The organism is Streptomyces sp. V4I2 (assembly GCF_030817655.1).
Lineage (GTDB): Bacteria > Actinomycetota > Actinomycetes > Streptomycetales > Streptomycetaceae > Streptomyces > Streptomyces plumbiresistens.
Genome location: NZ_JAUSZM010000003.1, coordinates 8,099,277 through 8,327,383, shown reverse-complemented (window position 1 = coordinate 8,327,383; position 228,107 = coordinate 8,099,277). Strand labels below are relative to the sequence as shown.

General features: G+C 71.4%; 194 protein-coding genes and 12 pseudogenes (2 of these 206 cut by a window edge). 106 read left to right on the top strand and 100 right to left on the bottom strand.

Annotated features, from left to right (window positions below; all coding sequences use genetic code 11):
* Positions 1-693, bottom strand: partial view of an aminoglycoside phosphotransferase gene (locus QFZ76_RS39075; RefSeq protein ID WP_307678094.1) — the 5' portion only. 462 nt of this gene lie to the left of the window's left edge; 693 of the gene's 1,155 nt are visible here — the first part of the coding sequence; its start codon is at positions 691-693; its stop codon lies beyond the left edge, outside the window.
* A 9-nt stretch (positions 694-702) separates the two neighbouring features.
* Positions 703-2,073, bottom strand: a complete 1,371-nt coding sequence (locus QFZ76_RS39070; protein WP_307678093.1) for an amino acid permease — start codon at positions 2,071-2,073, stop codon at positions 703-705.
* A 121-nt stretch (positions 2,074-2,194) separates the two neighbouring features.
* Between QFZ76_RS39070 and mmuM the strand changes: the two genes are divergently transcribed.
* Together mmuM and QFZ76_RS39060 are read left to right on the top strand one after the other, a co-directional pair.
* Complete coding sequence (gene mmuM / locus QFZ76_RS39065; RefSeq protein ID WP_307678092.1) at positions 2,195-3,118, top strand: homocysteine S-methyltransferase; 924 nt, start codon at positions 2,195-2,197, stop codon at positions 3,116-3,118.
* 140 nt (positions 3,119-3,258) lie between these two features.
* Positions 3,259-4,314 carry a LacI family DNA-binding transcriptional regulator gene (locus QFZ76_RS39060; RefSeq protein WP_307678091.1) on the top strand — a complete coding sequence of 352 codons (1,056 nt, stop codon included), beginning with the start codon at positions 3,259-3,261 and terminating at the stop codon, positions 4,312-4,314.
* A 64-nt stretch (positions 4,315-4,378) separates the two neighbouring features.
* Here QFZ76_RS39060 and QFZ76_RS39055 read toward each other — a convergent pair whose 3' ends face one another.
* The 7 genes and pseudogenes from QFZ76_RS39055 to QFZ76_RS39025 all read right to left on the bottom strand — a co-directional run bounded on the left by QFZ76_RS39055 (position 4,379) and on the right by QFZ76_RS39025 (position 15,548).
* Entirely contained in the window at positions 4,379-6,046 is a 1,668-nt protein-coding gene (locus QFZ76_RS39055; protein ID WP_307678090.1) for a carboxylesterase/lipase family protein, read from the bottom strand.
* Positions 6,047-6,154: 108 nt separating this feature from the next.
* Positions 6,155-7,411 carry an alginate lyase family protein gene (locus QFZ76_RS39050; protein ID WP_307678089.1) on the bottom strand — a complete coding sequence of 419 codons (1,257 nt, stop codon included), beginning with the start codon at positions 7,409-7,411 and terminating at the stop codon, positions 6,155-6,157.
* A gap of 29 nt (positions 7,412-7,440) precedes the next feature.
* Positions 7,441-10,776, bottom strand: coding sequence for an alginate lyase family protein (locus tag QFZ76_RS39045; RefSeq protein WP_307678088.1), 3,336 nt, complete (start codon positions 10,774-10,776; stop codon positions 7,441-7,443).
* Entirely contained in the window at positions 10,773-12,305 is a 1,533-nt protein-coding gene (locus QFZ76_RS39040; protein WP_307678087.1) for a glycosyl hydrolase family 28 protein, read from the bottom strand. Before QFZ76_RS39040 ends, QFZ76_RS39045 begins: the two co-directional genes overlap by 4 nt.
* Positions 12,306-12,339: 34 nt before the next feature.
* Positions 12,340-13,203, bottom strand: coding sequence for a carbohydrate ABC transporter permease (locus tag QFZ76_RS39035; RefSeq protein WP_307678086.1), 864 nt, complete (start codon positions 13,201-13,203; stop codon positions 12,340-12,342).
* Positions 13,200-14,202: pseudogene (locus QFZ76_RS39030) on the bottom strand (carbohydrate ABC transporter permease). Before QFZ76_RS39030 ends, QFZ76_RS39035 begins: the two are co-directional and overlap by 4 nt.
* The gene (locus QFZ76_RS39025) at positions 14,199-15,548 is read right to left on the bottom strand and encodes an extracellular solute-binding protein (protein WP_307678085.1); all 1,350 of its coding nucleotides are present in this window, start codon (positions 15,546-15,548) and stop codon (positions 14,199-14,201) included. Before QFZ76_RS39025 ends, QFZ76_RS39030 begins: the two are co-directional and overlap by 4 nt.
* 611 nt (positions 15,549-16,159) lie before the next feature.
* On the opposite strand from QFZ76_RS39025, the gene QFZ76_RS39020 reads away from it, so the two are divergent.
* The 8 genes from QFZ76_RS39020 to QFZ76_RS38985 all read left to right on the top strand — a co-directional run bounded on the left by QFZ76_RS39020 (position 16,160) and on the right by QFZ76_RS38985 (position 25,811).
* Positions 16,160-17,173: a hydroxyacid dehydrogenase gene (locus QFZ76_RS39020; RefSeq protein WP_307678084.1), complete on the top strand. Its 1,014-nt coding sequence runs from the start codon at positions 16,160-16,162 to the stop codon at positions 17,171-17,173.
* Positions 17,174-17,606: 433 nt separating this feature from the next.
* Positions 17,607-18,695, top strand: coding sequence for a LacI family DNA-binding transcriptional regulator (locus QFZ76_RS39015; protein ID WP_307678083.1), 1,089 nt, complete (start codon positions 17,607-17,609; stop codon positions 18,693-18,695).
* A gap of 388 nt (positions 18,696-19,083) precedes the next feature.
* Entirely contained in the window at positions 19,084-20,418 is a 1,335-nt protein-coding gene (locus tag QFZ76_RS39010; protein WP_307678082.1) for an ABC transporter substrate-binding protein, read from the top strand.
* A 10-nt stretch (positions 20,419-20,428) separates the two neighbouring features.
* Entirely contained in the window at positions 20,429-21,313 is an 885-nt protein-coding gene (locus tag QFZ76_RS39005; RefSeq protein WP_266449548.1) for a carbohydrate ABC transporter permease, read from the top strand.
* Positions 21,313-22,239: a carbohydrate ABC transporter permease gene (locus tag QFZ76_RS39000; RefSeq protein WP_266449545.1), complete on the top strand. Its 927-nt coding sequence runs from the start codon at positions 21,313-21,315 to the stop codon at positions 22,237-22,239. The genes QFZ76_RS39005 and QFZ76_RS39000 overlap by 1 nt, the downstream gene beginning before the upstream one ends.
* A gap of 76 nt (positions 22,240-22,315) precedes the next feature.
* Positions 22,316-23,902, top strand: a complete 1,587-nt coding sequence (locus tag QFZ76_RS38995; protein WP_307678081.1) for a family 43 glycosylhydrolase — start codon at positions 22,316-22,318, stop codon at positions 23,900-23,902.
* Between the two features lie 183 nt (positions 23,903-24,085).
* Positions 24,086-25,129 (top strand): LacI family DNA-binding transcriptional regulator, encoded by a 1,044-nt coding sequence (locus QFZ76_RS38990; RefSeq protein ID WP_307678080.1) that lies wholly within the window; start codon positions 24,086-24,088, stop codon positions 25,127-25,129.
* A 217-nt stretch (positions 25,130-25,346) separates the two neighbouring features.
* The gene (locus tag QFZ76_RS38985) at positions 25,347-25,811 is read left to right on the top strand and encodes a helix-turn-helix transcriptional regulator (RefSeq protein WP_307678079.1); all 465 of its coding nucleotides are present in this window, start codon (positions 25,347-25,349) and stop codon (positions 25,809-25,811) included.
* A gap of 54 nt (positions 25,812-25,865) precedes the next feature.
* On the opposite strand, the gene QFZ76_RS38980 is transcribed toward QFZ76_RS38985, so the two are convergent.
* The 4 genes from QFZ76_RS38980 to QFZ76_RS38965 form a co-directional block, all read right to left on the bottom strand.
* Positions 25,866-26,405 (bottom strand): peptidoglycan-binding protein, encoded by a 540-nt coding sequence (locus QFZ76_RS38980; RefSeq protein WP_307678078.1) that lies wholly within the window; start codon positions 26,403-26,405, stop codon positions 25,866-25,868.
* Positions 26,406-26,639: 234 nt separating this feature from the next.
* Complete coding sequence (locus tag QFZ76_RS38975; RefSeq protein WP_307678077.1) at positions 26,640-27,299, bottom strand: ThuA domain-containing protein; 660 nt, start codon at positions 27,297-27,299, stop codon at positions 26,640-26,642.
* Between the two features lie 234 nt (positions 27,300-27,533).
* Positions 27,534-28,610 carry a TIR domain-containing protein gene (locus QFZ76_RS38970; RefSeq protein ID WP_307678076.1) on the bottom strand — a complete coding sequence of 359 codons (1,077 nt, stop codon included), beginning with the start codon at positions 28,608-28,610 and terminating at the stop codon, positions 27,534-27,536.
* Positions 28,611-28,739: 129 nt separating this feature from the next.
* Positions 28,740-29,090: an ATP-binding protein gene (locus QFZ76_RS38965; protein WP_373464418.1), complete on the bottom strand. Its 351-nt coding sequence runs from the start codon at positions 29,088-29,090 to the stop codon at positions 28,740-28,742.
* Positions 29,091-29,497: 407 nt separating this feature from the next.
* Between QFZ76_RS38965 and QFZ76_RS38960 the strand changes: the two genes are divergently transcribed.
* Positions 29,498-29,800, top strand: coding sequence for a hypothetical protein (locus tag QFZ76_RS38960; protein WP_373464417.1), 303 nt, complete (start codon positions 29,498-29,500; stop codon positions 29,798-29,800).
* Positions 29,801-30,257: 457 nt separating this feature from the next.
* Here the strand turns inward: QFZ76_RS38960 and QFZ76_RS38955 are convergent, their stop codons facing one another.
* A complete protein-coding gene (locus QFZ76_RS38955; RefSeq protein WP_307678074.1) occupies positions 30,258-31,370 on the bottom strand; it encodes an alkene reductase in 1,113 nt (370 codons plus the stop codon).
* Positions 31,371-31,527: 157 nt separating this feature from the next.
* Complete coding sequence (locus QFZ76_RS38950) at positions 31,528-32,874, bottom strand: aldehyde dehydrogenase family protein (RefSeq protein WP_307678073.1); 1,347 nt, start codon at positions 32,872-32,874, stop codon at positions 31,528-31,530.
* 173 nt (positions 32,875-33,047) lie between these two features.
* Between QFZ76_RS38950 and QFZ76_RS38945 the strand changes: the two genes are divergently transcribed.
* Positions 33,048-33,971: a helix-turn-helix domain-containing protein gene (locus tag QFZ76_RS38945; RefSeq protein WP_307678072.1), complete on the top strand. Its 924-nt coding sequence runs from the start codon at positions 33,048-33,050 to the stop codon at positions 33,969-33,971.
* A 213-nt stretch (positions 33,972-34,184) separates the two neighbouring features.
* On the opposite strand, the gene QFZ76_RS38940 is transcribed toward QFZ76_RS38945, so the two are convergent.
* Positions 34,185-34,793 carry a TetR/AcrR family transcriptional regulator gene (locus QFZ76_RS38940; protein ID WP_307678071.1) on the bottom strand — a complete coding sequence of 203 codons (609 nt, stop codon included), beginning with the start codon at positions 34,791-34,793 and terminating at the stop codon, positions 34,185-34,187.
* Between the two features lie 88 nt (positions 34,794-34,881).
* Between QFZ76_RS38940 and QFZ76_RS38935 the strand changes: the two genes are divergently transcribed.
* The gene (locus QFZ76_RS38935) at positions 34,882-35,601 is read left to right on the top strand and encodes an SDR family NAD(P)-dependent oxidoreductase (protein ID WP_307678070.1); all 720 of its coding nucleotides are present in this window, start codon (positions 34,882-34,884) and stop codon (positions 35,599-35,601) included.
* Between the two features lie 19 nt (positions 35,602-35,620).
* Here QFZ76_RS38935 and QFZ76_RS38930 read toward each other — a convergent pair.
* Positions 35,621-35,957, bottom strand: a pseudogene (locus tag QFZ76_RS38930) (helix-turn-helix domain-containing protein); the annotation flags it as partial.
* Entirely contained in the window at positions 35,885-36,187 is a 303-nt protein-coding gene (locus QFZ76_RS51935; protein WP_373464558.1) for a hypothetical protein, read from the bottom strand. The gene QFZ76_RS51935 and the pseudogene QFZ76_RS38930, both read right to left, overlap by 73 nt.
* Positions 36,188-36,420: 233 nt before the next feature.
* Here QFZ76_RS51935 and QFZ76_RS38920 point away from each other — a divergent pair, with 233 nt between their 5' ends.
* Positions 36,421-36,699: a hypothetical protein gene (locus QFZ76_RS38920; protein ID WP_307678068.1), complete on the top strand. Its 279-nt coding sequence runs from the start codon at positions 36,421-36,423 to the stop codon at positions 36,697-36,699.
* A gap of 185 nt (positions 36,700-36,884) precedes the next feature.
* On the opposite strand, the gene QFZ76_RS38915 is transcribed toward QFZ76_RS38920, so the two are convergent.
* From QFZ76_RS38915 to QFZ76_RS38900, 4 genes are all read right to left on the bottom strand, one after another.
* Complete coding sequence (locus tag QFZ76_RS38915) at positions 36,885-37,847, bottom strand: sugar phosphate isomerase/epimerase (RefSeq protein ID WP_307678067.1); 963 nt, start codon at positions 37,845-37,847, stop codon at positions 36,885-36,887.
* A gap of 74 nt (positions 37,848-37,921) precedes the next feature.
* A complete protein-coding gene (locus QFZ76_RS38910; protein ID WP_307678066.1) occupies positions 37,922-38,941 on the bottom strand; it encodes a Gfo/Idh/MocA family protein in 1,020 nt (339 codons plus the stop codon).
* Between the two features lie 95 nt (positions 38,942-39,036).
* Positions 39,037-40,005 carry a sugar ABC transporter substrate-binding protein gene (locus tag QFZ76_RS38905; RefSeq protein ID WP_373464416.1) on the bottom strand — a complete coding sequence of 323 codons (969 nt, stop codon included), beginning with the start codon at positions 40,003-40,005 and terminating at the stop codon, positions 39,037-39,039.
* A gap of 171 nt (positions 40,006-40,176) precedes the next feature.
* Positions 40,177-40,959 carry a TIM barrel protein gene (locus QFZ76_RS38900; protein ID WP_307678064.1) on the bottom strand — a complete coding sequence of 261 codons (783 nt, stop codon included), beginning with the start codon at positions 40,957-40,959 and terminating at the stop codon, positions 40,177-40,179.
* Positions 40,960-41,140: 181 nt separating this feature from the next.
* Between QFZ76_RS38900 and QFZ76_RS38895 the strand changes: the two genes are divergently transcribed.
* From QFZ76_RS38895 to QFZ76_RS38885, 3 genes and pseudogenes are all read left to right on the top strand, one after another.
* A complete protein-coding gene (locus QFZ76_RS38895) occupies positions 41,141-42,175 on the top strand; it encodes a LacI family DNA-binding transcriptional regulator (RefSeq protein WP_307678063.1) in 1,035 nt (344 codons plus the stop codon).
* 598 nt (positions 42,176-42,773) lie between these two features.
* Positions 42,774-43,016, top strand: a pseudogene (locus tag QFZ76_RS38890) (Scr1 family TA system antitoxin-like transcriptional regulator); the annotation flags it as partial.
* Positions 43,013-43,198, top strand: coding sequence for a DUF397 domain-containing protein (locus QFZ76_RS38885; RefSeq protein ID WP_307678062.1), 186 nt, complete (start codon positions 43,013-43,015; stop codon positions 43,196-43,198). The pseudogene QFZ76_RS38890 and the gene QFZ76_RS38885, both read left to right, overlap by 4 nt.
* 90 nt (positions 43,199-43,288) lie before the next feature.
* Here QFZ76_RS38885 and QFZ76_RS38880 read toward each other — a convergent pair whose 3' ends face one another.
* Positions 43,289-44,113 carry a hypothetical protein gene (locus QFZ76_RS38880; protein ID WP_307678061.1) on the bottom strand — a complete coding sequence of 275 codons (825 nt, stop codon included), beginning with the start codon at positions 44,111-44,113 and terminating at the stop codon, positions 43,289-43,291.
* A gap of 252 nt (positions 44,114-44,365) precedes the next feature.
* Between QFZ76_RS38880 and QFZ76_RS38875 the strand changes: the two genes are divergently transcribed.
* Both QFZ76_RS38875 and QFZ76_RS38870 read left to right on the top strand, forming a co-directional pair.
* Positions 44,366-44,986 (top strand): bifunctional 2-polyprenyl-6-hydroxyphenol methylase/3-demethylubiquinol 3-O-methyltransferase UbiG, encoded by a 621-nt coding sequence (locus tag QFZ76_RS38875; RefSeq protein ID WP_307678060.1) that lies wholly within the window; start codon positions 44,366-44,368, stop codon positions 44,984-44,986.
* A 31-nt stretch (positions 44,987-45,017) separates the two neighbouring features.
* Positions 45,018-45,497, top strand: coding sequence for a hypothetical protein (locus QFZ76_RS38870; protein WP_307678059.1), 480 nt, complete (start codon positions 45,018-45,020; stop codon positions 45,495-45,497).
* 81 nt (positions 45,498-45,578) lie between these two features.
* Here QFZ76_RS38870 and QFZ76_RS38865 read toward each other — a convergent pair whose 3' ends face one another.
* Positions 45,579-45,929, bottom strand: a complete 351-nt coding sequence (locus QFZ76_RS38865) for an ATP-binding protein (RefSeq protein WP_373464415.1) — start codon at positions 45,927-45,929, stop codon at positions 45,579-45,581.
* A 112-nt stretch (positions 45,930-46,041) separates the two neighbouring features.
* Here QFZ76_RS38865 and QFZ76_RS51930 point away from each other — a divergent pair.
* The 4 genes and pseudogenes from QFZ76_RS51930 (at position 46,042) to QFZ76_RS38840 (ending at position 48,532) form a co-directional block, all read left to right on the top strand.
* Positions 46,042-46,869: pseudogene (locus tag QFZ76_RS51930) on the top strand (helix-turn-helix transcriptional regulator).
* Positions 46,866-47,057: a DUF397 domain-containing protein gene (locus QFZ76_RS38850; RefSeq protein WP_307678057.1), complete on the top strand. Its 192-nt coding sequence runs from the start codon at positions 46,866-46,868 to the stop codon at positions 47,055-47,057. The pseudogene QFZ76_RS51930 and the gene QFZ76_RS38850 overlap by 4 nt, the downstream one beginning before the upstream one ends.
* A 225-nt stretch (positions 47,058-47,282) precedes the next feature.
* Positions 47,283-47,915, top strand: a complete 633-nt coding sequence (locus tag QFZ76_RS38845; protein WP_307678056.1) for a VOC family protein — start codon at positions 47,283-47,285, stop codon at positions 47,913-47,915.
* A gap of 212 nt (positions 47,916-48,127) precedes the next feature.
* Positions 48,128-48,532: a VOC family protein gene (locus tag QFZ76_RS38840; RefSeq protein ID WP_307678055.1), complete on the top strand. Its 405-nt coding sequence runs from the start codon at positions 48,128-48,130 to the stop codon at positions 48,530-48,532.
* Here QFZ76_RS38840 and QFZ76_RS38835 read toward each other — a convergent pair.
* Together QFZ76_RS38835 and QFZ76_RS38830 are read right to left on the bottom strand one after the other, a co-directional pair.
* Positions 48,512-49,201 (bottom strand): helix-turn-helix domain-containing protein, encoded by a 690-nt coding sequence (locus QFZ76_RS38835; protein ID WP_307678054.1) that lies wholly within the window; start codon positions 49,199-49,201, stop codon positions 48,512-48,514. The genes QFZ76_RS38840 and QFZ76_RS38835 overlap by 21 nt on opposite strands.
* A gap of 10 nt (positions 49,202-49,211) precedes the next feature.
* The gene (locus QFZ76_RS38830) at positions 49,212-50,156 is read right to left on the bottom strand and encodes an AraC family transcriptional regulator (protein ID WP_307678053.1); all 945 of its coding nucleotides are present in this window, start codon (positions 50,154-50,156) and stop codon (positions 49,212-49,214) included.
* An 80-nt stretch (positions 50,157-50,236) separates the two neighbouring features.
* Here QFZ76_RS38830 and QFZ76_RS38825 point away from each other — a divergent pair, with 80 nt between their 5' ends.
* Positions 50,237-51,088 (top strand): NmrA family transcriptional regulator, encoded by an 852-nt coding sequence (locus tag QFZ76_RS38825; protein ID WP_307678052.1) that lies wholly within the window; start codon positions 50,237-50,239, stop codon positions 51,086-51,088.
* A 123-nt stretch (positions 51,089-51,211) separates the two neighbouring features.
* Here QFZ76_RS38825 and QFZ76_RS38820 read toward each other — a convergent pair whose 3' ends face one another.
* Entirely contained in the window at positions 51,212-52,357 is a 1,146-nt protein-coding gene (locus tag QFZ76_RS38820) for a YihY/virulence factor BrkB family protein (RefSeq protein ID WP_307678051.1), read from the bottom strand.
* A 283-nt stretch (positions 52,358-52,640) separates the two neighbouring features.
* Here QFZ76_RS38820 and QFZ76_RS38815 point away from each other — a divergent pair, with 283 nt between their 5' ends.
* The 15 genes from QFZ76_RS38815 (at position 52,641) to QFZ76_RS38750 (ending at position 67,506) form a co-directional block, all read left to right on the top strand.
* Positions 52,641-54,275: an acyl-CoA dehydrogenase family protein gene (locus tag QFZ76_RS38815; protein ID WP_307678050.1), complete on the top strand. Its 1,635-nt coding sequence runs from the start codon at positions 52,641-52,643 to the stop codon at positions 54,273-54,275.
* Positions 54,276-54,624: 349 nt separating this feature from the next.
* Positions 54,625-55,917 carry a GAF domain-containing protein gene (locus QFZ76_RS38810; RefSeq protein WP_307678049.1) on the top strand — a complete coding sequence of 431 codons (1,293 nt, stop codon included), beginning with the start codon at positions 54,625-54,627 and terminating at the stop codon, positions 55,915-55,917.
* A gap of 148 nt (positions 55,918-56,065) precedes the next feature.
* Entirely contained in the window at positions 56,066-57,346 is a 1,281-nt protein-coding gene (locus QFZ76_RS38805; RefSeq protein WP_307678048.1) for a hypothetical protein, read from the top strand.
* Between the two features lie 17 nt (positions 57,347-57,363).
* On the top strand, positions 57,364-57,936 hold the full coding sequence (locus QFZ76_RS38800; RefSeq protein ID WP_307678047.1) for a GNAT family N-acetyltransferase: 573 nt from the start codon (positions 57,364-57,366) through the stop codon (positions 57,934-57,936).
* A 127-nt stretch (positions 57,937-58,063) separates the two neighbouring features.
* Positions 58,064-58,147, top strand: coding sequence for a putative leader peptide (locus tag QFZ76_RS51925; protein WP_349817346.1), 84 nt, complete (start codon positions 58,064-58,066; stop codon positions 58,145-58,147).
* 128 nt (positions 58,148-58,275) lie between these two features.
* Positions 58,276-59,973 carry a nitrite/sulfite reductase gene (locus QFZ76_RS38795; RefSeq protein ID WP_307678046.1) on the top strand — a complete coding sequence of 566 codons (1,698 nt, stop codon included), beginning with the start codon at positions 58,276-58,278 and terminating at the stop codon, positions 59,971-59,973.
* Positions 59,970-60,158, top strand: a complete 189-nt coding sequence (locus tag QFZ76_RS38790; RefSeq protein ID WP_266449455.1) for a hypothetical protein — start codon at positions 59,970-59,972, stop codon at positions 60,156-60,158. Before QFZ76_RS38795 ends, QFZ76_RS38790 begins: the two co-directional genes overlap by 4 nt.
* Positions 60,155-60,862 carry a phosphoadenylyl-sulfate reductase gene (locus QFZ76_RS38785; protein ID WP_307678045.1) on the top strand — a complete coding sequence of 236 codons (708 nt, stop codon included), beginning with the start codon at positions 60,155-60,157 and terminating at the stop codon, positions 60,860-60,862. The genes QFZ76_RS38790 and QFZ76_RS38785 overlap by 4 nt, the downstream gene beginning before the upstream one ends.
* Positions 60,862-61,434 carry an adenylyl-sulfate kinase gene (gene cysC / locus QFZ76_RS38780; protein WP_307678044.1) on the top strand — a complete coding sequence of 191 codons (573 nt, stop codon included), beginning with the start codon at positions 60,862-60,864 and terminating at the stop codon, positions 61,432-61,434. Before QFZ76_RS38785 ends, cysC begins: the two co-directional genes overlap by 1 nt.
* Positions 61,431-62,375 (top strand): sulfate adenylyltransferase subunit CysD, encoded by a 945-nt coding sequence (gene cysD / locus QFZ76_RS38775; protein WP_307678043.1) that lies wholly within the window; start codon positions 61,431-61,433, stop codon positions 62,373-62,375. Before cysC ends, cysD begins: the two co-directional genes overlap by 4 nt.
* A 2-nt stretch (positions 62,376-62,377) precedes the next feature.
* On the top strand, positions 62,378-63,712 hold the full coding sequence (locus QFZ76_RS38770; protein ID WP_266449447.1) for a sulfate adenylyltransferase subunit 1: 1,335 nt from the start codon (positions 62,378-62,380) through the stop codon (positions 63,710-63,712).
* 222 nt (positions 63,713-63,934) lie between these two features.
* On the top strand, positions 63,935-65,044 hold the full coding sequence (locus tag QFZ76_RS38765; protein WP_307678041.1) for an aliphatic sulfonate ABC transporter substrate-binding protein: 1,110 nt from the start codon (positions 63,935-63,937) through the stop codon (positions 65,042-65,044).
* 11 nt (positions 65,045-65,055) lie between these two features.
* A complete protein-coding gene (locus QFZ76_RS38760; RefSeq protein WP_307678040.1) occupies positions 65,056-65,859 on the top strand; it encodes an ABC transporter ATP-binding protein in 804 nt (267 codons plus the stop codon).
* Positions 65,846-66,751 carry an ABC transporter permease gene (locus tag QFZ76_RS38755; RefSeq protein WP_307678039.1) on the top strand — a complete coding sequence of 302 codons (906 nt, stop codon included), beginning with the start codon at positions 65,846-65,848 and terminating at the stop codon, positions 66,749-66,751. Before QFZ76_RS38760 ends, QFZ76_RS38755 begins: the two co-directional genes overlap by 14 nt.
* Positions 66,752-66,765: 14 nt before the next feature.
* On the top strand, positions 66,766-67,506 hold the full coding sequence (locus QFZ76_RS38750) for a sirohydrochlorin chelatase (RefSeq protein WP_307680254.1): 741 nt from the start codon (positions 66,766-66,768) through the stop codon (positions 67,504-67,506).
* A gap of 75 nt (positions 67,507-67,581) precedes the next feature.
* Here the strand turns inward: QFZ76_RS38750 and QFZ76_RS38745 are convergent, their stop codons facing one another.
* Positions 67,582-68,214: a TIGR03086 family metal-binding protein gene (locus QFZ76_RS38745; RefSeq protein WP_307678038.1), complete on the bottom strand. Its 633-nt coding sequence runs from the start codon at positions 68,212-68,214 to the stop codon at positions 67,582-67,584.
* Between the two features lie 103 nt (positions 68,215-68,317).
* Between QFZ76_RS38745 and QFZ76_RS38740 the strand changes: the two genes are divergently transcribed.
* A complete protein-coding gene (locus tag QFZ76_RS38740; protein WP_307678037.1) occupies positions 68,318-69,199 on the top strand; it encodes a transglutaminase-like domain-containing protein in 882 nt (293 codons plus the stop codon).
* Here QFZ76_RS38740 and QFZ76_RS38735 read toward each other — a convergent pair.
* Positions 69,162-69,719: a DUF1697 domain-containing protein gene (locus QFZ76_RS38735; RefSeq protein ID WP_307678036.1), complete on the bottom strand. Its 558-nt coding sequence runs from the start codon at positions 69,717-69,719 to the stop codon at positions 69,162-69,164. The genes QFZ76_RS38740 and QFZ76_RS38735 overlap by 38 nt on opposite strands.
* Before the next feature lie 248 nt (positions 69,720-69,967).
* Here QFZ76_RS38735 and QFZ76_RS38730 point away from each other — a divergent pair, with 248 nt between their 5' ends.
* Positions 69,968-72,217, top strand: coding sequence for an MMPL family transporter (locus QFZ76_RS38730; RefSeq protein WP_307678035.1), 2,250 nt, complete (start codon positions 69,968-69,970; stop codon positions 72,215-72,217).
* A gap of 96 nt (positions 72,218-72,313) precedes the next feature.
* Here QFZ76_RS38730 and mgt read toward each other — a convergent pair.
* The 4 genes and pseudogenes from mgt to QFZ76_RS38710 all read right to left on the bottom strand — a co-directional run bounded on the left by mgt (position 72,314) and on the right by QFZ76_RS38710 (position 76,345).
* Positions 72,314-73,565: pseudogene (gene mgt / locus QFZ76_RS38725) on the bottom strand (macrolide-inactivating glycosyltransferase).
* 25 nt (positions 73,566-73,590) lie between these two features.
* On the bottom strand, positions 73,591-74,169 hold the full coding sequence (locus QFZ76_RS38720) for a hypothetical protein (RefSeq protein WP_307678034.1): 579 nt from the start codon (positions 74,167-74,169) through the stop codon (positions 73,591-73,593).
* On the bottom strand, positions 74,166-75,602 hold the full coding sequence (locus QFZ76_RS38715; RefSeq protein WP_307678033.1) for a cell wall metabolism sensor histidine kinase WalK: 1,437 nt from the start codon (positions 75,600-75,602) through the stop codon (positions 74,166-74,168). Before QFZ76_RS38715 ends, QFZ76_RS38720 begins: the two co-directional genes overlap by 4 nt.
* A 50-nt stretch (positions 75,603-75,652) precedes the next feature.
* On the bottom strand, positions 75,653-76,345 hold the full coding sequence (locus QFZ76_RS38710; protein ID WP_307678032.1) for a response regulator transcription factor: 693 nt from the start codon (positions 76,343-76,345) through the stop codon (positions 75,653-75,655).
* A 139-nt stretch (positions 76,346-76,484) separates the two neighbouring features.
* Here QFZ76_RS38710 and QFZ76_RS38705 point away from each other — a divergent pair, with 139 nt between their 5' ends.
* Positions 76,485-77,369, top strand: coding sequence for a DUF3152 domain-containing protein (locus tag QFZ76_RS38705; RefSeq protein ID WP_373464414.1), 885 nt, complete (start codon positions 76,485-76,487; stop codon positions 77,367-77,369).
* A 9-nt stretch (positions 77,370-77,378) separates the two neighbouring features.
* On the opposite strand, the gene QFZ76_RS38700 is transcribed toward QFZ76_RS38705, so the two are convergent.
* The 3 genes from QFZ76_RS38700 to QFZ76_RS38690 are packed head-to-tail and all read right to left on the bottom strand — an operon-like array spanning position 77,379 to position 80,421.
* Positions 77,379-78,653, bottom strand: a complete 1,275-nt coding sequence (locus QFZ76_RS38700) for an ABC transporter substrate-binding protein (RefSeq protein ID WP_307678031.1) — start codon at positions 78,651-78,653, stop codon at positions 77,379-77,381.
* Complete coding sequence (locus QFZ76_RS38695) at positions 78,653-79,486, bottom strand: carbohydrate ABC transporter permease (protein WP_307678030.1); 834 nt, start codon at positions 79,484-79,486, stop codon at positions 78,653-78,655. Before QFZ76_RS38695 ends, QFZ76_RS38700 begins: the two co-directional genes overlap by 1 nt.
* Positions 79,483-80,421 (bottom strand): carbohydrate ABC transporter permease, encoded by a 939-nt coding sequence (locus tag QFZ76_RS38690; protein WP_307678029.1) that lies wholly within the window; start codon positions 80,419-80,421, stop codon positions 79,483-79,485. Before QFZ76_RS38690 ends, QFZ76_RS38695 begins: the two co-directional genes overlap by 4 nt.
* 212 nt (positions 80,422-80,633) lie before the next feature.
* On the opposite strand from QFZ76_RS38690, the gene QFZ76_RS38685 reads away from it, so the two are divergent.
* Complete coding sequence (locus QFZ76_RS38685; protein ID WP_307678028.1) at positions 80,634-81,497, top strand: phosphotransferase enzyme family protein; 864 nt, start codon at positions 80,634-80,636, stop codon at positions 81,495-81,497.
* 83 nt (positions 81,498-81,580) lie between these two features.
* On the opposite strand, the gene QFZ76_RS38680 is transcribed toward QFZ76_RS38685, so the two are convergent.
* The gene (locus tag QFZ76_RS38680; RefSeq protein WP_307678027.1) at positions 81,581-82,525 is read right to left on the bottom strand and encodes a LysR family transcriptional regulator; all 945 of its coding nucleotides are present in this window, start codon (positions 82,523-82,525) and stop codon (positions 81,581-81,583) included.
* 94 nt (positions 82,526-82,619) lie between these two features.
* Here QFZ76_RS38680 and QFZ76_RS38675 point away from each other — a divergent pair, with 94 nt between their 5' ends.
* Both QFZ76_RS38675 and QFZ76_RS38670 read left to right on the top strand, forming a co-directional pair.
* Positions 82,620-83,621, top strand: coding sequence for a DMT family transporter (locus tag QFZ76_RS38675; RefSeq protein ID WP_307678026.1), 1,002 nt, complete (start codon positions 82,620-82,622; stop codon positions 83,619-83,621).
* On the top strand, positions 83,591-84,088 hold the full coding sequence (locus QFZ76_RS38670) for a YbaK/EbsC family protein (protein WP_307678025.1): 498 nt from the start codon (positions 83,591-83,593) through the stop codon (positions 84,086-84,088). The genes QFZ76_RS38675 and QFZ76_RS38670 overlap by 31 nt, the downstream gene beginning before the upstream one ends.
* 9 nt (positions 84,089-84,097) lie before the next feature.
* Here the strand turns inward: QFZ76_RS38670 and QFZ76_RS38665 are convergent, their stop codons facing one another.
* The 4 genes from QFZ76_RS38665 to QFZ76_RS38650 all read right to left on the bottom strand — a co-directional run bounded on the left by QFZ76_RS38665 (position 84,098) and on the right by QFZ76_RS38650 (position 88,516).
* A complete protein-coding gene (locus QFZ76_RS38665; protein ID WP_307678024.1) occupies positions 84,098-84,820 on the bottom strand; it encodes a 3'-5' exonuclease in 723 nt (240 codons plus the stop codon).
* A 110-nt stretch (positions 84,821-84,930) separates the two neighbouring features.
* Entirely contained in the window at positions 84,931-86,172 is a 1,242-nt protein-coding gene (locus QFZ76_RS38660) for an SAV2148 family HEPN domain-containing protein (protein WP_307678023.1), read from the bottom strand.
* A gap of 102 nt (positions 86,173-86,274) precedes the next feature.
* On the bottom strand, positions 86,275-87,588 hold the full coding sequence (locus QFZ76_RS38655; protein ID WP_307678022.1) for a copper amine oxidase: 1,314 nt from the start codon (positions 87,586-87,588) through the stop codon (positions 86,275-86,277).
* Between the two features lie 109 nt (positions 87,589-87,697).
* Positions 87,698-88,516 carry a Tat pathway signal sequence domain protein gene (locus QFZ76_RS38650; protein ID WP_307678021.1) on the bottom strand — a complete coding sequence of 273 codons (819 nt, stop codon included), beginning with the start codon at positions 88,514-88,516 and terminating at the stop codon, positions 87,698-87,700.
* Positions 88,517-88,710: 194 nt separating this feature from the next.
* On the opposite strand from QFZ76_RS38650, the gene glgX reads away from it, so the two are divergent.
* The 3 genes from glgX (at position 88,711) to QFZ76_RS38635 (ending at position 95,119) form a co-directional block, all read left to right on the top strand.
* Positions 88,711-90,828 carry a glycogen debranching protein GlgX gene (glgX, locus tag QFZ76_RS38645; RefSeq protein ID WP_307678020.1) on the top strand — a complete coding sequence of 706 codons (2,118 nt, stop codon included), beginning with the start codon at positions 88,711-88,713 and terminating at the stop codon, positions 90,826-90,828.
* 100 nt (positions 90,829-90,928) lie between these two features.
* On the top strand, positions 90,929-93,277 hold the full coding sequence (treY, locus tag QFZ76_RS38640) for a malto-oligosyltrehalose synthase (RefSeq protein ID WP_307678019.1): 2,349 nt from the start codon (positions 90,929-90,931) through the stop codon (positions 93,275-93,277).
* A 591-nt stretch (positions 93,278-93,868) separates the two neighbouring features.
* Positions 93,869-95,119, top strand: a complete 1,251-nt coding sequence (locus tag QFZ76_RS38635; RefSeq protein WP_307678018.1) for a M14 family zinc carboxypeptidase — start codon at positions 93,869-93,871, stop codon at positions 95,117-95,119.
* A 34-nt stretch (positions 95,120-95,153) separates the two neighbouring features.
* Here QFZ76_RS38635 and QFZ76_RS38630 read toward each other — a convergent pair whose 3' ends face one another.
* From QFZ76_RS38630 to QFZ76_RS38620, 3 genes are all read right to left on the bottom strand, one after another.
* Complete coding sequence (locus tag QFZ76_RS38630; protein ID WP_307678017.1) at positions 95,154-95,573, bottom strand: SSI family serine proteinase inhibitor; 420 nt, start codon at positions 95,571-95,573, stop codon at positions 95,154-95,156.
* The gene (locus tag QFZ76_RS38625) at positions 95,570-96,934 is read right to left on the bottom strand and encodes a M14 family zinc carboxypeptidase (RefSeq protein ID WP_307680252.1); all 1,365 of its coding nucleotides are present in this window, start codon (positions 96,932-96,934) and stop codon (positions 95,570-95,572) included. The genes QFZ76_RS38630 and QFZ76_RS38625 overlap by 4 nt, the downstream gene beginning before the upstream one ends.
* A 200-nt stretch (positions 96,935-97,134) precedes the next feature.
* Positions 97,135-97,686, bottom strand: a complete 552-nt coding sequence (locus QFZ76_RS38620; protein WP_266432261.1) for a DUF1707 and FHA domain-containing protein — start codon at positions 97,684-97,686, stop codon at positions 97,135-97,137.
* Between the two features lie 173 nt (positions 97,687-97,859).
* Between QFZ76_RS38620 and treZ the strand changes: the two genes are divergently transcribed.
* Positions 97,860-99,605: a malto-oligosyltrehalose trehalohydrolase gene (treZ, locus tag QFZ76_RS38615; protein WP_307678016.1), complete on the top strand. Its 1,746-nt coding sequence runs from the start codon at positions 97,860-97,862 to the stop codon at positions 99,603-99,605.
* 43 nt (positions 99,606-99,648) lie between these two features.
* Here treZ and QFZ76_RS38610 read toward each other — a convergent pair whose 3' ends face one another.
* Together QFZ76_RS38610 and QFZ76_RS38605 are read right to left on the bottom strand one after the other, a co-directional pair.
* A complete protein-coding gene (locus QFZ76_RS38610) occupies positions 99,649-100,587 on the bottom strand; it encodes an aminoglycoside phosphotransferase family protein (protein ID WP_307678015.1) in 939 nt (312 codons plus the stop codon).
* Positions 100,588-100,648: 61 nt separating this feature from the next.
* On the bottom strand, positions 100,649-101,776 hold the full coding sequence (locus tag QFZ76_RS38605) for an aminopeptidase P family protein (RefSeq protein ID WP_307678014.1): 1,128 nt from the start codon (positions 101,774-101,776) through the stop codon (positions 100,649-100,651).
* A gap of 193 nt (positions 101,777-101,969) precedes the next feature.
* Here QFZ76_RS38605 and QFZ76_RS38600 point away from each other — a divergent pair, with 193 nt between their 5' ends.
* The gene (locus QFZ76_RS38600; RefSeq protein ID WP_307678013.1) at positions 101,970-102,758 is read left to right on the top strand and encodes a phosphodiesterase; all 789 of its coding nucleotides are present in this window, start codon (positions 101,970-101,972) and stop codon (positions 102,756-102,758) included.
* Positions 102,759-102,793: 35 nt separating this feature from the next.
* On the opposite strand, the gene QFZ76_RS38595 is transcribed toward QFZ76_RS38600, so the two are convergent.
* Entirely contained in the window at positions 102,794-103,411 is a 618-nt protein-coding gene (locus QFZ76_RS38595) for a PDZ domain-containing protein (RefSeq protein ID WP_307678012.1), read from the bottom strand.
* A 133-nt stretch (positions 103,412-103,544) separates the two neighbouring features.
* A complete protein-coding gene (locus tag QFZ76_RS38590) occupies positions 103,545-104,411 on the bottom strand; it encodes a LysR family transcriptional regulator (RefSeq protein WP_307680251.1) in 867 nt (288 codons plus the stop codon).
* Positions 104,412-104,505: 94 nt separating this feature from the next.
* Here QFZ76_RS38590 and QFZ76_RS38585 point away from each other — a divergent pair, with 94 nt between their 5' ends.
* A complete protein-coding gene (locus tag QFZ76_RS38585) occupies positions 104,506-105,231 on the top strand; it encodes a hypothetical protein (protein ID WP_307678011.1) in 726 nt (241 codons plus the stop codon).
* Positions 105,232-105,241: 10 nt separating this feature from the next.
* Here QFZ76_RS38585 and cyc2 read toward each other — a convergent pair whose 3' ends face one another.
* On the bottom strand, positions 105,242-107,398 hold the full coding sequence (gene cyc2 / locus QFZ76_RS38580; RefSeq protein ID WP_307678010.1) for a germacradienol/geosmin synthase Cyc2: 2,157 nt from the start codon (positions 107,396-107,398) through the stop codon (positions 105,242-105,244).
* A gap of 168 nt (positions 107,399-107,566) precedes the next feature.
* Between cyc2 and QFZ76_RS38575 the strand changes: the two genes are divergently transcribed.
* Complete coding sequence (locus tag QFZ76_RS38575) at positions 107,567-108,811, top strand: endonuclease/exonuclease/phosphatase family protein (protein WP_307678009.1); 1,245 nt, start codon at positions 107,567-107,569, stop codon at positions 108,809-108,811.
* 5 nt (positions 108,812-108,816) lie between these two features.
* On the opposite strand, the gene QFZ76_RS38570 is transcribed toward QFZ76_RS38575, so the two are convergent.
* From QFZ76_RS38570 to QFZ76_RS38550, 5 genes are all read right to left on the bottom strand, one after another.
* Positions 108,817-109,572, bottom strand: coding sequence for an ABC transporter ATP-binding protein (locus tag QFZ76_RS38570; RefSeq protein WP_307680250.1), 756 nt, complete (start codon positions 109,570-109,572; stop codon positions 108,817-108,819).
* An 8-nt stretch (positions 109,573-109,580) separates the two neighbouring features.
* Complete coding sequence (locus QFZ76_RS38565) at positions 109,581-110,312, bottom strand: ABC transporter permease (RefSeq protein ID WP_307678008.1); 732 nt, start codon at positions 110,310-110,312, stop codon at positions 109,581-109,583.
* Positions 110,313-110,650: 338 nt separating this feature from the next.
* The gene (locus QFZ76_RS38560; protein WP_307678007.1) at positions 110,651-111,448 is read right to left on the bottom strand and encodes an ABC transporter permease; all 798 of its coding nucleotides are present in this window, start codon (positions 111,446-111,448) and stop codon (positions 110,651-110,653) included.
* 22 nt (positions 111,449-111,470) lie between these two features.
* Entirely contained in the window at positions 111,471-112,442 is a 972-nt protein-coding gene (locus QFZ76_RS38555; protein ID WP_307678006.1) for an ABC transporter substrate-binding protein, read from the bottom strand.
* Between the two features lie 92 nt (positions 112,443-112,534).
* The gene (locus QFZ76_RS38550) at positions 112,535-113,407 is read right to left on the bottom strand and encodes a TIGR03619 family F420-dependent LLM class oxidoreductase (RefSeq protein WP_307678005.1); all 873 of its coding nucleotides are present in this window, start codon (positions 113,405-113,407) and stop codon (positions 112,535-112,537) included.
* 179 nt (positions 113,408-113,586) lie between these two features.
* Here QFZ76_RS38550 and QFZ76_RS38545 point away from each other — a divergent pair, with 179 nt between their 5' ends.
* Positions 113,587-116,919 (top strand): tetratricopeptide repeat protein, encoded by a 3,333-nt coding sequence (locus QFZ76_RS38545; RefSeq protein ID WP_307678004.1) that lies wholly within the window; start codon positions 113,587-113,589, stop codon positions 116,917-116,919.
* Here QFZ76_RS38545 and QFZ76_RS38540 read toward each other — a convergent pair.
* The 4 genes from QFZ76_RS38540 to QFZ76_RS38525 all read right to left on the bottom strand — a co-directional run bounded on the left by QFZ76_RS38540 (position 116,877) and on the right by QFZ76_RS38525 (position 120,780).
* Complete coding sequence (locus tag QFZ76_RS38540; RefSeq protein ID WP_307678003.1) at positions 116,877-117,629, bottom strand: class I SAM-dependent methyltransferase; 753 nt, start codon at positions 117,627-117,629, stop codon at positions 116,877-116,879. The genes QFZ76_RS38545 and QFZ76_RS38540 overlap by 43 nt on opposite strands.
* A 73-nt stretch (positions 117,630-117,702) precedes the next feature.
* Positions 117,703-118,875, bottom strand: coding sequence for a damage-control phosphatase ARMT1 family protein (locus tag QFZ76_RS38535; protein ID WP_307678002.1), 1,173 nt, complete (start codon positions 118,873-118,875; stop codon positions 117,703-117,705).
* 319 nt (positions 118,876-119,194) lie between these two features.
* Entirely contained in the window at positions 119,195-119,842 is a 648-nt protein-coding gene (locus QFZ76_RS38530) for a ScbR family autoregulator-binding transcription factor (RefSeq protein ID WP_307678001.1), read from the bottom strand.
* Positions 119,843-119,913: 71 nt separating this feature from the next.
* Entirely contained in the window at positions 119,914-120,780 is an 867-nt protein-coding gene (locus tag QFZ76_RS38525) for a ScbA/BarX family gamma-butyrolactone biosynthesis protein (protein ID WP_307678000.1), read from the bottom strand.
* A 216-nt stretch (positions 120,781-120,996) separates the two neighbouring features.
* Here QFZ76_RS38525 and QFZ76_RS38520 point away from each other — a divergent pair, with 216 nt between their 5' ends.
* Together QFZ76_RS38520 and QFZ76_RS38515 are read left to right on the top strand one after the other, a co-directional pair.
* Positions 120,997-121,644: a ScbR family autoregulator-binding transcription factor gene (locus QFZ76_RS38520; RefSeq protein WP_307677999.1), complete on the top strand. Its 648-nt coding sequence runs from the start codon at positions 120,997-120,999 to the stop codon at positions 121,642-121,644.
* Complete coding sequence (locus tag QFZ76_RS38515) at positions 121,641-122,495, top strand: NAD(P)H-binding protein (RefSeq protein WP_307677998.1); 855 nt, start codon at positions 121,641-121,643, stop codon at positions 122,493-122,495. Before QFZ76_RS38520 ends, QFZ76_RS38515 begins: the two co-directional genes overlap by 4 nt.
* A 100-nt stretch (positions 122,496-122,595) precedes the next feature.
* Here the strand turns inward: QFZ76_RS38515 and QFZ76_RS38510 are convergent, their stop codons facing one another.
* Positions 122,596-124,395 carry a S8 family serine peptidase gene (locus QFZ76_RS38510; RefSeq protein ID WP_307677997.1) on the bottom strand — a complete coding sequence of 600 codons (1,800 nt, stop codon included), beginning with the start codon at positions 124,393-124,395 and terminating at the stop codon, positions 122,596-122,598.
* 403 nt (positions 124,396-124,798) lie between these two features.
* On the opposite strand from QFZ76_RS38510, the gene QFZ76_RS38505 reads away from it, so the two are divergent.
* Complete coding sequence (locus QFZ76_RS38505; RefSeq protein WP_307677996.1) at positions 124,799-125,755, top strand: lytic polysaccharide monooxygenase; 957 nt, start codon at positions 124,799-124,801, stop codon at positions 125,753-125,755.
* Between the two features lie 29 nt (positions 125,756-125,784).
* On the opposite strand, the gene QFZ76_RS38500 is transcribed toward QFZ76_RS38505, so the two are convergent.
* Positions 125,785-126,432: a Tat pathway signal sequence domain protein gene (locus QFZ76_RS38500; protein ID WP_307677995.1), complete on the bottom strand. Its 648-nt coding sequence runs from the start codon at positions 126,430-126,432 to the stop codon at positions 125,785-125,787.
* Positions 126,433-126,911: 479 nt separating this feature from the next.
* On the opposite strand from QFZ76_RS38500, the gene QFZ76_RS38495 reads away from it, so the two are divergent.
* The 8 genes from QFZ76_RS38495 (at position 126,912) to QFZ76_RS38460 (ending at position 133,983) form a co-directional block, all read left to right on the top strand.
* On the top strand, positions 126,912-127,550 hold the full coding sequence (locus tag QFZ76_RS38495) for a DUF6230 family protein (RefSeq protein ID WP_307677994.1): 639 nt from the start codon (positions 126,912-126,914) through the stop codon (positions 127,548-127,550).
* Positions 127,550-127,987, top strand: coding sequence for a DUF6114 domain-containing protein (locus QFZ76_RS38490; RefSeq protein WP_307677993.1), 438 nt, complete (start codon positions 127,550-127,552; stop codon positions 127,985-127,987). The genes QFZ76_RS38495 and QFZ76_RS38490 overlap by 1 nt, the downstream gene beginning before the upstream one ends.
* A gap of 34 nt (positions 127,988-128,021) precedes the next feature.
* Positions 128,022-128,819: an SAM-dependent methyltransferase gene (locus tag QFZ76_RS38485; protein WP_307677992.1), complete on the top strand. Its 798-nt coding sequence runs from the start codon at positions 128,022-128,024 to the stop codon at positions 128,817-128,819.
* 259 nt (positions 128,820-129,078) lie between these two features.
* Positions 129,079-130,092, top strand: coding sequence for a substrate-binding domain-containing protein (locus QFZ76_RS38480; protein ID WP_307677991.1), 1,014 nt, complete (start codon positions 129,079-129,081; stop codon positions 130,090-130,092).
* 59 nt (positions 130,093-130,151) lie between these two features.
* Positions 130,152-132,560 (top strand): nitrate- and nitrite sensing domain-containing protein, encoded by a 2,409-nt coding sequence (locus QFZ76_RS38475; RefSeq protein WP_307677990.1) that lies wholly within the window; start codon positions 130,152-130,154, stop codon positions 132,558-132,560.
* An 11-nt stretch (positions 132,561-132,571) separates the two neighbouring features.
* Complete coding sequence (locus tag QFZ76_RS38470; RefSeq protein ID WP_266432313.1) at positions 132,572-133,003, top strand: roadblock/LC7 domain-containing protein; 432 nt, start codon at positions 132,572-132,574, stop codon at positions 133,001-133,003.
* 1 nt (position 133,004) lies between these two features.
* Entirely contained in the window at positions 133,005-133,367 is a 363-nt protein-coding gene (locus QFZ76_RS38465) for a DUF742 domain-containing protein (protein ID WP_266432314.1), read from the top strand.
* Positions 133,354-133,983 (top strand): ATP/GTP-binding protein, encoded by a 630-nt coding sequence (locus QFZ76_RS38460; protein WP_307677989.1) that lies wholly within the window; start codon positions 133,354-133,356, stop codon positions 133,981-133,983. Before QFZ76_RS38465 ends, QFZ76_RS38460 begins: the two co-directional genes overlap by 14 nt.
* A 165-nt stretch (positions 133,984-134,148) precedes the next feature.
* On the opposite strand, the gene QFZ76_RS38450 is transcribed toward QFZ76_RS38460, so the two are convergent.
* Together QFZ76_RS38450 and QFZ76_RS38445 are read right to left on the bottom strand one after the other, a co-directional pair.
* Positions 134,149-135,657, bottom strand: coding sequence for a M81 family metallopeptidase (locus tag QFZ76_RS38450; protein WP_307677988.1), 1,509 nt, complete (start codon positions 135,655-135,657; stop codon positions 134,149-134,151).
* A 25-nt stretch (positions 135,658-135,682) separates the two neighbouring features.
* Entirely contained in the window at positions 135,683-136,963 is a 1,281-nt protein-coding gene (locus QFZ76_RS38445) for an ROK family transcriptional regulator (protein ID WP_307677987.1), read from the bottom strand.
* A 172-nt stretch (positions 136,964-137,135) separates the two neighbouring features.
* On the opposite strand from QFZ76_RS38445, the gene QFZ76_RS38440 reads away from it, so the two are divergent.
* The 5 genes from QFZ76_RS38440 to QFZ76_RS38420 are packed head-to-tail and all read left to right on the top strand — an operon-like array spanning position 137,136 to position 143,359.
* The gene (locus tag QFZ76_RS38440) at positions 137,136-138,893 is read left to right on the top strand and encodes a peptide ABC transporter substrate-binding protein (RefSeq protein WP_307677986.1); all 1,758 of its coding nucleotides are present in this window, start codon (positions 137,136-137,138) and stop codon (positions 138,891-138,893) included.
* 5 nt (positions 138,894-138,898) lie between these two features.
* Positions 138,899-139,867 carry an ABC transporter permease gene (locus tag QFZ76_RS38435; RefSeq protein WP_307677985.1) on the top strand — a complete coding sequence of 323 codons (969 nt, stop codon included), beginning with the start codon at positions 138,899-138,901 and terminating at the stop codon, positions 139,865-139,867.
* Positions 139,868-139,911: 44 nt separating this feature from the next.
* Positions 139,912-140,781, top strand: a complete 870-nt coding sequence (locus QFZ76_RS38430; RefSeq protein WP_373464557.1) for an ABC transporter permease — start codon at positions 139,912-139,914, stop codon at positions 140,779-140,781.
* Positions 140,778-142,439, top strand: coding sequence for an ABC transporter ATP-binding protein (locus QFZ76_RS38425; RefSeq protein ID WP_307677984.1), 1,662 nt, complete (start codon positions 140,778-140,780; stop codon positions 142,437-142,439). The genes QFZ76_RS38430 and QFZ76_RS38425 overlap by 4 nt, the downstream gene beginning before the upstream one ends.
* Positions 142,440-142,444: 5 nt before the next feature.
* Complete coding sequence (locus tag QFZ76_RS38420) at positions 142,445-143,359, top strand: ROK family protein (protein WP_307680249.1); 915 nt, start codon at positions 142,445-142,447, stop codon at positions 143,357-143,359.
* 405 nt (positions 143,360-143,764) lie between these two features.
* On the opposite strand, the gene QFZ76_RS38415 is transcribed toward QFZ76_RS38420, so the two are convergent.
* The 3 genes from QFZ76_RS38415 to QFZ76_RS38405 form a co-directional block, all read right to left on the bottom strand.
* On the bottom strand, positions 143,765-144,355 hold the full coding sequence (locus tag QFZ76_RS38415) for a TetR/AcrR family transcriptional regulator (RefSeq protein WP_307677983.1): 591 nt from the start codon (positions 144,353-144,355) through the stop codon (positions 143,765-143,767).
* A gap of 52 nt (positions 144,356-144,407) precedes the next feature.
* A complete protein-coding gene (locus tag QFZ76_RS38410; RefSeq protein ID WP_307677982.1) occupies positions 144,408-145,436 on the bottom strand; it encodes a hypothetical protein in 1,029 nt (342 codons plus the stop codon).
* Positions 145,437-145,840: 404 nt separating this feature from the next.
* A complete protein-coding gene (locus QFZ76_RS38405) occupies positions 145,841-146,656 on the bottom strand; it encodes an oxidoreductase (protein ID WP_307677981.1) in 816 nt (271 codons plus the stop codon).
* Between the two features lie 30 nt (positions 146,657-146,686).
* Between QFZ76_RS38405 and QFZ76_RS38400 the strand changes: the two genes are divergently transcribed.
* Together QFZ76_RS38400 and QFZ76_RS38395 are read left to right on the top strand one after the other, a co-directional pair.
* Positions 146,687-147,199 carry an aldehyde dehydrogenase gene (locus QFZ76_RS38400; RefSeq protein WP_307677980.1) on the top strand — a complete coding sequence of 171 codons (513 nt, stop codon included), beginning with the start codon at positions 146,687-146,689 and terminating at the stop codon, positions 147,197-147,199.
* On the top strand, positions 147,196-148,095 hold the full coding sequence (locus QFZ76_RS38395; RefSeq protein ID WP_307677979.1) for an aldehyde dehydrogenase: 900 nt from the start codon (positions 147,196-147,198) through the stop codon (positions 148,093-148,095). Before QFZ76_RS38400 ends, QFZ76_RS38395 begins: the two co-directional genes overlap by 4 nt.
* 52 nt (positions 148,096-148,147) lie before the next feature.
* On the opposite strand, the pseudogene QFZ76_RS38390 reads toward QFZ76_RS38395, so the two are convergent.
* A pseudogene (locus QFZ76_RS38390) lies at positions 148,148-148,420 on the bottom strand (histidine kinase dimerization/phosphoacceptor domain-containing protein); the annotation flags it as partial.
* Positions 148,421-148,628: 208 nt separating this feature from the next.
* Between QFZ76_RS38390 and QFZ76_RS38385 the strand changes: the two are divergent.
* Positions 148,629-148,844, top strand: a complete 216-nt coding sequence (locus QFZ76_RS38385; RefSeq protein WP_307677978.1) for a hypothetical protein — start codon at positions 148,629-148,631, stop codon at positions 148,842-148,844.
* Here QFZ76_RS38385 and QFZ76_RS38380 read toward each other — a convergent pair.
* The 3 genes from QFZ76_RS38380 to pdxA form a co-directional block, all read right to left on the bottom strand.
* Positions 148,836-149,516 (bottom strand): SDR family NAD(P)-dependent oxidoreductase, encoded by a 681-nt coding sequence (locus QFZ76_RS38380; protein WP_307677977.1) that lies wholly within the window; start codon positions 149,514-149,516, stop codon positions 148,836-148,838. The two genes, QFZ76_RS38385 and QFZ76_RS38380, sit on opposite strands and share 9 nt — an antisense overlap.
* Before the next feature lie 51 nt (positions 149,517-149,567).
* On the bottom strand, positions 149,568-150,380 hold the full coding sequence (locus tag QFZ76_RS38375; protein ID WP_307677976.1) for a DeoR/GlpR family DNA-binding transcription regulator: 813 nt from the start codon (positions 150,378-150,380) through the stop codon (positions 149,568-149,570).
* A 70-nt stretch (positions 150,381-150,450) separates the two neighbouring features.
* Positions 150,451-152,745: a 4-hydroxythreonine-4-phosphate dehydrogenase PdxA gene (gene pdxA, locus QFZ76_RS38370; RefSeq protein WP_307677975.1), complete on the bottom strand. Its 2,295-nt coding sequence runs from the start codon at positions 152,743-152,745 to the stop codon at positions 150,451-150,453.
* Positions 152,746-152,965: 220 nt separating this feature from the next.
* On the opposite strand from pdxA, the gene QFZ76_RS38365 reads away from it, so the two are divergent.
* From QFZ76_RS38365 to QFZ76_RS38330, 8 genes are all read left to right on the top strand, one after another.
* Entirely contained in the window at positions 152,966-154,540 is a 1,575-nt protein-coding gene (locus QFZ76_RS38365) for an ABC transporter substrate-binding protein (protein ID WP_307677974.1), read from the top strand.
* A 3-nt stretch (positions 154,541-154,543) separates the two neighbouring features.
* Positions 154,544-155,473, top strand: a complete 930-nt coding sequence (locus QFZ76_RS38360; protein WP_307677973.1) for an ABC transporter permease — start codon at positions 154,544-154,546, stop codon at positions 155,471-155,473.
* Between the two features lie 2 nt (positions 155,474-155,475).
* Entirely contained in the window at positions 155,476-156,399 is a 924-nt protein-coding gene (locus QFZ76_RS38355; protein ID WP_307677972.1) for an ABC transporter permease, read from the top strand.
* 3 nt (positions 156,400-156,402) lie between these two features.
* Positions 156,403-157,287 (top strand): ABC transporter ATP-binding protein, encoded by an 885-nt coding sequence (locus QFZ76_RS38350; protein WP_307677971.1) that lies wholly within the window; start codon positions 156,403-156,405, stop codon positions 157,285-157,287.
* Positions 157,284-158,195, top strand: a complete 912-nt coding sequence (locus tag QFZ76_RS38345) for an ABC transporter ATP-binding protein (RefSeq protein WP_307677970.1) — start codon at positions 157,284-157,286, stop codon at positions 158,193-158,195. The genes QFZ76_RS38350 and QFZ76_RS38345 overlap by 4 nt, the downstream gene beginning before the upstream one ends.
* Positions 158,192-159,181: an aldo/keto reductase gene (locus tag QFZ76_RS38340; RefSeq protein ID WP_307677969.1), complete on the top strand. Its 990-nt coding sequence runs from the start codon at positions 158,192-158,194 to the stop codon at positions 159,179-159,181. The genes QFZ76_RS38345 and QFZ76_RS38340 overlap by 4 nt, the downstream gene beginning before the upstream one ends.
* An 85-nt stretch (positions 159,182-159,266) precedes the next feature.
* Positions 159,267-160,049, top strand: a complete 783-nt coding sequence (locus QFZ76_RS38335) for an HpcH/HpaI aldolase/citrate lyase family protein (RefSeq protein WP_307677968.1) — start codon at positions 159,267-159,269, stop codon at positions 160,047-160,049.
* Complete coding sequence (locus QFZ76_RS38330) at positions 160,046-161,227, top strand: exo-alpha-sialidase (protein ID WP_307677967.1); 1,182 nt, start codon at positions 160,046-160,048, stop codon at positions 161,225-161,227. Before QFZ76_RS38335 ends, QFZ76_RS38330 begins: the two co-directional genes overlap by 4 nt.
* A 100-nt stretch (positions 161,228-161,327) precedes the next feature.
* Here the strand turns inward: QFZ76_RS38330 and QFZ76_RS38325 are convergent, their stop codons facing one another.
* The gene (locus tag QFZ76_RS38325; RefSeq protein WP_307677966.1) at positions 161,328-162,284 is read right to left on the bottom strand and encodes an ABC transporter substrate-binding protein; all 957 of its coding nucleotides are present in this window, start codon (positions 162,282-162,284) and stop codon (positions 161,328-161,330) included.
* Between the two features lie 389 nt (positions 162,285-162,673).
* On the opposite strand from QFZ76_RS38325, the gene QFZ76_RS38320 reads away from it, so the two are divergent.
* Genes QFZ76_RS38320 through QFZ76_RS38305 form a run of 4 tightly spaced genes read left to right on the top strand, consistent with a single transcriptional unit; the run spans position 162,674 to position 167,246 of the window.
* Complete coding sequence (locus QFZ76_RS38320; RefSeq protein ID WP_307677965.1) at positions 162,674-165,703, top strand: ATP-binding protein; 3,030 nt, start codon at positions 162,674-162,676, stop codon at positions 165,701-165,703.
* A complete protein-coding gene (locus QFZ76_RS38315; RefSeq protein ID WP_266432381.1) occupies positions 165,700-166,176 on the top strand; it encodes a roadblock/LC7 domain-containing protein in 477 nt (158 codons plus the stop codon). The genes QFZ76_RS38320 and QFZ76_RS38315 overlap by 4 nt, the downstream gene beginning before the upstream one ends.
* Positions 166,177-166,213: 37 nt before the next feature.
* Positions 166,214-166,660 carry a DUF742 domain-containing protein gene (locus QFZ76_RS38310; RefSeq protein WP_307677964.1) on the top strand — a complete coding sequence of 149 codons (447 nt, stop codon included), beginning with the start codon at positions 166,214-166,216 and terminating at the stop codon, positions 166,658-166,660.
* Complete coding sequence (locus tag QFZ76_RS38305) at positions 166,647-167,246, top strand: ATP/GTP-binding protein (RefSeq protein WP_307677963.1); 600 nt, start codon at positions 166,647-166,649, stop codon at positions 167,244-167,246. The genes QFZ76_RS38310 and QFZ76_RS38305 overlap by 14 nt, the downstream gene beginning before the upstream one ends.
* A 45-nt stretch (positions 167,247-167,291) precedes the next feature.
* Here the strand turns inward: QFZ76_RS38305 and QFZ76_RS38300 are convergent, their stop codons facing one another.
* From QFZ76_RS38300 to QFZ76_RS38280, 5 genes and pseudogenes are all read right to left on the bottom strand, one after another.
* Positions 167,292-168,521, bottom strand: a complete 1,230-nt coding sequence (locus QFZ76_RS38300; protein WP_307677962.1) for a transposase — start codon at positions 168,519-168,521, stop codon at positions 167,292-167,294.
* Positions 168,522-168,845: 324 nt separating this feature from the next.
* Entirely contained in the window at positions 168,846-169,514 is a 669-nt protein-coding gene (locus tag QFZ76_RS38295) for an ABC transporter permease (RefSeq protein ID WP_307677961.1), read from the bottom strand.
* Entirely contained in the window at positions 169,511-170,218 is a 708-nt protein-coding gene (locus tag QFZ76_RS38290; RefSeq protein WP_307677960.1) for an ABC transporter permease, read from the bottom strand. The genes QFZ76_RS38295 and QFZ76_RS38290 overlap by 4 nt, the downstream gene beginning before the upstream one ends.
* Positions 170,215-171,363, bottom strand: coding sequence for an ABC transporter ATP-binding protein (locus QFZ76_RS38285; RefSeq protein WP_307677959.1), 1,149 nt, complete (start codon positions 171,361-171,363; stop codon positions 170,215-170,217). The genes QFZ76_RS38290 and QFZ76_RS38285 overlap by 4 nt, the downstream gene beginning before the upstream one ends.
* 270 nt (positions 171,364-171,633) lie before the next feature.
* Positions 171,634-172,133, bottom strand: a pseudogene (locus tag QFZ76_RS38280) (zinc ribbon domain-containing protein); the annotation flags it as partial.
* 94 nt (positions 172,134-172,227) lie between these two features.
* Between QFZ76_RS38280 and QFZ76_RS38275 the strand changes: the two are divergent.
* Positions 172,228-172,536: pseudogene (locus tag QFZ76_RS38275) on the top strand (hypothetical protein); the annotation flags it as partial.
* Between the two features lie 317 nt (positions 172,537-172,853).
* Here the strand turns inward: QFZ76_RS38275 and QFZ76_RS38270 are convergent.
* The 3 genes and pseudogenes from QFZ76_RS38270 to QFZ76_RS38260 form a co-directional block, all read right to left on the bottom strand.
* Complete coding sequence (locus QFZ76_RS38270) at positions 172,854-173,594, bottom strand: FAD:protein FMN transferase (protein WP_307677958.1); 741 nt, start codon at positions 173,592-173,594, stop codon at positions 172,854-172,856.
* A 5-nt stretch (positions 173,595-173,599) separates the two neighbouring features.
* A complete protein-coding gene (locus QFZ76_RS38265) occupies positions 173,600-174,298 on the bottom strand; it encodes an FMN-binding protein (protein ID WP_307677957.1) in 699 nt (232 codons plus the stop codon).
* A 10-nt stretch (positions 174,299-174,308) separates the two neighbouring features.
* Positions 174,309-175,647 (bottom strand): annotated as a pseudogene (locus QFZ76_RS38260) (ferric reductase-like transmembrane domain-containing protein).
* Between the two features lie 175 nt (positions 175,648-175,822).
* Here QFZ76_RS38260 and QFZ76_RS38255 point away from each other — a divergent pair.
* From QFZ76_RS38255 to QFZ76_RS38240, 4 genes are all read left to right on the top strand, one after another.
* Positions 175,823-176,488, top strand: coding sequence for a response regulator transcription factor (locus QFZ76_RS38255; protein ID WP_307680248.1), 666 nt, complete (start codon positions 175,823-175,825; stop codon positions 176,486-176,488).
* A gap of 5 nt (positions 176,489-176,493) precedes the next feature.
* Positions 176,494-177,930, top strand: a complete 1,437-nt coding sequence (locus QFZ76_RS38250; RefSeq protein WP_307680247.1) for a HAMP domain-containing sensor histidine kinase — start codon at positions 176,494-176,496, stop codon at positions 177,928-177,930.
* Between the two features lie 83 nt (positions 177,931-178,013).
* The gene (locus QFZ76_RS38245) at positions 178,014-179,003 is read left to right on the top strand and encodes an NAD(P)-dependent oxidoreductase (RefSeq protein WP_307677956.1); all 990 of its coding nucleotides are present in this window, start codon (positions 178,014-178,016) and stop codon (positions 179,001-179,003) included.
* Positions 179,004-179,166: 163 nt separating this feature from the next.
* A complete protein-coding gene (locus tag QFZ76_RS38240) occupies positions 179,167-180,426 on the top strand; it encodes an ABC transporter substrate-binding protein (RefSeq protein ID WP_307677955.1) in 1,260 nt (419 codons plus the stop codon).
* Between the two features lie 43 nt (positions 180,427-180,469).
* On the opposite strand, the gene QFZ76_RS38235 is transcribed toward QFZ76_RS38240, so the two are convergent.
* The 6 genes from QFZ76_RS38235 to QFZ76_RS38210 all read right to left on the bottom strand — a co-directional run bounded on the left by QFZ76_RS38235 (position 180,470) and on the right by QFZ76_RS38210 (position 185,961).
* Positions 180,470-181,210 (bottom strand): ABC transporter ATP-binding protein, encoded by a 741-nt coding sequence (locus QFZ76_RS38235; RefSeq protein WP_307677954.1) that lies wholly within the window; start codon positions 181,208-181,210, stop codon positions 180,470-180,472.
* Positions 181,211-181,212: 2 nt separating this feature from the next.
* Complete coding sequence (locus QFZ76_RS38230; RefSeq protein ID WP_307677953.1) at positions 181,213-182,079, bottom strand: ABC transporter ATP-binding protein; 867 nt, start codon at positions 182,077-182,079, stop codon at positions 181,213-181,215.
* Complete coding sequence (locus QFZ76_RS38225) at positions 182,069-183,061, bottom strand: branched-chain amino acid ABC transporter permease (RefSeq protein WP_307677952.1); 993 nt, start codon at positions 183,059-183,061, stop codon at positions 182,069-182,071. Before QFZ76_RS38225 ends, QFZ76_RS38230 begins: the two co-directional genes overlap by 11 nt.
* An 11-nt stretch (positions 183,062-183,072) precedes the next feature.
* Positions 183,073-184,053, bottom strand: a complete 981-nt coding sequence (locus QFZ76_RS38220; RefSeq protein WP_307677951.1) for a branched-chain amino acid ABC transporter permease — start codon at positions 184,051-184,053, stop codon at positions 183,073-183,075.
* An 85-nt stretch (positions 184,054-184,138) separates the two neighbouring features.
* Complete coding sequence (locus QFZ76_RS38215; protein WP_307677950.1) at positions 184,139-185,251, bottom strand: sensor histidine kinase KdpD; 1,113 nt, start codon at positions 185,249-185,251, stop codon at positions 184,139-184,141.
* Positions 185,252-185,253: 2 nt separating this feature from the next.
* Positions 185,254-185,961: a response regulator transcription factor gene (locus QFZ76_RS38210; protein ID WP_307677949.1), complete on the bottom strand. Its 708-nt coding sequence runs from the start codon at positions 185,959-185,961 to the stop codon at positions 185,254-185,256.
* Between the two features lie 103 nt (positions 185,962-186,064).
* Between QFZ76_RS38210 and QFZ76_RS38205 the strand changes: the two genes are divergently transcribed.
* The 3 genes and pseudogenes from QFZ76_RS38205 to QFZ76_RS38195 form a co-directional block, all read left to right on the top strand.
* Entirely contained in the window at positions 186,065-186,790 is a 726-nt protein-coding gene (locus QFZ76_RS38205) for a glycosyltransferase family 2 protein (protein WP_373464412.1), read from the top strand.
* On the top strand, positions 186,787-187,407 hold the full coding sequence (locus QFZ76_RS38200) for a DUF2064 domain-containing protein (protein ID WP_307677947.1): 621 nt from the start codon (positions 186,787-186,789) through the stop codon (positions 187,405-187,407). The genes QFZ76_RS38205 and QFZ76_RS38200 overlap by 4 nt, the downstream gene beginning before the upstream one ends.
* Positions 187,404-187,853: pseudogene (locus QFZ76_RS38195) on the top strand (methyltransferase domain-containing protein); the annotation flags it as partial. The gene QFZ76_RS38200 and the pseudogene QFZ76_RS38195, both read left to right, overlap by 4 nt.
* A gap of 179 nt (positions 187,854-188,032) precedes the next feature.
* Here QFZ76_RS38195 and QFZ76_RS38190 read toward each other — a convergent pair.
* Complete coding sequence (locus QFZ76_RS38190) at positions 188,033-188,494, bottom strand: hypothetical protein (RefSeq protein ID WP_307677946.1); 462 nt, start codon at positions 188,492-188,494, stop codon at positions 188,033-188,035.
* Positions 188,491-189,750 (bottom strand): molybdopterin-dependent oxidoreductase, encoded by a 1,260-nt coding sequence (locus QFZ76_RS38185; protein ID WP_307677945.1) that lies wholly within the window; start codon positions 189,748-189,750, stop codon positions 188,491-188,493. The genes QFZ76_RS38190 and QFZ76_RS38185 overlap by 4 nt, the downstream gene beginning before the upstream one ends.
* A 113-nt stretch (positions 189,751-189,863) precedes the next feature.
* Here QFZ76_RS38185 and QFZ76_RS38180 point away from each other — a divergent pair, with 113 nt between their 5' ends.
* Positions 189,864-191,183: a hypothetical protein gene (locus QFZ76_RS38180; protein WP_307677944.1), complete on the top strand. Its 1,320-nt coding sequence runs from the start codon at positions 189,864-189,866 to the stop codon at positions 191,181-191,183.
* 3 nt (positions 191,184-191,186) lie between these two features.
* On the opposite strand, the gene QFZ76_RS38175 is transcribed toward QFZ76_RS38180, so the two are convergent.
* The 7 genes and pseudogenes from QFZ76_RS38175 to QFZ76_RS38145 all read right to left on the bottom strand — a co-directional run.
* A complete protein-coding gene (locus tag QFZ76_RS38175; RefSeq protein WP_307677943.1) occupies positions 191,187-191,381 on the bottom strand; it encodes a hypothetical protein in 195 nt (64 codons plus the stop codon).
* A gap of 402 nt (positions 191,382-191,783) precedes the next feature.
* Positions 191,784-193,343 (bottom strand): ABC transporter ATP-binding protein, encoded by a 1,560-nt coding sequence (locus QFZ76_RS38170; protein ID WP_307677942.1) that lies wholly within the window; start codon positions 193,341-193,343, stop codon positions 191,784-191,786.
* Positions 193,340-194,143 carry an ABC transporter permease gene (locus QFZ76_RS38165; protein ID WP_307677941.1) on the bottom strand — a complete coding sequence of 268 codons (804 nt, stop codon included), beginning with the start codon at positions 194,141-194,143 and terminating at the stop codon, positions 193,340-193,342. Before QFZ76_RS38165 ends, QFZ76_RS38170 begins: the two co-directional genes overlap by 4 nt.
* The gene (locus QFZ76_RS38160) at positions 194,140-195,111 is read right to left on the bottom strand and encodes an ABC transporter permease (RefSeq protein ID WP_307677940.1); all 972 of its coding nucleotides are present in this window, start codon (positions 195,109-195,111) and stop codon (positions 194,140-194,142) included. Before QFZ76_RS38160 ends, QFZ76_RS38165 begins: the two co-directional genes overlap by 4 nt.
* Positions 195,108-196,682: an ABC transporter substrate-binding protein gene (locus tag QFZ76_RS38155; protein WP_307677939.1), complete on the bottom strand. Its 1,575-nt coding sequence runs from the start codon at positions 196,680-196,682 to the stop codon at positions 195,108-195,110. The genes QFZ76_RS38160 and QFZ76_RS38155 overlap by 4 nt, the downstream gene beginning before the upstream one ends.
* Positions 196,683-196,743: 61 nt before the next feature.
* On the bottom strand, positions 196,744-198,036 hold the full coding sequence (locus QFZ76_RS38150) for an MFS transporter (RefSeq protein WP_307677938.1): 1,293 nt from the start codon (positions 198,034-198,036) through the stop codon (positions 196,744-196,746).
* Positions 198,020-198,151, bottom strand: a pseudogene (locus tag QFZ76_RS38145) (dipeptide epimerase); the annotation flags it as partial. The gene QFZ76_RS38150 and the pseudogene QFZ76_RS38145, both read right to left, overlap by 17 nt.
* 324 nt (positions 198,152-198,475) lie before the next feature.
* Here QFZ76_RS38145 and QFZ76_RS38140 point away from each other — a divergent pair.
* Complete coding sequence (locus tag QFZ76_RS38140; RefSeq protein ID WP_307680246.1) at positions 198,476-201,526, top strand: beta-N-acetylglucosaminidase domain-containing protein; 3,051 nt, start codon at positions 198,476-198,478, stop codon at positions 201,524-201,526.
* A 4-nt stretch (positions 201,527-201,530) separates the two neighbouring features.
* Here the strand turns inward: QFZ76_RS38140 and QFZ76_RS38135 are convergent, their stop codons facing one another.
* A complete protein-coding gene (locus tag QFZ76_RS38135; protein ID WP_307677937.1) occupies positions 201,531-202,295 on the bottom strand; it encodes an SIS domain-containing protein in 765 nt (254 codons plus the stop codon).
* Positions 202,296-202,431: 136 nt separating this feature from the next.
* On the opposite strand from QFZ76_RS38135, the pseudogene QFZ76_RS38130 reads away from it, so the two are divergent.
* The 6 genes and pseudogenes from QFZ76_RS38130 (at position 202,432) to QFZ76_RS38105 (ending at position 211,772) form a co-directional block, all read left to right on the top strand.
* A pseudogene (locus tag QFZ76_RS38130) lies at positions 202,432-203,323 on the top strand (MurR/RpiR family transcriptional regulator).
* A 117-nt stretch (positions 203,324-203,440) separates the two neighbouring features.
* Positions 203,441-207,691 (top strand): NEW3 domain-containing protein, encoded by a 4,251-nt coding sequence (locus tag QFZ76_RS38125; RefSeq protein WP_307677936.1) that lies wholly within the window; start codon positions 203,441-203,443, stop codon positions 207,689-207,691.
* Positions 207,688-208,314, top strand: a complete 627-nt coding sequence (locus tag QFZ76_RS38120) for a peptidyl-prolyl cis-trans isomerase (protein ID WP_307677935.1) — start codon at positions 207,688-207,690, stop codon at positions 208,312-208,314. Before QFZ76_RS38125 ends, QFZ76_RS38120 begins: the two co-directional genes overlap by 4 nt.
* Before the next feature lie 175 nt (positions 208,315-208,489).
* On the top strand, positions 208,490-209,860 hold the full coding sequence (locus QFZ76_RS38115) for an extracellular solute-binding protein (RefSeq protein ID WP_307677934.1): 1,371 nt from the start codon (positions 208,490-208,492) through the stop codon (positions 209,858-209,860).
* A 2-nt stretch (positions 209,861-209,862) separates the two neighbouring features.
* Complete coding sequence (locus QFZ76_RS38110; protein WP_307677933.1) at positions 209,863-210,897, top strand: carbohydrate ABC transporter permease; 1,035 nt, start codon at positions 209,863-209,865, stop codon at positions 210,895-210,897.
* Positions 210,894-211,772, top strand: coding sequence for a carbohydrate ABC transporter permease (locus QFZ76_RS38105; protein WP_307677932.1), 879 nt, complete (start codon positions 210,894-210,896; stop codon positions 211,770-211,772). Before QFZ76_RS38110 ends, QFZ76_RS38105 begins: the two co-directional genes overlap by 4 nt.
* A gap of 4 nt (positions 211,773-211,776) precedes the next feature.
* Here QFZ76_RS38105 and QFZ76_RS38100 read toward each other — a convergent pair whose 3' ends face one another.
* Both QFZ76_RS38100 and QFZ76_RS38095 read right to left on the bottom strand, forming a co-directional pair.
* Positions 211,777-214,035, bottom strand: a complete 2,259-nt coding sequence (locus tag QFZ76_RS38100; protein WP_373464411.1) for a glycoside hydrolase family 3 N-terminal domain-containing protein — start codon at positions 214,033-214,035, stop codon at positions 211,777-211,779.
* A complete protein-coding gene (locus QFZ76_RS38095) occupies positions 214,032-215,063 on the bottom strand; it encodes an N-acetylglucosamine kinase (protein WP_307677931.1) in 1,032 nt (343 codons plus the stop codon). Before QFZ76_RS38095 ends, QFZ76_RS38100 begins: the two co-directional genes overlap by 4 nt.
* Positions 215,064-215,145: 82 nt before the next feature.
* Between QFZ76_RS38095 and QFZ76_RS38090 the strand changes: the two genes are divergently transcribed.
* The gene (locus QFZ76_RS38090) at positions 215,146-216,363 is read left to right on the top strand and encodes a cellulase family glycosylhydrolase (protein WP_307680244.1); all 1,218 of its coding nucleotides are present in this window, start codon (positions 215,146-215,148) and stop codon (positions 216,361-216,363) included.
* An 18-nt stretch (positions 216,364-216,381) separates the two neighbouring features.
* Here QFZ76_RS38090 and QFZ76_RS38085 read toward each other — a convergent pair whose 3' ends face one another.
* Positions 216,382-217,887, bottom strand: coding sequence for a glycoside hydrolase family 3 N-terminal domain-containing protein (locus QFZ76_RS38085; protein WP_373464410.1), 1,506 nt, complete (start codon positions 217,885-217,887; stop codon positions 216,382-216,384).
* 275 nt (positions 217,888-218,162) lie between these two features.
* On the opposite strand from QFZ76_RS38085, the gene QFZ76_RS38080 reads away from it, so the two are divergent.
* Positions 218,163-219,212: a lysylphosphatidylglycerol synthase transmembrane domain-containing protein gene (locus QFZ76_RS38080; protein ID WP_307677929.1), complete on the top strand. Its 1,050-nt coding sequence runs from the start codon at positions 218,163-218,165 to the stop codon at positions 219,210-219,212.
* Positions 219,213-219,331: 119 nt separating this feature from the next.
* Here the strand turns inward: QFZ76_RS38080 and QFZ76_RS38075 are convergent, their stop codons facing one another.
* A complete protein-coding gene (locus QFZ76_RS38075) occupies positions 219,332-220,399 on the bottom strand; it encodes a glycoside hydrolase family 5 protein (RefSeq protein ID WP_307677928.1) in 1,068 nt (355 codons plus the stop codon).
* Between the two features lie 188 nt (positions 220,400-220,587).
* On the opposite strand from QFZ76_RS38075, the gene QFZ76_RS38070 reads away from it, so the two are divergent.
* Positions 220,588-221,631, top strand: a complete 1,044-nt coding sequence (locus tag QFZ76_RS38070; protein ID WP_307677927.1) for a LacI family DNA-binding transcriptional regulator — start codon at positions 220,588-220,590, stop codon at positions 221,629-221,631.
* A 34-nt stretch (positions 221,632-221,665) separates the two neighbouring features.
* Here QFZ76_RS38070 and QFZ76_RS38065 read toward each other — a convergent pair whose 3' ends face one another.
* Together QFZ76_RS38065 and QFZ76_RS38060 are read right to left on the bottom strand one after the other, a co-directional pair.
* Positions 221,666-222,784: a DUF1152 domain-containing protein gene (locus QFZ76_RS38065; protein WP_307677926.1), complete on the bottom strand. Its 1,119-nt coding sequence runs from the start codon at positions 222,782-222,784 to the stop codon at positions 221,666-221,668.
* Positions 222,781-224,220, bottom strand: coding sequence for a coproporphyrinogen-III oxidase family protein (locus QFZ76_RS38060; protein ID WP_307677925.1), 1,440 nt, complete (start codon positions 224,218-224,220; stop codon positions 222,781-222,783). The genes QFZ76_RS38065 and QFZ76_RS38060 overlap by 4 nt, the downstream gene beginning before the upstream one ends.
* A gap of 170 nt (positions 224,221-224,390) precedes the next feature.
* On the opposite strand from QFZ76_RS38060, the gene QFZ76_RS38055 reads away from it, so the two are divergent.
* From QFZ76_RS38055 to QFZ76_RS38045, 3 genes are all read left to right on the top strand, one after another.
* Entirely contained in the window at positions 224,391-225,638 is a 1,248-nt protein-coding gene (locus tag QFZ76_RS38055) for an ATP-grasp domain-containing protein (RefSeq protein WP_307677924.1), read from the top strand.
* A gap of 103 nt (positions 225,639-225,741) precedes the next feature.
* A complete protein-coding gene (locus tag QFZ76_RS38050) occupies positions 225,742-227,028 on the top strand; it encodes an acetyl-CoA carboxylase biotin carboxylase subunit family protein (protein WP_307677923.1) in 1,287 nt (428 codons plus the stop codon).
* On the top strand, positions 227,025-228,107 hold the 5' portion of the coding sequence (locus QFZ76_RS38045) for an MFS transporter (RefSeq protein ID WP_307677922.1). Its footprint extends 243 nt past the window's final position; the window shows 1,083 of its 1,326 coding nt (coding positions 1-1,083); the start codon lies at positions 227,025-227,027; its stop codon lies beyond the right edge, outside the window. The genes QFZ76_RS38050 and QFZ76_RS38045 overlap by 4 nt, the downstream gene beginning before the upstream one ends.

Genomic DNA, 228,107 nt, shown 5'->3' with positions numbered 1-228,107 from the left:
GAAGGCGCGCGGCAGGGACTCCATGATGTCGAGGAACCAGTCGCGGTCGTGGTGCAGCCGGACCATCTCGCGGCGCAGGCCCTCGGGGAAGTGGTCGCGGACCAGAGGCTGTCGCCAGGCCTCATCGTCGTCGAGGAGTTCCTGGCCGACGGTGTTGCTGCCGACGTACTGGCGCAGGAAGCGGTGCGAGAGCCACGGCTCGTCGGCCACCGCGCCGACGGCTCCCTGGGCGGCGCCCAGGCGGCGGGCGTGTTCGACGTGCCGGGCGGGCTTCCAGCGGGTGGCGGGTTCGCCGCGTACCCGCTCCAGCCACAGCGCGATGTCGCCGTCCGGCCGCTCGACGCGGGCCAGCAGCCGCGGCGCGCGGACGCCGTACGGCTGCCAGACCTGTGCGAGGCCTGAGGTGTAGACGTCGGCCTCGCGCCGCCAGTAGTTCCAGTGCCGGGGGTCCTCCGAGGCCGCCCAGCGTCCGGTGGCCTCCTTGGAGCGGGTGAGGACCTTCAGGATCGCGGCGCGGTCACCGGCGTTGACGACCCAGACGCCGCCGGTGACGCCGTTCTTGGGGTTGTGGGTGAGGGGCGCCAGGAAGACGGGCCCGGTGAAGGGGCCGAGGACCTGCCGGGCCTCCTCGTACGCACCCTCGGCGTCGGCGGCTTCGGCGCCCTGCGCGTCCACGGCATCGGTGTCGGACATCCCCCAAGGTTAGGCGGACTCCTCCGCCGGCTCCTGGCGTCCACGCAGCCACACGTACACCGGGATGCCCGCGAAGAGGAACAACACGCCCTGGTAGACGGCCGCGTAGCCGGCGCCCGCGATCAGCCAGAAGGAGAACGCGAAGGAGAGGGCCGCCACGATCAGGTCGCGGGCCAGGCCCGCCGGGCGGATCTGCTCGCGCGTGCCCTTGGCCAGCCAGTACAGCTGGGCGGCGGCGGAGAGCAGGTAGGGCACGCAGCCGGTGAACGTGGTGATCAGGACGAGGACGCGGAAGGTCGTGTCCGGGCCCGCCGTGTAGTTGAGGGCGATCAGGAGTGTGCCGAGGACGGCGACGGTCCAGACGCCGAAGGCCGGCACCCCGCCCTTGCCCACACGGGCGAACGGCGCCGGGAAGAGGCCGTCGCGGGCGGCGGCGTACGGCATCTGCGCGGCCATCAGGATCCAGCCGTTGAGGCAGCCGGTGATGGAGGCGACGGCGACCAGGGCGATGGCGGTGCCGCCCCAGGTGCCGCCCGCGATCGAGTTCACCGCGTCGGCGAAGGGGGCGCCGGAGTCGACGAGCTTGTCGTGCGGGACGAGTCCGAAGACGGCGACGATGCCGAGGATGTAGACGAGGGCGGAACCCAGCGTGCCGAGGACGCTCGCGCGGCCGACGTTGCGCTCGGGGTCGCGGACCTCGCCCGCGCTGACGGCCGCCGACTCGACGCCGAGGAAGCTGTAGAGGAGCAGCGCGGCGGAGGCGGCCAGCGCGCCGGAGACGCTCTCGCCGGAGGCGTTGAACGGGCCGTAGTTGTCGGTGTCGACGAAGAACAGGCCGACGGTGGCGACCAGCAGCAGCGGCACGAACTTGAGGATCGTGGAGACGACCTGGACGGTCCCGACCCAGCGCGTGCCGGCGAAGTTCGCGGCGGCCGGCAGCCACAGCGCCGCGAGCGCGACCAGCGCTTCGAGGGTGTGGTTGCCGTGCAGCGGGATCAGGACGTCGACGTAGCCGACGACCGCGACCGCGAGGGCGGCGATGCTGACCCAGCACATCGTCCAGTACGACCATGCCGACAGGAAGCCCGCGAAGGGGCCGAAGGCGTCGCGCGGGTACACGTACAGACCGCCGGTGACCGGGCTGCGCCGGGCCAGCTTGCCGAAGAGCAGCGCGAGCAGCACCGCGCCGACCGACAGAACCACGAAGGCGACCAGGCTGACGCCGCCGTACGGGGCGACGGTGGCGGGCAGCACGAAGATGCCGCCGCCGATGATGTTGCCCATCACCAGGGCGGTGGCCGCGGCCGGGCCGAAGGTGCGGCGGCGCGGGGCGGACCGCGCCTCGGGCTCGGCGGACTGGGTGGTACTGGGGGCAGTCATGTCACTTCCGGGGAGGCGGGGAAGCGTGATCGTATCCGCCGTTCCACATCGTGGGCAATCTGTTCACGTTCTGGACACACTCCGGGCGGTGCACCCGCTGCGACTCGACTACCGTCGTCGTATGACCAGCCATCTCACGCTCGCCGCCGCCCTCACCACCGGGAGGACCGTCGTCCTCGACGGCGGTATGTCCAACCAGCTCGAGTCCGCCGGGCACGACCTGAGCGACGAGCTGTGGTCGGCGCGGCTGCTCGCGGAGCAGCCCGAGGCGATCACCGAGGCGCACCTCGCCTACTTCCTGGCGGGCGCGGACGTGGCGATCACCGCCAGCTACCAGGCGACCTTCGAAGGCTTCGCCAAGCGCGGGATCGAGCGGGAGCGGGCGGCCGAACTGCTCGGCCTGAGCGTCGGGTTGGCCCGCGACGCGGCGACGCAGGCTCGCGCGAAGGGCGTCACCCGGCCGCTGTGGGTGGCGGCTTCCGTCGGCCCGTACGGCGCGATGCTCGCCGACGGCTCCGAGTACCGGGGCCGGTACGGCCTGACCGTGGCCGAGCTGGAGGCCTTCCATCGGCCCCGCCTGGAAGTGCTGGCCGCCGCCGGTCCGGACGTCCTCGCCCTGGAGACGGTCCCGGACGCCGACGAGGCGGAGGCCCTGCTGCGCGCGGTGCGCGGGCTCGGCGTACCGGCGTGGTTGTCGTACAGCGTCGCCGGCGACCGCACCCGCGCCGGCCAGCCCCTCGAGGAGGCCTTCGCCCTGGCCGCCGACGCGGACGAGGTCGTCGCCGTCGGAGTGAACTGCTGCGCCCCCGAGGACGTCGACGCCGCGGTGGAGACCGCCGCCCGGGTCACGGGCAAGCCGGTCGTCGTCTACCCCAACAGCGGCGAGGCCTGGGACGCCGAGGCCCGCGCCTGGAACGGCCGCTCCTCGTTCGCGCCCGAGGAGGTGCAGGGCTGGCGGGAGTCCGGGGCCCGGCTGATCGGCGGATGCTGCCGGGTGGGCCCGGAGGCGATCACGTCCCTTGCGGCGACGCTGGCGAAGTCCTGAGCCGCTCCACAAGGCCCGGCTCCACCTCTCGTCCCCGCCCCCCGCCACTGCTAGCCTCCGTTTCGGGAACCGGTTTCCATCCATGTTGCCGCAGTTCCCGAGGGGTGGGCGGGACAGCCCGGGAGAGGGACGAGGCAGGTATGACGAGGAAGAGCGAGGACGCGGGGCGGAGCACGATCCGGGACGTGGCCTCCCGGGCGGGGGTGTCCGCGTCGACCGTGTCGCGGGTGCTCGGCGGGGTCTATCCGGTGAGTTCGGCGACGCGGACGCGGGTGATGCGGGCGGTCCGTGAACTGGACTATGTCGCCGACGCGCGCGCCAAGGCGGTGGCGGGTGTCGGCACGCCCACGCTGGCGTTCGTCCTCGAGGACATCACCGGACCGTCGTTCGCGCTGATGGCGCACGGCGTGGAGCGCGAGGCGACCCGGCTCGGGCACCTGTGCCTGGTGTGCAGCACGGAGGGCGACGTCCGGCACGAGCTGGAGTTCGTCGAGATGATGCGCGCCCAGCGGGCCGCCGCCGTGATCCTGGTGGGCGGCGCCGCCGACACCGCCGAGTACCGCGAGCGCACCCGCCGGATGGCCGACTCGCTGGCGTCGGCGGGCTCCAGGCTGGTGCTGTGCGGCCGTCCGACGCTGGGTCCCGGGGCACCGGTGACCGTCATCGAGTACGACAACGAGGGCGGCGCCTACGCCCTCGTCGCCCACGTCCTGGCCCAGGGCCACCGGCGGGTGCTCTTCCTCGGCGGCAAGGCGGACCACACCACCGCGCAGGGCCGGGAGCGCGGCTATCTGGCCGCCCATCGCGCCCGCGGCCTGGAACCGGAGCCGGAGCTGCTGCTGCACGGCGACTTCACCCGCGACTCCGGCCACCGTCTGATGCGCGGGGCGCTGAAGGACGGGCTGGACTTCACGGCCGTGGTCGCCGCCACCGACATGGTCGCCGCCGGCGCGCTGACCGCGCTGCACGAGGCGGGCCTGGAGGTACCGCGCGATGTTTCGCTGGCCGGCTACGACGACATCCCCTTCGCCCGCGACCTGCACCCCGCGCTGACGACGGTCCACGTCCCCTACGAGGAACTGGGCCGTCTCGCCGTGCGCACGGCACTGGGCCGCACCGCCGAAGCCCCGGACGAGCATCTGCTCCTGGGCACCCATGTGGTGGTGCGGGACTCGGTGGCGGCAACCGGTTCCTGAGCCCGATGCCCGAAGCGACGGCCGCCGGTCCGGGGGCCGGCCGCCCGGGCCCGGAGCCCGCTCGTCAGGGGCGGCGCACCGACCCCGGCAGCCGCAACCGCCGTACCACCGACCGCAGTTCCGCACTCCGCGCGACCGTGTTGCGCGCCGCCGCCATCCGCACGGGGAAGCCGTCCTCGACTGAGTCGTCGAGTGCCTGCGCGGCCACCCCGGCCCGCTCGCTCGCCCCGGCCCGCGCGGTCGCGTCCGCCGTCCACACGGCGAACTCCCGGTCGCGCGGTCCGTACGCCGTGCGCGGCTCCCCGTCGCCGAAGATCCGCACCGGGTGCGAGGCGTCCCAGCCCTGCCAGCCCGGATCGCCCTCGGTCGCGAACCGCACCCACGCCCCGTGCATCGCGTCGGCCAGTTCCCGCGGAGTGCCCCAGCCGGCGAGCTTGGCGGAGTCGGGGACCTCGCCGGTGTCGAAGACGAAGCCGAGTTCGAGGGCGTGGCAGGCGCCGAGGCCGGGGAGGTTGGACGGCCAGGCGAACTCGTAGACGTACGCCGAGCCGGGGCGGGCCTCGGCGAGGCGGTGCAGGGGGAGGCGGAGCAGGTGGTCGGTGACCATCTGGCCGACGATCTCGGCGGTGCCGGCCTCGGGGTGCAGGGCGCGGTAGCCGCGGGGCACCTCGTGGCCGCAGTGGCAGCGGGCCATCGCGCCGGCCAGGGCGACCGCGCCGAGCCGGTCGACGCGCTCCACGAGTCCGCCGGGCACCAGCCACAGCCGGTACTCGTCGCTGGTCCAGCCCATCATCAGGTCGACGCCCGCCGCCACGTCGCCCTCGACGAGTGCCTCCAGCGGGTCCCGGGGCACGAGCTCGCCGTCGACGACGATCCCGAAGGCGGGGCCGCCGAGCACCGGGCTGCTGAGTCTGCCCACCTCGGCCTGGGTGCGCAGCAGCAGCTCACGGTCGACCTCGGCGAAGGCGGCCGCGGTGGCGGGGATCTTCAGCCGGGTCGCCATCCGGCGCACCATCCGCCGTACCTTGTCGCGGTCGCTCGCCTCGGGCGGCCCGCTCTGCAGGACCGCGCGCCGGAACAGGCCCTGGGCCTGCGGGGCGGCCAGCAGGGCGCCGGTGCTGATCGCCCCGGCGGACTGGCCGGCCAGGGTGACCCGGTCGGGGTCGCCGCCGAAGGCCGCGATCGACTCACGCACCCATTGGAGTGCGGCGAGCTGGTCGCGCAGGCCGGCGTTGGCGGGGACGTCCGGGAACAGGCCGTATCCCTCGACGCCGAGCCGGTAGTTGACCGAGACGAAGACGACGCCGTCGCGGGCGAAGGTGCGCCCGTCGTACACGGGCACGGCCGACGAGCCCCGGGTGAGGGCCCCGCCGTGCAGCCACACGATGACCGGGAGCCGGGCACCAGGGCCCGGCTCCGGCGTCCAGACGTTCAGATTGAGGCAGTCGTCGCCGGGCACGGCCGGGTCGGACAGGTACTGCGCGAAGGCTTCGGAGTACGGCGGTTTCGGCGCCGTCGGCCCGAAGGCGCCCGCGTCGCGCACGCCGTCCCACGGCTCGGGCGGCACGGGCGGCCCGAACCGGCGCGGTCCGAAGGGCGGGGCCGCGTAGGGGATGCCCCGGAACACCGCGACGCCGTGCTCGTACCGGCCCCGTACGGCCCCGTACGGGGTCCTGACCACGGGGTCCCGGCTTGTCCGGTCCGCCTCGTCCACCTGGTCCGCTGCCGTCATGCGCCCACCGGCCTCCCGCACCGCGTCCGTGCACCGCGCTCGTGCACCATGAACATCAGAGCACCACATGGTGGCCCGGTATTCCGGTGCACGAGCCCGGCTTTGCGGCTATTTGGCGTACATCAGCGTGCCGAAGCCGAGCTGGTCGTAGCCGCCGCTGGTGGAGCCGTAGTCACCTCCCCCGCCCTCGGGGGCGACCGAGAAGCACATCTGGGAGATGTACTTGTCGTCCAGGGAGACGCGCCGGTTGTAGTGGTAGTGGAGCATGGCCCACACCGGGCGCACCTGGCCGCGGGAGGCCGAGGAGATCACCGTCTGCGACTGCTGGGCGCAGCTCTGCCCGGTGCCCCAGGTGTAGGTGGTGAAGGGCACGTCCATGCCCAGGTTGTACTTGGCGACGTACTGGGCGCCCTTCATGAAGCGGCGGCCGTCGTACGAGTAGAGGTCCTCGCCCTGGTTCCAGGCCATCTCGCAGATGGCGCCCATCTGGCCCATGCCCATGACCGTGTGCCCCTGGTCGCGGCCGGACTCCTGCCACTGGCCCAGCGCGTAGCCGTCCGCGTCGGTATACAGGTACGGCACGGCGTGGGCGATGGAGCCGTTGCCCGCGCCGGACTTGAAGTACGTGACGGCCTGGTCGAACTTGGCGCCGTCGTTGTTGAGGATCCCGATGGCCAGGACGGAGGCCATGTTGCACAGGTCCCAGTTGGCCCAGTAGTTGGTGATGCAGGCGTCGTTGTGGCCGGTCAGGAACTGGTTGTTGAGCGGGTAGAAGACCTTGACCATCATCTGCTGGAAGCGGGCGAGGTCGAACGCGGGGTAGTCACGCATGAGTTCCGCCGCGTTGGCGAACTGCCAGCCGTAGAGACCGGCGGCGAGGAACCGGTCGGCGTTGCCGGTGACCGTCGTCAGTGTGGACGACCACGCGTTGAGGATCCTGGCGGCGCACTGCGCGTTCGCCTCCGTGCCGCCGACGCGCCAGCGCAGCGCGTTCTGGTAGGCGGCGGCGATGTCGTTGAAGAGGAGGCCGTAGTTCTCGCCGGTGCCTCCGCGGATGATCGTCGCCGTGGCCCTGGGGGTCCAGGTCGACTGCGAGTGGGAGTTGGCGGTCAGCCTGTTCCAGCCGGACAGCCAGGGGTCGTCGCCCGCGGCGACCCTGACCTTGGCCCGGTTGATGTCGCCGGCGTTGTGCAGCATGCCGGGGTGGGTGAACGCGGCGGGCGCCGCGTCCGCCGTGGTGGCGGCGAACGTGGAGCCCAGCGCGAGTGCGGCGGTGAGACCGCCGGCGGTCCGGAACAGACCGCGGCGGCTCAACTCGGTTTCCTGGAGGTGCCCGTGGGGGGATGTGCGGCTCGTGCGGCTCATTGCTGTGCATCTCCGATCTGTGGGGAGATCTAGAGGGGCGTGATGCTCACCCCTTCGAACTGCGCGGTGCCGAGGGCCAGGGGGTCGCGGGAGCAGACCACGAGGCCCACGTAGTAGGGGGCGTCGCCGAAGCCGGGGACCTCGCCGGAGGCGAGGGCGGTCCAGGTGGCGCCGTCGTCGGTGGAGACGTAGGCGGTGAAGGCGGTCCCGGTCCGCTTCAGCCGCAGGTGGGAGGGGAGGGCGACCGTGCCGTTGCCCGTGAAGGTCGAGCGTCCGGCCACGGTCGTGCGCAGCATGAGCTGTGCCGTGGTCCCGCCGGTGACGATCGCCCCGGCCGCCTGGTCGAACGGCGACAGCGACTTGGCCATCAGCAGGCCCACCCGGTCGGCGGTGGCCCCGGTACGGGAGACCAGCCGGGCGGTGACCTCACAGTCGCCGGTGACGGGCCGCCGTACGAACTGCCCTGTCATTCCCTGGTTGTTGACGGTGAGGTCGGTTCCGGCGCCCCGCACCACGAAGGTCCCGTCCGCGTGCGAGGTGCTGCCGGGCGTACGGATCGCGACCACGCCGAGCGTCCCGAAGGCGCGGTCGTCGAGGACCACGTCGCCGAGGTCGCCGTAGGTCCAGGGGGCGGGCGGGGGTGTGCCGACGGTGAGGGCGAGGATGCCGGTGCCGTCTCCGGCCGCGTTGCCGACGGTCGTCGTGATCGTGAACTCGCCGGTCTCGGTGGGGGTTCCGGAGATGAGGCCGGTGCGCTTGTCGATGCGGAGTCCGTCGGGCAGGCCGTCGGCGGTGAAGCGTACGGGCTCGTGCGAGCCACGCAGCAGGTGCCGGAAGGCGACGCCCTTGTTGGCGAACGCGGCGGTGGCGGAGGTGGGTCGGGGTACGGCGGGTGTCGGCATCTGCGCGGCGGCGGACTCCGACAGCGGGCCGCGTCCGGCGGTGTTGGTCTTCGCGACGGCGTAGTGGTACGTCGTCCCGGGCGTCCCGGTCGCGTCCGCGTACCGGATGCGGGTGCCGGATCCGACCGCGCCGATGCCGGTCGCGACGGTCACATACGGGCCGTCGGCGTCGGTGGCGCGGAGCACCTTGTAGCGGGCGGAGAGGTCGGGGTCGGTCCAGGCCAGCCGGACGGCATCGGCGCCCGCGGTGGCCCGCAGGTCGCCGGCCGCGCGGGCCGGTCGGGGCACCGACCACACCTCGCCCGACGCGGAGGTGACGCTCACGTTGTCGAAGGCTCCGGTGCCGGTCTCGGCGTACTCCTCGTCGACGCCGAGGCAGGAGCTGAGGACGAGTCCGGCGTATACGATATTCGGCATACCGTCGACCTCGGTACGACCGACTTCTGTCCACCGTATGCCGTCCGGCGAGATCGCCCCGGTGCACCACCGGCCCTTGCGGGTCACCCGCACCCAGTAGGGCGCGCGCAGCCGGTAGCCGTCGCCCGCGCCTTCCACGTACGGCGCCTCCAGCGGGGTCGCCGACTCGGGCAGGGCGCCCAGGCTGGAGATCGGGAAGGCCGCGGCCGTGGTGATCGCCTGTTGCTGAGAAGGCGGCACGGGCGTACTGCCGGTGCCGGAGACCTCGGCCCCGGTGGACGGCCGCACCGAGAACACCCCGCTCCAGGTGTGCAGCGGCAGCCCCTGGATGAGCATGGCCGCGTGCGCCGCGTCCGCGTCCAGGGAGGCCCGGACGGTGACGCCGATCTTGGAGTACTGCGAGCTGAGCGGCCACACGATCCGCGCGGTCACCGTGCCGTCGCCACGCAGCGGCAGATGGACGAAGCGGTAGGTGTCGGCGGTGCCGGACGCCTCCAGGACGAACCGCTCGCCGTCGAAGGCGGCGGCGCCGGGGATCTTCACGGCCCCGACGTCGCGGGTCGCCCAGGGTTCGGGGAGACCCGCGGACGCGGAGGCGGGACTCGAATCCCCGCTGCTGCCAAGGGAGTTGGTAGCCGTGACGGTGTAGTGGTACGTCCGTCCCGCGCGCACTGCGCCGTCCGTGCAGGTCGGCTTGTCGACGCCGGTGGCGATCTCCTCGTACGGGCCCTCGGGGCCGGTGGCCCGGCGGACGGTGTACGTGCTCGCCCACGCGGACGGCAGCCAGCTCACGGTGACGGACGTACCGTCGCCGGTGGCCGTGACGCCCGCCGGTGCCGTGGGCACGGCGGGTGCGGGGGCCTTGGTGCCGGCGTAGGCGAAGGTGCCCCAGCTGGGCAGGTCGTCGTTGCTGCCCTCGACGAAGCGGGCGCCGCCGGTGCCGCGGAAGACGGCCGCCTTGGTGTACGGGGTGTCGAGGCCGCGGACGCCGGCGTAGTGGGCGTAGGCCATCTCGTAGACCGGGGGCAGGTTGCCGCGGCCGACCGCCGAGACGGTCTTCTTGACGTACTTGCCGGTGCGGTCGAGGTCCGGGACGAAGGGGACGTCGCCGCCGAGGTTGTAGCGGGCGGCGTACTCGAAGTTGGCGAGGATGCGGTGGCCGTCGTGGCCCCACAGGTCGACGCCCTGGTTCCAGGCGACCTGGGCGAGGTCGCCGGTCAGGCCGACCGCGAGCTGTTCGTGGCCCTGGTCGCGGCCGCTCTCCTGGCCCTGGCCGGCGTCGGTGACGATGCGGTGCGGGATGCTGCCGTTGCCCGCGCCGGCGGCGGCGAAGCGCAGGGCGTCCTCGAAGAGGGTGGGCTCCTCGCAGAACACGCCGATGGCCAGGATGGACTGAAGGGCCGTCAGATCCCAGTTGCCGTTGGCGTAGAGCATGTAGCCGGACACGGCCGGATACCAGACGCCGAGGAAGGACTCCTCGCAGCGGGTGATGTCCTCGTCCGCCCATCCGTCGTAGCCGGTGTGGCGGAGGAGTTCGGCGGCGTTGACGAACTTGAACGCCTGGAGTCCGGCGCCGAGCGGCCCGTCGGCGCCGGTGACCATCGTGAGCGAGGCCGACCAGGCGTTGAGGAGGTCGCGGGCCTTGTCGGCGTGGGCGCGGTTGCCGGTGGCGCACCACATCAGGGCGTTCTGGTAGGCGGCGGCCGAGTCGGCGACGGCCTGGTTCTGGAAGTTGGTGGGGCCGCGGCCCCAGGAGGTGATCTGGCCGGTGTTCTGGATCGGGTACGTCGCCTGCGAGCGGGCGTGGGCGGCCAAGGCGAGGTAGCCGTCGTAGACCGGGGATTCCTTGGCGGCGACGGCGGCCTTCATACGCGATATGTCGTCGACTGTATGCAGTAGGCCGGGATGTGTGAACTGTGTGCGACGGGTCTGGTGGCCGGCCGCCCGGGCGGTGCCGGGTGCGAGCAGTCCGCTCGCGCCCGCCACCAGCAACAGGGCCGCCGTGCCGCCGAGGAAGTTCCGGCGACTCGGAGCAGATGTGATCATGACGCGGCGGCCGCCTCGGCCTCGGCGGTGGTGAGGAACTTCAGGTTCGTCACGTGCTCGTTGACGAACATGGGCACGCCGTCCGAGGCCAGATACCACTTCGGCTTGCCCGTGCTGTCGGCGATCACCTTGCCGTTGACGAGGAGGTTCTCGAAGGTGACGTCCTTGATCGCGTGTTCGGCGTCGAGGCCGGCGATGATCGAGAGGTCGGCGTTGTTGCCGTTGTAGCTGAGGTCCTTGATGTAGACGGACTCGATGCTCCGGCCTGCCGACGTGTTGTACTTCGGGTTGTACTCGACCCGCATGTGGATGAGCTGGCCCCAGCGGAAGTCCTCCACGCGGATGTTGTCGAACCTGACGTTCCGGACGACGTTGCTGTCGCCGACCATGAAGGCGATGGCGCCCTGGTAGGTCACCTGCGGCTCGCGGTGGTCGAGGATGTCGATGTTCTCGTAGCGCAGGTTCTCCAGCATCTCGGGGGTGTCGGAGTTGCCGTGCACGCCGATGTTGATCGGGTGGGCGACGTCGGCCCAGAGGGAGCAGTTCTTGACGGTGATGTTGCGGGTGTCGCCGTAGAAGTCCCAGCGGTGGGTGTAGAGGGCGACACAGTCGTCGGAGGTGCGCAGGAAGCAGCCGTCGATCGTGACGTTCTCGGAGCAGTAGAGCTGGATGCCGTCGCCCCAGCCCTGGTGGCTGAAGGCGCGCAGGTTCTTGATGGTGAGGTTCTTGGACTCGGCGACTCTGATGTTCTCGTACCGGGGGTTGAGGATCGTGACGCCGTCGATCGTGACGTTCTCGCACTTGCGGACGAAGACCGCGCCGCCGGTCGTGTCGTAGACCACGCCGCGGCCGATCAGCCGGGAGTTCTCCACGCCCTCGAAGATCACACTGGAGGTGAGGACGGCGCCCGGGGCCAGGTAGACGGTGGTGCCGCTGGGCACCTTCAGGGTCCGGTCGGGGTGGGTGTGCAGACCGGGCCCGAAGTACATGACCTTCTTGTCGCCCTCGGTGGGCACGTCCTGCTCGATCGGGTTCGCGAACAGGTGCAGGCAGTCGAAGATCTTGTCGTCGATCTGGACGACGAGGTTGCGGGGCCGGTCCAGGGTGAAGCGCGCGGTGCTGCCGAGCACCTCGGGCTTGATGCCGTACGAGTCCGGGCGGATGCGGACCTTCTCGCCGCCGCCCGGGTTGTACGTGACCTCGACCTCGACGGTGCCGGAGAAGTCGAAGGCGGCCCAGGAGGAGCTCTGGGCCCTGTTGCTGCCGGTGTTCGCGTCGATCAGTGCGAGCTTGGCCAGGTAGACGCCGAGCTTCTGCCAGGTACCGCCGAGCGGCCGGACCTTGACGGTGAAGGAGTTGTTGACAGGCACCTTCGGAAGCGTCGGGTGGATGACCACGCTGTCGCCGGCGGTGCCGTCCTCCTCCGCCGCGGCGGCCTGTGCGGTTCCCGCGATGCTGCCCGCCAGGCCGGCGGCAGCGATGACACCGGCGGCCTGGAGGGTGGTCCGGCGTGACAGGGGCGCGTTCATGCGTAACTCCTTGCACAAGGTTCGGTAAGAGGGATTACTTCAGTCCGGTCGTGGACATCCCGGCCACGAAACCGCGCTGGGCGATCAGGAAGATCAGCAGGATCGGGACGACGTACATCACGGAGGCCGCGGCCTGGAGGTTGGCGACCGGGGTGCCGGCCGAGGTGACGTACGTCGACATGACGGCGACGGCGAGCGTCGACTTGTCGGTCGACAGCAGGAGTTGGGGCGCGATGTAGTCCCCCCAGCTCCAGGTGAAGGCGATCACGAAGCTCGCGGACAGCACGGGCCAGGACTGCGGCAGGAAGATCCGCCAGAAGATCGTGGCGTAGCCGCAGCCGTCGACGATCGCGGCCTCCTCCAGCTCGCGCGGCAGGCCGGCGAAGAACTGGCGGAAGAGGAAGACGAGATACGGGGCGGCGGCCAGGCCCCACAGCACCCACGGCCAGTAGGTGTCGACCATGCCGAGCTTGGCGAAGATCAGGTAGGTCGGCAGCAGGGTGATGAGCTGGGGCAGCATCATCGAGCAGAGCAGGATGCCGAACAGCGGCTTCTTGCCGGGCGCGTCCAGGCGGGCGAATCCGAAGCCGACCCAGGCCGAGCTGAGGGTGACCAGGGTGGCGTAGATGGTCGCGATGATCAGGGAGTTGCGGGCGTAGCCGAGGAAGTCGATCAGGTTGAAGGCGTCGGCGAAGTTGTGCCACTGGAAGTCGGTGGGCAGCCAGTGCACGGGGGACGCGGCCAGTTCGGCCGGGGTCTTGAGCCCGGTGAGGATCAGCCAGCCGACCGGGCCGAGGAACAGGCCGGTGAGGGAGACGAGAACGGTGTAGAGGACAAGGCGGTTGACGCGTATCCGCACCCGGGGGGCCGAGTTGGGGCGCAGGCTGGTGGCTGTCACTTCTTCGCCTCCGGGTCGACGTTGTAGAACACCACGCCGGACGTGAACTTGAAGATGAGTCCGGTCACGATGAGGATCAGCACGAAGAGCACCCACAGCAGTGCGGAGGCGTAGCCGTAGCGGCCGAGCGCGAAGTACTGCCCGAACACGTGCATCATGTAGAGGTAGTTGGACTGCGGCAGCGCGGGTGACGCCCGCGGTCGTGCCGTCCGGGGTCAGCAGCAGCGGCATGATGGTCTGCACCGAGGCGATCACGCCGGTCACCGTCTGGAAGAGCAGCACCGGCGAGAGCAGCGGCACGGTGATGCTGCGGAAGGTCCGCCAGGCGCTCGCGCCGTCGATGCGGGCCGCCTCGTGGAGTTCGCGGGGCACGTCCTGGAGCCCGGCCAGCGAGATGATCATGATGTTTCCGGCGGCCCACAGCACGCTCATCAGGAGCACGTAGCGGGCGTAGGGGTCGGCGAGCCAGCCGAGGGCGTCGAAGCCGAACAGGGTCAGGGCGCCGTTGGCGGCACCGGAGTTCTGGTCGAAGAGCGCCTTGAAGGCGAGGCCCACGCCCACCGGCGGCACCACGGCCGGGAGATAGAGCAGGGTGCGGAACAGCCCGCGTGCCTTGATCGGCCGGTTGACCAGAACGGCGAGCCCGAGTCCGGCGATGATCGACAGCGGTACCGAGGTCAGCGCGAACAGGCCGGTGCGGCCCAGGGAGTCCCAGGTCGTGGAGTCGGCGAGCAGCTCGGTGTAGTTGCCGAACCCGACGTAGCGCCAGTTGGGCGAGATGCCGTCGAAGGTGGTGAAACTCAGCCACAGCGCGTACGCCATCGGCACGATGGTCAGCAGCAGGAACCCGATGATCCAGGGCGAGGTGAACATGTAGAACGCCCGGTGCCTGCGCGCGGTCATGGAGGTCCGCGGCCGGTCCGAAGCCGGCGCCCGGCCGGCGCCCGTGGCCGGGCCGGGCGGCCGCTCCGCGACGGAGGAGATCTGGTCGACCGTCATCCCACCTGCTCCTTACCGCGCTTGAGCTGCTCGTTCATGACCGAGTTGAGGCGTCCGGCCAGGGTGTCGACCGACATCTGTCCGTTCATCGCGGCGGGGGCGTGCTGGTTGAAGAGGGCGTAGAGCGAGTCCGCCGTGGCGTACGGCGTGAAGGCGATCACCGAGAAGTGCTTCAGCTCGGCGTTCTGCACCACCAACTCCCGTTTCTGATAGGTCTCCTGAGCAGGCATCAGCGGCCGCAGTGACTTCAGGGTGGGGATGCCCCAGCCGCCGGACGCGCGCGCCTTGGCGGGTGCCTCGCCGAAGAACCACTCGAAGACCCGCCAGGCGGCCTCCTTGTTCCGCCCCTTGCTCGGCATCCAGAAACCGGTGCCGGCCTGACAGGGGCTGACCCGCTGGCCGCCCTGGAAGACGGGCGCGGGGGCGAGGCGGGAGACCGGTGCCAGCTTCTTGTCGGCGTTGATCAGACCGCCGAGCCAGTAGCCGCTGCCCGACATGGCCATGCGGTTCGCCTGGTAGGTGGGCCCGTCCCAGGCGTTGGGGTCGGGCTGGATGATGCTCGGCCCGACCTTCGTCCGGCCGTAGTCGATGTACCAGCCCAGCGCCTTGCGGGCCTCGGGGGTGGTGAAGTCGATCCGGGAGAAGTCGTCGCTGAAGAGGCTTCCGCCGGCGGCCGCCGTCAGGCTCGCCAGGAGGTTGGTGGTGTTCACGCCGTTGTAGCTGCCGCCGAAGACGGTCGTCTGGCCGTTCTTGCGCTGCGTGAGCCGCTTGGCGGTTTCCAGCCACTCCTCGAAGGTGACCGGCTCCAGCTCCGGCGGGTGGCCGACGCCCGCCTTGTCGAAGAGCGCGGTGTTGTACCAGAACATGGAGTCCTGGGAGAAGTCCTTCGCCATGCCGTAGCGCGGCCCCTTGCCCTGGGTGCGGCCGTCGAAGCGCCACAGGTCGTTGACCGGGTCCAGGTCGTCGAGCCTGAGCACCGTGCTCCTGGCGAAGTACGGGTCCAGGTCCTCCATCACCTCCCGCGCGGCGAAGTACGGCGCGTCCGTGGCACCGACACCGCGCACCAGGTCGGGCGGGTTGCCGTTGGTCATCATCCCGATCAGCTTGGTGAGGTCGTACCGCACCGTGACGATCTTGAGGCCGAGGTCCTTCTGGGCCTGTTGGACCAGTTCAGGGGAGATGTCGTCGGGCTTCGCCATCACCGTGACGGTCTCGCCCGGGCCGCTCACCCCGGTGGACACCTGCAGGGCGCAGCCGTTGAGCGCCGCGGCTCCGGTCGCGGCTCCGGCCGCCGAGAGGGCGAGAAATCGGCGGCGGCTCAGGGGGGCACCGGCATGTGGGCGCATGAACGCACCACCTCCTGCTCTGTTCCGTTCGGGATATCGACCAAAGATCGGCTCGTCGATCGCGGCAGCCGGTTCGTCGACCCATTCGGGCGACCGGTTCGGACAACCGATTCAGCAATCGACTCAACAGCCCGATCGGCAACCGTCTGGGCAACCGGTTGTCTTGCGTTGGGGCAGAGCTTCTTCCTGTCCGGAAACGACGTCAAGAGTCTTGGCGAATTTTCGAAAAGACTGTGTAACCTCGACGTCATGGGCCGACCGGCCGAGCCAGGCCGGTGGAACGCGGCCTGATCTGCGCAGGAAACGGGAGCGGGACGGCGGTTCCGGAGGCCCGATGTCGGGAACCGGTTGCCCAGCCTCTAGCCCCAGCCCGACAGCCCGATCTCCACCCGGAGCCCCGCGCACGCTCCCGGGGACCCGCGGCACGCGATGGCAAGCCGCGGTAAGCGATTTCACGACATCCGGCACTCCGAACCATCGGCCAAACCCGACCGACGCCCGACCAACGTCGTCTTCACCACTCCATCCTGCCGATTGACCGCCTGTCATCGCCAGATCTACGGTAGAAGACGCTTTCTGAAAATGTTTCCATCCAGTGTGTCAGGAGAGACATGCCCAGCCCGCAGCCACCCAGGGCCGTGTTCGCCATGGATCCGGTACACCTCCCCCTGCTCTTCCCCCCGCCGCTCATGGCCCGGCTGACGCAGGCCGCCGACCTCGACCCCGCCCTCGTCGTACGGGACTTCACCGATCCGACCGCGGCGGACGCCCTGGCCCGGGCCGAGTTCCTGATCACCGGCTGGGGCTGCCCCGCCCTCGACGCCGACGTCCTCGCCGCGGCACCCCGGCTGCGCGCGGTCCTGCACGCCGCGGGCTCGGTCCGTTCGCTGGTCGGCGAGGAACTGTGGAAGCGCGGGATCGCCGTCTCCAGCGCGGTGACCGCCAACGCCCTGCCGGTCGCGGAGTACACCCTCGCGATGATCCTGCTCGCGGGGAAGGACACCTTCACCCACCGCGAGCGCTTCCGCGCCGGCCACACCTACCCGACCCCCACCGACACCGCGCACACCGGCAACGTCGGCCGCCGCATCGGCGTCATCGGCGCGTCCCGGGTGGGCCGCCGACTGCTCGAACTGCTCCGTCCGTTCGACTTCTCGGTGCTGCTGCACGACCCGTACGTCAGCGCCGCCGAGGCCGCCGCCCTGGGCGCCGAGCTGCTGCCGCTGGACGACCTGCTCAGACACAGCGACATCGTGTCCCTGCACGCCCCCGACATCCCCGAGACCTACCGCATGCTCGACGCCGGCAGACTCGCCCTGATCAAGGACGGCGGCGTCCTCATCAACACCTCCCGCGGCGCCCTGATCGACCACGACGCGCTCACCGACGAGCTGGTCTCCGGCCGACTGCACGCGATCCTCGACGTCACCGAGCCCGAGCCGCTGCCCGCGGGCTCCCCGCTCTACCGGCTGCCCAACGTCTTCCTCACCCCGCACATCGCGGGATCGCTCGGCAACGAACTGGAACGGCTCGGGCAGATCGTCGTGGAGGAGCTGGAACGGCTGGTGGCGGGGGTTCCGCTGACTCATGAGGTACGACACTCGGACTTGGCGCGAGTTGCGTAGTCATGGGTGACGGTCGGTCCCCCTATCCGGCAGCCGGGCCGCTGCGTTCGACGGCTCGGTCGCCTACGGGGCGTCCAAGCCGGTGCCGGGAGCCCGACCCTGCTCAGCCCTTCGAGTCTCCACGCTCCCTCGCGGCCGGCGCCCGGGACAGGGGGTGGTGGGCGTTGGTGGGCCCTTGCCGTGCGCGGCCTCATCGGCTCAGCGCATCCGGCGAAGATCGGTTCTCCTTGTCCGGCGGGGACCGGTTCCCCTCGTCCGCAGGGATCGGCTCCCCTCACCCGGCGGAAACCGTCGGCGGAAACCATGGGATACGGTTTCCGCACCGGTGCTGAGCCGGCCCCCCAAACCTCCGCTGGAAACCCCGACCCTCCGCTGGAAAGCCCGGGCCACGGTCGTCCGGCGCAGCAGTCGCAACGATGAAGGAGCCGCAACGGTGAGTCAGCGCAAGGCGGCCGGTGACGCCGGACGGGCCACCATCCGCGACGTGGCGGAGCGGGCAGGGGTCTCCGTGGCGAGCGTGTCGCGGGTCCTGTCGGGCAACTACCCGGTCTCGGAGGAGTTGCGCCGCCGGGTGATGAAGGTGGTCGGCGACCTGGACTACGTCACCAACGCGCACGCCCGCTCCCTCGCCGGGGGCGGTACGCCGACGGTCGCGATCCTCATCAACAACATCACCGGCGCCGCGTTCGCCCACGTGGCGAAGGGCGTCGAGGGCGCGGCCACGCTGCGCGGCTGGCTGTCCCTGGTGGGGACCACCGGCGACGATCCCGAGCGGGAGCTCGCGCTGGTGAATCTCATGCGCCAGCAGGGCGTGGCTGCCGTGGTGTTGCTCGGCGGCGCCTACGACTACGACGAGTACCAGCTGCGCATGGCCCGCTTCGCCCGCTCCCTGGACGCGGCCGGCTCCCACCTGGTTCTGGTGGGCAGGCCGCCCCTGGAGGGCGACGTACCGGCCACGACGGTCGACTACGACAACGAGGGCGGCGCCTACGCCATGGCCAGCCATCTGCTCTCGGCCGGCCACCGCAAGGTCCTGGTGCTGCCGGGCCACGCCGAACTCACCACCGCCCAGGGCCGGTTGAAAGGCGCACGGCGGGCCTTCGAGGCGTACGGCGTGCCCTTCGACCCGGACATGGTGCGGCACGGGCCGTACGACTACGAGCACGGGTACGAGGCCGTCGAGGACAGTCTGCGCGACGGGCTCGACTTCACCGCGGTGCTGGCCGGGACCGACGTGGTCGCCGCGGGCGCGATGCAGGCGCTGCGTGCGGGCGGGCTCAGGGTGCCCGAGGACGTCTCGATCGTCGGCTACGACGACATCCCGCTGGCGTCCCAGCTCACCCCGCAGCTCACCACCGTGCACGTGCCGTACGAGGAGATGGGCCGGGTCGCGCTGCGCGCGGTCGCCGACCGGCGGGAGGGCGGCGGGGGCCGCCGCAAGGGCAGCGACGGCGACCATCTCGTGCTGGGCACCCATGTCGTCGTACGGAACTCGGTGCAGCCGCCTGCCCGGCGCAGCTGACGCAGGCAGCGAGCACCGCAAGCAGATCGTTTCGTAAACGTTTTCTAGAAGTTTTTGACGGAGTCCCCGGTCCGCCGGGGACACCTGTCGAGGTCCGCCAGAATTCCCTCGCCGCGCTGCTGACCTGCGTAAATGTGGTCCTGCTCAGCCACGGCAGGTGTGCACCCGCACATAACCCCACGGACAAACCGGCGTAACAAATTGGCGCGCACCTCTTGCTATGAGCGGGATCGTCGTCCTACCGTCCCAGCAACCGCTTACTACAGCTTCCGCTTGGCCGACCCCCCGCAACCGCGAGCCGATGGTTTCCGGCCGCCGTTCCCGGCCCACATCGAGGCGCCGTTCTCTCCCCTCTGAGTCGCCCTACTTTTCGAAGGAACACGGTCAGATGAACTTCACCAGCCCCCGGAGAAGGTTCGCCCGCGCAGCCGTGGCGGGACTCGCGTTGTCAGGTCTGCTCTCCGCGTGCGGCGGATCGGACTCCGGCGACGACGCCAAGTCGTCCGGCCCGGTCACCCTCCCCTTCTGGGGCTGGGCGAACGGCCAGGAGGCCGTCGTGAAGGCGTTCAACGCCTCGCACAAGGACGTCCAGCTCAAGTACACCAAGGTCACCGACCAGCTGACCATGCAGAAGCAGCTGACCAACGCGGTCAAGGCCGGCAACGCGCCCTGCCTGCTGCAGAACACCGGCGAGTACGTCACGAGCTGGGTGTCGCAGGGCGCCCTCGCCGACATCACCAAGTACGTCGAGGCCGACAAGGACAAGTTCAACCCCGGCTCATGGGCCGTCGGCCAGGTCCAGGGCAAGGTCTACGGCATCCCCACCAGCTCGGCGCCGGCCTTCACCATCTACCGCACCGACGTCTTCGATAAGTACGGCCTGAAGGCGCCAGCGACCTGGGACGACTTCATCGCCGCCGGCAAGGAACTGAAGAAGCACGACATCAAGATCACCAACTACGCCGGTGAGGACCCGAGCACCCTGGAGGTGCTCGCCATGCAGGCCGGGGCGCACTGGTACGCGATCGACGGCGGCTCCTGGAAGGTGGACTTCCAGGACGCGGGCACCCTGAAGGCCGCCAAGGTGATCCAGGAGATCATCGACAACGACCTCAACTCCAAGCTCTCCTTCGCCGACTACGCGGCCGTACAGCGCAACTACGACAACGCCGGCACCGTAACGCGGCAGATCTCCACCTGGCAGATGTCCGGCATGGTGCAGAACTTCACCAAGTCCTTCGGCAAGTGGGCGCTGGCCCCCTGGCCGGCGTTCACCGGCGAGGCGCCCAAGACTCCTGCCGGGACCAACCAGAGTGGCGGGCTGACGCTGGTGACCGAGCAGTGCAAGAACAAGGAACAGGCCGCTCAGGCTGCCCTGTGGATGTCCACCGACGCCGGTGCGGTCAAGACCATGGCGAGCCCGGAGACCGGCAGCGGCGTGATGCCCGCGGTGGCCGACAGCAGCTCGTACGTCCCGGAGGCGATCCCCGAGAAGCTGCTGGGCAAGAACTACGGGCCGGCCCAGAAGGTCGTGACGGACAGCATGGGCACCATCACCGACGACTGGACCTTCGGCCCGAACTGGACCGCGATGTTCACGGAGATGCAGGACGAGTGGGCCGCGGTCGTCGGCAAGAAGCAGAAGGTCACCGATCTGCTCGCGCACATGCAGGAGTGGACGGTCAACGACCTGAAGCAGCGCGGCATCAGCGTCAAGGGCTGAGGCACACTTCATGATTCGCTCGCAGCGCTGGAAGGGTGCCGCCTTCACGGTGCCCTTCCAGCTCGGCTTCGTCTTCCTCTACCTGCTTCCGATCGGCTACGCGATCCACCAGTCGCTGTACCTGGAGAAGCAGTCCGGACTCGGTCTCGGCGGCTCGACCACGGAGTTCGTCGGGCTGGAGAACTACCAGCAGGGCCTGACCGACTCGGCGTTCATGACCTCCATCCTGAGGGTGGTGCTGTTCGCCTGTGTCCAGATCCCGTTCATGCTGTTCGTGAGCCTGATGCTGGCGCTCTGCCTGGACGCGGTCACTTCGCGGGTGGCCGGCCGGTTCCGGATCCTGCTGCTGGTTCCCTACATGATCCCCGGCGTGGTCGCGGCCATCGTGTGGATCAACCTGTACAGCCCGGCGGTGGGTCCCCTGACACCTCTCGGCGAGCTGTTCGGGTTCGACTGGAACTTCTTCGCCCCCTCGATGGTGTGGCCGGCCATCGGCAACCTGCTGACCTGGCACGGCATCGGCTACAACATGGTGATCATCTACTCGGCACTCCAGGGCGTGCCCCGCGAACTGTTCGAAGCCGCGCGGCTGGACGGCGCCTCTGAGCTGCGGATCGCGCGGAGCATCAAGATTCCGTTCGTGCGCGGCGCGCTCGTCCTGACCGCGCTGCTGTCGATCATCCAGATGCTGCAGATCTTCAACGAGCCCGCGCTGTTCCGGAACGTGACTCCGCAGACGATCAGCGACAGCTTCGCCCCGATCATGATCATCTACAACCAGGCGTTCAACGCCGGCAACTACAACTACGCCGCGGCCCTGTCCGTGCTGCTCGCCCTGTTCCTCGGCGTCGCGTCCTTCCTCTTCTACCGGCTGACCTCGAGGGAGGCGGACTGATGGCCCTGACGGAAAACCGTACGGAGAACAGCACCGAGCGGCCGCGCGGGCGCACCGTGCGGCGGCTCACCCGCCCGGACCCGGCGGCGCGCTCCCGGGGCGGCCAGCGCTTCCTCCTCGTCGGTCTGGCCCTGGCCAGCGCATACAGCCTGTTCCCGGTGTACTGGCTGATCATCGCCGCGACCAAGGACCGGGTGGGGCTCTACCAGAGCAACGGTTTGTGGTTCTCCGACATGCACCTGTGGGAGAACCTGCGCCAGGTGTTCACCTACGACGACGGCATCTTCCTGCGCTGGACCGCCAACTCGTTCCTGTACGCGGGTGTCGGCTCCCTCGGCGGCACCCTCATCGCCCTCGCCACCGGCTACGGCCTGGCCCGCTTCGACTTTCCGGGCCGCGGTGCCGTGTTCGCGTGCGTCGTGGGTTCGTTCCTGATCCCGATCGCCCTGCTCACCCTGCCGCTGTACCTGCTGTTCTCGGAGATCGGCATGGTCGACACGCCCTGGGCGATGCTGATCCCCTGCCTCATCAACCCGTTCAGCGTGTACCTCGCCAAGGTGTACACCGAGGCCACGATTCCCTTCGAGCTGCTCGAGGCGGCCCGCATCGACGGCGCCGGTGAGCTGCGGATCTTCTTCAGCATCGTGCTGCGGATGATGACGACCGGCGGCGCGACGGTGTTCCTGCTGGCCTTCGTGAACACCTGGAACGCCTTCTTCCTGCCGCTCACCGTCCTGCGCGGCGAGGAGAACTGGACCCTCAACCTGGGCCTGTACAACTGGTCCGGCAAGCGTCAGGAGTCCGGCGTCGACCTGACGAGTCTCGTCCTGACGGGTGCGCTGCTCTCCATCGTGCCGATGGCGATCATGATGATCGCGATGCGGCGGTACTGGCGGAGCGGCGTGACGATGGGAGCCCTCAAGTGACCTTGCCGCCGCTGGGCACCTCGAGTGACCGTGCCGCAGAGAGCCCCGAAGCGACCAGGACGACGGGATCCCTGACGTGACCCGGCTGCGCAATCCCGTCATCCGTGGCTTCGCCCCGGACCCCTCCCTGGTCCGCGTGGACGACTGGTACTACGTGGCGACGAGTTCCTTCGAGTGGTTCCCGACGATCCCGATCCACCGCTCGCGGGACCTGGCGGACTGGGAGTACGCGGGCCATGTCCGGGGCGCGGCTCCCGGCGACTCACTGGCCGGGGTACCCGACTCGGGCGGCATCTGGGCCCCCTCGCTGAGCTGGGACGGGGACCGCTTCTGGATGGTCTACTCGATCGTCCGCTCGGTCGGCACGCCGTACTTCGACACGGACACCTACGTCACGACGGCCACGGACGTGGACGGCACGTGGTCCTCACCGCGTCGCATCGCCAGCCACGGCTTCGACCCCGCGCTCTTCCACGAGGGCGGCCGGGTGTGGCTGCTGAACCTGCAGAACGACCATCGGCCGAGCGGCAGGCGCTTCGCCGGGATCGTGCTGACCGAGCTGGACCGGGAGACGCTGAGCCCGATCGGCGACACCCACCTGCTGCTCCAGCACGAACGACTGGTGGAGGGGCCGAAGGTGGTGCGGCGCGACGGCTGGTACTACCTGGTCCTGGCGGAGGGCGGCACGGGCTTCGAGCACGGGGTCCTGGTGGCGCGCAGCCGTGAGCTGACCGGGCCGTACGTACTCGACGACCGCCCGCTGCTGACGTCCCGGGACGATCCGTCGCTGCCGCTGCAGAAGGCCGGGCATGGTGAGCTGGTCCGGACTCCGGGCGGCGACTGGGTGCTGAGTCACCTGGCGGCCCGTCCGCTGCCGACACCGGACGGACCACGCTGCACGCTGGGCCGCGAGACGGCGATCCAGGCGGTGACGTGGGACACGGAGGGCTGGCCCAGGATGCGACACGGGGGTGCGCATCCTGCGGTCGAGGTCGACATACCGACAGAGCCGCGGCCACTGGGCCGACGCGCGGACTCCGCCGACCCGTTGGGCTGGCCGTGGAGCACCCTGCGCGCCGCCCCCGACCCCTCCTGGGCGGACGCCACCAGTCACCCCGGCCGGATCCGGCTGCGCGGCCGGCACGGGCCCGAGTCGTGGTGGGCGCACAGTCTGCTGGCCCAGCGGATCACCGAGCACCGCGCCGAGGCCGAGGTCACCGTCGAGGCACGGCCCCGGACCTTCACACAGGCCGCCGGGCTGGTGCTCTGGTACAACACCGAGGCGTATCTCGCCCTCGACCTGACCTGGGCGGAGCCCGAGGGCGAGGAGCAGTGCGGCCAGCAGTGGCGGGGCGGCGGGCGTACGGTGCTCAGCCTGGTGGAACGGGACGAGGCGGGCACGCGCCAGGTGGCGGTCGTGGACGTCGACGCTGACCGGGCGCTCACGCTCGGTGTGACGACCGATGGCGCCGAGGCGCGGTTCTGGTACGTCCGGGACGGTGTGCGCACGCCGGTCGGGTCGCCGCTCGACTTCGGCAGGCTCTCCGACGACCACGGATCGAAGCTGCGCTTCACCGGGGCGATGGCCGGAATCCATGCCGTGGACCTCGTCGACGCGGGGTTCACGGCCGACTTCACGGGATTCCGCCTCGACTGCCGCTAACCGTGTTCGAAGTTTCGAAAGTCCGGCCCGGCGCAGACCTGCGAACCCCGGCCTCTTCCCGAGGTCCTGCGGCGAACCTAGGGTAGATAGAGAGCGCTTACTATCCAGGGGTCTTCCGACCCTCGGAAGCAGCGCTGTCGAAACTTTTCATGGCCCTCGGGCGGGCCGGAGAGGTGGTTCCCGATGGTCCGTACGGAGACTGCGAGCGTGACGGCCGGGCCGACCCTGGCGGTCGTGGCCCGCGAGGCGGGGGTGTCCGTACCCACCGCCTCCAAGGTCGTCAACGGCCGGGAGGACGTCGCCCCCGAGACCCGCCGCCGGGTCACGGAGGCGCTGGACCGGCTCGGTTACGTCCGCAGACCCCGCTTCGACGTGGGGAAGGCGTCGGGGCTGGTCGACCTGGTCGTGCACTCGCTGGAGAGCTCCTGGTCGGGTGCGGTGCTGCACGGAGTGGAGGCGGCGGCGCACGACGCGGGTCTCGAAGTGGTGGTGTCGGCCGGCCTGACCAGGACCCGCGCCGGCCGCCCGGAACGCGGCTGGCTAGACAAGCTCATCGCCCGCGGCTCCTCGGGCGTGCTGTTCAACCTGGCCGAGCTCACCGACTCCCAGTACGCCTGGCTGGACCAGCACCGCATTCCGTACGTGATGATCGACCCCGTCCTCGACCCGCCGCCCGGCGTGGTGTCGGTGGGCGCGGCGAACTGGCACGGCGGAGTGACGGCGACCGAGCACCTGCTCGCCCTGGGCCACGAGCGCATCGCCGTCATCGCCGGTCACCAGCGCAAGATGTGCAGCAGCGCACGCGTCGCCGGCTACCGCTCGGCGCTCGCTTCGGCGGGCGTACGGCAGCGTCCCGAGTACGTCCGGCACGCCGGCTTCGACGAGAGCATCGCCCGCAGCCGCATGCGCGAACTCCTCGACCTGCCCGAGCCGCCCACGGCCGTCTTCGTCTGCTCGGACCGGATGGCCCTAGGCGTCTACGAGGCGCTGGGCGAACGGGGATTGACCGCGCCGGACGACATGAGCGTCGTAGGCTTCGACGACCTCCCCGAAGCCCGCTGGCTCACCCCGGCCCTCACCACGGTCCGCCAGCCGCTGTCGGAGATGGCGGCGACGGCGCTGCGGCTGCTGGTGCGGATGATGGACGGGGACCGGCCGGAGAGTACGCGGACGGAACTGTCGACGCGGCTGGTGGAGCGGGCGAGTACGGCGGGGCCGCGGGTCTAGGTGCTTCGGCAGAGTCCGCGCCGGCCTCACCCGGCGGCACACTCACGTACGTACGCCGTTCCGGACGCCTGCATGGGCCACCGACCGCCGGATTCGCTCACTTCTGCTCATATACGGAGGGAGGGAACTGGCCGGGTCGGCCGGGCGTCGAAGGATGCGGCGGGGTGGGGGGCCGTTGCTCGGGGGCGGAGCGGCGGCGAGTGCTGGGGGGACGACCATGACACGCTGGCGGCCGCTGCCGGATGTGCTGCCGAGGGAGGCACGGCACCTGGTCGAGCAACTCCGTGATCTCAAGGACCGTACGGGTCTGAGCCTCGCGGAACTGGCGCGGCGGACCGCGTACAGCAAATCGTCCTGGCAGCGGTATCTCAGCGGGACCAAACAGCCGCCGAGGGGCGCGGTCCAGGCGCTGTGCCGGGTCGCGGGAGCGGACCAGGCGCGGCTGCTGGCGCTGTGGGAGCTGGCCCACTCGACCTGGCCGCACGGAGCGGCGGCGCCTGTTGCGGGGATGCCTTTTGCCGGAGCGCGTGGTGCCGCGGTGCCGACCGGGTCGCCCGAGGCCGCACCGCTGCCGCCCGGCACCGAGTACCGGCGCTGGCGGACGGCGGCGCTGGTCGCGTTCGCCGTCATCGTGCTGCTGGCGGCGGGGCTGCTGTGGGCACTGCCGGAGGGGGGCGGATGACCCCACGGCCACCCGTCCCCCTCCGGATCAGTACTGTGACTGTGCCCGGTGCTGTCAGCCGACCTTGTCGTAGTACGCGATCTTCCAGGAGCCGGTGCCCCTGAGCTTCACCCGGTACTTGCCGCTGACCCGCTTGAAGGTGACGGTCCGGGCGCTGCCCCAGTACTGGACGGTGCCGCCCGCGTAGGGGCCGTTGAGCCGGTTCTGGGCGGACAGCCAGCAGTCGTCGGTGACGACGCCGTCGTTCTCCGGGATGCCGTAGTGGTTCTGCCACCACTGGGTGGCCGACTCGGTCTCCGGGCCGAACGAGCCGTCGATCTTGTTCTTCTTGAAGGGGTGCCAGTCACCGTCCTCGTCCTCGTACATGGCACCGTCCGCCCACAGGACGGTCTCCCACAGGGCCGTGGCGTTGCTCTGTGCGTAGTCGTCGACGCCGAGGTTCTCCTCGTCCTGCCAGTCGTCGTAGACGTAGCTGTTGCCGTCGATGCCGTGGTAGTCCGCGGCGTTCGCCGCCGGCGCCATGGCCGTTACGGCACCCCCGGCGACCAGCAAAACGGCCGACGCCATGGCGACAGCCCGATTGCGCTTGCTCATGCGGTCTTCCTTTCCGAACCGCCGACCCCCGTGGTTCCCCCCTGGGGCGGCTCGCCTCACTTGGCACGACACAGCGTCACGGTCGGACGGCGGCACGGCGAGGCCTGACGGCATACGTGGACCGGCACGGGACGATCCACGCTCCGTACGGCGACGTCCCCGCCGAGGACGGGCCGTTGGGGGACCAGGTGGGACGGGGTGGGACGCGGCGGGCCCGTTCGGAGCTCTCTTCGCTCAGCCCGCGTCCTTCTCCAGCCGTGCCGCCCACTTGATGCCGCCCAGCAGATGGGTACGGAAGTCCGGATCCTCGTATGCCTCGGAGGCGTGCCCGAGGGCCGTGTAGAAGACCCGCCCCTCCCCCTGCTCCCGGCACCACACCAGCGGATGGTCGGCCCCCATGCCGCCTCCGTCGTACGACGACTCGTCAGCGCGGGCCAACACCCGTACCGCACCACGCGGGTTGGCCCGGAAGTCGTACCACTCGTCGGTGAACTCCCAGACGCTGGGCATGTGCCGGGTCGCCGGATGGGCACGGTCCTCCACGACGACCCTGCCCGGCTGGAACTCCGGGTGCCGGTCGAAGCGGGCACCGAGGAGTTCGCCGTAGTACGGCCACTCGTACTCCGTACAGGCCGCCGCATGCACCCCGACAAACCCACCGCCCGCCTCGACGTACCCGGCCAGCCGCTCGCGTCCGGCAGGGGTGAGGATCTCGCCGCTGGTGGAGAGGAAAACGACGGCGGCGTACGAGTCCAGGGGCCGTTCGAGGACCGAGGGGTCCTCGGTGTGCTCGACGTCGAACTCCCCGAGGGTGCGGAGGGCGGCCACGGCGTACGGGATGGAGTCGTGGCGGTAGGCGGTGGTGCGGGTGTGGACGAGGAGTCGGGGGGCCATGACGTCCGACCTTACGCACTTCACCGGGCCTGTCACCCCCATGTGCGAAGCTCGGGAGGTCACTGCGGAAGATCGTCAACCGGGGCGGGACAGCAGGTCGTTTCACGCCGGCGCGGCACGAGAAGCTGGTCGGTGGGCGGGACGCGCCCGACAAGCCAGATGTGCTGCTCTCCCCGCGCTTGTCAGGAGCTGGATAGCGCCGAGCCCAGGAGTTGGCCTGGGGGCGTCCAAGGACTAGGTGGGGTAGAGGGTCTTCGCGTAGGGCTCGTAGACGGACATGAGGTATTCGGCGAGTTCGATGTTGCGGCCGGTGATGTCGCCGCCGATGTCGAACTGGGTGATCCAGATGACCACGGACTTCCAGATGTTCTCCCATTCGGGATGGTGGTTGCGCTCATCGACTCCCCAGGCCGCGGTTGCCATGAAATGGACCGCGTCGCGAAAGTTACGGAAGGTCAGGGTGGCACCAATTCCCCTGCGTTGGGCGCCGGGATCGGTGGGGTGGGGGCGATACTGCACCTTCCACTCCGGATAGCGCCGCAGGAACTCCTTGATCTCCGCCTCGGAGGCTACCGGTTCCTTGATCACCGGATTCGGATACGGAACGATCTGGGCCGAACTGGTGAAACCGAAATCTCCCAGCCGTCGGATGATTTTTTCGAAGTCCTCGTGCCAGTCGCTTTCGCGCAGCTCTATCGACTGGAGGTCGGCCAGCTGCCACAACTCCTCCGGCAAGGCCTCTCGTTCGAGACTTGCCTGGCCGTCGAAGCGGATGGGGATGATCGCCTTCTTGGACGCCAGCGCCGAGAAAATCTCGCGGCGCACCCAGTCGTCCTCATTGTCGATTCGGCGCCGGTAGTAAAGATCAGTCGCGCTAAGCCACTTATCTCCGATGGCCACGAGCAGGACGTCGGCCGCGTCGAGGGCCGCCTCGATCTCCTCTCGCCACTTGTTGCCCGCACGGATCTTGTCTGTGTCCACGAAGATGGCGTTCGGGCCGAACTTCAGCGACAGGTCACGAGCCAGCGACGTCACCCTCGTCTTCGTATCGATACGACGGTAGGAGATGAAGATCTTCGGGTCCTTGATCGGACTGTCCGTACCCAATTCGCCGCCCCCAGTCATTCGTTCCGTCCCCGTAGAGGTCGCGGTCGCGCCATCGGCACGATACTGCCCCAATTGGTTCGAGGGCCCGAAGCCGACAACTGGACGAACCTCGGGGCAGTGATCCTCGACGAGATCCTGCCCCACAAGAATGGCTGCAGCCACGAACCCGCGTTCTGGAACGGCACGCTCACCGTCGTCTGCCATGACCTCCTGGCGACCTGGACCGACGTCGACTGCTCCACGGAGTCGTGAATTTCGCCGCGTCGCTCAGCCCGAAGAACAGGCCGCGAACTCGCACCACACGACCTTCCCCGGCGCCCTCTCCCCCACCCCTCACTTGTCCGCCAGCTCCGACACCAGCAACAGCCCGCGCCCACCCTCGTCCGGCGCCTCCGCCTGGGGTACGGCCGGCACGCCTCCCCCGCTGTCGTGCACCTCGACGCGCACCCCGCCCTCGTACGGCAACGGCAGCAGGCGGAGCAGGAAACCGCGGCCCGGCGGTACGCCGTGGACCAGGGCGTTGGTGGCGAGTTCGCTGACGCACGCCACGATGTCGTACGACCGCTCGCGCACACCCCAGTCGACGAGTGCGTCGCGCGTGAACGCACGGGCGGCGGGGACGGACTGGCGTTCGCGGCGGTAGAAGCGCTCACGTGGGGACGGGGGGTGAGTTTCCGTGTTCACGTTACGAGAGTGACGCTCCGTGCCCATGATGTGACAGTCCGCGTACTCATACAGCTTGTCTCTACGAGTACGCGACAGTGAACGTACGCCCGCAGGTGGGGAGTTGGACCACATGAGCACCACGACTCGACGGTCTCGGAGGAATGCCTCGGCGATGAAGATGGTGGGCGCCCTGAGGGGCTCTCAGCCCGTTTGCCGGCCTCACGGGGTCCACTTCGGGAGGCCCCTCACGGGTTCCGGGCTGTGTCAGCCGGCCTGGAGCGCGGGATAGATCTGCTCGACGCGGTCGCTGCAGGTCAGGGTGTGCAGGCGCTACCCGAGAAGATCTCGATCTTCACGCCGCCAGGCCCCACCTGGCCGGGGAGATGATCGTCGCCGCGTTGGACGCCGGAGTGACCGCGTCGTGGGTGACCGGCGACGAAGCCTACGGCCAGGACCCGCAGTTGCGCGCACGCCTGGAGCGGGGAGCGAAGGGCCCGCGCGTCTACGACTGGGCGTGGATCCACACCGGCACCGGTGTCCATCGTCACCTGCTGATCCGACGCAACCGGACTACACGTGAACTCGCCTTCTACCTGTGCTGGTCGCCCACTGAGGTCGCCCTGTCCGAGTTGGTCCACGTCGCCGGTGTCCGTTGGAGCGTCGAGGAGTGCTTCCAGGCCGCCAAGAGTCAGGTCGGCCTGGACGGTGGCGCCGCTTTTGTTCCGTAACCAGCCCGCCTCGTCGCCGGACAAGGTGAAGTAGTCCACCACCCCATCCAGACCCAGATGCCGTCCTGCCGACAGCCTCTTTCGTCACCCCCGTTCCCAGCGTTCGGGCTGGACGGTATGGGCGCCGTGTACAGCGGGGACGGATATCGGCGACGGACTCCCTTACAAAAGGCGGACCTGGTGGATGGGCCGCCGCCGGAAAACTGTCATAGGCGTCAGCTGTGGCCGAAGGCCGCCGCGGTGGCCACGCACAAGAGCGATGTGCTCGACGAGGTCACCGAACGCAGGCTGCTGACCAGGAACCTGCGGACCGTCAACGCCCTGACGGACCCGACGGTCCTCGAGCCGATGATCGCCGGTGTGACCGCGGGCTCAAAGAGGCGGGCACAGTGTCGCCGGTCGGGCGCCTGTCCATGGGTGAGTGGGGCTGCCGCATGGACAGGCGTGGCCGTGGGCCTCAGGCTGCTTCGAGGAAGGGGTAGTCGGTGTAGCCCTCGGCGCCCGGCCCGTAGAACAGTTCCGGCCGCGGCTCGTTCTCCGGGTGGCCGCCCTGCCAGCGCTCGACCAGGTCGGGGTTGGCGATGAGGGCCCGGCCCACGGCCACGGCGTCGGCGTGGCCGGCCTCGATCTGCTGGAGCGCCTGCTCGCGGGTGGTCTGCCCCCCGAAGGGGCCGCTGTTGACGATCAGCTTGCCGTCGAAGCGCCGCCGCAGCTCCTGTACCAGGTCGCCGCCCGGCTCGGCGTGCAGTACGGAGAGGTAGGCCAGGCCCAGCGGGCGCAGTTGGTCGAGCAGGGTGCCGTAGGTGGCCAGGACGTCGTCCCGGTCGGTCTCGAAGACGTCCCCGAGGTCGACCTCCGGCGAGATCCGCAGCCCGACCCGCTCGGCACCGACGGCCTGGGCGACCGCCGTGACGACCTCGACGACGAAGCGGGCGCGGTTGTGCGGCGAGCCGCCGTAGCCATCGGTGCGCTGGTTGGCCGCCGGGGAGAGGAACTCCTGGAGCAGGTAGCCGTTGGCGCCGTGGATTTCCACGCCGTCCGCTCCCGCCTCGATGGCCCGGCGGGCCGCGGCGACGAAGTCCTCCACGGCTGCCCGGATCTCTGCGGTGGTCATCGCTTCCGGTACGGGGTAGGGCTGCTCGCCCTTCTCGGTGAACGTCTTGTTGTCGATGGCGATCGCGCTGGGGGCGAGGATGCGGCGGCCGCCGTTGATGTCGGGGTGGGTGCCGCGGCCGGCGTGCATGATCTGCAGGACGATGCGGCCGCCCTCGGCGTGCACCGCCTCGAACACCCGCTGCCAGCCGGCCGCCTGCTCGTCGGTGGCGATGCCCGGCTCACCGACATATCCCTGCGACGCGTGGTCGGGGTAGGTGCCCTCGGTGATGATCATTCCGACGCTCGCCCGCTGTCGGTAGTACTCGACCATCAGATCCCCGGGGATGCCGGAGGAACCGGCCCGGACCCGGGTCAGCGGTGCCATGACGATGCGGTTGGCGAGCTCGATCTTCCCGAGAGAGACGGGGGAGAAAAGTGACGGGACGGGCGAAACTTCTGAAGTGTTGACAGGCATGGGTTGCTTTCTTTCTGCACTACGGAGGAAAACGGGATGAAGGTCTGCGACGCAGGGGGTCCACGCTGTCCCGGCGGATCGGGGTGTGGGTGGTGTCGGCGGCGAACGCGGTGAGAGCCGCATGCCGTCGGCGTCGGTGTCGGCAGAAAGCGCGAGGCTAGCTGAGCGGGACGTCCGCGACACCCTTGAGGTGGCTGAACGTCTCGAGGGAGTACCGGCCGTGGTACCGGCCCATGCCGCTTTCGCCGACGCCACCGAAAGGCAGGCCGGGCATGAGCAGTTGCATCACCGGCTGGCCCCAGGCGACGCCGCCGGAGGACGTCTCGTTCAACAGGCGCGACTTGGTGGCCTCGGAGGTGGTGAAGGCGTAGAGCGCGAGGGGCTTGTCGCGTTCGTTGATGAAGGCGATGGCGGCATCGAGGTCTTCGACTTCGACGACGGCGATGATCGGGCCGAAGATCTCCTCCTGCATGACCGGCGATGCGGGGTCGACATCGGTGAGCACGGTCGGTGCGATGAACAGGTCGTCGCGGTCGTGCCGGCCTCCCACCGCCGCCCGGCCGGAGTCCAGGAGACGCGTGAGCCGGTCGAAGTGCCGCTCGTTGATGATCCGGCCGAAGTCGGCTGAGGTCTGCGGGCTGGTGCCGAACTGGGCTTCGATAGCCGCACGCAGGGCGGGAACCAGTGCGGCGGCGGTGGCGGGATCGGCCAGCACGTAGTCGGGGGCTATGCACTGCTGTCCCGCGTTGCCGAACTTGCCGCCGACCAGCCGCTTGGCGGTCTCGTCCACGTCGGCGTCGGGCGCGACGAAGACCGGTGACTTGCCTCCGAGTTCGAGCGTGACGGGGGTGAGGTTCTTGGCTGCTGCGGCCATGACGATCCGGCCGACGGTGCCGTTGCCCGTGTAGAAGATGTGGTCGAAACGCTCTGCCAGGAGGGCCGTGGTCTCCTCGGCGCCCCCCTCGACCACCGAGAGCACGTCAGGGTCGAAGTACTCTCGCAGGAGGCGTGAAGCGACCGCCGATGTGTGCACCGAGATCTCGCTCGGCTTGGCCACCACGGTGTTCCCGGCGGCCAGGGCGCCGATGATGGGGTCGATGAGAAGGTGCAGCGGGAAGTTCCACGGGGCGATCACCAGGACGACCCCGAGCGGGTCGTACGTGGTGTAGGCCGTTGTCGTGGGACCGAAGCGGGCGGGAACCTCCACCGGGCGAGGCTGAAGCCAGCTCTCGAGATTCGCGAGCGTCTCGTCGATGTCGGCGACGGTGAAGTCGATCTCCTGCGTCTTGGCCTCGGCGGGGTTCTTCCTCAGGTCCGCCCAGAGCGCTTCGATCAGCTCCTGCTCGTTTTCGACCAGCAGTGCCCGCAGCCGCTGCAGCTGGTTGATGCGCCAGTCCAGTCCGCGGGTGACGCCGGTGTTGAAGGTCGCACGAAGGCGGCCGACCACCTCCGCGGCCGTTTCGCTCTGGTGCGTCCTCGACTCGGTCGCCTGTGTTGCGGTCATGGGGTGTGCTCCGTTCTTGATGCAAGCCACGCCCCGGCTGCCTTCCAGCCGGGCACGGTCTTCAGCGTGCTGGGCGGTCCGGTATTCACCCAGGTCACGGCTTTGCGTATGCCGGCGATGCCTACCACTGGCTGGGTCAGGCTGGTGTGCGTGCGACCGTGGATACTCGAGGCATGGACGAATACCCCGAACCGGTGCACGAGCCCGCCGCCAACTCTCTGGACCCGCGTGCCGAGCTCAGCGAGTTCCTGCGCACCCGGCGGGCCCGGCTGAAGCCGGAGGATGTGGGGCTGCGGAGCTTCGGACGGTACCGGCGGGTGCCGGGGCTGCGCCGCGAGGAGCTGGCGCAGCTGGCCGGGGTGTCGGTGGCGTATTACACGCGGCTGGAGCAGGGCAACGGGCGGCACGTGTCGGCGGAGGTCCTCGACGCCATCGCCCGCGCGCTCAGGCTGAGCGACGCCGAGCACGCGCACCTCACGCACCTGGCGAAGCCGAAACGGCAGAAGAAGAAGCCGGCCGGCCGCACCCAGCGGGTGCGGGGCCCCCTGCGGACGCTGCTGGACACCATGGAAGGCGGCCCGGTGATCCTCGTGGGGCGGCGGGGGGACATCCTCGCCTGGAACCGGATGGCCGCGGCGGTCTTCGGCGACTGGGCCGAGCTGCCCGAGCACGAGCGGAACTGGGCGCGGCTGGTGTTCCTCAGGCCCGAGTACCGCGACCTGTTCGTGGACTGGGAGCAAAAAGCGAATGACGTCGTCTCTCAGCTGCGCATGGACGCCGGCTCCCATCCCAACGACCCCCGGCTGTCCGCGCTCGTGGGCGAACTCTCCGTGAAGAGCGAGGAGTTCCGGCGGCTGTGGGCCGCCCACGACGTCAAGGAGAGGTGCCACGGCATCCAGCGCCTGCACCACCCGCTCGTCGGCGAACTCGATCTCCGCCTCGAGTCGTTCCACCTGGCCGACGACCACGAACAGACGCTGGCGACGTACCACGCCGAACCCGGTTCCCCGTCGGCGGAGGCACTAAGACTGCTGGCCAGCTGGGGCACCGACGCGACAAGGGCGGGAGCCGGGATGCCGCCGGCACGCACGGCTTGATGAACAGTTGATCATCGGTAGTTGACTGCGTGCCTCGGCCCAGGCACGCGCTGTCTCGCCAGCCCCCGTCGAAGCGTCGGCATCCCGCGCACCCTCGGAACCGCCCACTACCGCCGCACCCGCAGCTCCTCCGCCCGTCGCGCCAGTCACGCCGGCCTCGCGCGAACCACGGAAAACCGAAGTACGTGCGCAGATCCCGGGCTGACTGGCTGACTACGGCTTTGGCCAGCTGCCCAACGCGAGGTTCGCGACTTGCAGCAGCTCAGGGCGGGAACTACCACTCGCGGCCTGGACGGCAATCCCATTGGCGACTGTTCTCAGGTAGAGCGCGAGGAGATGAGGATCTGTGGCAGGCGGAAGGTCACCGGCGTCCACCGCCTGTTGAAACCGGCGCGTCAAGTGGGCTATCCCGTCCTCGCGCCATGCGATGAGTGCGTCTCGGACTGGGCGGCTGTCATCCCCGGTAGCCAACGCACCCTGCACGCCAAGACAGCCCGTGGGGAATCCCGGCATGGTTGCCGCCTCGACCGTCCCGTGGAGCACGGCAGTAGCCACTGCTGCACTTGTGGGCTCTGCCAGAGCTCGGGCGAAGTAGGCGGTCAAGCCCTCGGTGTACCGCTCCAGCGCCTTGTGGAAGAGGTCTTCTTTGCTGCCGAACGCCCTGTACAGGCTGGGGCGGCTGATACCCATCGCCTCGGTGAGGTCGTCAAGGCTGGCACCCTCGAAACCCTTTGACCAGAACACCAGGACTGCACGATCGAGTGCCTCGTCGATGTCGAACGCGCGAGGCCTGCCAGGAGGGACCGGTGTCGTCGAGCTCATTTCTTCATCCTACCCCTTCGGTACCGATCGGTACGGATGTGCTAAAGTGTTTCGTACCAATCGGTACGGTATACGGAGAGGCGACATCATGTCACAGACCGTGCTCATCACTGGCGGAACCTCAGGCATCGGCTTGAGCCTCGCGCAGTCCTTCGTGGAGCTCGGGGCGTCTGTCGTCGTTTGCGGGCGTTCGCAGGCTGCGCTTGACCGATTCGCGCAGGCACACCCTCAGGCGCTGGCCGTGCGGGCTGATGTGACGGACGCAGCTGATCGGGCAGCGTTGTTGCAAGCAGTCGCTGATCGCTTTGGGCGTTTGGACGTGTTGGTCAACAACGCCGGTACGTTCGAGGAACGAGACTATGCCGCCGGCAAGAACCCCAATGCGACGCTCGATGCCGAGGTGGCGTTGAATCTCAGCGCCCCCATCCACTTGACGGGTGAAGTGCTCGAGCGGTGGCCATCGCCCGACGCGATCGTATTCATCACCTCGGGGTTCGCTTTGGTCTCGCCCACTCGCGCGCCTACTCACGGCGCGGTGAAGGCCGGCCTGCACGGCTTTGCGGATGGCTTGCGCCGTCAACTCGCCCCGCAGGGCACCCACGTCCTCGAGGTCCTCCCACCGTCTACGGACACGCCCATGAACGCCGAAGCCACGGGGAAGAAACTGACTCCCGAGCAGGTGGCGGCGGTCACGATGAAGGCTCTTCGGCGGGGGCGGAACATGGCATTCCCCGGTCAGACGAAAGTCATGCCCGCCATGCTGCGCATCGCGCCGGGCACACTGCGACGCGTCGTCGCCGAGCTCTGAACCCCATAGAAAACCCTGTTCCCGCCGTCATCGGCGACGAACGCGTAGCACGCCTCACACACCGTAATCTGCGCCCGCGCGTGAGAGCGATCTCGCGCACGCCCTTGTCCTGGGCCTTGAGCAGAGCGATCTCCTCACGCTCGGCGAACGACAGGTTCCGGCTCGGTGGGCTCGTCCAGGCTCAGCGGCGTCATCCCGCCAACGTGTCGAAACCATCGGATCCCGACCGGTGCCGACACGCCGACCCCTTCGGCGGCCTGGACCGTTGTGACCCCGGACGCGATCAGGCGCCAGAACTCCCGTTGCACAGCGCGCGACGGCTCCGGGCGGCCGGGCGAGCGCATCGGTGCCCGCATCGCCCGATCCGCGGCCCACTGCCGTCGTGCCCCGGCCGGCGCCTGCGGCATCGGCTTCCTTGGCCGTCCCATCCAACACCTCCGTGATCAAGGTGTTGCGACGACCAATGGAATCTGCCCTCGCTGCCGCGATCACTATGGAAGATCACGCACTTGACGTCGCCGCCGCGGGTGGCGACGGCCATGTGCAGGGCGGCGACGACCAGTTCGGCGTCGTGGAGTTCGCCCATCGCGTAGCCGAGCAGGCGGCGGCAGAACAGGTCGATCACGGTTGTAGCTAGAGCTTGCCCTCACCGGTGTCGATCTCGGTCATGTCGCCGCACCACACCTGGTCCGGTGCGTCGGCGGTGAAGTCCCGGCGCACGAAGTCCTGGGCGACTGCCCGCCGTCCGGGCCTGCTCAGGCTGCGGCGCCGGCGGATCTCACCGCCCGGCTGGGGGAACTCGACGCGGAGAGCGAGAACTTGCGCATCACCCGCAAGACCCTCCTCGACATCCCCGCACCGGCCCCCACCGAAGAACCGGCCCGACCCGACGTCCCGGACCACCCGGCCTACCAGCAGATCCTCACCACCTTCGCCGACACCGCAAAGCCGCTGCGTGCCCGCGACCTCTGCCAGGCCCTCGACCTGCCCATCGTCCCGAAGAACACCGAAGGCATCCGCTCCAAGCTGAAACGCCTGGTCACATGGGGCATCCTCACCGAACCCGAGCCCGGCCTGTTCGCTCAGCCCTGCCCCTGACCGTCCATTCGCCCCGCCGACCAGGGCTCCACCCAGGCCCAACCCCGAAACGGACATCAGCTCACATACCGCACTCTCAGTTCCTCATACTCGGCGTGGTCAACCCGTCGTCCCGCTCGCCGCGGTCGGCCTCGGCCTGGCGGACCCAGCCGCGCGGAACTTGTTTCCGTGCGGCTTCGGACGGCTCAGATCTCCTGGGGCTTGTAGGAGCTGGGGTCGCGCAGGATGACGCGGCGCAGGAGATCGACGGTTTTGGTGACGCCCTCGACGGGGGCCACAAGAACGTCCTCGTGCTCGATGCTCAGGACGTCGTCGTAGCCGGCTCGGCGCAGGGCGAGGCAGAAAGCGCGCCAGAACGCGTCGTCGTGGCCGTAGCCGAGGGTGACGTAGTTCCAGGAGCGTTCCTTGGCGGCCATGACGGGCAGTGTCTCCAGCCTGCTGGTCAGCGCCTGCCGGGAGGGTTCCAGCCGGGTGTCCTTGGCGTGCACGTGGTAGATCGCCTCGCCCAGGGCCTCGATGGCGGCCAGCGGGTCGGCCCCCATCCACATCAGGTGACTGGGGTCGAAGTTGGCCCCGACCACGGGCCCTACCTCCTCGCGCAGGCGCAGGAGGGTGGGGACGTTGTAGACCGCCTGGTGGGCGTGCATCTCCAGAGCGAGTTTGGGTACGCCCCGGTCACGGGAGTGGGCGACGAGGTCTCGCCAGTACGGGAGTACGGCTTCGGACCATTGCCAGTCGAGGATCTGTGTGGTCTCCGGCGGCCAGGAGACCGTGATCCAGTTGGGGTTGGCGTCGCCCGGCCCGCCCGGCAGCCCGGACATCATCACCACGCGGTCGACGCCGAGGAGCGGGGCGAGAGCGATCGTCCTGCGCGCGACCTGGTCGTGCTCGCGGCCGCTGGGCCCGGGGTGCAGGGGATTGCCTGAGCAGGTGAGGGCGCTGATCGTGAGCCCTCGGTCGGCGACCTTGGCCAGCAGTTCGCGGCGCGCGCCGTCGCTGTCGAGAAGCCGGTCAATGTCGATGTGCGGGGCCGTGGACCAGGCGCCGGTGGCGAACTCCACGTGGTCCAGGCCGAGTTCGGCGGCCAGGTCCAGGGTCTCGTCGAGCGTGAGCTGCCCGACGCTGTCGGTGTTCAGACCGATCTTCATGTTGCGTCCCGTCTGCGGTGTGGTCGGGCGGGGAGCGGTCGTTCCCCGCTGGTTCGGTGTGCCGGCGGTGAGGGTCAGATGTAGAGGGCTGGGCGGTCGGCCAGTTCCACCTCGACGCGCCGGCCCTCGGTCTGGGCGCGGATGCCCGCCTCGCAGACCGCGGCCACGGCGTAGCCGTCCCAGGCGCTGGGGCCGGTGACCTCGCCGCGTCGGGTGGCGTCGACCCATGCCTGGACCTCGCGGTCGTACGCTTCCTCGAACCGCTCGACGAAGCCGGGGGTGACCGTGCCGCCCCAGCGTCCGCCGGTGCTGACGAGCATGTCGTGCCGGTCGCCGATGCGGGCGGTGCCGTGCTCGCACACTGCCTCGGCCTGGACCTGGTAGCCGTAGCGGGCGTTGACGTAGATCTCGACGTCGACCAGGGCGCCGCCGTCGGTTTCGAAGACGACGAACTGCGGATCGGCCAGCCCTTCGGGCGCGTTGCCGGAGGGCCGCGGCCGCAGCACCGTGACGGACGTGATCTCCTGGCCGAGCAGCCAGCGGGTGATGTCCATCTCGTGGGTCACGGAGTCGTTGATGAGCATGGCGCTGGTGAAGTCCGGCGGGCAGGACGGGTTGCGGTGCCGGTTGTGCAGCATAAGCGGCCGGCCCAGTTCCCCGCTGTCCAGCAGCGCTTTGAGCTTGATGTACTCGTGGTCGTAACGGCGCATGAAGCCCACCTGCACCCGGCGGTGCCCGAGCCGCTGCTCGGCCTCCAGCACGCGCAGGGCGGAGGCGGCGTCGGGGGTGAGGGGCTTTTCGCACAGGACGGGCAGGTCGTACTCGAACGCGGTGAGCAGGGCCGCCTCGTGGGCGATGCCCGGGGAGGCGAGCACTACGGCGTCGACGTCGGGTGAGGTCATCGCTTCGGCGACGTCGCCGTAGGCCGCGCATCCTTCGACGTCGGCGGCGACCGTCTTGGCGCGATCGATGTCGACGTCGACGACGGCGGCCACATGGGCGCCACTGATCACCTCGCTGATCCTGCGTACGTGATCGGCTCCCATGCGGCCGGCGCCGATCACGGCGACTCCAAGGGAGGTGCGGTAGGTCATGTGGTTCCTTGACTCGAGGGTGGGCGACGGCGGTGACGGTCAGCAGAGGGCCGGCCGAACCCACATGGGTCCGGCCGTGACCCGGGTCGTACGCGTCAGCGTGTTCCCTTGGCGGCGAACGTGGCGACGGTGGCGACGTTGGCCTTGTCGACGAAGGCCGGGCCGGTCAGCACGGGCGCGACGCCGCCGCCGCTGTAGTTGCCGTTGTTCTTGTAGAGCCAGAGGGAGTCGACCGCCAGGTAGCCCTGCAGGTAGGGCTGCTGGTCGACGGCGAACTGGATGCTGCCGTCCTGGATCGCCTTCACGAGTACCTTGTTGAGGTCGAAGGTGGCGACCTTGGCCTTGCTGCCGCCGTCGGACACCGCCTGCGTGGCGGTCAGTGCGACCGGGGCGGCGAGGGTGACGACGTAGTCGATGGAGGGGTCCTGCTTGAGCTTGGCGGTGATGGTCGACTTCACGGACGGCATGTCGGCGCCGTTGACGAAGAGGTTTTCCGTCGTGCCCGAGAAGCCCTTCTTGACGCCCGCGCAGCGTGCCTCGAGGGCGACCTGGCCCTGTTCCTGAATGACGCAGGCGACCTTCTTGGCACCGAGGGAACTCAGCTTCTTCCCGACCGCTTCGCCCGCGACGGTCTCGTCCTGGCCGAAGTACTCGAGCAGGCCCTGCTTCTTCCAGTCGTCCACACCGGAGTTGAAGCCGACCACGGGTATACCGGCCTGCACCGCCTTGGCCACCGTTTCCTTCATGGCATCGGGCTTGGCGAGGGTGACGGCGATGCCGTCGACCTTCTGGTCGATCGCGTTCTGCACCAGGTTGGCCTGGTTGCCCCCGTTCGGGTCGGAGGAGTAGATCAGCTTGACGTTGTCCTTGGCGGCCGCGGCCTGGGCGCCCTTGCGGATGGTGTCCCAGAACGTGTCACCGGGGACGGCGTGGGTGATCATCGCGATGGTCATGCGGGGCGTGGTGGCCTTGCCGGCAGAGACGCCACCGGCGCTCTCCTCCGACTTCTTGCCGCCCGAGCTGCTGGAGCAGCCGGCGACCGTGAGGACTGCGGTGGCGGCCATGGCCACGAGCATGGTGAATCTGCGGGAGCGGGAGGGAAGCGAGCGGTTCATTTCGGCACCTCACTGTGCTGACATGCGGGAAGGGGTGACCTACTGGCGGGACACAACACATCCCGTTGTGGGTCTGACGGGGAGTTACTGGGTGGCCGGCTGTGCGGCTCGGGGTGGGGATCAGAGGGTGAACGCGGCGCGGAACCGCTCCATGGCGGTGTGACTGTCGCCGGAGGGCCATGCCTCCAGGGCGATCGTGCCGTCGTAGCCGAGGTCGGTGAGGGCGCGGGCGACGGCCGGATAGTTGATCTCTCCGGTGCCGGGTTCGCGGCGGCCGGGCACGTCGGCGACCTGGATCTCTCCGATCAGCCCCGCGCCATGCGCGCGGCGGACAAGCTCGATGAGGTTTCCCTCGCCGATCTGGGCGTGGTACAGGTCCAGATTCATCCGCAGACCGGGCCGATCAACTGCCGCGACCAGTGAGAAGACGTCGGCGGCCGTGGCGAACGGGACACCGGGGTGGTCGACGGCGGTGTTGAGGTTCTCCAAGGTGAAGGTGACGCCCGCGCTTTCGCCCAGTTCGGCCAGGCGGGTGAGCGTGCGGTGAGCGGTGATCCACATCTCGCCGGTGGCCTCGCCGGTCACCGGCACCACGGGCAGGCCCTCGCCGTCCAGGCCGGTGCCGTGCAGGTTGAGCCGGGGGCAGCCGAGATGCTCGGCGGCCTTGATCGATTCCTCGGCTGTGCGCAGGAGTTCGGCTGCGCCGTCCGGGTCGGTCAAAGTGCCGCGGATGTAGCCGGTCATCGAGGAGAACTCGACGGGCGTCTGGGCCAGTGCGTCCAGGTCGTGCCGGGTCCAGTCCCAGATCTCCACCTGGAAGCCGGCCTCGTGGATGCGCCGGACCCGCTCCTCGATCGGCAGGTCCCGGAAGACCATCTCGGCACAGACCGCCAACGTGTACATAGCAGCTCCCGACTTATAACGTTCTAAGAGAACAGGAGCAGTACGCCAGGCACCGGGCGGCCTGTCAAGGGTTTGTGCGGACATTTGATTTATAACGTTGTAACAACGTTGACCAGTGCGTGTCCTGCTTGGCTCGGTCTACGATCACCTCGGAGAAGACCCTCGAGCAGGAAGGTCGACGGTGCCATCGCGCTCTGCCGTACCGGACGGAAAACGGCCGCGGCTCAGCGACCTCGCGGCGCGGGCAGGTGTCTCCGTGCCGCTTGCTTCCATGGTCATGCGCGGTGCCAAGGGGCCCAGCGCGGCAAGCCGCGAGCGGGTGCTGCAGGCCGCGCAGGAGATCGGCTACCGGCCGGACAGCAGGGCACGCCTCCTGCGCAGCAGCCGCTCGCACCTGGTGGGAGTGCAGTTCGACCTGCGACAGCCCTTCCACGCCGACATGGTTGAGGCGCTCTACGCCGCGGCGGGAGCGGCCGGCTATCAGATCGCGCTCAGCGCCGTCGCCGCGAGCCGCAGCGAACAGGAGGCGGTGGAGACGCTGCTCGCCGACCGCTGCGAGGCACTGATCCTGCTCAGCCCCCATGCCCCGGCGGCCCGGCTGGCAGAACTCGCGGCGCAGCTGCCCGTCGTCTCCGTGGCCCGCCGGCTGCGCCCGCTCGCCGACGGCGTCGACGTCGTCCGCGCGGCCGACGACGAGGGCGCCCGACAGGCGGTCGACCACCTCGTGGCACTGGGCCATCGCGACATCGTCCACATCGACGGGGGCAGGGCACCGGGCGCGGCGGACCGGCGCCGCGGCTACAAGTCGGCCATGAAGCACCACGGCCTCACCGACCGCGTCCGCCTCGTGCCGGGCGGGCTGACCGAGGACCACGGCGCGGCAGCCGCACGAACACTCCTCGCCGAGGCTGCCCGCCCCACCGCCGTCCTCGCCTTCAACGACCACTGCGCGATCGGCGTCCTCGACACCTTCCTGCGCGCCCGTATCCCTGTGCCCGACGAGATCTCGGTCGTCGGCTTCGACGACAGCCACCTCGCCCGCCTGGCCCACGTCCAACTCACCACGGTCGGGCAAGAAGCCCGCCAGCTGGCGCGCCGGGCCGTGAGCCGGGCCGTCGCCCGGCTGGAGGGTGGGGCGACGGACGACGAACGAGAAGTCGTCGTCACACCACACCTCGTCATACGAAGCACCACCAGGGCACCTTGCCGCTACTGACCCGCGCTGCTCCACGTCGCGGCTCGATCTGGTCGAAGTTCCACCGCGCCCCCATGGGACCACCCGCGGCTGCCCGCCGAGGAACCCGCCTCCATCCAGGCGGACGCACGAGCAAAAAAGGCAGGCAAGCGGACGAACGCGAGCAGCTGCCGTGGATCGCGCTGTTCAGACACCGCACCACCTGGGGCATCAGGTGCCGTCGAAGGTCTCTTCAGCAGCAATCACGGGAGCTCGTGCCTTTCCGGTGCGGTGTTGTCCGTACTGACCGCGGCCATGCGGTCCTCCACAGCGTGTGGTTCTGAAGCAGCTCTCCGTCGGCAGGCTCGCTCGGGTGCCGAGCCGCGTGCTGCTGAGGGGAACGTCAGCCTCGTCGGCCAGGAACTCGCCGTACTGGACATATCGTCCGCCGAGAGAAGCGGGAAGCCACCGTACGGCGATGCGGCAACCGCGAGTCCACCTGAGTCCCGCCGAGCGACCAAGGCAGTTCTCAGAGCATCCGGTTCGGGTGCGGATCGACATCGGTCCGCAGCTGGGACAGCTCCTGTGCGTCCTTGGCTCGGAGCTCCTTGAGTTTGACGACCTGTTGGCGCAGGCGGATCTCGGAGTCCGGCGTCTGCCCGCGGGCCGCACCTCGCACGCAGGTCTCTCGGGACCGTTCATCCTCCTGGAGACCCCTGACTACCAGCGGCTCGCCTACACGGAGACCCAGCGTGGCAGCCAACTGATTGCCGACCCGGACGAGGTGGCGATCCTCAATCAGAAATATGCGATGCTGCGGGCACAGGCCCTCACCCCCGAGGACACGAGGGAACTGCTGGACCGTCTTCTGGGAGAGCGATGAGCAGCACGGCACTTGAGTGGTTCAAGTCCAGCTATAGCAGCGAAGAGGGCGGCGCCTGCATCGAGGTCGCCGTCCAGCCCGCCACCATCCACATCCGCGACTCCAAAACCCCCGCCACCCCGCACCTCACCGTCGCCCCCACAACCTGGACCGCCTTCCTGAGGCTTGCCGAGCAGGCATGACGGCAGCCCCGGGGCGACAGTCACCACCTCCGACGCGTACCTGTCTCACCTTGATCCGGCTCTGTCACGTTGTGGATCACACGAGCCACTTCAGCAGTGGCAGTGGACCCGGACGAGGATCGTGTCGCCGGGAAGGTCCGCGAGGTACGCCTCGCTGCCCGGCCATACGGCGGGCAGCGGAGGGTCATGCGGGCACAGCTCAGGCTCGCAGGAGGCGTGGACGGCCTCGATGCCGCGCCCGTACGTCTCCAGCCACCAGCCGTCCAGAGTGAGTACATCCGTATTCGGTGGTTCGGGCCGCGTGTGATCTCGAATGTACGCGGCACGGGTTCCCCCGTAGCCGATGACGGGGTGCTCCGAAGGATCGCTGTCGCCCAGGAAGCTCAAGTAGCCCAGGCCGAGGCTGAAGGGGTGGTCGAGGTACGCCCCGATCAGTGGCTGGGCCCGGTAGGCGGAGAACATCGCGTCTGCCCACCGGTCTCCGGGGAATGCGGCGGGATCGTTCAGCCAGCGGTCCACGAAGTCCGCGAGGGGAACGGCCGCAGGGTGCACGGCGGACAGGCTGTGCCACAGATCCCAGGACGCGGCGGCAGCACGCTCGGAAGCAAGCTGCGGCCGGGAGAAATCGAGCAGAGCGCGCGGTCCTCCGGCGCAGACGCCCGGGGCGCTGGGGCGGGGTGTGCCGTCAAACGCAGGGTCGTCATGGATGAGCCGGGGATCGTCTGCGTGTCCGGGGGCGACGGCGAAGCCCATGCCGTTGCTGCCGCCGCGGATGCGGCGGGAGTCCCACATACCCCGACTGACAGGGTTGTCCTCTGAGTCGGAGTAGAAGGGTGCGAGAGCTTTCGCCAGCGCCCCTTCGACGTCGTCCGCGGCCTCAGCCGGCAGACAGACCGTCACCGTTACGCCAGCCATCACCCCTCCTTGCCGTGTCGGCGAACAGGATGATTGCACGCGTGAGGATCGCGCCGCTCAGGCTTACCCGCTTCGGCCTGGGGCCGCGGACTGGTTGCCGGTCATCGGCGCAGTGGCCTGGGGCGCGCGGAACGGAGCCAGTGGGCCCCCGCCTGGACCACGGCCGATGCGAAACGCCTTGCCCGAGCGGCCTGAGGGACGGTCGTGAAAACCGTTCGTCTCGGCCCACGACCGCTGGCTACCATCCGGGCTGTGGACACAACAGATCCCAAGGACCTCGTCCGGCGCGGATACGACGCCGCGTCCCTGCACTACGACACGGCGTACGGCGCCGAGACGAAGTACCGGTCCCTGCTGCGTGACCTGGGTCGGAGGGTTCCGTCAGGGGGCGCGGTGCTGGACATCGGCTGCGGAAGCGGCGTGCCGGTCGCGAGCACTCTGGTCGATGCCGGCTACCGGGTCACCGGCATCGACATCAGCGAGGTGCAGATCCGCCGAGCCCGGGAACGGGTACCGCAGGCGGAGTTCATCCACGTCGATGCCGCGACCGCGACGTTCGACGCCGCTTCCCTCGACGCGGTCGTCTCCTTCTACGCCCTGATCCACATTCCGTTGGCCGAACAACCGCCTCTGCTCCGCCGTATCGCCGAGTGGCTGCGCCCGGGAGGCTGGTTCGTGGCCACCACTGGTTCGGGCGCGTGGACCGGCGCCGAGGAGAACTGGCTCGGCAGCGGGGCCCCGATGTGGTGGAGCCACGCGGACGCGGCCACGAACCGTGAATGGATCACACAGGCCGGCCTCACGGTCGAGCAGGAGGAGTTCATGCCGGAAGGGGACGGCGGACACGCCCTGTTCTGGGCACGTCGACCTTGACAGTCCGAGCTTGGACCAGGAAGGAAGTCTGATGGAGTACGTCGCTCTCAATGCGCAGGTCGGCGACCTGTCAGGCGTCCTCGAACCCACTCGATACCTGGAACATCTGCCCTCCATCGCCGGCGATCTGCCACCCGGCGCCCGTGCCTTCGCCACTGACACGGACCACTACGACTTCCGCAGCAAGCGATGCGTGAAGGACCTGGAGCTGCAGCTCGTCCGGGGCGTCGACACCGGGGACGACGAGGTTGAGATTCAGCTGCGGCACAACTGCTGGAAGCATGACGCGGACCTGGTCATCCACTACACGGGCGTCTCCGGCGTCAGCGTCAGAACCCCCGAAGCCGAAGCCGACGACTGGACGAACCTCGGGGCAGTGATCCTCGACGAGATCCTGCCCCACAAGGACGGCTGCAGCCACGAACTCGCGTTCTGGAACGGCACGCTCACCGTCATCTGCCATGACCTCCTGGCGACCTGGACCGACGTCGACTGCTCCACGGAGTCGTGAATTTCGCCGCGTCGCTCAGCCCGAAGAACAGGCCGCGAACTCGCACCACACGACCTTCCCCGGGTTCCGCTTCCCCACCCCTCACTTGTCCGCCAGCTCCGACACCAGCAACAGCCCGCGCCCACCCTCGTCCGGCGCCTCCGCCTGGGGTACGGCCGGTACACCTCCCCCGCTGTCGTGCACCTCGACGCGCACCCCGCCCTCGTACGGCAACGGCAGCAGGCGGAGCAGGAAACCGCGGCCCGGCGGTACGCCGTGGACCAGGGCGTTGGTGGCGAGTTCGCTGACGCACAGCACGATGTCGTACGACCGCTCGCGCACACCCCAGTCGACGAGTGCGTCGCGCGTGAACCCACGGGCGGCGGGGACGGACTGGCGTTCGCGGCGGTAGAAGCGCTCACGTGGGGACGGGGGGTGAGTTTCCGTGTTCACGTTACGAGAGTGACGCTCCGTGTCCATGATGTGACAGTCCGCGTACTCGTACAGCTTGTCTGTACGAGTACGCGACAGTGAACGTACGCCCGCAGGTGGGGAGTTGGACCACATGAGCACCACGACTCGACGATCGCCGAGGAATGCCTCGGCGATGAAGATGGTGGGCGCCCTGCTCGCCCTCTTCCGCGAGGCCGCCGGATACACGCAGAAGTCACTGGGCGAGCAGTTCGTCGTCGGCGAGCAGCAGATCGCGTCGATCGAGCAGGGCAGACGGCCGCTGAAGCCGGATCTCGCCGAGCAGTTCGATGATTTCCTAGACACCAAGGGGGCGTTGGCCACTGCGTTGAGCAGGATGCCGGAGGTGGATCTCGTCCCGTTGTGGGCGGAGGAGTACCTGGACCGGGAGCGGGAGGCGATCGCCATCTCGTCGTACGAGAACCAGGTGTTTGCCCGGCCTCCTTCAGACGGACGGGTACGCGCGGGCGGTGTTCCGCAGCCGCATCCCGGTCCTCGACGAGGATGAAATCGAGCAGCACGTGGCCGCGCGCACCGAGCGCCAGGCGATCTTCCCCGCAAGGAGCCACCCATCGCGTGTTTCGTCATCTGGGAGGCCGTACTGAAGGAACGCCTGGGCGGCCAGGAGGTGTTCCTCAACCAGGTGCGACACCTGCGAGAGTTCGCCGAACTGCCGGGCCTCACTCTGCAGGTCCTGCCTCTGGGGCGTACCGCACACGCAGCGCTCGACGGCCCGTTCGTGTTGCTGGAAACCCCTGAACACCAGCGGCTCGCGTACACGGAAACCCAACGGGGCAGCCAACTCATCGCCGATCCCTACGAGGTGGCGATCCTTACCCAGAGATGTGCGATGCTGCGATCACAGGCCCTCACCCCCGAGGACACGAGGGATCTGCTGGATCGTCTCCAGGGAGAGCAATGAGCAGCACCGCACTTCGGTGGTTCAAGTCGAGCTACAGCGGCAGCGACGGCGGCAATTGCATCGAGGTCGCCGTCCAGCCCACCACCATCCACATCCGCGACTCCAAAACCCCCGCTACCTCCCACCTCACCGTCACCCCCACCGCCTGGACCGCCTTCCTGGAGCTTGCCAACAGCCGCGCTTGTTGAGTTGATTTCGCCCCGCCCGGCGCACCCACCCCGCAACAATGCGTACATGGACGACGACTGACGGCAACAGATCAACACCCTCCACGAGGAGTTGGTCCGCCGCGACGACCCGGCCGCCTGGGTGCGGGAGGCCGACGCGATGGAGGCCACCGTGCGGTGAGGCGACGTGTCGCCGCCGCCGCAAAGGCGTTCCGCTCCCGGGGGCCGGTGCGTAGCCTCACTGCGATGAACTCCATCCCCTCGACGCTGGACCACCTCGTCCTCGCCACCCCCGATCTGGCCGCGACCGTCGCCGACTTCAGCCGGCGCACCGGCGTGACCCCCGCGCTCGGTGGTGCGCATGTCGGGTTCGGCACCCGCAACCATCTGGTGGGGCTGGGCGGCGCACGCTACCTGGAGATCATCGGTCCGGATCCGGAGCAGCGCGCGTACGACGGGCCACGTCCCTTCGACGTCGACCGGCTCTCCGGCCCGCGGACGGTGACCTGGGCGATCAGCCCGGCCGACCTGGACGCGACGGTCGCGGCGGCCCGGGCGCAGGGTTACGACCCCGGCTCGATCCACCCCATGAGCCGCCGCAGACCCGACGGCACCCTCTTGGAGTGGCGCCTGACCGACGGCGACACCGCCCACCCGTCCGGCCTGGTCCCCTTCCTCATCGACTGGGGTTCCTCGCCCCACCCGTCGGCCTCGGGCCTGCCGGTCACCCCGCTTTTGGAGCTGTCGGCCACCGCCCCCGATCCGGACGAGATCCGGCCTCTGCTCGCCGCCCTCGGCACCTGGCTCGCCCTCGCTCCGGGGCCGGTGGGGTTCTCCTTCACGGTGGACACACCCCGCGGACCAGTGACGTTCGAGTGAGCGGCCTGGCCTGCTCGCCATCGACGGCGGCGGTCATCCGATGGTCGGCACAGTGCACCGTATGAGAACTCGCCGGTATGGCCGCGCCGTTCGTCGGCGCGGCCAGCGGTGTCATGTTCCCGCGGGGCTGACCACACCCCGCGCAGGAACTGCGCCCGCCCCTGTCCGATTCCTTCAAGACCGGCCCCCGCACCCGTGCCTACGGTGGCCCCATGACTCCACGATTCGATGCGATCGGCCTGGTGGCCTCGGACATGGCCGCCTCCGTCGCCTTCTACCGTCGGCTCGGTTTCGTCTTTCCGGAGGGTGCCGAGAAGGGGCCGCATGCCGAGGCCGGGCTGCCGGGCGGGCTGCGGTTGATGCTCGACAGTGAGGAGATGGTGCGACAGATCCAGCCGGAATGGCAGCCGCCGACCGAGGGCGGGCGCATCTCGCTCGCCCTGCTGTGCGACAGTCCGGCCGAGGTCGACTCGGTGTACCAGGAGCTGGTGGGTGCCGGGTACCACGGGGAGCTGAAACCGTGGGACGCGGTGTGGGGGCAGCGGTACGCGGTGGTGCTCGATCCCGACGGCAACGGGGTCGACCTGTTCGCGCCGCTACCCGGGGCGGCCCAGTAGGTCCGTCGGCGGCACGCCCGCCAACTCCTTCACGTCTCTTGCCAGATGGGCCTGGTCCGCGAAGCCGGACCGGGCCGCCGTCTCCGCGAGGGGAACTCCGGAGCGGGCCAGGGCGAGGGCGCGCTGGAGTCGTAGGACCCGGGCCAGCGTCTTGGGGCCGTAGCCGAAGGCAGTGAGGCAGCGGCGGTGCAACTGGCGGGCGCCCACGCCTAGTTCGTCGGCGGTGGTGGCGACCGGGCGGCCCGCGTCGAGGGCGGTGACCACCTGTCGGAGGAGTGGGTCGGGGGGATCGGTCCCGGCGGCCCGTTCCAATGCCACCTGCTCCAGGCCGCTCGCCGGGTCGTCGGCCGCGTTCACCTGTGCGGTGACGCGCCGTACCTCCGCGGCCGGCCACACGTCGGCCAACTCCACCCGCCGGTCGCGCATCTCGTGCGCGGGCACGTCCAGGAGGGCGGGCGCGGTGCCCGGGTAGAAGCGGACGCCGGCCCAGGCGCTCGGCTCGCCCTCGGTGACGTACGCGCGGGTGTCGGGCCCGGCGATCACCAGTCGGCCCTCGTGCCACAGCAGGTCCATGCAGCCGTCGGGCAGGACACGCCCGGCGTCGGGCCCGGACGGGGTGTTCGTCCACACCACCGCGCCCGCCATACGGGATGGCCGCTCCGCGTACACGTAGGCCAGGCTACGCCGTCGGCACCAGCCGCGTCCGATGCTCCTGCGGGCTCACCCCGTACACCCGCTTGAACGCGCTGGACAGGGCGAACGCGCTGCCGTAGCCGACCTGGCGGGCGATCGCCTCGAGGGTGTCGTCGGTGTCGCGGAGGCGGTCCGCGGCGAGGGCGAGGCGCCAGCCGGTGAGGTACGTCATCGGGGGCTCGCCGACGAGTTCGGTGAAGCGGCGGGCGAGCGCGGCCCGCGAGACACCGGCCTTGGCGGCGAGCGAGGCGACCGTCCAGGAGTGGGCGGGGTCGCCCTGGACCAGGCGCAGGACGCGGCCGACGACGGGGTCGGCGAGCGCCGCGTACCAGGCGGGCGGCGCCGCCTCCGGGCGGGCGAACCAGGCACGGAGGGCGGCGATGACCAGCAGGTCGAGGAGCCGGTCCAGGACGACCTCCTGACCGGGTTCGTCGCGCACGACCTCGTGCATGAGGACGGGCGTGAGCGCGCACTGCCACGTCTCGGAGGTGAGGGAGAGCAGCGGCGGCAGCGCGTCCAGGAGACGGCCGCTGATCTCGCCCTGGACCAGGTACGTCCCGATCAGCATCACCGTGGAGCCGTCGGGCCGGTCGCCCCAGCTGCGGACGCCGATGTCCATGGAGCCGGTGAGGGGCCGTCCGTCCGGATAGCGGCACTCGGCGCCCGGCAGTATCAGCGCCTGGGGCGCGGTGTCGGGGTGGTCGGCGCAGGTGTACGGGTCGGGGCCGCGCGCGATGGCCAGCTCGCCGGGCCGCAGCCGCACCCGCTCCCCCGTGTCCGGCACGATCCAGGACTCGCCGCGGACCATCAGCATCACCGTCAGCGGGGCGCGGTCCTCGACACGGACCGCCCAGGGCGGGTCGAAACACGCACGGATCATGAAGGCCCCGCGGGCCCGGGGGCCCTCCAGGAGGCCTGTGAGTGCGTCCATGCCGTCAGCGTAGACGCCCGCGCATGGGAATGAGCCGTTCAGCGATGGGCTGTTGAAGCGCGCGGCCGTTGACTGAAGGCATGACGACAAACACGGACAACACCAAGAACACCCAGGACATGACAGTGGTGGTGACCGGTGCCTCCGGGCGTACCGGGAGCCGGGTCGCCGGGGCCGCGCGGGCGGCCGGGCTGACGGTGCGGGCCGCGTCCCGCGCGCGGGGTTTCGACTGGGAGGACCCGACGACGTGGGCGGACACGCTGCGGGGCGCCGACGCGGCGTACCTCGTGTACCCGTCCGACATCGGCTTCCCCGCGGCCGCCGAGGGGATCGGCGCGCTCGCCCGGGAGGCGGTCGGGCTGGGCGTACGGCGGCTGGTGCTGCTGTCGGCGCGCGGCGAGGAGCAGGCGCTGCCGGCCGAGGAGGCGCTGACGTCCTCGGGCGCGGACTGGACGGTCGTACGGGCTTCGTGGTTCGCGCAGAACTTCAGCGAGGGGCCCCTGGTGGAGGGGCTGCGCCACGGGGAACTGGCGTTTCCGGCCGGTGAGGTGCGGGAGCCGTTCGTCGACCTGCGGGACGTCGGTGAGGTGGTCGCGGCCGTGCTGGTCGCCGGGGACCGTTACGTGGGGCGGACGCTGGAGCTGACCGGACCTCGGCTGCTGTCCTGGCGGGAGGCGGTCGCGGAGATCTCGGCGGCGTCCGGCGTCAAGGTGGCGTACACGCCGGTGCCGGTGCGGGCGTACGGGGAGACGCTGGCGGGGTTCGGGGTGCCGCCGGAGGAGGTGGAGCTGCTGATCGAGGTCTTCGAGGGGCTGATGGACGGGCGCAACGCGCGGCTGACCGATGACGTGCGTCAGGTGCTGGGGCACGAGGCTCGGGACTTCGGGGCGTTCGTGCGGGACGCTGCCGCGGCGGGGGCGTGGCAGGCGTAGCGCCGTCGGGGTGCGGGATTTCTGCCGGCTGCGGGTCCGTCGTGGCTGGTCGCGCCCACGCGGCGGAGCCGCATATTGATACAGCCCCGCGCCCCTTCAGGTGCGCTCAGCCGGCCCGCGATATCAGGAACCCTCCGGCTTGTGCGGCGGATGCGTGCTCTTCACGTGCGTCCGCAGCCGCGACGTCACGTCCTCCGGCGGCAGGAACCGCGACCACCGCTCCGGGAACTCGGAGGGCATGTCGGGGTCGTCCGGGTCGTCGGGGACCGCCGCACGGGCCGCGGTGGCGCGGGCGACGTACTCGGCGACCTGCGCCTCGCGCAGCCGTTCGTTGGCGGCGCGGGCCGCGGCCGTCGCGGCGGCCGGCCAGACCCGGTCGATCGCGGCGTTGACCGCGGCGCCGACGAGGACGGCGAACGCGGACACGCCGATCCACAGCAGGACGGCGACCGGCGCGGCGAGGGAGCCGTAGATGGTGGGGCCCTCGACGGTGTTGGTCAGGTAGATGCGCAGCAGGAAGCTGCCGAGGACCCACATGGCGAGGGCCACCAGGGCGCCGGGCACGTCCTCGATCCACGGGGAGCGGACGGGGACGGACACGTGGTAGAGCGTGGTGAGGAAGACGATCGACAGCACGATGACGACGGGCCAGTAGAGCACCTGTACGACGGTCTCGGACCACGGCACGATGTTCACCACCGCGTCCGGTCCGGCCACCATCAGCGGCAGCGCGATCGAGCCGATGAGCAGGGCCACGACGAACAGCAGGAAGGCCATCAGGCGGGTCTTGACGATGCCGCGGACGCCGTCGAGGCCGTACATCACGGTGATGGTGTCGATGAAGACGTTCACCGCGCGGGAGCCCGACCACAGGGCGAACAGGAAGCCTATGGAGATGACGTCGGGCCGGCCGCCCTTCATCACGTCGTGCAGGATCGGCTGGGCGATCTCGGTGACGCCCTTGTCGGACAGGATCGTGCGCGAGGCCTCCAGGATGTTGGTCTCCAGGCTCGCGATGGTGTCGGCGCCGGTCCAGTCGTCGACGTAGCCGAGCAGACCGATCATGCTCAGCAGCAGCGGCGGCACGGACAGCAGCGTGAAGAACGCCGCCTCGGCCGCCAGGCCCAGGATCCGGTACTCCATGCACGAGTTGACGGTGTCCTTGATCAGCAGCCAGGCAGTCCTGCGCTTCGAGACGTTCCGGTACAGGGCACGCGCCCGATGGAGGCGTCCGGAGGGAGGCTGAGGGGATTCACTTGCTGGCTGCACGACCTAAAGGTATCCGTCGTGCCTGGGTGTGCTCATCCCCCGGTGCCCCGGCGGGCGGGGGCACGTCGGGGGGCGCGGCACCCGGGCCCCACACCCGCTCTCCTGCCCCATCGGGGGTCGTGGCCTTCCTCCCCGAGAGGGGAACGACGGTTCCCGGGTCGAATGAGTGTCCTGTACGGCGGCGACCAGGGTGCCCAACACCGTTCGGGGCACCCGGCTGAGCAGGAGTTGTGGCAGCAGGGCTCACTCCCGCTCGGTCTTCAGGAACGGTAGGTTCGCGTACATGGCAGGCAGCACCCACACCGTGACCAACCAGCCTCCGCCGCTGGTCGGATACGACGCGTTCACCGCCGACCGTGCCCTGACGGCGGCGGTGGGCCGGCACACCGCTCCGGACCTGCTCGACGATGTGCGCGGCGAGCTCGCGGCGCTCGGCCGGGCCTGTGGCTCGGCGCAGGTGCAGGAGTGGGGGGCACAGGCGAACGAGTACCCGCCGAGACTGCGCACCCACGACCGCCACGGGCGCCGGATCGACGAGGTCGACTTCCATCCGGCCTGGCACCGGCTGCTCGGCAAGGGCGTCTCGGCGGGCCTGACGGCGGCCTGGTCCCGGCCTGGCGGGCATGTGCGGCGCGCGGCCGCCTTCCTGCTGTGGACGCAGGTCGACGCCGGCAACCTCTGCCCGCTGTCGATGACCCATGCCGCGGTGCCCGCGCTGCGCGGCGACCCCGCGCTGGCCGCCGCGTGGGAGCCCCGGCTGACCTCGATGATCTACGACCGTGAGCTGCGGCCCGCCCAGCTGAAGACCAGTGCCCTGTTCGGGATGGGCATGACGGAGAAGCAGGGCGGCAGCGACGTACGGGCGGGCACGACGGCCGCCCGGCCCCTCGCCGAGGACGGGACGTACCAGCTGACCGGGCACAAGTGGTTCTGCTCGGCGCCGATGTCGGACGGGTTCCTGGTGCTCGCGCAGGCACCGGAGGGGCTCACCTGCTTCCTGGTGCCGCGGGTGCTGGCGGACGGCACCCGCAACGTCTTCCTGATCCAGCGGCTCAAGGACAAGCTGGGCAACCGGTCGAACGCGTCCGCCGAGGTCGAGTTCGACGGGACGTGGGCTCGCCGGGTCGGCGAGGAGGGGCGTGGGGTGCGCACCATCATCGAGATGGTGGCGGCGACCCGGCTCGACTGCGTGCTGGGCTCGGCGGGTCTGATGCGGCAGGCCGTCGCGCAGGCGGTCCACCACTGCACGTACCGCGAGGCGTTCGGCGGCAGGCTCGTCGACAAGCCGCTGATGCGCAACGTGCTGGCCGATCTCGCGCTGGAGTCGGAGGCGGCGACGACGCTCGCGCTGCGGCTCGCGGCGGCCTACGACGACGGGAGCGAGCAGGAGCGGGCGCTGCTCAGGATCGCGGTGCCGGCCGCCAAGTACTGGGTGACCAAACGGTGTTCGCCGGTGACGGTGGAGGCGTCCGAGTGCCTGGGCGGCAACGGGTACGTCGAGGAGTCGGGGATGCCCCGGCTGGTACGCGAGTCGCCGCTCAACTCGATCTGGGAGGGCGCCGGGAACGTCCAGGCCCTGGACGTGCTGCGCGCGCTGCAACGCGAACCACTGGCGTTGAACGCCTATCTCCAGGAGGTCGGCAAGGCGCGCGGCGCCGACCACCGCCTGGACGCGGCGATCAAGGACCTGCTGACCGAACTCGCCGATCTGGAGGGCGTGGAGGGGCGGGCCCGGCGGGTGACCGAGCGGCTCGCGCTGGTGCTCCAGGGGTCGTTGCTCGTGCGGTATGCGACACCGGAGGTCGCCGACGCGTTCTGCGCGTCCCGGCTGGGCGGCGACTCGGGCGCGGCCTTCGGGACCCTGCCGCACAGTCTGGATCTGGCGTCGGTGGTGGAACGGGCCCGGCCGGAATCCTGACCGGCGCCGGTCGCACAGCCGTCCGGTGGCCTGATCCGCGTACGTACGGTGCTCCGTGCGTGCCCGCACGGCGCGGGGGGTGGTGCTGCGCCGACACGGCACCACCCCCCGCCACTGGCCCGTTGGAGCCATGTGCGCCGCACTGGGCGGCGTCGCTCAAGTTTCAAGGACGGCAGGGCAGTCCACCAGGGTTGCAGGGGGTTGCAACTTGCTGGCCTCTGTGGCCGGACTGGGTCCCTCCGACTTGGGCAGGCGGCACTATGAGACGAACAGTCAGGACGGACTTCCGGACGGTGGCCGAAAAGCCACCGCGAACCGGTTGTCCCGAGCCCTTCTTCCGGGAGGTCCCGTGGCACTCTCGCCGACGGACGTGACGCAACTCGCCGCCGTGGACTCGGCGCGGGCGGCACGGGTACTCAGCGAGGTCCGCTCCGCGACGCTCTCGGGGCAGCGGGCGCCGGTCGCGCCGCGGCCGGTGATCGAACAGTCCTGGGGGCGGATGCTGCGCGGCGGCGTCGATCCCGACCACGGCTTCCGGTCGGGGCTGTTGTCCCGCGAGGAGGTGCAGCGGCGCCGGGAGACGACGGTCCTCAAGCATGTGCTGCCGGTGCTGCGGGAGGGTCTGCTGTCGGTCGCGGACGTCGCCCACCACATCATGGTGGTCGCCGACGAGCAGGGCCGGGTGCTGTGGCGCGAGGGCAGTTCGCCCGTGCTGCGCAAGGCCGACGGGATCGGCTTCGAACTCGGCGCCGACTGGCGGGAGGACGTCGTCGGTACGAACGGCGTGGGCACCGCGGCCGTCGTACGGCGTCCCGTGCAGGTCTTCGCCTCCGAGCACTTCGTACGCTCGCACGCCACCTGGACGTGTACCGGCGCCCCCATCACGGACCCGCGGGACGGCCGGCTGATCGGTGTGGTGGACGTGAGCGGGCCGCTGGAGACGATGCACCCGGCCACGCTCGCCTGGGTCGACTCGGTGGCCAAGCTCGCCGAGGCGCGGCTGCGCGAGCGGCACGTGACCTCGCTGGAGCAACTGCGCGCGGTGGCCGCGCCGGTGCTGGCCCGGCTCGCCGGGCGGGCCGCGGTGGTGGACCGGGACGGCTGGACCGCGGCGGTGACCGGGATGCCGTACACCAACCGGATCGCGCTGCCCAAGTCGCTGTCGCCGGGCCGTCGGTGGCTGCCGGCGCTCGGGCAGTGCGCGCTGGAACCGCTGCCGGGCGGCTGGCTGATCCGGGCCGCCGACGAGCCGGTACCGCGGGGCGCCACCCGGATCGTGCTGGACCTGGCGCAGCCGCGCCGCCGGTCGGTGGCGGTGTCGGGCTCGGCCGGCTCCTGGAGTCATGAACTCAGCCCCCGGCACGCCGAGTTGCTCTATCTGCTCGCCCTGCACCGCTCCGGTCGCAGCGCGGCGGGGCTGGCCGGGGACCTGTTCGGTGATCCGGGCCGTACGGTGACGGTGCGGGCCGAGATGTCCCGGGTACGGCGGTATCTCGGGGGTTTCCTGGACCACCGGCCGTATCGTTTCTGTGAGGACGCCGACGTCGAGGTGCTGCTCCCGGCCGATCCGCGCGACCTGTTGCCCTGGTCGACCGCGCCGGCCGTGGTCGCCGCCCGCGCACTGTCCGGCGGGACGAACTGAACAGGCTCGGAGTGCATCTTCCGCATAATTGCAGGTTCTTTGTCCGCTACCGCCCCCCACTGCCGTAGCATCCCCTACGGGCCACCCCACCTGCTCCCTGGTCAACGTACGGATCATCAGGCGCAGTTGGCCCGCCTCGGGAGGACGAATGAAGCACCGCGGGAGACACCGCCGCCAACGGCGGGGCAGGGCGCTGCGTGCCTTTCTGGCCGGGACCGCCCTCGCCCTGACCGGCGCCGCCACCATGATCAGCGCCTCGCAGGCCACGGACAGCGAGGACCCCGGCGCGCTGAAGCCGGTCATCTCGTCCGAGCGGATCGCCGCGCTGCGCTGGCAGGAACAGCAGGTACCCGAGGCCACGCTCGACCGTCTCGCTTCGGAGATGGGCCGGCCCGTCGGCGTGAGCGCCGTTCTCCAGGACGCCGACCACAGTCTGCGCGCCGCGGCCGACTGCCCGGCCGAGGATCTCAAGGCGCTGCCCGTCGAGCCTTCGGCCACCCGCGCCCAGTGCTGGGACGCCACCGACACCCGTTCCTGGCAGCCGGGGGCGGTCACCACGTCCGGCGACGCGGACGACGACGGCCTCTGGGGCCAGAACCGCGTGGTCCTGTCCGGCTGGTCGCAGAACGCGGCGGCCGGCCACGGCCTCGCCCGGGTCGCCTTCGTCGACGCGAACGACCTGGACCGCCTCACGTACACCTGGGTGCTGCTCACCGTCCCGGTCGACGGCGGGCGCGACTTCCGGGCTCTGGACTCCGACGTCTCCGGCATGGTCTGGTACCAGGACAAGCTGCTGGTCACCGCCGCCGACGGCGTGTACGTCTACGACATGAACCGCGTCCTGCGCACGAGCGTGGACAGCACGGCGGTCGGCCGGGTGCCCGGTGGCTGGTCGGCGCACCGTACCCGCTTCGTCCTGCCCGCCGTCGGCTCCTACCGCCCGGTCGACCCCGCCAAGGACACCGACGCCCGCCCCTTTGGCCTCTCCCTGGACCGCAGCACGGCGCCCGACAGTCTGGTGGCGAGCGAGCGGACCACGGCGGACGGCGACGGGCCCGCCCTCCTGTGGCGCTACTCCTTCGCCACCGACCCGGCCCGCTCCGGCCTGCTGGCCACCGACTTCGCCGGCCGCACGGACGCCACGGAGGCCTACGAGACGAAGGCCTCCGACGTCCAGGGCGTGCTGTCGTACCGCTCCGACTGGTATGTGAGCCGCGCCTCCGGCGAGCAGGACGGACGCGGCACGCTGTGGCGGCAGGACGCCGACACCGCGAAGGCCACGCAGTGCGGGTCCGACGAGACCCAGCACTGCTGGAGCGCACGCACGCCGTCGCTGTCCTACTGGGAGGCGACCGGCGAGGTCTGGTCCCAGTCCGGGCAGATGCTGTTCGCGCTGCCCCTGGCCTCGATCGACAGATCACTGGGGTAGATGATTCCCTGGCCGTCATGACCAACATCCCGGTGACCACCTGGTCCCTGGAGCAGACCGCCCCGACCGACCTCCTCCCGGCCCCCGCGCCGGAGGGGGACGTGCGGATCGTCCGCTCCGAGGTCCCCTCGCCCGAGTTCAGCCGCTTCCTGTACGCGTCCGTCGGCGGGGACATCCGCTGGATCGACCGGCTGACGTGGACGTACGCGCGGTGGCAGGAGCACCTGGGCCGGCCCGGGGTGGAGACCTGGGTCGCATACGACCGGGGGACGCCCGCCGGGTACGTGGAGCTGGAGCCGCAGGACGACGGGGTCGTGGAGATCGCCTACTTCGGGCTGGTTCCGGCCTTCCGCGGGCGGCGGATCGGCGGACACCTGCTGTCGTACGGCACCGCCCGCGCCTGGGACCTCGCGGACCGCCGGCCGGGCCTGGCCGCCACCAAGCGGGTGTGGCTGCATACCTGCAGCCTGGACGGCGAGCACGCGATGGCCAACTACCAGCGTCGGGGCTTCACGCTCTTCGACACCAAGGTCGAGGAGCAGTCCGAGGTGGCCGCGCCAGGCCCCTGGCCGGGCGCCTACCCCGCCTGACCTGCGCCGACAAGGCCTTGATCGGCCCATGTGACCGAGAACACCCACGTCTCACTCTTCGGGACAAGGGTGTCCACATGGCGGACGAAGCTGGACTCTGTCCAGATCGCCATGACACGCTTCCGTCATGTCTGGAACTGGAATTGCCTTGGTGAGTCGGCGGCACGTCGACCTCGGCCGCATGTCCAGCGCCATCTGTCCGGTGCGCTGACGAGCCCGAGCGCCGCCCGACATTCCCCTTCTGTCTTCTTTCCCGCGCAATGACGCGCATGTACACCCATGCGCCCGCGCGCGCAGGTCAGAGCCGCTTTCCCGCCTGTCCCGAAGGACGTATCAACCATGGCCGCCACCCCGCAGAACCCTGCCGCCGCGACTCCCCGCCGCAAGGTGAGCCGTCACCGCGGTGAGGGTCAGTGGGCCGCGGGGCACCACACCCCGCTCAACGGCAACGAGCAGTTCAAGAAGGACGACGACGGTCTCAATGTGCGGACACGCATTGAGACGATCTACTCGAAGCGCGGTTTCGACTCGATCGACCCGAACGACCTCCGCGGCCGGATGCGCTGGTGGGGGCTCTACACCCAGCGCAGGCCCGGGATCGACGGCGGCAAGACCGCGATCCTGGAGCCGGAGGAGCTGGACGACGAGTACTTCATGCTGCGCGTCCGTATCGACGGCGGCCGGCTCACCACCGAGCAGCTGCGGGTGATCGGCGAGATCTCGCAGGAGTTCGCGCGCGGCACCGCCGACATCACCGACCGGCAGAACGTGCAGTACCACTGGATCCGCATCGAGGACGTGCCGGAGATCTGGAACCGCCTGGAGGCGGTCGGCCTGTCCACCACCGAGGCCTGCGGTGACACCCCCCGCGTGGTCCTCGGCTCGCCCGTGGCCGGTATCGCCGAGGACGAGATCATCGACGGCACCCCGGCCATCGAGGAGATCCACCGCCGGATCGTCGGCAACCCGGCCTTCTCGAACCTGCCCCGCAAGTTCAAGACCGCGATCTCCGGCTCGCCGCTGCTGGATGTGGCGCACGAGATCAACGACGTCGCCTTCGTCGGCGTGAACCACCCCGAGCACGGCCCCGGCTTCGACGTGTGGGTCGGCGGCGGTCTGTCCACCAACCCGAAGATCGGCGTCCGGCTCGGCGCGTGGGTTCCGCTGGACGAGGTCGCGGACGTCCACGAGGGCGTCATCTCGATCTTCCGCGACTACGGCTACCGGCGGCTGCGCACTCGCGCCCGCCTGAAGTTCCTGGTCGCCGACTGGGGCCCGGAGAAGTTCCGCCAGGTCCTCCAGGACGAGTACCTCAAGCGCGAGCTGATCGACGGCCCCGCCCCCGCCCAGCCGGTGGAGCGCTGGCGCGACCACGTCGGCGTGCACCGCCAGAAGGACGGCCGCTTCTACGTCGGTTTCGCGCCGCGTGTCGGCCGGGTGGACGGCGCGACCCTGACGAAGATCGCCGAGCTCGCCGAGGCGCACGGCTCGGGCCGGGTCCGTACCACCGTCGAGCAGAAGATGATCGTCCTCGATGTCGAGGAGCCGCAGGTCGAGTCACTCGTCGAGGCGCTTCAGGCGCTGGACCTGACCGCCAAGCCCTCCCCGTTCCGGCGCGGCACCATGGCCTGCACCGGCATCGAGTTCTGCAAGCTCGCCATCGTCGAGACCAAGGCGCGCGGCTCCCAGCTGATCGACGAACTGGAGCGCCGGATCCCGGACTTCGACGAGCCGATCACCATCAACCTCAACGGCTGCCCGAACGCCTGCGCCCGTATCCAGGTGGCGGACATCGGTCTCAAGGGCCAGCTCATGCTCAACGACCGGGGCGAGCAGGTCGAGGGCTATCAGGTGCACCTCGGCGGCGCGCTCGGGCTGGAAGCCGGTTTCGGCCGCAAGGTGCGTGGCCTGAAGGTCACCTCCGAGGAACTGCCCGACTACGTCGAGCGCGTCCTCAAGCGCTTCCAGGCGGAGCGCGAGGACGGCGAGCGCTTCGCCGTCTGGGCCTCGCGTGCTTCCGAGGAGGCCCTCTCATGAGCGAGCGCGCCGCCCCCTTCTACTGCCCCTACTGCGGCGACGAGGACCTCCGGCCGAGCGAGGCCTCGGAAGCCGGCCACGGCGCGTGGGAATGCGCGGCGTGCAACCGCGCATTCCAGTTGAAGTTCCTCGGGCTGCTCGCCCGGGGCCTTCGGCACGACGACGCAGGGGGACAGCAGATATGACGACGACTCAGGAAGAGCGCACGACAGCGGACCTCAAGGAGCTCGCCGAGCGGGCGGGCCGCGAGCTGGAGGACGCCACCGCGCTGGAGATCCTCCAGTGGGCGGTCGACACCTTCGGCCCGCGCTTCTGCGTGACCTCCTCGATGGAGGACGCGGTGGTCGCCCACCTGGCGTCCCGCGTGCGCAAGGGCGTGGATGTCGTCTTCCTCGACACCGGCTACCACTTCCCCGAGACCATCGGCACCCGGGACGCGGTCGAGGCCGTGATGGACGTCAACGTCATCACGCTCACCCCGCGCCGCACGGTCGCCGAACAGGACGCCGAGTTCGGCCCGAAGCTCCACGACCGCGACCCGGACCTGTGCTGCAAGATGCGCAAGGTCCAGCCGCTGGAGGAGGGCCTCACCAACTACCAGGCCTGGGCGACCGGTCTGCGCCGCGACGAGTCCCCGACCCGGGCGAACACCCCGGTGGTCGGCTGGGACGAGAAGCGCCAGAAGGTCAAGATCTCCCCGATCGCCCGCTGGACCCAGGACGACGTGGACGCGTACGTCACCGAACACGGCGTCCTGACCAACCCGTTGCTGATGGACGGCTACACCTCCGTCGGCTGCGCCCCCTGCACCCGCCGCGTCCTGGAGGGCGAGGACGCGCGTGCCGGCCGCTGGGCGGGCCGCAACAAGACCGAGTGCGGACTGCACTGATGACGACCACCTCCGACCTACCCGAGGAGAAGCACGTGACGACCGGAGCCACCGTCTGGCTCACGGGTCTGCCGAGTGCCGGCAAGACCACCATCGCGTACGAGCTGGCCGGCCGGCTGCGCGAGGAGGGCCATCTCGTCGAGGTGCTCGACGGCGACGAGATCCGCGAGTTCATCTCGGCGGGCCTCGGCTTCAGCCGCGAGGACCGGCACACGAACGTGCAGCGCATCGGCTTCCTCGCCGAACTCCTCGCCCGCAACGGCGTCAAGACGCTCGTCCCGGTGATCGCGCCCTACGCCGACAGCCGCGAGGCGGTGCGCAAGCGCCACCAGGAGAGCGGGACGGCGTACATCGAGGTGCACGTGGCGACTCCGGTCGAGGTGTGCTCCGTACGCGATGTGAAGGGTCTGTACGCCAAGCAGGCGGCGGGCGAGCTCACGGGCCTCACCGGGGTCGACGACCCGTACGAGGAGCCCGAGTCGCCCGACCTGCGCATCGAGTCGCAGGACCAGACCGTGCAGGAGTCCGCGGCCGCGGTCCACGCGCTGCTCACCGAGAGGGGACTGGCATGACGACGACCGCATCCGAGGTCAAGGGCGACGAAGGCACTGACACCCCGTACGCCCTGTCGCACCTGGACGCGCTGGAGTCCGAGGCGGTGCACATCTTCCGTGAGGTGGCGGGTGAGTTCGAGCGGCCGGTGGTCCTGTTCTCCGGCGGCAAGGACTCCATCGTCATGCTGCATCTGGCGCTGAAGGCGTTCGCCCCCGCGGCGGTGCCCTTCTCGCTGCTGCACGTGGACACCGGGCACAACTTCCCCGAGGTCCTCGAGTACCGGGACCGTACGGTCGAGAAGCACGGGCTGCGGCTGCATGTCGCCTCCGTGCAGGACTACATCGACCGCGGTGTCCTCAAGGAGCGCCCGGACGGGACCCGCAACCCGCTGCAGACGCTTCCGCTGACCGAGAAGATCCAGGCGGAGAAGTTCGACGCGGTGTTCGGCGGTGGCCGTCGCGACGAGGAGAAGGCCCGCGCCAAGGAGCGGGTGTTCTCGCTGCGGGACGAGTTCTCCCAGTGGGACCCGCGCCGCCAGCGGCCCGAGCTGTGGAACCTCTACAACGGCCGGCACGCCCCCGGCGAGCACGTCCGCGTCTTCCCGCTCTCCAACTGGACCGAGCTGGACGTGTGGCAGTACATCGCCCGCGAGGGCATCGAGCTGCCCGAGATCTACTTCGCCCACGAGCGCGAGGTGTTCCAGCGGGCCGGCATGTGGCTGACCCCGGGCGAGTGGGGCGGCCCGAAGGACACCGAGACCGTCGAGAAGCGCCTGGTGCGCTACCGCACGGTCGGCGACATGTCCTGCACCGGTGCCGTCGACTCCGACGCGGTGACGCTGGAGCAGGTCATCACCGAGATCGCCGCCTCCCGGCTCACCGAGCGGGGCGCCACCCGCGCCGACGACAAGATGTCCGAGGCCGCGATGGAAGACCGCAAGCGCGAGGGGTACTTCTAACCATGACCACCATCACGACCGAGGAACTCTCGGCCACCACCCTGCTGCGCTTCGCCACCGCCGGCTCCGTCGACGACGGCAAGTCCACGCTCGTGGGCCGCCTGCTGCACGACTCCAAGTCGATCCTTACGGACCAGCTCGAGGCCGTGGAGCGCGCCTCCGCCGGCCGTGGGCAGGGCGCCCCTGACCTCGCGCTCCTCACCGACGGCCTGCGCGCCGAACGCGAGCAGGGCATCACCATCGACGTGGCCTACCGCTACTTCGCCACCCCCCGCCGCCGGTTCATCCTCGCCGACACGCCCGGACACGTGCAGTACACCCGCAACATGGTGACGGGTGCCTCCACGGCCGAGCTGACGGTGATCCTCGTCGACGCCCGCAACGGCGTCGTCGAGCAGACCCGCCGGCACGCGGCGATCGCCGCGCTGCTGCGCGTGCCGCACGTGGTGCTCGCCGTGAACAAGATGGACCTGGTCGAGTACCAGGAGTCGGTGTTCGCCGCGATCGCCGAGGAGTTCACGGCGTACGCGCTCGAACTGGGCGTCCCCGAGGTCACCGCGATCCCGATCTCGGCGCTCGCCGGCGACAACGTGGTGGACCCGTCCGCGAACATGGACTGGTACGGCGGGCCGACCTTCCTGGAACACCTGGAGTCGGTCCCGGTCGCCCACGACCTGAGCCACTGCCACGCCCGGCTTCCCGTGCAGTACGTGATCCGGCCGCAGACCGCCGAGCACCCGGACTACCGGGGCTACGCCGGCCAGATCGCCGCCGGTTCGTTCCGCGTCGGCGAGCAGGTCTCGGTGCTGCCGTCCGGCCGCTCCACGAAGATCGCCGGCATCGACCTGCTGGGCAAGCCGGTCGACATCGCCTGGACGACCCAGTCGGTGACCGTCCTGCTGGAGGACGACATCGACATCTCGCGCGGCGACCTGATCGTGCCCAGCAAGGACGCGCCGCCGACCACGCAGGACATCGAGGCGACCGTCTGCCACGTGGCCGACGCGCCGCTGACCGTCGGCCATCGGGTGCTGCTCAAGCACGGCACCCGCACGGTGAAGGCGATCGTCAAGGACATCCCGTCCCGGCTCACGCTCGACGACCTGTCCCTGCACCCGCACCCGGGACAGCTCGTCGCCAACGACATCGGCCGGGTCAAGATCCGTACCGCCGAGCCGCTGCCCGTCGACTCGTACGCCGACTCGCGGCGCACCGGTTCGTTCATCCTGATCGACCCGAACGACGGCACCACGCTCACCGCCGGCATGGTCGGCGAGTCGTTCGCGTCCCCGGAGCCCGTCAAGGACGAGACGGACGACGACGGGTGGGACTTCTGACATGAACTCCACCGATTTCTTCTCCTCGTTCGCGAAGGAGGGCGGCCGCGTCGGCAGCGGTGCGCTCGGCAGCGGGCAGGGCGGGGTGGCGCGATGTGTGCGTTGACGTACGCGCACTGCCTGCGCGCCCGCACCCCCCACCGCCGTAGACGAAAACCTGCCGACCTCCCGGCCACGACCTGAGAGACCGTGACCGCCGGGCCAACGAGGGGAACACCTCCCGTGCCTGCCACACGATCCGCCCTTTTCCGCCGCGGCACAGCCGCGGTGATCGCTCTTCCGCTTCTCACCCTCGCCGCCTGCGGTTACGGCTCCCAGGCCACGGACAACGAAACCGCCAAGGTCGCCGCCGGCGCGAAGAAGATCGACGGGCTCGACTCCGTCAAGATCGGCTACTTCGGCAACCTGACCCACGCGACCGCGCTGGTGGGCGTGCAGAAGGGCTACTTCCAGAAGCAGCTCGGCGCCACCAAGGCCGCCTACCAGATCTTCAACGCCGGCCCGTCCGAGATCGAGGCCCTCAACTCCTCGTCGATCGACATCGGTTTCATCGGCCCGTCCCCGGCGATCAACGGCTACATCAAGTCGGGCGGCAAGAACCTGCGGATCATCGGCGGTGCGGCGTCCGGCGGGGTCAAGCTCGTGGTCAACCCGGACAAGATCAAGTCCCTGAAGGACGTCAAGGGCAAGAAGATCGCGACTCCCCAGCTGGGCAACACGCAGGACGTGGCGTTCCTCAACTGGATCGCGGAGCAGGGCTGGAAGGTCGACGCGGAGAGCGGCAAGGGCGATGTCTCGGTGGTCCGCACCGACAACAAGGTCACCCCGGACGCCTACAAGTCGGGCTCCATCGACGGCGCGTGGGTGCCCGAGCCGACCGCGTCCAAGCTGGTCGCCGAGGGTGGCAAGGTGCTGCTCGACGAGGCCGACCTGTGGCCGGACAAGAAGTTCGTGATCACGAACATCATCGTGCGGCAGGCCTTCCTCAAGGAGCACCCCAAGGCCGTCGAGGCCGTGCTGAAGGCCTCGGTCGAGGCCAACAAGTGGATCAACGCCAACCCGGACGCGGCGAAGGCCTCGGCGAACAAGCAGCTGGAGACGGACTCGGGCAAGGCGCTCCCGGCCGCGGTCATCGACCCGGCGTGGAAGTCGATCCAGTTCATCGACGACCCGCTGGCCTCGACCCTCAACACTGAGGCGCAGCACGCGGTCAAGGCCGGTCTGCTGGAGAAGCCCGACCTGAAGGGCATCTACGACCTCAAGCCGCTGAACAAGGTCCTCGAGGCCGAGGGCGAGAGCACGGTCAGCGACGCCGGTCTCGGCGTCGGCTGAGTCAGGACCCGATGAGTTCCCAGGAGGTGACGACCATGGCCACGACCTTCGCCAAGGCCGCCGAGTCGGTGGAGCACGCGGCGCGCATTGAGCATGTCTCGAAGTCCTTCGCGGGCCCCGCCGGGCAGCAGCTCGTCCTGGACGACATCAGCATCGATGTCGCGCCCGGCGAGTTCGTCACCCTCCTGGGTGCCTCGGGCTGCGGCAAGTCCACGCTGCTGAACCTGGTGGCGGGGCTGGACGAGCCCACCGTCGGGTCCATCACGACGGAGGGCCGCCCGGCCCTGATGTTCCAGGAGCACGCCCTGTTCCCGTGGCTGACCGCGGGCAAGAACATCGAGCTCGCCCTGCGTCTGCGGGGCGTTCCGAAGAACGAACGGCGCGAGCGGACCGAGGAACTGCTCGAACTCGTCCGGCTGAAGGGCGCCTACGGCAAGCGGGTCCACGAGCTGTCGGGCGGTATGCGCCAGCGTGTGGCGCTGGCCCGGGCGCTCGCCCAGGAGAGCAACCTGCTGCTGATGGACGAGCCGTTCGCGGCCCTCGACGCCATCACGCGGGACGTGCTGCACGACGAGCTGACCCGCATCTGGGCGGAGACCGGCGTGTCCGTCCTGTTCGTCACGCACAACGTGCGTGAGGCGGTGCGGCTCGCGCAGCGCGTGATCCTGCTGTCCTCCCGTCCGGGGCGGATCGCGCGGGAGTGGACGGTCGGCATCCCGCAGCCGCGCCGTATCGAGGACGCGCCCGTGGCGGAACTGTCCGTCGAGATCACCGAAGTACTGCGTGGGGAGATCCGCCGTCATGGCCAGCACTGACACGAAGACGACCGGCGCGGGCGCCAAGGACGGCTCCGCGCTGGGCGGCATCGAGGCGGGCCTCGACGCGCTGGAGACCTCGGTCACCGGCCGTCCGCCCTTCCGGCAGACCTTCCGGGAGAAGATCTTCCCGCCGATCGTCGCCACCGTCGTGGTGCTCGCGATCTGGCAGGGACTGATCTCCCTGAAGATCGTCGACGACGCGTCGAAGCTGCCCTCCCCCGGCGCCGTCTGGGCCGAGGCCGAGGACGCGTGGCTCAAGGGCACCCTGCTCGACTACATCTGGACGAGCGTCTCGCGGGGCCTGTTCGGCTTCGTGCTCGCGCTGATCATCGGCACGCCGCTCGGACTGGTCGTGGCGCGCGTGAAGTTCGTGCGCGCGGCCATCGGTCCGATCCTGTCCGGCCTGCAGTCGCTGCCGTCGGTGGCCTGGGTGCCGGCCGCCGTGATCTGGCTGGGCCTGAAGCCCGAGATGATGTACGCGGTGATCCTGCTCGGCGCGGTCCCGTCGATCGCCAACGGTCTGGTGTCCGGCGTCGACCAGGTGCCGCCGCTGTTCCTGCGCGCGGGACGGACGCTGGGGGCGACCGGTCTGCGCGGCACCTGGCACATCGTGATGCCCGCGGCGCTGCCCGGCTATGTGGCGGGACTGAAGCAGGGATGGGCGTTCTCCTGGCGGTCGCTGATGGCCGCCGAGATCATCGCGCAGGCGCCGGACCTGGGCGTGGGCCTCGGCCAACTGCTGGAGGTGGGCCGCACGAACAGCAGCATGGCCACGGTCTTCCTCGCCATCCTGCTCATCCTGTTCGTCGGCATCGCGATCGACCTGCTGATCTTCAGTCCGCTGGAGCGGTGGGTGCTGCGCAGCCGCGGTCTGCTGGTGAAGAGCTGAGTCCCATGCACACCATGTTCAAGAAGCCGGTTCTTCTGGTCATCGCCCACGGCAGCCGCGACCCACGGCATGCCGCGACGGTGCACGCTCTCGTACGCCGGGTGCGCTCCCTGCGCCCCGACGTGCGGGTGGAGACCGGCTTCCTGGACTTCAACGTCCCGTCCGCCCAAGGGGTGCTGGAGTCCCTGGCGGCGGAGGGTGTCCGTGACGTCGTAGCGCTGCCGTTGCTGTTGACCCGCGCGTTCCACGCGAAGGCCGACATCCCGGCGGTCCTGCGGGACGCGCCGCCGCGGCTGCGGATCCGGCAGGCGGAGGTGCTCGGCCCCTCCCCGGTGCTGCTCGCCGCGCTGGAACGGCGTCTGTACGAGGCGGGGCTGACGCCCGCCGACAAGTCCTCGACCGGGGTCGTGCTGGCCTCGGCGGGGTCCACCGACCCGGAGGCGATCGCAGTGATCGCAGAAATCGCGCGGGAGTGGCGGCACACCGGTTGGTGCGCCGTGCGGCCTGCGTTCGCCTCCGCTGCACTCCCCCGCACCGAGGACGCGGTACGGGAACTCAGGGCCCTGGGCTGCGCGAAGGTCGCCGTCGCCCCCTACGTCCTGGCCCCCGGCTTCCTGCCGGACCGCATCGCGCGGGGCGCGGCCGAGGCGGACGTGCTGGCCGACGTGCTCGGCCCGGCGCCGGAGGTGGCCCGGGTGCTGCTGGCGCGGTACGAGGCGGCGCGGATGCCGGCGCTGGCGGCGGTCGGGGCCTGACCTGTGCCCGTACGGGGCCCTAGCCGCGCACCGCACGGTTGGCCCCGCCCCCCGCCTGTCCCGTACGTACGGGACCTAGTCGCGTACCGCCCCGGCCAGGCGCGGGTCCCGTCCGCTCGCCGCGAGCGCCCGCTCGAAGACCGGGGCGTCGTCCGGCACCGGCACCGGGTCGGCGAAGCCGTCGTACTGCCGGTAGAGGTCGCCGTGGGTGACGACCACGTCGAGGACGAGGCGGGCCGCGCCCTCGGAGACGTGGAACTCCTGGCCGGTGGCCGCGGCGACGTCCCAGCCGTGCACCGCCGTCTCCTTGATGATCATCGAGGCGAGTTCGGGGGCGGGCATCGTCCCCATGCCCAGGTCCACCTCGCCCTCCCACACCGCGGGGTCCGCCCAGGCGGCGACCGCACGGTCCAGTTGAGCGGCGTACGCCTCGGCCCAGTCGGGGTCGGCGGTGAAGTCGCGGGCGGTCAGTTCCTCGGGGAGCTGTTTGCGCAGGGCGCGGTGCTCCAGGCCGTGGGAGGTGTAGAGGACCCAGTGGTTGACCAGGGCGCGGACGTCCCAGTCCGGGGTGGGGGTCCCCCCGCTCGAGCGAAGCCGAGAGTGGGGGAGGGTGGGGTCGGCGAGCCGCGCCGCCGGCACTCCGCGCGCCACGCGGGCCGCCTCGGCGGCGCATTCCGTCATGTACGGATACAGGTCGTCCTTGTTCATGCGTCTCACGGTAGGGAGCGCGCGGCGAGGTCTCTTGAACAAACGCGACAGCGGGGCGAGCTGGTTGACCTTGCCCCTGGGGCAAGGCCGAGGGTCCCGGGTCATGGACTTCTACCTGAAGCAGACGCCGTACAGCGACCCCGGCGAGCTGGATCTCGACGGCCTGCCCCGTGATCCGGCCGGACTCGCCCGTCTCGTAAGGGATCTGATCATCCATCGGGGAGAGGGCGAACGCCTGGGGCATCCCGTCCCCGAGGACCGTCAGCTCGACGACCCCGAGTCACGGTACGTCCGCGAGATCCTGCGGGTCCTGCGCGAGCGCGGGGACGGGCCGCTCACCGCGAAGCGGCCGTACGACGAGCGGTTCGCCGGCACGTGCCGGGACTTCTCGCTGCTGCTGTGCGCGCTGCTGCGGGCCACCGGCACGCCGGCCCGGATCCGCTGCGGCTTCGCCGCGTACTTCGTGGCGGGCTACCACGACGACCACTGGGTCACCGAGTACCGGCTGCCTGACGGGAGGTGGCGGCTGGTCGACGCGCAGGTGCTGCACCCCGCCTACGAGCTCTCCTTCGACCCGCTGGACGTGCCGAGGGACCGGTTCCTGGTGGCGGGGGACGCGTGGCGGGCGTGCCGGGAGGGCGGGGCCGATCCGGGGACGTTCGGGGTCTGGTTCCACGGCGACCTCGACGGCCTGTGGTACATCCGCACCAACGTGTTCCTGGACCTCGCCGCGGTGAACGGGGTGGAGCTGCTGCCCTGGGACGTCTGGGGCCGGGTGGTCCGCGGCGACGCCGGCCTCAGCGAGGACGAGCTCGCTCTGGTGGACGTGGTCGCCGCGGCCCGTACCGACGACGACTTCCGACGGCTGTACGCGGACCCGCGGCTCGCGGTGCCGGACGAGGTCATGTCGTACACCGCACGCAGCGGCTACCGCGAACTCCGGAAGGTCAGCCTCCCGAGGGTGCCGTCATCTCCACGAGCTTGACGACGGTGTTCCAGTTGCGGCTGGTGGCGATCACGCCCTTGTTCAGCCGGGGCTTGGACAGGTGCTCGGCGAGCTTGGAGCGGCCGAGGCCGTTCGGGGCGTAGAGGTACAGGGCGCGGTCGCCGAGCCTGAACTCCTCGGGCAGATAGGCGGCCTGGTCGATCTCCGCGAAGCGCTCGGCGTCCACGGGCGCGGAGAAGTAGGTGACGTGGAGCTGCGTGGCCTCCAGTTCGGCGGCCGGGAAGGGGCAGGCGTCGGCGATCGTCTTCAGATAGGCGTGGTCGCGCACGATCACGTCGACGGCGAAGCCGAACCGCTTCTCGATCGCGCCGGCCAGCTCCGCGGCGAGGGACTCCTCGTCGCCGTGGTCGCTCGCGAAGACGGCCTGGCCGCTCTGGAGGTACGTGCGTACGCCGTCGTGGCCGAGGCCCTCCATCAGCGTGCGCAGGTCGGCCATCGGGACCTTCTTGGCGCCGCCCACGTTGATCCCCCGCAGCAGCGCCGCATACGTCGTCGTCATCCGCACACCATAAGGCGGCCGTCGGGCCCCGCCTGTGCGACGGGGCTCCGCGCCGACGGACCGGACATCCCGGTAGATGTAAGGGACCGCTGTCCTACCCAGTGGGGAGGGCGCGGGGTCCAAGGGGATGATTCCTGCGCGCCGCACCTCACCGGGCAGCACGACGAGATGGCTTTATCCGGCCCATACCTTCGAAATGAAAGGTGGCGGCAGGGGGCCGGCACCGCTCACGAGGGGGCAAGCCCATCATGGCGAACGGAGATACACGGGTACGGGGACTGGCCGCCCGGGCCGGCGGCTGGAGCGCCCGACACCGATGGGCTGCCGTCGGCATCTGGGTGCTGTTCGTGGTCCTGGCGATGGGGCTCGGCTCGGCGGCGGGCCGGGTCGACGTCAAGGACAGCGACCAGCTGAAGGGGGAGACGCACACCGCCGCGAAGATCATCGAGGACGCCGGCATCGACGAACCGGCCGGCGAGACCGTACTGATCCAGGCGAAGGACGGCGGCGTCACGGCCACGGACGCCCAGTTCAGGGCCGCCGTCACCGCGGTCGTCCGGGCGGTGGAGGGGACCGGCGAGGTCACGGACGTGACGTCGCCGTACGACACGGACACGATCTCGAAGGACGGCCGCAGCGCGCTGGTGCAGTTCGACATACGCGGCGACGCGGAGACCGCGGGCGAGCGGGTCGAGCCGGTGCTGAAGGCCGTCGAGGGGGTGCAGAAGGAGCACGGGTCGCTGCGGATCGAGGAGATCGGCGGCGCCAGCATGATGAAGACGTTCGACGACGCGTTCGGGGACGACTTCAAGAAGGCCGAGTACTCCGCGGTGCCGGTGGCGCTCGGCATTCTGCTGATCGCCTTCGGCGCGCTGGTGGCCGCGCTGCTGCCGGTGGCGCTGGCGGTCACCGCGATCATGGCGACGATGGGCCTGATGGGCGTCGTCAGCCACGTGATGCCGATGAGCGAGACCGCCAACTCCGTGATGCTGCTGGTCGGTCTGGCCGTCGGCGTCGACTACTGCCTGTTCTATCTGCGCCGCGAGCGCGAGGAGCGCGAGGCCGGACACGACGCCCAGACTGCTCTGCGGATCGCCGCCGCGACCAGCGGCCGCGCGATCGTCGTCTCGGGTGTCACGGTCTGCGTGGCCATGGCGGGCATGCTGTTCACCGGGCTCGCCGAGTTCGAGGCGATGGGCCTGGCCTCGCTGATGGTGGTCGCCGTGGCCATGATCGGATCCGTGACCGTGCTGCCCGCGGTGCTGTCGCTGCTGGGCGAGCGGGTCGAGAAGGGCCGCATTCCGTTCCTGCGCCGCCGTCGCAAGGGCGGCAGCAGCGACAGCCGGTTCTGGACGGCCGTGCTGAAGGGCGTGCTCGCCAGGCCCGTCATCTCCGTCGTCGTGGCGGCCGGCGCCCTGCTGGCGATCGCGGCGCCCGCGCTCGGCATGAAGACCCAGAACCTCACCCTCGACCAGGAGTTCGGCGACTCGCTGCCCATCGTGCAGACCTACAACCGGGTCAACGACGCCTTCCCGGGCGGCTCCGAGCCGGCCGAGGTCGTCGTCAAGGCCGATGACATCAACGCTCCCGCGGTGCGGGACGCGCTCGCCGCCTTCAAGGCGGAGGCGGTCGCTTCGGGCGCTTCGCGCGGCCCGGTCGAGATCAAGCTGCACGACCAGCAGAACATGGCCTTCGTGTACGTCCCGCTGGTGGGCGGCTCCGACCTCGACAAGGCGGGCGAGAGCCTGGACAAGCTGCGCGACGAGGTGCGTCCGGCCACCCTCGGCAAGGTCGACGGGGTGGACGCGCCGATCACCGGGCAGGTCGCCGGGTCGAAGGACTTCAACGACCAGCTGGCCGGAGCCGTCGTCCCGGTCTTCGCCTTCGTCGTGGTCTTCGCCTTCGCGCTGATGCTGCTGTCGTTCCGCTCGCTGACCATCGCGATCACCTCGATCGTGCTGAACCTGCTGTCGGTCGGCGCGGCGTACGGCATCCTCGTCGGCGTCTTCCAGCACGGCTGGGGCGCGTCCCTGGTGGGCGCGGAGGGGGTCGGCGCCATCATCACCTGGCTGCCGCTGTTCCTCTTCGTGATCCTGTTCGGCCTGTCGATGGACTACCACGTGTTCGTGGTCTCGCGGATCCGCGAGGCACGGCTGCGCGGCCGTACGACGAAGGACGCGATCCAGCACGGCGTGGTCACCACGGCCGGGGTCGTCACCAGCGCCGCGGTCATCATGGTCGCCGTGTTCGCGATCTTCGGGACGCTGTCCATGCAGTCCATGAAGCAGATGGGCGTCGGCCTCGCGGCCGCGGTGCTGATCGACGCGACGATCATCCGGGGCGTGCTGCTCCCGGCGGTGATGGCGCTGCTCGGCGAGCGCAACTGGTACCTGCCCAAGTGGCTGCACCGGCTGCCCGACCTCACCCACGACGAGTCGCCCGAGCCGGTGGCGCGGCCCGCGGCCCGGGACGACGAGGGTGAGCGGCTGGGGGTCTGAGGCTTCACAGGAAGGTGAACCACCCATGACTGAGGGCCCGTTGGCTACCGGGGTGCCAACGGGCCCTCTGCTGTGCCCGCTGCTTCTCTGCTCGCTCTATGCCTGCCGCACCGGCAGCTCGGCCTCGATGAGGTCGGCCGCCCGGCGCGTGCCGCCCTCCCCCGCCATCTGTGCCTGGATGTCCTTCAGCCGGCGGGCGGCCTCGGGGTCGTCGACGAGGGCGAGGGCGGTCTCCCGCAGCGCCTCGGCCGTCGCCTCCTCGGTGTCGAGGCGGCGGGCCACGCCGAGGCCCTGGAGCATGTCGGCGTTGCCGAACTGGTCCACGGCCTGCGGTACGGCGATCATCGGGGTGCCCGTGGCCAGGCCCTCCTGGCTGCCGCCCGCACCGGCGTGCGTGACGAACAGGTCGGCCTGCTTGAGGATCGCCAACTGCGGTACCCACGAGCGCACTTCGACGTTCGCGGGGACGTCCCCCAGCTCGGCCGGGTCCACTCGCTTGCCGATCTGGAGCACCAGGTGCCAGCCCGGCAGCTCGCCGAACGCCTTGACGCACTCCCGGTAGAAGCCCGGCTGCTTGGTGAACGCGGACCCCAGCGACACCAGGACCACCTTCTCGGCGCCGGCCGGCCGCTGCCAGTCGCCCTCCGCGCCGCGGTCGCCCTGGCAGGCCCCCACGAAGGTGTACACGCTCTCGTCGACCCGGTCGGCGTTCGGCTGCATCGCCTTCGGGATCAGGACGAGGGAGCGGGCGGGGTGGCCCGCGAAGTCGTCCGGGTGCTGAGTGATCCCGTTCTCCTCCAGCCAGGCGCGGAAGCGGGCGTAGTAGGCCTGTCCGCGCTCGGTCTTCCTGGGCTCCGCCCACATCGGCTCGGCCACCTCCTCCTTGTAGCCCTCCCAGGCGACGAGGTTCGGCGACAGGGAGACCGCGGGGACGCCCCAGCGGTGGGCGAGGACGCGGGCCGGATAGGAGGCGATGTCGTGCAGCACGAGGTCCGGCTCGTCGGCCGCGTTCGTCTCGTATGCCTCGACGAGCTGCGGCAGCGCCTGGATCGCGTCGGCCAGGAAGGGTTCCACGTTGTCCAGGAGGGTGGTGCCCCAGGCCTCCGGGTCGTCGTCGGGCCCGGGCAGCGTCGAGTTCCAGGGCTTCACCTCGGCACCGGTCCCGGCGACCTTGTCGGCGAACACGGGCGGGATCGCGTACGTCACCCGGTGCCCGCGTGCGACGAGCTCGCGGATCACCTCCAGGCTCGGGTTCACGTGGCCGTGGGCGGCGATGGAGAACATGGCGATGTGAGCGGGTCGACTGGTCATGTCGTGGACCGTACGCAAGACGATACGTCTCGTGCAAAGTGTTTTCCGGGAAGGCGCTGCGGTCATCCGTCGGAACAGTTCGTGCCGGTCCCCTCGACGGGTCGGCCGCGCGGGCCCGTGACGGTCACCGGCAGCGGTTCGGTGCCTGGGTCGGCCACGCGCTGCGCCCCGAGGGCCGTGCAGAGCAGCTGGTCGGCCGCGAGGCCGGTCACCTCCCCCATCGCGGCGGTCAGTTCGATCGACACACGGTCGTCCGTCGCCGTGACCTTCACGAGGTCGGCCGTACGAACCTCCTGCGGCACCGGCATGGCGCCGTCCGTGGCCGGGGCGGCCGGGGCGGCCGGGACGGCCGTCGGCAGGAGCCCCGGCAGCGGCAGCAGCGTGGTCAGGCGCTTGACGCGTTCCGCCTCGGTCGGGCCCTCGAGCAGTACCTCCACCGCCGACTCGACGTCGACCGGCGCGACGGTCCTGCGGGGGACCGCGACCAGGGTGCCGTCCGCCACGAAGTAGACCCGGATCGTCGGCACCACCCCGCTGGCGGGCCCGCCCGCCTGCACCACGCCGGTCGTGGGGATGCCGCAGGAGGCGAGCGCGCACAGCACGGGAACGGCCAGCAGCGCGGCTCGGCGCAGGGTCCTCACTGTCCACTCCCTCGGGTCGACTCGTCCCGCCGCAGCGGGAGTTCCACGGTGAAGACCGCGCCGCCCTCCGGACGGTTCGCCGCCCGGACGGTGCCGCCGTGCATCCGGACGTTCTCCGCCGTGATGGCGAGGCCGAGGCCGCTGCCCTCGGTCCGGGTGCGGGCGGCGTCCGACTTGTAGAAGCGCTCGAAGACGTGGGGCAGCACGCTGTCGGGGATGCCGGGGCCGGTGTCCAGCACCTCGATGACGGCGGTCCGCTCCCCGCCCTCGTACAGGCGCAGGTGGACGGGACGGGCACCGTGCCGCAGGGCGTTGCCGACCAGGTTCGCGACGACGACGTCGAGGCGGCGCGGGTCGACCCGTCCGCGCAGCGCGTCGGGCGAGGGCAGACGGACGTCCACCAGGTCCGTCCAGGCGCGGGCGGCGAGCGTGCGCCGCAGCGACTCGGCGAGGTCGATCTCGTCCAGGTGCAGCACCGCCGCTCCCGCGTCGAAGCGGGAGATCTCCATCAGGTCGTCCACCAGCCGGGCCAGTTTCACGGTCTCCTCGCTGATCAGCCGGACCGCGGTGGCGGTGTCGGGGTCGAGGTGGGCGGCATCCTCGTCGAGGACGTCGGTGACCGCGGACATGGCGGCCAGCGGGGTGCGCAGTTCGTGCGAGACGTCGGCGGCGAACCGGCGGGCCCTGGCCTCCATGCCGCGCAGTTCGGCCACCGACTCCTCCAGGGCGGCGGCCGTCTCGTTGAACGTGTGCGACAGGTCGGCGAGTTCGTCGGAGCCGTTGACGTCGAGCCGGGTGTCCAGTCGGCCCTCGGCGATGCTGCGGGTGGCGCGGCGCAGTGCGCGCACCGGCCGCAGCACCCCGCGGGCGGCGAGCAGCGCGAGCAGCACGGCGAGGCCGAGGGCGGGCACGGTGGCCCGTTCGACGGCGGTGACCAGGGCGTCGACGTACGCCTGTTCCGTGGTCTGCGGGACGGTCAGGAACACCTGGACGCCGGACGCGTGCCCGGTCGCGGTGGTGCCGGCGGTGAAGGTGACCGACATACCGACGACGAGGGAGGTGTGATCGCCGCTGTCCACCCGCTGGAAGACGGTGGCCGTGCTGGAGTTGACCGCCGCGCGCAGGGCCGGAGTCAGCTCCTCGAACGGATCGTCGGGAGCGGAGGTGGCGCTCAGCCCGCCGTAGGCGACCAGCACCCGCCAGGTTCCGGCGGGTTCGGCGCCGGCCACGGAGGTGGCGAACCGGCGCAGTTCGAACTCGCCCGGCGGGACGCCGAGTTCGGGGGCGAGCCGGTCGATCTGGGTCCGCAGCAGCTTGATCACGGTGTCCTGGCTCTGCTGGAGCACTCCCGTGCGGGCCTCCCGGAAGGTCAGGGCACCCGTGGTCCCGGCGGTGAGCGCGGCGACCAGCGCGAACGCCACCACCAACCGCATGCGCAGACCGCGCAGTTGGGGCGCTCTGACCCGGGTTCCCGGCAGCCGCCTCACCGGGACGCGAACCGGTAGCCGAAGCCGCGCACGGTCTGGATGTAGCGGGGCTCGCGCGAGGGTTCGCCCATCTTGGCGCGCAGCCGTTTGACGCAGGCGTCCACCAGGCGCGCGTCGCCGTGGTAGCTGTGTTCCCAGACCGCCTCCAGGAGTTGCTGCCGGCTGAACACCTGGCCGGGCGAGGCGGACAGGGTGAGCAGCAGCCGCAGTTCGGACGGGGCGAGCGAGACCGGCGTGCCCTGCCAGGTGACCGAGAGGCCGGCCCGGTCGACGGCCAGGTCCCCGTACGTGTCGATCTTCGGTATGCCACCGTCGGCGGGCGCCCCGGCCGCCCGGCGCAGGACGGCACGGATACGCGCCGCCAGCACCCGCGCCTGCACGGGCTTGACCACGTAGTCGTCGGCTCCGGCTTCAAGGCCTACGACGATGTCCTCGTCGTCGCCCCGCGCGGTCGCCATGATGATCGGCAGCGTCTGGTCCAGGGCTCGCATCCCCCGGCACACGTCCAGGCCGGGCATGCCGGGCAGCATCAGATCCAGCACCACGACGTCCGGCCGGAAGGACCGCAGCCGCTCCAGCCCCTCCTCGCCCGTCTCGGCGGCGGCGACGTCGTGGCCCTGGCGGCGCAGGGCGAGCGCGACGCCCTCCCGCACGGCGCGGTCGTCTTCGATCAGCAGAACACGTGGCATGCACCCAGTATCCGCAGGCCCTCCACATGCCCGGGACTCTGTTACCGGATGATCACATGAGACCCCAACGCCAGCCCGTTACGGTTTCGTTACCGTCCGGGCCAGATCCCATCACATCGCGGTCACAGCCTGAACGACCATGACCGCGCACCGAGCAACCCCGTCCCGCACCCGCCGCCGCAGGAGCGGCCGCGCGCACCCCTCCGCGCGCGGGCGGAAGGGACCACTGTGGGGAGGACTGGCCGCGCTGGCCCTCCTCGGAGCCACCGGATTCGCGGCCGTGGGATGGACGTCCGCGGACCGGGGAGGGGCCGGGGCCGGGGGCGACTCCGCCGCGCGGGACGAGCCCACCGGGCGCGCGACGTCCAGCCCCACCCCGCCCAGTCCTTCGGTCAGCCCGTCCGTCAGCCCGTCCGTCAGCCCGTCGAGTCCCTCCGCCGACCCTTCCGAGCCGGTCGTCCCGGCCACGGGACCGGGCACCTTCACGACCGCTCCCGGCGGGAGCGCCAAGGTGGGGAAGGGGACGGCCCTGCGCTACCGGGTCGAGGTCGAGGACGGCCTGAAGCTGTCCGCCGCGGCGGTCGCCGAACAGGTGGAGGGCATCCTGGCCGACCGGCGCGGCTGGACGGCGGACGGCCACTCGGCGTTCCAGCGGGTGTCGGGCGGCAGCACCGACTTCGTCGTACGCGTCGCGACACCCGGGACCGTGGACAAGATCTGCGGTCAGTACGGGCTGGACACGGGCGGCGAGGTCAACTGCAGCGTGGACAAGAACGTGATGGTCAACCTCAAGCGGTGGGAACTGGCAACGCCCGTCTACGCCAAGGACGTGACGTCCTACCGGGCGCTGATCATCAACCACGAGGTCGGCCATTTCCTCGGGCACGGTCATGTCACCTGCCCCGGCCCGGGCAAACCTGCTCCCGCGATGATGCAGCAGATCAAGGGCATGCACGGCTGCGTGCCCAACGTCTGGCCGTACGACGACGAGGGGCGGTACGTCACCGGCCCCGCCGTTCCCTGAGCGGGAGGCTCAGCGCTGATACCGGGCCAGCACCAGGTTCCCGTCCTCCTCCAGGCGTTCGCGCAGTTCGCCGAGCCCGATCGCGCCGCTGTAGTACTCCTGCAAGGCGGGCGTGGCGACCTTGTCCTTCCACTCCGGGTAGCCGCGCACGGACTGCGCCGGCGCCGGGCGCAGGTGCGCCGCGAGGGCCGTACCGGTGGCCCAGCCGTCCTTCGCGGTGTGCAGGGCGGGGTCCTTCAGGGCCTGGGTGCCGGTGGGCAGCATCCAGTCGCCCAGGGCCAGCCGGACCATGTTCGGCGGCCGGAGCAGGAAGTCGAGGAACGCGACGGCCTCCTTCTTGTGCGGGCTGTCCTCGGCGACGGACAGGGTCTGCGGGCTGACGCCCTGGGTGAGTCCGTCGGCACCGGCCGGGGCGGGCAGCACCTGCCACTCGAAGCCCTTCGGTGCCTGCTGGACGATCTGCTGGCGGTAGGAGAACCCCAGCGGGACCATCGCGTACTTGCCGCCGAAGAAGCCCGGCAGGGTGTCGGAGCCGCCGCTGCCCAGGGTCGTGGGCGAGGCGCTGTGGTCGGTGTTCGCCTGGTCGTGGATGGTGCGCGGCACGGTGTGGTCCGCCGGCTCGAACCGGATCGTCACCTTGCCGTCCGAACCCCGGTGGAAGAGTTGTCCGCCCGCCGACAGCGACAGGTTGAGGGTCGCGGACACGGGCTCCTTGAGCGGCCAGGCCACGCCGTACTTTCCGTCGCCACTGAGCTGTCCGGTGATCCGCCGGAACTCCGCCCAGCTCCACGGCTGTTCGGGCGTCGGAATCCGGACGCCGGACTCCTTCAGCCACTTCGCGTTGGCGATGAGCACGCGCGGCTCCTGGAGGAACGGCACGCCGTAGATGCCGTCGCCGAAGGTCGCCGTGTCCCAACTGCGCTGCGGGATGTCCGACTTGAGACGCTCGGGCAGCAGGTCGGTCAGATCGGTGAGATAGCCGCCGTACGCGAAGTCCGCGAGGTCGTCGGAGGCGTCGTGGATGATGTCGGGTGCCTCGCCGCCCTCGAAGGAGGTGAGGAGCTGGTCGTGGACACTGTCCCAACTGCCCTGGACATACTCGACCTTGACGTCGGGATGGGTCGCGTTCCACTCCTTCACCAGGTCCTTGTTGGCCTCGACGGACTCCTCCTGCCAGGCCAGGGACTGGAACCGGAGGGTGACGGGCCCGTCCGCGGAGGTACCGCCGCCGCTGGTGCAACCGGCGAGAAGCAGCAGCAGGACGACGATCCATCGGGTGCGCATCAGCTCTTCACCGCCCCGGAGAGCATGCCGCCCGTGATCCGCCGTTGGATGATCGCGAAGACGACCAGTGAGGGAAGAGTGGCGAGGAAGGCGGCGGCGGCCAGCGGGCCGAGGTCGGCGACGCCCTCCGCGCCGATGAAGTGGGTGAGGACGACCGGCAGGGTCTGTTTCTCGGGCGTCTTCAGCAGCACCAGCGCGAAGAAGAACTCGTTCCACGCGGTGATGAACGCGAACAGCCCCGTTGCCACGATCCCCGGCGCGAGCAGCGGCGCGGTCACCGACACCAGCGTCCGCACCCGACCGGCCCCGTCGACCGCCGCCGCCTCCTCCAGCTCGGCGGGCACGGCACGGACGTATCCGACGAGCATCCACAGCGCGAACGGCAGCGCCCACACGACGTACACCAGGACCAGCCCCGCCAGCGAGTTGATCAACCCCAGGTTCTTCAGCACCAGGAACAACGGGATGATCACCAGCACGAGCGGGAACGCCTGACTGACCACCACCCAGCCCGTCGCGGCCTTCGCCAGCCGGGTGCGGCGGCGGGCCATGACGTAGGCCAGCGGGGTCGCGATCAGTACGGCGACCAGGGCGGCGCCGAGCGCGGCGAGCAGGGAGTTGCCCGCGGCTCGCAGCAACGGCTGTTCGTCGAAGGCCTGCCGGAAGTTGTCGAGGGTGGGGTCCTCCGGGATCCAGGAAGGGTGCAGACTGCCCAGCTCCCGCGGCGACTTGAAGGCGGTGGACACGAGCCAGAGGAAGGGAAAGGCGAGGAAGACGAGATACGCGAGCAGCGCCGCGTACTGGCCGACACGGCCGCCGGTGCTGGTCCTCATGTGTCGTCACCTCCCCTGAGCCGGCCCACCAGGAACAGGGCGAGCAGCACCGAGATCACGGCGACCATCACGCAGCCCATCGCCGCCGCGTAGCCGAACTGGCCGTAGCGGAAGGCCTCTTCGTAGGCGAAGAGCATGGGCAGGCGGGTGCGGCCGCCGGGGCCGCCGCTGGTCAGGACGTACACCAGGGCGAAGGAGTTGAAGTTCCAGATGAAGTTGAGGGCTGTGATGGCCAGCGCGACCGGCCGCAGAGCCGGCCAGGTGACCGTCCGGAAGCGGCGCCAGGCGCCCGCGCCGTCCATCGCGGCCGCCTCGTGGAGTTCGCGCGGGGTGTTCTGCAGACCGGCGAGCAGCGCGACGGTCGTCTGCGGCATGCCGGCCCAGACGCCGACGACGATCACCGCGGGCAGGGCCGTGCCGAGGCCGCTGAGCCAGTCCCGGCCGTCGCCGAGGCCCAGGTCGCGCAGGGTCTCGTTGAGGACGCCCGCGTCCGGGTTGTAGACGAGCCGCCACATCACGCCGACCACGACCTCCGGCATGGCCCACGGGATGATCGCGAGGGCGCGGGCCAGCCAGCGCAGCCTCAGCTCCTGGTTGAGGAGGAGGGCGAGGCCGAGGGCGAGCAGGAACTGCGGGACCGTCACCCCGACCGCCCAGACCAGGCCGATCCGGAACGACTCCCAGAACAGCGTGTCGTGCAGCAGGTCCCGGAAGTTGAGACCGCCGATCCACTGCGTGGGCTGAGTACGGCCCGACTGCGCGTCGGTGAAGGCCAGCAGGATCCCGTAGAGCAGCGGTCCGACGCTCAGCACCAGGATCGGGATCAGCGCGGGCAGCACCAGGAACCAGGCCCCGTGGTCCGGCGGCGGCCTCCGTCCCCCGTCGGCACGCGGCGCGCCCCGCGCCGACCGCTTCGTCGCGGTCACCAAGGTCACGTGATCGGCTCCTTCGCGCGGCTCACGACGGGAATCTGTCGGACAGGTCCTGGGCCCGGTGGGCCTCCGTCATGGTCGTGAAGGCGGTATGCACCGTCAAGGCAGCGCGCACACGGTCCTACCTGTGCGAATGCGAGACTGGCCGGAGGATGGCCGGATCGCGACGCCGGGTGCGGGAGCATGCGGTGGAAGACGGACAGGGAGGCGGACGGATGGACGAGGCACGGGCGCGGGAGGTGCTGGCCGCGGCGGATGTGCTGCCCGGCCCGGCGCGGGACGCGCGGCTGCTCGCCCTCGGCGAGAACGCGGTGTTCGTCACCGGTGACCTGGCCGTCAAGGTGGGCCGGGACGCCGAACTCCTCGACCGCGCACGCCGCGAACTGAACGTCGCGGCGTGGCTCCAGGAGGCCGGCGTGCCCGCGGTACGGGCCGCCGAGCCCAAGGCGCTCCTGGTCGAGGGGCACCCGGTGACCGTGTGGCACCGGCTGTCCGACCCCGTACGGCCCGCCGAACCCCAGGATTTGGCCGAATTGCTCCGGTCCGTCCATGCCCTGCCCTCCCCCGGCTTCACCCTGCCGCCCCGCGAGCTGCTGGACGGCGTGGAACGCTGGCTGCGCCTCGCGGGCGACGCGGTCGACCCCGCCGACGCGGCGTATCTGCGCGAGCGGCGCGACGGTTTCGCCACGGCGGCGGCTGCGCTGACGCCGCAGCTGCCGCCGGGGCCCATCCACGGCGACGCCCTCCCCCGCAACGTCCATGTCGGGCCGGACGGGCCGGTGCTGGTGGACCTGGAGACGTTCTCCGGGGATCTCCGGGAGCACGATCTGGTGGTGATGGCGCTGTCCCACGACCGCTACGGCCTGCCGACCGAGGCGTACGAGTCCTTCACCGAGGCGTACGGCTGGGATGTGCGGGAGTGGGAGGGGTGCTCGGTGCTGCGGGGTGCTCGGGAGACGGCGAGCTGTGCGTGGGTGGCCCAGCATGCGCCGAGCAATCCGAAGGCGCGGGAGGAGTTCGAGCGGCGGGTGGGGTCGTTGCGGGACGGGGACGAGAAGGTGCGGTGGTTTCCGTTCTGAGCGCCTGAGGTCGCGGGGCTCATTCTTGTGGCGCGGCTGCGGGTGCTTCGTGGCTGGTCGCGCCCACGCGGCGGAGCCGCATATCAACACAGCCCCGCGCCCCTGGCGGCGTCACCCTTGCCCTCGGTGTCTTGGTCCTGGATGGTCCGCGCGGCGCGGCGCAGCTCGGTGAGGACCGTACGGACCGCTCTGCGCGCAGCACGTTCCGGGCGGTGCAGGGCGTCGATGTGCCGTCTGGCCTGGACCTCGACGATGGGTCTGAGGACCAGCTCGGGATGCGGACGCGTCGTCCAGCGTGGCATCAGCGCGATACCGCCGCCCGCGGCCACCGCCTCCGCCGCCACCGAGAACTCGTTGATGGTGTGGGCCAGGTGGAGCCTTCGCCCCGCCGCCGCGGCGATCGCCTCGATGGTCGCCCTGACCGGGAAGCCCTCGTGCACGGCGATCCACGGCTCGTCGGCCACGTCGCCGGGGGTGACCCGCCGCTTGGCGGCGAGCGGATGGTCGGCGGGCATGGCCACGTCGAGCGGTTCCCGGAGCAGCGTGGTCGCGGTCACCGCGCGCGGCCACGGCGGGGCGTGCTCCAGACGGTGGGCCAGCACCACGTCGTACTCACGGGTCAGCCGGGGGAAGTCCTCCTGCGCGACGTCCTCGTCCGCGAGCGCGAGCACCGGATGGCCGGGCCCGGCGAACGCACGCAGCAACAGCGGGAAGAACGCGGCGCCCGCGCTGTGGAACGCCGCCACCGACACCTCGCCGTCCGGCCGCCCCACGAACTCCTCGACGGTGTGCCGGGCGCGCGCGAGTGCCGTCTCCACCTCGATCGCCGCGCCCGCCAGTGCCTGCCCGGCGTCCGTGAGCACCAGCCGCCGCCCTTCGCGCTCGGTCAGGGGTACGGGGATCGAGCGCTGCAACAGCCGCAGTTGCTGCGAGATCGCCGACGGTGTCACCAGCAGCGCCTCGGCGACCGCGGTGACGCTGCCCAGTTCGCCCAGCTCCCGCAGGATCCGCAACTGCCGTTCGTCCACCCCCTCAGTGTAGAAGGACCGTGTAGGACTGCTAAAAGATCCTTTTAGAAAGTGGTTCTGGGCTTCAGTGGCCCCGCCGGTGCACCGTAGGCGGGTGTCCGACTCCCGCCGTATCGATGCGGTACTCCTCCTGGTCGCGCTCGTCTGGGGTTCCAGTTATCTGTCCGCCCAGACCGCCACCGCGGCCCTCCCCGTCCTGGTGGTCCTCTTCGCGCGGTACGCCCTGTCCGCACTCGCCTGTCTCGGGCTCGTCGCCGTCCGCGCCGGGTCACGGCAGGGCTCCCGGCGCGGTTCCCGACGCTGGACCCGCGACGAGCTCCGGGCCGGTGTGCCCCTCGGTGTCACCCAGGCCGCCGTCCTGGTCGTGGAGACGTACGGCGTCGCCCACACCACCGCCGCCAATGCGGGGCTGATCATCAGCCTGACCATCGTCCTCACCCCCTTCCTCGACCGCACCGGTCACCCGGGCGGCCTGCCTCCCGCCTTCTACGCCGCCGCCGGCGTGTGCGTCCTGGCCGTCGGACTCCTCATGTCCGGCAACGGCTTCCACGCGCCTCGCCTGGGCGACCTGCTGATGCTGGCCGCGGCGTTCGTCCGGGCCGCCCACGTGGCACTCGTCGGCCGGCTCACCGTGGGCCGGGTGGTCCGCCCCCTGCAGCTGACGACGGTGCAGACCCTCGTCGGCTCGGCCCTGTTCCTGATACTTGCGGCCCGCGAGCTGCCGACCCTGGCCCGCGCCGACGCCGCGACCTGGACGCAACTCCTCTATCTCGCCCTGTTCTGCAGTGTGTTCGCCTTCCTCGCCCAGACCTGGGCCGTCCAGCGCACCTCCGCCAGCCGGGCCGGCCTGCTGCTGGGCACCGAGCCGATCTGGGCCGCGGCGGTGGGCATCGCCCTCGCCGGCGAGCACTTCACGCCGCTCGCCGGCCTCGGCGCGGCCCTGATGGTCGCCGGGACCTACTGGGGGCAGGCGGTGGAACGCACCCACCGGGCGGCGACGGCACAGAAGACCTCCGTCACCGCAGACACTCCCACCCCAGACACCCCCGGCCCAGAGGAGCCCTCATGTCCGGCCCCGACACTTACGAGCACCTGATCTCCCTGCTCGACGACTCCTCCGTCGACTACCGCCTCATCGACCACCAGCCCGAGGGCACCACCGACAAGGTCTGCGCGCTGCGCGGACACCCCGCCTCCGAGGCCGCGAAGTGCATCGTGCTGCGGGTCAAGGTCGACCGGCGCACCACACGCCACGTCCTCGCGGTCGTCCCCGGGGACCGGCGGGTGGACCTGGGTGCCGTCCGCGCGTTGTTCGATGCCCGATACGTCGGCTTCAGCGACGCGGAGACAGCCGAGCGGCTCGCCCGCGCGGTGCCCGGCACGGTCCTGCCCTTCAGCTTCGATCCCGAGCTCGAAGTCGTCGCCGACCCGGACGTGGTGGCACAGCCGAAGCTGTACTTCAACGCGGCCCGGCTGGACCGGTCCCTGGTCCTCTCGGGTGCCGACTACGCGCGGCTCGCTTTGCCCCGGGTGGAACCCATCGCAAGCCCCGCCGCGGTGTGACGCCCGGCGTCAGACCGGCTCGTCCGCAAGCTCCCGCAGCGGCCAGGTGCCGTCCACCACCGCGTCCGCCTCGCCCTTGCGGCGCAGGAAGCTCTGGAAGTCCGCCGCCCACTCGGCGTACCACTCGATCTGGCGGCGGTGCAGTTCCGCCGGGCCGAGGGTCGCGACCTTGGTGTGGCGGTCGGCTATCGCGCAGGCCAGCCGGGCCGCGGCGAGGGCGTCGGCCGAGGCGTCGTGGGCGGCGTCGAGCGGGACGCCGTACTCCCCGCAGACGGCTTCGAGGTTGCGCTTGCCGCGGCGGTAGCGGTCGGCCCAGCGGTCGATCGTGTACGGGTCGACGACCGGGGCCGGGTCGAGGCCGCCCAGACGGTCTCGCAGGGACGGCAGGCCGTACCGGCGCAGTTCGGCGGAGAGCAGGGTCAGGTCGAAGGCCGCGTTGTAGGCGACGACCGGCACGCCCGTCTTCCAGTACGTCACGAGTACGTCGGCGATCGCGTCCGCCACCTGGTCGGCGGGGCGGCCCTCGGCGGTCGCGCGCTCGTTGCTGATGCCGTGTACCGCCACCGCGTCCGCCGGGATCTCCATGCCGGGATCCGCCAGCCACTCCCGTCGCCCGATGGGCTGCCCGTCCCTGACCTCGATCACGGCCGCCGTGACGATGCGCGCCTCGCGCGGATCGGTCCCGGTCGTCTCCAGGTCGAAGCCGATCAGCAGCTCCCGGTGCCAGCCCATGGGCGGTCCCCCTTCTTGGTGGTGCTTTCCCCCAGTGGTCTCCACGATCCCACGTGCCACTGACAATCCGAGGACCGCGTTCCGCTTACGGACGTGCGCGGGGGGACAGTTCAGGACACCGGGCGCGAATCCGCCCAGGCCACCTCGAACTCCTCGCGGTAGGTGGGGAAGAGACCGGCCTCGTCGTCGACCTCGTCCGACTTGACCAGCTTGCTCCCGCCGCGCAGGACCAGGACCGGTGCCTCTATGCCCCGCGAGCGCCTCAGATAGGACTGCACCACGGCGATGCCGTCCGAGCCGTCGCCGTCGACGAGGTACGCGGTGAAGCGGGGCGTCTCGTCGTAGACCTGGATCTCGAAGGCCCCGGGGTCGCGCAGCTTGGAGCGCACCCGGCGCATGTGCAGGATGTTCATCTCGACCGCGCGGCTCATCTCGCCCCGCTTGATGCCGAGTTCGCGCTCGCGCCGCTTGACCGCGCTGGACGCCGGGTTCAGGAACAGCAGCCGTACCCGGCAGCCGGACTCGGCCAGGCGCACCAGGCGGCGGCCGGAGAAGTTCTGCACCAGCAGGTTGAGGCCGATGCCGACGGCGTCGAGCCGGCGGGCGCCGCCGAAGATGTTCTCGGCGGGGAACTGGCGCATCAGCCGCACCCGGTCGGAGTGCACGGCGACCACGTCCCCGTACCGGTCGCCCACGAGGTCCTCGACCGCGTCGACGCGCAGTCGGCGCGCGGAGGGCACGTCGCCGGCCGTGCCGAGGATCTCCAGCAGCCGGGACGAGGCCCGCTCGGCCTGGCCCAGGACGGCCTCGGACAGGGCCCGGTTGCGCGAGACGACGTTGCGGGTGACCTCCAGCTCGTCCAGGGCGAGTTCGACGTCCCGGCGCTCGTCGAAGTACGGCTCGAAGCACGGCCAGTGCTGCACCATCAGCTCGCGCAGCTGGGGCAGGGTGAGGAAGCTGAGGACGTTGTCGTCGGCCGGGTCGAGCAAGTAGCCCTTGCGGCGGCTGACTTCGCGCACGGCGACCGCGCGCTGGACCCACTCCTGCCCGGCGGGACCGGCGGCGGCGACCACCCAGTCGTCGCCGTGGACGGGTTCGTAGATCGGGCGCAGAACGGCGGCCACGACCGCGCGCAGCCGCTGTTCGACGAGGTTCAGCCAGATGTAGGCCCGTCCGGCCCGCTGGGCGCGCGTACGGACCTCGCGCCAGGCGTCGGCGTCCCAGTCCAGCTCCGGCCCGATGGCACCTACATCCATCGGCCGGGCCAGGGATACCGTGCCGGGCGGGACGTCTGTGGAGTGCCCCTCGTGACCCTCGTCACCAGGGGGCAGCTCCCGCCCTCCCGAGCCCACCCGCGCACCGCCTTCCGCTCCCCCGAGCACTACCCGTCTCGACGATCAAGGAAGGGTACTCCGGGAGCGGTGGGCGGTGCAGCCGGATGGACAGGTCGTTTCTCAACTACCGTTCGCCGGACGTCCGTTCTCACCGGCGAGGGCGGGCGGAGTGAGCGGATTCATAGCGGTGACGTCACGCGGGGCGATGGAGAAGCCCTGCCAGTGGACCGGCATGGGCTGCTGGTCCTCGTCCCGGGCTATGTGGTGGAAGCCGACGTTCACCCAGGCCACGGGGTGGCTGAGGGTCTGCCCGTTCACCCACTTGTCGACGGACTTGGGATGGGTCCGGGCGCAGCGCGGGTTGTTGCTGGCGAACAGCTCGCACTTGTTGTACTGGGTGAAGTAGACGTCGTGCTGGGTGAAACTGCGGCCCGGGTAGCGGGTGGTGGGGCCGGGGACGATCTCGTACGAGCGCGCGTGTCCGTCCTTGTTCTTGCCGGTCGCGCTGACCATGCGCCACCAGCGGTAGGCCTTGGCGTCGCCGGCGCGTTCCTTGGTGACCTTGGTGCGGGTGGTCTTGGTGGTCGGGGTCAGCCGGCCGCGGGTGGTGACGGCCGAGTCGTACTGCTCGACCCGGTTCTTGGTGGAGCCGTCGAGGGCGAAGTCGAGCCGCCAGAAGGCGTTGTGGCTGTGGCTGGTGGCCTTGCCCTTGGCGCCCTTGCCGATGGGCCAGCCGCGCCCGTCGCCCGCGTCGTAGTCGAACGGGGAGAGGCTGCCGGTCGCGCCGACGTTCATGTTGACCGTGCCGTCGTCCTGGAAGCGCCACTCGGTCATGTACTCGTACCAGCCGACCTGGTTGACCGTGTAGACGAGCAGGTCCTTGCCCTGGGCCTGGTAGACCTTGTTCCCGGTATCGCTCTGCATGCGGTAGGCGTGGCCGCGGGAGCGCGTGGTGGTGCACAGGCCCTTGACGTTCGGGTTCTCGCCCGGGTACTGGTCCGGGATCTTGACGGTCTTGATGGTGCCGCCGGGGCACTCGGCCGGCGCCAGCGGCATCAGGTCCTTGGCGAAGTCCTGGCCCGTGAGGTCGTCGTACTCCTCCTTCCCGTCGTCGTACGGGACGTGGATCTGGCCGAGCCGGGCGCTGTTGAGGACCTTGATCGGCTTGGGCTCGCCCTTGGGCTGGTAGGAGACGTCGTCCAGGACGAGGCCGGCCATCCCGTCGTAGCGCCAGCACATCCGCCAGGTCGTGCCGGTGGAGAGCTTCTGCTCGATGCGGTAGGCGGCGCTGCAGTCGGCGGCCGCCGCCGCGGCGGCTCTCGGCTGGGCGGCGGCCGGTCCCGTGCCGGTCGTCAGACCGGCGGCCAGCGCGGCCACGGCGAGGCCGAGGGCGGCCGGCCGCTTGCGGGCACGGCTGATGGTGTTCACACGCATGAAGAAGTGACTCCCTCGCAGGAGGTGCAGGTTCGAAATGGGACGAAAGCCGGACGGAAGCCGGACGAAGGCCGGAGGTACGCCGGCAGAAAGTCGGAAGAAGGCCGGCTCAGCGGTCGAGCTCGGCGACCTTGCGGGCGCTCAGGTCGATCACCAGGGACCTGGTGTCGATCCACGGCCCGTTCTTGACCTTCGGGAACAGCCGCACGCAGCGGTGCTCGCCGCACTTGTCCAGTGCGGCGGACTGGGCACCCGGCGCGGCCCGGTAGACGCCGCCGCTCAGCCGCAGCTGGTCCGGGGAGGTGAGTTCCTGGCCGGTGGCGTCCTTGTAGTCCGCCTTGAGGCCCGCGCCCAGCGGGTCGGCGATCAGGAGCCTCGCCGCCTCGATGGTCTCGGCACGGCTCGGCGGCGGCTGGACGCCCCGCTGCTCGCTGGTCCCCACGACCTTCCCGGAGTCGAGGTCGACCGTCTTGGTGACGAGGGTGTCGTCCCGGTAGTCGTAGAACGTCACGTCGGCGCGCCGGGGCGCGTCGGTGGCGTCGGCCTCGTCCGCTTCCGGTTCGGCGACGTCGACGGTGAGGCGTTGCGGGCCGCGCTCGCCCTCGACGTCCTCGGTGGCGTTGAACAGCTGCTGGTTCACCGCGATCCGCTCGACCCGCGCGATCTCGTCGTCGGTCAGCGGATCGCTGCCCTGGCCCTTGTCGCCCTCGGCCGGGGCCTGCTCGACGACACCGGGCGCCACGGCCGCGCCCTGCTCCTGGCCCTGGCCTGTCTCCTGCACGGACCGGCTGTCCGCCTGTCCGCCGTCCGTGTCGTCGGCCCCCGCCGACCCCGGCAGCGTGATGCCGACCATCACGGCGGTCGAGGCCACCGCGATGGCCGTACCGGCCACCACCTTGCCGAGATGGCGGCGCACTGTGTCGCGCACGTCTTCCCCCTGCTCCCCCACGATCCCGGGAGTATGAATTTGCCCCACTGGTTCGGCATACCGGCCACGTGTGACGGGGTATGCACTGGTCGCCCGGTAAGAGGGACCCAAGTCATAGGTGGTTCCATCACTTTCGTGGACACTCGGGGCCAAGGCGCCCCCAGCGGCGCGGGACACCTGGAAGAGTCGTATCCATGCAGGTCTGGCCTGGAGAGGCGTATCCGCTCGGCGCCACGTACGACGGCGCCGGCACCAACTTCGCGGTCTTCTCGGAGGCCGCGGACCGAGTAGAGCTGTGTCTGCTGCACGACGACGGCTCGGAGACGGCGGTGGAACTGCGGGAGAGCGACGCGTTCGTACGGCACGCGTATCTGCCCGGCGTCATGCCGGGACAGCGGTACGGCTTCCGGGCGCACGGCCCGTACGCCCCCGAGCGCGGTCTGCGCTGCAACTCGGCGAAGCTGCTGCTCGACCCGTACGCGCGCGCGATCAGCGGTTCGATCCACTGGGGCGAGGAGGTGTACGGCTACCACTTCGACGCGCCCGACCGGCGCAACGATCTGGACTCGGCGCCGCACATGATGGCGTCGGTCGTGGTCAACCCGTACTTCGACTGGGGCGACGACCGGCGGCCGCGCACCGAGTACCACCACACGGTGATCTACGAGGCGCACGTCAAGGGCCTCACGATGCGGCATCCGGGGCTCCCGGAGGAGCTTCGCGGCACCTATGCCGCGCTGGCACACCCGGCGATCATCGAGCACCTCACCGAGCTGGGCGTCACGGCGCTGGAGCTGATGCCCGTACACCAGTTCGTGAACGACCACCGGCTGGTCGACATGGGGCTGAACAACTACTGGGGCTACAACACCATCGGCTTCTTCGCCCCGCACAACGCGTACGCCTCCTGGGGCGACCGCGGCCAGCAGGTCCTGGAGTTCAAGTCGGCGGTGCGGGCGCTGCACGAGGCCGGTATCGAGGTCATCCTGGACGTGGTCTACAACCACACCGCCGAGGGCAACCATCTGGGCCCGACGCTGTCCTTCAAGGGCCTCGACAACCCGCAGTACTACCGCCTGGCGGACGATCCCCGCTACTACATGGACACCACGGGTACCGGGAACTCGCTGCTCATGCGGTCCCCGCACGTCCTGCAGCTGATCATGGACTCGCTGCGGTACTGGGTCACCGAGATGCACGTCGACGGGTTCCGCTTCGACCTCGCGGCCACCCTGGCCCGGCAGTTCCACGAGGTGGACCGGCTGTCGTCGTTCTTCGACCTGGTGCAGCAGGATCCGGTGGTCTCCCAGGTGAAGCTGATCGCCGAGCCCTGGGACGTCGGCGAGGGCGGCTACCAGGTGGGCAACTTCCCGCCGCTGTGGACCGAGTGGAACGGCAAGTACCGCGACACCGTACGGGACATGTGGCGCGGCGAGCCGCGCACGCTGGCGGAGTTCGCGTCCCGGCTGACCGGCTCGTCCGACCTGTACCAGGACGACGGGCGGCGCCCGCTCGCCTCGATCAACTTCGTGACCTGCCACGACGGCTTCACCCTGCACGACCTGGTCTCGTACAACGAGAAGCGCAACGACGCCAACGGCGAGGACAACCGGGACGGCGAGAGCCACAACCGGTCGTGGAACTGCGGGGCGGAGGGCGAGACCGACGACCCGGCCGTGCTGGAGCTGCGGTCGCGGCAGATGCGGAACTTCATCGCCACGCTGATGCTGTCCCAGGGCGTGCCGATGATCAGCCACGGCGACGAGGTCGCGCGCACCCAGCGCGGCAACAACAACGCCTACTGCCAGGACAGCGAGCTGGCCTGGGTGCGGTGGCCGGAGGCGGACGGGCCCGACCGTGAGCTGCTGGACTTCACGCGCGCGATCGTGCGGCTGCGCAAGGAGCATCCGGTCTTCCGCCGGCGGCGCTTCTTCCACGGCCGGCCCGTAGAGGGCACGCACGACGAGCTGTCGGACATCGCCTGGTTCACTCCCGCGGGCAAGGAGATGACCCAGCGGGACTGGGACCGGGCGCAGGCGTCCGCGCTGGCGGTGTTCCTGAACGGCAACGCGATCTCCGAGCCGGGCGCGCGCGGGGAGCGGATCACCGACGACTCGTTCCTGCTGATGTTCAACGCCTCGCCGAAGACCCTGGAGTTCGTGGTGCCGGTCAACCACGGCCGGCAGTGGCAGGTCCTGGTCGACACCGCCCGCACGGACGGGGTGCCGCCGGGCACGGTCGCGAAGGTGCAGGCCGGGGACCGGCTGACGCTGGTGGACCGGAGCATGGTCGTGTTGCAGCGGCCGGTCTAGGCGGGCGTCACGCGCGCGTGCCTGTTGTCGGGCACGCGCGCGCGTGCGCACACGGAGTGTCGATGACACGAAAGGCGGCCGGGCGGGTACGTAGGTCTGCATGACACCTGAGCGATCTGACCCGGCGGTGCCGACGGCCACCTACCGGCTGCAGCTGCAGCCCGAGTTCCCGTTCGCGGCCGCGGCGGCGGCCGTGCCGTACCTGGCCTCGCTCGGCGTCTCGCATCTGCACCTGTCGCCCGTCCTGGAGGCCGTCCCGGGCTCGGGGCACGGCTACGACGTCGTGGACCACGCGCGCGTGCGCGAGGAACTCGGCGGCGAGGAGGGGCTGCGGGCGCTGGCGCGCACCGCGCGGGAGCACGGGCTCGGCCTGGTCGTGGACATCGTGCCCAACCACATGGCCATGGCCCCGCGGCACAACCGCGCCCTGTGGGAGGTCCTCCGCGAGGGCCCCAAGTCGCCGTACGCGCGCTGGTTCGACATCGACTGGGAGGCGCAGGGCGGCCAGGTGCTGCTGCCGGTGCTCGGGCAGCCGCTCGGTTCGGAGATCGAGCACCTGGAGGTCGACGGGAAGCTGCTGCGCTACTACGACCACCTGTTCCCGCTGCGCGCGGGCACCGAGGAACTGCCGCTGCCGCAGCTGCTGGACGCGCAGTGGTACCGGCCGGTGTGGTGGCGGCTGGCCCGTACGGAGCTCAACTACCGGCGCTTCTTCAGCATCTCGGAGCTCATCGGGGTCCGGGTCGAGGACCCGGAGGTGTTCGAGGCCACCCACGCCAAGATCCTGGCGCTGCTCCACGAGGGCGTGATCGACGGCCTGCGCATCGACCACCCCGACGGCCTCGCCGACCCCGACGCCTATCTGCTGCGGCTGCACGAGGCGACCGGCGGCCGCTGGACGGTCGTGGAGAAGATCCTGTCGGACGGCGAGCCGCTGCCGGCCTCCTGGCCCGTCGCGGGCACCACCGGCTACGACGCCCTGCGGCACGTCGACGGCCTCTTCGCGGATCCGGCGGGGGCCGGGGAACTCCTCGGCCAGTACCGGCGGTTCGCGGCCCCGCAGACGGACCGGGGCGGGGACTGGGAGGCGACCGTGCGGCGGGCGGCGTACAAGGTGCTCACGCACGAGCTGGCGACGGAGACCGACCGGCTGACCCGGGTGGCGAGCCGCCTGTGCGCCCTGTCGCCGGAGCCGGCGCTGCGCGACCGCGCGCCCTGGGCGCTGCGCACCGCGCTCCAGGAGCTCCTCGTCCGCCTGGAGGTCTACCGGCCGTACGCCTCCGGGGACGCGGCCCGGATCGTCACCGATGAGGCCGCGGCCAAGGCCCGGCTCGCCTTCGTCGTCCCCGAGGAGGCGGGCGCGGTCGACGTCGTGCGCGACCTGGTGCTCGGGCGGTACGGCGACGGGCCCGCGTTCGTGGAGTTCCAGGCCCGGTTCGCGCAGACCTCGTCGGCGCTGCGCGCCAAGTCCGTGGAGGACACGGCGTTCTACCGCTATGTGCCGCTGCTGTCGGCAACCGAGGTGGGCGGGAACCCGGGCAGGCCCGCCGTCTCCCCGGAGGACTTCCACGCGTACTGCGCACGCGTGCAGCGCGACTGGCCGGTGTCCGGGACGGTGGTGTCGACCCACGACACCAAGCGCAGCGCCGACGTACGGGCGGCCCTGGCGGTGCTCACCGAGTGTCCGCAGCGCTGGGCCGACGTCCTGGCCGAGGTCACGCGCACCGGCGAGGGCGTGCCGGACGCGCAGCTGGCGTGGGCGGCCTGGCAGACGGTGTTCGGGCTGGGGCGGGCGGACGCCGAGCGCGTCCAGGAGGCCCTGCTCAAGCATGTGCGCGAGGCCGGCCTGTACACGAGCTGGACGGAGCAGGAGCCCGCGTACGAGGAGGCGGTGGCGGCGTTCGTCGCGGCGGGGCCGTGCGGCGCACCGGGGGAGCAGGTGACCGCCTTCCGGAGCCTGCTGGAGCCCCACATCCACGCCAACCTGCTCGGCACGGCCCTGGTCCACCTGACGATGCCGGGGGTGCCGGACCTCTACCAGGGCACGGAGAGCGAGTACCGCGCCCTGGTCGACCCGGACAACCGCCGGCCCGTGCCATTCCCCCCGGAGCATCCCGGCGCCAAGGAGGCGCTGACCCGGGCGGCACTGAGCCTGCGCGCCCGCCGCCCCGACGTCTTCGGCGACTCGGCGAGCTACGCGCCCCTGGCCGCCGAGGGCCCGGCGGGGGCCCACTGCGTGGCGTTCACGCGCTCGGGAGCGGTTCTCACGGCCGTGACCCGGTTGTCGCTGCGGCTGGCGGAGGCGGGCGGCTGGCGGGACACCCTGCTGCCGCTCCCGCCGGGCCGGTGGGCGGACGTCCTGGCTCCGGAACGGGAGTTCACGGGGCACGCGCGCGTGGCGGAGCTTTTCGAGGGGCTGCCGGTGGCGTTGCTGGAGCGGGTGGCCTGAGTCGGGCGAGAGGGCCGGCGGAGGGGGCGTGCGTCACTCGCCCCGCACTGCGCCCCCGCCCTCGCGACCGGCGTGCACCCGCGCGCGCTACCGGGGCTCGTGGCGGAGGGACGGCTTGTGGTGGCGAGTGGCGGGGCGCCGGGCGCGCTGGAGAGGGTGGGCTGAATCGGGCAAGAGGGCCGATGAAGGGGGCGTGTGCCGCCCGGCCCGCACCGCCGCCCCGCCCTCGCGACCGGCGTGCACCCGCGCGCGCTCCCGGAGCTCGTGGCGGAGGGACGGCTTGTGGTGGCGAGTAGTGGCGATTGGCGGGGCGCCGGCCGCCGAGGGGCTCGACGACGGCGTAAACGCGCGTGGACGCACGGCAATCGGTGCGGAGTACCCGGTTCCGGCCGGGTGCGGGCCGCGGCGGGGGTGGGTTCCGAGGCCCGCGCCCCGGCGGGCCGGGCGCCCGCGACCCCGCTGGCACGTACGGCTCCACCTGCTGCCGGTAAATGCATCTGGGCGCCCCCTGGAGCCTCCCCCGTGCCGTCCTTGACACGTCAACGGGAGCGTGGGGTACTGCGATGGCGAAGCCGGGCGGATGTGACGGGGGTGAGTCTCCTGCCGAAGCTGCGCTACCCCACGGTGACCGAACTGGTCGCGTCCGCACGGGCGTTGGCCGCCCACCGGCCCCGCGTGTGCGCGCTGAGACAGGTGGGCGTCTCCCGGGCGGGCAGGCCCCTGCACCTGCTGTCCGTGGGCCATGCCCGCCGTGCCGTGCTGGTGGTCGCGGGGGCCCACTCCAACGAGCCGACCGGCGGCGCCACGCTCCTCTCGGTCGCCGAACGGGTGCTGTACCAGCGGGAGTTACGCACCGACACGTCCTGGCACCTCCTGCTGTGCGCCGATCCCGACGGGGCGAGCCTGCATGTGACCCCGGCGCCGCGCAGCCTGTTCGACTACCACCTCGGGTTCTTCCGGCCGGCGGGACCGGAGCAGCCGGAGTGGTCTCCCTCCGTGCTGCCGCCCGACCGGCTGCCGCCCGAGACACGCGCCCTGACCGGCGTCATCGACGAACTGCGCCCCTACCTCCAGGTGACGCTGCACGGGACCGACCTGGGCGGCAGCTGGGTCCAGTTGACGAAGGACGTGCCGGGTCTCGCCGAGCCGTTCGCCAAGTCCGCGGCGGAGCTGAACATCCCGGTGGAGACGGGCGCCTCGGACGCCGCGGGCTGGCCCGCCACCGGACCCGGCGTGCACGTCATGCCGTCACCGGGCGCGGGTGCGGCGTACCCGAGCATGCCGGACGACGCACGGCACAGCACCTGGTACCACGCCCACCGGTACGGCGGTCTGACCGCGGTCGTCGAGGTGCCGATGTGGGCTAGCGACCTGGTGGACGACCCGGCGCCGCACCCGGCGCCGGCGGCGGCGATGCGGCAGCTGGCGGGCCGGCTGCTGCGGGACGCGCGGGCGGTGGAGGAGGTGCTGGCAGACGCGCTGCCCCGTCTGCAGGGGGACGACGGGCCCCTGATGAGGGCGGCCAAGTGGGGGCTCGAGCTGGTGCCGGGGCTGGCCGCGGACTGGGTCCACACCCCGCCCGCCGACAACACCAGGGCGTACGTCGGCAGCGTGGACGCCTTCGCGCGCCGGGTGCCGCTGCGGGCGGCGGCCATGCTGCTGCGGGTGCTCCAGGAGACCGACGACCCTGCGGCACCACGTCTCGAACGGCTCGTCGCGATCTGGAGCCACTCCTTCGCGGAACGCTTCAGCGCTCGCTGGGTGCCCCTGGAACACCAGGTCGAACACCAGTCCCGCACGGTCGTCGCGGCGGCGCTGCACGCACGCGACTTGGCGACGTAAACCTGCCGTACGGGATCCGTGGCCCCGTGCGGCGTCAGCCGTCCAGCGCGAAGACCGCCCCCGTGCGTGCCCCCAGGACGCACGTGTTGGAGAAGGTCTCCTTGTACTCGACGGGCCGGCCCTGCCACTCTCCGCGCGCGTGGGCGGTCACCGGCGCGTAGATCATCGGGCAGTACGTCTCCCGGGTCGGGACGGCACCGATGTCGCCGCCGGCCGTCTCGAGTTGTGCGCAGGCCTCGGCGGCGCGTCGGTGGCCCTGGGGCGGGTCGCACAGCAGCAGGGTGCCGCGGGTGCCGCTGGAGCGGGCGTCGCCCGTCGTGAGCGTGACGAAGAGCCAGTCGCCCCCGGCGGACTCCTGGGAGGTCGCCTGCGCCGGGGCGCCGGAGGCGAGGAGGAGGGCGGCCGCCGCGAGCAGGCCGCCCCGTACCGCTGTCGTTGTGGTCGTGTACGTCATTCCCGATGCATCGGCACGGCGGGCTCGGAACCCCACCCCGACTCACCCGAACGGGAGCGGGCGGGCGCGTGCCGACCGGCGAGCTCGAACGCGGCGAGTACGACCCGCGACTGGTACTCCACCTGGCGCGCGACCGGGATCCAGCGCGCCCCGCAGCCGTCGCGGTAGTCGGCGCACCACTCGTCGACCAGCCGGTCCAGCTCCGGCAGGGCGCCTGCCGGGTCGGTGCCGGAGCGGGTCACGAGCTGGTGCAGCAGCCCCGCCGTCCGCAGGGCGAGGCGTCGTCCGGCGATGCGCAGGGCGGTCAGGTGGGCGGTGCTGAGGGGCGGCAGCGGACGCTCGCCCGCGGCGATGTCGGGGTCCCACGCGTCGGCGAGGCCGGGGCAGACCAGTAAATAGTCCTCGACCGGGGCGAGCAGGCGGGCCGCGTCGGGGTTGGCGGCGAGGTGGGGCCGGATCCGGGCGAGGATCCGCTCCAGGAGGTGCGCGTCGTGGCGCAGGGTGTGACTGACGGTGCGCAGCACCGCGGCGGCGTCGGCGGGCGGTGTGCCGTCCTCCACGGCGGCCACGCCCCACATCGGCGCCTCGACGACAGCGGTCACCGTGCCGTGCCGGTGCGGGTGGAACCAGGTGGACTCGACGGCGGCCTCGGTGATCGCGGCGGCCAGGTCGGTCGGCCTGGGCGGGGGTATTCGGTAGACGGCTGGACCGAGATTCGGCCAGTACAGGGTGTCGTACGGGCCGAGTTCGCGCGGTATGCCGAGGCGGGCCGCGGTGTGCGCGACGCGCTGCGCGAGGCCGGGCAGGTCGCGGGTGAGCTCGACGAAGCCGCCGCCGACGTCCACGCCGTGCAGGGAGCACTGGAAGAAGGGCCGCAGTTCGTCCTGGAGGTCGAGCAGGGCCCGGGTCTCGGGCAGTACCGCGTCGGCCGCGCCGTCGGGCAGCCATTCGGGCTGTTCCAGGAAGCCGGGCCGGAAGAAGTTCCGGAAGTAGTGGCCGAGGGTGTACGGACCGCTCAGCCAGCGTTCGTTGCGGCGCAGGCCGTCGGGGTCGAGGCAGAGCAGCAGGTTCCAGGTGGCGTCGGCGCCCGCGGTGAGGCTGGGGTCGGCGAGGGCCCGCTCGGCCAGCCTGAGGACGGTGGCGCCGCCCACGGGCTCGTTGGCGTGCGGTCCCGCCACGACGAGGGCCTGGCGGCTGCCGTGACCGACGGAGAGGAGCCACATGGGGGTACCCGCGCGGGAGACGCCCGCCCGGCGCAGTCGGGAGTCCTCGGGGTGGCGGGCGACAAGGGCAGCCGCCCGGGCGCCGAGCTCGTCGACGGTCGGGTAACGGAGGAGTGGCGGCAGGGCACACCTCCACATGTGGTGCCGTCGGTTCACCTGATGTGCATGGTGTACGCACAGTCAGTCACGACTTGACGGGTACGTCAACACCATGAAGAGCAAAGGGACTTGAGGCACAGCAGTGCGTCAACCATGGGCCAGAGCTAAGCGTTGACTCAGTGAACTCGACGGACTCCGCGGACTCGGCGGACTCGACGGACTCGACGGACTCGACGGACTCAGTCGGTCGCGAGCCGGAAGGCCATCCGTCCGAACCCGATCTGGTCGCCCTCGCGGACGACGGCCGCGCCGATGACCCGCCGCCCGTTCACCGTCGTGCCGTTGGTCGAGCCGAGGTCGCGCAGCACCCACATGCCGCCCTGGCGGCTGAGTTCGGCGTGCACCCGGGACACCGTCTCGTGGGTCAGACGCAGCCCGTTGGCGGGGTCACGGCCGATGCGCAGGGCGTGCCCGGCGCCGGGGTGCGGCAGCAGCAGCTTGGGCAGCCGCTCGGCCTGCCAGGCCCTGCGCAGCCGTACGGTGAAGCCGGAGACCGCCTCGACGGTGCCGAACACCAGGCGCGAGAGACGGTTCTCCGTGGGCAGGTCGGCGGTGAGCACCGCGAGCTCGTCGGAGCGGCGGGCCAGGAGCGCCAGTTCCATCCGCCGCACGAAGGTGTCGTGCGAGAGCCGGCCCATCGCGACGCCGTCACGGAGCACCTGCAGCGCCTTGTCGCGCTCCGCGTCGGACAGCCGCGCGGGGTACGTGTTGAACTCGAAGGACGACGTCACGTTCGTGATTGTCGGACAGGGGACGCCGGGTGTCCAGAAAACGCGGAAACGGCCGCCACGCGCGCGTACCTGGCGACACCTGCCGCAATTGGGCGGATTCACCGGCGTATTGATCGCGTTTGAAGCACGATGGACGGGCTACATCACGGTGAGCAGACGAAGGGGAACCGTCCGTGCAGTTCGAGGTGTGGGCACCGCAGGCCGATCGTGTGACGCTCCAGTGCGACGGCGTCACGCGCGCGTTGGAGCGCGATCCGGGGCGCGTGGGCTGGTGGTGGGGAGAGGCGGACGCGCGGGACGGATCACGGTACGGCTTCGCGGTGGACGACGGCCCCGTGCTGCCCGACCCGCGGTCGCGCCGGCAGCCGGACGGGCCGGACGGGCTCAGTGCGGTCGTCGAGCACGAGCGGTACGCGTGGCGCGTCGAGTGGGCGGGTCGTCCCCTGCCGGGCGCCGTGCTGTACGAGCTGCACGTGGGCACGTACACGCGTGAGGGCACCCTGGACGCGGCGGCCGAGCGGCTCGGGCATCTCGTGGAACTGGGCGTCACGCACGTCGAGTTGATGCCGCTGTGCCCCTTCCCCGGCCGGCACGGCTGGGGGTACGAGGGGGTGTCGCTGTGGGCGGTGCACGAGCCGTACGGCGGCCCCGAGGCGCTGAAACGCTTCGTCGACCGGGCGCACGAGCTCGGTCTGGGCGTGGTCCTGGACGTGGTGCACAACCACCTGGGCCCGTCCGGCAACTACCTCCCCGCGTTCGGCCCGTACTTCACGGACACCCACCACACGCCCTGGGGTTCCGCGGTGAACCTGGACGCGCCCGGTTCGGACGAGGTGCGGGCGTATCTGCTGGGCAGTGCGCTGGCGTGGCTGCGCGACTACCGGATCGACGGGCTGCGTCTGGACGCGGTGCACGCGCTGGCGGACACGCGCGCGTGCCACTTCCTGGAGGAACTGTCGACCGCCGTGGACGGCCTCGCCGCCGACCAGGGCCGTCCCCTCTTCCTCGTCGCCGAGTCGGACCTGAACGACCCGCGGCTGGTCACCCCGCGCGCGGAGGGCGGCCTCGGACTGCACGCCCAGTGGAACGACGACTTCCATCACGCCCTGCACGCCGCGCTGACCGGCGAGTCCCAGGGCTACTACGCCGACTTCGCGCGCGCCCCGCTCGCGGCGGTCGCCAAGACCCTCACCGGCGGCTACTTCCATGACGGCACGTACTCCAGCTTCCGGGACAGACACCACGGGCGCCCCCTGGACCGCAACCGCGTCGCGGCGCACCGGCTCCTCGGCTACACCCAGACCCACGACCAGGTGGGCAACCGCGCCCAGGGCGACCGCCTGTCCGCCTCCCTCTCCCCCGGCCTGCTGGCCTGCGCGGCGACGCTGACGCTCACCTCGCCCTTCACACCGATGCTGTTCATGGGCGAGGAGTGGGCCGCGGGCACCCCCTGGCAGTTCTTCACCGACCACACCGACCCCGAGCTCGCCGATGCCGTACGGCGGGGCAGGCGGCGGGAGTTCGCCCCGCACGGCTGGGCCGAGGAGGACGTCCCCGACCCGCAGGACCCCGCCACCCGCGACCGCTCCTGTCTCGACTGGTCGGAGCCGGAGAGCGAGCCCCACGCGCGCGTGCTGGCCTGGTACCGCCTGCTCATCGCCCTGCGGCACGAGCAGGCGGACCTCACGGATCCGGACCTCGCCGACACCAAGGTGGCCTACGACGAGGACAGCCGGTGGCTCGCCTTCCGCCGCGGTGACGTCCGTGTGGTCGTGAACCTCGCCAAGGAGCCGGCGGCGATCCCCCTCGGCTCCCGCCCCGCGCGCGTGCTCGCCGCCTGGGAGCCCGTCGAGGCGTCGGCGCCGGACGGGATGCTGCGCGTGCCCGGGGAGTCGTGCGTGGTGCTGCTGCAGGACTGACAGGACTGGTCGGAACCGGCGCCCGGCGGATGCCTCCGTACCGCTACTCGTCCGTCTCCTCGTCCCGCAGTTCCGTCACCCGTTCCAGCAGGATCGCCTCCCAGGCGCGTCGCAGCCGGGTCCTGAGGAGCGGGAGAGGGGCGTCGTCGCGGCCCTGTAGGCGCGCGGCGAGCTGGACGACCGTGTCGCAGCGGGCCAGCCACAGGCCGCGCAGGCAGGGACGGGCGCCGTAGCCGGCGAGGGTGGCGGCGCGGACGGCGGCCGGGGAGCCGACGGCGCGGGCGAGGCCGGCGATGTCCTCGGCGGGGTCGCCGAGGACCGCGTCGGTCCAGTCCAGGACCCCGCGCACCCGGCCGTCGCCGCTGACCACGAGGTGGTCGCCGGTGAGGCCGTGGTGGACGAGGACCGCGCTGCCGGACTGGGCGGCGAGCTGGACCGCTGCCGGGGCCGTGAGCTGCTGGAGGCGGGCGGGGTCGAACTCGTCGGCCTTGGCGAGGCGTTCGGCCGCCCGCTCGGCCTCCCGGCGCAGGGCCTCGAGGGAGCGCGGTCCGGCGCGCGGCACCCCGAGGGCCTCCGCCTGCCGGACCGGCACCTCGCGCAGGCCCGTGAGCAGCCCGGCCAGGTCGGCCTCGCCGACGGCGGACACGTCGTGGTCCTCCCCGGAGCCGCCGGGCAGCCTCGTGTCCAGCGTGTACGTCAGTCCGGGCGCCCACTCGCCGTGCGCCACGCTCGTCGGCACCGCGACCGGCAGGTGGGGGCGGACGAGGTCGCGCAGGCGCAGTTCGCGGCGTCGGCGGGCGGCGGCCTCGCGGTCGGGGGCGAGGCGCAGCACATGGCGCGTGCCGACCCACCAGGTGGCGGGCTCGCCGCCCTCGGCGGCGGGCCGCACGTCGGGGCCGCCGGTGTCGGCCGCGCCCTCCTTGAGCAGGGTGCGGACCAGCCGGCGGACGGTGTCCGTGGTGGGTGTCGGTGCCTGGGTCATGGTCGCGCCGTTGTCGTTCCTGAGGACGTAGGGGCTTCCTGCTCGTGCTGTCGCTGCTGCGTCAGTCCACTATCACCATCTCGCGGGTCGTGTCGTTGAGGCGGCGGCCGCCGTCCTCGGTGACGGTGACGATGTCCTCGATGCGTACCCCGAACCGGCCCGGCAGATAGATGCCGGGTTCCACGGAGAAGCACATGCCGGGCACCAGGGGCTGCTCCTCGCCCTCGATCATGTACGGCGGCTCGTGCGTGGTGACGCCGATGCCGTGGCCGGTGCGGTGGATGAAGTACTCGCCGTACCCGGCGTCGGCGATGACCGCGCGGGCGGCCCGGTCGACCTCCTGACAGGCGACGCCGGGCCGTACCGCGCGGAAGCCCGCCTCCTGGGCCGTGCGCACCAGGTCGTGGACCCGGCGTTCCTCGTCGGTGGGTTCGCCGACGTGGACCGTGCGGGAGGTGTCGGAGCCGTAGCCGTCCTTGAGGCCGCCGAAGTCCAGGACGACCATGTCCCCGCGCTCGACGACCCGGTCGCCCACGTCGTGGTGGGGGTTGGCGCCGTTAGGGCCGGAGGCGACGATCGTGAAGTCGACCTGTGCGTGGCCGTGTTCACGCAGCAGCCGGTCGAGGTCCGCGGCGATCTCGGACTCCCTGCGGCCGCCGAAGGCAACGTTCCGGATGTCCTCGAACGTTGCGTCCGCGGCCGCGCCCGCGGCCGCCAACAGCTTGAGCTCCGCCGCGTCCTTGACGGCGCGCAGCATCGGCAGTGCCTCGGTGAGGGAGGCGTAGGAGGTGCCGGGCAGCGCCTTCTGCAGTCCCAGGAGGTGCATCGCCCAGGCGTTGTCGCTGACGCCGAAGCTGCCGGAGGCGTCCAGGAGGGCGGCGGTGGCGGCGTAGGGGTCCTTGCCGTCGGTCCAGTCGCGCAGGGTCAGGGCGGACGCGCCGGGCGCCTTCGCGGCGTCCGGGGCCTCCAGGGTGGGGACGACGAGGACGGGATCCTGTCCCGGGGCGAGGACGAGCAGGGTGAGCCGTTCGGTGGTCGCGGTGGGCGCGTAGCCGGTGAGCCAGACCAGGTCCGGTCCCGGTGCCACCAGCAGCCCGGCCAGCCCGGTCTCGGCGGCCGCCCGCACCGCGCGTTCCATACGGGCCCTGTAGTCGTCGGCGGTGAAGGGCGCGGCCGTACTGCCGGTCATCCGGGCCTCCCGGGGCGGGTGAAGGGACTACGGGCAGCATCCTGCCCGGACAGCGGGGGCGGCGCGAGCCGGTTGTCAGGTCTTTCGGACGCGCCGACGGCCTTTTCTCCTGACGTCCGAGCGTTGCACAACCATTATTCCTAATGCTTAGATCGCCACAGTCCATTAGAAGCACCCACGGGAGGCACCTTTCGTGCTCGTACTCGCGCACATCAGCGATCTGCATCTGGACGGAAGCACCCGGGCGACCGAACGCGCCGAGCGCGTGCGTGACCGGCTGTGGCGGCTGCCGGGGCGGGTGGACGCACTGCTGGTGACCGGGGACATCGCGGACCACGGCACGGAGGCGGAGTACGAGGAGGCCGCCCGCATCCTCGGCCTGCGCGACGGTGACGCGCCGTTCCCGGTACTGACCTGCCCGGGCAACCACGACAGCCGGGCGCCGTACCGCAAGGCCCTGCTCGACCGCCCCGCGGCCGACGGACCGGTCAACAGCGTGCACGTCTTCGACGACGGCGCCGTGCTGATGTGCGACTCCAGCATCCCGGGCAGCGACGAAGGTGCCCTGGACGAGGAGACGTACGACTGGATCGAGGCGACCCTCGACGAACTCGACGGGAGCCTTCCGGCGCTGCTGGCCTTTCATCACCCGCCGGTCGCGCTGCACCACCCTCCCCCACTGCCTGACGGGCGTGGGAGGTGCCCCCAGCCCGACTCCTACCGGCTGGGCCGGCCCGACCGGCTCGCGGCGCTGCTGGAGCGCCGTCCCGAGATCGCCGGGCTGATCACCGGTCACGCGCACACGCCCGCCGCGACCGTGTTCGCCGGGCGGCCGCTGGTCGTCGGGCCGGGGGTGACCTGGACGCTGCGGCTGCCCTGGGAGGGCGAGCAGATCGCGGACCGGGACGCTCCGGTCGGGCTGGCCTTTCATGTGCTGGACGACGAGGGGCGGCTGACGAGTCACTTCCGGGTGGTCACATGAGGACGCCGGGGACGACCGTCAACTGCTGCGGGTAGTCATGTGACGACGCCGGGCACGACCGTCAACTGCTGGTAGCCGCCGCTGCGGTGGCGGACCGTCAGCACGACCTCCTTGCCGGGGCGGGCGTCGGCGACCGCTCGGGCGAGGTCGGCCGCCGAGTCGACCCGGGTGCGGCCGAACACGAGGAGTACGTCGCCGCGGACCAGGCCCGCCGAGAAGGCCGGGCCGGGGACGTGGACGCCGACGACCTGGGCGCCCACCTTCTCGGCGTCCACGGCCTCCAGGCCGAGGGTCACACCGACGGGCGCCGGCGAGGTGGTCGTGGTCGAGACGGAAGGGCCGGGGCGCGCCGAAGCTGACGCACTCCCCCGGCCGCCCGACGCTCCCGGCACCGCCTGCCCCGGCCGCCCCTGCTCCCCCGCCTGCCGCTGGAGTTCGGCGAGCTTGCTCAGGCCGATCACCGTGGCGCCGACCGTGCCGAGGCCGACGCCGGACAGGACCAGGACCGTGCCGACGGACAGGGCGAACAGCAGAGCCCTCAGCCGCCGGCCACGCCGGCGCGCGGCGTGCGGGCGCCGGGCCGCGCCGGGCTTGGTGCCGCCGCCGGGTTCCCGGCCGGGCATCGGCTTGGGACGCAACGCAGTCTGTTCCATGGATCGCCTCCGGCTGGTGCGGATCGCCTCCGGCGGTTGCGGATCGATCCCGCCTGTTGATCTACCCGGCGCACCGGCGCACCACGAGCCACGAACGAGTGAGACTGACCCTCGGTCAGGGGCGGGAAGGTACTCACTTCCGCCCCACCAGCACCTCCATCAGCCGAGCCGCCGTTCCCCGCAGGGCCCCCGTGCACACCAGTTCCGTCCGGTGCACGACCCGCGGCTCGGTGACCGGGACGGCGACCGCGCCGGGCACCCCGGCGGCCACCGACCGGGGCAGCAGGGTCAGGCCGTGGCCCGCGGCGGACAGGGCGGTCAGGACGCGCACGTCGGTGCCCTCGTAGCGCAGGGCGGGCCGGAAGCCGTGGCCGCCGCCCGCCGCACGGAGCCGGTCGAGCGGCAGGCCCGCGTCGGGGGCGTCCAGCCAGCGGGCGGCGGACAGGTCCGCGAGGCGCAGTCCGGTGCGCCGGGCCAGGGGGTGGGCGGCGGGCAGCAGGACGCACACGGGTTCCTCGCCGACGCAGTGCGTGGTCAGCGGGGCCACGTCGGGCAGCCGCAGCGGATCGCTGGGTGCGGCCAGGCCGTCGACCAGGCCCAGGTCGGCGGTGCCGGTGGCGACGGCCGCCGGGATCCCGTCGCGGGCCAGCACCCGCACCGTCACCCCGGCGGCGGGCAGCGCGGCGACGGCACGCGGGCCGAGGGCGGTCGGTGCGGCGGCGAGCGTCAGGCCGTGCTCCGGGGCCGCCGCCATTCGTACGACGTCCGCGCGGGCCGCGTCCAGGCGCAGCAGCAGCGGGCCCGCGTGTTCGAGGAGCCGCTCGCCGGCCGCGGTGGGTACGACGGGGCGGCGGGTGAGCAGCGGTGCGCCGAGGTCCTGTTCGAGGGCCGCGATGTGCTGGGACACCGCCGACTGGGTGTAGCCCAGCGTGCGGGCGGCCTCCGAGAAGGAGGAGAGACGGGCGACGGTGACGTAGGTACGCAGCAGATGCGGGTCCATGTCCGCCAGGATCCCGTACCCCATCAGCTCCGCTTATCGAGGGTGCAGAAATCATCGTTGGACGTGAACTCCGGGCGGCGCACAGGATGAGCCCATGACCACCACCACAGCCCGGCTCGCCCTTGTCGGCGACCGCTCCCCCAACGTCGTGTCCCACACCCGCATCCCGCTCCTCCTCGACGCCCTCGCCGAGCGCGACCGACTGGTCCTGGACGCCTACTGGATCCCGTCCGAGGCGGCGGCGGAGGAGGGCGCCGTACGCGGGTTCGACGCGGTGTGGGTCGTACCCGGCAGCCCCTACCGCAGCGAGACCGGCGTGCTCGCCGCGATCCGTACCGCGCGCGTGGCGGGGATTCCGTTCCTGGGCACGTGCGGCGGATTCCAGCACGCGCTCCTGGAGTACGCCCGTGACGTGTGCGGTCTGACGCGGGTGGCGCACGCCGAGAACGACCCGGACGCCGACGACTTCCTCATCGAGCCGCTGGCCTGTTCGCTCGTCGGCCACGAGGCCGTGGTGAGCGTCGAGCCGGGCTCGCTCGCCCAGTCCGTGATCGGCTCGGAGCGCACGGTCGAGCGCTACTTCTGCGCGTACGGCCCGACCCGCCACCTCGACACACTGCGCGCGCACGGCATGCGCTTCTCCGGGTACGACGAGGACGGCCACGTCCGGATCGCCGAACTCCCCGGCCATCCCTTCTTCCTGGCCTCGCTCTTCCAGCCGGAACTGTCCGGCGACGGCTCGCGCCCGCACCCGATCGTCCGGGCGCTGGCGCGAGCCGCGGTGGAGCACGCGACGCGGGCCGCGGGACAGCCCGTCTGACGCCCGGACGTCAGCCGACCGGTACGACAGGGGCCCGGTCCGGCAGGAACCCGTGGGCACGGCCGGACAGCCAGTCGGCCTTGTAGCGGTCGACCTCGCGATGCCAGTTCAGGATGCCCGCCATCCAGTTCTGCAGGTCGACGACATAGCCCTGCATGACCTCGCGCGCCTCGGCCGAGAGCGCGAAGTCGTCGTACACGACGGGCAGTTCGTGGGCGGCGACGTGTTCGAACTGCTGCATGCGCTGGGTCATCAGGTCGTGGACGACGCCGAGCGCGGTCGGGTAGTCGATGCCGAAGAAGTTCTGCACGACGAGGATCGCGTTGTGGATCTCGCCTTCGTACTCGATCTCCTTCTGGTACGAGAACACGTCGTTGAGCAGGCAGGCGTAGTCGACGGCGGCGTTCTCCAGGGAGCGGACGGGGCCGCTGCGGTACACCTCCGGCGGGACGGCCGCGCCGTGGCCCATCCGGCACAGGCTCATGGTGAGGTCGGCGCCGAAGGTGGCGCGCCGCATCTCCAGGTAGTCGACCGGGTCGGGGATGCGGTTCTGGAGCTGGTTGGACAGCTCCCACACCCAGCTCTCGGTCATCACGTCGATCGCGGCCTTCAGGGTGCGCCGTTGGTCGGGCGTCATCTCGGCGGTCGTACGCGCCCACAGGTCGGTGAGGGCGCGCTCCATGGCGTTGAGCGGGACGGCGGCCTCCTCGCCGTCGACGGGCATGCAGGCCGAGAGGCGGGCGGTGGTCAGGCGGGCGGCGGCCAGGTCGCGGCGGTGGCCGAAGACGAGGGGGTAGTAGTCGTCGCCGTAGGTGCCCCAGGCGAGCCACTGCGAGCTGAGGTCGAGGGCCTCGGGGGTCGCGTCCGGGTCGAGGCCGGCAGCGCACAGCGGGAAGTCGTACGCGGCGAGTTTGTCCTCGTCCCAGACGCCTTCCTGGAGGATGCCCATGGCGTTCACCCAGTCGGTGAGGCGGCTGCGGGCGCCCTCCAGGTGCGGGCTGAGTTCGAGCTCGAAGGGCATGTGGAAGTCGGGCAGCAGGGAGGGGCCGACCTTCTGGTACGGCACGTGGGTGTAGGCGCGCAGGCGTTCGGCGCCGGCCGCGGCGAGCAGTGCGCCGACGTCGGCGGCGGAGGTGCCGGGGCCGGTGAGGCCCTGCCACGGCTTGGTGGTCTCGGCCCGCGCGTTCATGTACCGGCTGGAGCGCATGTGCCATTCGTGGCCGCCGGACTGCCAGTCCTGCAGTCCCTGCGTGTACTTGGCGACCGCGGTCACCTCGTCCGGGGCGAGCCCCTGTTCCAGCGCCAGGGCGGGGACCTCGGTGAGCGCGGTGTGCTCGAACTGGTGGAGGCGGGAGGTGAGGACGTCGTTGACGGTGTCGGCGGCCTCCTGGGTGGTGCAGTCGAAGAAGGTCTCCAGGACGAGCACGCCGTTGCTGAGCTCGCCCTCCTCCTCGACCTCCCGTTGGTAGGAGAACAGGTCGTTGCGCAGGTGGACGCCGTCGGAGAAGGTCTCCATCAGCACCCTGAGCGGCCTGGACCCGGCCACGGACGGGGGGACTTCGGCGGTCGCGTACTCCACGAGGCCGGCCGACCAGGGGGCGCCGCCCACCTTGCGGCGCATCTCGATGTACTCGACGGGGTTGGCGATCCGCCCCTCGTTGATGTTGGACAGCTCCCACAGGGACTCGTTGAGCAAGTGCTCCGTGGCCACGGCGAAACGGCGGCGCCAGTCCGCCGACATCGACGGCACGGTACGCGTCCACAGGTCGGCGAGGCCCGCCTCGACCGGGTTCTGCGGTTCGGGCATCGGCGTCGAGAGGTCCATCGGCATGAACAGCGGCAGCCGGTCCAGATAGGCCTTGCCGCCGGCGCGGTCCTGGGTGCGCTTGAAGATCTCCAGGAAGTGGTCGTCGAAGAAGAAGACCCACACGTACCAGTCGGTGATCAGCGACAGGGCCGGGCCGTCGCAGTCGGGGTGGGTGTAGGCGCAGAGCAGGCCGTAGTCGTGCGCGTCGAGGTCGGACTGCTCCCAGATCCCGGAGCCCTCCAACATGCCCATGTCGCGCGCCCACTGGGTCGAGTGGGCGCGGGCCTCGTCGACATGTGGATTGAGCCGTGCGGGATACGGCATGTAGAAGTGCGGGAGTTCGAAGGGCTGCTGCGTCATGGCCGGGCCCTACCCGGGGCCCTGCGGGGGCATCCACAGGCCGGGGAATGATCACACCATCGTGTGAATCGGGGGTGAACCCGGGAGTTATGAGCGGCACTTGTGGCGTTCACCTCTACGCGCGCAGACTTCAACAGTTCACGTGTCCGCCGTCTCACCGGAGCCCCGATGAACCACGACCCCAGAACCTTCTCCCGCCGCGCCACGCTCGCCGCACTCGCCGGTGCGGCCCTGGCCGGCACCACCGCGGTCCCCGCGTCGGCGACCGGCCGGCGGACCGTCCGGTTCGCCACGTTCAACGCGTCCTTGAACCGCGGCACCCAGGGCGCGCTGGTCACCGACCTGTCCACGCCGGACAACACCCAGGCGCGCAACGTGGCGGAGACCATCCAGCGCGTCGACCCCGATGTCCTGCTGGTCAACGAGTTCGACTACGACAAGGACGGCACCGCGGCCCGGCTGTTCCTGCGCAACTACCTCGCCGTGGGCCAGAGCGGGGCGCGGCCGATCCGCTTCCCGTACCACTTCACCGGCCCGGTGAACACGGGCGTGGCCTCGGGGGTGGACCTCGACGGGCGCAACGGGGCGGTGACGACGCCCGGTTCGGACGCGTACGGCCAGGACGCCTTCGGCTACGGCTGGTTCCCCGGGCAGTACGGCATGCTCGTGCTCTCCAAGTTCCCGATCGACACGCGCGCGATACGCACCTTCCAGCGCTTCCTGTGGAAGGACATGCCGGACAACGTCATGCCCGAGGGGTACTACAGCGACGCCGCGCGCGATGTCCTGCGGCTCTCCTCCAAGAGCCACTGGGACGTGCCGGTGCGCCTCGGGCACTCCGCGGCGGACACCGTGCACTTCCTGGTGTCGCATCCGACGCCGCCCACCTTCGACGGGCCCGAGGACCGCAACGGCCGACGCAACCACGACGAGATCCGGCTGTGGGCCGACTACATAGGCGGACGCCGGCGCAGCGCGTATCTGTACGACGACAAGGGCGGCCGGGGCGGACTGCGGCCCGGGGCGCGGTTCGTGCTCGCGGGCGACCTGAACGCGGATCCGTACGACGGTGACAGTTACGACCATGCCGTACGGCTGCTCCTCGACCACCCGGCGGTGCGCCTGCCGTCGACGCCGCCGGCGAGTGCCGGGGGTGTCGAGGCGGCGAGGCTCCAGGGCGGGGCGAATGTCTCGCACGTCGGTGATCCGGCGTACGACACGGCCGACTTCGGGGACACCGCGCCCGGGAATCTGCGCGTCGACCACGTCATCCCGTCCAGGGGGCTGATACCGGCGGCGAACGGCGTCTTCTGGCCGACGTCGGACGACCCGCTGTACCGGCTGGTCGGGAACGGCACGACTGTGCCGACGTCGGACCACCGGCTCGTGTGGCAGGACATCCGCCTCACCTGACCGCCTCACCTGAACTGCCCGCGTACCGCCCGCCCCACCTGAGCGCGCAGCGCCACGAACTCCGGCAGGCCCCTGGTGGCGATCTGGTCCCGTTCACCGGGGAGCCGGACCGGCAGGTCCAGGGCGATCTTCGAGGCGGGGCCCGGGGTGAGGACGACGACGCGGTCGCCGACGTAGACGCTCTCGTCGATGTCGTGGGTGACGAACACGATGGTCGTGCCGTCGGTGCGGTGGACCTCCAGGAGGAGGTCCTCCAGGTCCTCGCGGGTCTGGGCGTCCAGGGAGCCGAAGGGTTCGTCCATGAGGAGGAGGGTGGGGCGGCAGACCAGGGCGCGGGCGATGGCGACGCGTTGCTGCATGCCTCCGGAGAGCTGCCAGGGGTGGCGGCGGGCGGTGCCGGAGAGGCCGACGCGGTCGAGGATGCGGTCGGCCTCGGTGCGCCGCTCGGCCCTGCCGAGGCCCCGCCGGCGCAGCGGGAGCGCGACGTTGTCGCGGACCGTGAGCCAGGGCAGGAGGGAGCGGCCGTAGTCCTGGAAGACGACGGCCAGGCGGTCGGGGACGCCCGTGACGGGGGTGTCGTCGATCGTGACGGTGCCCTCGCGCGCGGGGAGCAGGCCGGCGATCGTGCGCAGCAGTGTGGACTTGCCGCAGCCCGACGGGCCGACGACACACAGGAGTTGGCCGTCGGGGACGGTGAGGGTGATGTCGTGCAGGACCTGGTGGTCGCCGTAGTACTGGCCCACCGCCGAGAGGTCGAGCATGTGGTCGGTCACCTGGCCTTCCCGCTGCTGAGCAGCCGTCCCTCGACCGCCAGGAGGGCGGTGTTGAGCAGATACCCGAGGACGCCGAGCAGGACCAGGGCCGCCCATACGGTGAGCAGGTCGGAGCGGGACTGGGCGTCGGTGAGGGTGAAGCCGATGCCGTTCGCGGTGCCCGGCAGCAGTTCGGAGAACACCATGAGGATGAGGGAGAGCGACAGGCTCAGCCGCAGGCCCGCGAAGATGCGGGGCAGCGCGGAGGGCAGTACGAGGAACCACAGGCGTTCGGCACCGTTCAGCCGCAGGACGGCGGCGACGTCGAGGCGCAGCGGGTCGGTGTTGAGCGCCCCCGCCGCCGTGTTGATGAGCACCGGCCAGACGGCACTGAAGGCGATCGACGCGATCTGCATCGGCGTACCGAAGGCGAAGACGACGACGAAGACAGGCACCAGGGCGGGTGGCGGGACGGCCCGCGCGAACTGCAGGACGGGGTTGCACAGCGCGTACGCCCGGCGCGAGCGGCCGATCGCGATGCCGAGCGCGATCCCGGCGACGGCGGCGAGCAGGAAGCCCGCGGTCAGCCTGCCGAGGCTGGGCAGGATGTCGTCCACGGCGGCCGAGGTGAGGAACGCGTGCCGGACGGGCCCGGAGAACCACAGGTCGTGGACATGGCGCGCGATACGGGCCGGGGGCGGGAAGTAGACGCTGCCATGGGCTCGAGCGGCCACCTCCCAGGCACCCACGGCGAGGACGAGAACGAACCAACGGAGGAGAGCGGGGTGCGCCACGACGCGGGCACGGGGCGGGGAGGTATCGGTACGAGGCGGAAAGGCCCCGGTACGAGGCGGGGAGCTCCCGGTACGAGGCGGAGAGCTCGGGGAGATCCCGTCTGACGCGGCTCTCCCGTCCGATACGGCGGCCCCGTCCGACGCGGCACCATCCGACACGGCAGCCCCGCCCGCCCCGGCCTGACCCCCAGAAGCCCCCTCCGCCCCACCCCGGCGTGCGCGATTCCCTCCCGGTCCGCGCCGGCTCCCGCACCCGCCCCCGTCGGACTCCGGCTCCGGCTCCGGCTCCCCGCTCATCTCCGCGCACCTCCCCCGTCGGCCCCCCGATGCTCCGGCGTCCACGGGAACAACCGTCGTTCGCCCCACACCAGTACGCCGTTGACGACCAGCCCCAGCGCCCCCGCCCACACCACCCCCGCGAGCACGTCACGGGTGCCGTCCGTGGCCAGGCCGGCCTGGGCGATGAAGATGCCGAGGCCCTCGCCGAAGCCTGCGAGGAGTTCCGTGGCGACGGCCAGGATGAGGGCGACCGCGGCCGAGATGCGGATGCCGGCGGCGATGAAGGGGGCGGTACCGGGCAGTTCCACGCGCAGCAGGACCGCGAGCCGGCCGAAGCCGAAGGCGCGCAGGGTTTCCTTGGCGAGGGGGTCGGTCTCGCCGAGGCCGTAGACGGTGTTGAAGAGGATGGGCCAGACGCAGGCGTAGGCGATCAGCGCGACCTCGGTGCCGGAGCCGGAGCCGAGCAGCAGGGAGACCAGCGGGATCAGCGCGACGGACGGCAGCGGGCGCAGGAACTCGACGATCGCGCGTACGGCGGAGTCGACGAGCGGCACACTGCCCAGCAGCAGCCCGAGCGGCACGGCGATCACGCAGGCGAGGCCGAGCCCGAGCGCCCAGGCGCGCAGGGTGGCGCCGATTCCGTCGAGGAAGGCCGCGTCGCCCGCCAGCTCGGCGGCGCGGGCGAGGACTTCGGAGGCGGGCGGGAGGTAGCTGCGGCGGACGATTCCGGCCCGGCTCACCGCCTCGCACACACCGAAGGCGAGCAGCACGCCGAGGGCACCGAGGCCGAACTCCCGACGTGCCGCCCTCACGTCCCGCACCGCCGACGCCCTCTCACTTCACCAACAGCGTCGCCGGGTCGATCGGCTTCTTCAACATCCCTTGTTTGCGCATGAGATCGGCGAGCCGGGCGATCTGCTCGCCGTCCATGTCCGGCGGATAGACGGGCAGGTCGATCGACTCGGCCTGCTCCTTGGTCACCTTGGTGTACGTCGGCAGCGCGTCGCGCACGGCAGAGGGGTCCTCGGCGGCGATCTTCACGGCGGCCTTGATGGCCCGCTGGAAGGCGGCCAGCGGTTCGGCGTTCCGGTCGGCGTACCGGCGGGTGGTGATGTATCCGCTGAGCGGGATGGACTCGACGGGCGCGGACGCCCCGTCCACGAGGATCCGCGCGCCCAACTCGTCCTGGATGGCGCTGTCGTAGGGCTCGACGACGTGCACGGCGTCGACCTGGCCCTTCTCCAGGGCCGCGCCCATCTGCGGGAAGGGGATCTGCCGGTAGACGGGGTCGCCGACTCCCTCTTTCTCGAGGATCTCGTTGAAGGTCAGCGACTGCACGTTGTTGAGGACGTTCACGGCGAGCTTCTTGCCCTCGATGTCGGCGAGGCTCTTGATGTCGGAGTCCTTCGGCACCAGGACGTCCATCATGCGCGGCGCGGCCCTGATCGCCTCGGCGACGATGCGGATGTCGAGGGTGCCCTGTTCGTGGGCTTGGAGGTAGGTGACGTAGTTGGCGCTGGCGACCATGTCGATCTGGCCCTTGGCCAGGGCGGGCAGTGCCTGGAGGCTCTGCTGGATCTGCTGGACGCGGACGTCCAGGCCCTCCTTCTCGAACAGGCCACGGTCCTGTGCGATGTAGAGCATGGCGCAGTCGCTCAGCGGCAGCGCGGCCACGGTGATGGTCGTCCCCCCGCCGTCCGAGGACGTCGAGTCGCCGTCGTCGCCGCAGGCCGCGAGCGCCAGCGTGAGAGCGGCAGCGGCGACGGCCGCCCTTCCTCTTCCCGTGCGCCAGGGTCGTAACGCCATGGGCGCATGATGAAGGCCCGCTTGACATGATCACCACACACAAGCAAGCCGAATCGTCAGTCCGCCCCATCATCAGCCCTTGGAGAAAATCGTCAGCCCTTGGAGAAATGCGAGAGGACCTCGTCGGCGACCCAGGCGAGCGCGTCCGGCAGCGCCTCCGTGGCCACCGGCAGCCACAGGGAGCACGCGGTGAGCCCGGCGTCGGCCAGCTGCCCGAGTTCCTCCCGTACGCTCTCCGCGGTCGCGTCCGCACCGCCCAGCGGACGACGCCCGGGCGGGGTGACGGCCGCCGCGAAGCCCGGCGGCAGCAGGAAGTGCCCCGCCGTCAGCTCCAGCGGCGGCATGGCCGGATCCCGCCCCGCCTCCTCCCCGAGTACGGCCAGCCGGTCCCGCACTTCGGTGAGCCCGGCCGCGTCGAGGCCGGAGCCGTGCCAGGCGTCGCCGTACCGCAGCGCGCGGCGCAGCGCCCCGTCACTGTGTCCGCCGACCCACACCCCGGGACCGCCGTCCGCACGCGGCCGCACCCCGAGCCGCGGCTGCCCCTCGCCGCCCCGCCACAGACCCCGTATGACGGCCAGCTGTTCGTCGGCGCGCCGGCCGCGCCCGGCGAACGCCACCCCCGCGGCGGCGAACTCCTCGGCGTCCCAGCCGGTCCCGACCCCCAGCGTGAAGCGGCCGCCCGAGAGGCGGTCGAGGGTGGCGCTCTGGTGCGCGATCACGGCCGGGTTGTAGAGCGGAAGGATCAGGACGCTGGTCACCAGGCCGATCCGGGTGGTCGCCCCGGCCACGGCGGACAACAGGACGAGCGGGTCCGGAGTGACGCCCAGATCCCCGGCCAGCAGGTGGCTGCTCGCGATGACGTGGTCGAAGCCCAGTTCCTCGGCCGTGCGGGCCGTTTCCAGGACGCCGTCGAGCTCGTCCTCTCCCGCGGGCCACAGGCGGTGCGGTGCCACTCCGATACGCATGTACGGCTCCCCTCGTGCGGTGTCACGGGACACAACACCGCGACCGCCGCCCCCGATACCGCATTGTCGAACTTCACCTACGCTCTCAAATCCCCTTCCGTGGACGGGACATGAGACCCTGAAGCCGGGAGAGGGGTTCGGACGTAGCCGTCGAGGTGTGTGCCGACAGGGGGTCCTCGATGTTCGGGGCAGAGTTGTTCACCCAGACCGCTGCCGCCGCCGCGGGCACGATGGTCGCGCTGATGACCACGGACGCGTGGCAGGCGGCCCGGAACCGGATCGCCCGGATCCTGGGGCGTGAGGGTGTGGCGGAGCTGGACCGGGCGCGGGCGGCGCTCGATGCCGCGTCACCGGGCCGGCAGGAGATCATCCTGCGCGAGGAGCGGGAGCGGTGGGACGCCACGCTGCGCACGCTGCTGGCCCGGGATCCGGAGCTGTCCGGCCAACTGACCGCGTTCGTCGAGGAGTTCTCCGGTGTGGCGGACCGGTCGGTCGTCATCTATGCCCAGCAGGCACAGTTCGGGTTTCCCGCGACGGCGCCCGAGTCGCCCACGCCGGGCGCCCTGACCGTCGCCCCGCCGCTGGGCCGTCTCGATCGCCGGGTGCGCGGGCGCGAGCCGCTGCTCGACACACTCAAGTGCCTGGTGGGCAAGGAGACTTCGGGTGTGCGGGTGCTGCACGGCATGGGCGGTGGCGGCAAGACGACGGTCGCGCTGGAGATCGCCGCGTACGCCTCCGTGCTGGGCGTGGACGTGTGGTGGGTGACCGCGTCGAACCCGGCCGCGCTGAGCGCCGGGATGCGCGAGGTGGTGGCCGCGCTGGGCACGCCCGCCGATCTCATCGACCGGGCCTGGTCGGGGCGTTCGAGCGCCACGGACCTGCTGTGGCGGCGGCTGTGCGACCGGGCGGACCCGTGGCTGCTGATCGTGGACAACGCCGACGAGCCCGAACACCTCGCCCCGCACGGACGGTTGGCGGAGGGCACCGGCTGGATCCGGCCCGCCGCCGAACTGCCCGGCCTGGTGCTGATCACCAGCCGGGACAGCAGCCCGGCGACCTGGGGGCCGTGGGCGACCCTGCACCCGGTGGACGCGCTGGACGAGACCGACGCCACCGACGTGCTGTGGGACCTCGCCGGGCCGCGGGCCGGGTCCCGCGAGGACGCCGGACTGCTGGCCCGGCGCCTCGGCGGGCTGCCCCTGGCGCTGCGCATCGCGGGCTCGTACCTGGCGGCGGCGTCCGCGTTCCCGGCCTGGCCGGGCACCAGCGCCGTACGGACGTACGCCGACTACCACGCGGCCCTCGACGAGCGCTTCACCGAACTCCTCGACGAGGACCCGCCCGGCCAGCCCGGCGGCACCAACACCGTTCCGGTGAGCCGCACTTGGGAGCTCTCCCTCGACCTGCTGGAGCGGCGCGACATCTCCCGGGCCCGGCCGTTGATGCGGCTGCTGTGCTGTCTGGGCGACGCGCCGGTGCCCCTGGTCGGGCTGCTGCGCCCGGACCGGCTCGCCGCCTCCCGGCTGCTGCCCGGCGTCACCCCGCAGGAGCTCTACACGGCGCTGACCTCGCTCGCCGACTTCGGCCTGATCGAGCTGCACACCCCACGCGGCGGCGACGAGCACGCGCGCTCCCTGCTGATGCATCCGCTCGTCCGGGACGCCGGCCGCCGACAGCGGGACCTCGCCGAACACCTCCAGGAGTACGGCGCGGTCGTCGCCGACCTGGTCGTCGCGGCCACCGCCGAGCTCAGCGAGGACGACCCGCGCGACTGGCCGCGCTGGCGGCTGCTGCTCCCGCACGTCGACGCGCCGCTCGCCCTGATCGGCGATCCGTACGAGGCCGAGGACGAGCTGGTCTCCAAGGCGCTGCGCGCGGCGGCGGCCGGGGCGCGTCATCTGTTCCGGCGGGGCTGGCTGGACCGGGCCGAGGCGGTCCTCGACGCCTGCGAGCCCATCGTCCTCGCCTGCGGCCCGCGCGACCCGGACGCGCTCGAAGTGCGGTCCGCCGCCGCCCACCTGCTCCAGTTGCGCGGCCGGCTCTCCGCCGCCGAGTCCCTGGTCCGTACGGTCCTGGAGGACACCCGCGCCCTGTTCGGCGACGCGGCGGGCGAGACCGCCGACGCCCGCTACGCGCTCGCCGAACTGCTCGCCGACCGCGGCCGGCCCGCCGAGGCGGAGGCCGAGTACCGCACGGTGTACGCGACGCGGCGCACCCTGCTCGGCGAGCGCGACCCGCAGACCCTCGCGGCCCGCAAGGGCGTGGCCCGCATGGCCCAGCAACGCGGTCTCCTCGCGGAGGCCGAGGAGGAGTACCGCCTGGTCCTCGACGCCTACCGCGAGGCGCTCGGCGACCGCCATCCCGACACCCTGGCCACCCGGCACGACGTGGCCCAGGTGCTGCACGAGCGGGGCATGTTCCGGCAGGCCGAGCAGGAGCTGCGGGAGACCCTGGAGGTGTGCGCCGAGGTCCTCGGCGAGCGCAACCCCGGCACCCTCGCCGTCCGCCACGACCTCGCCGACGTGCTGCGCGACCGCGGCCTGCTGGTCGAGGCGGAGCGCCAGTTCCGTACGGTGCTGGAGCTGCGCGGCGACTCCTACGGCGAGGACCACCCCGACACGGTCGCCTCCCGGCACGGCCTGGCCACCGTGTTGCGCGACCGGGGCTGGCCGGGCGACGCGGAGACCGAGTTCCGGGAGGTGTTCGAGGTCCGCCGCAGGCTGCTCGGCGACATGCACCCGCACACCCTGCTGGTCCGCCACAACCTGGCCGACCTGCTGATGGAGCGCGGCCAACTGGAGGCGGCGGAGGCCGAGTTCCGCGAGGTCTACGCGGCCCGGCGCGAGGTGCTCGGCGAACAGCACCTGCTCACCCTGTCCGTACGGCACGGCGCCGCGCACGTCCTACATCTGCGCGGGCGTACAGACCGGGCCGAGACCGAGTACCGCACGGTCCTCGCCGACTGCATCGACACCCTCGGCCCCCGCCACCCGGGCACCCTCGCGGTCCGCCACAACCTGGCCGACCTGCTGACGGACCGGGGCCGACTGGAGGCGGCGGAGGCCGAGTTCCGCGAGGTGTACGAGGCCCGGCGGACGGTGCTCGGCGAACAGCACCTGCTGACCCTGTCCGTACGGCACGGCGCGGCCCACGTCCTGCATCTGCGCGGGCGCGTCGAGCGGGCGGAGGCGGAGTACCGGACGGTGCTGGCGGACTGCGTGGAGACGCTGGGGCCCCGGCATCCGGGGACGCTGGCGGTACGGCACAACCTGGCCGACCTGCTGTCCGCGAAGGGTGAACTGGCCGCCGCGGAGGCCGAGTTCGGCGAGGTCCGGGAGGCGTGCGAGGAGGTGCTGGGGCTACGGCATCCGCGGACCCGGGCGGCGCAGGAGGCGCTGCACGTGGTGGCTCGCATGCGCGCCGGTGCGCGGGGAATGACGGACGACGGTCCGCCGGCCGTCCCCGGGGCTCACGCGCCCAGCGACCCCGACTCGGCCGCCGCCGGTTCGTAGCCGGGGAAGCGGGCCGGGATCTGCCCGAGGTCCCACAGCGCGAGCGCCTTGTCGTCGTAGAAGTCGTCGGACTCGTCGTCGCCGATCACCCGCAGCGGCTCGGGCAGTCCGAAGGGGGCGAGCCGCAGGTTGATCGGCCGCCACCAGCCGGTGAGGATGTCCGTGTTGGCGGAGGTGCCGAAGAAGGTCGTGGTGAGCAGGTAGCGCGAGCCGCTCTCCCGGAAGCGGGTCAGTGCCTCGACCACGTGCTGGTAGGAGAAGTGCACGAGGGCGTCCCGGCACAGGATGAGGTCGACGCGCGGCACGGGCTGGGCGGTGAAGTCGAGCAGCTGGAAGTCCCGGCCGGGTGAGCGGTGTCGGGCGCGGTTGCTCTCGACGAGTTCCGCGACGACGTCTCCGCCGAGGTAGTCGGCGCCGTGCAGGTCGACGTAGCGCATCCAGTTGAAGTCGCCGCACGGCGCGTCCAGTACCGAGCGGACGCCCAACTCCAGGACCAGTTCGCTTATTTGGCCCATGACCCGCTTCATGCGCTGCAGTTCGGAGCCGGGTCCGGAGCGGGTCTCGTCGGAGCCCCAGCGGTTGGTTCGGTAGATGTCCGTGAACACGTCGTGCAGGTCGGACTCGTCACGCGCGTCCGTGACGTCGACATAGCGCCGCGCGTGCACGTCGTAGACGGGCTCCCCTGGATTTCTGAGGTACCGCGGGGTCAATGACGTCCTCTTTCGCTGCCCGTCGGCGGGACGTAGGGCAGCCCACCGGTACAACTCGGCAGCATAACGCTCTTCACGGCCTGACCTGGATCAGCGCATGGGTCCCGCCGGTACGCCAGCGCTGCCCCTCGGCGGCGACCAGCGCGGCCTCCGTGTCCGCGTCGAGGCCGGTGACCACGTCGGACTTCAGGGTGCGCAGGGCGGCGACCCGGCCGGGGAAGTGAGCGGTGACCTCGGCGAAGGGGGTCGTCGGGGGCCACCTCCGGTCTCCCACCAGGCGGCGGTAGTTGAGGTCGCCCTTCACCACGGTCAGTGTCGCCCCGGCGAGCTCGGTGCGGAGGTCGTCGGGCATGTCCGCGTACGGCAGCGGGGCGCAGGAGAAGGGGTGGGCGCGGACCGTGAGGCGGCCGTCGGCCATGGCGGCCCAGAGGCCGCGCCCGTACTCGGCGGCCCGGCCCGGCGCGTCCGTGAGGCGGCGCAGGGCGTCGACCACGTCGGCGGCCGTGGCGTCGGAAACGTAGTAGGGGTACGGCTTGACGTGTAGGACCGCCCGCTCGATACGGCCGTGGGTCAGGAGGTGGGCGATGAGCAGCAGGTCGGGGATCAGCTCGCGACCGGCGTTGTCGGCGATCAGACACAGCGCGCCCTCGCCCGTGAGCAACGACCAGAAGGTGCCGCTGTCGTCGGCGACCAGGCCCGGGACGGCGGCCCGGCCCTCCGCCTCCGCGTCGGAGAGCCGGAAGCCGAGGTCGGCACGGTTGCCCCACAGCGAGCCGTGCAGCAGGGCGGTTGCCTGTTCGTCCTCGGGCCGGTCGGCGAGGTCGTCGAGGGCCGCCAGTTCCTCGTCGGTCTCCCGGGAGTGGAGCTCGGCGAGCTTGAAGGGACGGAAGGGGTCGATGCCCTGCCAGGCGCCGAAGCCAAAGTATCCGACGGCTTCGAGGAGCCGACGGTAGAAGTAACTCTCGGACCACAGCCACGGCACGTCGAACCAGGAACGGCCGACGTACCCGTCGATGCCCCAGGTCTTCCACCGGTCAAGGTCGTGCGCGTCGGCGGGGAGCGGTTCGACGACACCCTCGGTACAACTCACGAGCAGCTCGTCAAGGCCACGGTGCTGCTCAGGACCGTACGGAAAGGCTTCGCGCACCTGCCGGATGATGGCGGGATGCCGCTCGGCGAGCACACTGCGCGGAAAGGCACCGGGTTCGTTGCCGAGGATCAGGGGCGCGGGCGAGGTGTCGGGCATGTGACTCACGGTATCGCGCAGGTCGGACGGGGCCGTGGTGGGCGGGAGCCGGGGGCGTGTGGGCGCCAGCCGAGGAGCGTGGCGGGCGCAAGCCGAGGAGCGTGGTGGGCGCAAGCCGAGGAGCCTGGCGGCGGGCGAGCCGAGAGCCCCGCGGGCACAAGCCCAAAACCCCGCGGCGGGCAAGCCGAAAGCCCGACGGGCACAAGGCCAAAACCCCGCGACGGGCGAGCCGAGAGCCCGGCGGGCGCACGCCCGAAACCCTGCGGGCGCGAGCCCAAGGCCCGGCACCTGTGGGATTTCCGCCGCCGCCCCCGGTCCTTCACACCGCCCTGATCTCCCGCTCCAACTGCGCGACCAGCGTCAGATAGCGGGCGCGGCGCGGTACCGGAACCAGGCCTCGGATCAGGAGGTGCCACATCTCGGCGAGTCTGCGGGGCTGGCGGGTCACCGGTTCGAGGTGGCGGCTGACGACGCGGGTGCCCACGAAGGAGCAGACGAGGGAGTGGGCGGCGGCGTCGATGTCGGTGTCGGGGTGGAGGTCGGACTCCTTGACGGCGCCGAGGAGTTTGCGGGAGGCGATGTCCAGCCACTCGGTGAAGGGGTGCCGCAGCGGGGCGCGTACCTCCACTCCCCCGGTGGCGAGCCGGAGGCCGGCCCGGGGGATGGGGTCCTCGACGGACAGGTGCGCGATGCCGAAGGTGAGGCGCATCAGGGCTTCGAGGGAGGAGGAGCTACGGGCGTCCATCTCGTGCGCCAGCCCCCGCGAGGCACGCGACTGGAGCTCCATGATCGCGTGGGCCAGGTCGTCCTTCGCCGCGAAGTGGAAGTAGAGGGCGCCCTTGGTGACCTGGGCGTGCTCGACGATGTCGCTCAGGCTGGTCGACTCGTAGCCGTGCCGGTCGAACAGGTCGGCTGCGGCCGTGATGATCGTCGCGCGGGTCTGCTCGGCGCGTAACTGCCTCGGCATCGACGGGACACTCCTGGTGCGGGAAAGAACGGGTCACGCCGTTTGTGTTTCTTGCTCTCCCCCACGATAGCTCACCACGCGGCGGTGCCGACGGCGCATGCGAAGACCGCCGATCCCCCCTGTCTGCCCAGCACTTGTACGGTGCCGTCGCTTTCTTCCGAAACCTCTATCCAGGTGGGTTCGTCCAGTTCGGCGTACCGGTGGAAGGCGATGCGGAACGAAACGGGCAGCCCGGCGCCGGGACTTCGGGCCCATACCGCCTGGCGGGCGGCCTCGAGGAGCAGCATGCCGGGCACATGATCCAGCGGATGGTCGAAGAAAACGGGATGGGCGGTATCTACTCGCAGCTGCCAGCGGTCCGGCCGGTCGGCCGGGGCGAGGACGACGTCCTCGGGCAGCGCACGGCCGACAGCGGCGGGCGGCAGCGGGGACGGGACCGGCACAGGCGACACGGTGGCGGGTGTACGGCCGCCGCGCAGCCGCCGGTAGACGGAGTCGCCGGTGCAGGAGAACGCCACGCGCGCGGTCGCGACGCGGTCGCCGCCGCGCAGGACGTCCGCCGTGTAGCGGGCGGCCACCGGGCGGCGGCCCCGGTACTGGACCTCGGTGAAGGCGACCTCGACGAGCGGTTCGGCCGGCACCGCGCCCACCGCCAAGTGCTGGGGAAAGGTGTCGACTTCGAACTCCTGGAGCACGAAGTGGTGGCCCATCGGCACCTCGTACTCGGTGTGCGCTATCAGTGTTCCGCTCTGCCGCACGGTCTCCACGACGAGCAGCGGTTCGTACGCGGACCGGTCCGCCGACACGTGTAATCCGTGGGTGCGCGGCCACTGCGCCGACACGGAGAATCGGTCGGCCGCGGTCCGGCTCCAGCCGGTGAGGAACGTCTCCGCCACCGCCGCACGGTGTACGAGTTGACAGGGAACGGTCGCCGTCATGGACGGAGTTTCGGCAAGGTGCCGAGGCTGAGGCATGTCTCTCCCTACGGATCCCCCGAAGGCCATGGCGGACAGTGAGATGTCCACTCCGGTGAGCGTTAGAGTACGAGCCGACCGGTTTGTTTTCAATGAGATCAGTCCGCGGCATCCTATGATCGGGGTCACTGCGGCACACGGTCGCCGACTTGTTCAACTCGGCGCAGTGGAGGGGCTCTTATGGCACAACAGGAGCGCGCCATCAGGACGCGCAGAGCGATCCTGGAAGCGGCGGGCGCGGTCTTCGACGAGCACGGCTACACGTCCACGACCATTTCCATGGTCCTGGAGCGGGCCGACGTCACCAAGGGCGCCCTGTATTTTCATTTCCCTTCCAAGGAGTCCCTCGCCCAGGCGGTGCTGAACGAGCAGGTGCCGTTCGGGGCCGTGCCGCCGCAGCCCTGCAAGGTGCAGGAGATCATCGACATGACGTTCGTGGTGGGGCAGCGGCTGCTGAGCAACTCCCTGCTGCGGGGCAGCGTACGACTGGCGGTGGACCAGGAGACGCCCTCCGGGGTGGATCACGGCGAGCCGTTCCGGCAGTGGGCGCACCGGCTGACGGCCCTCCTGGAACAGGCGCGTGTACAGGGCGAGTTGCTGCCGACGGCGAACCCGCGGGAGACGGTGGACCTGCTGGTCGGCTCGTTCACCGGCATCCAGCTGATGTCACGGGCGCTGACCAACCGGGCCGATCTCGGCCACCGGCTGTCCGTGCTGTGGGCGCACATCCTGCCCAGCATCGCGGTGCCGGGACTGCTGATCGCCCTCGACAGCAGGGCCGACCGCGGCGCCCGGGTCCTGGAATCGCTGGAGGTTGCGGCTTCGTGATCCTGCTGACCGGGGCGACCGGCACGGTCGGCCCACACGTGGCCCGGCGGCTGTCCGGCACCGAGCCGGTGCGGCTGCTGACCCGCGACCCGCGGCGCGCCGCCGGCCTCGCGGGCCCGCACACCGAGGTCGTGGGCGGTGACTTCGAGGATCCCGGCAGCCTGCTGCGGGCCGTGACCGGCGTACGGTCCGCCCTGCTCGTCACCGCGGACCCGCTGACGCACGCCCACGACGAGAACTTCCTGACGGCCGCCCGCACCGCGGGAGTCCGTCATGTGGTGAAGCTGACGACCCTGTCGGTGACCGAGCCCGACGCCACCGATCTGGTCACCGAGTGGCAGCGGGAGAACGAGCGGCTGCTCTGTGCCTCGGGCCTCGCGTGGACGCTGCTGCGGCCCCGGGCCTTCATGTCCAACACCCTCGGCTGGGCCCGCTCGGTGCGGGAGGCGGGCGTGGTGCGTGCCCTGCACGGCGACACGGAAGTCGCGGCGGTGGATCCGCGGGACATCGCGGACGTGGCGGCGCGGGCACTGACGGACACCGAGGGACACGCGGGCCGGACGTACCCGCTCACCGGACCCGAGGCCGTGAGTCCCGTACGGCAGACGGAGATCCTCGCGGAGCTGCTCGAACGGCCCCTGGTGTTCGCCGAACTGACGGTGAATCAGGCACGCGGGCGGTTGCTGGAGCGCTACTCCGCCGAGGTGGCCCATGCGCTGGTGGAGAGTTCCGCGCGCGGGCGGGAGGGGACGAAGGCGCAGGTGGAACCGACGGTCGCCGAGGTGCTCGGCCGGCCGGCCCGCGCCTACCGGGACTGGGCGGCCGACCACCTGACCGCGTTCCGCGCATGATGCGCATCATGCGCACGGTGTATACGACGGACGACGGACGGCGGGCCGGCCGGTGCACCATCCGCACCGGCCGGCCCGCCCGCCTGTCACACCCGACTGCTCAGAAGGTGAGCTTCCAGCCGTTGATGGTGCCCGTGTCCTGCGCGGCCGTGTCCTGGACGCGCAGCTTCCAGGTGCCGTTGGCCGTCTCGGAGGACGCGTTCACCGTGTAGGTGGTGTTGACGTTGTCCGCGGAGTCCGAGGAGCTCGCGGCCTTCAGGCGGTAGGCCGTACCGTCCGGGGCGATCAGGTCGAGGACCAGGTCACCGCGGTAGGTGTGGGTGATGTCGACAGCGACCGGGAGGGCCGAGGGCGCGCTGCCGGTGCGGCCGCTGACCGCGATGGAGGACTCGACCGCCGAGCCGTTGTCCGGGATGGAGACGGCGGTGGTGCTGGAGAAGGTCGTCCCCGTGCTCGTACCGCCGCTGACGGCAGCCACGGTCTTGGCCGCGTCCGCGAGACCCGCGCCGCAGCCGCCCGAGCAGGCGCCCGGCAGGGCACGGGCGTTGTTCTTGATGGCCGTCTCGATCTGTGCCGGGGTCAGCGAGGAGTTCGCCGACTTCAGCAGCGCGACCAGGCCCGCGATGTGCGGGGTGGCCATGCTGGTGCCCTGGTAGTAGGCGTACGACTCCGTGGACGGCGTGCTCGCACCCGAGTTGAGGGTGGACAGGATGCCGTTGGCGGTGCCGGTGCTGGTCTGGCCGCCGGGCGCGGAGATGTCCACGAGGGAGCCGTAGTTGGAGTAGGAGGCCTTGGCTCCGGTGCGGTTGGTCGCGGCGACCGAGATGATGTTGGCGCAGTTGCCGGGCGAGTGGCTCGACACGTTCTCGTTGTCGTTGCCCGCGGCGACGGCGATGGTCGTACCGCGGTTCACGGCGGCGTTGATGGCGCTCTGGGTCGCGGAGGTGCACGCCCCGTCGCCGCCCAGGCTCATGTTGATGACCTTGGCGACGTTGGTGTTGGCGGGCACGCCGGAGACGGTTCCGCCGGACGCCCAGGTGATGGCGTCGATGATGTCGGAGTCGTAGCCGCCGCACTTGCCGAGCACGCGCACCGGGGAGATCTTCGCGCCGTACGCGATGCCCGCGACGCCCTTGCTGTTGTTCGTGACGGCGGCGATGGTGCCGGCGACATGCGTGCCGTGCCAGGAGGAGCTGCTGGCCGGGATGCCGGAACCGCACTCGTTGGCCGCGTAGTAGTCGCCCGGGTCGGCCGGGTTGCTGTCGCGGCCGTTGCCGTCCACCGAGACGGCGGTGTCGGCGATGAAGTCGTAGCCGGCGACGATGTTCGCGGCGAGGTCGGTGTGGGCGACGTAGCCGGTGTCGATGACGGCGACGGTGACGCCGGTGCCGGTCGAGGTCGTCCAGGCGCCCGGCACGTTCATGCCGGCCGTGGACTCGAACAGGTCCCACTGCTTGGCGTACTCGGTGTCGTTCGGGTCGGCCTTCGCGGTGTTCAGGCGGTCCGGTACGACGTAGGCGACCTGCGGGTCGGCCTTGAACTCGGCGACGACGTCGGCGACATCGGCCCCGGAGAGGTCGGCGCCCAGGTCGACCAGGGCGGCACCGGTGCCGAGGCGGCGCTGGAAGTCCAGGTCCTCGCCGGCCTCCTTGCCCTTGGCCACGGCGTCCGCCTCGGCGGCCGGGTTCGACTTGGCCTCCGCGGCGCCGGACTTGTAGCCGACGATGAGGCGCTCGGCCGGGGTGCCGGGGGCGGCCTCGGTCAGCGCGGCCGGGACGGCGGGCACCTGGGAGGCGGGCTCCTGGGCCACGGCGACCGTGGTGGTGGCGGCCGTCAGCAGGGCGGCGGAGACCGCGGCGGCGGATATCAGCTTCCGTCTGGAGGAGAGGGAGGTTCGCAAGGGCTTGCCTTTCGTGGCCGTGCTCCGGGCAGCGCGGAGCGGCGGTCGAATCGCTTCGGCGATGAAGCGGCGGGGGGTGAAGCCGGGCGGGATGAAGCCGGGTGGGGGGATGCGAAGGGAGGCGCGCAGGGGCCGGCCTGGCGCGGGGGCCGGCCCGTCCGGGGTTACCTGTGGGTCGGCAGTGGTCGAACGATAGGCAAAGGGACGGTCATCGGGATACAGGGGAAACCCTTGATCCGGCCGAGATCCCACCCTCGGCACCGGACGGTTGACCGGGAACGGTCTGTTTTGCGCAGGTTGGCGACGCCGTGAACGCGCCGGGCCGCTTTCCCGTAATAGACGGGAGCACACCGTTCACCGCACGCGCGCAGGTCGTTCCCGTCCGCCCGAGGAGACGTTCCGGATGCCCCGGACCACCGCACACCGCACCGCCGCCCTGGCGGCCTCCGTCACGAGCTCCCTACTGCTGGGCATGTGGGCGGCGGCGCCCGCACAGGCGCACGGCGCGCCGACGGATCCGGTCAGCCGGGTCTTCGCCTGCTCCCCCGACGGCGGCAGCCCGTCCGGGTCGGCGGCCTGCCGGGCGGCCATCGCCGCCAACGGGGCGCCCTTCACGGCATGGGACAACCTGCGTGTCGCGAACGTGAACGGCCGGGACCGGCAGACGATCCCCGACGGGGAACTGTGCAGCGGCGGCCTGCCCGCCTACCGGGGACTCGACCTCGCCCGCTCCGACTGGCCGTCGACCCGGCTGACCCCGGGCGGGACGCTGACCATGCGGTACGTCTCGACGATCCCGCACACCGGCACGTTCCGGCTCTATCTGACGAAGCCGGGCTACGACCCGACGAAGCCGTTGGCCTGGGACGACCTGCCGGAGCGGCCGTTCGCGGAGGTGACGGACCCGGCGCTGACGGACGGCGCGTACCGGATCAGGGCGAAGCTGCCCGCCGACCGGACGGGACGGCAGGTGCTGTACACGGTGTGGCAGAACAGCAGCACGCCGGACACCTACTACTCGTGCTCGGACGTCGTCTTCCCGGCGGCGAAGAGCGCGGAGCCGGCCGGGGCGGGATCCGCGTCGGCCACGGCGGACGGCGAGCAGGCGCGTACGAGCGCGAGTCCCTCGGCCTCCCCGGCTCCCGTCAAGAAGAGCACCGCGCAGGCCAGTCCGTCCGCCACGGCGAGCAGTCCGGCCGGCACCGACGCCAAGGCCGGCGCCGCCCCCGACAGCACACCGGTGGCCGCCACCGGGGGCTCCGGCTCGGGCCCGTCCGCGCCGATGCTGGCGGGCGGCGCCGCCGCGGTGCTGGTACTCACCGGGGGCGCCGCCGTGGCGGTGCGGCTGCGTCGACGCTGAACGCCGCTTGAACTCCTTTACCGGATCGGTCAGTTGACGAATACCGGGGCGTCCCCGGCGGTCACCGGGGCGTACTTCGCGGTGAAGTAGCCGTTGGCGAAGCAGAGCGAGGAGCCGGACGTCCTCGTGAACTCCTGGCCGGTGAAGTTGATGCTGTTGTCGGCGTTGTCGGCCGTGCCGACCAGGCTGGGTGCCTGGTAGACGCAGTTGATGCTGCCCAGCAGGGTGCGCAGCACGACCGTGGTCTGGATGACGGACCCACTGGCCGGAGTGACCGTGACGGTTCCGTCGGAGGTCACGGTCGTGGTGTACGGCAGGTTGTTGACCGTGATGCTGGTGACGCCGAGCACGCCGACGACGTTGGCGGTGCAGCCGCCGAAGGTGTGCGCGTCGAGCGACTCGGTGGCGGCGCCGGGCGCGGCCGGGTTGTCGGTGACGGTGGCGGTGAACTGCGAGGACGCGCAGGAGATGCCGCTGGTGCCGGTCGCGCTGGAGTAGAGGGTGGCGGTGGTGCCGGTGGCCAGCGGCGCGGTGAGGACGTCGCCGACCGCGACGGCGGTGCCGCCGAGACCGCCGGTGGTGAGGACCGTGCCGTCGGCGGCCGACGCGGGCGAGACCGCGGGGAGGATGAGGGCGGCGACGGCGGCGGTGAGGGTGAGGAGGGATCGCGTACGCATGCGGGTGCCTCTTTCCGAGGGGGTGGGGGGCGGATTTCTCCGCGACCGGCACGGCCCAAGGGGGAAGGGGGCCGTGCCGGTGCTCTGGGGGGCGCGCGCTCGGCGCCCTCGGGCAACGACATGCCCGTACTGGACGGAACGTCCGGGAAGCGGCTGGATCCGGCGCCACGGATCTGGGAGAGCCAGGGAGAGTTCTAGACCTGCGGGTCAGTCAACGTCAAGGTCAACGTCAAGGTTTTGTACGGGAGTTGATGCCGCCGGACACAGGTGGCACACAATCAACACTCTTTTCCCGCAACACGCTTGACCCCCGAATGTAACCGCCGGTAACTTCCTCGACGGCTACTGACGCGTAACCGAGAAAGCCCTTGCAGTCACCGGGAGTTGCGAGGAGCGGTGCGCCCAGTTCCGCTGTCCGCGCCAGGACACCGTGTGCCACTGAACCCCCATCGCATTGACTATGCCCACGGGAGCAGACCATGGCCTCGTCCTCACCAGCAGTCCCCGAAGATTCCGAACTCCCCGCCAGACGCGGGCGGGTGAGGGCTCGCCGCGCCGCCGTCATGGCCGTGCCGGCCACCCTGGTCGCCGCGGGGCTCGCCATCCTGACGGCGGAGGGGGCGCTGGGTGTGCAGTTCGCCATCTCCGGCATGCCGTTCACCGTCACCGCCACCGAGCTCAACGGCACCGGCTTCGAGCAGTTCGGCGGCCTCGACCAGATGGCGCCGGGCAGCCCCAACGAGGGCGACACCGGCGGGCAGGTGCTGGTCATCACCTCCGCGATCAAGAGCGCGACACTCACCAAGCTGTGCCAGAGCGTCGACCTGGGCGGCACCAACCTGCTGCTCACCGCGGGCGGCGGGAAGGACAAGGTCGAGGCGACCGACCTGACCACCGACTCGACCGAGCTGTCCGGCGACGCCGCCTTCGACAACATCGAGATCGGCAACGACGCCAGCACCCTCACCAAGGCCGGTGTGAAGGGCCCGATCGGCGTGTTCAGCCAGCAGGCCGACACCGTGCGCATCGCCAATCTGCGACAAACCAACTACGCCACCACGGCGGGAGTGTTCAAGCTGCCGGGCCTGAAGCTCGGCTTCAGCAGCAAGGGCTGCTGATGTCCGAGGGGCCCCGTCAGGGCATGCGGCCCGCCTTCCGGCGCTGGCGGGCCGCCCGTCCCTTCTGGGGCGGGCTGCTGCTCGCCCTGGGCGGTGCGGAGATCCTGCTCACCGAGAAGGCGTCGCTGAAGGTCATGCTGCACACCGGCGCGCAGGGCCTGGCCGGCTATCTCCTGCCGACCCTGATGCTGGTGCTCGGTCTGCTGATCCTCTTCAACCCCGCGCAGCGGCTGTTCTACTCGATCACCGGCGTCCTGCTGTCCTTGGGCACCTGGGTCACCTCCAACCTGGGCGGCTTCTTCATCGGCCTCCTGCTGGGAGTCGCCGGCAGCTGCCTGGCCTTCGGCTGGCTTCCCGACCAGGAGCCGCGGCGGAGCCGGCGGCAGCGGCGCAGGGAGGCGCGCGAGGCGAAGGCGGTCCTGGAGCAAGCTGCCTAGATTAGACGTGAGTTGAGGATGGGAAGGGAGGTGCATGGAGCCAGACATCGACACCGGGAGCGCGCACTCCGCGCGGATCTACGACTACATCATCGGCGGCAAGGACCACTACCCGGCGGACCGCGAGGCGGGCGACGCCATGTGCCGGGAGTGGCCCGCGCTGCCGGTGCACATGCGGGCCAACCGCGACTTCATGAACCGCGCGGTGCGGCATCTCGCCGAGGAGGCGGGGATACGCCAGTTCCTCGACGTCGGCACCGGCATCCCGACCTCCCCCAACATCCACGAGATCGCCCAGTCGGCGTCCCCGGCCGCCCGGGTCGTCTACGTCGACAACGACCCCCTCGTCCTCGCCCTCTCCCAGGGCCTGCTGAACGGCACGCCGGAGGGGAGGACGGCGTACATCGAGGCGGACATGCGGGATCCGGCGAGCATCCTGGACGCCCCCGAACTGCGCGCGACCCTCGACCTGACGCAGCCGGTGGCCCTGACCGTCATCGCGATCGTCCACTTCATGATGGACGAGGACGACGCCGTGGGGATCGTCCGCCGTCTCCTCGACCCGCTGCCCTCCGGCAGCTACCTGGCGATGTCCATCGGCACCGCCGAGTTCGCACCGGACGAGGTGGCCCGGGTCGCCCGCGAGTACGCGGCGCGGGGCATGCCGATGCGGCTGCGTACCCTCGCCGAGGCCGAGGAGTTCTTCGCGGGGCTGGAACTCGTCGAGCCGGGGATCGTCCAGGTCCACAAGTGGCATCCGGACGGCACGGGCACCGAGGTGATCCGGGACGCGGTCATCGCGATGTACGGGGTGGTGGCGCGCAAGCCGTGACGCGGTCGGGGCGCCGCCCGGGACGACGGGCGGCGCCCCGTTCCGCAACCCCGCTGACCCCGCTCCCGGCCTTCCCGCGGGCAGCGGACCATCACAATGCGGCACCGAGAGCTCACTGCGAGCGGCCGATCACTTGACTACCGGCGGTCACACACGGTTGGCTCCAGGCCAGTGAAAGTACAACCGGTCGGCGCACAGCCGCGGTCCGGCCTCGCTTTCACGTTCCACTTGCTCGGCCGCACAGCGAGGTGCCCCCTCCATGAACATTCCTCCCCCACCTCAGGTTTCCTCCGGATCCGTTCGTGGGGCCGCCGTGGTCGCCGCGCTCTGTCTGCTCCTCGCCGGCTGTACCGGTTCCGGGGGTGCCCGGCTCGACTCGGGCGCCGACGCGGCGGGCACGGCGGATTCCGGCGGGCTCAAGGTCGCACTGATCACCCACGGCGGCAAGGGGGACGACTTCTGGCAGCTGGTGCAGAAGGGCGCCCGGGCCGCGGCCGCCAAGGACGGCATCGAGCTGACGTACGCGAACGACTCCGACCCGGCCGGCCAGGCGGAACTGGTGCGGGACGCGATCCGCGACAAGGTCGACGGCATCGCCGTGACCCTGGCCAAGCCGCAGGCGATGAAGGGTCCGGTCGCCGAGGCGAAGGCGGCGGGGATCCCCGTGGTCGGTCTCAACTCCGGTATCGACGACTGGCGTTCGGCCGGTCTCCTGCAGTACTTCGGACAGGACGAGAGCCTCGCGGGCCGGGCCGTCGGGGACAAGCTGGACGGCCTCAAGGCCCGGCACGCCCTGTGCGTCATCCACGAGCGGGGCAACGTCGCCCTGGAGGCGCGTTGCGCCGGTGTGAAGAAGGCGTTCGACGGCGAGACCGAGATGCTCTACGTCGAGGGCACCGACCCGGACGCGGTGGACGCCGTCGTCACGGCCAGTCTGCGACAGGACCCCAGCATCGACGAAGTCGTCACGCTGGGCGCGCAGTTCGCGCGGGCCGCGGTCACGTCGGTGAAGGCGGCGGGCAGCCGGGCCCGGGTCGCCACCTTCGACCTCGACAAGGACCTGGTCAAGGCCGTGCGCAGCGGCGATGTGCAGTTCGCGGTGGACCAGCAGCCGTATCTGCAGGGTTATCTCGCCGTGGACTCCCTCTGGCTGTACAGGACGAACGGCAATGTGAGCGGCGGCGGCGTGGCGCCCGTGCTGACCGGTCCCGCGTTCGTCACCAAGACGAATGTCGCCTCGGTCGAGCGGTTCGCCGCGGCCGGAACCCGCTGACCGGCCGCCCGCAGGCCCCGCCCCCTCCCCCGTTTTCCGCCGATCGCCCAAGGACGGCCATGTCTCGACGGACAGGTGCCCGGCGCCGCCGCCTCGGATCCATACGTCTCTCCCTCATCCTCCTGGCGCTGGTCCCGAGCGTCACTCTCGCCGCCGTGTGGGCTCTGACGACGACGCAGATGTTCTCCGAGGGCCTCGGGCTGCGTTCGCAGACGGAGCTGAGCAGGTCGACCGGCGCCATGGGCACCGACGCCACGCTCGCGCTGCAACAGGAACGCGGTCTGTCGGCCGCCTGGCTGGCCTCACAGCCCGGCGCCCGGGCCGCCCTGGACCGGGCGCGCAAGGAGACGGACGCGGCGGTCACCCAGCTCGTCGGCCACTCGGACCAGCTCCGGCGGGCCCCCGCCCGCATCGCGGACCGGCTGTACTCGGTCGTCGGGTCGGTCGGCAGCCTGGAGTACTACCGGAGTCAGATCGACGACCCCCGCGACATCACCGCCGAGCAGGCGCTGGACCAGTACACCTCGATCATCGACGACCAGATCCACGCCTTCCAGGAGCTCTCCCAGGTCGACGACGGCGACCTCACCTCGCAGGCCGGCCCGCTGGTCGCGCTGGAGCACGCGGCGGAGCTGGTCTCCCAGGAGGACGCGCTGCTCACCCTGGCCTGGCCGGACGGGTACGTCGACGAGAAGACATGGACCGAGTTCGCCCGGATGGTGAGCACCCGCCGCTGGGTCGTCGAGGACGAGATCCTCCCCTCCCTGCGCGGCAACACGAAGACCCAGACCGAACGGATCCTGCAGAGCGCCGAGTGGCAGACCCTGCAGACCGTCGAGGACAAGGTGCTCGCGGCCCGGCCGGCCGGCGACGCCCGCAGGGTCGACCTGCCCGTCGCCGCGCAGAAGCAGTGGACCACCGCCCTGCAGAAGGTCTCCGACCGGTACGGCGTCCTGATCCGGCAGCAGACCTCCGGACTGCTCACCCGCAGCGCCGACAAGGCCGACGGCCTGCTGCTGACGGCGGCCTCCCTGAGCGCGGGCGGACTGGTCGCCCTGCTGCTGTGCGCCGGCATGTCCTGGCGGATCACCCGTTCCCTGTCCCGGCGGCTGCGCGGCCTGAGGCAGGCAACGCTCGGCCTGGCCGAGGAACGGCTGCCCGACGTGGTCCGGCGGCTGGAGCGGGGCGAGACCGTCGACGTGGACCTGGCGGCGCCCCCGCTGGACTACGGCTCGGACGAACTCGGGCAGGTGGCCCAGGCGTTCAACACCGCGCAGCGCACCGCCGTGGTGACCGCCGTCGAACTCGCCGACACCCGGCGCGGCTTCCAGAAGGTGATCCTGGGCATCGCCCGGCAGAGCCAGAACCTGGTCAACCTCCAGCTCAGCCAGCTGGACGCGCTGGAACGCGAGCACCAGGACCCCGACGTCCTCAAGGGGCTGTACGAACTGGACTCCACGGCCAGCCAGTTGCGCCGCTACGAGGAGAACCTCGTCATCATCAGCGGCGAGCAGCCGCGGCGCAGCTGGACCGAACCGGTGGCGCTGGCCGACATCCTGCGCAGCGCGGTCGGCGAGGTCGCCGAGTACCGGCGGGTGGAGGTGCACACCGACGAGGAGGTGTGCCTCGCCCCGCCCGCGGTGGCGGACGTGATCCATCTGCTGGCCGAGCTCATCGACAACGCCACCGTGTACTCGCCCGCGCCCAGCCCCGTCGGGGTGCGGGCCGCGATGGTGGCGAAGGGTCTGGCCGTCGAGGTCGAGGACCGGGGCCTGGGCATGTCCGAGGACGACTACGCCTTGCTCAACGCCCAGTTGGCCGGGCCGTCGAAGTTCGACGTGGTGGCGCTGGCGGACGACCTGAGGCTTGGCATGTTCGTGATCTCCCGGCTCGCCCACCGGCACGGCATCACCGTCACCCTGCGCCCCTCGCCGTACGGCGGGACGACGGCGATCGTGCTGATCCCGCACGACATCGTGGTGCGGGAGCCGGCCGACGCGGGTAAGGACGGAGCGACGGACGCGAAGGACGTACGGAATGTGCCGGACGTGCCGGACTCCGAGCTGGTGAAGGCCGGGCCGCCTTCCCGCACGGCCCGGCCCCTGTCCGCCGCACGGACCGCCCCCGCCGCGGCCGGCGCCGCCCGGTCCGACGGACTCGCCCCGCTGCCCCGCCGGGTGCCGCAGACCAGCCTGGTCGACGAACTCCGCGAGGAGGCCGCGCCCGCCGTGGAGGACGACCTCGACGACTTCACCGCGGAACGCGCCGCCTCCTCGCTCGCCGGATTCCAGCGCGGAACGTTCCGGGCGCGGGATGAGGACGAGAACGACGGCGAGGACGAGGACGACGGCGAGGGCGAGGGCGAGGGCGAGAACGAGGACAAGGACAAGGACGAGGACGAGGACGAGGACGAGCAGACGCCACCATCACCGGCCGGCACCCCGGCCCCGCACACCGACCGCTCATGAAGGACATCGCCATGACACGCCCCACCCCCGCCACGGACACCCAGCTCGACCAGTTGCTCACCGGACTCGTGGACCGGGTCGCCGACGTGAACCACGCCGTGGTGCTCTCCGAGGACGGCCTGGTCGTCAGCAGGTCCACCGGGTTCGTGCGCGACGACGCCGAACGGCTGGCGGCGACCGCGTCCGGGCTGATGAGCCTCAGCAAGGGCGTCAGTATGGACTTCCGGGGCGGCCCGGTGCGCCAGGCGCTCATCGAGATGGCCAACAGCTACCTGATCCTCACCTCCGCCGGACCCGGCGCGCACCTCGTCGTGCTGACGGGACCGAAAGCGGACGTCGGTGTGGTGGCGTACCAGATGAACCTGCTGGTGAAGAAGATCGGCGAGCACCTGAGCGCGGCGCCGCGGGCGCATGTGGGCCCAACGACCGCCACCGGCGAGTGAGGTGAGCGGAAGCGACGCGGCGGGACGGCTGGTACGGCCCTTCGCCCTGACCGGCGGACGGACCCGGCCCAGCCGCGCCGACTTCACCCTCATCACGACGGTGACCGCGGTGGACCCGCCGCCGGAGCGGGCTCCCCGGCCGCAGCCCGAGCAGGCGCGGATCCTGCGCCGGTGCGCGCGGCCGCTCGCGGTGGCGGAGCTGGCCGCGCGGCTGGACCTCCCGGTGAGCGTGGTCGTCATCATGCTCTGCGATCTGCTGGAGGCCGGCCTGATCACCGCCCGTCCGCCGCACCCCGTCGCCCGCACCCCGGAACTGGACCTGGACCTGCTGCAGAAAGTGAGGGACGGCCTTGGCCGGCTCTGATCCCGCCGCCCGGGCGGCACCCGCGGCGTCCGAGGCGCCCGTCGCGCCCGACACCGTCAAGATACTGATCGCCGGAGGGTTCGGGGTCGGCAAGACCACGATGGTCGGTTCGGTCAGCGAGATCGCCCCGCTGCGCACCGAGGAACGGCTCACCGAGGCGGGCCTGGGCGTCGACGACCTCGCCGGCATCGAGGAGAAGGCGGCCACGACCGTGGCCCTGGACTTCGGCCGGATCACCATCAGCGACCGGCTGGTGCTGTATCTGTTCGGCACCCCGGGGCAGCAGCGGTTCTGGTTCATGTGGAACGACCTGGCCGTCGGCGCGCTGGGCGCGGTGGTGCTGATCGACGTACGCAGACCCGAATCGAGCTTCGCCGCGGTCGACTTCTTCGAGCGCCGGGGCATCCCGTTCGTCGTCGGCGTCAACGGCTTCCACGGGCGGCACCCGTACCCGCCCGAGGAGATCCGGGAGTCCCTGGCACTGCCGGACCACGTCCCGGTACTGCTGTGCGACGCACGCGAGCGCGGATCGAGCCGAGACGTACTGATCGCCCTGCTGGACCGCCTGATAGCCGAAGCCGAAGGCGGCTCCCAGCTCACTCGTCCAGGCCGGTGAGCGCCCTGTTCCAGGGGCGATGAGCCGGGCGGTCGCCCGTACCCACCCCAACAGACACGGGAGTCCCCGGCGTCGCCGGACCAGGTCCCGGTACTGCTGTGCGACGCGCGCGAACGCGGGTCGAGCCGGGACCTGCTGATCGCCGAGCCGAAGGCGGCTCCGAACTCACTCGTCCGGGCCGGTGAGCGGCTTGTTCGAGGGGGCGATGAGGCGGGCCGTGAGGTCCGGGTCGGGCATCTCCGGGTCGAAGGGGAACAGGGGGCGGGGGATACGGCGGTGGCCGAGGCGGGTCAGCTCCTGGTCGACGCCGCCCGGGGTGAGCGCCATCTTCCAGTCGGCGGCCATGGCGAACAGCTCGGGCTCCAGATAGCCGATCTTCACGATCACGACGTCGGCGGCCCTCGGATCCAACTCCAGGTCGGTGAAGTCGTGTTCGTGGTGGTACGGCTTCCTCAGCCGGGTCAGGATCACGTGCACGCCGCCCACCCGCAGCACGACCTCGGTCTCCGCGTCCTGGTCGCCGTGCCGGACGGCGTGGACCTCGCCGGTGAGGGTGAGCGGGCCGGCGTGCCGGTCGTCGACCTCCGCGCCGGCGGTGACCGTGACGGTCGCGCCGACGCCGGCCGAGACCGCCGTGTCGACGGCGCGCGGTCCGGGCAGGGAGGCGTAGATGACCGTGGGGCCGGACGGGTCCTTGAACTCCGGGCGTTCCAGGACCTGGCGGAGGCCCCAGGTGACGTCCCCGGCGCCGCCCGCCGTCGGATTGTCGCCGGTGTCGCTGACGAAGTAGGGGCGGGCGGTGGAGGCGAGGGCGGCGTCCAGGCACTCGTCCAGGGTGGCCGTCGGCGCGACGAAGTCGAAGGTGTGGCGGGCCTTCCAGAAGCCGCCGGCCAGCCGCTCCGCGCCGGCGGCGACGGCGTTCGGCGAGGGGCCCGTGACGACCACCGCGGCCCGGTTGCGCGGCTCGTCCGCCCATGCGTAGCCGACCCAGATCGCCGCGTCCGTCACGCCGTCCGCCGCCGCCACCTCGTCCACGGCCGCGTACACGCTCTTCGCGGGCTCGATCCGGGTCGAGGTCTGTTCTCCCGCCAGCAGCACCGGCACCGGGATCCAGGCCTTGGCGGGCCGGGGCGCGCCGCTCGTGAGGAGGTCGACGAGGTTGCGGGCCGCACGCTCCTTGGTCTCCATGGCGTCCTCGTGCGGGGCCGTGCGGTAGCACGTGATCAGATCGCTCTGGTGGACGAGTTCACGGGAGACGTTGCCGTGCAGGTCCATGGAGGTCGACACGAGGACGCGCGGGCCGACGACTTCCCGGATGCGGTGCAGGAGCTGGGCCTCGGCGTCGTCCAGTCCCTCCACCGTCATCGCGCCGTGGATGTCGTACCAGAGGCCGTCGACGGGACCCAGGTCGCTGAGGCTGTTGAGGAGCTCGGCGGCCAGTTCGGCGTACGCGGTGCTCGTCACCGTACCGCCGGGCAGGGCCTTGCCGACCAGGGCGCCGCGCCAGTCCGCGGCGGCGCGCAGGGGCTGCCCGGGGGCGAGGAAGGGGTACCGCGTCAGGACGTCCGCGCCGCGCCGGGGGTGGAAGGCGGCGGCATCGGTGCGTGCGGGCGAGAAGGTCGAGGACTCGATGCCGAGTCCGGCGACGGCGATGACGGGGCGGGATTCCGGCACGGGTGCTCCAGACGTCGGTGGAAGGTCAAGGGTGACGGTCTCCGGCCCGGGTGTGGTTGCCGGGAGATGAGGAGTGGTTGCCACCAGGTGAAAGGTGGGCGGTGCCGGCCGGGGAGAGGTGCGCGCCGGTGACCGCCTCCAGCGCCTGCGCCAGCGCCCGCTGCAGCGCGAACTGCCCCGCGCCGACCAGCCCGGCGTCGGCGCCGAGGCTGGCCCGCTCGATGACCAGGTGCTCGGTGACGAGGGGATGGCAGCCCTCGTAGAGCTGGCTGCGCACGGCGGCGACGAAGGGCTCCAGGGTGGAGAGGATGCCGCCGAGGTACACGGCGTCGGGATTGAAGAACTGGACGTTCGCGGCGAGCACCATGCCGAGGTAGCGGCCGGCCTGGCGGACCGCGCGGGTCGCCTCGGGGTCGGCGTCGCGGGAGAGCCGTACGACGTCCTCGGTGGACGTCACGTCGAGGCCGCGCTCGCGCAGGATGCGTACCAGGGCGGCACCGGAGGCGACGGTCTCCAGGCAGCCGGTGTTGCCGCAGGAGCAGGGCGTGTCCTGGGCGGCCTCGACCCGGACGTGGGTGATCTCGCCGGCGGCGCCGGAGCCGCCCCGGTAGAGGCGGCCGTCGGCGATGACGCCGGCACCGATCGCCGTGCCGGACTTCACCATGATCGACTGGCGGCGCTCGGCGGGCTGCACGGTGTGCTCGCCGACGGCCATGCAGTTGGCGTCGTTCTCGACGGCCGCCGGGACACCGAAGCGGTCCTCCAGCCAGTCCCGTACGGGGAAGCGGTTCCAGCCGGGCATCCGGGACGGCAGGGTGACCACGCCGGAGTCGACGTCCACCGGTCCCGGCAGGGAGAGGCCGACGCCGCGCAGCAGGCCCCGGCCGTGCCGGTCGGCGAGGCCTTCGAGGGTGTCGGTCAGTCCGGGCAGCGCCGCCTCGGGCCCGTCGGCCGTCGCGAACGGCACGGTGGAGACGTCGGTGAGGCCGCCGCCGGGGTGGACGACGCCCACGTGGGCGTGCATACCGCCGAGTTCGGCCGCCACGGCGTATCCGTCGCTGCCGCCGAGCCGCAGTACCTTGCGCGGGCGTCCGCCGGTCGAGGACAGCGTGCCCACCTCGGCGACCAGGCCGTGGGTCATCAACTGGCCCACCGCGAAGGAGACCGTCGACGGTGCGGCGCCGAGCAGCGCGGCGAGTTCGGTGCGCGTGGTCGCCTGCCCGGAGGCGAGGAGTTCGAGGACGCGCTCGGTCAGTGAGGAGGCCCCCACCACGCCTTTTCGGCGCGGCGCGCTTTTTTCAGTCATGGACGAAGTTACTCCCGTCATCGGCCACCGAGGGCCGAGCGTAGGACAGTTCGCGCCCCTCCCGGGTTTTTCCAGAACAGCAGAAACAGGCTTTTTACAGCGGCACGTCTGTTTCTTCCAACACAGGGGCCGTTCACTGGCTGCACCCCGCTTCTGGTCCCTGAGGAGAGTCATGTCCCCTGCTCGCACGAGGCTCGTCGCCGGTGCCGCCGCCCTGATGGCGGGCACACTGCTGCTCGCCGGCTGCTCCGGGACGAGCGACGCGTCGTCCGCGTCGAAGGACTCCATCAACTACGCGCTGCCCGCGAACTTCACGCCGAACTGGATTCTGCCGATCGGCACGGCGGCCCACCTGAACACCAACAACAAGTCCATCGCGGACTCCCTGTGGGAGCCGCTCGTCGCGTACGACGGCTCGACCGGCAAGATCGCCTGGAACAAGGCCGGTTCGGTCGCCACGGCCGCCGACTTCGCCGCCGACGGCAAGAGCGTCCGCATCACCCTCGGCGACCGGCACTGGAGCGACGGGAAGCCGATCACCTCCCGGGACGTCCAGTTCTGGTTCGACCTCATCAAGGCGAACAAGGCCCAGTGGGCGGGTTACAACCCGGGCAAGGCCCCGGACAACTGGACGTCCTTCAAGACCGAGGACGCCCGTCACTTCACGATCACCTTCGACCGGTCCTACAACCCCCAGTGGATGCTGGCGAACGAGCTGAACCAGATCACGCCGCTGCCGCAGCACGTCTGGGACAAGGGCGGCGACGCCAAGCAGGTGTGGACGTTCCTCAACGACGCGGCGAAGAACATCGCCGGTTACGAGAAGAACGCCCTCTGGCAGACCATCAGCGGCCCCTACGCGGTCAAGTCCTTCTCCACCGCCGGCAAGGTGGTGCTCACCGCCAACAAGAAGTACGACGGCGGCGAGAAGCCGGCCATCCCGACCGTGAACCTGCTGCCGTTCACCACGGCGGACGCCGAGAAGAACGCGCTGCGTTCCGGCAGCGTCGACTACGGCTACATCGAGGCGACCGACCTCGACCAGAAGGACAGCTTCACCGCGCAGGGCTACACCGTGAAGCCGTGGTCGGGCTGGGCCATCACCTACATGCCGTACAACTTCAACAACCCGGCGATGGGCGCGGTGTTCAAGCAGCTCTACGCCCGGCAGGCGGTCCAGCGGTCGATCGACCAGACCACCTTGGCGAAGGTCGTCTTCAACGGCACGGCGGTGCCCGGCTACGGGCCCATCCCGCAGGGGCAGGCGTCGGACTTCCTGTCGTCCGTGCAGAAGAGCGATCCGTATCCGTTCTCGACCTCGGCGGCGCGGCAGCTGCTGACCGACCACGGCTGGACCGAGCAGGGCGGGGTGATGACCTGCACCAGCCCCGGCAGCGGCGCGTCCCAGTGCGGTGAAGGCGTTGCCGGGGGCACGAAGTTCGCGATGCAGGTGCTCTCGCAGTCCGGATCGACCGTCACCGACAACATGATGAGCGCGATCCAGTCCTCGCTCGCGAAGACCGGCATCAAGTTCGCCATCAAGACCGCGCCAGTCAACTCGGTGCTGTCGCAGACCCCGCAGTGCACCTCCGGCCAGTCGATCTGCACATGGCAGCTGTCCTTCTTCGGTACGGCGGGCAGCTGGTACTTCAACGCCTTCCCGACCGGCGACTCGCTGTTCCAGACCAAGGGCGGCTCCAACTTCGGCAACTACTCCAACCCCGAGGTCGACAAGCTCATCTCCGCGTCCACGACGTCGAGTTCGAACGAGGCGATCCAGGGCTACAGCGCGGCCCTCGCGAAGGACCTGCCGGTGATCTGGCTGCCGGAGCCCGTCTACCAGGTCTCGGTCGTCAGGAACGGTCTCGGCGGCTTCTCCCAGGACTCGCTCGCCAACTTCCACCCCGCGCAGTGGAAGTGGACCAGCTGAAGCCCATGGACACGACCGACACGCTCCTGTACCTCACCCGGCGGGTCCTCCAGGCCCTGGCCGTGATCCTGATCGTCACGATCGTGGTCTTCTGTCTGCTGCACGCGCTGCCCGGGGGTCCCGCGCGCGGGATCCTCGGCCCGCAGGCGACGGGCGAGCAGATCGCCGCGTTCAACCACGAACAGGGCCTGGACCGCCCGCTGCCCGTCCAGTACGTCTACTACCTGAACACGCTGCTGCACGGCGACCTCGGCACCTCGTACACGCTCAACGAGGCGGTCTTGCGGCTCATCGAGCAACGCCTGCCGAAGACCCTGGTGCTGACCGTGCTGTCCGCGCTGGTCGGGCTGCTGCTGGCGGTCCCGCTCGGCATGTGGCAGGCGGTGCGCCGCAACAAGCCGGCCGACTACGTCATCACCACGCTGAGCTTCGTGGCGTACTCGACGCCCGTGTACTTCCTGGGCCTGATCCTGGTGCTGCTCTTCACCCAGACGCTGCGCTGGTTCCCCTCCCAGGCACCCCAAGGGGACACCCTGGCCCAGGTGTTCGCGGATCCGGCGGCGCTCGTGCTGCCGGTCGTCACGGGGGCCGCGTCCATGATCGCCGTGTTCAGCCGGTACATGCGGGCCGCGACGCTGGAGAACCTCTCCGAGGACTACGTCCGCACGGCACGGGCCGGGGGCTCACGGCAGGGCGCGATCCTCTTCAGGCACGTCTTCCGCAACTCCCTCACCCCCGTGATCGCGATGCTCGGCTACTACGTGCCCGTGCTGTTCGGCGGTGCGCTCGTTGTCGAGCAGCTCTTCAACTACCCCGGCATGGGGCTGCTGTTCTGGTCCGCCGCACAGTCCTCCGACTATCCGGTGCTGCTCGGGTGCGTGCTGGTCATCTCCGTGGCGACGGTTGTGGGCACGTTGGTTGCGGATGTCGTGCAGCGGGTTGTCGATCCGCGGGTGAAGGGGGGTCGGGCGTGAGTGCCGCGCAAGGAGGTCGTTTTCGAAGTGCGGGGCGGTGGGGGCTGGTCGCGCCCCGCGGCGGAGCCGCAAATCGACGCCGTCCCGCGCCCCTCATTGCTCGCTTCGCGCGCAACAAGTTGGCAGTCGCCGGAGTTCTGGTCGTTGCCCTCTTCCTGTTTTTCTGTTTCGTGGGCCCGCTCCTCTACTCCACCGACCAGACCCACACCGACCTCACCCAGGTCAACCTCCCGCCCAGCGGGACCCATTGGCTCGGCACCGATGCCGTGGGGCACGACGAGCTCGGGCGGCTCATGTACGGGGGGAAGATCTCGCTCCTCGTCGGGCTGGCCGCCGGGCTGCTCGCGACCGTCATCGGGACGCTGTGGGGTGCGGTCGCGGGATACGCGGGCGGCTGGGTGGACGCGGTGATGATGCGGGTGGTGGACGCCGGGATCGCGATCCCCGCGCTGTTCATCCTGCTGGTCGTCTCCGCGATCACCTCGCCGGGCCCGCTCGGGCTGATCGTGATCCTCGGCCTGGTGTCGTGGCTGGTGCCCTCCCGGCTGGTGCGGGCGGAGACGCTGACGCTCAAGAACCGGGACTACGTGCTGACCCTGCGCGCGACCGGCGGCACGCACGGGCGGGCGATCGTCCGGCACATCCTGCCGAACTCGGTGTCGACGATCGTGGTCGCGGCCACCTTCCAGGTCGCCGACGCGATCCTGCTCGTCGCGTACGTGTCGTATCTGGGCCTGGGCGTACAGCCGCCGTCGACGGACTGGGGCGGCATGCTGTCGGCCGGTCTGACGGCGGCGTACTCCGGGCGCTGGTGGCTGATCGTGCCGCCGGGCCTCGCGATCATCCTCGTCGTGTGCGCGTTCAACGCCATCGGCGACGGACTGCGGGACGCCTTCGACGTGAGGGGCCGATGATGAAGGGGCTGAAGGGGCTGAACATCCTGGAGATGGCGGACCTCGGGGTCACGTTCACGACGGACACGGGTGACGTGCCCGCCGTACGGGACGTGTCCCTGCACGTCCGGCCCGGCGAGACGCTGGCGCTGGTCGGCGAGTCCGGGTCCGGCAAGTCCACCGTGGCGCTCGCCGCGCTGGGGCTGCTGCCGGGCAACGCGCGGGCGTCGGGGCGGGTGACGGTCGACGGTACGGACGTGGTGGCGGCCGGCGAGGCGGAGCTGGCCCGGCTGCGCGGCCGGACCGCGTCGATGGTGTTCCAGGAGCCGGCCACCGCGCTGGATCCGCTGACCCGGATCGGCAGACAGATAGCGGAAGTCGTACGCAATCACCGTCCCGTCTCCCGCGCGGAGGCCGCCCGTGAGGCGGTCGAGCTGCTGCGCAGGGTCGGTATTCCCGAGCCGGAGCGGCGGGCGTCCGCGTTCCCGTTCCAGCTGTCGGGCGGGCAGCGGCAGCGGGTCGTCATCGCCATGGCGATCGCCAACTCGCCGGGCCTGCTGATCGCGGACGAGCCGACGACCGCGCTCGACGTCACCGTGCAGGCCGAGATCCTGGACCTGCTGCGGGAGTTGGCGGTCGACTCGGGCACCGGCGTGCTGCTGGTCACGCACAACATGGGTGTGGTCGCCGACTTCGCCGACCGGGTGGCCGTGATGCTGCGGGGCGAGGTCGTGGAGACGGGGCCGGTGGAGGAGGTGCTGCTGCGGCCGACGCACGAGTACACGCGGCGGCTGCTGGCGGCCGTGCCGCGCCTGATGCTCAGCGGCGAGGGCCCGCCCCCGTCAGGGCCCCCCGAGGAACCCGCGGTGGTCCGACTCCGCGATGTCTCCGTGCGGTTCGGGCGGGGCCGAGGAGCTGTACGGGCCCTTGAGGGGGTGTCGCTCGATGTCCATCCCGGCGAGACCGTCGGGCTGGTGGGCGAGTCCGGGTCCGGCAAGTCGACGGCGGCCCGGGCGGCGCTGGGGCTGGTGGTGCCGGACGACGGCTCGGTGTCCCTCTTCGGCACCGACCTGAACAGGGCCCGGGGCCGCGCGCGACGGGCCCTGCTGGCTGGGGTCGGTCTGGTGCTCCAGGATCCGGTGGCCTCGCTGGACGCGCGGATGAGCGTGGCCGAGTGTGTCGCCGAGCCGCTGCGGATGCACCGGCGGGGCATGTCGGCGGCCGAGCGGCGGGAGCGGATCGCGGAGGTCCTCGAACTGGTGCGGCTGCCGAGGGAGTTGGCGGGGCGGGGGCCGCGTGAGCTGTCCGGCGGCCAGCGGCAGCGGGTGAGTCTCGCCCGGGCGCTGGTACTGCGGCCGCGACTGCTGGTGGCGGACGAGCCGACGAGCGCGCTCGACGTGAGCGTGCAGCGGACGGTCCTGGAGGTGATCGCCGAGTTGCAGCGGGAGCTGGGCTTCGCCTGCCTGTTCGTGTCGCACGACCTGGCTGTGGTGCAGGAGTTCGCACAGCGGGTCGTCGTCATGCGGGCCGGCCGGATCGAGGAGCAGGGGCCGACCATGACCACGCTGCTGCGTCCGGAGACGGAGTACACGCGCCGGCTCATCGCCGCGGTGCCGGTGCCGGACCCGGTGGAGCAACGGCGGCGGCGTACGGCGGACCGGACGGGGGCCACCGCGTGACGTGCATGGTCGCGGGTGTCGACATCGGCGGCACCACGACCCAGGTGGCCCTGTGCGGCGAGGACTTGAACGTCCTCGACCGCCTGGAGGTGCCCACGCCGGCGGCCGCGGGCGGGGCCGCGATGGTCGGGGCCGCGCTGGACGGCGTACGACTGCTGCTCGGCCGTACGCCCGGACGGCTGCTCGGCGTCGGGGTCGGCGCGGCGGGGGTCGTGGACGCGCGGGCCGGGCGGATCCTCGTGGCGAGCGACTCCTTCCGGGACTGGGCCGGGTTCGCGGTGACGGCGGCCGTCGAGGAGGCGCTGGGTGTGCCCGCGTTCCTGGACAACGACGTCAACGCGTTCCTGCGCGGCGAGGCGGCGGCCGGTGCGGTCGCGGGCGAACCGCACGTCCTCGGGATGACACTGGGCACCGGGGTGGGCGGGGCGCTGTGGCTGGACGGGGCGCTGTACGACGGCCCGCACGGGGCCGCCGGGGAGATCGGGCACGTCCCCGGCTTCGGCGACCTGCCGTGCACGTGCGGCGGCCGGGGGCACCTGGAGACCCTGGCGTCCGGCCGCTCGATCGCCGCGCGCTACGGCGAGCGCACCGGGCGGAACGTCACCGCCCGCGCGGTCGCCGAGGCGGCCGTCGGGGGCGACCCGGACGCCCTCGCCGTGTACGAGGGCGCGGGTGCCGCCGTGGCGCGGGCGATCCTGGTCACCGCGGGCCTGCTGGACGTCACCACCTTCGTGATCGGCGGGGGCGTCACCGGGGCGTGGGCGTTCGTCGAGCCGGCCGTCGAGCGGACACTCACCGCCGAACCCCCGGTCAGCGGTCACCCGGTGCGGGTCCTGCCCGCGCTGCTCGGCGGGGACGCGGTGGCGATCGGGGCGGCGGCGCGGGCACTGACGGAGCTCCGCCGAGCCGGTCCCGCGTAGCTGCGGGCAGTCGTCGGCGTCCCGCAGTGGCTCGACGGCCTGAGGGCCGTCCACGGGCGGTTCCTGCCCCACTCGAGCGCGGCACCCCGCAGCGCCGCGGGGGTGGCCGCGGCCCTTCCCACCGGTTCAGAAACGGGCGTTGTGGCGGTGGCGGTATCACCGGCAAGGAGGCGTTGAAGGTGTGGTCCGCCCAGATGCGGCGGGTGGTGTCGGCCGGGTAGGGCGTGCCGCGGGACTCGGTGTCGATGAGCTGGATGAGGCGCTGTTCGGTGTCGTACTTGGGCCGGCCGGGGGTGGCGGTGGTGGCGGAGCCGCCCACGCGTGATGATCCGCTGCCGTCGACGATGTGCGCCAACGGCCGTGGGCTGCATCCGGTCGGTGCAGGTCACGGCGTTGGCGGCACCATCAGTTGTGCTGCTCGGCGTCCAGCAGTGCGAGGGCGTTGCGGATGCCCTGTTCGAGGAGTTCGTCGGCGAGTTGCCGGTCGGTCAGGGCGCGGGAGAGTTGCAGGGTCCCGGCCATCATGCCGAGGAGGCTGAGTGACTTCACACGTGCCGAGGGTGGATCGAGGGGGGCCAGGCGGGCGGCGAAGTCGTCGATGAGGACCAGTGCGCCGTCGGTGTAGGCCTGCCTGGTGGGGTCCGTGGCGCGTGCGATCTCGTCGAGCAGGGCGGCGTTGGGGCAGCCGTCCTCGATGGTGTCGCGCTGCTCGGGGGAGAAGTACCAGCGGATGATCTGTTCGAGTCCGGCACGGCCGGGTGCCGCCTGCGCGACGATGTTCGCGTGCTGTGCGCGCATCTGGTCGGCGACCGCGGTGGCGACGAGCTGGTCCTTGGAGGCGAAGTAGGCGTAGAAGGTGCCGTTGGTCAGGCCCGCGTCCTTCATGAGCGTCGCGACTCCGGAGCCGTCGATGCCGTTGCGCTTGAGCCGGCGGCCGGCCGTCGCGATGATCCGCTGCCTTGTCTCCTGCTTGTGTTCTTTCGTGTACCGGGACATGTGTTCCTCCATGACAGCCGGGGCGTGCGCCCCGGCTGCCGTGCTGGTCGGGTCAGTGTGCCGCGCCTGCGAGGAGAGCAGCGAAGTTGATCGTCCCGATCTGCAGTTTCGGGTCGTGGGGTTCGGGGACCCCGCCGTCGGTGATGTACAACTTGTCGCCGCTGACCGCGGTCGCGGAGGGCGAGGCGAGACCGTCCGCGCTGGTCAGAACGGCCTTGTAGGTGCCGTTCGGGTAGATCACCACGACCCTGTCCGGGCCGTTCTGCGAGGAGGAGCCGTTCTGCGCCGCGAACACCACATCGGACCAGGGGGTCAGGAAGCTGAGATCGTCGATGTTGGGCAGGCCGCCCGCGACGAGGCGGATGGGACCGGCCGCGCCGGTGGTGGTGACCGGTACCCGCAGCAGGGTTCCCTTGTTGAAGTTGCTGACCCACAGAGCGCCGTTGTGGAACCTGAGCCCGTTGGCGCCGATCGGCAGGGCTTCGGTCGGCACCGGTGCGAGAGCGGCGTCGGTCAGCCACGGGGTCGCCGATCCGCCCGAGACCGGAACGGACCAGATGGTGCCCTTGAGGCTGTCGGCGATGTAGAGGGTGCGGCCGGCCGCATCGATGGCCAGCCCGTTGGGGCCCGAGTCGGCCGGCAGCGCGGCGATGCGCTCGGGGGTACCGTCCGCAAGCAGCTTGTAGACGCCGTTCCTGGCCGCGTTGCCCGGGGCCCACACGCTGTAGTAGACGGTGCCGTCACTGCCACGGGTGTTGCCGCTGATCGCCTCGCCCACCTGCCCGGTGACCAGCACGGTGCGCTCCCCGGACGGGGAGATACGCATCAGCTGCGGACCGTGGGTGCGCTCGCACACCGCGCAACTGCCGAGCAGGGACAGGGTCACCGAGCCGTCGGGGTTGACGGTGATGTTCTCGGGGATCTCGCCGGCGGCGTAGTCGAACGTCGCCTCGGTCCGTACGTCGGTGACAATGGATCCGCCCCGGTACGAGTGTCCCGTTCCTGCGGACGCGGACGGCGCCGACACCAGGACGGCCGCCGCCGCGGTGACCGCCACCGCGATTGCGACGTTCCTCTTCACGAAACGCCGTGCGCTCGATGCACTGCGCCGGGCCGTTTGCTGAACTTGCTGCTGCATGACTCTCCTTGGCAAATCAACGAGTGACCGATCAATGGACTTTCGGCGACATCAGCGATGTCGGGTAAATCAGAGACATCGGAGACATCGGCGAAATCGGGGTGGAATCGGCGCCCTTGAAGCCGGACCGGGATGCCAGGCGGACAGGCGGTTGTCCTTGCGGATCTGCCTGTCGAATCGCTCCGGCGGTGACGAGGCGGCGCACGGTGGTGACGAGTGAGGTCAGCGGGCCAGCGGGCCTGCGGGCCCGCGGTGTAGCGTCGTCGCCGTCCTTCACCGCACCCGCGATCACCTCGTCGAAGACGCGCCGTCGCTTTCGGACGGGTTCATGCAGCGAAAGGTGAGCGTCAGTTCGGCATCCGGTTGAACCTGCGGACGATGCGGTCGAAGATCCGGGCCGGAAGGACGCGGTGGAACACGCTGATGCTTGCGGCCGTCCTGCCGGCGGTGCGCCGAAGTTTCGGGTTCTTGTCGGTGGCCGCCGCGACGATGACCTTGGCCACGGTGGCGGGATCGTCGCCGCCGCTGGTGTTCTTCGCCAGCACCTCGTCGAAGGTGCGCCGTCCCGAGGCGTAGAGCGGCAAGGGGGTGTCGCCCTGGACGCTGTGGTCCCCGAACGGGGTGTTGATCGGGCCGGGCTCGACGAGCAGGATCCGCACGCCGTGCTCGCGGACCTCGTGATCCAGCGACCCGGAGTAGCCCTCGACCGCGTGCTTGGTCGAGGTGTAGATGGCCATGAACGGGCTGGGGACGAACCCGCTGAGGGAGGAGACGTTGATGACGCGTCCGCGCCGTTGCGTGCGCATGTGCGGCAGAACCGCCTTGGTCATCCGCATGATGCCGTAGACGTTGACGTCGAAGACGTCCTGCGTCCGGGCGACGGAGAACTCCTCGGCGGCGCCGTTGGCGCCGACGCCGGCGTTGTTGACCAGGACGTCGATGCGCCCGAACCGGTCGATCACCTGCTTGACCGCGGAGGCGACCGATTCGTCGCTGGTCACGTCGAGGTCGAGGTAGGAGACCCCGGCGGGCGCGGTGACTCGCGCGGTGTTGCGAGCGGTTCCGATCACCTCGAAGCCCGCCGCGGCGAAGGCGCGGGCCGTCTCCTTGCCGACCCCCGATGATGCGCCTGTCACGAGTGCCACCGGCCGAGTTGCCGCCATCACGGTCTCCCTTGTTTGAATTACGTTCGTATGTCTTACGTTCGTACGACCATACGGGGATCGTCGGTCGATGGCAAGGGGACGGGGCAGCCCCACGCCCAGGTGTCCCTGGCGGGGACCGCGGACGCCGACGCGGCCGTACAGGCCGCCCGCGCCGCCTTGGAGAACCCGGAGTGGGCGGGACTCACCCCGGCCGCCCGCGCCCGGATCCTGTGGCGCATCGGCGACCTCATCGAAGAAAACGGCGAGGAGCTGGCCGCGTTGGAGACGCGTGACCAGGGCCAGCCGCTCGGCGTCTCCATGGCGGTCAGCGTCGCCGCGGCTGCCGAGCACTTCCGCTACTACGCCGGCTGGGTCACCAAGATCTACGGCGAGACGGCTCCACTGTCCATCCCCGGCGTGCTGCAGTACACCAAGCGCGAGCCGGTGGGAGTGTGCGCGCTGATCACTCCGTGGAACTTCCCGCTCATGATCGCGAGTTGGAAGATCGCACCGGCCCTCGCCTGCGGGAACACCGAAAACCCGCGGAACAGACCCCGATGACCACGGTGCGGCTCGTCGAGTTGTGCCGGGCGGCCGGTGTGCCGTCCGGCGTCATCAACCTGCTGACCGGTGGTCCCGAGGCCGGCCGGGCTCTCGTGGAGCACCCCGGCGTGGACAAGGTCTCCTTCACCGGTTCGACCGAGACCGGCAGGGAGATCGTCCGGGCTTCCGCGGGGAATCTCAAGCGTGTCACGCTCGAACTCGGCGGGAAGGCACCCAGCCTCGTACTGCCCGGCGCCGACCTGGACGCGGCCGTGGCGGGCTGTCTCCAGGGCGCGCTCCTCAACAGCGGCCAGGTGTGCGCCGCCTACACCCGGTTCCTCGTCCACCGCTCCCTCGCCGACGAGTTCGCCGAGCGCTGTGCCAAGGCCGTCAGCGGGATGCGACTCGGCGCGGGCAGCGCGCCCGACACCGAGCTCGGCCCCCTGGTCACCGGCGAACACCGTGACCACGTCCACGCGCTGGTGCGCAGCGGGGTCCAGGAAGGCGCCCAGCTCCTCGCCGGCGGGGCCCCCGTCGACGACCTGCCGGGCTTCTTCTACCAGCCGACCGTGTTCACGGGCGTACGGGACGACATGCGCATCGCCCGCGAGGAGATCTTCGGCCCGGTACTGTCCGTCCTGCCGTACGACGACGACGACGAGGACGAGGCCGTCGCCCGCGCCAACGACAGCGAGTACGGCCTGGCGGCGGCCGTATGGACCCGCGACGTGGGCGCGGCGCACCGCGTGGCGGGCTCCATCCGGGCGGGCACGGTGTTCATCAACATGCCCAACCCCGTGGACGCCTCCGCCCCCTGGGGCGGGTTCAAGGCCTGCGGCTGGGGCCGGGAGATGGGCAGCGGAGCCATCGACGCGTACACGGAGGTCAAGAGCGTGTGGACCTCGCTCGCCTGAGGTCCCCGCCCGGCGCGGACAGGCAGCCCCCGAGGGTTCGGACCACACGATCCGCGGCGACTCCGGCCTGGACGTTGACCAGGGCGATGTGGTGGGCGACCACGTCGTGCAGGTCGCGGGCAATGCGCAGCCGTTCCTCCGCGACCCGGCGGCGGGCCTCCTCCTCGCGGGTGCGCTCGGCCCGTTCGGCGCGCTCCCTTATGGCGTGGACGAAGGCGCGGCGGCTGCGGACGGCGTCGCCCGCGGTGGCGCCGATGCCGGTCCAGGCGAAGATCGCGAGGTTCTCCTGGGCGTACCACGGAAGCGGCCCGGCAAGCATGGAGGCGCTGAAGATGATGCGCGGCCTGTCCGCCCGGACGCCCGGGACCTGACTGAGTCCTCCCTGCTGGGCGAGGGTGGCGGCGACCATGGATGGCCGGGAACCCGCGTGTCTCCAGATCCAGGTGCGCCCCCGCCGACCGTGGCCGAGTGCCGGGGCGCGCCGGGACTCGGGCGGCACCCGAACGTCGTGTCGTCTCACGAGGCGAGTGCGCATGAGCCGGCTTTCCGGACAGCAGGTCCGGCTACGGCGCAGCAGCCAGGCCGGAGCGAGTTGGGCCGGGGTGGCGTTGTGCTCCCTGACAGCTGCCTCCAAGGGGGCCGCCGGGCTTGGCGAGTCGACTGCCGGTGGCAGCCAGGCGGTTCAGCAGGTCGGCGGCGACGTTCCGGTCGCCCAGCAGCAACTTGGCGGCACGCAGATGTCAGAGTGAGGCGCCGGCGCACTGGACGAGTTGCTGCCCGGTGATCGCTCCGCCGTCCGGGCCGAGGAGGAACGCGGTCAGGCCGGCGACCTCGTCGGGGGAGACGAACCGGCCCAGGGGCGGGTGCGCCGGGGGCGTGCGGGCGCGGCCGGGGTCGGACAGCATCGGCGTGTCGGTCGGGCCGGGGGCGATCACGTTGACGGTGATGCCACGGACGGCCAGTTCCGCCGCCCAGGAGCGGGCGAGCGCGGGCAGGGCGGCCTTGGTCGCGGCGTACTGGCTCTTGCCGGGTACGCCGGTGGCGGTGCGGCTGCCGACGAGGACCACGCGGGCCCCGTCGGGCAGCCGGTCGGCGAGTGTGTCGACGAGAATCGTGGCGGCGTGGACGTGTACCCGCCACATCAACTCGCCGTCGTCGGCGGACAGTTCGCCCAGCGGTGCCGAGCGCTGGAGCCCGGCGGCGTGCACGATGGCGTCCGGGGCGGGTACGCCGTCGAGGACCCGGACCAGCGCGGTGGGCTCGGCCAGATCCGCCGGGAGCCAGGTCAGCCCCGGCGCGGGTACCGGACGGCGGCGGCTGATCCCGGTGACCTGCCATCCCTCCCGCAGTAGGCGGCCACTGATCGCCTCGCCGATTCCCGAGCTGACTCCGGTGACCAGGGCGTGCCGTGTCTCAGTCATGGCACACCCGCCCGGCCCGCCTGCCGGCGTGCTCGACGCTGTTCGTCGAGGTCATGAGGGCGACGTCCGGTGCTCCTGCTCGGTGGACGGCGCCACCTCGGTCAGTACGACCTCGACGCCCCGCCCGCGCAACTCGGCCACGATCGACGGGTCGGCGCCGTCGTCGGTGACGAGGGTCCAGTCGGCCGGGAGCTTCGCCCAGGCGTGGAAGGGGCGGCGGCCGAGCTTCGCCGCGTGCGCGAGGACGTACACATGGTCGGCGCGGCGGGCCATCAGTTCCTTCAGCCGCGTCTGGCGCAGGTCGGCCTCGCAGATGCCGTGCTCGGGCGAGATGCCGTCGGTGCCGAGGAAGACCCGGTCGAAGGTCATCCGTTCCAGTGCGGCCTCGGTCAGCGGACCGACGAAGCCCTGGCTCAGCGGCCGCAGAGTGCCGCCGAGACACTCGACGTGCACCGTCTCGACATCGGAGAGTTCCTGAAGAGCCGTCAGCCCCGTGGTCGCGACCGTCAGTTCCTTCGCCGAGCGCAGTTCGTGGGCGAGGGCGCCCACAGTCGATCCGGCGTCCAGCAGCACCGTCTCACCGGCGCGCACCTCGGCGGCGGCACGGCGTGCGATGGCGCGCTTCTCCTCGAACGCCTCGCCCGTACGCTGCCGGAGCGACGCCTCGGGATGGGCGGTCAGCGCCATGGCGCCGCCGTAGGTGCGGGCCAGCCGGCCGTCGGCGGTCAGCTTGGCGAGGTCGCGGCGGATCGTGGAGGGCGTGACACCGAAGCGTCGCGACAACTCCTCCACGCTGGTGAGGCCGGTCGTCGTGGCCACGTACAGGATCCGTTCGCGCCGGGCCTTGGATCCGAGGGGAGGCATTTGTCGTGGAGTCCTTCTCTGCGCGGACTGCGGACTGCGGGCGGCGGACTGCGGACTGCTGGCGGCGGTCTCAGCGGACCGCTGCGGACGACATCTCGGCTGCCTGGCGCACGGCCTCGACCATGCTACCGGCCTCGGCCACGCCCTTGCCCGCGATGTCGAAGGCCGTTCCGTGGTCCACCGAGGTGCGGATGACGGGCAGTCCCACGGTCAGGTTGACGCCCGCCTCGATGCCCAGCACCTTCACCGGGCCGTGCCCCTGGTCGTGGTACATCGCGACGATCAGGTCGTAGTCGCCGCGCCCGGCGAGGAAGAAGGCCGTGTCGGCCGGGAGGGGGCCGCGGGCGTCGATGCCGTCCGCGCGCAGCACGTCGAGGGCGGGGACGATCTTCTCCTCCTCCTCGCCGTAGCCGAACAGTCCGTTCTCACCCGCGTGCGGGTTGATGCCGCAGACGCCGATCACCGGCTTCGCGACGCCGGCCCGCACCATCGCGTCGTGACCGCGGCGCACCGTGCGCTCGACCAGGCCCGGCTCGATGCGCCGTACGGCGTCGATCAGGCCGATGTGGGTGGTGACGTGAATGACCTTCACCCGGGGTGTCGACAGCATCATCGACACCTCGTCCACGCCGGTGAGGTGGGCCAGCAACTCGGTGTGGCCCGGGTAGAGATGCCCGGCCGAGTGCAGGGCCTCCTTGTTGAGCGGCGCTGTGCAGATGCCGTGCACGGCGCCCTTCAACGCGAGGTCCGCGGCCACCCGTACGTACTGGTAGGCGGCCTCGCCGGCGAGGGCGGACAGTTCGCCCCAGGGCAGGTCGGCGGGGAGCAGGTCCAGGTCCACGACGTTGACGCGGCCAGGTGGGAACTCGGCCTCCGCCGGGGCGGTCACGGAGACGATGTCGCAGTCGACGCCCAGGATCGCGGCGGCCTGCCGCAGCCGTTCGGCATCACCGATGACGACGGGACGGCAGCGGGCGAGGGTGTCCGGGTGCAGCAGCGCCGGGACGATCACCTCGGGGCCGATGCCCGCGCCGTCTCCCATGGTCACCGCGATGAGCGGCAGCGAACGGTGGTGGTCAGCGGTCGGGATCGCGTTCACCGGGAGGTCTCCTTGCGGTGGGAGGTGGGGGAGGTCCGGCCGGAGCGCCGTGGCGATCCGCAGCAGGGAATCGGTGTCGCCGAAGCTGCCGGGCCGGGTGACGACATGGCGTCCGTCGGGCGTGAGTGCGTGGACGGCGCCGTGGTGGATCTGGCCGAGCGGCGCCAGGTGCGCGACGCCGAGCGCGTCGAGGACGCGGCGAGCGGTCTCGCCACCCGTCAGGACGAGGTCGGCGTCCCCCGCGCGGTCGGCGGCGAGGCGAGCGAGTGCGGACACCAGACGGCGGGCTGAACCGGGCCGGATGCCCGGGCCGCTGTCGATGCTGAGGACGGTGACATCGTCCGACATGCCCTCCATGACGCCGGAGTCCAGGACGTCCGCGTTCACGGATACATGGCGCGCGCCGCGCTCCGTAAGTTGCGCGATCTGCGCAGGCACGGAGGGATCGGCGGTTCCGACGACGACCAGGAGAGGCCGATGCCGGCGTCCCCCGGCCGGCGCCGGAGCCGCTTGTCCCTCCTTGGTCGCGGCCGACGTCCCGTCGGTGCGCCTCAGCAGGCGGCCGACCGCCGCGGCGAGGCCGCTCGTGCCGGTCAGGCGGACGCCGGGCCCGCAGGCGAGCGCCGCCTCGGCGATCAGGTCCAGGTCCGAGTCCGTCTCGGCGTCGCACACCGGAAGGTGTCCGGCGCTGATCGCCGCGCGCAGCATGGCGGCCAGCGCGTCGCCCCGTACCGCCTCCAGCGGGACGAGCGTCGTACGGGCGTCCCCGAGCGCGGCGGAGATCGACGGCGGGGGCGCGGTGCTCTCCGCCCGCCAGGCGTCCGTGGTGTGCAGGGGGACGCCGTCGAGATGGACGACACCGCCGCGGACCGTGCGGCCGAGGGCGGGCAGTGCGGTGGCGACGACGACGCCCGCCGTGACTTCGGCACAGGCGGCCGTCTCGGCGGCGAGGTTGCCCCGCAGCAGCGAGTCGGCCTTCTTCAGCACCAGAACGTCCGAGGGCACGGCTCGCAGTGCCTCGCGTACGCGCCGGGCCGCGTCGGCCGCGGGCAGGGACCGGCAGTCGAGGTCGACGACGACGGCCTCGCCGTACGCGTGCGGATCCAAGGACGCCGGACCGAGCACGATCCGGCCCGGCCCGCCGAGCGCCACCGCGGTCTCCGCCGCCCCGGACAGGTCGTCGGCGAGGGCGAGGACGCGTCGCGCCACCCGCTCGTCTCGGCTGAAGGCGGGGGCGGGGGCAGGGGCAGGGGAGGGGAAGGGCACATCATCCTCCTGGGCCGATGGTCGAAGTGAGACACGCGGGGCGGCCTCGGCGCTCGATGATGGCACATCCTGCGCGATGCGCGCGAGACCTCTTGCGTGATCCGCGCAACCGTGGAACGGTTTCCGGCGCGACAGAAACCGACGGCAACCGACGGCGTCCTGCGGGACCGGCGGCCGTCCCGAGCCGGTCGCCGCACGAAGAAACCCCGAGAGGTCGACGATGACCCGAACTCCTCCGAGTGAGACGCCCAGCCGTCGCACCCTGCTGCGCTGGGGCGCCGCGGGCGGCGCCGGTCTCGCTCTCTCCCCGCTGGCCGCCTGTGCCGGACCCACCGGCGCCCCCGGCCCCGGCACCCTCACGCTCGGGCTGAACCGCTCGCTGGTCAGCCTGGACAACAAGCTCAACCAGTTCGACGCCGCGGTGACCGTGCAGCGGGCCGTGCGTCAGGCCCTCACGGCCATCGGTCCGGACATGCGACTCACCCGGGTCCTCGCCGACCGGTTCGAGATGACCGCGCCGACCACCTGGAGCGTCCGCCTGCGCGACGGGATCCGCTACTCCGACGGCCGGCCCGTGACCGTCGACGACGTGGCCACCGCGGTGCGGCTGTACGGAGAGGTCGCCGGCTCGTTCATCCTCGGCCTGTTCCCCGAACTCCCCGAGGTCGAGGCGACGGGCGAACGCACCTTCCTGCTCCACACCCGCGAACCGGTGCCCATCCTGGACCGGCTGATGGCCAACATCCTCATCACCCCGGCGAAGGACAACCGGCCCGAGGAACTCCGCTCCGGCGTCGGCACCGGCCCCTACCAGGTGGCCGGCGCCAACAGCGGCGCGGGCGAGTACACCCTGGCCCGCGTTCCGGACTACTGGGGCGGGCGGCCGCCCGTCGAACAGGTCCGGGTCCGCTTCGTACCGGAGGAGTCGAGCCGGGTCGTCGCCCTGCGCAGCGGCGAACTGGACGTCATCGACACCATCACCCCCGACTCCGCCGAACAGCTCACCGGGCTGCCCGGCGTGCACCTGGAGCAGACGGCCGGGGTGCGGATCTGCCAGCTCTTCTACAACTTCCGCAAGCCGCGCGGGCATCCGCTGGCCGACGCCCGGGTGCGCCGGGCGCTGACGTACGCCATCGACGGCGAGTCCCTCGTCCGGGACGTGCTCACCGACTCGGCCGAGCAGGCCCGGGGAGTCGTCCCGCTCAGTCTCCAGGGCGCCGAACGCACCGGCAGCTACACCTACGACCCGTCACGCGCGCGGCAGTTGCTCAGGTCCCTGGGCGCCGACGGGCTGCGGATCAAAATCATCTGGGAGTCGGGCGAGTTCGCCGCGGACGCCTCCGTGATGGAGGCCGTCGCGGAGATGCTGAAGGACGTCGGTGTGCGCGCCGCCCTGCAGCAGTTCGAGCCCGGCGGCGACATCCTCAAGTGGCGCCAGGGCAAGGGAGGCGACTGGGACGTCATCGGCAACGGCTTCCCCGGCACCACCGGCCAGGCCACCACCATGCTGCAGGCAATGTACGCGGGCACGGCCGAGGACGAGCGCACCGGTGACGCGTTCATGGGCTACGTCATCCCCGCCATCGCCCGACAGCTGTCCGACGCTGCCACCGAGACCGACCCGGCCACCCGTGACCGCAAGCTGGCCGCCGCCCAGCACGCCGTCTGGGACACCTGGCCGGCCATGTGGGCCTTCGTGCCGAAGACCGTGCTCGCCCGCCGCGCCCGCGTCGACGGCGTCCGGCTGCTGCCGATCAACTCCTACGACCTGACCGCCGTACGGCTGGAGGGCTGAGCCGTGACCAAATACCTCGCCCGCCGTCTCGGCCAGAGCCTGCTGACCGTCTTCCTGACCATCTCCACGGTCTTCGTGCTGGTCCGGCTCGCCCCCGGAGACCCCGCCGCCGCATACGCCCCGCCGAGCGCCACCACCGCCGACCTGGAGCGGATCCGCGCCCAGTTCGGCCTCGACAAGCCCCTGGTCACCCAGTACGGGATCTTCCTGCGCGACCTGCTGAACGGCGACCTCGGCACCAGCTACTCCTTCCACGACTCCGCCCTCAGCGTGGTCCTGGACCGCATGCCGTACACGATCACGCTCTCCCTCGCGGCGATCGCCGTCACCGTGGCCGTCGCGGTCCCGCTGGGGGTGTGGATGGCCCGCCATGCCGACACCTCGCGCGAACTCGGCGCCAACGTCCTGACCATCACCGGACAGTCCATGCCGGACTTCTGGACCGGCGTGATGCTGCTGACCGTCTTCGCCGTGCTGCTGCCGGTGCTGCCCGCCTCCGGCTTCACCTCCTGGAGCGGCCTCGTCCTGCCGACCGTCACCATCGCGATCCTCCAACTCGCCCTCGTCTCACGGCTCGTACGCCGCGAGATGACCACGGCACTCGCCTCGCCGTACATCACCGTGGCCCGCTCGCGCGGTGTCTCCGAACGGGCCCTCACCTGGCGGTACGCCCTCGCCAACTCGTCCGTCCCGCTGGTCACCGCCGTCGGCACCCGCTTCGCGGCACTGCTCAACGGCGTCGTGCTGGTCGAGGTCGTCTTCGGCTGGCCCGGCGTCGGTTCCCTCGTCGTCCGCGCCCTGGAGACCCGCGACTACCCGCTCATCCAGGCAACCGTCCTGGTCACGGCGACCCTCGCCATCCTCGTCCAGCTCCTCGTCGACCTCGCCTACCCGCTCCTAGACCCGCGGGTCCGACTCGGAAAGGCGGCCTGACCATGTCCGCCACGCTCACACCGTCCGCCAGTAGCGCCCGGTCCAGCGCCGTCACCGCCCGGCACCTGGCCCGCGCCACCGCCACCAGGCAGCGGCGCAGCGCCCGCTTCAAGCTGTGGGCGGGCGCCCTGTGCACCGCGCTGGTCGCCCTGCCGGTGGCCCTCGCGAGCCTGCTGCCGCTGCCGGACCCGGACGCCCAGAACCTCGCGGGGCGCCGGGTGCCGCCGCTCACCGACGGGCACCTGTTCGGCACCGACCAGCTCGGACGCGATCTGCTCTCCCGCATCCTGCACGGCGGCCAGGTGTCGCTGACCGTGGGCATCCTCGCCGTCGTCGTCTCCGGGCTCATCGGGATCGCCGCGGGCTCGGCGGCCGGCTACTTCGGGGGCTGGATCGACACCGTCGTCAGCCGGCTCCTCGAAGCCCAGATGGCGCTGCCCCTGCTGATGATGCTGCTGCTCGTCGTCGCCCTCTTCGGCCCGTCGGTCACCGTCATCACCTGCGTGATCGCGATCGCCCAGTGGCCGGAAGTGGCCCGGCTGACCCGCTCCCTGGTCCTGGTCGAACGCGAGAAACCCTATGTGGCGGCCGCCCGTCTGCTCGGTATGCGCAGCTGGTCGGTCCTGGGACGGCACGTCATCCCCAACGTCCTGCGCCCCGCGAGCCTGGTGGTCCTGCTGCTGCTCGCCCAGGCCGTGCTCCTGGAGAGCGCCCTCAGCTTCCTGGGCGCCGGACCCCAGCGGCCGTTCGCCACCTGGGGCCGCATCATCTCCGACGGCCAGGACTACATCACGACCTCCTGGTGGCTGGTCACGCTCCCCGGCCTGGTCATCGCCCTCCTCGTGGTCGGCGTCAACCTCATGGGCGACGGCCTGCGGGACCGCATCCGTACCACCAAGACGACCAAGCCCGCGAAGGGAGCCTGAGCCATGACCAGCGACACCGCGCCGGCCTCCGGCGCCCCGCTGCCGGCCTCCGGCTCCCTGCTGGAGGTCGAGGACCTGCAGATCGAACTGGTCACCCATCGTGGCGTGGTCCGCGCCGTCGACGGCGTGAGTTTCACCGTCGGACGCGGCGAGACCGTCACGCTCATCGGGGAGTCCGGCTCCGGCAAGTCCACCACGGCGATGGGCGTGCTGCGGCTGTTGCCCGAAGGACTCGCCGTGCTGTCCGGCTCCGCCCGCATCGGCGGCGAGGACGTCGTCACCGACCCCGGGGCGGCCCGGCGGGCGCGCGGCCGTACCGTGTCCCTCATCCCCCAGGATCCGATGACCGCGCTCAGCCCCGTCCACACCGTCGGACGGCAACTCGGCGAAGCCCTCCGGCTGCGTAACCCCGGCCTGTCCCGGGCGGAGGCCCGCGAGCGCGGCACCCACCTGCTGGACCAGGTGCGGATCAGCAGGCCCGAAACGCGCTGGAAGGCGTACCCGCACCAGTTCTCCGGCGGCATGCTCCAGCGCATCCTCATCGCCGTCGCGTTGGCCGCCGAACCGAAGCTGCTGGTCGCCGACGAACCCACCTCCGCCCTGGACGCCACCGTCCAGGCGAGCGTCCTCGACCTGCTGATGGAGCTTCAGGAGCGCACCGGCGTGGGCATGTTGATGATCACGCACGACCTCGGCGTCGCCCGGCTGGTGTCCGACCGCATCCACGTCATGAAGGAGGGCCGGTTCGTCGAGTCGGGGCCCGCCCAGCAGATCGTCGAGCGGCCCGCACACCCGTACACCGGGAAACTGCTCGCGGCCGTCCCTAGCCTCGGGCCCTGGGACGAGGACGGGCTCGACGAGCACAGCGCACGAGGAGCAACCCGATGAGCCCAGCAGCAGTGACACCGGACGCGGCCGAGGTGCCGAGCTTTCTCGCCGTCGAGGACCTCGTCGTCGACTACCCCACGCCGGCCGGCCCTGTGCGCGCCGTCGACCACGTCAGCTTCAGCGTGCCCCGCGGCGGCTCACTCGCCGTCGTCGGCGAGTCGGGCAGCGGCAAGTCGACCATCGCCTGCGCGATCGTACGGCTGCTCAAGCCCGCCTCCGGGCGGATCGTGCTGGACGGCACCGACCTCGCCACGCTGCCCGAGCGGCGCCTGAGGCCGCTCAGGCGCCGCGTCCAGATGGTCTTCCAGGATCCCTACGGATCCCTCGCCCCGCACCTGACCGCCCTGGAGATCGTGGCCGAACCGCTGCGCGTCGCGGGCATGACGGACAAGACCGAACGGCGCCGCCGCGCCACCGGACTGCTCGACCGCGTAGGACTGCCGGCCACGGCACTCGAACGACGGCCCGACGAGTTCTCCGGCGGACAGCGCCAGCGCATCGGCATCGCCCGCGCCCTGGCCTCGGAACCCGACCTGCTGGTGTGCGACGAGGCCACCTCGGCCCTCGACGTGTCCGTGCAGGCCCAGGTCCTCGATCTGCTGCGCGAACTGCGCGAGGAGACCGGCATCACGTACATCGTCATCGCCCACCACCTCGGCGTGGTGCGCGAGATCAGCACCGACGTCGTCGTCCTGAAGGCGGGACGGGTCGTCGAGCGCGGCCGTACCGCCGACGTCCTCGCCGCCCCCGCCGAGCCCTACACCCGCGCGCTGCGCCGCGCCGCCCTCGACCCCACGGCGATACGGGGAGTCAAGCCCCGCACCCGGGCGGCCTCGACCACAGCCGCACCGCAGCCCGCCGAGGGGCACGCCCCCGTTACCACCTCACCGGAAGGAACCGGCAAGTGACCACCGGCATCGACCTGCCGAACGTACCCGTGCCCCTGTCCCGGTTCGTCCTCGGCACCATGACGTTCGGCGACACCGTCGACCGGGCCGGCGCCGCGGACATGCTCGCCACGGCGCTGGAGGCCGGCATCACCGGCGTGGACACCGCGAACGGCTACGCGGGCGGCGAGAGCGAACGCATCCTCGCCGAGCTGCTCCCCGCCCACCGCGACCGGATCGTGCTCGCCACCAAGGCCGGCATGCCGCACCCCGACCAGGCAGGGCACGCCCCGCTGTCCGCCCCCGGCCTGCGGGCCGCCCTGGAAGGCAGCCTCAAGCGACTCGGCACCGACCGCGTCGACCTCTTCTACCTGCACCAGCCCGACCGGGCCACACCCCTCGCCGAGACCCTCGCCACGGTCGCCGAGTTCGTCGCCGAGGGGAAGGTCCTCGCGCTCGGCGTCTCCAACTACGCCGCCTGGCAGATCGCCGAACTGGTGCGCGTCGCCGACGAGGTGGGCGCCCCGCGCCCGGTCGTCGCCCAGCAGCTGCACAACCTGCTCGCCCGCCGGATCGAGGAGGAATACGTCGAGTATGCGGCGTACGCAGCCGTCACCGGTCTGCGCACCATGGTCTACAACCCGCTCGGCGGCGGCCTCCTCACCGGACGGCACAGCTACGAGAAGGCCCCCGAGGCCGGGCGGTTCGCCGACTCCCGGCTCGCGGACATGTACCGGCAGCGCTACTGGGACCCGCGCCTGTTCGACGCGGTCGCCGAACTGACCCGTATCGCCGAGGACTTCGGCGTCCCGCTCGCCGAACTGGCCCTGCGCTGGCTCCTCGACCGGGACTCGACCGACGCCCTGCTGCTCGGCGGTTCCAGGACCGACCACCTGCGCGCCAACCTCGCCGCCGCGCAGGCCGGACCGCTGCCCCCCGACGTGACCGCAGCCTGCGACGAGGTGGGCGCCGGGCTGCGCGGCCCCATGCCCGCCTACAACCGCTGAGCCCGTACGCGACCTACAACCGCTGAGCCCCGCACGCGACTTCGACGCCCCCCCCTCCCCGGCCCCTGCGAAGGAACACCTGCCCATGACCACCCCCGCGGAGTTCACCGCCGCCCTGCGCGCCCGCGAGCAACTGCTCGGCTACTGGTGCCTGATGGACGCGCCCGTCGCCACCGAACGCATCGCCCGCCTCGGTTACGACTACGTCGCCCTGGACGCCCAGCACGGCCTGTTCGGCTACTCCGGCATGCTCAACAACCTCCTCGCGATCGACAGCCGGGGCTCCACGGCCGTCGGCCTGGTCCGGGTGGAGGCGAACGACCCCGCTCCGATCGGCCGCGCCCTCGACGCGGGCGCGACCGGAGTGATCGTGCCGCTGGTCGACACGGCCGCGCAGGCCGCCGAGGCCGTGGCCGCGGTCCGCTACCCGCCCCTCGGCCGGCGCTCCTACGGCCCGATGCGCTCGGCGCTGAGGATCGGTCCCGACCCGGCCGACACGCACGACAGCACGGTCGTCCTCGCCATGATCGAGACGGCCGAAGGACTCGCCGACGTCGAGGCGATCTGCGCGACGCCGGGCCTCGACGGCGTCTACGTGGGCCCCTCCGACCTGCGCATCGCCCTCGGCGGCGCCTCGTCCACGGACCCGGCCCTGGCCGACGCCTTCGAGGCCGCGCTCGGCACCGTACGCGAGGCGGCGGCGGCCGCCGGAATCGCCGCGGGCATCCACAACCCGGACGGGGCGAGCGCCGCCAAGCGCCTCGCCGAGGGCTTCACCTTCGCGACCGTCGCCTGCGACCTGGTGCACCTGGAACAGACCGCCCGCCAGCACCTGGCCGCTGCCCGGACCCCTGGAGAGGCACTGTGACGAACCGACTCCTCGACGGCTTCGACCGCACCGACACCACGCTGCCCGCACCGACCGTGCAGAGCCACGCCGCCAACCTCACCGTGCTGCCCGGCGGGGACCTCGGCTGCGTCTGGTTCGGCGGCACGCAGGAGGGCATGGCGGACATCAGCGTGTGGTTCTCCAGGCTCGCGCCGGGCACCACGACGTGGACGGAGCCCGTCCGCCTCTCGGACGACCCGGCACGCTCCGAGCAGAACCCCGTGCTCTTCCCCATGCCCTCGGGAGCCCTCTGGCTGCTGCACACCGCCCAGCGAGGCGGAGACCAGGACACCGCCGAGGTACGGCTGCGCGTCAGCCACGACCACGGCACGACCTGGGAGGCGACCCGCACCCTGTTCCCCGCGACCCCGGGCGTCGGCGGCGTCTTCGTCCGCCAGCCTCCTGTCGTCCTGCCCACCGGCCGTCTGCTGCTGCCCGTCTTCCGCTGCCGGACCGCTCCCGGCGAGAAGTGGTCGGGCGACCTCGACACCAGCGCCGTCATGATCAGCGACGACGGCGGTGGCACCTGGTCCGAGCAGCCCGTGCCCGGCTCCACGGGCCTGGTCCACATGAACGTCCACCGGCTGCCGGACGGCTCCCTGCTCGCCCTCTACCGCAGCCGGCGCGCCGACGCCGTGCACCGGTCCGTGTCGCTGGACGACGGCGACACCTGGAGCGAGCCGCAGCCGCTGGAGCTGCCGAACAACAACTCCTCGATCCAGTACGTCCCGTTGGCCGACGGCCGCCTGGCGCTCGTCTACAACCACAGCAGCGCCGCCGACGCCACGGCCCGCCGCGTCTCCCTCTACGACGAGATCGACGACACGGGCGGCCTCACCGACGGCAAGGCCCCGGGCGGCTCGGTGACGACGGCGGTACGGCAGACCCCCTCGACCGCGTTCTGGGGTGCCCCGCGTGCCCCGCTCAGCCTCGCCCTCTCGTCCGACGGCGGCCTGACCTGGCCGCTGCGCGCCGACCTCGTGACCGGCGACGGCTACTGCCTCACCAACAACTCCCGCGACGGCCTCAACCGCGAACTGTCGTATCCCTCGGTAGCGCAGACACCGGACGGCGCCCTCCACATCGCCTACACACACCACCGAAAGGTCATCCGCCACATCAGGCTCGCCCCGCAGAGCGCGTCCGCTGGGCGTTGACCGAACCGGTCCTGGTGGCCTGGGCCGGCGCGGGTGCCCTCCGTGTCGGAAGGGCACCCGCGTCGGCCTCGGCGGGACGTCCGGGCGGCGGTGGGTGGCGTCAGTCCAGGCCGACCGTCTTCAGCCAGGCCTTCGCGACGTCGAGCGGGTCCTTGTTCTCCAGCTGCACCTGGGAGTCCATCTCCAGCAGCGCCTTGGTGTCCAGCTTGGCCGAGACCTCGTTGAGGGCGGCCACGCCCTCCTGGGAGAGGCCCGACTTGTAGACCAGCGGGGTCACGTTCGCGAAGCCGAAGAGGTTCTTCGGGTCCTGGAGGACGACGAACTTCTCCTTGGTGATGGTCGGGTCCGTGGTGAAGATGTCCGCGGCCTGCACGGTGTTCTTCGTCAGGGCCGCCTGGGTCAGCGGGCCGCCCGCGTCGAGCGCCTTGAACGACTTGAACTCCAGGCCGTACTGGGACTTCAGGCCCAACAGGCCCTGCTGCCGGGTCTGGAACTCCGGCGAACCGCCGATGACCAGCTCGGGAGCGATGTCCTTGAGGTCCGCGAGGGTGGACTGGGCGGTCAGGCTGTACTTCTTCGCGGTCTCCGCGTTGATGCTGACGGAGTCCTTGTCCTCGGCGGGCGCCGAGTCCAGCAGCGTCAGCTTCGCGTCGAGCTTGGCCTTCGCGGCCGCGTTCACCGACTCGGCCGTCTTCTGCTCCGCCTTCGGGTCCAGATAGGCGAGCAGCGAGCCGTTGTACTCCGGCAGGACCGTGATGGAGCCGTTCTTCAGCAGGCCGTACGTGGTCTCGCGGCTGCCGATGTTGGGCTTGTAGGTGACCTTGACACCCTTGGCCTTCAGGGCCTCGCCGTAGATGTCGGCGAGCAGGATGCTCTCGGCGAAGTTGTTGGAGCCGACGACGACGGTGCCGCCGTCCGCCTTCTCCCCAGCGAGCGGGTCGGACGTGTCGTCGGAGGAGGAGCATCCCGCGAGCAGGGCCGCGGCGGCGGCGAGCGCGACGGCGGCCACGCCGGGATGTGTCCTGAAGGACCTGCTGTGTGCGGTTGTAGAAGTCACGATTCCCGTTCCGGACTGAGGGTGGGGTGATTGCTCGGAGATGGTTGCTCGAAAGCTCTTATGCGCTGATCCAATCCAGCCGGTTCTTGGTCAGTCAAGAGCAGCCTGGTCACCAATTGGCTTCAATGAGTTGCCGGTTGTGAAGGAGGAATGAACGGACCCGCACGGAACCCGCCGAAGCGGAGCGGTTCGTAATGGATTCTTGACTCAGGGTGGCGCTAACCGGCGCCCGAAGAGGCTGTAGTCTCGCGGAAGTTGGCGCCGGTCACAGTGGCGTGCGGGGGCCGCACAGGTGTTGTCCCACCCCAGTGCCGGTAGCGTCACACCGACCTGGGTGCCCTTGGCGCACCGGTCCGTAAGCGATCACAATCGGTCACGAAGGAGGCCTGGTGTCCACGAACGAGCCCCGGGGTGGCGTTCGGGGATTCGCCGACCGCTGGCCGTTCCGCCGCAAACTCAACGTCCTGGTCGGAGTGCCGCTGGCCGTGCTCGCCACGCTGCTCGCCTACCTCATCGCCGACCAGGTGGACCAGGCACAGGACGCGAACTCCGCGGCCCAGCTGGTCCGGGACAGCGCGCAGGTCGCCGAGTTGGTGGACCGGGTGGAGACCGAGCACCAGCAGGCCATCCTGCTGTCCGTGCGGCACGAGGCCGCGCCCGCGGGGGCCCGTCCCTCCGCCGCCGACTACCGCAAGGCGCAGGCCGCGGTCGACTCCCAGGTGGAGAAGGTACGCGACACCTTCGGCGACCGGCTGCCGGACACCGAGGGCCAGGCGCTGCGGGAGATCAACGGCCTGAGCAGCCTGCGCGAGACCGTCGAGCAGGGCTACCTGCCCGCCGACAACATCGACCCGGCCTACACCAATGCCTCCAAGAACCTGATCGACGGCCTCGGCCTGGACCACAACGAGAACCTCGCCGGCACCTTCACCGGCAACCTGCTGGACTCGCTGCTGCGCGCCGACGCCGCCCACAGCGCCTTCGAGACGGCCGTCTTCTCGGCGCGCACCGGCGACAGCAACGCCCAGATCGAGTTCATCGGCGCGGTCGGCTTCGAGAACGAGTACGCCCACCAGGCCGACCGCTTCGCCCGGTTCGCGACCGAGGCGCAGGTGAACGAGCTCGGCGGGATCGAGCACAACTCCTCGCAGGCGACGATCGGCCGGCACTACGCCGAGCTGCAGATCGACCCCGGCAACCTCCAGGCAGGTACGCCCGCACAGATCCGCGAGGCCTTCACCGAGGCGCTCGGCTCCTACCGCGACTACCGGCTGCAGTCCGACACCCGGCTGAAGATCACCGCGTCCCTCATCGGCCAGATCGCCGACCGCGCCGACGGCGCCTCCAGCGAGGCCGCCTGGCGCGCCGTCCTGCTGCTGGGCCTGGCGCTGTTCCTCTTCGCCGTGTGGATCGCCTTCGCGGTGCTGGTGCGGCGCTCGGTGGTACGGCCGGTGCAGGCACTCACCGGAGCCGCCCGCGAGGTCGCCGACGTCGCCGGCCGTGAACTCGCCCGCGTCGCCGACGAGGACACCGAGGACGACGGGCCGGTCCGGCTGCGCGAGATCCCGGTCACCGCGAAGGACGAGATCGGCGACCTCGCCGACGCCTTCAACCACGTACAGACCACCGCGTCCGCGCTGCTGGAACGCCAGGTGCTCAGCCGTCGCAACGTCGCCGAGATGTTCGGCAACGTCGGCCGCCGGGTCAGCAACCTGACCGCCCGGCAGCTGGCGCTGATCGACGCGGTCGAGCGGGGCGAGACCGACCCCGCCCTGCTGGAGCGCCTCTACTCCATCGACCACATCGCCGTCCGCCTGCGCCGCAACGCCGACAGCCTGATGCTGCTCGCCGGCATCCGCGAGACCGTCCTCGACTCCGGGCCGCTCGCGCTCACCAACGTCGTACGGGCCGCGCTCGGCCAGATCGAGGGCTTCCAGCGGGTGCACCTGCACGCCGGGACCGAGGCCATGGTCGAGCCCGACATCATCGGCGACCTCACGCTGATGGTGGCCGAACTCGTCGAGAACGCCGTGTCCTTCTCGCCCGCCGGCAGCCCCGTCGAGGTGACCGTCCGCGACGGTGCCGAGGGCGCGGTGGTCATCGTCGCCGACCACGGCCTCGGCATGAGCACCGAGCGACTCGAGGAGGAGAACGCCCGCCTGATCCGCCGCGAACGCCTCGACCTCGTCCCGACGAAGGTCCTCGGCCTGTTCGTCGTCGGCACGCTGGCGCGCCGCTGGGAGGTGAGCGTGACCCTGTCCCGTACACCGGGCGGCGGCGTGACCGCCGAGGTGGCCATCCCGTCGTCCCTGCTGCTGACGATGAGCCCGGTGGCAGTCGCCTCCGGCGGTTCGGCGGGGGGCGGCACGGGACGGGCGCTGGCTTCGGGATCTGCTTCGGTGTTGGAGGCGGGTTCGGTTTCAGGGCCGGGTTCGGAGGCGGGTTCGGCTTCGGGGCCGAGGGCGGGTTCGGAGGCGGGTTCGACTTCGGGTTCGGAGACGGGGGCGCGTTCGGGGTCGGCTTCGAGTGCGGCCGCGGGCTCCGGCTCGGGGGCGAGCCCAGGTGCGGCCACGGCCGCCGGTTCGGGCTCGAGTTCAGGTGCGGGAGCGGGTGCGGCCGCGGGCTCCGGTTCGGCTTCGGATTCGAGGTCGGAAGCGAGCTCGGGGTCGGTCTCGGGTGCCGGTCGGATACCGGCGGCAGCGGCGGCTTCGGCCGCCGAGGCCGGTCGCGCGGGCTCCGCCGATGCGGGGCCCGGTGCCGGCTCCACGGCGGACGAGCCCGTACGCACCGCCCGCACCGCCTCCCCCAACGGCACCGACCCGGGCGCCGACGAGCCCGCCCCGCTCCCCCGCAGGGTGCCCCGGCGCGACACCGCCCCGACGGACACCCCGGCGACCTCGGACCCGGACGGCACGTCAGCCGCCGCCGATCCCAACGGCACATCAACCGCCCCCGACGCCATGCCGACAACCCCCGACCGCGAGTCAGCCACCCTCGGCGGCCAGTCCACCGTCCCCGGCCCGAAGGGCAAGGCACCCGGCGGCTCCCAGCCCGCCGACGCCCCCTTCATCCCGAGGGCCCGCGCCAGCGAGGCGGTCCCGGCCGGGACGCCCACGCCCGCCTCCGACGACGCCCCCGGTGCCCGGCCCCTGCGTCGCCGCGTCCGGGGTGCCACCCTTCGTACGACCTTCGGTACCGACCCCGACCAGCAGGCGGCCCGGCAGGCCGCGCCCCGTGCCACCGATGCGGACGCCGTCCGCGACGCGCTCGACGAGTTCGAGGCGGCCGTGGAGCGCGCCCACCGCGACAGTGGAAACGACACCGCCACCACCCCCTATCCCGTGCACCACGACAGCGCGACCGCACCCAACAACCCCCCGCACCACCAGAACCACTCCCCGGAAGGAGCGGAGCAGTGAGCACGTCGACAGGTGACACTCCGACGGGAGGCACCACGCCGGCCGAACTGCAGGCCGCCGCAGCCGACTTCACGTGGCTGTTGAATCGTTTCGCGACCGAGACGGCAGGCGTCGTCGACGCCATCGCCGTCTCCTCCGACGGTCTGCTCATCGCCGTGTCCGAGCTGCGTGAGCACGCCGACTCCGAGCGCCTCGCGGCGATCGTCTCCGGCATCACCAGCCTGGCAGCCGGTGCCTCCGGCAACTACGGTCTCGGCGGCCTCAACAAGGTCATCATCGACCTGGAAGGCGGCCACGTCCTGGTCTCCGCGGTCGGCAGCGGCGCCGTCCTCGGTGTCGTCACCGACAAGGAGGCCAAACTCGGCAACATCGCCTACGAGATGACGCTGTTCGCCAACCGGGCGGGCAGCGCGCTCAGTCCCCAGCTGGTGCTCGAACTGAAGAACAGCGTCGGCGCCTCGTCGAAGCGCTGACCGGGCGCCCGCCCGGCCGAGGAGGAAGAAACGACCCATGGCGGACGGCCGCACTCCCAGCAGTGCCGGCGAGGACGGCACCCCGCCCCCGGGACCAGACCCGGTCGGCCACGTCCACGCCGTACGGCCGTTCCTGGTCACCGCCGGCCGGGTGGCACCCAGCGCCAACGGCAAGACGATGCCCGTCGAGACCCAGGTGGTGGCCACCGCCGAGGGGCTCGCCGGGCTCGACCGGCTCTCCTTCGAACAGCACGACATCGTCGCCGCCTGCCGCCGCCCGCAGTCCATCGCGGAGATCGCGGCCAGGCTGCGGCTGCACCTGAACGTGGTCCGGATCCTCTCCGAGGACCTGCGCGCGGCGGGGCAGTTGACGGTGCATGTGCCCGACTCCGGCGTCATCCACGACGCATCCGTCCTGCGAAGGGTTATCGATGGCCTCAGGGCCATCCCCGACTCCCGAGGGGTTCTCCGTGACACCGACTGAACCGGCCACCCGCCCCGCGGCCGCGCAGGCCGCAGCAAGACCTCCCCTGCCGGTCAAGATGGTGATCGCGGGCGGCTTCGGGGTGGGCAAGACCACCGCCGTCGGCTCGATCTCCGAGATCGAGCCGCTGACCACCGAGGCCGCGATCACCGAGGTCGCGGCGGGCGTGGACGACCTCAGCCACACCCCGCGCAAGACCACCACCACGGTCGCGATGGACTTCGGCTGCATCACTATCGACCCCACCCTGAAGCTGTACTTGTTCGGCACGCCCGGCCAGGAGCGGTTCGGGTTCATGTGGGACGACCTCGTCGAGGGCGCGATCGGCGGGCTCGTCATCGTGGACACCCGCCGCCTCGACGACTGCTACGCGGCCGTCGACTACTTCGAGCACAAGCAGATCCCGTTCGCGGTGGCCGTCAACGCCTTCGACGGGCACGTCGAGCACACGATGGAGGAGGTCCGCTGGGCCCTCGACGTCAACGACCGGGTGCCGGTCGTGGTGTTCGACGCCCGCGAGCGCGGCTCGGTGCGCGACGCGCTGCTCGTCGTACTGGAACAGGCCCTGGCGCGCACCGAGGGCTGACTGACACTTGAATCCTCCCCCTCGTAAGCGAGGGGGATTCCTGGCTCAGGCTGCCTGGCGGAACAGCGTCCCGCCAGGTCTTGCGCCATCAGCACCAGCCGGGTTGAGACCAGCCCGGGCCAGCATCACGCGGGCGGAGTTCTTGTCTCTGGGCGAGACGGCTCCGCACGCGGTGCAGGCGTAGGTTCGTTCCGAAAGCGGTAGTACGTGCTTGTTTCTCGCTCCGCACTGCGCGCAGTCCATCGTGGTGTGCGCGGGATGGACCAGGTGCACGATCCTGCCGTGCTTGCGGGCCATCTCCAACAGGGCCTTCTTGGTGGCGCCGATGGCGGCATCGGCGACCTTCCTCGCCATGGTCGACTTCGCGAGGAACTTCGGGCTGAAGTCCTCCACGGCGATGGCGTCGTGGTCGGCCACTACGCGCTTGGCCCACTTGCGGCCGGTGTCCTGGCGTTGCCGGGACACCTTCTTGTACGCCTTGGCCCGCAACTTCTTCGCTTCGCGGTAGCCCTTGGAGGCTGCCTGTCCCCTGGCGGGTTTGCGGCGGGCCATCATGCGGTCGTACCGCGACAGCTTCGCCTGGGCCTTCTTCCCGTGCCGGGCGTGGGGGAGGTCGTGGGTATCGCTGGTGGTGGTCGCGGTCTCCCTGACGCCCCAGTCGATCCCGATCACCTGGCCGGTCTCGGGAAGCGGCTGGACTTCGGCGGGCACCACGAACGAGGCGTACCAGTGCCCGAGGCTGTCGCGGTACACGCGCACCGAGGACGGTTCGGCGGGAAGATCCCGCGACCACACGACCGTCAGGGCGATGTTCCCGGCGAGGTGCAGACGGCCGTCCTTCAGCCGGAAGCCGCGCTTGGTGTAGTTCAGGCTCGGGTCGGCCTCACGCTTCTTCTTGTACTTCGGCATCCCGGCCCGGCGATGCTGCGGAAGACGTTCGCGGATGTCCTTTTGCGCCTTCGCACGGGACTTGCCGAAGTCGCGGATGATCTGCTGCTGGGGAACCGATGAGCCCTCACGCAGCCACGGCGTCTTAGCGCGGGCTTCGGTCAGCATCGTGTCGAGCCGGGCCGGACCGCACGTCGCCTTGTCCGTGCCTTCGGGGCGGTTCTTGTTCCAGAGGTGGGTCTGCTTGGACTTGGCGACGGACTCGTTCCAGATCCACCGGCACCGGTCCCACTCCGCCAGCAGCGCAGACTCGGCGGTCGACGACACGCGCAGCCGGAACGTCCACCGGGCATGCCCGGCGTCCCCGGCCTCCTTCACCACCGACACGACATCCCCCCTCCCACGCCCCGCCCGATCACCCCAGCTTCCACGACGAGACCGTACGTGCGACATGCGCACACCCGTACCCCCACTACGGCAAAGCCACCCCAACCAGCGACCACGGGCACGCCCGTTCGCCTTTCGGCTCCGTCGGCGGCTTTGCGGGCGCTCCGCGCCCCAGGAGACCTGACACGGCGACGCTCCGCGTCGCCGTCACGGGATGCGATTCCCCCCGGCGTGAACGCCGGGGCATCCTCACAAGAATCAGGTGACAGGGCCCGGGGCGCGGATCTTCCGACCGCCCCGGGCCCTCGATCACCCGTTCCTCGGTCAGCCGCTTCCGCGTACCCCGCGTGACACCGCTGTCCGGTGCACCGCCCAGAACAGCGCGAGCGTCACCAGCGCCAGCCCGGCGACCAGCGTGGCGCCGCCCACGACCTTCTCGTAGTTGCGCTGGTAGAGGCCGTCGACGATGTACCGGCCGAGGCCGCCGAGGGAGACGTACGCGGCGATGGTGGCCGTGGAGACGATCTGGATGGCGGCGGAGCGCAGACCGCTGAGGATCAGCGGGAGCGCCGCCGGCAGTTCGACCTGGAAGAGCACTTGGGCCTCGCTCATCCCCATGCCCCGCGCGGCGTCCACCGGCGACGGGTCGACGGAGCGCATCGCCTCGTAGGTGGTGACCAGGATCGGCGGGACGGCGAGCACGATCAGCGGGATCATCACGTTCACCAGGCCGAACCCCAGCATCAGGGTCATCAGCACCAGCAGGCCGAAGGTGGGCAGCGCCCGCCCGGCCGTGGCGATCAGGGAGAGGGCGTTGCCGCCGCGCCCGGTGTGACCGGTGATGAGGCCGACCGGCAGCCCGATCGCGGCGGCGAGGACGAGCGCCTGCAGGGTGTACTGGATGTGTTCGCCCACGCGGGTGGGGATGCCGTCGTAGCCGGTCCAGTGGGCGCTGTCGCTGAAGAAGGCGTTGATGAAGTTGATCAGGTTCACCGGGCTGCGTCCTCCAGGGCGAGGGCGGCCGGGTCGGGCCGGTCGGCCTTCGGTTTCGTGTGCGCCCGGCGCGGCATCCACGGCGTGAGCAGCAGGCGCAGGACGACCAGCAGGGCGTCGCAGATGATGGCCAGGGCGGCCATGGTGAGCACGGCGTTGACGGCGAGTTCGGGCCGGTTGTAGATGTTCGCGTCGTTGAGCAGGTTGCCGAGGGCGCCCTGGTTCCCGATGAGCGTGCCGACGCTGACGAGGCTGATGCTGGACACGGTCGCCACCCGCAGCCCGGCGATGATCGCGGGCACCGCGATCGGCAACTGGACCTGGACGTAACGGCGTACGGGCCCGAAGCCCATGGCCGTCGCGGCGGCGAGGGTCTCCTGCGGGACCGAGCGGACGCCGTCGACGATCGACGGGACCAGGACGACGAGGCTGTAGACGGTGAGCGGGATCATCACCGTGAGCTCGGTCTGGCCGGTGTAGTCGATGAGGAGCACGAAGAAGGCCAGCGAGGGGATCGCGTACAGCACGGTCGTGATCCACAGCACCGGCGGGTACAGCCAGCGGAAGCGCACGCACAGCTGGGCGAGCGGCAGCGAGATCAACAGCCCGGCCAGCACCGGCAGCAGGGCCTCGCGCAGATGCAGGCCGACGAGGCCGAGCCAGCTGTGCTGGAGGTCGCTGGGGATGTCGAAGAAGCCGTTCATCGGGCGACCCGTGCGGTCTTGTCGGTCTTGTCGGTCTTACGGCCTTCCGCGTGGGCGCCGCGGATCGCCTCGCCGATGGTCTGCTGGGAGACCACCCCGGCCGCCCGGCCCTCGGCGTCCACGGCGACGGCCCAGCCGGTGGGCGAGAGCACCGCGCAGTCCAGCGCGGCCCGCAGCGAGTCCGTACCGGCGACGAACGGCCGCCCGTACGGCAGGAGTTGCTCCGCCTCGACGGCGCCGGCGGTCAGGTCGCGCGGTTCGCACCAGCCGAGCGGCCGGCCGTCCAGGTCCGTGACGAGGAGGTAGGGGACGTCGTCCGTGTCCCGGGCGGCGATCTGCTCGGCGGTGGAGTCGATCGCGACGATCGGCGTGGTCAGCAGGTCGAGGCCCGCGGAGGGGAAGAAGGACAGCCGGCGGATGCCGCGGTCGGCGCCGAGGAAGTCCTCGACGAAGGCGTCGGCCGGGTCGGACAGCAGCTCGGCGGGCGGCGCGAACTGGGCGAGTTTGCCGCCGGTGCGCATCACGGCGACCATGGTGCCGATCTTGACGGCCTCGTCGATGTCGTGGGTGACGAAGACGATCGTCTTGCCCAACTCCTCCTGGATACGCAGGAGTTCGTCCTGAAGCCCCTTGCGCACCACCGGGTCGACGGCCGAGAACGGCTCGTCCATGAGCAGCACCGGCGGATCGGCGGCGAGCGCCCGCGCGACACCGACGCGCTGCTGCTGCCCGCCGGACAGCTGGTAGGGGTACCGCCTGGCGAGCGCGGCGTCGAGGCCGACCCGCTCCATCAACTCACGTGCCCGCGCACGGGCCTTGTCCTTGCCCCAGCCGAGCATGCGGGGCACGGTGGCGATGTTGTCGACGATCGTGCGGTGCTGGAAGAGCCCGGCGTTCTGGATGACGTATCCCATGGACCTGCGCAGCGTGTTGACGGGCTGCTGCAGGATGTCCTTGCCGTCGAGGAGGATGGTGCCCTCGCTGGGCTCGACCATCCGGTTGATCATGCGCAGGGTCGTCGTCTTCCCGCAGCCCGAGGGTCCGACGAGGACGGTGATCGAGCGGTCGGGTATCTCCAGGGAGAGCCGGTCGACCGCCACCGTGCCGTCCGGGTACCGCTTGGTGACTGAATCTATCCGTATCAAAGCGCCGAATACCCCTCGGACTTGGCAGAATCTGCCCATTTTCGGTCACGGTCGTACAGGCCGTTGCGGGGAGAGTCTAGACCTCGCGTGTTGCGTGCCTTCGTCGGGCAAGTGGCCGGTTCCCCGGGTCCGAAGCCTTGGCGTCCGGCCTCACCGCACTGTGCGCGAGCTGTGAGTCCGCTGATTCTCAGAGGGTCGGCACCGGTCAGACCGGCGGCGAGGGTGGCATGGGCAGCGACGCCCAGGCCTCGTCCGAGATGATCACGTACGTCAACTACCCAGCTGGAGCGCCGGGCTTGCACAACGGGCATCACTGGCGGTGATGCTGCGTTTGCGTCCAGTCCCACCCCGAGGTGTTCGGGGTGGGGCAGGGGCCGTTGACGGGGCCCCGCGTCGCCACAACTCCCACGCACGGGCGCGGATGTTGCGGGAGCCTCCCCCACTCTCGGCTTCGCTCGAGCGGGAGGTGCCCCCATCGGTCCGCGTGATCAACGAATCCGCAGTTCCGGCACGCAAGCCAGGCCTGACTGACCCGGTTCGCCCTGTCGATGTGCCCGCACTCGGCGCAGGTACGGGACGTGTACGCCGGATCGACGTGTACCACCGGCACCCCTGCCTTGCGGGCCTTGTACGCGATGAACGCCCCCAGCTGGGCAAACGACCAGCTGGAGTGGGTGGCCCTCCCCCACTGCCTTAAGGGCGTGGGAGGTACCCCCAGGCTTGCGAAGCCGTACCCGCTCGCGGATGCGAGCCTCGGCCGCTCCGCGGCCGAGCAGACGTCATGGCGCTGCGGCGCTCCGCGCCGCCTGACCCAGGATGCGATTCCTCCCGGGCTTGAACGCCCGGGGTTCCTCGCAAAACGCGGTGAAGAAAAACCGGGACGGTGCGGCCGGGCTGGTCGCGGTGGCCACCGACCAGACCGCGTCCTCGATCATCCTGGAGTCCGGTCAGCCGGTGATCTCCATGGGCGGCTGGTCCGGCAGCGACAACGCCATGACCCTCGCCAAGCTCAACCGCCTGGTGAAGTCGGGCGAGCTGCACTACATCGTCGTCAGTGACAGCGGTCAGGGCAGCGGCACCAGCTCCGCGATCTCCGCGTGGGTCAAGGCGAACGGCACGGCCGTGAGCGATTACAGCGGCCTGTACCGCCTGGACACCTCCGACGTCGGCTGACGCCGGTCCCGCGACGCCCCGCCCATCCTGCGATGCGGCGGGGCGTCGCCGCGTCGGTCCGGCAGCTCAGCAGCCCGTCCGGCAGCTCGCGCCGCCGCGGCGAGCCCGGTGGGCCCGGTGGGCCCCGGCCCGATCACCGCGACCGTCCGCCCGGACAGCCGCTCCCGCGGCCGCGGCGGCGCGCACCCGAGCTCCCACGCCCGGTCGGCGACCGTCCGCGGCGAGACATGGGGCTCGTGCCGACCTGCACCGCCTCGGTGGCCGGCTCCCATGAGGCGGCCACCGGCCCGCGGCCGTCCCTCGGAACGCCCCGGCCGTCACGCGGCGGCCGAGTCCTCCCCCGCGACCGGGAATCCCGCCGTCCGCAGAACCCGCCGCTCGGCGTCCACGGCGAACACCTCGCATCCCGGCTGCCCGGCGGCCCAGTCGACGCCCTCGGCGCCCATCGCGAAGGCGGCCGTGGCGGCCGAGTCCGCCTCGGTGAGGGTCGGGGCGACGACGGTCAGGCTGAGCAGACCGGTCGCCGGACGCCCGGTGCGGCCGTCGATGATGTGGTCGCCGCGCTCGTAGCGGGCGGAGGTCGCGACCGCCCCGTCGGTGAGCTGGAGGACGGTGCACAGCTTGTCGGCGTGCTCGGGGTGCCGTACCCCCACCCGCCAGGGTCCGCCGGCGGTGACCACGTCGCCGCCGGCGTTGAGGCAGAAGCGCCTCGCCCCGGCCGCCCTCAGCAGGTCCGCCGCCCGTTGCACGGACCAGCCCTTGACCACCGCGCACGGGTCGAGACCGCGCCCGGGCAGCCGTACGTCGAAGGCGCCGCCGGTGGCGGCCCGGTACTCCTCGCACAGGTCGAGGACTTCCCGCAGGTCCGCGCTCAGGTCCCGGTCCGACAGCTCGCCCCGGTCGAGCCGGCACACCTCGCTGTCGGCCTTGAACGGGCTGAACCGGGCGTCGACCTCGTGCAGCCACGCGAAGACCGCGTCCGCGGCCGACGGCGGGATGCCCTCGTCGTCGACGCGCAGCGAGACCGGGAAACCCATGACGTGTTCGACGCGGTGCATGACGGTCAGCCCTTCGCGTCGATCGCGGCCTGGAGGGACTCCTTGTAGCCCTCGGTCGTGATGGTCGCACCGGACACCGTGTCGATGTCCGCGCTCTGCGCCTCCAGGGTCTGAGCGATCAGCTTCGGCACCGCGGCCGTGGTCTGCGGATGGTTCGGCTGCTGGAGCATCCGCACGGCGGCGATCTCGTCGCCCTCGAAGGTCACCTCGACCTGCACGGGGCCCTTCTCCGTGCTGACCGTGGAGCCCGCGACCACCTGGGATGCGGCGGCCGAGGCGGACGGGGCCGCGGACGCCGCCGAGGCGTTCTCGTCGATCGCGGCCTGGAGGGACTCCTTGTAGCCCTCGGTCGTGATCGTCGCGCCGGACACCGTGTCGATGTCCGCGCTCTGCGCCTCCAGGGTCTGAGCGATCAGCTTCGGCACCGCGGCCGTGGTCTGCGGATGGTTCGGCTGCTGGAGCATCCGCACGGCGGCGATCTCCTGGCCCGCGAAGGTCACCTCGACCTGCACGGGACCCTTCTCCGTGCTGACCGTCGTACCCGGGACGACGGTGGAGGAGGAGTCCGAGGACCCGGACGAGGAGGACACGGAAGGCGCGGGCGTGGCGACCTGGACGGTGGACGTGCCGGCCGAGGGTTCGTAGAGCCAGACGGGGACCAGGCCCGCGATGCTCAGGACGACGACAGGTATGGCTCGCTTCACGGTGACTTCCTCATCCCGCCAGGCTGAAACGCTCGAAGTGGATCTGCGGCTTGGGCACGTTCAGCTCGCGCAGGCTGCCCAGCACCGCGTTCATCATGGGCGGCGGCCCGCACAGGAAGACGTCCCGGTCGGCGATGTCCGGCACCAGCCGGGCCAGCTCGCCCGGCGCCAGCTTGTCGGGGACGGGCGGACCGGTCACCAGGTGCAGCTCGCAGCCCTTGGCCTGGGCGAGTTCGCTCAGTTCGTCGTAGAGGACCGCGTCCCGGTCGGTGGCGACGCGGTAGATGACGACGGCGTGGCCCTGCAGCTCCTCCAGGAGGGCGCGGATGGGGGTGACGCCGACGCCGCCGGCGATGAGGACGGACTCCGGGCGGGTGCGGTGCAGGGCGGTGAAGGCGCCGTAGGGGCCCTCGGCGAAGACGCGCGTGCCGACCTTCACATGGCGCAGGGCGGCGCTGCCGGCGCCCGCGGCCTTGGCGGTCAGGCGCAGGGTGCGGCCGTCGGGCGCGGCCGACAGGGAGAAGGGGTTGGCCTGCCACCAGCGGTCCGGGGTCAGGAAGCGCCACAGGAAGAACTGGCCGGCCCGGGCGGGGCATCCGGTCGAGGTCGCGGCCGGTCATGTAGACCGAGACGACGTTGTCGGACTCGGGGACGACGGCGGTGACGCGCAGCTGGTGGCGCCAGTTCCGCCACAGCGGCAGCACCAGGCGGCCGACGAACACCGAGGTGAGCGCGACGCCCCACATCGTGTACCAGTAGGTGGTGGCGGCGGACGACGCGGTGAAGGTCGTACCGACCGCGACCTGGTGGGTGAAGGCCAGCACCACGGCGGCGTAGGTGTACAGGTGGATGAAGTGCCAGGTCTCGTACGCGAGGCGGCGCCGGGCGTAGCGGCCGGAGACGGCCCCCACCACGATGATGATCGCCAGGGCGACGACCGCGCGGAGCACGCCCTCGACGGTCTCGGCGAGGTCGACCAGCTGGCTGACCGGGTCCAGGTCGGACGACTCGGCGTAGCCGAAGCTGATGAAGACGGCGTGCGCGAGCAGCGTGAACAGGATGCCGAAGCCGGTCCAGCGGTGCCACGAGGTCAGCCGGTCCATGCCGATGCGGCGGTCGAGCCAGGGCAGCCGGGCCACCAGGACCAGCTGGAAGGCCATCAGGAGCGCGCCGTACAGACCGGCCAGCCGGCCCAGCACGATGAGGGCGTTCGACGCGAATCCCGCCTGGGTGAAGAAGAAGGTCACCACGGCCACGTTCGCGGCCAGCACGGCGTACAGGCCCGTGCGGGCCACCACCCTGGGGCGGATCGCCGTGGGGGGCGCAGGGGGCGATTGGACGGTCGTCACGGACAGAGCTCCTTGATCCGGGTCCTGGGTTACCGAGCTTCCCCGCCGCGAGCTGTCGATTTACTGTCGTACGACTTTCAAGTGGTTATCGATGTGGCCACGAGGACGGCCCCCCTCTGGCTCCGCCGGTCGCGTGACGCACTATGTGCAGGTGGACAAAGTACGACTCCTCGTCGTGGACGACGACCCGCCGATCGCCGACCTCGTGGCGACGGTCGCCCGCTATGAGGGCTGGGACGCGGTCACCGCGAACACGGGCGAGGAGGCACTGAGCCGTGCCGCGGAGTTCCATCCGGACATCGTGGTGCTCGACCTCATGCTGCCCGACATCGACGGTTTCGGCGTGCTGGACCGGCTCCGGCGCTCCGGGACGATGGTGCCCGTGGTGTTCCTCACGGCCCGGGACGCGGTGGCCGACCGGGTGGCGGGGCTGACCAGGGGCGGTGACGACTACCTGGTCAAGCCGTTCGCGGTGGAGGAGCTGATGGCCCGGCTGCGCACGGTGCTGCGGCGCAGCGCCGGGCCCGGCTTCCAGCGGTCCGTGCTCCAGGTGGCGGACCTGACGATGGACGAGGACACCCGCGAGGTGCGGCGCGGCGAGCAGCTGCTGACGCTCACGCCGACCGAGTACGAGGTGCTGCGCTACCTGATGCGCAAGTCGCCGACCGTGCTGACCAAGGCGCAGATCCTGGACCACGTGTGGGAGTACGGCTTCGGGGGCCGCTCGAACGTCGTGGAGCTGGTCGTCAGCCGGCTGCGCCGCAAGCTCGACGCGACCGGCGAACCGCTGATCCACACCGTCCGGGGCTTCGGCTACGTGGTCCGGCAGGCCGCGGAGTGAACGGCCTGTTGCGGCGCCTGCGGCAGACCTACCGCAGGCTGCGCCTGGGCACCCGGCTGGCGCTGGGCGTCGGCGCGCTGTCCCTGGTGGTGTTCGGCGTCGTGGGCTACGCCCTGACGATGTACATGCGCGACTATCTGGACAGCCAGCTGGGCTACCAGCTGAAGGTCGTCCAGACCGTGCAGTCCAAGGACGCCGCGGCCAACGGCACGGTGACGCAGAAGCCGTACTGGGGCTGGTTCGCCGCGGTGTACGACGTGTCGGGCAGCTCGGCCGTGCTGCGCGAGCCCGCCGACATCCCGCACGACATCCGCCCGCTCACCGCGTTCGCCGAGACCATGGCCGACTCCGACACCGAGCTGATGCGCACCGTGAAGATCGACGGAGAGGGCGTGTACCGGCTGCGGGGCTGCGAGGTCGAGCCCGGGGTGGTGCTGGTCAGCGCCGCGCCCATGCAGGACATCGAGGACACCGTGGACCGGCTGATCGCCGTGCAGGTGATCTCGTTCGCCCTCGCGGCGGGGGCGCTGGTGGTGCTCGGCCGGAAGCTGCTGCGGCGCGGTCTGCAGCCGCTGAGCGACATGGCCTCCACCGCGCACGGCATCACCTCCCACGATCTGACCGAGTCGGCGGCCCGGCTGCCGCTGCGCGCCGACGGCCGGGACGGCGGACCCGAGGTGGACGAGCTGCGCACGGCGTTCAACACGATGCTGGAGCACATCGACGACTCCCTCGCGGTCCGCGCCGAGGCCGAACAGCGGCTGCGCCGCTTCGTCGCCGACGCCTCGCACGAGCTGCGCACCCCGCTCATGTCCGTACGGGGCTACGCGGACCTCTTCCAGTACGCCGCCGCCAACGCCCCCGAGGAACGCGACAAGCACCTGGCCCGGCTGCGCGCCGAGGCCGCCCGGATGGGCTTCCTCCTCGACGACCTGCTGCTGCTCGCCCGCCTGGACGCGGCCGAGGTGGAGACCCCGCTGCGGATCACGGAGGCGGACCTGGCGGAGCTGGTCGACCACGCGGCCGACGCGTTCCGCGCGAGCCACCCGGACCATCCGCTGACGGTGACGGCCGACCCCGAGACGCTGCCGCTGCGCCTGGATCCGCAGCGCATCCGCCAGGTCCTGGACAATCTGCTCACCAACGCGGCCGTGCACACCCCGGCGGGCACCGAGGTGAGCGTGCGGGTCACCGTCGAGCCCGGCCGGGCGCTGGTGCGGGTCGCGGACGCGGGCCCCGGCATCCCGCCCGCCGACCGGGACCGCGTCTTCGACCGCTTCTACCGCGTCGACAAGGCCCGCAGCCGCGACCGCGGCGGCAGCGGCCTGGGCCTCGCGGTGGCCCGCTCCCTGGTCGCGGCGCACGGCGGCACGGTCGAGCTGAGCGACGAGCCGGGCACGACGGTGTTCACGCTGGCGCTTCCGCTGAGTTGGGTCCGGTGAGTCGGGTCCGGTGAGTCTTACGAAGCCGTGACGTGCGGGGGCGGCCGGGTCGTCCGGGCTGCGCACGGCCCTAGCGTGGCCGCATGCGTGTACTGGTCACCGGCGGTGCCGGATTCATCGGGTCCCAGGTCGTCGAGGCCCTGCGGGCCCACGGGCACGAGCCCCTCGTGTACGACGTCCGCGCCGACCCGGCCTCGGACGTGCGCAACCCCTCGACGGTCCGGCAGGCCCTGACGGGCGTGGACGCCGTGTGCCATCAGGCAGCGATGGTCGGGCTGGGCGTCGACTTCTCCGACGCCGCCGAGTACGTCTCCCGCAACGACCTCGGTACGGCCGTGCTGCTCACCGCCATGGCCGACGCGGACGTACGGCGGCTGGTCCTCGCCGGGTCGATGGTCGTGTACGGCGAGGGCCGCTACACCTGCGCCCGGCACGGGGTGGTCCGGCCCGGCCCGCGCTCCGTCCCCGACCTGGACGCGGGACGCTTCGAGCCCCGCTGCCCGCGGTGCGGGGCCGAGCTGTCGCCCGGCCTGGTCGGCGAGGACGCCCCGGTCGATCCGCGCAACGTGTACGCGACGACCAAGCTCGCCCAGGAGCACCTGGCGGCGGCGTGGGCGCGGGCCACGGACGGGGCGGCGGTGTCGTTGCGCTACCACAACGTGTACGGGCCCGGCATGCCCCGCGACACCCCCTACGCGGGCGTCGCCTCCTTCTTCCGCTCGTCGCTCGCCCGCGGCGAGGCCCCGCGGGTCTACGAGGACGGCCGCCAGCGGCGGGACTTCGTGCACGTACGGGATGTCGCGGCGGCCAACGTGGCGGCGCTGGAGGCTCCGGCGTGCAACGGCGCGCTGACCGCGTACAACACCGGCAGCGGCGAGCCGCACACGGTCGGCGAGATGGCCCGGGCGCTGGCTTCCGCGTACGGCGGCCCGGAGCCGGTCGTCACCGGGGAGTACCGCCTGGGGGACGTACGGCACATCACGGCGGACTCCTCCCGGCTGCGAGCCGAGCTGGGGTGGAAGCCCGGGGTGGAGTTCGCGGAGGGGATGCGGGAGTTCGCGTCATCCACGTGATCGACGTGATCGTCGTGATCGTCGAGTTGGGCACCGGGAGATCTTCACAAAAGTTGACAATTTTCACTTCTCGGGCATCCGGGCGGGATCTACGCTCGTATACAGATGGCGGGCGGATGGCCGGCCTGTCGACCACCGCCGCCTGTACCCAGTGGAGGCGGAGATGAAAGCGTCGATACGGCGGTCCGCGGTCTTCACGAGCGCGGCCGCTCTTGTGATAGCTCTCTGCGGTACGACGGGCACCGCGCGGTCCGCCGTCCCGGCCGAACCGGGCGATGGTGAGCTCCAGTTCGGCTACGTCCTGTCGGAGACGGGACAGCTGGCCTACCTCGGCCCGCCGATGATCGAGTCCGTGAAGTTCGCGATGAAGACGATCAACGACGCCGGCGGAGTGCTGGGCAAGCCGTTGCCGACCGTGGTCTCCGGAGACGAGGCGGGCCAGGAGGCCGTCGCCGTGCAGTCGGCCGACCGGGTCCTCGCCGCGGGCGTGGACGCGATCATCGGCGCCGCGGCCTCCGGTATGTCGCTGTCGTTCATCGACCGGGTGACCGGAGCGGGTGTCGTGCAGTGTTCGGGGTCGAACACCGCACCCACCTTCACCGACTACGAGGATGACGGCTTCTACTTCCGTACCGTCCCGAGCGACGCGTTGCAGGGGCCTGTCCTGGCGGATGTGATCCGCGGTGACGGCCACAAACGGGTGGCCCTGATCGGACGGGCGGACGACTACGGGCGCGGTCTGCTGGAGTCCACCCGGAACGCACTCGAGGACGGCGGTGCGACGGTGACGCTCGCCGAGACGTACGACCCGAAGTCGACGAACTTCGACCAGATCGTGCAGCAGGTGGAGGACTCGCGGCCGGACGCCGCCGTGGTGATCTCGTTCGAGGAGGGCACGCAGATCCTGCAGGCCATGATCGAGTCCGGACTGGGGCCCGACCGGATCGGCGTCTACGGCACCGACGGGCTGCGGAGCGAGGAGCTGCCGCGGTTGGTCGCCCCGAACCAGCCGGGCAGGCTCGACGGGATGAAGGGGACCGCACCGGCGTCCGAGACGAACGAGAAGTACGTGAAGGACCTCAAGAAGTTCGCGCCGCAGCTGAAGGAGCTGCAGTTCGCTCCGCAGGTGTTCGACTGCGTGACGACCATCGCGCTCGCCGCCGAGAAAGCGGAGTCCGACGACCCGGGCGACTTCGTGGAGGAGATCAACGGGATCACGAAGGACGGCGACAAGTGCACCACGTTCGCCGCCTGCAAGGAACTGCTGGCCGACGGCAAGGACATCGACTACGACGGCGTGAGCGGTCCGCTCGACTTCACCGACACGGGCGAGCCCGGCCAGGCGACGATCGAGGTGTATGGCTACAACGCCAAGGGAGAGTTGCAGACCCTGCGGACCGAGACCAGCACGGCCCAGGAGTGACCGGAAGGAACGGCGGGAACGGCGGGAACGGCGGGAACGGGAGTCAACGGACGCGGGCGAGCGTGCCGAGGTAGAGCTCGATCACCTTCTCGTCGTGCAGCAGGGCCGTACCCGTACCGGTGTACGCGTTGCGGCCCTGGTCGAGGACGTAACCGCGGTCGCAGATCTGCAGGCATCTGCGGGCGTTCTGCTCGACCATGAGGACGGCGACGCCCGCGCTGTTGATCATTTTGCACCGGTCGAAGACGTGGTCCTGATGGAGCGGTGACAGGCCGGCCGACGGCTCGTCGAGCAGCATCAGCTGCGGCTCCATCATCAGCGCACGCGCCATCGCGAGCATCTGGCGTTCGCCGCCGGACATCGCGCCGGCCTTCTGCCTGCGGCGGTCGGCCAGCAGGGGGAAAAGTTCCTCCACCGCCGTGGCGCGCCGCGCGTAGTCCTTGGGCCGCAGATAGACGCCCATCCGCAGGTTCTCCTCGACGGTCAGCGCGGGGAACACGTTCTGCAGCTGCGGTACGTAGCCCACGCCCCGCCGGACCAGCTCGTGCGCCGGCCGGTTGGTGACCTCCTCGCCGCGCAGCCGCACGCTCCCGCCGCGCACCCGCAGCAGCCCGAAGACGGCCTTGACAAGCGTCGACTTGCCGGCGCCGTTGGGGCCGATCACGCCGACCACCTCGCCCGGGCGCACCTCGATGCTGCATCCGCGCAGTACGTCGACGCCGGGGACGTATCCGGCGACGATGTCGTCGGCGGCCAGCACCGGTTCCCGTTCCTCGGTGGTCATCGCTACTCCTTCTCCTCGGTCGCCGTCCCCGGTTCGTCGTGCCGCTTGCCCAGGTAGGCGTCCACGACCGCGGCGTTCCTGCCGATCGTGTGCGGTGGGCCCTCGGCCACCAGGCGGCCGTCGGCCATGACGGCCACCCAGTCGCTGATGTCCATCACCACGTCCATGTCGTGCTCGACGAAGCACACCGACAGTCCCTCGTCCCGCAGCTCGGTGATGTGCCCGAGCAACGACTGGGTCAGCGCGGGGTTCACCCCGGCCATCGGCTCGTCGAGCATGATCATGACGGGCCGGGCCATCAGCGCGCGGGCCAGTTCCAGCAGTTTGCGCTGACCGCCGGAGAGCGTGCCGGCATGGTCGTCGCGCAGGGGCGCGAGCCGGAACCGGTCCAGCAGTTCGTCGGCCCGGCGCTCGAAGTCCCGCTCCTGCCCGCGCCACAGGGGTCGCAGCAGCGCGGGCAGCGTCCGCTCGCCGCGTTGGCCGGGCGCGGCGAGCAGCATGTTCTCCATCACGGTGAGCCGGGCGGGTGTCCTGGTGAGCTGGAACGTGCGGACCAGTCCCCGCCGCGCCACCCGGTGCGCCGGGGAGCCGGTGAGAGGCTGTCCGTCGAACGACCAACTACCGCCGTCGGCCCGGTCGAATCCGCTGATCACGTTGAACAGCGTGGTCTTGCCGGCGCCGTTGGGCCCGATGAGCGCCGTGATGGCCCCGCGCTGCATCTCCAGGTGCTCGACCCGCACGGCGACGAGGCCGCCGAAGGTACGGGTCACCTGGTCCAGGACCAGCAGGGGGTCGGGCTTGCGCACCCCCGGCTCGGGAGCGATCCCGGAGAGCCGGCCGGCGTGGGACACAACCCGGTCAGCGGTCACTGAGCAGCATCTCCTTCCGGCTGCCGAGAATGCCCTGCGGCCTGAACGCGACAAGAAGGATCAGGGCGACCCCGACCAGGGCGAAGCGCACCGCGCCGACCTCCGAGGTGCTGATGAGGTCCGGCGAGATGTACTCGGCGTCGATGGCCTGCCGCAGCGCGCTGTCGAGGAAGCTGAGGACGAACCAGAACAGGATCGAGCCGACGACCGGCCCGAGGATCCGCCCGGCACCTCCGAGTACGAGCAGCGTGTAGAGGAAGAACGTGACGCCCGGATCGAAGTTGTCCGGGTTCACGGACTGCACCTGGATCGCCTGCACCATGCCCGCGACCGCTCCGATGACACCGCCCAGCACGAGGCTCTGCATCTTGTACGCGTAGACGTTCTTGCCGAGGCTGCGCGCGGCGACCTCGTCGTCACGGATCGACCGGATGACACGGCCCCACGGGCTGTGGATCAGCAGGGCGAGCAGCACTCCGACCACGAGCACCAGCGCCCATCCGACGCTCATCACCCACAGGTCGCGGGAGCTGAACTTCACCAGCCACACCCCGTAGGTGCCGCGCTCGATGGGGCTGAGGTCGTAGAAGTCCTTCGCGAACCTCTGCAGCCCGAACACCCCGCCGGTGACCGGCTCGGCCCAGCTGGACCGGTAGAACAGCCGCAGTGTCTCCCCCGCCGCGATGGTGGTGATCGCGAGATAGTCGGCGCGCAGCCGCAGGGTGGGCAGGCCGAGCAGCAGGGCCAGCACGATCGCGCAGGCGATGCCGCCCAGGACACCGAGCCACATCGGGCCGTCGTACGTCGACACCGTGATGGCGAGGCCGTAGCCGCCGACCAGCATGAAGCCGACCTGGCCGAAGTTCAGCAGGCCGGTGTATCCGAAGTGCAGGTTCAGCCCCATCGCGGCGAGTGCGTAGACGGCGGCGATGGGGCCGATGCCGGAACGCAGGGCGTCGGAGAGGATGGCCGAGAAGTCCATGGCGCCACCCCTCACCCGACGCGTTCGGCCCGGCCGAGGATGCCCTGCGGCCGGACGAGCAGGACGACGATGAGGACCAGCAGCGCCCACGCGTACTGCAGGTCGACCGGGAACCACAGGGTGGACATCTGGGCGACGATGCCGATGACGAGGCTGCCGACCATCGCGCCGTAGGCGGAGCCGAGTCCGCCCAGGATGATTCCCGCGAACATGAGCAGCAGCAGCTTGAAGCCCATGTCCCAGGTGACGATCTCGACGAGGCCGAAGAAGACCCCGCCGAGTGCGGCCAGCCCGCCGCCGAGCATCCACACGAACAGCACCACCCGCTGCACGTCGATGCCCGTGGCCTCCGCGAGATCGCGGTTGGCGGAGACGGCCCGGACCGCCGTGCCGATGCGTGTCTTCTGCAGCAGCATGGCGACGCCGAGCAGCACCAGCACGGCGAGCAGGGTGACCGTGAGGTCCCGGGGGGTGATGCTGGCCGGTCCCAGGCCGATCGTGCTCTGGATGTCGTACTGCGCGTAGGAGGCGGGCCGGGTCCCGTACAGCACGAGCACGACGTGCCGCAGCACCAGCGAGAGCCCGATGGTGACGATGAACATGTTGATCAGCCCGGTGCCCCGGGCCCGCAGCGGCCGCCACAGGCCCCAGTCGACGGCCGCGCCCAGCAGGGCACCGAAGACCACCGCGGCGAGGGCGGCGGGGATCAGGTGCCAGCCCGGACCGGCCGCGGAGGCGTTGAGGAAGAACGCGAAGGTGGCGCCGATCGTGACGAACTCGCCGTGCGCGAAGTTGATCAGGTGGATGGTGCCGAAGATCAGCGAGAGTCCGACCGAGGTGATCGCGATGATGACACCGAACTGGATACCGTCGATCAGCGCCTGCAGGGCGCGCGCGCCGAAGGTGGGGCCGCGCGGGATCTCCTCACCCTGTGCGCGCGCGGAGAGCGCGGGCACCGACACGAGGACCAGGGCGAGGGCCAGTACGAACATCCGCTGACAGCGCACGGCGGTTCCGATATGTCACGAAGGTCCCTTGTGTCCCAGTGTAAGGCGGCCTGGACCCATGGCACGAGGGTCAGACCTCGGCGGGCGGCAGTGTCACCTCGAAGCGGCAGCCGCCGTTGACATTGCGTACGGTGGCCTGCCCGCGGTGGGCCTCCACGATCCCGCGCACGATGGCGAGGCCGAGACCGGCGCCGGCGGGCGGGGTCCGGGCGTGCGTGCCGCGCCATCCGGTGTCGAAGACGCGGGGCAGGTCCTCCTCGGGGATGCCGCCGCAGCCGTCGGTGACGGACAGGACGACCCCGTCGGGGCGGCGCTCGGCGGCGATCGCGACGGTGCCGTCGGCGGGAGTGCGGCGGATGGCGTTCACGAGCAGGTTGCCCAGCACCCGGCTCATCTCCTTGCCGTCCACCTCGACCGGCACGGGCTCGACCCGGTCGCCGACCAGCCGTACGCCGCACTCGCGCGCCAGCGGGTCGACGCCCGCGAGCGCGTCGCCGACGAGGTCGTACAGGGAGATGCGGCTGGTGCTCAGCGCCAGCGCCCCGGCGTGGATGCGGGAGAGCTCGAAGAGGTCGCCGACCATGCCGTTGAGGCGTTCGACCTCGGTGCGGATCTGTCTGAGGTAGCGGGAGGGGTCGGCGGCGACGCCGTCCTCGAGGGCCTCGGACATCGCGCGCAGGCCGGCCAAGGGGGTGCGCAGGTCGTGCGAGATCCACGCGACCAGTTCACGCCGGGAGGTCTCCAGGGCACGTTCGCGTTCCCGGGACTCGGCGAGCTTTGCGCTGGTCGCCTCCAACTCGCGGCTCAGCTCGACGAGTTCGGCGGTGGACGGGCCGTCGGGCGAGGTGAAGTCGCCGCCGTCGCCGAAGGACCGGGCGGCGAGCGCCAGGGCGCGGCTGCGGCCGACGGCCCAGCGGCCGAGCAGCAGGGCGGTGGCCAGGGAGACTACGGCGGCCATCGCGACGACCGTGGTGACGACCTTCAGGTCGTGTGCGGACAGGAACATCGCCTGCGCGACGGCGAGGGTGCCGGCGAGCATCGCGGTGACGGCGACGGAGGCGACCACGGCGAGGTGCGCGACGACCGAGCGCCGTCGAATGAGGAGCAGCACGCCCGCGCCGAGCACACCGACGGTGGCGGCGCCGAGGAAGGCGAACAGGGCGATGAGGAGGGTGTCGCTCATGGTCACGCCTCGCCTTCGAAGCGATAGCCGACGCCCCACACGGTCTGGATCAGACGGGGTCGGGCCGGATCGTCCTCGACCTTGCCGCGCAGCCGCCGGACATGGACGGTCACGGTCGACAGGTCGCCGAAGTCCCAGCCCCACACCTCGCGCATCAGGTCCTCGCGGCTGAAGACCCGGCCGGGGTACCGCAGGAAGAAGGCGAGGAGGTCGAACTCCCGGACGGTGAGGGCGAGTTCGGCGCCGTTCTTGGCGGCGCGGCGGGCCGCCGGGTCCACCGAGAGCCCGGCTGCCCGCAGGGTTCCCGACGGCTGGGCGGGACGGGCGCGGCGCAGTACGGACTCCACGCGCAGGACGAGTTCGCGGGGGCTGAAGGGTTTGGTGACGTAGTCGTCGGCGCCGATCTCCAGGCCGAGGATGCGGTCGTCCTCGTCGCCGCGCGCGGTGAGCATGATGACCGGCACGGGGCCGCGCCCGCGCATCCGGCGGCACACTTCGAGGCCGTCCATGCCCGGCAGCATCAGGTCGAGGACGACGAGGTCCGGCCAGTGCGCGGCGGCCCGGGCGAGCGCGTCGGGCCCGTCCCCGGCGCGGTCCACCACGTATCCGGCCCGGTCGAGGTACCCGGAGACGACCTCGGCGACGGTCGGGTCGTCGTCCACGACGAGCACCCGGGCGCCGGCCCGTTCGAACTGCTGCTGCTGCTCCATGCCGCCAGCCTGGCACCCCGGGCGCTCCGCCGGGGTCCCGGGCTTCTGACGTCCGCGTTTCGTAAGAAGCCGAGGTCCGGTATGTCCGTTTCGTATTCGTAGGGTGAGAGCCGTGACGACCTCTTCCGATCCTGTTCCGGACCCCGTGTCCGTGGACGTCGTGCTTCCCTGTCTCGACGAGGCCGCGGCGCTGCCGTGGGTGCTGGAGCGCATCCCGCCCGGCTGGCGGGCGCTGGTCGTGGACAACGGGTCCACCGACGGCTCGGCCCGCATCGCGCACGCCCTCGGCGCGAACGTCGTGCACGAGGAGCGGCGCGGATTCGGCGCCGCCTGCCATGCGGGCCTGACGGCCGCCACGGCCGACCTCGTCTGCTTCTGCGACTGCGACGCGTCCCTGGACCCGGCCGACCTGGTGCCGTTCGTGCGCGAGGTCGCGGGCGGTACGGCGGACCTGGTCCTCGGCCGGCGCCGCCCGCAGACCCGCGGCGCCTGGCCGCCGCACGCCCGGGCGGGCAACCTCGCCCTGACCCGGCTGCTCCGCCGCCGCACCGGGCTGCGCCTGCACGACCTCGGCCCGCTGCGCGCCGCCCGCCGCGAGTCCCTGCTCGCCCTCGGCCTCACGGACCGGCGCAGCGGCTATCCGCTGGAGATGGTCGTGCGCGCGGCCGACGCGGGCTGGCGGATCGCCGAACACGACGTCCCCTACCGCCCGCGCACCGGCGCCTCCAAGGTGACCGGCACCTGGCGCGGCACCTGGCAGGCGGTACGGGACATGAGCCGCGTACTGACCGAGACCGGGACGGCCACCGAGAAGGGAATCCGCGCGTGACGCTCTCGCCCACGCTCCTCGTCATCGCCAAGGAGCCCCGCCCGGGCCGGGTCAAGACCCGGCTGACCCCGCCGTTCACCCCCCGGGAGGCGGCCACGCTCGCGGAGGCGGCCCTGGCGGACACCCTCGACACCGTGGCGCGGACGCCCGCACGGCGCCGGGTCCTGGTCCTGGAGGGCGAGCCCGGCCCTTGGCTGCCGCCCGGATTCGAGGTCGTACGACAGTGCGCGGGCGCCCTCGACGAACGGCTGGCCGCCGCCTTCGCGGGCTGCGAGGGACCGGCCCTGCTCATCGGCATGGACACCCCGCAGGTGACGCCGGAGCTGCTCACCGTCGACTTCGCGGACTGCGACGCGTACTTCGGGGCCGCCGAGGACGGCGGCTTCTGGGCGCTGGGGCTGGCCGCACCGGACACCGCCCTGGTGTTGGGCGTGCCGATGTCGACGCCCTCGACGGGGGCCGTGCAGCGTGCGCGGCTCGCCGGGCTGCGGGTGCGGGACCTGCCGCGCCTCAGGGACGTGGACACGGCGGGCGACGCGGAAGCCGTCGCCCGGACCACGCCCGGCGGGCGGTTCGCCGCTGAGCTGGCACGGATCAGTGCGGCCGGGGCCCGATGAGCACCGTACGGATCGCCCGGCAGCGGGCGCCCCTCGCCGAACCCTGGTCCGCCGACCCCTACGCGGACGCCCTGCGCACCGGCCGCGGCCCGCTCTTCCTGCGCCGCGCCGACGGCTGGCTGCTCCCGCTGGACGTGGAGCGCTGGTGCGCGGACGCCGACGCGGCGGACCTGGAGGTGCTGCGGCGCTGCGAGGGCGCGGTGCTCGACGTCGGCTGCGGACCGGGGCGCCTGGTCGCGGCCCTGGGTACGCGGGGACGGCGGGTGCTCGGCATCGACGTCAGCGAGGCGGCCGTCTCCCGGACGGGGGCGCTCGGCGGACCGGCACTGCGGCGCTCGGTCTTCGAGCCACTGCCCGGCGAGGGCCGATGGGGCACCGCGCTGCTGATCGACGGCAACGTGGGAATCGGCGGCGACCCGCGGGCACTGCTCGCCCGGATGCACGAACTCCTGTGTCCTGGAGGCCTGTTGATCGCCGAGACGGTGCCGGAGCTGGACCTCGACGAACGCGTACTGGTCCATGTGACCGATGCCCGGGGCGCGGTCGGCAGCCCGTTCCCCTGGGCGCGGCTCGGCACACCCGCCCTGCTGCGGCACGCGGAGCGCGCGGGCTGGTGTGCCGGGGGTCAGTGGGCGGCCGGCGGGCGGTCCTTCGTCGCCCTGCGCAGCCGCAGTACGAGCAGCAGCGCCGAGCCGCCGAACAGCGCGGCCGTCAGCAGCAGCCAGCGGGTCAGGAAGCCGTCGGCGGACAGGCCGGTGGCGGAGGGGTAACGCTCCGCCACCCGCCCGCTGATCAGCGGGAACCAGACGAGCAGGAGCAGCAGGGACAGGACGGCGGGCACGCGGACGTACAGGGGCCACTCCCTCCGGCGGCCCGCCGCCTTCACCAGCGCCCGGTCGAGCACGGCGTACAGCGGCAGCAGTACCAGGTCGTGCAGGAGGGCCGCGCCCACGATCCACAGTGCGACCCCGAACCAGTCCCCCGCGAGCAGCCGTACGCCCGCGTAGGCGGCGAGGGCGAACGAGCAGGCGAGCAGCAGGAGTTGAAGCGGGCTGCCGACAGCGAGCCGGGGGCGGGGGCGCCTCACAGGTCTCCTCCGAACGTCATCCGGGCCACCCACTTGGTGTTGAGCACCCCGGGCGCGGCGGGCACGATGACCCGCGCCGGATGGCCGTGGTCGGGGGTCAGGTCCTCGCCGTTGACGAACAGGGCGAGCAGGGAGCGCGGGTCGGCGACCTGGTTGGCGCGCAGGGCGGCCCGCCGGAAGGCGCCGCGGCGTTGCAGTGACTCCACGAGGACGTCGGGCGGATCGTCGTACCCGACGAGGGCGGCCAGGTCCCGCAGCCGCACACCGCGCCACCACTGATCGGACGTCGACCAGCCCTCCACGCAGGCGATGGGCAACGCCGCGCTGTGCAGGGGGAGTTGGAGCAGGTCGGTCCGGCTGAGCCGCACGGTCCCGGCCCGCCCGGCGATGACCAGCCGCCATGCCTCCTCGCTCGTCTCCGCCGCGTCGATCCCCGCGTACGCGGCCGTCTTGTTGATCTGGAAGCCGCCCGGTCCGGTGCCCGGTTCGGCGCCGCCGTGCGGGGCGAGGAGGGCGGTCCGGCGCAGCGGTCCGTCGACGTTCTGCCCGGCCGTGGTGGCGAAGAGCAGCAGCGAGCCGCCGCCGACCAGCCCGAGGGCGCCGCGCCGGGACACGGTGGGCTCGACGGGATCCGGGGACACCAAGTCGCTCTTCTCTTCCCGCAGTTGACGCAGATTGCGCAGGGCCATCGGCGTCTTCAGCACGGCGTGGACGACGAAGGCGGCGAAGAACACCCAGGCGCCGTAGAAGTGCAGGGGGTAGAAGGAGCCGGGGAAGACGTAGTCCAGCTGGACGTTGAGCACCCCGGTCACGAACTCGAAGAGCCCGCCGCCGACCAGGAGCACCAGCGAGAGCCGCTCCAGGGCGTGCGCGAGGGACCGCGCGGGCGGGAGTGTGAACAGCTTCGGCACGACCGACCACAGCTTGGCCAGCAGGACGGGGATCAGGGTGATCCCGAGGGTGACGTGGACGCCCTGGTTGAGGCGGTACAGCCAGTGCGGGTCGGTCGGCCAGGAGAAGAGGTAGAAGCCGAGGATCCCCTTGTCCGGCGTCTTGTCGTTCACCGGCGACAGGTTCGGGTTGTAGGCGGCGTACGACAGCAGCCCGGTCACGAACAGCACGGTGATCCCGCCGAGCAGCACGACACCGAGCACCGAGGTGAACCAGGGGCCGCGCAGCGGGCTGCGCCAGAACGCTGGTGAGAAGGGAGTGCGCGGCGACGAGGGGAAGCGTGGCGATGAGGAGGTGCGGGCCATGTCCCGACCGTAGGCCCGGGCCACCCCGGGAACCGGCCCGCGAACCATGACGAATCTCTGACGTCCGTGCCTGTCAGCCGTCCGGGCGAGCCCTCGCAACCTAGCGTTTCGGCGTGAACCGCGATCTGAGACGTGACCTGTACGCGGCCCTGGCCGCCGCGCTGCTCGTGGCGACCGCCGTCCTGGTCGGCACCGCCGTCCAGGAGCGGGACGGCACCCTCCGCGTCGGATGGCCGCCCCTGCTGGCGACCTGGGATCCGCACGTCGGCCCCGGCACCCCGGCCGCCCTGGCCGTCGGGATCGCGGTCGTGGCGTACGGCCCCTCCCTGGCCGGCCGGCTGCCCTGGCGCGCGCTGCTCCTGGCCGTCTGGGGCGCCGGCCTGGCCTGGACCTGGTCACTCGCCCTCGTCGACGGCTGGCACCGGGGCGTCGCCGAGCAGCTGACGACCAGGAACGAATACCTCCGGGTCGTCGACCGCTTCCACGACATCCCGGCCGCCCTGGCGGACTTCAACCACCACATCCTGATCGACGCGCCCGACAACTGGCCCGCCCATGTCGCCGGTCATCCCCCGGGAGCCACCCTCACCTTCGTCCTCCTCGACCGGGTTGGGCTCGGCGGCGGGGGCTGGGCGGGCGCCTGGTGCATCACCGTCGGCACGACGGCGGCGGTCGCGGTCCTGGTCGCCGTACGGACCCTCGCGGACGAGTCGCTGGCCCGCCGCGCCGCGCCCTTCCTCGTCCTGGCCCCGGCCGCCGTGTGGGTGGGCACCTCCGCCGACGGATACTTCGCGGCGGTCGCGGCGTGGGCGGTCGCGTTCCTCGCCCTGGCGGTGACGGGACACCGGCCGGGGTGGACCGGACCGGCCTCGGGGCTGCTGTTCGGCCTGACGCTGTACCTGTCGTACGGCCTGACGCTGTTCGCCGTGATCGCCGGCGCCGTCCTCCTCCTGGGCCGACATCGCGTGAGGCCCCTTCTCTTCGCGATGGCCGGTCTCCTGGTCGTCCCGGCGGCGTTCACCCTCGCCGGGTTCGACTGGTGGGAGGCGTACCGGCTGCTGGTCCGCCGCTACTACCAGGGGGCGGGCGGGGTCCGGCCGTACGGCTACTGGGTGTGGGCCAACCTGGCGTGCACTGTGCTGATCGTGGGTCCGGCGACGGTGGCGGGGCTGCGGCGGACCGGTGTCACGCCGACCCGCAGGCCCCGTACCAGCCCCGACGTCCGCCTCGGCGTGCTCGTGCTCGCCGCGCTCCTCGCCCTGCTCGTCGCCGACCTGTCCGGCATGAGCAAGGCGGAGACGGAACGCATCTGGCTGCCGTTCGCGATGTGGCTGCTGCCGGCGTGCGCGTGGCTGACGGGGGCGCGGGGGTGGCTGGCGGCGCAGGCGGTCCTGGCGCTGCTGCTCAACCACCTGCTGCTGACCGGGTGGTGACGGTCAGACGGCGACTCTGTCGATCATGATGAGGTCGGCGTGGTACTTGTCGGCGTTCTCCCAGCTGAGGAACTCCCAGAAGCCCCACTCGTCGCTCGGCCGGCCCTCGACGAACTCCACTCCGAGCTCCTTGAAATAGGCGAGGTCGCAGTAGGAGTCGGGCACGGCGACGTACATGTTCTCCGGGTCGCCGGTCATCGCCAGCACCCTCAGGCCCTTGTTGGCCAGGGCGGCCTCGCGCAGGGTCTCGACAGCCGCGTCGAAGCGGGCCCTGGCGGCGGTGGCCTTCTCGGCGTCCGGGTCACCGCCGAGGGATTCGGCGAGCCGGGCCGTCCGCTCCAGCGGGTCGAGCAGGGTGGTGCGGGCGACGCTGATGCCGACCGTGGGGGCGAGGGCCTCGATCTCTGACGACCAGAAAGACCGCGACCGACGTCGGCTGGTTCAGCACCGGCTGCGGAAGCGAATCGGCCGATGGCACCGGCGACGTCATGGCTCCCCTCCCCTTCGAATCCCCTTCGAAGCGACTCCCCTGTGAGGCCCACTGCGGGCCCCAACACGATGCCCGGCAAAGGAGGAGCCGATACCCGTCCCGGCCAACTCTTATGTTCTGGCCCGGAATCGGCTTCCCGCCTCCAGATGTGCCGTCGCGTTCATGAGGGAGACGGTGAACGCATGCTGAGGCTCCGCCAGAATCCGGCCCGTCGGCCCCTGCTCGACGAGTTCGCCCGCGTCCAGTACCGCGATGCGGTGCGCGAGGCGCGCGGTGTCCAGGTCGTGGGTGACGAGGACGAGGGACAGGTCGTCACCGTCGCCCACCAGACCGGCGAGCAGGTCGAGGAGGGCGCGCCGGGTGACCGTGTCGAGGCCGGAGGTGATCTCGTCGCAGATCAGGACCCTGGGACGAGCCAGCAGGGCGCGGGCGAGGGCGGCGCGCTGGAGTTCACCGCCGGAGAGTTCGCCGGGCAGGCGGTGGGCGAGGTCGTCGGACAGCCCGAGCCGGCCCAGGGTGGCCGACGCCTCCTCGGTGGCCGTACGGTCGTCCGCGCCGCGCAGCCGGACGGCGGTGCGGGCGACCTGGCCGAGGACGGGGCGGTGTTCGTCGAAGGAGGCGCGGGCGTCCTGGAAGACGTACTGCACGGCGGCGAGTTGGGTGCGGCTGCGGTGGCGCAGGCTGCGCGGCAGTGCGACGCCGTCGAGCAGGATCTCGCCGTCGTGGTCGCGGTGCAGGCCCGCCAGACAGCGCGCGAGGGTGGTCTTGCCGCTGCCCGATCTGCCGACGACGGCCAGGCACTCGCCGGGGTGCAGGGCGAGGTGCGGGGCGCGCAGTACGGTGGTGCGGCCGTGTACGGCGGTCAAGTTCAGTACGTTCAGGAGAGGTTGCGCTGCTTCAATCCCCGTCCCGTCCCGCGGGGCCGCCGCCCGCTGCACGTCGAGCAGCCGGCGGGTCCACTCGTGCCGGGGAGCCGTCCACAGCCGCTCCACCGGCCCCGACTCCACGACCCGGCCCGCGCGCATCACGAGCACCTCGTCGGCGAGCGCCCGCACCACGTCCAGGTCGTGGCTGAGCAGCACGACCGCGATGCCGCGCGCCGCGACCGCCGCCAGTTGCCCGACGACACGGCTCTTGGTCAACGCGTCCTGGCCGGTGGTCGGTTCGTCGGCGACGACGATCCGGGCGCCGAGCAGCAGGGCCTGGGCGAGGACGACGCGCTGCTGCTGGCCGCCGGAGAGCTGGTGCGGGTAGCGGCGCAACAGGGCTTCGCCGTCCGCGAGTTGGGCGTCGGAGAGGGAGCGCAGGACCAGCTCGCGGGCCGCCGTGCGGCGTTCGGCGCGGGGCAGGCCACGGACCTGGGGGCGGGCGATGTCGTGGAGCAGGGCGCTGACGCGGCGGGCCGGGTTGAGGACGGCGGCGGGGTGCTGGGGCACGTAGCCGACCAGGCCGTCTGCGGACCGGTGCACCTCTCCGGTGACGCGGGCGCCGGGCGGGTACTCGCCCAGCAGCGCGAGGCCGGTCGTGGTCTTGCCGCTGCCGGAGGCGCCGACCAGGGCGGTCACCTTCCCGGGCCGCACCCGCAGGTTCACTCCGTCGACGATCGCGCGGCCGTCGATCTCGACGCGCAGGTCGCGGATCTCGGCGACCGGGCCGGTCGTGTGGTTCACGGCCGCCGTCCCTTCTGTCGCGGGGTCTTCTCCAGTGCCGCGTCGAAGAGCAGGTTCGTGCCCGTCGTCAGCGCCACGATCAGCAGCGCGGGCACCACCACGGCCCACGGCTGGACGAACAGGCCGGTGCGGTTGCGGTCGACCATGACCGCCCAGTCGGCGGCGTCCGGGGCGACGCCCACCCCGAGGAACGCGGCCGTGGACACCAGGTACAGCACGCCGGTCAGCCGGATTCCGGCGTCGGCGGCGAGGGTGCGCAGGGCGGAGCGGCCGACGTAGCCGACGGCGATGCGCCACCACGTCTCGCCCTGCATGCGCAGCGCCTCCACCGCGGGACGCGCGGCGACCTCGCCCGCCGCCGCCCGCACGATCCGGGCCGCGTCGGGCACGTTCACCAGCGCGACGAGCAGCGCGATCCCGGCCGCGCCCGGCGAGAACACGGACGCCACCAGCAGGATCAGCAGCAGCGACGGTACGGCCAGCAGCACGTCCAGCGGCCGCATCAGCAGCTCCTCCAGCCGCCGTACGTGGGTGAGCGCGCTGACCAGTCCGACGGGCAGCGCGACCAGGTAGGCCAGGGCGGTCGCGGCGAGGGCGGTCAGCACGACCGTACGGCCGCCGTGCAGGACCTGCCGCCAGACGTCCCGGCCGACGAAGTCGGTGCCGAGCCAGTGCTCGCCGCCCAGGGTGAAGGACCCGGAACGGGGGCCGGGGGCGCCGGTGAACAGGGGGCCGAGGAGGGCGAGGACGAGAGGGACCGCCACCACGGCGAGGCCGAGGGTGAAGCGGCGCCGTGTCATGCCGCCACCCCGGCCCGCGGCGTCAGCCGGTGAGCGACCACGTCCGCACCGAGGTTGAGGACCACGGTCAGCACCCCGAACACCACCGCCAGCCCCTGCACCACCGGTACGTCCCGCTCGGCGACGGCGTTGAGGAGGACCGTGCCGAGACCGGGGATCACGAACAGGGCCTCCACGACGATGACACCGCACAGCAGCCAGTCGACGGTGCGGGCGAGCTGCTGGGCGGCCGGGGCGAGCGCGTTGGGCAGGGCGTGGGTGTAGCGGACGCGGGCGCCGGGGACTCCGTAGCGGCGGGCGTGGGCCGCGTACGGGGAGGCGAGGGCGTCGACCATGCCGGCCCGGACCAGGCGGGACAGGGAGCACACCGGGCGGGAGAGGAGGACGAGCACGGGCAGGACCAGTGCGGCCGGGTGGCCGAGGAGGTCGGTGCCGTAGCCCACGGCGGTCGGCGGCAGCCAGGCCAGTTTCAGCGCGAAGACGGTCACCAGCAGGACGCCGAGGGCGAACTCGGGAACCGCGTACACGGCGAGCGTGACGCCGCTGACCAGCCGGTCCACGAGCCGTCCCTCGTGCCGGGCCGCGAGCACGCCGAGGCCGAAGCCGAGCGGGACGAGCAGCGCGAGGGTGAGCGCGGCCAGCAGCAGGCTGGGGCCGAAGCCGTCGGTGATGTACTGGGCCACCGGGCGGCCGGAGGCCAGGGAGGTGCCGAAGTCGCCGTGCAGCAGGCCCGCCGCCCAGTCGGCCAGCCGCTCGTACGCCGGCCGGTCCAGGTCCATCGCCTCGCGGATCGCGGCGATGCGCGCGGGGTCGGGCTGGTCGCCCGCGAGGGCCACCGCGGCGTCGCCCGGCAGCGCCTCGGTGAGCGCGAAGACCAGCAGCACCACGGCCACGGTCTGCGCGGCGCCGAGCAGCAGCCGCCGGGCGACGAACGAGCGCAGGCCGCTCGCCCTCGGGCTCTTGCTCACGCCAGCCAGACCTTGTCGAAACGGGCCCAGTCGAGCGTGTTGGCAGGCGCCTTCGCCTCAACTCCCCTCACGGTGCGGGCGGTTCCGAGGATCCAGTCGGCGAAGCCCCAGATGAGGAAGCCGCCCTCGGTGTACAGGCGCCGCTGCATCCGCTCGTAGACAGCGGCCCGCTCGGTCTTGTCGCGTGTGGACTGCGCCTGCTGGTACAGCGCGTCGAAGTCCTTGTGTTGCCACTTGGTGGCGTTGGTGGTGGAGTCGGTGAGCAGCCGCTGGGAGATGTGGGCCTCGATGGGCATGGCGCCGGAGCGGTAGCAGCACAGGGTGCCGGAGTCGAGGATGTCGGCCCAGTACGAGTCCTTGCTGCCCATCTTCACGTCGACGGTGACGCCGGCCTTGGCGGCCTGGTCGCGGAAGATGCTGGCCGCCTCGGTGAATCCGGCGGCGACGGCGGAGGTGTCGAGGGTGACCTTGAGGTTCTCCGCGCCGGCCTGCCTGAGCAGGGCGCGGGCCTTGTCGAGGTCCTGTTCGCGCTGCGGGAGGCTGTCGGCGTAGTACTCGTAGCCCTTGCCGAACAGGTCGTTGCCGACGACGCCCGCGCCGGACAGGGCACCGTCGACGAGTTCCTTCCGGTCGGCGATCAGGAAGAACGCCTCGCGCACCCGCTTGTCGTCGAAGGGGGCGCGGTCGGTCTTCATGCAGAACGCCTGCATGGCGCTGTTGCGCAGGCGGACGATCTCGATCTGGCCCTTGCCCTCGTGGGCGCGGGCGGTGGTGGGGTTGAGTTCGTGGGCGTACTCGACCTGGCCGCCGAGGAGGGCGTTGACGCGGGCGGACTCCTCGTTGGCGACGACGAACTCGAGCTCGTCGAGGTGCGGGGCGCCCTCCCAGTAGTCGTCGTTGCGGCGGAAGACGGCCGAGCGGCCGGGCGCGAAGGAGACGAAGCGGAAAGGCCCGGAGCCGACGGGCTTCGTGTCGAGGTCGGACGTCTCCCCCGCGTTCTCGGGGACGATGTACGCGCCGAACGCGGCCAGGATGTTGGGGAACTCGGCGGTCGGCCGCTTCAGCACGAACTCGATGCCGTTGTCGCCGGTTGCGCGGCTCGCGTCGAGGTCGATGGGCTCCAGGGACGCCTTGGCGCGGAACGTCTGCTCCGGGTCGGCGATCCGGCGGTAGCTGTAGAGGACGTCCTTCGCGGTGACCAGTTTCCCGTCGTGGAAGGCCGCCTTGCGCAGGGTGACCTGCCAGCGGTCGAGGGTCTTGTTGGACTCCCAGGAGGCGGCGAGCCGGGGCTGGGCGGACAGGTCGGGGCCGTAGTCGGCGAGCTTGTCGTAGAGGGCCTTGGCACGGGCCACGTCCGCGAACAGGTTGGCCAGGTGCGGATCGAGCGTCTCGCTGGCCCCGCCCCCGGCGAAGGCGGCACGCAGCCGTCCGCCCCGCTTGGGCGTACTACTGCCCTCCTCCGCCGCGTCGTCCGTGCCGCCGCCGCAGCCGACGAGGGCGAGGGCCGCGGCTCCGGTGGTGGCGGCGAGGAAGCCGCGGCGGCGCAGGCCGGGGAAGCGTTCGTCGTACATGAGTGTCCTTTGGAGTGTGTGGTGTCTGGCGTGTGTCAGTGCGTGGTGTTCGTACGGCGCGCTACGAGATGCAGTCGGTCGCCGCGCCGAAGGTTGCCTCTCCGCCTCCGGCCGGAGCCGTCGCAACCGTCGGTGCCGGGCTGCCCGGCAGCGCACCGCCCCGGTGCAGCCACGCCACTGCGCCGGCCGAGGTCAGGCCGAAGAGCGTGCAGCACAGCCACGGCAGCCACTCCGCGTCGCCGCGCTCGCCCACGTCCATGGCCCAGCCGACGGCCGCGTTGCCGAGGGCGGCGGCGATGCCCGAGACGACGTAGAAGATGCCGAAGTACGTGCCCGTGAGTTCGGGGCGGCCGAAGCCGGGGATCAGTTCCATCACGAAGGGCGAGGCGATCATGATGCCGAGGTAGAGCAGCAGGGCGCCGAGGAGGACCGGGGCGGCGTCGAGCCATCCGTCGAGGGCCGAGCCCGCCGTGATCGCCGGGGGCAGGAATCCCAGCCCCATCACCGCGAGCCCGATCGCGATCCAACGCGGCTTGTTCCCGCGGGACTTGAGTGACCTGGTGATGCGCAGCTGGAGCGCGAGGTTGGCGAGGGTGCCGACGAGGAAGACGAGGCCGGCCGCGCCGGCCCAGCCGGTGGCCTGGCGGGCGCCCTCGGGGAGGAGCAGGTACAGCTGGTTCTCCAGGGTGAACATGCCGACCATGGCCAGGGCGAAGGCCAGGAAGGCGCGGTTGCCGAGGACTTCCCGCCAGTCGGAGAGGACCCCGCCCTTGCTCGGTGCCACCTTCCGTGCGGGCAGGACGAGGGCCTGCGCCACCGTGAGGACGGCGAAGATGCCGGCGGCGGTCAGCGCGGACGTGCGGAAGTCGACGAGGAGCAGCGCGCTGCCGAGGAGCGGGCCGATCAGCGCGCCGGTCGTGGCGAACACGTTGAACAGGGCGAACGCCTCCGCCTTGCGCTCCCCCGCCTCCTGCGAGAGGTACGCGCGCACCGCCGGGTTGAACAGCGCCCCGGCGAGCCCGCTGAGCACGGACGCGGCGAGCAGCACCGCCAGCCCGTCGCCGAGCGCGAACAGCGCGAAGCCGACGGTGCGCAGGGCGCACCCGGCGATGATGACGCCCCGCGCGCCGAGCCGGTCGGCCGCGGAGCCGCCGATGATGAACAGGCCCTGCTGGCTGAGGTTGCGCACCCCGAGGACGACCCCGACGACGGCCGCGGACATGCCCAGGTTGTCGGTGAGGTGGGTGGCCAGGTACGGGATGAGGAGGTAGAAGCCGGTGTTGACGCCGAGCTGGTTGACCAGGAGCAGTCGGACGGCGAGCGGGAAGCCGCGCATCTCACGCCACGTCTTCATGCGCGACCCTCACCTCGTCGACTCCCAGTCCAGGAAGGTCCCTTGTCCGTACGATCCCGTCGGCGCCGCCGATCCCCGACCACGGGTCGTGAGCCGGCAGCAGGTGCCCGTCCACCAGCAGATGAGCCACAACTCCCCTTTGTGTGCCATGAGTCCAGACGTCAGAGCAGCCCGGCAGGCCCCTCGGCGGGAGGGGGCCGGGCTCTGCGCACCGACAAGCTATCGATAATCGTTTTCATTTACTAGTCCGTCGCCGCCTCCTCCTCCGCCGACGCACGCCGCACCCGACACCCGCCCCGCGCACCCGGGGTGGTCCCGCCCCATTGAATGCTCAATTCAACATCTCTAACATCACTCGGTGGATGCATTCACCCACGGCCTCCGAGGAGAACCCGTGCTTCCCCCCACTCGCCTCAGACGTACGGCCGCCGCCCTGCTGATGGCCGTCGGACTAGCCGCCCCGACCAGCCAGGCGTCAGCTGCAGCGCCCCGCCCACCCGCACCGCAGGTCTGGCCCACCCCCCAGAGCATGCGCACCGGTCCTCACCAACTCACCGTCCCCGACCGGGTCGTCGAGGTCGTCGGCCCCGGCACCGACCCGTCCGCCCGCCGGGTCGTCGAGGGCGTCCTGCGTGCCGCCGGAGCGAGCCGCATCACGACCGTCGACGCCGGCGACAAGCCTCCCGCGGCCGGTCTCACCGTCTACCTCGGCGGCCCCGACGAGAACAGCGCCACCGGCAAGGCGCTCGAGCAACTGGGCGCCGCGCCACCGGACGGTCTCGCCTCCGGCGGTTACGTCCTCGCATCCGGCCGCCGACACGGCCGGTCGCTCCTCGCCCTCTCCGGCGTCGACACCACCGGCACCTTCTACGCCGCCCAGACCCTGCGCCAACTGGTCACCAAGAAAAGCGCGTTGCCCGAGGTCACGATCCGCGACTGGCCGACCGCCGCACTGCGCGGAGTCATCGAGGGCTTCTACGGCACCCCGTGGACGCACGCCGAGCGGCTCTCCCAACTCGACTTCTACGGGCGTACGAAGCAGAACGTGTACGTCTACTCCCCCAAGGACGACGACTACCTGCGGGCCCGCTGGCGCGACGCCTACCCCGCGGCCGAACTGGCCCGGCTCAAGGAACTGGTCGACCGGGCCGGCGCCAATCACGTGCGCTTCACCTACGCGCTCTCCCCGGGACTGTCGGTCTGCTACTCCTCCGACGCCGACATCAAGGCCCTCACCGCCAAGTTCGACACGCTGTACGCGATCGGCGTCCGCTCCTTCGCGATCCCGCTGGACGACATCAGCTACACGAAGTGGAACTGCGCCGAGGACGAGAAGGAGTTCGGGAGCGGGGGCGGTGCGGCCGGTGCCGCGCAGGCGCATCTGCTCAACCGGGTCTGGCAGGACTTCTCCGCCGAACACCCCGACGACCTGCACCCCCTGGAGATGGTCCCCACCGAGTACTCCGACCTCGTCGACTCCCCGTACAAGAAGGCGCTGCGGGAGCAGTTGGACCCCTCCGTGGTCGTGGAGTGGACCGGCGTCGGCGTGATCGCGCCGGCCATCACCGCCGAGCAGGTCGCACAGGCCCGTGCGGTGTACGGCCATCCGATCCTGGTCTGGGACAACTACCCCGTGAACGACTACGTCACCAGCCGTCTGCTGCTCGGCCCCTACACCGGCCGCGAACCCGGCGTGGCAAGCGCCGCCACCGGCGTGACCGCCAACCCGATGGTCCAGGGCGAGGCGAGCCGCATCGCCCTGTTCACGTCCGCCGCCTATCTGTGGAACCCGGACGCCTACGACCCACGAGCCGCCTTCCTCGCCTCCGTTCGGGACCTGGCCGGACCCGGCGCCGCCAAGTGGCTGCGCATCTTCGCCGAGAACAACTACTCCTCCCAGCTCGACCCCACCGAATCCCCCACCCTCACCCGCCTCATCGCCGACTTCCGGACCGCGTACGAGCAGGACAGCGGCCTCGACCGGGCCGCCGCCGCGCTCCGGGCCTACTTCGCCGACATGGCGGCCACCCCCGCCGAACTGCGCGCCCGCCTCGACAACCCCGGGTTCCTCGACGAGACCTCCGCCTGGCTGGACAAGCTCGGCCGCTACGGCACCGCCGGGCAGACGGCCGTGGCCCTGCTGCTCGCCAACAAGCAGGGCGACGCGGACGCGGTCACCACGTACTGGAACCGGCTCCGGGCCGAGCGCAAGGAGCTGGACGCCATACCCGAGCAGGTCTCGCCGGGTGTCATGGACCAGTTCCTCTACAAGTCGATGCTGGACAACGCACCGGATCCCGGTGTCGACGCCTCCTTCTCCCCCACCTCCCTCACCCTGAAGCCAGGTGCCTCCCGGACGGTGACCCTCGCCCTGTCCGACGAGCGGTCCACGGCGGCCAGGACCGTCACGTGGAGGCTCGACGTGCCCGACGGCGTCACCGCCTCTCCGGCCGAGGGCACCGCGACCGTCCCGGCCGCGGGCAGCGCCTCGGCGACCGTCACGCTGACCGCCGGCACGTCGGGCGTGCACTCCCTCGTGGTGTCGGGCGACGGCATCCTCGACAGTGCCCTACCGGTCCAAGTGACGGAGGAGACCGGTTCGTTGAAGGCCCTGACCGCCAACTTCAGTGGTGCGTCGGTCAGTTCCATAGACGTCTCCACCGGTAGGAGCACCGACATCGCCGTCGGCAACAACCCCGGCGAGGTGGTCGTGAGCGCCGACGGACGGACCGCCTACGCCGCCAACCAGGGCTCGAACACGGTCAGTGTCATCGACGTGGCCACGGACACCGTCACCGCCACGGTCGCCGTCGGCCGCGTCCCCGCAGGACTCGCGCTCACGCCCGACGGCGGCACGCTCTGGGTCGCCAACTACACGGACGGCACCGTCCAGCCCATCGACACCACCACGCTGACACCGGGCACCCCCGTCCCGGTCGGCTCCGGACCCGAGAACATGGCGATCACACCCGACGGCCGGACCCTGTACGTGGCCGACATCCACGACAACACCGTCACCCCCGTCGACCTCACCACCGGAAAGGCAGAAACCCCCGTACCCGTGGGCCCCCGCCCCTTCAACGTCGTCGCGGCGCCCGACGGGAAGACCGTCTACGTCTCCAACTCCGGCGGCTCGACCGTCACCCCGATCGACACCGCCACCAACGAGACCGAGGCGACGTTCCTGGTCTCCGGCCAGGCCTACGGTCTCGCCCTGTCCCCGGACGGCCGGACCCTCTGGGTGAGTCCCAGCAACGGGGACTCCGTCACCCCGGTCGACACGGTCACCGGCGCGCCCGGCACGAGCGTCCAGGTCGGCAGGTCGGCCTTCGACGTGGCCCTGGACTGGAGCGGCGGGACGGCGTACGTCACCACGGCCGACGGGAACTCCCTGGTGCCGGTCGACACGGCGAAGGGCACCACCGGGGCGCCTCTGACGACCGGCGCGTATCCGCTAGCCGTCGCGCTGACGCCGCTGCCCGTGGAGTAGGCCGTCAGCTCGCGGTGCGCCGGATCCGTCCGGCGTACCGCTTCTCCAGCTCCAGGTTGCCCTCGAAGCCGCCGGGCACGTTGGCCGAGACGTACACCGGCGGCTGCTCCCCGGCCGCCAGCAGAACAGCCGACGCCTCCGCGACCGCCATCTGCACCAGCATCACGCCGGTGAGCGTGGACAGCGCGCACACCGCGCCGCCGCCGGGGAGTTCGAGGAGGGCGTCGCCGCGTGGGGCCGCGTTGTCGAGGACGACATCGGCGAGGTCGACGAGCTTCTTACCGCTCGGGTGGCCGGCGGGGACGGCGCGGGTGTGGCTGAGGGAGGTGATGGCCAGGATGCGGTGGCCCCGCTCCTTGGCGTGGAGGGCCATCTCGACGATGACGTTGTTGACGCCCGAGTTGGAGATGATGACGAAGAGGTCCTCGGGGTGCGGGGCGGCGAGGTCGTAGAGGCGCGCGGCGACGCCTTCCTGGCGTTCCAGGAGCGGGTCGTCGAGGACGCTCGGGTCGTCGCCGCCGTAGAGCACGAGGTCGGCGATGCTCAGGCGGTTGGTGGGCACCAGACCCCCCGCGCGGCCGGCGACCTCGAGGACCATCGCCTGGGAGTGGCCGGTGCCGAAGGCCTGGATGACGCCGTCGGAGCGGACGCACCGCGCTATCAGGTCGGCGGCACGGACCACATCCTCGCGGGCGGACTCGGTGATGTGCTGGAGGACGGCCAGGCTCTGCCGAGCGAAACCCTGGGCACTGACTGACTCGACGGACACGCGACACTCCCCATGTACTGATGGCTCGCACTGATGGCTTGAACCACCCTATGACTCCCCAGCGATGAATCAATAAATCACAGGAGGGTCCTGGTATTCAATCGGCCCCTTGAACGGTGGCTGATACATTCTTCGCATGCCCCCGACGGACGTCACCACTCTCATCCGTACCGAGCTGCCGCGGCTGGCCGGCTCCCTGCGGAAGGTCGGCGAGCTGATCCTGGAGGATCCGGCCGCCGTCACGCACTGCTCGGCCGCCGAGCTGGGCCGCCGCACCGGAACCTCCCAGGCGACGGTGACCCGGTTCTGCCGGGCCATCGGCCTGGATTCGTACCAGCACCTGCTGATCGAGCTGGCCCAGGAACGCGGCCGCGGCGAGGTCTCCGACTGGGGCAGCGCCGAGATCGGCCCGGAGATCTCCCCCGAGGACGACCTCGAACGGGTCGTGCAGGTCGTCGGCACCGCGGACCTGCGGGCCATCCAGCAGACCATCGACCGGATCGACCTGGACGCGATCGAGCGCGCGGCCCAGGCCCTGGCCCGCGCCCGGCGCATCGACGTGTACGGAGTCGGCGGCAGCGGCGCGGTGGCGCCAGGAGACGGAGACGCGGCTGTTCCGCATCGGCTGCTCGGTCCGCGGCTGGACCGAGGTGCACGGGGCAGCCACCTCGGCGGCCCTGCTGACCCCGGCGGACGTGGCCATCGGGATCTCCCACTCCGGGGCGACCCGGGAGACCCTCGAACCGTTCGAGATGGCCAAGGAGCGCGGCGCCACCACGGTCGCCATCACCACGGACCCGCGCTCGGCGCTCGCCAAGGCCGCCGACATCCGGCTCATCTCGTCCTCCTCGGAGACCATCTTCCCGGGCCGCACGGGCAGCATCGGCGGCCGGCACTCGGTGCTCGTCCTCATCGACTGCCTCTACGTCCGGGTCGCCCAGCTCACCTACCAGCGCGCGAGCGCCTCGCTGGCGCTGACCGACCACATCACCCCGCAGCATGCGGTGAAGAACCGCCGCACACGCTGAGCCCGAATCCGAAGTCGTATGGATGAGCCACCGGAAAAATACAGAGATGGTTGTTTGAATCATCGTTCCGGTGCCACGATGGGGCTCCCCCGAGCATCCTCGTAGGAGCCCCCTCCCATGCGCGTGTCCTCTGTCGAGTCGACCGAGCTCTTCGTCGGAACCACCGAGCAGCCGCGCCAGGTGGTGGCCGTCGAGTTGAGCCACACCCCCGGCCGGACCGTCCGCCTCAGCGTCGAGGGGTCCGGGATCACCGGAGTCGCCGTCGTGCAGACGGCCGAGGACGGCACCGTGCGGGCCGAGATACCCGTGCACACCGACCTGGCCGTCGGTGAGCGGCGCGAGATCACCGTCACCGCCGCCGACGGCGACCGGCTCACCCAGCACACCGGCGAGTTCACGGCGGCCGAGCCCGGCTGGACCATGTTCATGGTCAGCCACTTCCACTACGACCCCGTCTGGTGGAACACCCAGGCCGCCTACACCGAGACCTGGGACGTCGCCGACGACCCGGCCCTCACCGGTCTGCCCGCCCGCACCTTCGACTCACGCGGCCAGTCCGGGATGAGCCTGGTGCGGGCGCACTGCGATCTGGCGCGGCGCGACCCGGCGTACGCCTTCGTGCTGGCGGAGGTCGACTACCTCAAGCCGTACTGGGACGCCTTCCCGGAGGAGCGGGCCTTTCTGCGCGAGCTGATCCGCACCGGGCGCGTCGAGATCATGGGCGGCACCTACAACGAGCCGAACACCAATCTCACCGGCGCGGAGGCGACCGTACGCAACGCCCTGTACGGCGACGGGTTCCAGCGCGGGATCATCGGGGCGTCCCCGGAGACCGCCTGGCAGCTGGACGCGTTCGGGCACGATCCGCAGTTCCCGGGGCTGATGGCGGACGCGGGGGTCACCTCCAGCTCGTGGGCGCGGGGGCCGTTCCACCAGTGGGGGCCGACGCTGTCGGTGTTCGGCGAGGAGCCCCGCGATCCCCAACGGATGCAGTTCCCGGCCGAGTTCAGCTGGATCGCGCCCTCGGGGCGCGGGCTGCTGACCGCCTACATGGTCAACCACTACGGCGCCGGCTGGGCGATCGACAACGCGCCGACCCTGCCCGAGGCGGAGGCGGCCGCGCTCAAACTGTTCAGAGGGCTCAAGAAGGTCGCGCTCACCCGCAACGTGCTGCTCCCGGTCGGCGGGGACTACGCGCCGCCGTGCCGCTGGGTGATGGGCATCCACCGGGACTGGAACGACCGGTACGTGTGGCCGCGCTTCGTCAGCGCGATCCCGCGGGACTTCTTCGCCGCCGTGCGTGCCGAGCTGGAGGCGGAGGGGCGCAAGGCGTCTCCGCAGACCCGGGACATGAACCCGGTCTACACCGGCAAGGACGTCTCCTACATCGACACCAAGCAGGCCCAGCGGTACGGCGAGGCACTCCTCGCCGACGCCGAGGCCTGGGCGACGCTGGCCTCGCTGGTCACCGGCCACCCCTATCCGGACGCGGCGCTCGACAAGGCCTGGCGGCAGTTGGTCTACGGCGCCCATCACGACGCCATCACCGGCTCCGAGTCCGACCAGGTGTACATCGACCTGCTGACCGGCTGGCGGGAGCTGTACGACCTCGCCGAGACCGTGCACGCCGACGCGACCCAGGCCCTGGCCGACCAGGTCGCCCCGGCCACCGGCCCCGACCTGGTCGTCTTCAACTCCGCGACCTGGGAACGGCGGGATGTGCTCACCGTCGACGATCCCGGCCTGGTGCCCCTGGGCGAGGACTTCCGGCCCCTGCCCGCCGTCCGCGAGGAGGACGGCCGCCTCCGGGTCGTCGTACCGGAGGTGCCCGGCATGGGCCTCAAGGCGCTCCCCCTCTCGGCGGGCTCCGCACCGGGGTGGACCCGCGGCGAGGGCCTGACCATCCGCAACGAGTTCTACGAGGTGACGGTCGACCCCGCGCGCGGCGGCGGCGTCAGCAGTCTGCGCGCGCTCGCCGAGGACGAGGACGGGGACGGGGACGGCGGCCGGGAGCTGCTGCGCCCCGGCGACATCGGCAACGAGCTCGTCGTACAGGAGGAGTACCCGAGGCACCCGCGCTTCGGCGAGGGGCCGTGGCACCTGACGCCGACCGGGACCACCGCCGCCCGCGGGCGGGACGTGAACGCCGATGTCGAGATCGAGCACTCCCCCGCCGGGTCCCGCATCACCGTCCGGGCCGACCTCGGACTGTTCCGGTACACGCAGCGGCTGACCCTGTGGACGGGCGTCGACCGGCTCGATGTCTCCACGACCGTCGACGGCTACGACGGCGCCGACCGGCTGATCCGGGTGCGCTGGCCGTCCGGCGTGCGGGGCGGGCTGCCGGTGCACGAGGTGGCGGACGCCGTCATCGGGCGCGGGTTCGGGTTCGTGGAGGTGGACAGCGAACAGTTCCCCTGGACGCTGGACAACCCGGCCAACACCTGGTTCGGACTGGGCTCCACCGCGCGGGTCGCGGTGCGGGACGAGACCGGCGAACTCGTCGGCCACCGTGCGATCGGGGTCGCCGAGCTGGTGTACGCGGACTGGGAGGTCGCCGGTGCGCTGGGCACTCCGCTCGCGGCGGCCCTGGTCCGCGCGGGCGTCACCGCCACCTCGACCATCGCCGGGGGTCCCCGCTACGGCGACCTGGAGGTGGACTCCAACCTCCCCGACATCCGGATCGCCGTCGGCGGTCCCGACCGCAACTGCGTGGTCGCCGAGGCGCTGGGCTGGGACCCAGCCGCCGGGCGGGAGCTCGCCCGGCAGCTGGCGGAGCGGGGGGTGGCGGCCGTGTGGGTCGCGCCGCGCGCCGGGCTGCGCGAGGAGTGGGTGCCCGGGGCGGACCTGCGCGACCTGGAGCGGCTGCCGCTGCTCGTGGTGGCGGGGGCCGGGCCCGAGGACGACGCCAAGGCGGTCGACGCGCTGATCGCCGACCTGGACGACTTCAGCGTCACGGCCACCGCGGCGGGCGGCGGCGAGGCGCTGCCGCCGGGCGACGCCTGGGACGGGCGCGGCTTCGCCGTCCTCAACCGGGGCACGCCCGGCTGCGTGGTCACCGCCTCCGGCGACCTCTACATGTCCCTGATGCGTTCCTGCACCGGCTGGCCCTCCGGCATCTGGGTCGACCCGCCGCGCCGCACGGCCCCCGACGGGTCCGCTTTCCAGCTCCAGCGCTGGTCGCACACCTTCGACTACGCCGTCGTGGCGGGCGAGGGCGACTGGCGGGAGCAGCGACTGCCCGCGCGCGGGCACGAGTTCAACCGTCCGCTCACCGCGCGGCTGCGTGCCGAGAACGGCGCCGAGACCCTGCCTCGGCACATCTCCCTGCTCACGCTGGAGCCCGCCCGCGAGGTCCTGCTCGACGCCCTCAAGCCGCTCGGCTCCCCGCTCGCCCGGGGCAGCGTGGCGCCCGCCGACCCGGGGCGCGGGATCGTCGTCCGGATGCACGAGGTGAACGGGCGGCCGGTGCGGGCGCGCGTGCACGGGCCGTCCAGGTGGGCGCAGGGCACCCGTGCGGACGTACTGGAGAGGCCCGGGGAACGGCTGGCGCCGGACCGGGAAGGGGGCCTGGACGTCGGTCTGACCGGCTTCGAGGTGGCGACCTTCCTCGCCACGCCGGCTCCGGCCGGCCGGCCGGAGCCCGATCCCGGCGTCGCCGCCCACGAGCCCGCCCAGCCCGTCCACACCCGCTACTGGCTCCACAACTCCGGGCCCGCCCCGCGCGGCAACCTGCCCGTGGCCGTGTACGTCTCGCCGGCCGCGCTCACCGCCTCCGGCCCCGTCACCGCGACCGTCCGGGTCGCCTCGGAGCTGACCGACGCGCCCGTCGCGGGCACGGTGGCCTTCGAGGTGCCGCCCGGCTGGTCCGCCGAGCCCGCCGAACTGCCGTACGCGCTGGGCCCCGGCGGGTTCAGCCTCGCCGAGGTCACGGTGACGCCGCCGGCCGGCGCCGAGCCCGGCCGGCACTGGCTGGCGGCCCGGCTCTCGTACGGCGGGCAGACGTACGAGGACGTCGTGGCGCTGGATGTGCCGGGCGGACAGTCCGGGCCAAGTCTGGTGTCGGCGCTGGGAGTCGATCGGCTCACCGTGCGCCGGGACGAGCGCGTCCGGGTTCCGGTGATCCTCCGCAACACCACCCTCGGGCCGGTGAGCGGCCAGTTGTGGGCCGTGTCCTCCTGGGGCACCTGGCCGGGGGTCGGTCCGGGCCTCCAGGGGTTCACCGTGGGCGGCGGGGAGCAGCGGGAGTGTGTGATCGAGGTGGACGGCTCGGCGGTGCCGCCGGGGTCGTACTGGCTGATGGCGAAGGTCGCCTGGCACGGGTGCGTCGCCTACACGGAGGCGGTCGAGCTGGAGGTGACCCGATGACCGGGCATGCGGCCGTGGTGGACGGCGAGGGGGTCGCGAAGGAGCGGGTGGACGCCCTGCTGCGGGCCGTTCCGGCGCGGGACCGCGAGACCCGGCACGAGTCCCTCGCCCGGGCCGAACGGCAGCGCAGGCGCTGGGCGACGCAGGTGGTCGTCACCGACGAACTCGCCCGCCGTGCCTGCGCGGAACGGGGGCTGAACCCGCCGGCGGAGGTGTCCCCGGCACAGGTGCTCGCGGTGGCCGAGACCGACGTGGCCGACCTCGGCAGCATCGTCGCGGCGGCGCTCGCGCACTCCCCGGCGGCACGGGTCCTGCTCGACCGGCTCGAGCGGGAGCAGGACGTCCCCGAGGCGGCCGTACGGGACTACTACGAGCGCAACCGGGACCGCTTCCTCACCCCGGAGGCGCTCAGACGCGGCGCCGACCCCTTCGGCGGGGCGGTCGCCGAGGACTTCCTTCCGTATGAGGACGTCCGCCAGGGCGTCGCGCGGGAGCTGCGGCGGGCGGCGGGCCGGCGGGCCTTCTTCGACTGGCTGGACCGGGCGCGGGCGGGCGTGGTGTACGCGCACGGGTACGAGCATCCGGGCGATCCCTCGCACCCGGACCACGAACACCGGCACTGAGGCCGCCCTGCGCCGCCCTGATCAGCGACTTGATCGCGGACGGAACCTAAACGCAACACGGCAACCCATTGACCTCCGATGAATTCTGGTCCACCTTTTCATCAATCGGAGTCGAAGTTGGTTGATTGAACCAGCCCGCATCCCTGGCTGAACGGTCTGCTGGAGGACACACGACATGCGCGCAAGACGACTGACCCGCACCCTCACCTGTATCGCCGCCCTCTCCCTGGCCGCCGCCGGCTGTGGTCTGTCCGGCGGTTCCGACAGTGGCGACGCCACCGCCGGCGGCTGCAAGGTCGACAAGGGCAACGTGGGGTCGGGAAAGCTCACCGGCGACGTCAAGGGCGACATCACCTTCCAGACCACCAACCTGAAGAAGGACTTCGGGGGCTACTTCAACGGGGTCATCGCGGCCTTCGAGAAGGCGCACCCCGGCACCAAGGTCAAGTGGATCGACGACCCGGGTGACGCCACCTTCACCCAGCGCCTGGTCGCGGACGCGCAGGGCTGCACGCTGCCGGACGTGGTGAACATCAACGTCAACACGGCGATCGCGCTCACCAAGAACGGCTACCTGCTGGACCTGGACAAGAAGGCCCCGGACGCGGGCAAGCCGTTCGTCCCCGCGCTGTGGAAGTCGAGCATGTACGCGGACGCCTCCGGCACCAAGGTGCACAGCGTGCTGCCCTGGTACTCCGGCGGCATCGTGCAGACCTTCAACACGGACCTGATGAAGGAAGCCGGCCTGGACCCGGCCAAACCTCCGACGACCGTCCTCGGCCTGTTCGCCGACGCCCAGAAGGTGGCCGAGGCCTCGGACGGCAAGTACTACGCCTTCCTCGCCAACCCGCAACTGCGCATCCCCGCCGACTGGCAGCAGATGGGCATCAAGATCTTCTCCGCCGACGGCAAGAAGTTCACCTTCGCCGACGACCCGAAGACCACGCAGTGGGTCGAGGCCATGACGAAGCTCTACAAGGCCGGCGGGATGCCCCGGGACTCCCTCTCCTCCACCCAGGACCCGGCCAACGTCTTCGGCCAGGGCAAGCTGGTCTACGGCCCCACCAACCCCAACTTCCTGCGCTTCATCCAGCAGAACAACCCGAGCGTCTACAAGAAGACCGGCGTCGCCCGCTTCATGTTGGACGACCTGGGCCACACCGTCGGCGCCCCGCAGTACATAGGCACCGCCGCCACCAGCAAGAACGCGCCGACCGCGCTCGCCTTCGCGCAGTTCCTGACCAACGCGCCGAACCAGCTGGAGTGGGCGAAGGACCCGAACGTGGTCATCTTCCCGTCCACCACCGCCTCGCTCGACGACCCGTTCTTCCAGTCGGTCAAGGGCACCGACCCCTTCGCCGAGGCCCGTAAGATCGTCGCCAGTGACCGCAAGACCGCGACGGCCGACGAAATCGCCCTCACCCCGGGCGAGTTGAACGCCTTCTCGGCCCAGATCCAGCTCGCCATGCAGGGCAAGAAGAGCGCCGAGGACGCCCTCAAGGAGGCGCAGTCCAAGGGCAACGAGCTGATCGAGCAGGGCAGCTGACGATGGCTCAGCACACCCTCGACCAGGCGCCCGTTCCCGCCTCCCCGGGGGCGGGCGCCCTGAGCCCCGGCACTTCCTCGCACCGCCCGCCGGGGCGCCTGCGCCGCGCCCTCCGCTCCGTGGTTCCTGGCCCGACCGCGGACGCGGGGGGCGCGGCCCTCTACCGCCGGTGGTGGCTGCCCTGGCTGTGGATGGCCCCGGCGATCGTCGGCACGACGGTCTTCGGGGTCTTCCCCTTCCTCAACACGCTCCTGGTGTCCTTCACCGACGCCAAGCCGCTCGGCGGCACCTACAACCTGGTGGGCCTGGACAACTACACCCGGATGTTCGGCGACTCGGACTTCTGGCTGGCGACCCGCAACAGCGTCCTGTACGCGGTGATCGTCGTCCCCCTGATGATCCTGCTGCCGCTCCTGCTGGCGATCCTCGTGGAGAAGAACCTCCCGGGCATCGGCTTCTTCCGCTCCGCCTTCTACACGCCCGTCCTCGCCTCCAGCGTGGTCGTCGGCCTGAGCTGGCAGTGGCTGCTGAGCGACCAGGGACTGGCCAACACCTGGCTGGAGAAGGCCCACATCATCCGGGAGGCCATCCCCTTCCTGTCCGACTCGTGGCTGATCCTGCTGTCGGCGATGGGCCTGACGATCTGGAAGGGCCTCGGCTGGTACATGATCTTCTACCTGGCCGCGCTGGGGAACGTCCCGAAGGAACTCCACGAGGCGGCCGCCGTGGACGGCGCGGGCTCGATCCGCCGCTTCTGGCACATCACGGTGCCGGGCGTGCGCCAGTCGATGATGCTGGTCGGCACCCTCACCGGCATCGGCTCCCTGCGGGTCTTCACCGAGATCTACATGCTCGGCGGCTCCACCGGCGGCCCCGGCGGCGCCGACCGCACGCTCCCCTTCTACATCCGGGACGTCGGCCTCGACCCGCTCACCGGCAACGCCGGCTACGGCGCCGCGGTCAGCGTCGCCCTGTTCGCCCTGACCCTGGGCCTCACGCTGCTCGCCCAGCGCCTGACCAAGGAGGACGAGTCATGACCACGGCCGTGGACAAACCCCGGCGCCTCATGCCGCGCTGGCGCGACTACGGCCGCCCCCGCGAACTTGTCCTCCGCTACCTGCTGTTGGTCTTCGTCCTGTTCATCACCGTGGGCCCGCTGCTGTGGCAGCTGCTGTCATCGCTCAAGGGCCCCACCGAGGACGTCTTCGGCTCCGGCGCCTCACTGTTCCCGCACCACCCGAGCCTGCGCGCCTACCGGCAGGTCTTCGACCAGGTCCCGGTGTGGACGTACATCAGGAACAGCTTCTTCGTCGCCGTCATCTCCATCGCCAGCCAGCTCGTCTTCTCCACCATGGCCGGCTACATGCTCTCCAAGCCCGGCTGGAAGGGCCGCAAGCTGGTCTGGGTCGTGCTGATGGCGTCCATGATGTTCCCCTTCGAGTCGATCATGGTGTCGCTTTTCCTGAGCATCCGCGACCTGGGCCTGGTCGACAACCTGGTCGGCGTCTGGCTGCCCGGCTTCGTCGCCGCGATCAACGTCCTGATCATGCGGGCCGCGTTCCTCGCCGTGCCGCGCGAGATCGAGGACGCGGCGATGCTCGACGGGGCGGGCGAGTGGAAGCGGTTCCGATACCTGTACCTGCCGTCCGCCTACGGCGCGATCCTGGTCGTCACCATCAACACCTTCATCAGCGCCTGGGACGACTTCCTGTGGCCACTGATCGTGCTGCGCACGGAGGACCACTTCACGCTCACACTGGGGCTCTCCCGCCTCCAGTCGTCGTCGTTCGGCTACGACCAGCGGCTGGTGATGGCCGGTTCGGTGATCTCGGTGATTCCCGTGCTGGTGCTGTTCATCATCACCCAGCGGTGGTTCTACAAGGGCGTGTCGTCGGGGGCCGTGAAGCTCTGACGTCTCAGACGAGGGGGACGCGCAGGGTCGCCGGTACGGCGGTCAGCGCGTCCCCCGCCGACTGCGCGACCCGGATCTCCAGCGTCCCCGGCCCTACGGCCGTCACCAAGTCGGCGCCGACCTGCGCGAGTTGGTCGGCGCCGAGCGAGAAGGCGACAGTGCGGGACTCGCCCGCCCGAAGGTCGACGGCCCGGAACGCGCGCAGTTCGAGCGTGCGCGGCCACACGGGGGTGACCAGCCGCCGGATGTAGAGCTGGACGACCGTACGCCCGTGCCGCTCCCCCGTGTTGGTGACGTCGACCTCTACGGTGTGCCCGGACAGCCGCGGCGGTCCGTACGCGAAGCTCGTGTACGCCAGCCCGTGCCCGAAGGAGTAGAGCGGTGCGGCGCTGTCGTCCACGTAGTCGCCGTACTCGTTGTCCTTGTGGTTGTAGTACACGGGGAGCTGGGCCGCCGAGCGCGGGACGGAGACGGGGAGGCGGCCGGTCGGTTCCCGGAGCCCCAGCAGGATCTCGGCGATCGCCTCGCCGCCCCACGGGCCCGGATACCAGGCGGTGAGCAGCGCCGCCGCGCGCTCGGCCGCCTCGGGGACGGCGTGCGGGCGGCCCTGGATGAGGACGACGACCGTGGGCGTGCCGGTCGCGGTGACGGCGTCGAGCAGGGCGTGCTGGGCCTTCCCGAGCCGCAGTCCCGCGAGGTCGACGCCCTCACCGCAGGTCATCTCGGAGACGGCACCCCGGGCCGCCCCGTTGGCGTCGAAGTCGGTGTCCGGGGTGCGCGCGCTGCTGCCGCCCAGCACCAGCACGGCCAGGTCGGAGGCGGCGGCCGCGGCGACCGCCTCGGGGATGCCGGAGAGGTCCTGGCCGGTGAGAGCGCAGCCGCGGGCGTGACGGATGTCGACGCCGGGCGGGGCGAGTCGCCGCAGCCCGTCGAGAACGCTGCTGCCGGTGCCGGGGCGTTGCGGGGCGGTGTAGTCGCCCAATTGGTGGGCGGTGGTGGCGGACTGGGGTCCGATGACGGCGATACGGGAGACGCCCGCCGCGACGGGCAGGACACCGCCGTCGTTGTGGAGGAGGGTGACCGCGGCCCGGGCCAGCGTCGTGCTCACGTCCCTGCCGTGGGCCGGAAAGTCCGTGCGCGTGGCGTGCTCTTCGAACAGGCCGAGACGGAACTTGAGCCGCAGGACCCGCGCGACGGCCGCGTCGAGCACCTCCTCACTCACCAGCCCCCGCTCGACCGCCTCTTCCAGGTGGGTGAAGCCCTGGTCCCAAAGGCTCAGGTCGACACCGGAGTTGAGCGCGAGAGCGCCCGCGGAAACCTGGTCGCCGGTGATACGGGCCAGCCGGTCCACGGCCAGTCCGTCCGCCATCACCAGCCCGTCGAAGCCCCAGTCCTCGCGCAACAGCCCGGTGAGCAGAGCCCTGTTGCCGGAGCACGGCATCCCGTCGACCTCGTTGTACGCGGCCATGACGGCGGCGGCTCCGGCACGAACGCCGGCCCGGGCGGCGGGGAGATGGATCTCGTGGAGTTCGCGGGGCCCGAGCTCGGACTCGGCGGAGTTGCGGCCGCCGACGGTGGCGCCCTGTCCGGCGAAGTGCTTGAGGACGACGGGGGCCTTGTCGGCGGCGAATCCCGCCGCGTGCTCCCCCTGCATGCCCCGCACCAGCGCCTCGGTGAGCCGCGCCGCCAGGTACGGATCCTCGGTGAAGCACTCCTCCGTACGGCCCCAGCGCGGGTCGCGGGCGATGTCCAGCGCGGACACGAGGGCGACATGGCCGCCGCGGGCCCGCAGTTCGGCGGCGGCGTGGGCGGCGGCGTACTCGTACAGGCCGGGGTCCCAGGTGGCGCCGACGGCCAGGTTCACGGGCAGGACCGTGCCGTCGAGGGCCATGTGGCCGTGCGGCACCTCCTCGACGAACAGCGCCGGTATGCCGAGCCGGCTGCGCTCGACGACATGCCGCTGCACGAGATCGGCGAGGGCGGCGCCGTCCTCGGCACCGGGCCCGTTGGTGTGGTCGACGCCGGACCACGCGTCGGCGCGCTGGAGCCCGTAGAGGGCGCCGAGTCCTGCGAAGCGCTCGGTCTCGGCGTACAGGGCGTCGGTCAGTTCGAAGCCGCCGTCAGGCGTGCGGCGGTAGGCGTCCCAGCCGTACATCCGCTGGTTGAGCTGGCCGGCCTTCTCACGCAGGGTCATCCGGGAGAGCAGGTCGCGGACCCGGTCGTCGACGGGGGCGGTGGGGTCGCGGTAGACCATGTCGTTCATCGGCTGCCGCCGCCGTGCGCGAGCCGGGCGAGGGCCACGGCGCCCCGGCAGCCGTCGGCCACCCAGTCGAGCGTCAGGCCGAGGGGGACGAGGCGGTCGGACAGAGGGATCGTCAAAGGGCCGTCGGGACCGAGCAGGCCGCCGGTGGCGACGAGCGGTTCGCCGGGGCGGGGGTTCAATGCCCGTACGGTCTCGGTCAGTTGGTCGGCGGCCTCTTCGAGGATGGCTTCGGCGACCGCGTCCTTCTCCCGCGCCGCCTCGGCCACCAGTGGGGCCAGCCGGGCGAGCCGGATCGGCGGGTCGGCCATGACGGCCGGGAGCAGGTGCATGCGGTAGGCCTCGCGGCGGGGACGAGTCCAGCCGGCCCCGCGGTCATCCTCGTCGTCACCCGGCAGCACGCCGCCCGGCAGTCCCAGTGCCCGCCCCACGGACGCGGCCAGGGCCGTTGCCGGTCCCCGTCCGTCCGCCATGCGCAACGCGGCCCGTACCGCCGTACGCCCGATCCAGAAGCCGCTGCCGTCGTCGCCGAGCAGCCAGCCGTCGCCGTCCACGGTGACCGTGCCCCGGCGGCCGGCGATGCGCATCGCGACCGCGCCGGTGCCGGCCACGAGGGCGAGGCCGTCGGCCGGGGTGCCGGGCGCGGCGGCGAAGGCGGCCTCGATGTCGCTGCAGATGCCGACCGGGCCGGCCGGGATGCCGAGCCGCCGCAGGGCCGAGGTGAGGGCGGACCGGGCGTTGAGGTGCCCCGGGTCGTCCGGGGAGGCCGCCGTGGCGCCCGCGAAGCCGCCGGCCACGGAGACGACCCGGCCGCGCGCCTCCTCGGGCACCGCCGCGGCGACGGCCTCGGCCAGATGCTCGATGAGCTGCGGCATCGGAACGGTCAGGGCGTTGCCCGGCCCGGCGGCGCCCTCGCCGAGCAGGCGGCCGTCCGCGGCGGCGGCGAGCACGACGCGGGTACGCGTGCCGCCCGCGTCGAGGCCGACGACGAGCTCGTCGTCGCCACACTTCTGGTTCAAATCATTGCCCATCACTGACTATGGTGGTTGATACATTCGCCCAGCACAAGAGCGGTACTCACACAGGACAAGCCCCGGACTCGAGGAGGATCCCATCCCTACACTCCGCTTCGGCGTCAACTACACGCCCCGCCGCGGCTGGTTCCACTCCTGGCACGACTTCGACGCCGTGCACGCCCGGGAGGACCTGGACCAGATAGCCGGGCTCGGCCTCGACCACGTCCGGGTCTTCCACCTGTGGCCGCTCCTGCAGCCCAACCGCACGCTCATCCGCCCCGCCGCCGTCGACCAGCTGGCGCAGCTCGTCGACCTGGCCGCGGAGGCGGGCCTCGACGTCCTCGTGGACGGCGTGCAGGGCCATCTGTCCAGCTTCGACTTCTACCCGGAGTGGACCCGCAGCTGGCACCACCGCAACGTGTTCACCGACCCCGAGGCCATCGAGGCGCAGGCCGGCCTCCTGCGCACGCTGGGCCGCGCCCTGGCCGACCGCCCCAACCTGATCGGTCTCCAGCTCGGCAACGAGCTCAACAACCTGGTCGAGCACAACCCGGTGACGGCCGAGGAGGTCGACCACTACCTCGACACCCTGCTGGCCGCCGCCCGCGCGGGCGTGCGCCCCGGTCACCTGGTCACGCACTCCGCGTACGACGCCGCCTGGTACGGCGACGACCACCCGTTCACCCCACAGGCCTCGGCCCACAAGGGCGATCTGACCACCGTCCACCCCTGGGTGTTCTCCGGCGACTGCGCCCGCCGCTACGGCGCCGCCTCCCCACAGGTGCACCACCTCGCCGAGTACGGCACGGAACTCGCCACGGCGTACGCGGCCGACCCGGCCCGACCGGTCTGGGTCCAGGAGACGGGCGCGCCCGAGCCGCACATCCCGGCCGCCGACGCACCGGAGTTCGCGCGGGCGACCGTACGGAACGCGGCCGAGTGCGCGAACCTGTGGGGCGTGACGTGGTGGTGCTCCCACGACGTGGACCGCTCCCTGGCCGACTATCCGGAGCTCGAGTACACCCTGGGCCTGTTCGACGCGACGGGCCGCCGCAAGCCGATCGCGGACGCCCTCGCCGCCACGGTCGCCGACCTGCGCGACCGGCCGCCGTCACCCGGGCCGCGCGAGACGGCCCTGGTCCTGGACTGCACGCCCGCCACCCGTTCCGTGTCCGGCCCGGGAGGCGTGTACTTCGAGGCGTGGATGCGGCTGCGCACGGAGGGGGTCCGGCCGGCGGTGGTGCTGGCGTCGCGGGCGGACGACGAGGGTTACCTTGCGGCGCGCGGGATCAAGGAGGTCGTACGCCTGCCGTAAGGCGTCACCTCCGGCACGTCACACCCCCGCCAGCGCCTCCGCGACCGCCCGCAGGTTCACCTTGCCGCGCCCGTACGAGCACAGGGTGCCGTCGTCCGGCAGCCCGGTGGCCACGCGTACCGCGTCCGGCCGCCGGGCCAGCAGGGCGTCGCGCAGGCCCGCCTGCCACGGGTACAGCCCGGCGTCGCAGGTGGCGACGACCAGGGGGGTGTCCCGGGCCAGGCGCGCGATGCCGTCGACGAGGGCGGCCGGGTCCGCGGGCTCTCCGGTGACGCAGGTGCCCGTGGCCGTGGGGTCGACGGCACGCAGCTCGGTCAGCAGGTCCTCGCCGCCCCAGTTGAGCGCCGGGTGCGGCGGCGGGAACAGGTCGACGACATGGGCGCCGCGCACGGGTACGGGACCACTGCGGCTCCGTACCGCCCGGCGGGCCGCCTCCAGCCCCGCCCCCGCGTCCCACGCGGCGACCTCGGCCGCGGGCGCCGCATACCGCTCCGCGAGCCGGCGCACCCGCCCCGCGGCCTCCCCGACCCGCTCGTCCGGCAGTGTCCCGGTGCGCAGCGCGTCCAGCACGGCGTCCCGGCAGCCCAGCGTGACCTCGAGATCCGGTACGGCGACGATGACCTGGTCCGCCCCCGCGGCGAGCGCGATCCGCGCCCCGGCCGCCTCGCCGTAGCGGTCGGCTATCGCCTTCATCTCCAGCGCGTCGCTGACCAGGACGCCGTCGAAGGCGAGCTCGTCGCGGAGCAGGTCGCGCAGAATACGGCGGCTGAGGGTGGCGGGGCGGTTGGCGTCCAGCGCCGGGAACACGACATGGGCGCTCATCAGCATCGGCACACCGGCGGCGATGGCGGCCCGGAAGGGCGTGAGGTCGAGTTCGTCGTACGGCCGTGGGTCCACGGCCAGCTCGTGGTGGCTGTCGGTCACGGTGCCGCCGTGGCCGGGGAAGTGCTTGGCGCAGGAGGCGATGCCGCGCGCCTCGGTGGCGGCGATCCAGGCCGCCGTGTGGCGGGACACCAGCTCCGGGTCGGTGCCGAAGGCGCGGGTGCGCACGATCGGGTTGTCCGGGAGGTGCTGGACGTCGGCGACCGGCGCGTAGGACGCGGTGATGCCGAGCGTCGCCAGATGCCCGGCGAGCGCGTCGGCGCACCGGGCGGTCAGGTCGAGGTCGTCTGCGACGCCGAGGGCGAAGGAGCCGGGCACCTCGGGGGCGCCGGCGCTCACCAGGTGGCCGATGCCGCCGCCCTCGTTGTCGATGCCCACGAGCAGGTCGGGGCGCAGGGCCCGCAGGGTGTCGGTGAGCCGACGCACCTGCTCCGCGTCCTGCACGTTGCGGGTGAACAGGATGACCGCGCCGAGACCGCGGTCGACCAGCCGTTTCAGGGTGTCGGGGACGGCCGTGGTGCCGTCGAACCCGGCGACCAGACAGCGGTGGGCCGCCTCGTCCAGGTCGACGGGGAGCGCGGTACGGGCGGTGCTGAGGGTCACGCCTTCGGGGTGGCTCACCCCCGAAATCCTCTGGCTCATTCAGCCAAAAGTCAACAGTCACGTGGATTGGTGATTCACCCTCCCCGGGGGCGCACCGGGACTGAGACCCCGGTGCCCTGGGCAAACTCACTTCCGACGGCCGCACGCCCACGCCCCGTCGGTTTCCGGTCACCACGGCGTCACACCGAACGGGAAAGACTCAGCGGTCCCCACTGCTCGTCTGCTCGCCTGCTGTACCGCCCCTGCATCGCCTCGGATCCGTAGCGCCCCGCGCCGCACCGCGCGGGGCGCTACGCGGAAGGACGACGTGCGCCGTGTCCCTGCTCCCGCTCGACGGTCCCTCCGGAGCGCTCCCCGCCTCCGCTCCTGACCCTGCCCCCGCTCCCGCTCCCGACCCCGACCCCACCGCCGGCCCCGCCCGTTCCCCAGCCCTCGCGCGCCTCCTCCCCAAGGCGCTGACCCTGCTCCCGCTCCTGCTGATCGGGGCGTGGGCGGCGTTCGACTGGCACACCGTGTACGACGGCGCCGCCCGGCTGGCCGCCGCCGACCCCTGGTGGCTGCTGGCGGCGGTCTTCTTCACCTGCCTCGGCTGGGTGGCCGCCGCGTGCGTACGGCAGGGCGCCCTGCCCGACCGACTGCCGCCGGGCCTGCTGCTCGCGTCGCAGTTCGCCGCCGGCGCCGCGAACCACGTGCTCCCGGCGAGCATGGGCGCCCACGCGGTCACCCTGCGTTTCCTGCTGGGCCGGGGCATCCCCCTCCCCCGGGCCGCCGCCTCCCTCGCCCTCTACGTCCTGGTCCGCCCGATCGCGAAGACGCTGGTGCTCCTGGTCTTCCTCGCCGCCTCCCCCGACCTGCTGCGGCTCGACCAACTCGCCCCCGACGAAGGAACGTTGCTGCTGGGTGCCGGAGCCGTGACCCTCGGTCTCGCGGTACCGGCCCTGCTCGCGGCGGCCGTACCGCCGCTGCGCCGCCCCGCCCTCACCTTCGTACGCACCGCCCTGACCGACGCCCGGACGCTGCACACCCGGCCCGCCCGCGTCCTCGCCCTGTGGGGCGGGGCCGCCGCCACCCCGCTCCTCCAGGCGAGCGTGATCGCCTCGGTCGGCGCCGCGCTCGGCCTGCCGCTGAGCTGGGCGCAGGTCACCCTCGCGTTCCTCGCCGCGGGCGCGGTCGCCGGAGCCGTCCCCGCACCGGGCGGCATCGGCCCCGTGGACGCGGCCCTGGTCTTCACGATGGCCGCACTCGGCGCGCCCCTGAGCCTCGCCACGGCGACCGTCATCGGCTACCGCGTGGTGACGATCTGGCTGCCGCTGATCCCGGGCGCGCTCGTCCTGTCGGCGCTCGTCCATCGCAAGGTGCTGTAGGGAACGGCGGTCCCCGTGGCCGTGGCGGCTGCGCCGGGGATTGCCCCGCACTCCCCGATGAGCGGCCGGTGGCCCCCGCGTCAGGTCGCGAGGGCCACCGGGAACCGGGGTCGTCCGGGTCAGGGCTGCTGGACGGCCTTGCCGCGTCCCCAGGCCCAGGCGAGCCGGTCCGCGCCGGACTGGTTGGTGGTGGCCAGCCAGGGGCGGGCGGGGTCGCCGGTCAGGGTCTGGAGGGAGTAGGTGTCGTCGGTGCGCAGGCCGGGCCAGTAGACGGAGCCCATCTTGAGCTCGCGGAAGGTGTCGGTGACGGCCTGGAGGAAGTTGATGTAGTTGTTGTCCGGGGTCGGCACGTTGTAGTTCAGTCCGGTGGTCATCGGGGATCCGAACTCGTCCGCGACAGTCCGGTTCGCGCAGTCCCCGATGCGCACCTTCAGGTCGGCCACCCACTGGTCGTAGGTGGCGTACTCCTTCCAGAACCCGTAGTGGTGCAGCGACAGGTAGGTGCCCTTCAGACGCGGGTCGGCGCACACCGAGGTGACGTGGTCGTTGTAGCCGGCGCCGCTGACGAAGATCCGGTTGCGCGGGACCGACGGGTAGGTCGACAGCCACTGCGCGGCCTTGTCGGCCCACTCGGTGTCGGTGTAGCCGTGCGGCTCGTTCATCGGCTCGAAGTAGACGCGGCTGTCGTTCTTGTAGGCCTTGACGACGTTGTTCCACATGGGCCAGTAGGTGGCCTCGTCGTCGATGAAGCCGTCCTTCTGGGCGCCCGTCCCCTCCCAGTAGGACACGATGACCTTGAAGCCCTTGTCGGAGGCCGCGTCGATGACCCCGCGGTACGACTTCCAGTAACTGCCGTTGACCGTGTACGGGTTGATGGGCAGCCGCACGGTGTTGGCCCCGAGGTTCGCGCGGAACGCGGAGATGATCCGGCTCGCCTTGGTGTAGGTCTGGGCGTAGGTGTCGGAGGTCGACAGACCGGACAGCTGGAGGAGGTCGTCGGCGAAGTTGTCGCGCGGGTCGGCCCAGTTCACGCCCTTGAACTGGGTGGTGTCCGTCTTCGGCGACGCGGCGGAGGCGGAGGCCGGGCTGCCGGCGAGGGTGGTACCGCTGATCGCGGCGAGGGCGACCGCGACGAAGGCGGTACGCAACCGGGGCGTGAAGCGGGTGCTGGTGGGGGTCTTGCGCATCGACGTACCCTTTCAGGTCAGCATGTTTACGTAAACATGCTGGACAAGCGGTGGGGGTCCAGGGTGATGTTTACGTAAACTTGGCGGCGCCGGAATCGTGACATCCGACCCAGCGGTCGTCAAGGTTTCCCACACGTAACATCCGGTGCGTTGCGCAACAGCCTGCGGACGGGTCGAAGGAGGCACCAGTGGTGGAACGGGGCGGTTCGGGCGTGCCCGGCGGGCGCCGCAAACAGCGGGTCTCCATGGCCGATGTGGCCCAGCTCGCGGGCGTCTCGTCCCAGACGGTCTCGCGGGTCTCCAACGGCCATCCCGGAGTGATCAGTTCGACCCGGGAGCAGGTGCTGGCCGCGATGCGCGAGCTGGGCTACCGGCCCAACAGCGCCGCCCGCGCCCTGCGGTACGGCCAGTTCAACACCATCGGCGTGATCCTCTTCAGCCTGTCCTCGACCGGCAACAGCCGCACCGTGGAGGCGATCGCCACGCACGCCGCGGCCGAGGGGTACGCGATCACGCTGATCCCCATCGACGTCCCGACCCAGGACAACGTGCTGGGCGCCTTCACGCGCATGGGCGAGCTGGCCGCCGACGCCGTCATCGTCATCATGGAGATCCACCTGCTCGACGCCGCCACGGTCCAACTGCCGCCCGGCGTCCATGTCGTGGTCGTGGACTCCGACGCCGGCGACCGCCACAGCGTGGTCGACACCGACCAGGCCGACGGCGCGCGGAAGGCCGTACGCCACCTGCTCGACCTGGGCCACCGGACCGTGTGGCACGTGACGGGCCCCGAGACCTCGTTCGCGGGCCAGCGCCGGACGCAGGCCTGGCGCGCGGTCCTGGAGGAGGCCGGCTGCCCGGTGCCGCCGCCTCTGTACGGCGACTGGTCGGCCGAGTCGGGCTACGCGGCCGGCCTCGCGCTCGCCGACGAACCCGACTGCACCGCCGTGTTCGCCTCCAACGACCAGATGGCCCTCGGCCTGCTGCGCGCCTTCCACGAACGCGGCCTGTCCGTCCCCCGGGACGTCAGCGTCGTCGGCTTCGACGACATCCCCGACGCGGCCTTCTTCGTCCCGCCCCTCACCACCGTCCACCAGGACTTCGCCGAGGTGGGCCGCCGCTGCGTGCAGGGCGTCCTGAGCCAGATCCGCACCCAGGGCGATCCTCGGCCCGGGACCGACCTCGTCCCGACCAGCCTGGTCGTCAGGAACAGCACGGCGGCACCGCGATAGCCAAGGCGCGGACGCTCCGGATACGCGTGGGCGGTCAGTGCAGGGCGTGGACGGGGCCGTCGTCGGCGAGCAGGGTGCGTACCTCGGGAATGCGCTGCCAGGGCAGGCCCAGTGCCCGGGTGGCGAAGCGGGACGTCACGTGGCTCGCGTCGCCGGCCTGTGCCCAGATCCGCTCCCGTGCCCGGTGCGCGTCGGCCGGGAACGGTGTCGCCGAGGGGGTGGGCGGCGCGGTGGGGCGGCGTTCGCGGGCGATCTCGTGGATGCCCGTGAGCTGTGCCGAGAGGTCGGCCGCCTCGTCCACGGTCCTGGGACACGACTCCAGCAGGCCCCGCGCCACCGGGTTCTCCGCCACGGCGGCTTCCAGGCCGATGTTCCGGACGTACGCGGAGGCGTCCGTGAGCGGGATCGCCCGCCCCACGGTCCGCACGGTGCCGCGCACTCCATGGACGGCCGCGGCGAACAGGGCCGATGCCTCCGACGGATGCCAGGCCAGGGCGCGGTAGGCCGCCTGCGCGTGCCCGGAGGTCGGTGCGAACCGGTCGTCCGTGCCGGCCAGGCGGTCCAGGCGGTCCAGGCGGTCCACAAGGACGTCCTGGGGGATCTCCCCGTCGGTCCCGGGGCCGGCGATGTGCACGGTGGCGTCGACTTCGGCGAGGGTGCAGGCGGCGAGAACCAGAGCGTCCACCAGCGGGCTGCACAGCGTGTCCTCGTCGCCGTGGGTGAGGATGTCGCCGCCGACGTCGACGATCCGCACCCGGCCGGGGCCGCAGGCCTCGGCCAGCCGCCGGATCCGCGCCGCCAGACCGGCGAGCCCCTCGTACGGGTCGAGCAGCACGAGCCGTACCGGCAGGTCCGCGGCGAGCCGGGGGAGGGTGGAACCGGCAGGGGCGACCGCCCGCGCGGCGGGAGTCAGGACGTGCCCTTCGGGACGGTCGAGGAGTCCGGTGAAGTCCCGTACGCCGAGCGGGCCGGGAGTCGGATCGACCTCCGGGCGCTCCCAGGAGTAGGTGGCGACCACGGGCACGTCCGGGCCGGCCCTCCCGTGCGCCCCGCCCGGTCCGGCAGTCGTGTGCAGCGCGCTCATGGCGATCGCGGTGATCGCGGTCCCGATCGGGTCTCCGCCCCCGCCCGCCGCGATGAACAGGTCGCTCACGCGGTCTCCCGCGCACCGGTGATTCCGGTGATGCGCACCGGAGTTCCCATGTTCCTGCGAGCCCGCGCGTTGACCTCGTGCAGCCCCTCGTAGTACTCGCGGTCCAGGTGTTTGACCCGGCCGGAGTAGAACATCCAGGACAGGACGTCGCGGTACTTGAACCCCTTGGGGGTGAGCTGGATCCGGCCCGGGCCGACCCGGTGCACCAGCCCGTTGGACTCCGCCGCGTCCAGCACCGCGGCCACCTCGTCGGCGATCGCGTCGAGACCGGAGCGGTCCAGCTCGGCGAGGTCGAGGTCGAAGGTGTCCAACACCAGCCGCTTGCGGGCGCGTTCCTCCGGGGTGAGGACGAAGCCCGTGGTGGGGCGCAGGGTGTGCGCCTTCGCCTGGTCGATGTACTGCGCGACCTCCGTGAGGGACGGCTTGACGCTCCCGGTCATGTAGTCCAGGACCGAGGTGTACGAGCGTGCGCCGACCCCGAGTCCGAGCAGCGGAACGCCGTGGAAGGTGAGGACCTTCTGCACGTAGCCGCCCCGGCCGGGCTTCTTGTAGCGGACCGAGCCCTCCTGCACGTAGCCGTGCGCGGTGAACACCTCGCGGGCGTAGTCGTAGCGCTCGTACAGCTCGGGCTTCCACATGTACTGGTAGGAGCCCGTCCGGGAGAACCACGCATCCGGGCGCACCGTCAGGAAATAGGTGGAGACGGTGGTGGGGGCCAGCTTGGCCAGTTCGTCCACCGAGTGCCGCCAGGACTCGGGGGTCTGTCCCGCGAATCCCATGATGAGGTCGGTCGACAGGTCGGGCAGTCCCCGCTCGTGGGCGATCCCGACGGCCCGGCGGATGGTGTCCTCGCCCGCCTGGCCGCGCCCCGCCTCCCGGATCTCCTGGGGAACCAGGGACTGAATGCCGATGTTGGCCCGGGTCAGGCCCAGTTGGAGTAACCGGCCGAAGCCCTCCGGGTCCGCGACGATCGAGTCGGGAGTGGCCTCGACCGCGACCTCCTCGACGGTGGAGCGCCAGTTGGGATAGACGGACCCGAGGGTGTCGAAGATCTTCTCGAAGTGGCGGGTGCCGAGCAGGGAGGGGGTGCCGCCGCCGATGTAGACGGTGCGCAGCCGGCGCGCCTGGATGACCTCGGCGTGGTCGCGGATCTGTGCACAGAGCGCGTCGGTGTAGGCGTCGTACAGCTCCTGGTCGGTCGAGATGACCGTGTAGAGGTTGCAGAAGCCGCACTTGTAGCGACAGAAGGGCACGTGCAGGTAGAGGTTGAGCTCGGGGACTTGATGGTTGCTCAGGTCGCGCGCCCAGACCTCGCGTGCGTCCCAGGCTCCCTCGTCGAGGGGCCGGTAGGTCGAGCGCGGCGGATAGGAGTACTGGTAGGGCGGTATGACGCCCTGTTCGATGTACTGGGCGAGCTCGTTGCGCAGGTTGTTCACGTTGGATCCCTCTGGTCGGGCCTGCCGTGCGTGCGTTACCGTGCCTGCGCATTCGAACATGCAACAATTTGTTGAGGCCATAGGGCGAGTGCACCAACTCGGCGCTTTCGAAAGGTGTTTACGTTGGGGAAACCTTCAAGTCATCGATGCCTGGCGACAGTTGACGTCGAATGAGCGATGAGCCGAACGTCACCGGCGTGCTGGTGGTCGAACCGATGGGGAACGCCGGCCCGTTCCTGGCCGAGGCCGCCGACCGGCTCGGACTGCGGCTGTACGGCGCCACGCACCGCGAGGTCCATGAGAGGTACGCCCCCTGGCTCACCCGGGCGCTGGCCGGTGTCTGCTTCACCGACCTGACGGACTCGGACCGGGCGCTTGACGACCTGGAGACCTACTGCCGGGAGCACCGGATCGGCGCGGTCGCGGCCTGCTGGGAGCTGTTCACCCCGCTGGCGGCGGCGCTGGCGGCGCGGCTCGGACTGCCCGGCAACGATCCGGCCCTCGCGCGGGCCGCCCGCAACAAGATCGCCATGGCCGAGGCCTTCCGGACGGCCGGGATTCCGGTCCCGGCGGGCGCGGTGGCCGCCGACGCCGAGCAGGCGCACCGGGCCGCGGCCGATGCCTCGCTGGGCTGGCCGTTGGTGGTCAAACCGGCCGAGCAGGGCGGGTCCTGGGGCGTCAGCGTCGTGGCCGGGCCCGACGGCCTCGACGACGCGGTCGCCGCCGCCCGGCGGTTCACGCGGGCGATGCCGCACGGGCTGCCGCTGGACGCGCGGGTGCTGTTGCAGAGCTATGTGCCGGGCGCGGAGTACTCCGCCGAGACCGTGGTCGCCGACGGCGTCCCGTACGCGCTGCCGGTGGTCGCCAAGGACACCACCTCCGGACGGTACCGGGTCGAGACCGGGCACACCTGCCCGGCCGGACTGCCGCCCGAGTTGACCCGGGCGGTGCAGCACACCGCGGCCCGCGCCGCTCTCGCCGTCGGGATCCGCAACGGCATCGCGCACACGGAGGTGAAGATCCCGCCCGGATCCCACACGCCGGTCGTGATCGAGACGGGGGCCCGGCTGCCCGGTGACAACATCTGCGAGATCGTCGAGGCCGCGACCGGGATCAGCGAAGCCGTCGCCTACCTCCAGTCCGTGACGGGCCGGCTGCCCGACACCGGGGCGACCCGGGAACGGGCGGCGGCCATCCGCTTCCTGCTCCCCGAGCGCGCCGGGGTGCTGGAACTCGTCCGCGTGCCCGACGTCCCCGGCACCCACAGCGAGATCGAGGTGCGTCCCGGGGACCCCGTCCCCGAACCGGCGGACAGCTCCGGCCGGATCGGCCACGTGGTGGCCGTGGCCGACTCTCCCACCGAGGCCCGCCGCCTCGCCGACCGGGCGATCGCCGGCACCAGGCTGAACGTGAAGTGACCCACCCGTCCCCGGAGCAGCCCACCCGTCCCTCGAGCAACCCACCCGTCCGCGGAACAGAAGTGAAGTGACCCCACCCGTCCCCAGAGCAGAGCGGAAGCCCATGCAGAACGCCGAGCGGGACACCCCGCCCCGGACCGTGCGGAAGATCGCGTTCCTGAGGTCCGTCGACATCCAGCGTGCCGACCCCTACATCCAGCGCACCGTCCGGGACCTGGCCGGCGAGGGCATCGAGGCGCGGCTGTTCCACACCCACGGACAGGCCGGGGACGACGACTTCCCCGGTGGCCGCCAGGCCGTCGATCCGGCTGTCACCCCTCGTGAACTGGCCGGGCTGGTCACGCGGTGGGGAGCCGACGCGGCGGTCTCCATCTCCCTGCCGTGCGAGAACGCGTTGCGCGACGCGACCGCGAAGGAACTGCTCGATGCCGAGGGCGTACCGACGGTCATGACCCCGCTCACGGCCACCTCACTGCTGAGCGACAAATGGGAGACCAAGCAGCTGCTCGTCCGTGCGGGTCTCGACGTCCCGCGCGGCTTCCGGGCCGACTCCGACCTCCTGGCCGGGCGGGGCCTCGCGATCCCCGCCTACGCCGACGCGCTGCGGGCCCAGGCCGCGCGGATCGGCTACCCGCTGCTGTCCAAGCCGCTGTGGGACTCCACCAGCTTCGGGATCCGGGCCGTGCCCGACCCGGCGGCGCTGGACGCCTACCTCCTCGACCCGCCGCCCGTGTCGGCCGTCGTCGAGGAGTGCGTCAGCGGGGACCTGTGCTCCGTGGACATCGTCGGCGAGCCCGGCGCGTACCGGGTCCTGCCGGTGTGCTGGACCGGCACCGCCGGCCCCGAACCGGTGTTCACCTTCGCCGACCTGCGCTGGTGCGGGCCGCGGCCCGAGGCCGACCGGGCGTTCGAGCCCGTCGCCGCCCGGCTGGTCGACCTCTGCGAGGAGCTGGGCGTCCGTGGTTCCGTCAACGTGGACATGATCTACAGCGGCGGCCGGTATGTCGTCCTGGAGATCAACCCCCGCATCGGCGGCGCCACCACGCTCTCCTGCGCCGCCTCCGGCACCAACACCTTCACCGCCCTGACCGACATGGCGCTCGGCCGGTACGCGCCCGGCCCGGTCCGCCGCACCCGCTGGGCCGTCGAGTTCCTCTCGCCCGAACGGCTGCCACGGGGCGCCCGCGAGGAGCTGGCGGACCGCGTGGACCTCGTCACCGCGCACCAACTTCTCATCGACGGCACCGACCACGGCGACATAGTCGTCTTCACCCTCACCGACGGCGAGGAGCAGCAGACCGTCAAGGCACTGGAGGACCTGCACGCCGTCACCGGTTTCCCCCGGCAGGAGGTGCTGGACAAGATCCGGACCCTGCTCCGCGCCTCATGACCCCGGACACCTCCGCCGCGCCCGCTCCCGCCCGTCCCGGCCCGCTGGCGCGGGCCCTCGGCCTGCCCGCCGTCCGTGGGTACGGCCGGTTTGTCACCGGCAACCTCGTCGACTCCGTGGGCAGCGGCATGCTGCTGCCCCTCGGGCTGCTGTACTTCACCACGGTGCGCGGTCTGTCCGCCCCCGCCGTCGGCGCCGCCGTGACGGTCGGTCAACTGGCCGCCCTGCCCTCGGTCTTCCTCGCCGGCCGCCTCATGGACCGCTTCGGCCCCCGGCAGCCGACCGTCGCGGCCAACGTGGTCACCGCCGCGGGATTCCTCACCTTCCTCCTCGCCCACCGTCCCTGGCAGATCGTCTGCGCCTACTTCCTGGTGCAGTCCGGGGTGAACACGTACTACACGGCGCAGCGCACGCTGATCACCCAGGCCACCCCGGCCGGGGAGATCCGTGCCTGGTTCGCGTTCACCGGAAGCCTGCGCAACATCGGCATCGGCGCCGGCGCGGCGCTGGCCGCGGGTGCCCTCGCGCTGTACGGGACCGGAGCCCTGACCGGCCTGCTGGTGGCCGCCGCCCCGCTGTACCTGCTGGCCGCGGTCTGCTTCGCCCGCGTGCCCGTGACGACTCCGCCCGCACCGCGGGCCGGTCCGCGGCCGGATCCCGGGGACGCCGGGAGCAGCGGCCGGGAGCCCGACGGGCCACGCGACGACGGCACCCGCCGCTACCTCCTCCTGGTCGCCTGCGCCCTCCCCTTCGTGCTGTCCCAGTCGATGCTGGCCGTGCTCATCGCCCTGTACGCCACCACCGTCCTGGGGCTGGCGGCGTGGGCCGCGAGCCTCCTGCTCATCCTGAACACGGTTCTGGTCTCCACCCTCACCAGCCCACTGACCGCCCACGCCGCACCCGCGCAGCCACGGCACGCCATCGCCCTCGGCTACGGGCTCCTCACGGCCGCCATGGTGGCCTTCGCCGCGCCGGCGCTGCCCGGCACCGCGATCCCCGCGTGGCCCGCACTGCTGCTGGCGATGGTGCTGTTCAGCCTCGCCGAGATCTTCTGCTCGCCGGCCCTGAACGAACTCTCC

Excerpts from the sequence above, each read along its gene's own strand:
- QFZ76_RS39070 (WP_307678093.1), bottom strand. The coding sequence starts at position 2,073 with ATGACTGCCCCCAGTACCACCCAGTCCGCCGAGCCCGAGGCGCGGTCC.
- mmuM (WP_307678092.1), top strand. The coding sequence starts at position 2,195 with ATGACCAGCCATCTCACGCTCGCCGCCGCCCTCACCACCGGGAGGACC.
- QFZ76_RS39060 (WP_307678091.1), top strand. The coding sequence starts at position 3,259 with ATGACGAGGAAGAGCGAGGACGCGGGGCGGAGCACGATCCGGGACGTG.
- QFZ76_RS39055 (WP_307678090.1), bottom strand. The coding sequence starts at position 6,046 with ATGACGGCAGCGGACCAGGTGGACGAGGCGGACCGGACAAGCCGGGAC.
- QFZ76_RS39050 (WP_307678089.1), bottom strand. The coding sequence starts at position 7,411 with ATGAGCCGCACGAGCCGCACATCCCCCCACGGGCACCTCCAGGAAACC.
- QFZ76_RS39045 (WP_307678088.1), bottom strand. The coding sequence starts at position 10,776 with ATGATCACATCTGCTCCGAGTCGCCGGAACTTCCTCGGCGGCACGGCG.
- QFZ76_RS39040 (WP_307678087.1), bottom strand. The coding sequence starts at position 12,305 with ATGAACGCGCCCCTGTCACGCCGGACCACCCTCCAGGCCGCCGGTGTC.
- QFZ76_RS39025 (WP_307678085.1), bottom strand. The coding sequence starts at position 15,548 with ATGCGCCCACATGCCGGTGCCCCCCTGAGCCGCCGCCGATTTCTCGCC.
- QFZ76_RS39020 (WP_307678084.1), top strand. The coding sequence starts at position 16,160 with ATGCCCAGCCCGCAGCCACCCAGGGCCGTGTTCGCCATGGATCCGGTA.
- QFZ76_RS39010 (WP_307678082.1), top strand. The coding sequence starts at position 19,084 with ATGAACTTCACCAGCCCCCGGAGAAGGTTCGCCCGCGCAGCCGTGGCG.
- QFZ76_RS39005 (WP_266449548.1), top strand. The coding sequence starts at position 20,429 with ATGATTCGCTCGCAGCGCTGGAAGGGTGCCGCCTTCACGGTGCCCTTC.
- QFZ76_RS39000 (WP_266449545.1), top strand. The coding sequence starts at position 21,313 with ATGGCCCTGACGGAAAACCGTACGGAGAACAGCACCGAGCGGCCGCGC.
- QFZ76_RS38990 (WP_307678080.1), top strand. The coding sequence starts at position 24,086 with ATGGTCCGTACGGAGACTGCGAGCGTGACGGCCGGGCCGACCCTGGCG.
- QFZ76_RS38985 (WP_307678079.1), top strand. The coding sequence starts at position 25,347 with ATGACACGCTGGCGGCCGCTGCCGGATGTGCTGCCGAGGGAGGCACGG.
- QFZ76_RS38980 (WP_307678078.1), bottom strand. The coding sequence starts at position 26,405 with ATGAGCAAGCGCAATCGGGCTGTCGCCATGGCGTCGGCCGTTTTGCTG.
- QFZ76_RS38975 (WP_307678077.1), bottom strand. The coding sequence starts at position 27,299 with ATGGCCCCCCGACTCCTCGTCCACACCCGCACCACCGCCTACCGCCAC.
- QFZ76_RS38970 (WP_307678076.1), bottom strand. The coding sequence starts at position 28,610 with ATGGCAGACGACGGTGAGCGTGCCGTTCCAGAACGCGGGTTCGTGGCT.
- QFZ76_RS38955 (WP_307678074.1), bottom strand. The coding sequence starts at position 31,370 with ATGCCTGTCAACACTTCAGAAGTTTCGCCCGTCCCGTCACTTTTCTCC.
- QFZ76_RS38950 (WP_307678073.1), bottom strand. The coding sequence starts at position 32,874 with ATGACCGCAACACAGGCGACCGAGTCGAGGACGCACCAGAGCGAAACG.
- QFZ76_RS38945 (WP_307678072.1), top strand. The coding sequence starts at position 33,048 with ATGGACGAATACCCCGAACCGGTGCACGAGCCCGCCGCCAACTCTCTG.
- QFZ76_RS38940 (WP_307678071.1), bottom strand. The coding sequence starts at position 34,793 with ATGAGCTCGACGACACCGGTCCCTCCTGGCAGGCCTCGCGCGTTCGAC.
- QFZ76_RS38935 (WP_307678070.1), top strand. The coding sequence starts at position 34,882 with ATGTCACAGACCGTGCTCATCACTGGCGGAACCTCAGGCATCGGCTTG.
- QFZ76_RS51935 (WP_373464558.1), bottom strand. The coding sequence starts at position 36,187 with ATGGGCGAACTCCACGACGCCGAACTGGTCGTCGCCGCCCTGCACATG.
- QFZ76_RS38915 (WP_307678067.1), bottom strand. The coding sequence starts at position 37,847 with ATGAAGATCGGTCTGAACACCGACAGCGTCGGGCAGCTCACGCTCGAC.
- QFZ76_RS38910 (WP_307678066.1), bottom strand. The coding sequence starts at position 38,941 with ATGACCTACCGCACCTCCCTTGGAGTCGCCGTGATCGGCGCCGGCCGC.
- QFZ76_RS38905 (WP_373464416.1), bottom strand. The coding sequence starts at position 40,005 with ATGGCCGCCACCGCAGTCCTCACGGTCGCCGGCTGCTCCAGCAGCTCG.
- QFZ76_RS38900 (WP_307678064.1), bottom strand. The coding sequence starts at position 40,959 with ATGTACACGTTGGCGGTCTGTGCCGAGATGGTCTTCCGGGACCTGCCG.
- QFZ76_RS38885 (WP_307678062.1), top strand. The coding sequence starts at position 43,013 with ATGAGCAGCACGGCACTTGAGTGGTTCAAGTCCAGCTATAGCAGCGAA.
- QFZ76_RS38880 (WP_307678061.1), bottom strand. The coding sequence starts at position 44,113 with ATGGCTGGCGTAACGGTGACGGTCTGTCTGCCGGCTGAGGCCGCGGAC.
- QFZ76_RS38870 (WP_307678059.1), top strand. The coding sequence starts at position 45,018 with ATGGAGTACGTCGCTCTCAATGCGCAGGTCGGCGACCTGTCAGGCGTC.
- QFZ76_RS38850 (WP_307678057.1), top strand. The coding sequence starts at position 46,866 with ATGAGCAGCACCGCACTTCGGTGGTTCAAGTCGAGCTACAGCGGCAGC.
- QFZ76_RS38845 (WP_307678056.1), top strand. The coding sequence starts at position 47,283 with ATGAACTCCATCCCCTCGACGCTGGACCACCTCGTCCTCGCCACCCCC.
- QFZ76_RS38840 (WP_307678055.1), top strand. The coding sequence starts at position 48,128 with ATGACTCCACGATTCGATGCGATCGGCCTGGTGGCCTCGGACATGGCC.
- QFZ76_RS38830 (WP_307678053.1), bottom strand. The coding sequence starts at position 50,156 with ATGGACGCACTCACAGGCCTCCTGGAGGGCCCCCGGGCCCGCGGGGCC.
- QFZ76_RS38825 (WP_307678052.1), top strand. The coding sequence starts at position 50,237 with ATGACGACAAACACGGACAACACCAAGAACACCCAGGACATGACAGTG.
- QFZ76_RS38815 (WP_307678050.1), top strand. The coding sequence starts at position 52,641 with ATGGCAGGCAGCACCCACACCGTGACCAACCAGCCTCCGCCGCTGGTC.
- QFZ76_RS38805 (WP_307678048.1), top strand. The coding sequence starts at position 56,066 with ATGAAGCACCGCGGGAGACACCGCCGCCAACGGCGGGGCAGGGCGCTG.
- QFZ76_RS38800 (WP_307678047.1), top strand. The coding sequence starts at position 57,364 with ATGACCAACATCCCGGTGACCACCTGGTCCCTGGAGCAGACCGCCCCG.
- QFZ76_RS51925 (WP_349817346.1), top strand. The coding sequence starts at position 58,064 with ATGTCTGGAACTGGAATTGCCTTGGTGAGTCGGCGGCACGTCGACCTC.
- QFZ76_RS38795 (WP_307678046.1), top strand. The coding sequence starts at position 58,276 with ATGGCCGCCACCCCGCAGAACCCTGCCGCCGCGACTCCCCGCCGCAAG.
- QFZ76_RS38790 (WP_266449455.1), top strand. The coding sequence starts at position 59,970 with ATGAGCGAGCGCGCCGCCCCCTTCTACTGCCCCTACTGCGGCGACGAG.
- QFZ76_RS38785 (WP_307678045.1), top strand. The coding sequence starts at position 60,155 with ATGACGACGACTCAGGAAGAGCGCACGACAGCGGACCTCAAGGAGCTC.
- cysC (WP_307678044.1), top strand. The coding sequence starts at position 60,862 with ATGACGACCACCTCCGACCTACCCGAGGAGAAGCACGTGACGACCGGA.
- cysD (WP_307678043.1), top strand. The coding sequence starts at position 61,431 with ATGACGACGACCGCATCCGAGGTCAAGGGCGACGAAGGCACTGACACC.
- QFZ76_RS38770 (WP_266449447.1), top strand. The coding sequence starts at position 62,378 with ATGACCACCATCACGACCGAGGAACTCTCGGCCACCACCCTGCTGCGC.
- QFZ76_RS38760 (WP_307678040.1), top strand. The coding sequence starts at position 65,056 with ATGAGTTCCCAGGAGGTGACGACCATGGCCACGACCTTCGCCAAGGCC.
- QFZ76_RS38755 (WP_307678039.1), top strand. The coding sequence starts at position 65,846 with ATGGCCAGCACTGACACGAAGACGACCGGCGCGGGCGCCAAGGACGGC.
- QFZ76_RS38750 (WP_307680254.1), top strand. The coding sequence starts at position 66,766 with ATGTTCAAGAAGCCGGTTCTTCTGGTCATCGCCCACGGCAGCCGCGAC.
- QFZ76_RS38745 (WP_307678038.1), bottom strand. The coding sequence starts at position 68,214 with ATGAACAAGGACGACCTGTATCCGTACATGACGGAATGCGCCGCCGAG.
- QFZ76_RS38740 (WP_307678037.1), top strand. The coding sequence starts at position 68,318 with ATGGACTTCTACCTGAAGCAGACGCCGTACAGCGACCCCGGCGAGCTG.
- QFZ76_RS38735 (WP_307678036.1), bottom strand. The coding sequence starts at position 69,719 with ATGACGACGACGTATGCGGCGCTGCTGCGGGGGATCAACGTGGGCGGC.
- QFZ76_RS38730 (WP_307678035.1), top strand. The coding sequence starts at position 69,968 with ATGGCGAACGGAGATACACGGGTACGGGGACTGGCCGCCCGGGCCGGC.
- QFZ76_RS38715 (WP_307678033.1), bottom strand. The coding sequence starts at position 75,602 with ATGCGGTTGGTGGTGGCGTTCGCGCTGGTCGCCGCGCTCACCGCCGGG.
- QFZ76_RS38710 (WP_307678032.1), bottom strand. The coding sequence starts at position 76,345 with ATGCCACGTGTTCTGCTGATCGAAGACGACCGCGCCGTGCGGGAGGGC.
- QFZ76_RS38705 (WP_373464414.1), top strand. The coding sequence starts at position 76,485 with ATGACCGCGCACCGAGCAACCCCGTCCCGCACCCGCCGCCGCAGGAGC.
- QFZ76_RS38700 (WP_307678031.1), bottom strand. The coding sequence starts at position 78,653 with ATGCGCACCCGATGGATCGTCGTCCTGCTGCTGCTTCTCGCCGGTTGC.
- QFZ76_RS38695 (WP_307678030.1), bottom strand. The coding sequence starts at position 79,486 with ATGAGGACCAGCACCGGCGGCCGTGTCGGCCAGTACGCGGCGCTGCTC.
- QFZ76_RS38685 (WP_307678028.1), top strand. The coding sequence starts at position 80,634 with ATGGACGAGGCACGGGCGCGGGAGGTGCTGGCCGCGGCGGATGTGCTG.
- QFZ76_RS38670 (WP_307678025.1), top strand. The coding sequence starts at position 83,591 with ATGTCCGGCCCCGACACTTACGAGCACCTGATCTCCCTGCTCGACGAC.
- QFZ76_RS38665 (WP_307678024.1), bottom strand. The coding sequence starts at position 84,820 with ATGGGCTGGCACCGGGAGCTGCTGATCGGCTTCGACCTGGAGACGACC.
- QFZ76_RS38655 (WP_307678022.1), bottom strand. The coding sequence starts at position 87,588 with ATGCGTGTGAACACCATCAGCCGTGCCCGCAAGCGGCCGGCCGCCCTC.
- glgX (WP_307678020.1), top strand. The coding sequence starts at position 88,711 with ATGCAGGTCTGGCCTGGAGAGGCGTATCCGCTCGGCGCCACGTACGAC.
- treY (WP_307678019.1), top strand. The coding sequence starts at position 90,929 with ATGACACCTGAGCGATCTGACCCGGCGGTGCCGACGGCCACCTACCGG.
- QFZ76_RS38630 (WP_307678017.1), bottom strand. The coding sequence starts at position 95,573 with ATGACGTACACGACCACAACGACAGCGGTACGGGGCGGCCTGCTCGCG.
- QFZ76_RS38625 (WP_307680252.1), bottom strand. The coding sequence starts at position 96,934 with ATGTGGAGGTGTGCCCTGCCGCCACTCCTCCGTTACCCGACCGTCGAC.
- QFZ76_RS38610 (WP_307678015.1), bottom strand. The coding sequence starts at position 100,587 with ATGACCCAGGCACCGACACCCACCACGGACACCGTCCGCCGGCTGGTC.
- QFZ76_RS38605 (WP_307678014.1), bottom strand. The coding sequence starts at position 101,776 with ATGACCGGCAGTACGGCCGCGCCCTTCACCGCCGACGACTACAGGGCC.
- QFZ76_RS38595 (WP_307678012.1), bottom strand. The coding sequence starts at position 103,411 with ATGGAACAGACTGCGTTGCGTCCCAAGCCGATGCCCGGCCGGGAACCC.
- QFZ76_RS38590 (WP_307680251.1), bottom strand. The coding sequence starts at position 104,411 with ATGGACCCGCATCTGCTGCGTACCTACGTCACCGTCGCCCGTCTCTCC.
- QFZ76_RS38585 (WP_307678011.1), top strand. The coding sequence starts at position 104,506 with ATGACCACCACCACAGCCCGGCTCGCCCTTGTCGGCGACCGCTCCCCC.
- cyc2 (WP_307678010.1), bottom strand. The coding sequence starts at position 107,398 with ATGACGCAGCAGCCCTTCGAACTCCCGCACTTCTACATGCCGTATCCC.
- QFZ76_RS38575 (WP_307678009.1), top strand. The coding sequence starts at position 107,567 with ATGAACCACGACCCCAGAACCTTCTCCCGCCGCGCCACGCTCGCCGCA.
- QFZ76_RS38570 (WP_307680250.1), bottom strand. The coding sequence starts at position 109,572 with ATGCTCGACCTCTCGGCGGTGGGCCAGTACTACGGCGACCACCAGGTC.
- QFZ76_RS38555 (WP_307678006.1), bottom strand. The coding sequence starts at position 112,442 with ATGGCGTTACGACCCTGGCGCACGGGAAGAGGAAGGGCGGCCGTCGCC.
- QFZ76_RS38550 (WP_307678005.1), bottom strand. The coding sequence starts at position 113,407 with ATGCGTATCGGAGTGGCACCGCACCGCCTGTGGCCCGCGGGAGAGGAC.
- QFZ76_RS38545 (WP_307678004.1), top strand. The coding sequence starts at position 113,587 with ATGTTCGGGGCAGAGTTGTTCACCCAGACCGCTGCCGCCGCCGCGGGC.
- QFZ76_RS38535 (WP_307678002.1), bottom strand. The coding sequence starts at position 118,875 with ATGCCCGACACCTCGCCCGCGCCCCTGATCCTCGGCAACGAACCCGGT.
- QFZ76_RS38530 (WP_307678001.1), bottom strand. The coding sequence starts at position 119,842 with ATGCCGAGGCAGTTACGCGCCGAGCAGACCCGCGCGACGATCATCACG.
- QFZ76_RS38525 (WP_307678000.1), bottom strand. The coding sequence starts at position 120,780 with ATGACGGCGACCGTTCCCTGTCAACTCGTACACCGTGCGGCGGTGGCG.
- QFZ76_RS38520 (WP_307677999.1), top strand. The coding sequence starts at position 120,997 with ATGGCACAACAGGAGCGCGCCATCAGGACGCGCAGAGCGATCCTGGAA.
- QFZ76_RS38505 (WP_307677996.1), top strand. The coding sequence starts at position 124,799 with ATGCCCCGGACCACCGCACACCGCACCGCCGCCCTGGCGGCCTCCGTC.
- QFZ76_RS38500 (WP_307677995.1), bottom strand. The coding sequence starts at position 126,432 with ATGCGTACGCGATCCCTCCTCACCCTCACCGCCGCCGTCGCCGCCCTC.
- QFZ76_RS38495 (WP_307677994.1), top strand. The coding sequence starts at position 126,912 with ATGGCCTCGTCCTCACCAGCAGTCCCCGAAGATTCCGAACTCCCCGCC.
- QFZ76_RS38490 (WP_307677993.1), top strand. The coding sequence starts at position 127,550 with ATGTCCGAGGGGCCCCGTCAGGGCATGCGGCCCGCCTTCCGGCGCTGG.
- QFZ76_RS38485 (WP_307677992.1), top strand. The coding sequence starts at position 128,022 with ATGGAGCCAGACATCGACACCGGGAGCGCGCACTCCGCGCGGATCTAC.
- QFZ76_RS38480 (WP_307677991.1), top strand. The coding sequence starts at position 129,079 with ATGAACATTCCTCCCCCACCTCAGGTTTCCTCCGGATCCGTTCGTGGG.
- QFZ76_RS38475 (WP_307677990.1), top strand. The coding sequence starts at position 130,152 with ATGTCTCGACGGACAGGTGCCCGGCGCCGCCGCCTCGGATCCATACGT.
- QFZ76_RS38470 (WP_266432313.1), top strand. The coding sequence starts at position 132,572 with ATGACACGCCCCACCCCCGCCACGGACACCCAGCTCGACCAGTTGCTC.
- QFZ76_RS38445 (WP_307677987.1), bottom strand. The coding sequence starts at position 136,963 with ATGACTGAAAAAAGCGCGCCGCGCCGAAAAGGCGTGGTGGGGGCCTCC.
- QFZ76_RS38440 (WP_307677986.1), top strand. The coding sequence starts at position 137,136 with ATGTCCCCTGCTCGCACGAGGCTCGTCGCCGGTGCCGCCGCCCTGATG.
- QFZ76_RS38435 (WP_307677985.1), top strand. The coding sequence starts at position 138,899 with ATGGACACGACCGACACGCTCCTGTACCTCACCCGGCGGGTCCTCCAG.
- QFZ76_RS38425 (WP_307677984.1), top strand. The coding sequence starts at position 140,778 with ATGATGAAGGGGCTGAAGGGGCTGAACATCCTGGAGATGGCGGACCTC.
- QFZ76_RS38420 (WP_307680249.1), top strand. The coding sequence starts at position 142,445 with ATGGTCGCGGGTGTCGACATCGGCGGCACCACGACCCAGGTGGCCCTG.
- QFZ76_RS38415 (WP_307677983.1), bottom strand. The coding sequence starts at position 144,355 with ATGTCCCGGTACACGAAAGAACACAAGCAGGAGACAAGGCAGCGGATC.
- QFZ76_RS38405 (WP_307677981.1), bottom strand. The coding sequence starts at position 146,656 with ATGGCGGCAACTCGGCCGGTGGCACTCGTGACAGGCGCATCATCGGGG.
- QFZ76_RS38400 (WP_307677980.1), top strand. The coding sequence starts at position 146,687 with ATGTCTTACGTTCGTACGACCATACGGGGATCGTCGGTCGATGGCAAG.
- QFZ76_RS38395 (WP_307677979.1), top strand. The coding sequence starts at position 147,196 with ATGACCACGGTGCGGCTCGTCGAGTTGTGCCGGGCGGCCGGTGTGCCG.
- QFZ76_RS38385 (WP_307677978.1), top strand. The coding sequence starts at position 148,629 with ATGAGCCGGCTTTCCGGACAGCAGGTCCGGCTACGGCGCAGCAGCCAG.
- QFZ76_RS38380 (WP_307677977.1), bottom strand. The coding sequence starts at position 149,516 with ATGACTGAGACACGGCACGCCCTGGTCACCGGAGTCAGCTCGGGAATC.
- QFZ76_RS38375 (WP_307677976.1), bottom strand. The coding sequence starts at position 150,380 with ATGCCTCCCCTCGGATCCAAGGCCCGGCGCGAACGGATCCTGTACGTG.
- QFZ76_RS38365 (WP_307677974.1), top strand. The coding sequence starts at position 152,966 with ATGACCCGAACTCCTCCGAGTGAGACGCCCAGCCGTCGCACCCTGCTG.
- QFZ76_RS38355 (WP_307677972.1), top strand. The coding sequence starts at position 155,476 with ATGTCCGCCACGCTCACACCGTCCGCCAGTAGCGCCCGGTCCAGCGCC.
- QFZ76_RS38350 (WP_307677971.1), top strand. The coding sequence starts at position 156,403 with ATGACCAGCGACACCGCGCCGGCCTCCGGCGCCCCGCTGCCGGCCTCC.
- QFZ76_RS38345 (WP_307677970.1), top strand. The coding sequence starts at position 157,284 with ATGAGCCCAGCAGCAGTGACACCGGACGCGGCCGAGGTGCCGAGCTTT.
- QFZ76_RS38335 (WP_307677968.1), top strand. The coding sequence starts at position 159,267 with ATGACCACCCCCGCGGAGTTCACCGCCGCCCTGCGCGCCCGCGAGCAA.
- QFZ76_RS38310 (WP_307677964.1), top strand. The coding sequence starts at position 166,214 with ATGGCGGACGGCCGCACTCCCAGCAGTGCCGGCGAGGACGGCACCCCG.
- QFZ76_RS38290 (WP_307677960.1), bottom strand. The coding sequence starts at position 170,218 with ATGAACGGCTTCTTCGACATCCCCAGCGACCTCCAGCACAGCTGGCTC.
- QFZ76_RS38270 (WP_307677958.1), bottom strand. The coding sequence starts at position 173,594 with ATGCACCGCGTCGAACACGTCATGGGTTTCCCGGTCTCGCTGCGCGTC.
- QFZ76_RS38245 (WP_307677956.1), top strand. The coding sequence starts at position 178,014 with ATGCGTGTACTGGTCACCGGCGGTGCCGGATTCATCGGGTCCCAGGTC.
- QFZ76_RS38240 (WP_307677955.1), top strand. The coding sequence starts at position 179,167 with ATGAAAGCGTCGATACGGCGGTCCGCGGTCTTCACGAGCGCGGCCGCT.
- QFZ76_RS38235 (WP_307677954.1), bottom strand. The coding sequence starts at position 181,210 with ATGACCACCGAGGAACGGGAACCGGTGCTGGCCGCCGACGACATCGTC.
- QFZ76_RS38225 (WP_307677952.1), bottom strand. The coding sequence starts at position 183,061 with ATGGACTTCTCGGCCATCCTCTCCGACGCCCTGCGTTCCGGCATCGGC.
- QFZ76_RS38220 (WP_307677951.1), bottom strand. The coding sequence starts at position 184,053 with ATGTTCGTACTGGCCCTCGCCCTGGTCCTCGTGTCGGTGCCCGCGCTC.
- QFZ76_RS38215 (WP_307677950.1), bottom strand. The coding sequence starts at position 185,251 with ATGAGCGACACCCTCCTCATCGCCCTGTTCGCCTTCCTCGGCGCCGCC.
- QFZ76_RS38210 (WP_307677949.1), bottom strand. The coding sequence starts at position 185,961 with ATGGAGCAGCAGCAGCAGTTCGAACGGGCCGGCGCCCGGGTGCTCGTC.
- QFZ76_RS38185 (WP_307677945.1), bottom strand. The coding sequence starts at position 189,750 with ATGGCCCGCACCTCCTCATCGCCACGCTTCCCCTCGTCGCCGCGCACT.
- QFZ76_RS38175 (WP_307677943.1), bottom strand. The coding sequence starts at position 191,381 with ATGACCGGCGACCCGGAGAACATGTACGTCGCCGTGCCCGACTCCTAC.
- QFZ76_RS38165 (WP_307677941.1), bottom strand. The coding sequence starts at position 194,143 with ATGACACGGCGCCGCTTCACCCTCGGCCTCGCCGTGGTGGCGGTCCCT.
- QFZ76_RS38155 (WP_307677939.1), bottom strand. The coding sequence starts at position 196,682 with ATGTACGACGAACGCTTCCCCGGCCTGCGCCGCCGCGGCTTCCTCGCC.
- QFZ76_RS38150 (WP_307677938.1), bottom strand. The coding sequence starts at position 198,036 with ATGAAGACGTGGCGTGAGATGCGCGGCTTCCCGCTCGCCGTCCGACTG.
- QFZ76_RS38140 (WP_307680246.1), top strand. The coding sequence starts at position 198,476 with ATGGCCGTCGGACTAGCCGCCCCGACCAGCCAGGCGTCAGCTGCAGCG.
- QFZ76_RS38125 (WP_307677936.1), top strand. The coding sequence starts at position 203,441 with ATGCGCGTGTCCTCTGTCGAGTCGACCGAGCTCTTCGTCGGAACCACC.
- QFZ76_RS38120 (WP_307677935.1), top strand. The coding sequence starts at position 207,688 with ATGACCGGGCATGCGGCCGTGGTGGACGGCGAGGGGGTCGCGAAGGAG.
- QFZ76_RS38115 (WP_307677934.1), top strand. The coding sequence starts at position 208,490 with ATGCGCGCAAGACGACTGACCCGCACCCTCACCTGTATCGCCGCCCTC.
- QFZ76_RS38110 (WP_307677933.1), top strand. The coding sequence starts at position 209,863 with ATGGCTCAGCACACCCTCGACCAGGCGCCCGTTCCCGCCTCCCCGGGG.
- QFZ76_RS38105 (WP_307677932.1), top strand. The coding sequence starts at position 210,894 with ATGACCACGGCCGTGGACAAACCCCGGCGCCTCATGCCGCGCTGGCGC.
- QFZ76_RS38100 (WP_373464411.1), bottom strand. The coding sequence starts at position 214,035 with ATGAACGACATGGTCTACCGCGACCCCACCGCCCCCGTCGACGACCGG.
- QFZ76_RS38095 (WP_307677931.1), bottom strand. The coding sequence starts at position 215,063 with ATGGGCAATGATTTGAACCAGAAGTGTGGCGACGACGAGCTCGTCGTC.
- QFZ76_RS38085 (WP_373464410.1), bottom strand. The coding sequence starts at position 217,887 with ATGAGCCAGAGGATTTCGGGGGTGAGCCACCCCGAAGGCGTGACCCTC.
- QFZ76_RS38075 (WP_307677928.1), bottom strand. The coding sequence starts at position 220,399 with ATGCGCAAGACCCCCACCAGCACCCGCTTCACGCCCCGGTTGCGTACC.
- QFZ76_RS38055 (WP_307677924.1), top strand. The coding sequence starts at position 224,391 with ATGAGCGATGAGCCGAACGTCACCGGCGTGCTGGTGGTCGAACCGATG.
- QFZ76_RS38050 (WP_307677923.1), top strand. The coding sequence starts at position 225,742 with ATGCAGAACGCCGAGCGGGACACCCCGCCCCGGACCGTGCGGAAGATC.